Source organism: Brevundimonas sp. FV1ye7S, from assembly GCF_058680995.1.
On the sequence record NZ_CM178726.1, the window covers coordinates 950,930 to 1,175,247 of the forward strand.

General features: G+C 66.7%; 208 protein-coding genes, 2 tRNA genes and 4 pseudogenes (1 of these 214 cut by a window edge). 126 read left to right on the forward strand and 88 right to left on the reverse strand.

Translation table 11 applies throughout. The features are described 5' to 3' along the window. The first annotated feature begins 164 nt into the window (after positions 1-164). Positions 165-3,029: a TonB-dependent receptor gene (locus ACW18C_RS04570; protein WP_492073051.1), complete on the forward strand. Its 2,865-nt coding sequence runs from the start codon at positions 165-167 to the stop codon at positions 3,027-3,029. A gap of 115 nt (positions 3,030-3,144) precedes the next feature. Here ACW18C_RS04570 and ACW18C_RS04575 read toward each other — a convergent pair whose 3' ends face one another. Beyond that, positions 3,145-3,906 carry a DeoR/GlpR family DNA-binding transcription regulator gene (locus tag ACW18C_RS04575; protein WP_492073052.1) on the reverse strand — a complete coding sequence of 254 codons (762 nt, stop codon included), beginning with the start codon at positions 3,904-3,906 and terminating at the stop codon, positions 3,145-3,147. Positions 3,907-4,068: 162 nt separating this feature from the next. On the opposite strand from ACW18C_RS04575, the gene ACW18C_RS04580 reads away from it, so the two are divergent. Further along, on the forward strand, positions 4,069-6,732 hold the full coding sequence (locus ACW18C_RS04580; protein WP_492073053.1) for a TonB-dependent receptor: 2,664 nt from the start codon (positions 4,069-4,071) through the stop codon (positions 6,730-6,732). Between the two features lie 80 nt (positions 6,733-6,812). After that, the gene (locus ACW18C_RS04585; RefSeq protein ID WP_492073055.1) at positions 6,813-8,615 is read left to right on the forward strand and encodes a phosphocholine-specific phospholipase C; all 1,803 of its coding nucleotides are present in this window, start codon (positions 6,813-6,815) and stop codon (positions 8,613-8,615) included. Between the two features lie 63 nt (positions 8,616-8,678). On the opposite strand, the gene ACW18C_RS04590 is transcribed toward ACW18C_RS04585, so the two are convergent. The 6 genes from ACW18C_RS04590 to ACW18C_RS04615 all read right to left on the reverse strand — a co-directional run bounded on the left by ACW18C_RS04590 (position 8,679) and on the right by ACW18C_RS04615 (position 14,565). Next, entirely contained in the window at positions 8,679-9,509 is an 831-nt protein-coding gene (locus ACW18C_RS04590) for a hypothetical protein (RefSeq protein WP_492073057.1), read from the reverse strand. 94 nt (positions 9,510-9,603) lie between these two features. Next, positions 9,604-11,292, reverse strand: a complete 1,689-nt coding sequence (locus ACW18C_RS04595; RefSeq protein ID WP_492073059.1) for a M56 family metallopeptidase — start codon at positions 11,290-11,292, stop codon at positions 9,604-9,606. After that, positions 11,289-11,663: a BlaI/MecI/CopY family transcriptional regulator gene (locus ACW18C_RS04600; protein ID WP_492027651.1), complete on the reverse strand. Its 375-nt coding sequence runs from the start codon at positions 11,661-11,663 to the stop codon at positions 11,289-11,291. Before ACW18C_RS04600 ends, ACW18C_RS04595 begins: the two co-directional genes overlap by 4 nt. 287 nt (positions 11,664-11,950) lie before the next feature. Beyond that, the gene (locus tag ACW18C_RS04605) at positions 11,951-12,988 is read right to left on the reverse strand and encodes an oxidoreductase (protein ID WP_492073061.1); all 1,038 of its coding nucleotides are present in this window, start codon (positions 12,986-12,988) and stop codon (positions 11,951-11,953) included. A gap of 7 nt (positions 12,989-12,995) precedes the next feature. Next, positions 12,996-14,432: a helix-turn-helix domain-containing protein gene (locus tag ACW18C_RS04610; RefSeq protein ID WP_008261034.1), complete on the reverse strand. Its 1,437-nt coding sequence runs from the start codon at positions 14,430-14,432 to the stop codon at positions 12,996-12,998. Continuing rightward, positions 14,425-14,565 carry a hypothetical protein gene (locus tag ACW18C_RS04615; protein WP_154726651.1) on the reverse strand — a complete coding sequence of 47 codons (141 nt, stop codon included), beginning with the start codon at positions 14,563-14,565 and terminating at the stop codon, positions 14,425-14,427. The genes ACW18C_RS04610 and ACW18C_RS04615 overlap by 8 nt, the downstream gene beginning before the upstream one ends. On the opposite strand from ACW18C_RS04615, the gene ACW18C_RS04620 reads away from it, so the two are divergent. Then, positions 14,564-16,099, forward strand: coding sequence for an acyl-CoA carboxylase subunit beta (locus ACW18C_RS04620; protein ID WP_492073063.1), 1,536 nt, complete (start codon positions 14,564-14,566; stop codon positions 16,097-16,099). The genes ACW18C_RS04615 and ACW18C_RS04620 overlap by 2 nt on opposite strands. Positions 16,100-16,102: 3 nt before the next feature. On the opposite strand, the gene ACW18C_RS04625 is transcribed toward ACW18C_RS04620, so the two are convergent. Next, on the reverse strand, positions 16,103-16,612 hold the full coding sequence (locus ACW18C_RS04625) for a hypothetical protein (RefSeq protein WP_155988091.1): 510 nt from the start codon (positions 16,610-16,612) through the stop codon (positions 16,103-16,105). Between the two features lie 114 nt (positions 16,613-16,726). Here ACW18C_RS04625 and ACW18C_RS04630 point away from each other — a divergent pair, with 114 nt between their 5' ends. The 7 genes from ACW18C_RS04630 to tdh all read left to right on the forward strand — a co-directional run bounded on the left by ACW18C_RS04630 (position 16,727) and on the right by tdh (position 26,252). Next, positions 16,727-18,706 carry an acetyl-CoA carboxylase biotin carboxylase subunit gene (locus ACW18C_RS04630; RefSeq protein ID WP_492073064.1) on the forward strand — a complete coding sequence of 660 codons (1,980 nt, stop codon included), beginning with the start codon at positions 16,727-16,729 and terminating at the stop codon, positions 18,704-18,706. 211 nt (positions 18,707-18,917) lie between these two features. Continuing rightward, on the forward strand, positions 18,918-20,297 hold the full coding sequence (locus ACW18C_RS04635; protein ID WP_492073065.1) for a methylmalonyl-CoA mutase family protein: 1,380 nt from the start codon (positions 18,918-18,920) through the stop codon (positions 20,295-20,297). Continuing rightward, complete coding sequence (scpA, locus tag ACW18C_RS04640) at positions 20,294-22,465, forward strand: methylmalonyl-CoA mutase (protein WP_492073066.1); 2,172 nt, start codon at positions 20,294-20,296, stop codon at positions 22,463-22,465. The genes ACW18C_RS04635 and scpA overlap by 4 nt, the downstream gene beginning before the upstream one ends. Then, on the forward strand, positions 22,462-22,884 hold the full coding sequence (mce, locus tag ACW18C_RS04645; RefSeq protein ID WP_492073067.1) for a methylmalonyl-CoA epimerase: 423 nt from the start codon (positions 22,462-22,464) through the stop codon (positions 22,882-22,884). Before scpA ends, mce begins: the two co-directional genes overlap by 4 nt. A 63-nt stretch (positions 22,885-22,947) precedes the next feature. Then, the gene (locus ACW18C_RS04650; RefSeq protein WP_492073069.1) at positions 22,948-23,862 is read left to right on the forward strand and encodes a DUF4232 domain-containing protein; all 915 of its coding nucleotides are present in this window, start codon (positions 22,948-22,950) and stop codon (positions 23,860-23,862) included. Positions 23,863-23,904: 42 nt separating this feature from the next. After that, positions 23,905-25,095, forward strand: coding sequence for a glycine C-acetyltransferase (locus ACW18C_RS04655; protein WP_492073072.1), 1,191 nt, complete (start codon positions 23,905-23,907; stop codon positions 25,093-25,095). 104 nt (positions 25,096-25,199) lie between these two features. Next, the gene (gene tdh / locus ACW18C_RS04660; protein WP_008258650.1) at positions 25,200-26,252 is read left to right on the forward strand and encodes an L-threonine 3-dehydrogenase; all 1,053 of its coding nucleotides are present in this window, start codon (positions 25,200-25,202) and stop codon (positions 26,250-26,252) included. 192 nt (positions 26,253-26,444) lie between these two features. Here the strand turns inward: tdh and ACW18C_RS04665 are convergent, their stop codons facing one another. Further along, on the reverse strand, positions 26,445-27,722 hold the full coding sequence (locus tag ACW18C_RS04665; protein WP_492073073.1) for a lytic murein transglycosylase: 1,278 nt from the start codon (positions 27,720-27,722) through the stop codon (positions 26,445-26,447). Between the two features lie 182 nt (positions 27,723-27,904). On the opposite strand from ACW18C_RS04665, the gene ACW18C_RS04670 reads away from it, so the two are divergent. From ACW18C_RS04670 to ACW18C_RS04685, 4 genes are all read left to right on the forward strand, one after another. Beyond that, positions 27,905-27,981: transfer RNA gene (locus ACW18C_RS04670), tRNA-Ala, on the forward strand. 241 nt (positions 27,982-28,222) lie between these two features. Next, positions 28,223-28,348, forward strand: coding sequence for a type B 50S ribosomal protein L36 (ykgO, locus tag ACW18C_RS04675; protein ID WP_008263184.1), 126 nt, complete (start codon positions 28,223-28,225; stop codon positions 28,346-28,348). A gap of 196 nt (positions 28,349-28,544) precedes the next feature. Then, positions 28,545-28,820, forward strand: a complete 276-nt coding sequence (gapR, locus tag ACW18C_RS04680) for a nucleoid-associated protein GapR (RefSeq protein WP_008263716.1) — start codon at positions 28,545-28,547, stop codon at positions 28,818-28,820. 12 nt (positions 28,821-28,832) lie between these two features. Next, entirely contained in the window at positions 28,833-29,213 is a 381-nt protein-coding gene (locus ACW18C_RS04685) for a hypothetical protein (protein ID WP_492073075.1), read from the forward strand. Positions 29,214-29,375: 162 nt separating this feature from the next. Here ACW18C_RS04685 and ACW18C_RS04690 read toward each other — a convergent pair whose 3' ends face one another. The 3 genes from ACW18C_RS04690 to ACW18C_RS04700 all read right to left on the reverse strand — a co-directional run bounded on the left by ACW18C_RS04690 (position 29,376) and on the right by ACW18C_RS04700 (position 33,281). Then, positions 29,376-30,824 carry a sigma-54-dependent transcriptional regulator gene (locus tag ACW18C_RS04690; RefSeq protein WP_492073077.1) on the reverse strand — a complete coding sequence of 483 codons (1,449 nt, stop codon included), beginning with the start codon at positions 30,822-30,824 and terminating at the stop codon, positions 29,376-29,378. A 113-nt stretch (positions 30,825-30,937) separates the two neighbouring features. Further along, complete coding sequence (locus ACW18C_RS04695) at positions 30,938-32,719, reverse strand: DUF4153 domain-containing protein (protein WP_492073079.1); 1,782 nt, start codon at positions 32,717-32,719, stop codon at positions 30,938-30,940. A gap of 76 nt (positions 32,720-32,795) precedes the next feature. Further along, a complete protein-coding gene (locus tag ACW18C_RS04700; RefSeq protein WP_492073081.1) occupies positions 32,796-33,281 on the reverse strand; it encodes a DUF1203 domain-containing protein in 486 nt (161 codons plus the stop codon). Positions 33,282-33,384: 103 nt separating this feature from the next. Between ACW18C_RS04700 and ACW18C_RS04705 the strand changes: the two genes are divergently transcribed. From ACW18C_RS04705 to ACW18C_RS04735, 7 genes are all read left to right on the forward strand, one after another. Next, positions 33,385-35,193, forward strand: coding sequence for a M3 family oligoendopeptidase (locus ACW18C_RS04705; protein ID WP_492073083.1), 1,809 nt, complete (start codon positions 33,385-33,387; stop codon positions 35,191-35,193). A 63-nt stretch (positions 35,194-35,256) separates the two neighbouring features. Next, positions 35,257-35,529, forward strand: a complete 273-nt coding sequence (locus ACW18C_RS04710) for an aa3-type cytochrome c oxidase subunit IV (protein WP_035307105.1) — start codon at positions 35,257-35,259, stop codon at positions 35,527-35,529. A gap of 94 nt (positions 35,530-35,623) precedes the next feature. Then, positions 35,624-36,757 carry a Re/Si-specific NAD(P)(+) transhydrogenase subunit alpha gene (locus tag ACW18C_RS04715; RefSeq protein WP_492073086.1) on the forward strand — a complete coding sequence of 378 codons (1,134 nt, stop codon included), beginning with the start codon at positions 35,624-35,626 and terminating at the stop codon, positions 36,755-36,757. Then, on the forward strand, positions 36,754-36,984 hold the full coding sequence (locus ACW18C_RS04720) for a hypothetical protein (RefSeq protein ID WP_154726554.1): 231 nt from the start codon (positions 36,754-36,756) through the stop codon (positions 36,982-36,984). Before ACW18C_RS04715 ends, ACW18C_RS04720 begins: the two co-directional genes overlap by 4 nt. Before the next feature lie 3 nt (positions 36,985-36,987). Next, positions 36,988-37,323: an NAD(P) transhydrogenase subunit alpha part 2 gene (locus tag ACW18C_RS04725; protein WP_008261129.1), complete on the forward strand. Its 336-nt coding sequence runs from the start codon at positions 36,988-36,990 to the stop codon at positions 37,321-37,323. After that, on the forward strand, positions 37,320-37,586 hold the full coding sequence (locus tag ACW18C_RS04730; RefSeq protein WP_035307111.1) for a hypothetical protein: 267 nt from the start codon (positions 37,320-37,322) through the stop codon (positions 37,584-37,586). The genes ACW18C_RS04725 and ACW18C_RS04730 overlap by 4 nt, the downstream gene beginning before the upstream one ends. A 13-nt stretch (positions 37,587-37,599) precedes the next feature. After that, positions 37,600-39,021, forward strand: coding sequence for an NAD(P)(+) transhydrogenase (Re/Si-specific) subunit beta (locus ACW18C_RS04735; protein ID WP_492073090.1), 1,422 nt, complete (start codon positions 37,600-37,602; stop codon positions 39,019-39,021). Between the two features lie 397 nt (positions 39,022-39,418). Here the strand turns inward: ACW18C_RS04735 and ACW18C_RS04740 are convergent, their stop codons facing one another. Next, positions 39,419-39,700, reverse strand: a complete 282-nt coding sequence (locus tag ACW18C_RS04740; protein ID WP_492073092.1) for a DUF2442 domain-containing protein — start codon at positions 39,698-39,700, stop codon at positions 39,419-39,421. Between the two features lie 156 nt (positions 39,701-39,856). On the opposite strand from ACW18C_RS04740, the gene ACW18C_RS04745 reads away from it, so the two are divergent. Beyond that, positions 39,857-40,966: an acyltransferase family protein gene (locus ACW18C_RS04745; RefSeq protein WP_492073093.1), complete on the forward strand. Its 1,110-nt coding sequence runs from the start codon at positions 39,857-39,859 to the stop codon at positions 40,964-40,966. A 2-nt stretch (positions 40,967-40,968) separates the two neighbouring features. Here the strand turns inward: ACW18C_RS04745 and ACW18C_RS04750 are convergent, their stop codons facing one another. Beyond that, a complete protein-coding gene (locus ACW18C_RS04750; protein ID WP_492073094.1) occupies positions 40,969-41,193 on the reverse strand; it encodes a hypothetical protein in 225 nt (74 codons plus the stop codon). Between the two features lie 93 nt (positions 41,194-41,286). Here ACW18C_RS04750 and ACW18C_RS04755 point away from each other — a divergent pair, with 93 nt between their 5' ends. From ACW18C_RS04755 to ACW18C_RS04765, 3 genes are all read left to right on the forward strand, one after another. Continuing rightward, positions 41,287-42,276 (forward strand): helix-turn-helix transcriptional regulator, encoded by a 990-nt coding sequence (locus ACW18C_RS04755; RefSeq protein ID WP_008263974.1) that lies wholly within the window; start codon positions 41,287-41,289, stop codon positions 42,274-42,276. Between the two features lie 65 nt (positions 42,277-42,341). After that, positions 42,342-43,790 (forward strand): hypothetical protein, encoded by a 1,449-nt coding sequence (locus tag ACW18C_RS04760; protein ID WP_492073096.1) that lies wholly within the window; start codon positions 42,342-42,344, stop codon positions 43,788-43,790. Positions 43,791-43,861: 71 nt separating this feature from the next. Further along, positions 43,862-44,692 carry a universal stress protein gene (locus tag ACW18C_RS04765; protein WP_008261966.1) on the forward strand — a complete coding sequence of 277 codons (831 nt, stop codon included), beginning with the start codon at positions 43,862-43,864 and terminating at the stop codon, positions 44,690-44,692. 106 nt (positions 44,693-44,798) lie between these two features. Here the strand turns inward: ACW18C_RS04765 and ACW18C_RS04770 are convergent, their stop codons facing one another. The 3 genes from ACW18C_RS04770 to ACW18C_RS04780 are packed head-to-tail and all read right to left on the reverse strand — an operon-like array spanning position 44,799 to position 46,756. Beyond that, positions 44,799-45,020, reverse strand: a complete 222-nt coding sequence (locus tag ACW18C_RS04770) for a type II toxin-antitoxin system RelE/ParE family toxin (RefSeq protein WP_492073100.1) — start codon at positions 45,018-45,020, stop codon at positions 44,799-44,801. Next, positions 44,966-45,289, reverse strand: a complete 324-nt coding sequence (locus ACW18C_RS04775; RefSeq protein WP_492073102.1) for a hypothetical protein — start codon at positions 45,287-45,289, stop codon at positions 44,966-44,968. The genes ACW18C_RS04770 and ACW18C_RS04775 overlap by 55 nt, the downstream gene beginning before the upstream one ends. A gap of 36 nt (positions 45,290-45,325) precedes the next feature. Further along, positions 45,326-46,756, reverse strand: a complete 1,431-nt coding sequence (locus ACW18C_RS04780) for a helix-turn-helix domain-containing protein (RefSeq protein ID WP_492073103.1) — start codon at positions 46,754-46,756, stop codon at positions 45,326-45,328. Positions 46,757-46,912: 156 nt separating this feature from the next. Between ACW18C_RS04780 and aceA the strand changes: the two genes are divergently transcribed. Next, entirely contained in the window at positions 46,913-48,193 is a 1,281-nt protein-coding gene (gene aceA, locus ACW18C_RS04785; RefSeq protein ID WP_492073104.1) for an isocitrate lyase, read from the forward strand. Positions 48,194-48,240: 47 nt separating this feature from the next. Further along, on the forward strand, positions 48,241-48,450 hold the full coding sequence (locus ACW18C_RS04790) for a hypothetical protein (RefSeq protein WP_008262023.1): 210 nt from the start codon (positions 48,241-48,243) through the stop codon (positions 48,448-48,450). Between the two features lie 67 nt (positions 48,451-48,517). On the opposite strand, the gene ACW18C_RS04795 is transcribed toward ACW18C_RS04790, so the two are convergent. Then, positions 48,518-49,618, reverse strand: coding sequence for a hypothetical protein (locus ACW18C_RS04795; RefSeq protein WP_291751480.1), 1,101 nt, complete (start codon positions 49,616-49,618; stop codon positions 48,518-48,520). 84 nt (positions 49,619-49,702) lie between these two features. After that, complete coding sequence (locus tag ACW18C_RS04800; protein WP_008261436.1) at positions 49,703-50,638, reverse strand: ribose-phosphate pyrophosphokinase; 936 nt, start codon at positions 50,636-50,638, stop codon at positions 49,703-49,705. Positions 50,639-50,829: 191 nt separating this feature from the next. Here ACW18C_RS04800 and ACW18C_RS04805 point away from each other — a divergent pair, with 191 nt between their 5' ends. After that, on the forward strand, positions 50,830-51,684 hold the full coding sequence (locus ACW18C_RS04805; protein ID WP_008262322.1) for an outer membrane protein assembly factor BamD: 855 nt from the start codon (positions 50,830-50,832) through the stop codon (positions 51,682-51,684). Between the two features lie 97 nt (positions 51,685-51,781). Beyond that, positions 51,782-53,479 carry a DNA repair protein RecN gene (gene recN, locus ACW18C_RS04810; RefSeq protein ID WP_492073108.1) on the forward strand — a complete coding sequence of 566 codons (1,698 nt, stop codon included), beginning with the start codon at positions 51,782-51,784 and terminating at the stop codon, positions 53,477-53,479. Positions 53,480-53,577: 98 nt separating this feature from the next. On the opposite strand, the gene ACW18C_RS04815 is transcribed toward recN, so the two are convergent. After that, entirely contained in the window at positions 53,578-55,371 is a 1,794-nt protein-coding gene (locus ACW18C_RS04815; protein WP_492073110.1) for an ATP-binding protein, read from the reverse strand. 506 nt (positions 55,372-55,877) lie between these two features. Between ACW18C_RS04815 and ACW18C_RS04820 the strand changes: the two genes are divergently transcribed. Both ACW18C_RS04820 and ACW18C_RS04825 read left to right on the forward strand, forming a co-directional pair. Continuing rightward, positions 55,878-57,083, forward strand: a complete 1,206-nt coding sequence (locus ACW18C_RS04820) for a saccharopine dehydrogenase family protein (RefSeq protein ID WP_492073111.1) — start codon at positions 55,878-55,880, stop codon at positions 57,081-57,083. Positions 57,084-57,093: 10 nt separating this feature from the next. Then, positions 57,094-58,272 (forward strand): carboxynorspermidine decarboxylase, encoded by a 1,179-nt coding sequence (locus ACW18C_RS04825; RefSeq protein WP_492073112.1) that lies wholly within the window; start codon positions 57,094-57,096, stop codon positions 58,270-58,272. 51 nt (positions 58,273-58,323) lie between these two features. Here the strand turns inward: ACW18C_RS04825 and ACW18C_RS04830 are convergent, their stop codons facing one another. The 4 genes from ACW18C_RS04830 to ACW18C_RS04845 all read right to left on the reverse strand — a co-directional run bounded on the left by ACW18C_RS04830 (position 58,324) and on the right by ACW18C_RS04845 (position 61,672). Then, on the reverse strand, positions 58,324-59,229 hold the full coding sequence (locus tag ACW18C_RS04830; RefSeq protein ID WP_492073115.1) for a cobalamin biosynthesis protein CbiG: 906 nt from the start codon (positions 59,227-59,229) through the stop codon (positions 58,324-58,326). 89 nt (positions 59,230-59,318) lie between these two features. Then, positions 59,319-59,834 carry a hypothetical protein gene (locus ACW18C_RS04835; RefSeq protein ID WP_492073117.1) on the reverse strand — a complete coding sequence of 172 codons (516 nt, stop codon included), beginning with the start codon at positions 59,832-59,834 and terminating at the stop codon, positions 59,319-59,321. Between the two features lie 3 nt (positions 59,835-59,837). Further along, positions 59,838-60,635, reverse strand: coding sequence for an exodeoxyribonuclease III (xth, locus tag ACW18C_RS04840; RefSeq protein ID WP_492073118.1), 798 nt, complete (start codon positions 60,633-60,635; stop codon positions 59,838-59,840). A 104-nt stretch (positions 60,636-60,739) separates the two neighbouring features. Next, entirely contained in the window at positions 60,740-61,672 is a 933-nt protein-coding gene (locus ACW18C_RS04845) for a hypothetical protein (RefSeq protein WP_492073120.1), read from the reverse strand. A gap of 123 nt (positions 61,673-61,795) precedes the next feature. Here ACW18C_RS04845 and ACW18C_RS04850 point away from each other — a divergent pair, with 123 nt between their 5' ends. The 6 genes from ACW18C_RS04850 (at position 61,796) to ACW18C_RS04875 (ending at position 66,679) form a co-directional block, all read left to right on the forward strand. Next, positions 61,796-62,878 carry an MBL fold metallo-hydrolase gene (locus ACW18C_RS04850; protein ID WP_008263335.1) on the forward strand — a complete coding sequence of 361 codons (1,083 nt, stop codon included), beginning with the start codon at positions 61,796-61,798 and terminating at the stop codon, positions 62,876-62,878. Continuing rightward, positions 62,875-63,648, forward strand: coding sequence for an enoyl-CoA hydratase (locus ACW18C_RS04855; protein ID WP_492073122.1), 774 nt, complete (start codon positions 62,875-62,877; stop codon positions 63,646-63,648). The genes ACW18C_RS04850 and ACW18C_RS04855 overlap by 4 nt, the downstream gene beginning before the upstream one ends. Positions 63,649-63,724: 76 nt before the next feature. Further along, positions 63,725-64,222, forward strand: a complete 498-nt coding sequence (locus ACW18C_RS04860) for a GNAT family N-acetyltransferase (protein WP_492073123.1) — start codon at positions 63,725-63,727, stop codon at positions 64,220-64,222. Between the two features lie 50 nt (positions 64,223-64,272). Then, positions 64,273-64,818, forward strand: a complete 546-nt coding sequence (locus ACW18C_RS04865) for a DUF1285 domain-containing protein (RefSeq protein WP_492073124.1) — start codon at positions 64,273-64,275, stop codon at positions 64,816-64,818. Then, a complete protein-coding gene (locus tag ACW18C_RS04870; protein ID WP_492073125.1) occupies positions 64,815-65,477 on the forward strand; it encodes a CoA pyrophosphatase in 663 nt (220 codons plus the stop codon). The genes ACW18C_RS04865 and ACW18C_RS04870 overlap by 4 nt, the downstream gene beginning before the upstream one ends. Beyond that, entirely contained in the window at positions 65,474-66,679 is a 1,206-nt protein-coding gene (locus ACW18C_RS04875; protein WP_492073126.1) for a CCA tRNA nucleotidyltransferase, read from the forward strand. Before ACW18C_RS04870 ends, ACW18C_RS04875 begins: the two co-directional genes overlap by 4 nt. On the opposite strand, the gene ACW18C_RS04880 is transcribed toward ACW18C_RS04875, so the two are convergent. After that, entirely contained in the window at positions 66,660-67,613 is a 954-nt protein-coding gene (locus tag ACW18C_RS04880) for an endonuclease/exonuclease/phosphatase family protein (protein WP_492073128.1), read from the reverse strand. The genes ACW18C_RS04875 and ACW18C_RS04880 overlap by 20 nt on opposite strands. A gap of 69 nt (positions 67,614-67,682) precedes the next feature. Here ACW18C_RS04880 and ACW18C_RS04885 point away from each other — a divergent pair, with 69 nt between their 5' ends. The 21 genes and pseudogenes from ACW18C_RS04885 to ACW18C_RS04985 all read left to right on the forward strand — a co-directional run bounded on the left by ACW18C_RS04885 (position 67,683) and on the right by ACW18C_RS04985 (position 84,271). Next, positions 67,683-68,144, forward strand: a complete 462-nt coding sequence (locus ACW18C_RS04885) for a DUF4112 domain-containing protein (RefSeq protein WP_008260778.1) — start codon at positions 67,683-67,685, stop codon at positions 68,142-68,144. A 198-nt stretch (positions 68,145-68,342) separates the two neighbouring features. After that, positions 68,343-68,564 (forward strand): annotated as a pseudogene (locus ACW18C_RS04890) (DUF2793 domain-containing protein); the annotation flags it as partial. A gap of 1,202 nt (positions 68,565-69,766) precedes the next feature. Next, entirely contained in the window at positions 69,767-69,922 is a 156-nt protein-coding gene (locus ACW18C_RS04895) for a hypothetical protein (protein WP_154726910.1), read from the forward strand. Beyond that, on the forward strand, positions 69,919-70,206 hold the full coding sequence (locus ACW18C_RS04900; RefSeq protein WP_492073130.1) for a hypothetical protein: 288 nt from the start codon (positions 69,919-69,921) through the stop codon (positions 70,204-70,206). Before ACW18C_RS04895 ends, ACW18C_RS04900 begins: the two co-directional genes overlap by 4 nt. After that, positions 70,203-70,586, forward strand: coding sequence for a M15 family metallopeptidase (locus ACW18C_RS04905; RefSeq protein ID WP_492073132.1), 384 nt, complete (start codon positions 70,203-70,205; stop codon positions 70,584-70,586). Before ACW18C_RS04900 ends, ACW18C_RS04905 begins: the two co-directional genes overlap by 4 nt. Further along, positions 70,583-71,062, forward strand: a complete 480-nt coding sequence (locus ACW18C_RS04910) for a hypothetical protein (protein WP_492073134.1) — start codon at positions 70,583-70,585, stop codon at positions 71,060-71,062. Before ACW18C_RS04905 ends, ACW18C_RS04910 begins: the two co-directional genes overlap by 4 nt. Then, the gene (locus ACW18C_RS04915; RefSeq protein WP_008259209.1) at positions 71,052-71,216 is read left to right on the forward strand and encodes a hypothetical protein; all 165 of its coding nucleotides are present in this window, start codon (positions 71,052-71,054) and stop codon (positions 71,214-71,216) included. Before ACW18C_RS04910 ends, ACW18C_RS04915 begins: the two co-directional genes overlap by 11 nt. Before the next feature lie 222 nt (positions 71,217-71,438). Next, positions 71,439-72,251 (forward strand): flagellin, encoded by an 813-nt coding sequence (locus ACW18C_RS04920; protein WP_492073135.1) that lies wholly within the window; start codon positions 71,439-71,441, stop codon positions 72,249-72,251. Between the two features lie 277 nt (positions 72,252-72,528). Next, positions 72,529-73,272: a flagellin gene (locus tag ACW18C_RS04925; protein WP_492073137.1), complete on the forward strand. Its 744-nt coding sequence runs from the start codon at positions 72,529-72,531 to the stop codon at positions 73,270-73,272. A gap of 113 nt (positions 73,273-73,385) precedes the next feature. After that, complete coding sequence (locus ACW18C_RS04930) at positions 73,386-74,198, forward strand: flagellin N-terminal helical domain-containing protein (protein ID WP_492073139.1); 813 nt, start codon at positions 73,386-73,388, stop codon at positions 74,196-74,198. Positions 74,199-74,310: 112 nt separating this feature from the next. Continuing rightward, positions 74,311-75,048 carry a flagellin gene (locus ACW18C_RS04935; protein ID WP_492073141.1) on the forward strand — a complete coding sequence of 246 codons (738 nt, stop codon included), beginning with the start codon at positions 74,311-74,313 and terminating at the stop codon, positions 75,046-75,048. A gap of 113 nt (positions 75,049-75,161) precedes the next feature. Further along, on the forward strand, positions 75,162-75,959 hold the full coding sequence (locus ACW18C_RS04940) for a flagellin (RefSeq protein ID WP_035309488.1): 798 nt from the start codon (positions 75,162-75,164) through the stop codon (positions 75,957-75,959). Between the two features lie 87 nt (positions 75,960-76,046). Beyond that, a complete protein-coding gene (locus ACW18C_RS04945; protein WP_492073142.1) occupies positions 76,047-76,343 on the forward strand; it encodes a hypothetical protein in 297 nt (98 codons plus the stop codon). A 134-nt stretch (positions 76,344-76,477) separates the two neighbouring features. Next, positions 76,478-77,395 carry a flagellin gene (locus ACW18C_RS04950; protein WP_492073144.1) on the forward strand — a complete coding sequence of 306 codons (918 nt, stop codon included), beginning with the start codon at positions 76,478-76,480 and terminating at the stop codon, positions 77,393-77,395. 62 nt (positions 77,396-77,457) lie between these two features. Continuing rightward, complete coding sequence (locus tag ACW18C_RS04955; RefSeq protein ID WP_492073146.1) at positions 77,458-80,163, forward strand: transcriptional regulator; 2,706 nt, start codon at positions 77,458-77,460, stop codon at positions 80,161-80,163. Between the two features lie 79 nt (positions 80,164-80,242). Further along, positions 80,243-80,923 (forward strand): hypothetical protein, encoded by a 681-nt coding sequence (locus tag ACW18C_RS04960; protein ID WP_008262702.1) that lies wholly within the window; start codon positions 80,243-80,245, stop codon positions 80,921-80,923. After that, positions 80,923-81,348: a hypothetical protein gene (locus ACW18C_RS04965; protein ID WP_372705513.1), complete on the forward strand. Its 426-nt coding sequence runs from the start codon at positions 80,923-80,925 to the stop codon at positions 81,346-81,348. The genes ACW18C_RS04960 and ACW18C_RS04965 overlap by 1 nt, the downstream gene beginning before the upstream one ends. Positions 81,349-81,531: 183 nt before the next feature. Then, a complete protein-coding gene (gene ssb, locus ACW18C_RS04970; RefSeq protein WP_154726903.1) occupies positions 81,532-82,032 on the forward strand; it encodes a single-stranded DNA-binding protein in 501 nt (166 codons plus the stop codon). Positions 82,033-82,050: 18 nt separating this feature from the next. Beyond that, entirely contained in the window at positions 82,051-82,506 is a 456-nt protein-coding gene (locus tag ACW18C_RS04975; RefSeq protein ID WP_492073149.1) for a thiol-disulfide oxidoreductase DCC family protein, read from the forward strand. After that, entirely contained in the window at positions 82,503-83,804 is a 1,302-nt protein-coding gene (locus ACW18C_RS04980) for an SDR family oxidoreductase (protein ID WP_492073151.1), read from the forward strand. Before ACW18C_RS04975 ends, ACW18C_RS04980 begins: the two co-directional genes overlap by 4 nt. Beyond that, complete coding sequence (locus tag ACW18C_RS04985) at positions 83,801-84,271, forward strand: DUF2269 family protein (protein WP_492073153.1); 471 nt, start codon at positions 83,801-83,803, stop codon at positions 84,269-84,271. The genes ACW18C_RS04980 and ACW18C_RS04985 overlap by 4 nt, the downstream gene beginning before the upstream one ends. Before the next feature lie 3 nt (positions 84,272-84,274). Here ACW18C_RS04985 and ACW18C_RS04990 read toward each other — a convergent pair whose 3' ends face one another. Next, entirely contained in the window at positions 84,275-84,655 is a 381-nt protein-coding gene (locus ACW18C_RS04990) for a type II toxin-antitoxin system VapC family toxin (protein ID WP_492073154.1), read from the reverse strand. After that, positions 84,652-84,930, reverse strand: a complete 279-nt coding sequence (locus tag ACW18C_RS04995; RefSeq protein WP_492073156.1) for a type II toxin-antitoxin system Phd/YefM family antitoxin — start codon at positions 84,928-84,930, stop codon at positions 84,652-84,654. Before ACW18C_RS04995 ends, ACW18C_RS04990 begins: the two co-directional genes overlap by 4 nt. A 96-nt stretch (positions 84,931-85,026) precedes the next feature. Here ACW18C_RS04995 and ACW18C_RS05000 point away from each other — a divergent pair, with 96 nt between their 5' ends. Together ACW18C_RS05000 and ACW18C_RS05005 are read left to right on the forward strand one after the other, a co-directional pair. After that, positions 85,027-85,947, forward strand: coding sequence for a DMT family transporter (locus ACW18C_RS05000; protein WP_492073157.1), 921 nt, complete (start codon positions 85,027-85,029; stop codon positions 85,945-85,947). A gap of 30 nt (positions 85,948-85,977) precedes the next feature. After that, the gene (locus ACW18C_RS05005) at positions 85,978-86,508 is read left to right on the forward strand and encodes a DUF1003 domain-containing protein (protein ID WP_492073159.1); all 531 of its coding nucleotides are present in this window, start codon (positions 85,978-85,980) and stop codon (positions 86,506-86,508) included. 4 nt (positions 86,509-86,512) lie between these two features. Here the strand turns inward: ACW18C_RS05005 and ACW18C_RS05010 are convergent, their stop codons facing one another. Beyond that, complete coding sequence (locus tag ACW18C_RS05010) at positions 86,513-87,088, reverse strand: superoxide dismutase family protein (RefSeq protein WP_035309653.1); 576 nt, start codon at positions 87,086-87,088, stop codon at positions 86,513-86,515. A 122-nt stretch (positions 87,089-87,210) separates the two neighbouring features. Between ACW18C_RS05010 and gyrA the strand changes: the two genes are divergently transcribed. The 5 genes from gyrA to ACW18C_RS05035 all read left to right on the forward strand — a co-directional run bounded on the left by gyrA (position 87,211) and on the right by ACW18C_RS05035 (position 93,526). Then, entirely contained in the window at positions 87,211-89,985 is a 2,775-nt protein-coding gene (gene gyrA / locus ACW18C_RS05015; RefSeq protein WP_492073162.1) for a DNA gyrase subunit A, read from the forward strand. A 177-nt stretch (positions 89,986-90,162) separates the two neighbouring features. Continuing rightward, positions 90,163-90,975, forward strand: coding sequence for an aminotransferase class IV (locus ACW18C_RS05020; protein WP_492073164.1), 813 nt, complete (start codon positions 90,163-90,165; stop codon positions 90,973-90,975). Positions 90,976-91,240: 265 nt separating this feature from the next. Then, positions 91,241-91,729, forward strand: a complete 489-nt coding sequence (gene coaD, locus ACW18C_RS05025; RefSeq protein WP_008263176.1) for a pantetheine-phosphate adenylyltransferase — start codon at positions 91,241-91,243, stop codon at positions 91,727-91,729. 8 nt (positions 91,730-91,737) lie between these two features. Then, on the forward strand, positions 91,738-92,625 hold the full coding sequence (locus ACW18C_RS05030) for a peptidylprolyl isomerase (RefSeq protein ID WP_492073165.1): 888 nt from the start codon (positions 91,738-91,740) through the stop codon (positions 92,623-92,625). A gap of 28 nt (positions 92,626-92,653) precedes the next feature. Further along, positions 92,654-93,526 (forward strand): peptidylprolyl isomerase, encoded by an 873-nt coding sequence (locus ACW18C_RS05035; RefSeq protein WP_492073166.1) that lies wholly within the window; start codon positions 92,654-92,656, stop codon positions 93,524-93,526. 3 nt (positions 93,527-93,529) lie between these two features. On the opposite strand, the gene ACW18C_RS05040 is transcribed toward ACW18C_RS05035, so the two are convergent. After that, a complete protein-coding gene (locus tag ACW18C_RS05040; RefSeq protein ID WP_492073167.1) occupies positions 93,530-94,630 on the reverse strand; it encodes a Ppx/GppA phosphatase family protein in 1,101 nt (366 codons plus the stop codon). A 147-nt stretch (positions 94,631-94,777) separates the two neighbouring features. On the opposite strand from ACW18C_RS05040, the gene hspQ reads away from it, so the two are divergent. Both hspQ and phhA read left to right on the forward strand, forming a co-directional pair. After that, entirely contained in the window at positions 94,778-95,086 is a 309-nt protein-coding gene (gene hspQ, locus ACW18C_RS05045; protein WP_008263584.1) for a heat shock protein HspQ, read from the forward strand. Positions 95,087-95,142: 56 nt separating this feature from the next. Next, the gene (gene phhA / locus ACW18C_RS05050; protein WP_492073169.1) at positions 95,143-96,018 is read left to right on the forward strand and encodes a phenylalanine 4-monooxygenase; all 876 of its coding nucleotides are present in this window, start codon (positions 95,143-95,145) and stop codon (positions 96,016-96,018) included. Here the strand turns inward: phhA and astB are convergent. The 8 genes from astB to ACW18C_RS05090 form a co-directional block, all read right to left on the reverse strand. Next, positions 96,015-97,352, reverse strand: coding sequence for an N-succinylarginine dihydrolase (astB, locus tag ACW18C_RS05055; protein WP_492073171.1), 1,338 nt, complete (start codon positions 97,350-97,352; stop codon positions 96,015-96,017). The two genes, phhA and astB, sit on opposite strands and share 4 nt — an antisense overlap. Continuing rightward, positions 97,349-98,764 carry a succinylglutamate-semialdehyde dehydrogenase gene (gene astD, locus ACW18C_RS05060; protein WP_492073173.1) on the reverse strand — a complete coding sequence of 472 codons (1,416 nt, stop codon included), beginning with the start codon at positions 98,762-98,764 and terminating at the stop codon, positions 97,349-97,351. Before astD ends, astB begins: the two co-directional genes overlap by 4 nt. Beyond that, the gene (locus tag ACW18C_RS05065) at positions 98,761-99,768 is read right to left on the reverse strand and encodes an arginine N-succinyltransferase (RefSeq protein ID WP_492073175.1); all 1,008 of its coding nucleotides are present in this window, start codon (positions 99,766-99,768) and stop codon (positions 98,761-98,763) included. The genes astD and ACW18C_RS05065 overlap by 4 nt, the downstream gene beginning before the upstream one ends. Then, complete coding sequence (locus ACW18C_RS05070; RefSeq protein WP_492073178.1) at positions 99,769-101,022, reverse strand: hydrolase; 1,254 nt, start codon at positions 101,020-101,022, stop codon at positions 99,769-99,771. Positions 101,023-101,090: 68 nt separating this feature from the next. Further along, on the reverse strand, positions 101,091-105,323 hold the full coding sequence (locus tag ACW18C_RS05075; RefSeq protein WP_492073179.1) for a translocation/assembly module TamB domain-containing protein: 4,233 nt from the start codon (positions 105,321-105,323) through the stop codon (positions 101,091-101,093). Next, positions 105,320-107,116 carry an autotransporter assembly complex protein TamA gene (locus ACW18C_RS05080; protein ID WP_292149065.1) on the reverse strand — a complete coding sequence of 599 codons (1,797 nt, stop codon included), beginning with the start codon at positions 107,114-107,116 and terminating at the stop codon, positions 105,320-105,322. The genes ACW18C_RS05075 and ACW18C_RS05080 overlap by 4 nt, the downstream gene beginning before the upstream one ends. Before the next feature lie 85 nt (positions 107,117-107,201). After that, the gene (locus ACW18C_RS05085) at positions 107,202-107,471 is read right to left on the reverse strand and encodes a hypothetical protein (protein WP_492073181.1); all 270 of its coding nucleotides are present in this window, start codon (positions 107,469-107,471) and stop codon (positions 107,202-107,204) included. A 72-nt stretch (positions 107,472-107,543) separates the two neighbouring features. Beyond that, positions 107,544-108,635 (reverse strand): CaiB/BaiF CoA transferase family protein, encoded by a 1,092-nt coding sequence (locus ACW18C_RS05090; protein WP_492073183.1) that lies wholly within the window; start codon positions 108,633-108,635, stop codon positions 107,544-107,546. 89 nt (positions 108,636-108,724) lie between these two features. Here ACW18C_RS05090 and ACW18C_RS05095 point away from each other — a divergent pair. From ACW18C_RS05095 to ACW18C_RS05105, 3 genes are all read left to right on the forward strand, one after another. Further along, positions 108,725-108,801, forward strand: a tRNA-Lys gene (locus ACW18C_RS05095). A 27-nt stretch (positions 108,802-108,828) separates the two neighbouring features. Further along, positions 108,829-109,695: an ROK family protein gene (locus ACW18C_RS05100; protein ID WP_492073185.1), complete on the forward strand. Its 867-nt coding sequence runs from the start codon at positions 108,829-108,831 to the stop codon at positions 109,693-109,695. A 69-nt stretch (positions 109,696-109,764) separates the two neighbouring features. After that, positions 109,765-110,319, forward strand: coding sequence for a hypothetical protein (locus ACW18C_RS05105; protein WP_492073187.1), 555 nt, complete (start codon positions 109,765-109,767; stop codon positions 110,317-110,319). A gap of 17 nt (positions 110,320-110,336) precedes the next feature. Here the strand turns inward: ACW18C_RS05105 and ACW18C_RS05110 are convergent, their stop codons facing one another. The 4 genes from ACW18C_RS05110 to queA form a co-directional block, all read right to left on the reverse strand. Then, on the reverse strand, positions 110,337-110,687 hold the full coding sequence (locus ACW18C_RS05110; RefSeq protein ID WP_492073188.1) for a hypothetical protein: 351 nt from the start codon (positions 110,685-110,687) through the stop codon (positions 110,337-110,339). Between the two features lie 35 nt (positions 110,688-110,722). Further along, positions 110,723-111,835, reverse strand: a complete 1,113-nt coding sequence (gene tgt / locus ACW18C_RS05115) for a tRNA guanosine(34) transglycosylase Tgt (RefSeq protein ID WP_492073969.1) — start codon at positions 111,833-111,835, stop codon at positions 110,723-110,725. Continuing rightward, complete coding sequence (locus tag ACW18C_RS05120; protein ID WP_492073190.1) at positions 111,832-112,317, reverse strand: hypothetical protein; 486 nt, start codon at positions 112,315-112,317, stop codon at positions 111,832-111,834. Before ACW18C_RS05120 ends, tgt begins: the two co-directional genes overlap by 4 nt. Positions 112,318-113,105: 788 nt before the next feature. Then, positions 113,106-114,218 (reverse strand): tRNA preQ1(34) S-adenosylmethionine ribosyltransferase-isomerase QueA, encoded by a 1,113-nt coding sequence (queA, locus tag ACW18C_RS05125; RefSeq protein ID WP_492073970.1) that lies wholly within the window; start codon positions 114,216-114,218, stop codon positions 113,106-113,108. Positions 114,219-114,301: 83 nt separating this feature from the next. On the opposite strand from queA, the gene ACW18C_RS05130 reads away from it, so the two are divergent. From ACW18C_RS05130 to ACW18C_RS05145, 4 genes are all read left to right on the forward strand, one after another. Next, on the forward strand, positions 114,302-114,769 hold the full coding sequence (locus tag ACW18C_RS05130; RefSeq protein WP_008259556.1) for a hypothetical protein: 468 nt from the start codon (positions 114,302-114,304) through the stop codon (positions 114,767-114,769). A gap of 198 nt (positions 114,770-114,967) precedes the next feature. Next, a complete protein-coding gene (locus ACW18C_RS05135; RefSeq protein ID WP_492073193.1) occupies positions 114,968-116,641 on the forward strand; it encodes a lysine--tRNA ligase in 1,674 nt (557 codons plus the stop codon). 60 nt (positions 116,642-116,701) lie between these two features. Further along, complete coding sequence (locus tag ACW18C_RS05140; RefSeq protein ID WP_287928605.1) at positions 116,702-117,079, forward strand: hypothetical protein; 378 nt, start codon at positions 116,702-116,704, stop codon at positions 117,077-117,079. A gap of 89 nt (positions 117,080-117,168) precedes the next feature. Continuing rightward, positions 117,169-117,639 carry an SH3 domain-containing protein gene (locus ACW18C_RS05145; RefSeq protein ID WP_492073194.1) on the forward strand — a complete coding sequence of 157 codons (471 nt, stop codon included), beginning with the start codon at positions 117,169-117,171 and terminating at the stop codon, positions 117,637-117,639. Between the two features lie 131 nt (positions 117,640-117,770). Here ACW18C_RS05145 and ACW18C_RS05150 read toward each other — a convergent pair whose 3' ends face one another. Beyond that, a complete protein-coding gene (locus ACW18C_RS05150) occupies positions 117,771-118,406 on the reverse strand; it encodes a S24 family peptidase (protein ID WP_492073196.1) in 636 nt (211 codons plus the stop codon). Positions 118,407-118,607: 201 nt separating this feature from the next. Between ACW18C_RS05150 and ACW18C_RS05155 the strand changes: the two genes are divergently transcribed. Continuing rightward, complete coding sequence (locus ACW18C_RS05155) at positions 118,608-119,270, forward strand: hypothetical protein (protein WP_492073198.1); 663 nt, start codon at positions 118,608-118,610, stop codon at positions 119,268-119,270. 181 nt (positions 119,271-119,451) lie between these two features. Here the strand turns inward: ACW18C_RS05155 and ACW18C_RS05160 are convergent. From ACW18C_RS05160 to ACW18C_RS05180, 5 genes and pseudogenes are all read right to left on the reverse strand, one after another. Further along, positions 119,452-119,668: pseudogene (locus ACW18C_RS05160) on the reverse strand (transposase); the annotation flags it as partial. An 8-nt stretch (positions 119,669-119,676) separates the two neighbouring features. Continuing rightward, a complete protein-coding gene (locus ACW18C_RS05165) occupies positions 119,677-120,114 on the reverse strand; it encodes a hypothetical protein (protein ID WP_492073200.1) in 438 nt (145 codons plus the stop codon). Between the two features lie 90 nt (positions 120,115-120,204). Further along, positions 120,205-120,555, reverse strand: coding sequence for a hypothetical protein (locus tag ACW18C_RS05170; RefSeq protein WP_492073201.1), 351 nt, complete (start codon positions 120,553-120,555; stop codon positions 120,205-120,207). A 164-nt stretch (positions 120,556-120,719) separates the two neighbouring features. Beyond that, a complete protein-coding gene (locus ACW18C_RS05175) occupies positions 120,720-121,112 on the reverse strand; it encodes a PaaI family thioesterase (protein WP_008260356.1) in 393 nt (130 codons plus the stop codon). Continuing rightward, positions 121,109-121,579, reverse strand: coding sequence for a PaaI family thioesterase (locus ACW18C_RS05180; protein ID WP_492073203.1), 471 nt, complete (start codon positions 121,577-121,579; stop codon positions 121,109-121,111). The genes ACW18C_RS05175 and ACW18C_RS05180 overlap by 4 nt, the downstream gene beginning before the upstream one ends. Before the next feature lie 80 nt (positions 121,580-121,659). Here ACW18C_RS05180 and ACW18C_RS05185 point away from each other — a divergent pair, with 80 nt between their 5' ends. Continuing rightward, complete coding sequence (locus ACW18C_RS05185; RefSeq protein ID WP_492073205.1) at positions 121,660-122,691, forward strand: ligase-associated DNA damage response exonuclease; 1,032 nt, start codon at positions 121,660-121,662, stop codon at positions 122,689-122,691. A gap of 18 nt (positions 122,692-122,709) precedes the next feature. Here ACW18C_RS05185 and ACW18C_RS05190 read toward each other — a convergent pair whose 3' ends face one another. Next, positions 122,710-124,368, reverse strand: coding sequence for a response regulator (locus ACW18C_RS05190; protein ID WP_492073207.1), 1,659 nt, complete (start codon positions 124,366-124,368; stop codon positions 122,710-122,712). A 222-nt stretch (positions 124,369-124,590) separates the two neighbouring features. Between ACW18C_RS05190 and queC the strand changes: the two genes are divergently transcribed. From queC to ACW18C_RS05205, 3 genes are read left to right on the forward strand one after another with little or no spacing between them, the layout of a single operon-like run. Continuing rightward, entirely contained in the window at positions 124,591-125,322 is a 732-nt protein-coding gene (gene queC / locus ACW18C_RS05195; protein ID WP_492073209.1) for a 7-cyano-7-deazaguanine synthase QueC, read from the forward strand. Then, positions 125,319-125,954, forward strand: coding sequence for a 7-carboxy-7-deazaguanine synthase (queE, locus tag ACW18C_RS05200; protein WP_492073210.1), 636 nt, complete (start codon positions 125,319-125,321; stop codon positions 125,952-125,954). The genes queC and queE overlap by 4 nt, the downstream gene beginning before the upstream one ends. After that, on the forward strand, positions 125,954-126,322 hold the full coding sequence (locus ACW18C_RS05205; protein ID WP_492073212.1) for a 6-pyruvoyl trahydropterin synthase family protein: 369 nt from the start codon (positions 125,954-125,956) through the stop codon (positions 126,320-126,322). Before queE ends, ACW18C_RS05205 begins: the two co-directional genes overlap by 1 nt. Positions 126,323-126,354: 32 nt before the next feature. Here the strand turns inward: ACW18C_RS05205 and ACW18C_RS05210 are convergent, their stop codons facing one another. The 5 genes from ACW18C_RS05210 to ACW18C_RS05230 all read right to left on the reverse strand — a co-directional run bounded on the left by ACW18C_RS05210 (position 126,355) and on the right by ACW18C_RS05230 (position 129,418). After that, positions 126,355-126,519 (reverse strand): hypothetical protein, encoded by a 165-nt coding sequence (locus ACW18C_RS05210; protein ID WP_492073213.1) that lies wholly within the window; start codon positions 126,517-126,519, stop codon positions 126,355-126,357. A 63-nt stretch (positions 126,520-126,582) separates the two neighbouring features. Then, complete coding sequence (locus tag ACW18C_RS05215) at positions 126,583-126,756, reverse strand: hypothetical protein (RefSeq protein WP_492073214.1); 174 nt, start codon at positions 126,754-126,756, stop codon at positions 126,583-126,585. Positions 126,757-127,449: 693 nt separating this feature from the next. Further along, positions 127,450-128,154: an alpha/beta fold hydrolase gene (locus tag ACW18C_RS05220; protein WP_492073216.1), complete on the reverse strand. Its 705-nt coding sequence runs from the start codon at positions 128,152-128,154 to the stop codon at positions 127,450-127,452. 63 nt (positions 128,155-128,217) lie between these two features. Continuing rightward, positions 128,218-128,493, reverse strand: a complete 276-nt coding sequence (locus ACW18C_RS05225) for a hypothetical protein (protein WP_492073217.1) — start codon at positions 128,491-128,493, stop codon at positions 128,218-128,220. 67 nt (positions 128,494-128,560) lie between these two features. Continuing rightward, positions 128,561-129,418, reverse strand: coding sequence for an acyl-CoA thioesterase (locus ACW18C_RS05230; RefSeq protein WP_492073219.1), 858 nt, complete (start codon positions 129,416-129,418; stop codon positions 128,561-128,563). Positions 129,419-129,596: 178 nt separating this feature from the next. On the opposite strand from ACW18C_RS05230, the gene ACW18C_RS05235 reads away from it, so the two are divergent. Then, the gene (locus tag ACW18C_RS05235; RefSeq protein WP_035309245.1) at positions 129,597-130,088 is read left to right on the forward strand and encodes a winged helix-turn-helix transcriptional regulator; all 492 of its coding nucleotides are present in this window, start codon (positions 129,597-129,599) and stop codon (positions 130,086-130,088) included. A gap of 9 nt (positions 130,089-130,097) precedes the next feature. Here the strand turns inward: ACW18C_RS05235 and ACW18C_RS05240 are convergent, their stop codons facing one another. Both ACW18C_RS05240 and ACW18C_RS05245 read right to left on the reverse strand, forming a co-directional pair. After that, positions 130,098-130,370, reverse strand: a complete 273-nt coding sequence (locus ACW18C_RS05240) for a helix-turn-helix domain-containing protein (protein ID WP_492041032.1) — start codon at positions 130,368-130,370, stop codon at positions 130,098-130,100. Continuing rightward, positions 130,370-130,921 (reverse strand): DUF2975 domain-containing protein, encoded by a 552-nt coding sequence (locus ACW18C_RS05245; RefSeq protein WP_492073221.1) that lies wholly within the window; start codon positions 130,919-130,921, stop codon positions 130,370-130,372. The genes ACW18C_RS05240 and ACW18C_RS05245 overlap by 1 nt, the downstream gene beginning before the upstream one ends. A 168-nt stretch (positions 130,922-131,089) precedes the next feature. On the opposite strand from ACW18C_RS05245, the gene ACW18C_RS05250 reads away from it, so the two are divergent. The 3 genes from ACW18C_RS05250 to ACW18C_RS05260 all read left to right on the forward strand — a co-directional run bounded on the left by ACW18C_RS05250 (position 131,090) and on the right by ACW18C_RS05260 (position 133,404). Further along, positions 131,090-131,998, forward strand: a complete 909-nt coding sequence (locus ACW18C_RS05250) for an MBL fold metallo-hydrolase (protein WP_492073223.1) — start codon at positions 131,090-131,092, stop codon at positions 131,996-131,998. A 294-nt stretch (positions 131,999-132,292) separates the two neighbouring features. Further along, positions 132,293-132,994 carry a helix-turn-helix transcriptional regulator gene (locus ACW18C_RS05255; RefSeq protein WP_492073225.1) on the forward strand — a complete coding sequence of 234 codons (702 nt, stop codon included), beginning with the start codon at positions 132,293-132,295 and terminating at the stop codon, positions 132,992-132,994. Positions 132,995-133,050: 56 nt separating this feature from the next. Continuing rightward, positions 133,051-133,404: a VOC family protein gene (locus tag ACW18C_RS05260; RefSeq protein WP_492073227.1), complete on the forward strand. Its 354-nt coding sequence runs from the start codon at positions 133,051-133,053 to the stop codon at positions 133,402-133,404. Between the two features lie 7 nt (positions 133,405-133,411). Here ACW18C_RS05260 and ACW18C_RS05265 read toward each other — a convergent pair whose 3' ends face one another. The 5 genes from ACW18C_RS05265 to ACW18C_RS05285 all read right to left on the reverse strand — a co-directional run bounded on the left by ACW18C_RS05265 (position 133,412) and on the right by ACW18C_RS05285 (position 141,445). Beyond that, complete coding sequence (locus ACW18C_RS05265) at positions 133,412-134,479, reverse strand: ATP-binding protein (RefSeq protein ID WP_492073228.1); 1,068 nt, start codon at positions 134,477-134,479, stop codon at positions 133,412-133,414. Then, positions 134,479-135,168 carry a response regulator gene (locus ACW18C_RS05270; RefSeq protein WP_492073229.1) on the reverse strand — a complete coding sequence of 230 codons (690 nt, stop codon included), beginning with the start codon at positions 135,166-135,168 and terminating at the stop codon, positions 134,479-134,481. Before ACW18C_RS05270 ends, ACW18C_RS05265 begins: the two co-directional genes overlap by 1 nt. A 167-nt stretch (positions 135,169-135,335) precedes the next feature. Continuing rightward, on the reverse strand, positions 135,336-137,657 hold the full coding sequence (locus tag ACW18C_RS05275) for a TonB-dependent receptor (RefSeq protein WP_492073230.1): 2,322 nt from the start codon (positions 137,655-137,657) through the stop codon (positions 135,336-135,338). Positions 137,658-137,861: 204 nt separating this feature from the next. Continuing rightward, the gene (locus tag ACW18C_RS05280) at positions 137,862-138,962 is read right to left on the reverse strand and encodes a cytochrome-c peroxidase (protein WP_492073232.1); all 1,101 of its coding nucleotides are present in this window, start codon (positions 138,960-138,962) and stop codon (positions 137,862-137,864) included. 5 nt (positions 138,963-138,967) lie between these two features. Next, positions 138,968-141,445: a TonB-dependent receptor gene (locus tag ACW18C_RS05285; protein ID WP_492073233.1), complete on the reverse strand. Its 2,478-nt coding sequence runs from the start codon at positions 141,443-141,445 to the stop codon at positions 138,968-138,970. 106 nt (positions 141,446-141,551) lie between these two features. On the opposite strand from ACW18C_RS05285, the gene ACW18C_RS05290 reads away from it, so the two are divergent. After that, entirely contained in the window at positions 141,552-142,316 is a 765-nt protein-coding gene (locus tag ACW18C_RS05290; RefSeq protein ID WP_492073234.1) for an energy transducer TonB family protein, read from the forward strand. Between the two features lie 3 nt (positions 142,317-142,319). Here the strand turns inward: ACW18C_RS05290 and mnmA are convergent, their stop codons facing one another. From mnmA to ACW18C_RS05315, 5 genes are all read right to left on the reverse strand, one after another. Next, entirely contained in the window at positions 142,320-143,531 is a 1,212-nt protein-coding gene (mnmA, locus tag ACW18C_RS05295) for a tRNA 2-thiouridine(34) synthase MnmA (RefSeq protein WP_492073236.1), read from the reverse strand. A 92-nt stretch (positions 143,532-143,623) separates the two neighbouring features. Continuing rightward, positions 143,624-143,908, reverse strand: a complete 285-nt coding sequence (sciP, locus tag ACW18C_RS05300) for a CtrA inhibitor SciP (RefSeq protein ID WP_026108337.1) — start codon at positions 143,906-143,908, stop codon at positions 143,624-143,626. Between the two features lie 172 nt (positions 143,909-144,080). Further along, the gene (gene flgE / locus ACW18C_RS05305; protein WP_492073237.1) at positions 144,081-145,865 is read right to left on the reverse strand and encodes a flagellar hook protein FlgE; all 1,785 of its coding nucleotides are present in this window, start codon (positions 145,863-145,865) and stop codon (positions 144,081-144,083) included. A 46-nt stretch (positions 145,866-145,911) separates the two neighbouring features. Beyond that, entirely contained in the window at positions 145,912-146,628 is a 717-nt protein-coding gene (locus ACW18C_RS05310; protein ID WP_492073238.1) for a flagellar hook assembly protein FlgD, read from the reverse strand. A 4-nt stretch (positions 146,629-146,632) separates the two neighbouring features. Further along, positions 146,633-148,630: a flagellar hook-length control protein FliK gene (locus ACW18C_RS05315; RefSeq protein ID WP_492073239.1), complete on the reverse strand. Its 1,998-nt coding sequence runs from the start codon at positions 148,628-148,630 to the stop codon at positions 146,633-146,635. A 406-nt stretch (positions 148,631-149,036) separates the two neighbouring features. On the opposite strand from ACW18C_RS05315, the gene flgK reads away from it, so the two are divergent. The 6 genes from flgK to ACW18C_RS05345 all read left to right on the forward strand — a co-directional run bounded on the left by flgK (position 149,037) and on the right by ACW18C_RS05345 (position 156,181). After that, a complete protein-coding gene (gene flgK, locus ACW18C_RS05320; protein WP_492073241.1) occupies positions 149,037-151,154 on the forward strand; it encodes a flagellar hook-associated protein FlgK in 2,118 nt (705 codons plus the stop codon). Continuing rightward, positions 151,151-152,116, forward strand: coding sequence for a flagellin (locus ACW18C_RS05325; RefSeq protein WP_008261892.1), 966 nt, complete (start codon positions 151,151-151,153; stop codon positions 152,114-152,116). Before flgK ends, ACW18C_RS05325 begins: the two co-directional genes overlap by 4 nt. A gap of 447 nt (positions 152,117-152,563) precedes the next feature. Further along, positions 152,564-153,682 carry an MlaE family ABC transporter permease gene (locus tag ACW18C_RS05330; RefSeq protein ID WP_008258921.1) on the forward strand — a complete coding sequence of 373 codons (1,119 nt, stop codon included), beginning with the start codon at positions 152,564-152,566 and terminating at the stop codon, positions 153,680-153,682. Further along, a complete protein-coding gene (locus ACW18C_RS05335) occupies positions 153,679-154,518 on the forward strand; it encodes an ABC transporter ATP-binding protein (protein ID WP_035305223.1) in 840 nt (279 codons plus the stop codon). Before ACW18C_RS05330 ends, ACW18C_RS05335 begins: the two co-directional genes overlap by 4 nt. 77 nt (positions 154,519-154,595) lie before the next feature. Next, on the forward strand, positions 154,596-155,534 hold the full coding sequence (locus tag ACW18C_RS05340; RefSeq protein ID WP_292147979.1) for an MlaD family protein: 939 nt from the start codon (positions 154,596-154,598) through the stop codon (positions 155,532-155,534). Then, positions 155,531-156,181 (forward strand): ABC-type transport auxiliary lipoprotein family protein, encoded by a 651-nt coding sequence (locus ACW18C_RS05345; protein WP_492073243.1) that lies wholly within the window; start codon positions 155,531-155,533, stop codon positions 156,179-156,181. Before ACW18C_RS05340 ends, ACW18C_RS05345 begins: the two co-directional genes overlap by 4 nt. A gap of 15 nt (positions 156,182-156,196) precedes the next feature. On the opposite strand, the gene ACW18C_RS05350 is transcribed toward ACW18C_RS05345, so the two are convergent. The 3 genes from ACW18C_RS05350 to ACW18C_RS05360 form a co-directional block, all read right to left on the reverse strand. Next, positions 156,197-157,150 carry an SRPBCC family protein gene (locus tag ACW18C_RS05350; RefSeq protein WP_492073245.1) on the reverse strand — a complete coding sequence of 318 codons (954 nt, stop codon included), beginning with the start codon at positions 157,148-157,150 and terminating at the stop codon, positions 156,197-156,199. Between the two features lie 160 nt (positions 157,151-157,310). Next, positions 157,311-157,967, reverse strand: coding sequence for a 3-oxoacid CoA-transferase subunit B (locus ACW18C_RS05355; protein WP_035305214.1), 657 nt, complete (start codon positions 157,965-157,967; stop codon positions 157,311-157,313). Further along, complete coding sequence (locus ACW18C_RS05360) at positions 157,967-158,707, reverse strand: CoA transferase subunit A (protein WP_492073247.1); 741 nt, start codon at positions 158,705-158,707, stop codon at positions 157,967-157,969. Before ACW18C_RS05360 ends, ACW18C_RS05355 begins: the two co-directional genes overlap by 1 nt. Positions 158,708-158,858: 151 nt before the next feature. On the opposite strand from ACW18C_RS05360, the gene ACW18C_RS05365 reads away from it, so the two are divergent. The 6 genes from ACW18C_RS05365 to ACW18C_RS05390 all read left to right on the forward strand — a co-directional run bounded on the left by ACW18C_RS05365 (position 158,859) and on the right by ACW18C_RS05390 (position 164,438). Further along, positions 158,859-159,884 carry an SAM-dependent methyltransferase gene (locus tag ACW18C_RS05365; protein WP_492073249.1) on the forward strand — a complete coding sequence of 342 codons (1,026 nt, stop codon included), beginning with the start codon at positions 158,859-158,861 and terminating at the stop codon, positions 159,882-159,884. A gap of 10 nt (positions 159,885-159,894) precedes the next feature. Then, on the forward strand, positions 159,895-160,308 hold the full coding sequence (locus tag ACW18C_RS05370) for a DUF2177 family protein (RefSeq protein WP_008260687.1): 414 nt from the start codon (positions 159,895-159,897) through the stop codon (positions 160,306-160,308). 91 nt (positions 160,309-160,399) lie between these two features. Further along, a complete protein-coding gene (locus tag ACW18C_RS05375) occupies positions 160,400-161,284 on the forward strand; it encodes an SGNH/GDSL hydrolase family protein (RefSeq protein WP_492073250.1) in 885 nt (294 codons plus the stop codon). A 2-nt stretch (positions 161,285-161,286) separates the two neighbouring features. Further along, positions 161,287-162,543, forward strand: coding sequence for a GDSL-type esterase/lipase family protein (locus tag ACW18C_RS05380; RefSeq protein WP_492073252.1), 1,257 nt, complete (start codon positions 161,287-161,289; stop codon positions 162,541-162,543). Continuing rightward, positions 162,543-163,946 (forward strand): MBOAT family O-acyltransferase, encoded by a 1,404-nt coding sequence (locus ACW18C_RS05385; protein ID WP_492073254.1) that lies wholly within the window; start codon positions 162,543-162,545, stop codon positions 163,944-163,946. The genes ACW18C_RS05380 and ACW18C_RS05385 overlap by 1 nt, the downstream gene beginning before the upstream one ends. Positions 163,947-163,961: 15 nt before the next feature. Continuing rightward, positions 163,962-164,438: a hypothetical protein gene (locus ACW18C_RS05390; RefSeq protein ID WP_035305199.1), complete on the forward strand. Its 477-nt coding sequence runs from the start codon at positions 163,962-163,964 to the stop codon at positions 164,436-164,438. A gap of 57 nt (positions 164,439-164,495) precedes the next feature. On the opposite strand, the gene ACW18C_RS05395 is transcribed toward ACW18C_RS05390, so the two are convergent. Next, positions 164,496-164,957: a peptidylprolyl isomerase gene (locus ACW18C_RS05395; RefSeq protein ID WP_492073256.1), complete on the reverse strand. Its 462-nt coding sequence runs from the start codon at positions 164,955-164,957 to the stop codon at positions 164,496-164,498. A gap of 72 nt (positions 164,958-165,029) precedes the next feature. Between ACW18C_RS05395 and ACW18C_RS05400 the strand changes: the two genes are divergently transcribed. Further along, complete coding sequence (locus tag ACW18C_RS05400; RefSeq protein WP_035305198.1) at positions 165,030-165,740, forward strand: RlmE family RNA methyltransferase; 711 nt, start codon at positions 165,030-165,032, stop codon at positions 165,738-165,740. A 25-nt stretch (positions 165,741-165,765) separates the two neighbouring features. On the opposite strand, the gene ACW18C_RS05405 is transcribed toward ACW18C_RS05400, so the two are convergent. Beyond that, positions 165,766-166,308 carry a DUF2061 domain-containing protein gene (locus tag ACW18C_RS05405; RefSeq protein ID WP_492073257.1) on the reverse strand — a complete coding sequence of 181 codons (543 nt, stop codon included), beginning with the start codon at positions 166,306-166,308 and terminating at the stop codon, positions 165,766-165,768. A 127-nt stretch (positions 166,309-166,435) separates the two neighbouring features. On the opposite strand from ACW18C_RS05405, the gene guaB reads away from it, so the two are divergent. From guaB to guaA, 5 genes are read left to right on the forward strand one after another with little or no spacing between them, the layout of a single operon-like run. Continuing rightward, positions 166,436-167,893 carry an IMP dehydrogenase gene (gene guaB / locus ACW18C_RS05410; protein ID WP_008259075.1) on the forward strand — a complete coding sequence of 486 codons (1,458 nt, stop codon included), beginning with the start codon at positions 166,436-166,438 and terminating at the stop codon, positions 167,891-167,893. A 4-nt stretch (positions 167,894-167,897) separates the two neighbouring features. Beyond that, the gene (locus ACW18C_RS05415) at positions 167,898-168,290 is read left to right on the forward strand and encodes an MAPEG family protein (protein WP_492073260.1); all 393 of its coding nucleotides are present in this window, start codon (positions 167,898-167,900) and stop codon (positions 168,288-168,290) included. A 14-nt stretch (positions 168,291-168,304) separates the two neighbouring features. Further along, the gene (locus ACW18C_RS05420; protein WP_492073261.1) at positions 168,305-169,606 is read left to right on the forward strand and encodes an RsmB/NOP family class I SAM-dependent RNA methyltransferase; all 1,302 of its coding nucleotides are present in this window, start codon (positions 168,305-168,307) and stop codon (positions 169,604-169,606) included. Next, positions 169,606-170,307 (forward strand): 5'-methylthioadenosine/S-adenosylhomocysteine nucleosidase, encoded by a 702-nt coding sequence (locus ACW18C_RS05425; RefSeq protein ID WP_492073262.1) that lies wholly within the window; start codon positions 169,606-169,608, stop codon positions 170,305-170,307. The genes ACW18C_RS05420 and ACW18C_RS05425 overlap by 1 nt, the downstream gene beginning before the upstream one ends. Then, on the forward strand, positions 170,304-171,866 hold the full coding sequence (gene guaA, locus ACW18C_RS05430) for a glutamine-hydrolyzing GMP synthase (protein ID WP_492073264.1): 1,563 nt from the start codon (positions 170,304-170,306) through the stop codon (positions 171,864-171,866). Before ACW18C_RS05425 ends, guaA begins: the two co-directional genes overlap by 4 nt. 320 nt (positions 171,867-172,186) lie before the next feature. On the opposite strand, the gene ACW18C_RS05435 is transcribed toward guaA, so the two are convergent. Both ACW18C_RS05435 and ACW18C_RS05440 read right to left on the reverse strand, forming a co-directional pair. Continuing rightward, positions 172,187-173,497, reverse strand: a complete 1,311-nt coding sequence (locus ACW18C_RS05435) for a HAMP domain-containing sensor histidine kinase (RefSeq protein ID WP_492073266.1) — start codon at positions 173,495-173,497, stop codon at positions 172,187-172,189. Continuing rightward, positions 173,494-174,174, reverse strand: coding sequence for a response regulator (locus ACW18C_RS05440; RefSeq protein WP_492073269.1), 681 nt, complete (start codon positions 174,172-174,174; stop codon positions 173,494-173,496). The genes ACW18C_RS05435 and ACW18C_RS05440 overlap by 4 nt, the downstream gene beginning before the upstream one ends. A 283-nt stretch (positions 174,175-174,457) precedes the next feature. Here ACW18C_RS05440 and ACW18C_RS05445 point away from each other — a divergent pair, with 283 nt between their 5' ends. The 9 genes from ACW18C_RS05445 (at position 174,458) to ACW18C_RS05485 (ending at position 186,261) form a co-directional block, all read left to right on the forward strand. Further along, positions 174,458-175,498, forward strand: coding sequence for an efflux RND transporter periplasmic adaptor subunit (locus ACW18C_RS05445; protein ID WP_492073271.1), 1,041 nt, complete (start codon positions 174,458-174,460; stop codon positions 175,496-175,498). Then, positions 175,498-177,444, forward strand: coding sequence for a MacB family efflux pump subunit (locus tag ACW18C_RS05450; protein ID WP_492073273.1), 1,947 nt, complete (start codon positions 175,498-175,500; stop codon positions 177,442-177,444). Before ACW18C_RS05445 ends, ACW18C_RS05450 begins: the two co-directional genes overlap by 1 nt. Further along, positions 177,444-178,871: an efflux transporter outer membrane subunit gene (locus tag ACW18C_RS05455; RefSeq protein ID WP_492073274.1), complete on the forward strand. Its 1,428-nt coding sequence runs from the start codon at positions 177,444-177,446 to the stop codon at positions 178,869-178,871. Before ACW18C_RS05450 ends, ACW18C_RS05455 begins: the two co-directional genes overlap by 1 nt. Before the next feature lie 44 nt (positions 178,872-178,915). Continuing rightward, a complete protein-coding gene (locus tag ACW18C_RS05460; RefSeq protein ID WP_492073276.1) occupies positions 178,916-179,380 on the forward strand; it encodes an SH3 domain-containing protein in 465 nt (154 codons plus the stop codon). 271 nt (positions 179,381-179,651) lie between these two features. After that, positions 179,652-181,280: an ABC transporter ATP-binding protein gene (locus ACW18C_RS05465; protein WP_492073277.1), complete on the forward strand. Its 1,629-nt coding sequence runs from the start codon at positions 179,652-179,654 to the stop codon at positions 181,278-181,280. A 326-nt stretch (positions 181,281-181,606) separates the two neighbouring features. Further along, positions 181,607-182,983 (forward strand): aspartate aminotransferase family protein, encoded by a 1,377-nt coding sequence (locus ACW18C_RS05470; protein WP_492073278.1) that lies wholly within the window; start codon positions 181,607-181,609, stop codon positions 182,981-182,983. Between the two features lie 11 nt (positions 182,984-182,994). Beyond that, positions 182,995-184,095: a GNAT family N-acetyltransferase gene (locus ACW18C_RS05475; protein ID WP_492073280.1), complete on the forward strand. Its 1,101-nt coding sequence runs from the start codon at positions 182,995-182,997 to the stop codon at positions 184,093-184,095. Beyond that, entirely contained in the window at positions 184,092-184,988 is an 897-nt protein-coding gene (locus tag ACW18C_RS05480) for an arginase family protein (RefSeq protein WP_492073281.1), read from the forward strand. Before ACW18C_RS05475 ends, ACW18C_RS05480 begins: the two co-directional genes overlap by 4 nt. A gap of 22 nt (positions 184,989-185,010) precedes the next feature. After that, the gene (locus ACW18C_RS05485; protein ID WP_492073282.1) at positions 185,011-186,261 is read left to right on the forward strand and encodes a cyclopropane fatty acid synthase; all 1,251 of its coding nucleotides are present in this window, start codon (positions 185,011-185,013) and stop codon (positions 186,259-186,261) included. Here the strand turns inward: ACW18C_RS05485 and ACW18C_RS05490 are convergent. From ACW18C_RS05490 to ACW18C_RS05545, 12 genes are all read right to left on the reverse strand, one after another. Beyond that, positions 186,258-187,490, reverse strand: coding sequence for a DegT/DnrJ/EryC1/StrS family aminotransferase (locus ACW18C_RS05490; protein ID WP_492073284.1), 1,233 nt, complete (start codon positions 187,488-187,490; stop codon positions 186,258-186,260). The genes ACW18C_RS05485 and ACW18C_RS05490 overlap by 4 nt on opposite strands. Beyond that, a complete protein-coding gene (locus tag ACW18C_RS05495) occupies positions 187,483-187,905 on the reverse strand; it encodes a DMT family transporter (RefSeq protein ID WP_492073285.1) in 423 nt (140 codons plus the stop codon). The genes ACW18C_RS05490 and ACW18C_RS05495 overlap by 8 nt, the downstream gene beginning before the upstream one ends. Beyond that, on the reverse strand, positions 187,902-188,261 hold the full coding sequence (locus tag ACW18C_RS05500; RefSeq protein WP_492073287.1) for an EamA family transporter: 360 nt from the start codon (positions 188,259-188,261) through the stop codon (positions 187,902-187,904). Before ACW18C_RS05500 ends, ACW18C_RS05495 begins: the two co-directional genes overlap by 4 nt. Next, a complete protein-coding gene (locus tag ACW18C_RS05505; protein WP_492073289.1) occupies positions 188,258-189,133 on the reverse strand; it encodes an alpha/beta hydrolase in 876 nt (291 codons plus the stop codon). Before ACW18C_RS05505 ends, ACW18C_RS05500 begins: the two co-directional genes overlap by 4 nt. Next, positions 189,130-189,837: an HAD-IB family phosphatase gene (locus ACW18C_RS05510; protein ID WP_492073290.1), complete on the reverse strand. Its 708-nt coding sequence runs from the start codon at positions 189,835-189,837 to the stop codon at positions 189,130-189,132. The genes ACW18C_RS05505 and ACW18C_RS05510 overlap by 4 nt, the downstream gene beginning before the upstream one ends. Continuing rightward, positions 189,830-190,720: an HlyD family secretion protein gene (locus ACW18C_RS05515; protein WP_492073291.1), complete on the reverse strand. Its 891-nt coding sequence runs from the start codon at positions 190,718-190,720 to the stop codon at positions 189,830-189,832. Before ACW18C_RS05515 ends, ACW18C_RS05510 begins: the two co-directional genes overlap by 8 nt. Before the next feature lie 14 nt (positions 190,721-190,734). Then, on the reverse strand, positions 190,735-191,484 hold the full coding sequence (locus tag ACW18C_RS05520; RefSeq protein ID WP_492073293.1) for an ABC transporter ATP-binding protein: 750 nt from the start codon (positions 191,482-191,484) through the stop codon (positions 190,735-190,737). A 4-nt stretch (positions 191,485-191,488) separates the two neighbouring features. Further along, complete coding sequence (locus ACW18C_RS05525) at positions 191,489-192,622, reverse strand: FtsX-like permease family protein (protein WP_492073294.1); 1,134 nt, start codon at positions 192,620-192,622, stop codon at positions 191,489-191,491. Continuing rightward, positions 192,619-193,800, reverse strand: a complete 1,182-nt coding sequence (locus tag ACW18C_RS05530) for a TolC family protein (RefSeq protein ID WP_492073296.1) — start codon at positions 193,798-193,800, stop codon at positions 192,619-192,621. The genes ACW18C_RS05525 and ACW18C_RS05530 overlap by 4 nt, the downstream gene beginning before the upstream one ends. Before the next feature lie 644 nt (positions 193,801-194,444). Further along, the gene (locus tag ACW18C_RS05535) at positions 194,445-194,657 is read right to left on the reverse strand and encodes a hypothetical protein (protein WP_492073298.1); all 213 of its coding nucleotides are present in this window, start codon (positions 194,655-194,657) and stop codon (positions 194,445-194,447) included. Between the two features lie 49 nt (positions 194,658-194,706). Further along, positions 194,707-195,771, reverse strand: a complete 1,065-nt coding sequence (locus tag ACW18C_RS05540) for an ATP-binding protein (protein WP_492073300.1) — start codon at positions 195,769-195,771, stop codon at positions 194,707-194,709. Next, positions 195,768-196,457, reverse strand: a complete 690-nt coding sequence (locus tag ACW18C_RS05545; protein WP_492073301.1) for a response regulator — start codon at positions 196,455-196,457, stop codon at positions 195,768-195,770. The genes ACW18C_RS05540 and ACW18C_RS05545 overlap by 4 nt, the downstream gene beginning before the upstream one ends. A gap of 157 nt (positions 196,458-196,614) precedes the next feature. Here ACW18C_RS05545 and ACW18C_RS05550 point away from each other — a divergent pair, with 157 nt between their 5' ends. The 6 genes and pseudogenes from ACW18C_RS05550 (at position 196,615) to uxaC (ending at position 205,438) form a co-directional block, all read left to right on the forward strand. Further along, positions 196,615-197,742, forward strand: a complete 1,128-nt coding sequence (locus ACW18C_RS05550) for an efflux RND transporter periplasmic adaptor subunit (protein WP_492073303.1) — start codon at positions 196,615-196,617, stop codon at positions 197,740-197,742. Positions 197,743-197,757: 15 nt separating this feature from the next. Next, entirely contained in the window at positions 197,758-200,898 is a 3,141-nt protein-coding gene (locus tag ACW18C_RS05555; RefSeq protein WP_492073305.1) for a multidrug efflux RND transporter permease subunit, read from the forward strand. A gap of 6 nt (positions 200,899-200,904) precedes the next feature. Continuing rightward, positions 200,905-202,344, forward strand: coding sequence for an efflux transporter outer membrane subunit (locus ACW18C_RS05560; protein ID WP_492073306.1), 1,440 nt, complete (start codon positions 200,905-200,907; stop codon positions 202,342-202,344). A gap of 78 nt (positions 202,345-202,422) precedes the next feature. Further along, a complete protein-coding gene (locus tag ACW18C_RS05565) occupies positions 202,423-202,737 on the forward strand; it encodes a DUF3817 domain-containing protein (protein WP_492073308.1) in 315 nt (104 codons plus the stop codon). A gap of 119 nt (positions 202,738-202,856) precedes the next feature. Next, positions 202,857-203,924 (forward strand): annotated as a pseudogene (locus ACW18C_RS05570) (IS1182 family transposase); the annotation flags it as partial. Between the two features lie 98 nt (positions 203,925-204,022). Then, positions 204,023-205,438 (forward strand): glucuronate isomerase, encoded by a 1,416-nt coding sequence (uxaC, locus tag ACW18C_RS05575; RefSeq protein WP_492073310.1) that lies wholly within the window; start codon positions 204,023-204,025, stop codon positions 205,436-205,438. A 36-nt stretch (positions 205,439-205,474) separates the two neighbouring features. Here the strand turns inward: uxaC and ACW18C_RS05580 are convergent, their stop codons facing one another. Beyond that, complete coding sequence (locus tag ACW18C_RS05580) at positions 205,475-206,500, reverse strand: PfkB family carbohydrate kinase (RefSeq protein ID WP_492073311.1); 1,026 nt, start codon at positions 206,498-206,500, stop codon at positions 205,475-205,477. 17 nt (positions 206,501-206,517) lie between these two features. Then, a complete protein-coding gene (gene manD, locus ACW18C_RS05585) occupies positions 206,518-207,726 on the reverse strand; it encodes a D-mannonate dehydratase ManD (RefSeq protein WP_492073313.1) in 1,209 nt (402 codons plus the stop codon). 147 nt (positions 207,727-207,873) lie between these two features. Here manD and ACW18C_RS05590 point away from each other — a divergent pair, with 147 nt between their 5' ends. The 7 genes and pseudogenes from ACW18C_RS05590 to ACW18C_RS05620 all read left to right on the forward strand — a co-directional run bounded on the left by ACW18C_RS05590 (position 207,874) and on the right by ACW18C_RS05620 (position 219,982). Further along, a complete protein-coding gene (locus ACW18C_RS05590; RefSeq protein WP_492073315.1) occupies positions 207,874-208,617 on the forward strand; it encodes a FadR/GntR family transcriptional regulator in 744 nt (247 codons plus the stop codon). A gap of 162 nt (positions 208,618-208,779) precedes the next feature. Continuing rightward, positions 208,780-209,994, forward strand: a complete 1,215-nt coding sequence (locus ACW18C_RS05595; protein ID WP_492073972.1) for an MFS transporter — start codon at positions 208,780-208,782, stop codon at positions 209,992-209,994. 64 nt (positions 209,995-210,058) lie between these two features. Beyond that, the gene (locus ACW18C_RS05600; protein ID WP_492073316.1) at positions 210,059-212,743 is read left to right on the forward strand and encodes a glycoside hydrolase family 2 TIM barrel-domain containing protein; all 2,685 of its coding nucleotides are present in this window, start codon (positions 210,059-210,061) and stop codon (positions 212,741-212,743) included. 88 nt (positions 212,744-212,831) lie between these two features. Beyond that, positions 212,832-215,174 (forward strand): TonB-dependent receptor, encoded by a 2,343-nt coding sequence (locus ACW18C_RS05605; RefSeq protein ID WP_492073318.1) that lies wholly within the window; start codon positions 212,832-212,834, stop codon positions 215,172-215,174. A 110-nt stretch (positions 215,175-215,284) separates the two neighbouring features. After that, positions 215,285-216,703 carry a mannitol dehydrogenase family protein gene (locus ACW18C_RS05610; protein WP_492073320.1) on the forward strand — a complete coding sequence of 473 codons (1,419 nt, stop codon included), beginning with the start codon at positions 215,285-215,287 and terminating at the stop codon, positions 216,701-216,703. A gap of 42 nt (positions 216,704-216,745) precedes the next feature. Beyond that, positions 216,746-219,067: a beta-glucosidase BglX gene (gene bglX, locus ACW18C_RS05615; RefSeq protein ID WP_492073321.1), complete on the forward strand. Its 2,322-nt coding sequence runs from the start codon at positions 216,746-216,748 to the stop codon at positions 219,065-219,067. 190 nt (positions 219,068-219,257) lie between these two features. Further along, positions 219,258-219,982 (forward strand): annotated as a pseudogene (locus ACW18C_RS05620) (IS5 family transposase). Between the two features lie 344 nt (positions 219,983-220,326). On the opposite strand, the gene ACW18C_RS05625 reads toward ACW18C_RS05620, so the two are convergent. Then, entirely contained in the window at positions 220,327-222,327 is a 2,001-nt protein-coding gene (locus ACW18C_RS05625; protein ID WP_492073323.1) for an SGNH/GDSL hydrolase family protein, read from the reverse strand. Positions 222,328-223,049: 722 nt separating this feature from the next. Here ACW18C_RS05625 and ACW18C_RS05630 point away from each other — a divergent pair. Further along, the gene (locus ACW18C_RS05630) at positions 223,050-223,514 is read left to right on the forward strand and encodes a CHASE3 domain-containing protein (RefSeq protein WP_492073325.1); all 465 of its coding nucleotides are present in this window, start codon (positions 223,050-223,052) and stop codon (positions 223,512-223,514) included. A 147-nt stretch (positions 223,515-223,661) separates the two neighbouring features. Here ACW18C_RS05630 and ACW18C_RS05635 read toward each other — a convergent pair whose 3' ends face one another. Further along, positions 223,662-224,318: the end of a carboxylesterase/lipase family protein gene (locus ACW18C_RS05635; RefSeq protein WP_492073327.1), read on the reverse strand. The gene runs 981 nt beyond the window's last position; only the last 657 of its 1,638 coding nucleotides appear in the window; its start codon lies off the right edge, out of view; it ends in the stop codon at positions 223,662-223,664.

Consider the following 224,318-nt stretch of genomic DNA (forward strand, 5'->3'; position numbering starts at 1 on the left):
GTCGCCTGAAGCGGCGTCGCTACAGCCGAACCGATCGGCCGGGGGGGCCAACAGGGTGATCGACACCGACAGGGCGCGCACGCGCGTCGCTGATCGCTGACGGCTGCCTTGCGCCGACCCTGATCGGTCGAACCGAAATCACATCAGGATCAATGGAGACAGTCATGTCGCGTCATGTCATCGCCCGTGCGCGGGCCGTTCATCGTCAAATCTTCGCCGGCGCCGATCTGCGCACGGTCCTTCTGGCGGGTTCCGCCGTTCTGGCGGCCTCGTCCGCCCACGCTCAGACAGTTCAGGCCCCGGCAGCGGCCGAGGTGGACGAGGTCGTCGTCACGGGGCAGCGCCTCAGCACCGCCAACGCCATCGAGGCCCAACGCCGGTCGGGCGTGGTCTCGAGCGTGATCTCGTCTGACGACCTGGGCAAACTGCCCGACGCCAACGTCGCCGACGCCCTGGCGCGCGCGCCCGGCATCAATGTGGTGGTGAACCAGGAAACGGGCGAGGGCGAATATGTCTCGGTCCGGGGGCTGGCTGGCACCTTCAACGCCTATTCGATCAACGGCGTTCGCGTCGCCCTGACCGACCCCGACAGCCGCAAGATGTCGATGACGGTCCTGCCGCCCAACGGTCTGAAGAGCATCACCGTCTCCAAGACCCTGACGCCGGACATGGACGGGGACGCCATCGGCGGCTCGGTCAACTTCCAGACCCCGACGGCCTTCGACTTCACCAAGCCGGTTGCGCGCGCCTTCCTCAGCTACGGCGTCAATGACCGCGCCCAGGAACAGGGCGAGGAAGACGGTTCGGGCCAGGTCCAACTGGACTTCGCCAGCCGCCTGTCCTCGGACAGCCGTTTCGGCGCCTTCGTCTCGTTCAACTATGGCAAGAGCAACAGCCTGAACGAAGAAACCGAAAACGACGGCGAGTGGGAGCCCTACCGCTGGCGCAAGGACAGCGAAGAGGCGATCGACGAACGCTCGATGTATCTGCCGGGGATCGACCTCGACTACCGCCGTATCGAACAGGAGCGTTTCGGCGGAAACTTCTCGCTGGATTATCAAGGTCAGGCGAACGACTTCTATCTGCGCGGCCAGTACAGCCGTCTGGAACGGACGGGCACCAACGACTACACCGACTTCCGCAGCCGCAAGACCAAGCGCCTTCAGCAAGTCGATGTTGAAAACTCAAGCCTGATCCAGCCCGACAACGCCGTCGTCGGTTTCGGCGCCAAGGGCCGTATCTACAGCTACACCGTCGCGCAGATGAAAGACTTCGACGCCGACGGCGTGATCACGGACGCCGACCGCCAGAGCAGCTCGTCCTATTGGTCGCTGTTCGGTCGTTCCGGCGTGTGGAAGCCTGAGACCTTCCAGTTCGCGCGGACCTTCCAGACCCTGGACCAGGTCTCAACCCTGGGCACGATCAACCTGGGCGGCCAGAGCCGTCTGAACCGCCTGACCCTTGATTACGACCTCAGCTACAGCGCGGGTGAGAAGGGCGGACCGGACAGCTTCTCGATCGGCTACAACTGCGACGCCTGTTCGGCGCCGTTCAATCAGACGGGTCTGCTGTGGTCGTCCTACGACCCCCGCTTCCCCATGCCGCAATTGCCGGCCTTCGCCCAGAACGCGCAGAACGATCCCAATCTGCTGCCCTATGACGGGGGCGGGCGCAGCCGCGACAAACAGACCGACGCGCGCACGGCGTTCAAGTTCGACGCTGTCTATGAGATGGAAGGCCTCGTCCGTCACCTGAAGGCGGGCGTGAAGGTTCTGCGGTCCGAGCGCGAATACGACGCCACCCCGATCTGGGGCGGTTCATTCGACAACACGCCGCTGGAGGGCAAGAGCCTGGGTCAGTCGGGTCTGATCGACCGCGAGGTCGGCTCCGTTCTGAACGGCCGCTACTACTATGGCGCCATCCTGAACCGCGATCGGGTGACGGCCGCCATCGAGGCCGCCCAGAAGGCCAATCCGGTCACCTATTCCTACGCTGATCTGAGCTCCAGCGATAAGCGCGGCGAAGAGACCATCTACGCCGGTTACGGCCTGGCCAGCTTCCAGTTCAACGATCTGGACGTGGTCGCCGGGGTGCGGGTCGAGCACACCGAGGTCAGCAACACCAACTGGATCGAGGACGAGGCCCAGACCGGCTTCGGCGACACCAACAGCAACTACACGAACGTCCTGCCCAGCGTGACGGCGGTCTATCGTCCGTCGGACAACTTCGTCTATCGCGGCGCGATCTGGACCAGCTTCTCCCGGCCCGAGTTCAGCAACATCTCGCGGGGCGTCAGCGTCGGGCGGGCAAAGCCGAGGCCGGGCCAGACCCTGGGCGACATCGTCTCGATCAGCCGCGGCAATCCTGATCTGAAACCGGCCGAGGCCCTGAACCTGGACGTCTCGGCCGAATATTATCCGGATCGGTCCAGCCTGGTCTCCATCGGCGTCTTCCACAAGAAGATCGACCACTTCATCTTCACCAACGGCAGCGCGGTCGACGCCGACACCCAGGAGGGCGTGATCACCATCAGCCAACCCAAGAACGGTGAGACGGCCAGGATCACGGGCGTCGAACTGAACCTGATCAAGTCGTTCGAGGGCATGGGCGCGCCGTTCGACGGCTTCGGCGTCGAGGCCAACCTGACCCGTCAGGTCAGCGAGGCGGAGACCGGCCTAGACTATCGCAAGGGACGGTCGATCTCGTTCATCCAGGCGCCGGACCTGATCTACAACGCCTCTCTGACCTATCAGAAATACGGCTTCGAAGCCCGCCTGTCGTATCAGTACCAGGGCGCCTATATCGAAGACCTGCGCGACAACGCCGTCGATAAATGGGTCCAGCCGAACAAGAGCCTGGACTTCCACTCGCGCTACAACTTCCGCCCTGGTCTGACGATGGACTTCGACGTCCAGAACATCCTGGACGGCCATCGCTACTACACCACCAAGGGCGAGAGCCCCTCGTACCAGAAGGACTATATGGAGCCCGGTCGGAACTTCCTGGTCCGCCTGGCCTACTCATACTGATCTGAAGAAGAAGCGCCGGCCCGCCCCCGATCTTGCGATCGGGGGCGGGCTAGGCGTCCGGCGACCGAGCCTTAGTCCGGCGAAGCGCCGAAATCCTGACCCAGCGCGCGTCGGGTCAGTCCGCGACCAGGATGTCGGTGCGGCTTTCCCGCGCGGCGGTTGCGATGTCGGGAGAGGGCGTGCGGTCGGTGACGATCAGATCGACCTGCGACCATTCCGCCGCAATGATCCGGCCGGGGGCTTCGAACTTGGAGGCATCGGCCAGGCAGATCGTCTTGCGGGCGTTCGGCAGGACCGCCCTGGCATATTCGGCCTCTTCCGGCTCGTGGTCCAGAAAACCCCGCGCGGCGTCTATGGCGACAATGGAGAAGACGGCGAGATCGGGCACGAACCGGTTAGCGTAGGCCGCCGCCTCGGCGCCAAAGGCCGCGCGATAGGTCGTATTGACGGCGCCGCCCGCCAGGAACAGTCGTGCATCCGACGTCGCTGACAATTCGCCGGCGGTTTCCAGACTGTTGGTGATCACGGTTAGGTTTGTCACCGACGCGATCTCGCGCGCCATCCAGAAGGCCGTCGTGCTGGAATCCAGCAACAGGGTCATGCCGGGCTCGATCAAGTCCGCCGCGCAGGCGGCGATCCGCTTCTTGGCCTCCGCATTGACATTGAGCCGCTGACGCCAGGGCGCCTCGGCCCGCCGGTCGCGCAGGCGGACGCCGCCATGCACCTTTCGCACCGCCCCGTCCTGCTCCAGGCGCCGAATGTCGCGACGCACGGTTTCTTCCGAGACGGCGAAGGCCGCCGCGAGGTCGGCGATCGTGCACGATCCCTGATCCGACAGGGCTGAAAGAATGGCGTCGAGCCTGGCCGTCTGGTTCAAGGCGTCCCCCTGCAATGCATACTATGTGGCATGTGACGCCCTTCGCCGTCAAAAACCACATAAAAACACAAAATGCCACAATAGTTCACATCCGTGTCACAGGGATGGCGTAGATCATCCACTGAGACGGCTTGGCGCCGTCCAAGATCAGGGGATGTCATCATGGTTCTTTCAAACACGCGCTTCGGCGCGCGCGCCCTGCTGTGCGGCGTCGCGCTCGCCGCGGTTCTGCCCGCCGCCGCCTTGGCCCAGAACGCCCAGGGCCAGACCACGCAGGGCCAGACGTCGGGCGAGCCCGCCAATCTTGCCGAAATCATCGTCACGGGCTCACGCAACGCCACGCGTCGCGCCGAGGCGGAGCAACGTCAGGCCGACATCGTGTCCGAGGTGATCTCCGCCGATGAACTGCTGACCATTCCCTCCACCAGCGTGGCGGCCGCGCTGAAGCGGCTTCCGGGCGTCAGCACCGTCAACGACCGCGGCACGGGCGACGCGCGCTACGTCAGCATTCGCGGTCTGGACAGCGCCCTGAACGTCTACACGCTGAACGGGGTGCGCCTGGCGACCTCGGGCCGCGACAACCGCGCCGTGGCCCTGGATCTGCTGCCGCCGGACGGCCTGGACACCGTGCGCGTGGTCAAGAGCGTGACGCCGGATCTCGACGGCGACGCGGTCGGCGGCACCATCGACTTCCGCCTGCCCAGCCCCTTCGATTTCGACGAAAACCTCGCAAGCCTGTCGGTGCGCGCCAGCCGGGAAAACATCGCCGACAAGACGGCGACCGACCTGACCGGCGCCTTCTCGACCTTCCTGAACGAGGCCAAGACCCTGGGTCTCTATGGCGTCGTCTTCCACACCGAGCGGACCATCACCGGCGAGCGCAACGAGAACATCAGCTACAACACCAGCTGGCGTCCGGACGGCGTCCTGCCGGCCGACAATATCGTCTTGCCGGAGAGCACCGAGCTGCGGCTGGTCTCCCACGGCCTGGACCGGTTCGTGAACGACATTGATCGCACCGGCGGCAACTTCACTCTGGAATACCGCCCCTCGGCCGACGACGCCCTGCATCTGCGCAGCCTCTATTCGCAGTGGAAGAATGATCAGCTGCATGACTATATCGACGTCAAGACCAGCCTGAATGCCGCCGGCGCGATCGACGGCTTCTCGTCCCTGATGGGCGCCGAGGTGAAGCAGGAAGACAACCGGCTGGCCATGGTCGACTTCGGCGGCCGCCACGTCCGCAGCGCCTTCGAGCTGGACTACGATATCGCCTATACCTACGGCCGGACCGAGACGCCGAACCAATGGTATATTGAGTATGTGACGGACAGCAGCCTGCCGATCTTCGACACGCCGATCAGCTTCGACGCCTCGGACAGCAAACACCCGACCTGGGTGTTGAGCGAGGCCCAGTCGACGGCCATGCTGAACCCCGACAATCTGAAGTTCGACTATGCCGAACTGTATCGCCGGATTTCAGAAGATTCCCAGGCCTTCGCCTCGACCAACCTGACCTGGTCGCCCGAGGGCCAGGGTCTGATCAAGACGGTCAAGGGCGGGTTCCGGTTCCGCCGGTCCCAGCGTGACTATGACCAGCAGCAGGATGTCGACAGCGGCACGCGGGACATTCCGGGACTGGCCGGCGGCTCGCCCCTTTCGAGCCATACCGACCTGATCGCGGGCTCGATCGATCATTTCGACGACGACCACTATCGCGACCGGACCCGCTTCGGCACGATCATGGAAATGAACCGGGTTCTGGCCCTGCTTCAGGCTGCGCCCCGTGTGACCGACGCGGAATATCCCTGGAACCTGAACGACTCCACAGGCCACGAGACCAGCTACAGCGGTTACGCCATGGCGGTGCTGGAGCGGGGCGCCTGGTCGGCCACCGCAGGCGCGCGCCTGGAGCGGACGGACGTCCACAATGAGGCGCTGGTCACGACCGAGGACGCCGTCACCGGCGTCGTCACACGCGAGTTCGGCGGCGAGACCGGCACCACCGAGGCCACCTACACCGAGTTTCTGCCCAGCCTGCACGTGGATTGGCGCCCGAACGCCGACTGGACCGTCCGCGCCGCCGTCTGGACCTCGTTCGCCCGTCCGAACTTCACCGACATCTCCAAGGGGATCAACGTCGAATCCAACGGGCCGCGGATCGTCTCGATTTCAAAGGGCAATCCCGATCTGAAGCCGGCCGAGGCGCTGAACTTCGACCTGGGCGTTCAATACTCCGGCGACCAGGGCTTCTTCTCGGCGGGCCTGTTCCGCAAGGAGATCGACAACTTCATCTATCAGTCGGCCGGATCTCAGGTCATCGTCGGCGAAGACGGCGTGCCGATCACGACCTCGGCCAACGGCAAGGACGCCAGCATCTGGGGTCTGGAACTGGCCGGTCGTCGCGACCTGATCGCCGGCTTCTCGGCCTGGGCCAACTATACCTATCAGCCCAGCAAGGCGGATCCGGGCATCGCCTGGCGCGACGGCGTCGAAGTCGGCCTGCCCAATGCGCCGGAGGTGCTGGGCAATATCGGCATCGGTTACAAGCGCGACCGGTTCGACGCCGACCTGGGCTACAGCTACCGGGGCCGCTACATTGCGACCCTGCGCGCCAACGCCCTGGACGAATATATCCAGCCCCAGGCGACGCTCGACTTCGGCGCGCGTCTGCAACTGACCGACCAACTGGTGCTCAGCCTCTATGGTGAGAACCTGACGGGCGAGGCCGGCTACTGGGCTACGCGCGGCAAGTCGGAACGCTACACCATCGGCTATCAGACCGCGCCGCGCATGCTGGGTCTGGGCCTGACCTGGCGTCACTGAGGCGGCTCGCCTCACCGTCGTAAGCCTGTCGCCCGCGCCGGTCATAAGATCGGCGCGGGCCCCTCTTTCGGAAACACACCATGTCTGTCGATCGGCGATCCCTTCTGGCGGGCGGCCTGGGCGCGGCCCTGGCGGCGGGCCTTCCGGCGTCTCTGGCGCGGGCCCTGTCCATTCCGGCCGATGTCCGCAAGGGCACGATCGAGGATGTGGAGCATGTGGTCATCCTGATGCAGGAGAACCGCAGCTTCGATCACTATTTCGGCGCCATGGCGGGGGTGCGGGGCTTCGGCGACGCCCATCCCATTCCTGTCGCGGCCGGCTCCGACGGCGCGCCGCGCGACGTCTGGACCCAGACCGACCGCACGGTCCAGCCACCTGCGGACATCGGCCCCTTCCATCTGTCGACGGCGGCGAATTTCGACCTGATGCGGATGGAGGGCACGCCCCACCATTGGCCCGACGCCCAGGCGGCCTGGGATCAGGGGCGGATGGCGCATTGGCCCGAGGCCAAGACCCAGCGCGCCCTGGGCTATTACAGGCGCGAGGACATTCCGTTCCAATACGCCATGGCCGAGGCCTTCACCCTCTGCGACGCCTATCACTGCTCGGTCCAGACCGGCACCAACACCAACCGGCTGTTCCTGTTCAGCGGGACCAACGACCCCCACGGCCTCGCCGGCGGGCCGGTGGTCGACAATGTCGACGACGACCTGAACAAGCCTGACGACGACCAGCCGCGCTATAACTGGACCACCTACGCCGAGCGGCTGCAGGCGGCGGGGATCGACTGGCGCCACTACCAGAATCTGGCCGACAATTTCGGCGACAACCCCGTCCAGAACTTCATGGCCTACCGGCGGGCCTGGCGCGACGAGCCCGGCTCGGATCCGGCGCTGAAGGACCGCGCCCTGTCGACGCGCGATCTGGACCAGCTGAAGGCTGACGTGTTGGGCGGCCGTCTGCCGCAGGTGTCATGGATCATCGGCACGGCGGAGGGGTCAGAACACCCCGGTCCGTCCAGCCCGGCCCAGGGCGCGGACTATATGGCGCGGGTGATCGACGCCCTGACCGCCGACCCCGCCGTCTGGGCTCGGACCGTGCTGTTCATCAATTTCGACGAGAACGACGGCTTCTTCGATCATGTGCCGCCGCCCGCCCCGCCTTCGCCGGATCCGCAGGCGCCCGGCGGCTTCGCCGGCGCCTCGACCGTCTCGACGGCCGGCGAATACCATCGTCTGCCCGCGCCCGGCGCTGACGGCGATACGGCGGAGTTCCGGGGCCGGCCCTACGGTCTTGGGCCGCGCGTGCCCATGTATGTCCTGTCCCCCTGGTCGCGGGGCGGTTGGGTCCATTCGGAAGTCGCGGACCACACCTCCGTCATCCGCTTTTTGGAGCGCCGGTTCGGCGTGATGGAGCCCAATATCTCGGCCTGGCGACGCGCGGTGTGCAGCGACCTGACCACCGCCTTCGATTTCGCGACGCCCAACGACACCGATTTCACCCGGCTGTTGCCGGACACGACGGACGCCCGGTTGCGGGCCGCGGCCATTCCGCATCAGCCGACGCCCGTCCTGCCCGCCGATCACAGTCGACCGCCTCAGGAGCCCGGCGAAAGGCCGGCCCGTCCGACCCGATATCGGCTCCAGGCGACCTGCGACGTGAATGCGGACAGGAGCGAGGCCACGCTGACCTTCTCGGTTCAGGGCGAGTTGGCCGCTGTCTTCCATGTCTACGACCGGCTGCACCTGGACCGAATTCCTCGTCGCTACACCGTCGGGGCGGGCGAGAGCCTGACGGGCGTATGGGCGCTGACGCCCGATGGAGGACGATACGACCTCTGGGTTCTGGGACCGTCAGGGCGGGTCGGTCATTTCGTCGGCTGACCCAAGGCTGAGGCCTGGACGGCAGGGGACGAAGGCCCGAGCCGTCCAGGCGCCACGCCCTCTTCACCAGATCTGGGTTTGGGCGGGAATGCTGTTGAAATAGCTGCAGAGGTTCACATAGGGGCCGCGATTGCAGGTGGCCGGGCTCTGGATCAGGTTTCCGGAGTTGTCCGTGTTTTTGGCCGGCGTGCTGCCGGGTTTGTGAGACCACAGGCCGTTGCTGTCCCTTCGGTACCAGTGGAAGTCATTTCCGGGCCAGATGACCAGGCAGATGATCTGCCCCGCCGCCGGGGTGACGTTGGGATTGGGGATCAGGATCTGGCCGTCGCGCTGCGAGGCGGCGCCGACGTTGTCGCAGCTGAACGTCGTGTACATCTGACCGGACCCGCGCCCGGGCTGTGCGAAACTGTTGGTGATCTTGTCGTTGGCGTAGTTGTAGCAGTTGTTGTTCGCCATGATGTAGGGGTTGTTGTTCCACTTCCCGGGATCATAGGGCGGCGCGGCGAACACCGTGGGCGCGGCCTCCGCCTTAAAACCCTCGCCGCCGATTTCCCCAGTGACATAGTCGTAGAGATCGTCCGGAAGCGCCGCCCGGCCGGTTTCGAGCAGGAACAGTTCGGTTTCGGGCGATCCGAGGTTGAGCGAAATATTGAGGCCGCCGATCTCGGCCAGGCCCTGGTGGACGAAGATGTGCGAATCCAGCGCCTTCTCGCCCGTACTGGCGATGCTGAAGCCCCGATAGCCCAGCGCGCCGGCGATGCCGGGGGGACGAAGAAGTGACCGCTCCTGAGTGGATCGGAGCCGTTCGGTGAGTTGAAGCACCTGATCTTCCGCCAATTCCCAAACGGGGTCCGGACGACCAGAGAAGATGTGAAGCGTGACGATGACTGACATTGTGTTTGCTCCCTGTGTGCAACCTTAAAGTGTCGCATCTGGGCGGATAAGTCAATCATAGGTCGTGAAAATTCGCGATAGGGTCGTGTCCGGATCAATCCTGACGGCGCGCGTCGAGCGCCAAGCGGGCCGCGTCACGGTCCATCTCGTCCGCCTTGGCGGGTAGGCTGGCGGAGAGGGCGACCAGTTCGGCGTCGGTGACGCGGTTGCCGCGCGCGCGGTTCTCGGCGATCTGGCGGGCGCGGTAGGCGGGATCGCGAAGGCGCACGGCTTCCGCTCGCAGGTCCTGCGCGCCCTTGCGCATCTGTTCGGCGCCCAGGGCCATCTGGCGGCGGGCGTCCACGCGGGCGCTGGCGGCCTGAAGCCGGGCCTGTTCGCCCATGCGCCGCGCCTTTTCGCCTTCGACGCGGGCCTGGGCGGCGTTGGCGCGCGCCTGGGCGCCGGCGAGGCGGGCGATTTCCGCCCGGGAGCGGCTTTCTTCGGCCCGGGTTCGGGCTTGGTCGGCGCCGCGACGGGCGATCTCGGCCTGGGCGCGGTTTTCATCGGCTCGGGCTCGGGCTTGGTCGGCGCCGCGACGGGCTTCGTCAGCGCGGGCGCGGGCCTGATCGGCTTGGGCGCGGGCGTCGGCCGCGGCGCGTTCCGCTTCGGGGGAGGGGGCGCCCCTGTAGGTGTAGGTGTAGCTTGAGCTGAAGATGGGCGGCGCAGGCGGAGCAGGCGGGGGCGAGACGACCATCGACGGGGGCGTGGGCGGTTCCGGCGGGGCAGGCGGGGGCGGGGGCTCAGGCGCTTCAGGCGGCGGGGGCGGACTGGCCCAGTCCTGACGGCTCAGCTCCAGGGCGGCCAGGGGCGTTGCGACGGCGGCGAGGGTGGCGACGGTCAGGGCGACGGTCAGCGGACGACGGCGGGCGTTTTTGTTCGACATGATGCAGGCGATCCTTGTCTTCAGGGTGCGGGCGTCGGCGGCCATGGGGCTGGCGGCGCAGGGAATGGGGCGGGGGACGGGATGCGCGGCCAGGCGGACCAGGGCGCGGGCGTAGACCTGACGGTCCACGGTGGTCAGGGCGTCGGCGTCGGCGGCCTCTTCGGAACGGGCGACCAGGTCGAGGTGCAGGGCCCAGACCAGGGGATTGAACCAGAACAGGGCCAGGCTGAGCCGCGACAGGACCAGGAAGACCCAGTCCTTGCGCCGCAGATGGGCCAGCTCGTGGGCGAGGATGGCGGGGGCGGCCTGGCGTTCGGCCAGGCTGGCCGGATCGACCAGGATGACGCCGGGCGATGCGCCCCAGCTGAGCGGGCCCGACAGCCGGTCGTTGGCGATCAGGCGCGGCGCTCGGCCGGTGGTCTGGGTCTCCAGCGCGGTGCGCCAGGCGGAGCATTTGACCGGGCGGCCTTCCTGGGTCCAGCGGTCCAGGGTGTGCAGGCCCAAGAGCAGCCGTCCGGCGACCGCCGCGACGCCGATCAGCCAGATCAGGCCGACGATCAGGGCGGGGGTGGGCCAGGGCAGGGCGCCGGAGATCTCGACTCCGGCGACGGGGCCGACCTCGCCCTCCCACATGGGAAGGGTTTGCGGCGTCACGAGGGGCTCGGCGGCGGGCAGAAGCGCCAGTTCCAGCGACGGCAGGACCGCCATGATCACCGGCAGGGCCAGCAACAGACAGGTCACGCCGCGCAGGATGCCGACCCGGTCGACCGGCCGTTGGGCCAGAAGCCGCGAACAGGCCAGGCCGGCGCCGGCGATCAGGCTGGACTTGACCAAAAGGGAAAGGAGAAGGGCCCAGGTCACGACTCGCGCTCCACGGATTCGTCGATGATGCGTTCGAGGGCGGCGGCCTCTTGCGGCGTCAGCTTCTGGCCCAGGCCCAGCAGGGCGGTGGCGGCGCTGGCGGCCGAGCCGGCGAAGAAGGTGTCGATCATCCGCTGCAGGGCGCCGGCGGCGACCGCCTCGGTGCGCTGGACCGGGCTGTAGACATAGCCGTCGGGGCCAGGGGCGCGTTCGATCAGACCCTTGGCCTCCAGCCGCGACAGCAGGGTGCGGACGGCGGAGTCGCTGATCGGGTCGGACAGGGCGTTGCGGACGGCGGCGGCGGCGCCTTTCTCGAGCCGACACAGGGTCTCGAAGACCTCGCGTTCGCGGCGGGGCAGGGATTCGATCATGAGGCTGTTCCCGTGGCTGTTGGCGTTACACCTGTAGCGCTACATGCGTAGCGGATTGGGGCGGGAATGAGGCGGGGGGGATGAACTCGCGGTAGGGTGGGGTGCTCTCTCACCTCCCCGTCGGCGAAGGCCGACGGGGAGGACAGGCGGGAGCGTCAGCGAGCGCCAGGAGGGGGCGACTCGGTGTCAGAAGCGGGCGTGGTCATCACCACCGTCGGAGTCGCCCCCGCCTGGTCGCAAGCGCGACCTGTCCTCCCCACGCGCCTTCGCGCGCGTGGAGGTGAAGGCTAGAGCGAAACCTCGCGGCCCTCGGCGGCGCTGCGGAGACCCGCGTCGAGGATGCGCATGACGGTCAGGGCCTGGTCGACGGGGACGGGCGGCGGGCCTTCGCCGCGGATGGCGTCGCGGACGGCGGCGTAGAAGGCGGGGTAGTCGCCGCGTTCGGGCGCAGGGGTGGTGCGGCGAGTTTGGCCGTCGATCTGTTGGGTCAGGACGCCGGGCGACGGGTCGAGGCCCCAGTCGGGGTGGCCGGGGCGCAGGCCCCCCTTGGACTGGCTCTCCTGGGCGTCGAGGCCGTGTTTGATGAAGCTGCCGCCTGTGCCGTGGACGACGTAGCGGAGGCTGGCCTCGGCGGCGAGGTGGCTCATGTTCAGGATGACGCGCAGCCGGTCGTAGCGCAGCAGGACGTGGGCGTAGTCGATGGCGGTCGCGCCGTGTCGCTGGGCCTGGAGGTCGGCGTAGACGGCCAGGGGCGGGCCGAACAGCTGGACCGCCTGGTCGATCAGGTGCGGGCCCAGGTCGGCCCAGACGCCGCCGTCGCGCTGGTCCTTCCAGCGGTCGGTGACGGTGGGGCGGAAGCGGTCGTAGTGGCTTTCGAACACGGCGATCTCGCCCAGTTCGCCCTGGTCGATCAGACGGCGCAGGGTCAGGAAGTCGGCGTCCCAGCGCCGGTTCTGGAAGACGCTGAACACGCCGGGCGCATCGGTCGCGACGGCGGCGACGGCTTGCGCGTCGGCCAGGGTGGCGGCGAAGGGCTTGTCCACCACCACCGACTTGCCGGCCTGAAGCGCGGCGATCGACTGTTCGGCGTGCAGGGCGTCGGGGGTGGCGACGACGATCAGGCCGATGTCGTCGCGGGCGAGCGCGGCGTCCAGGTTGGGCAGGACATCGACGTCCGGCAGGTCGGCGTGGACCGCATCCGGGCGTGACGAGACGACGGCGGTCAGGGTCAGGCCGGGGGTCGCCGCGATCAGGGGGGCGTGGAAGGTCTGGCCCGCCAGGCCGTAGCCGACGACGGCGACGCCGATGGGTGCGTGTGAGGTCATGCCCCGATCAATAGCGGTCCGGGCGCGGGCCATCCAGCACATAGGGCACCACCCCGCGCTCGTTCTCGGGCACGTGCAGGGCGCGGTCCAGGGGCGGGAAGGCGCGCTGGGTGCAGTCGGTGCGCTCGCAGATGCGGCAGCTGACGCCGATCCGGGCGGCGGGGCCGTTCAGGTCCAGACCGGCGGCATAGACCAGGGATCCGGCGTGCTCGACCTCGCAGCCCAGGGACAGGGCGTAGCGGCGGTCGTTGGCCAGGTAGGAGCCGCTGGGCTTGGACACGGAGCGTGCAATGGAGATGTAGCGCGAGCCGTCGGGCATCTCGGCCAGCTGCACCCCGATCCGGTCGGGCGTGGCGAAGGCTTCGTGCACGTTCCACAGGGGGCAGGCGCCGCCGAAGCGGGCGAACTGGAAGCGCGTCGCGCTGTGCCGCTTGGTGATGTTGCCGGCCATGTCGACCCGGGCGAAATAGAAGGGCACGCCGCGCCAGCCGGGCCGTTGCAGGGTCGAGAGCCGGTGGCAGACCTGTTCGAAACTGACCTGGAAGCGGGTGCGAAGGCGGTCGATGTCGTGCTTCTCGGCCCGCGCCGCCTCGAGGAAGGCGCGGTAGGGCAGCAGAAGCGCGCCGGCGGCGTAGTTGGCCAGGCCGACGCGGGCCACGTCGCGCGCGGCCTGGGTGCGGAAGGCGGCCTGGTCCAGCTCGGTCTCGATCAGGTCGCGGAAGGACAACAGGGCCAGCTGGTGGGCCAGCTGGAACGACCGGGTCGCGCCGGGCCGCCAGGCGTCGAGGGTCAGCACCCGGTTGGCCGGATCATAGCGGCGCAGGGCCTCCTGACCCGCGACATAGACGGTGCGGACGCCGTGCCGGTCGGCCAGCAGGGTCTCCAGCGCGCGTTCGATCGGGCCGTCCTGGGGGACCGCCGCCGCCAGGGCCTCGGCCGCCGTGTCGAGGCTGTCGACGTAGTTGTCGCGGTAGTGGAAGAAGTCGCGGACCTCCTCATAGGGCAGCAGGGCGACGCGGGCGCCCAGTTCGTCGCGGCCCAGGGTGTCGTCCAGCGCCTTCACCCGCTCGTCCAGCTGGCGGAAGGCCTGGTGCAGGGCCAGGAACTGATGGGCCAGGCGAGGGGTGTTGGCGACGGCCTGTTTCAGCTCGGCCGCGGTCGGGGGCTCGGCCCCGCCGCTGACCGGGCCGGCGATGTCGGTGGTGGCCTCGCGCAGGTCGGCGATCAGGCGGGCGTCGCCCTCCAGGTCGAACAGGCTGGCGTCGATATGGAAGGCGCGGGTCAGGGCGATCAGGACGCGGGCGGTGGCCGGGCGCTGATTGGTCTCGATCTGCGACAGGTACGACGGCGACAGGCCCAGACGTTCGGCGCAGGCCTCCAGCGTCCAGCCGCGCGCCTCGCGCAGCTTGCGCAGCTTCGCGCCCAGGAAAAGCTTCTCAGCCATTCGCAAGTTTGCAGTTCATCGTCGCCGCCTTTGCAAGTCCGCGCAGTTCCGCACCTTTTGCAAAGTTGCGTTTGCCATTTTGCGATGAAGCCGCCACTCCTTGCCGTTCGAACACAAGGCCGAAACCGATCATGACTCAAGCCATCCTTGAAGAACTGGAGCGCCGTCGCGCCGCCGCCAAACTGGGCGGTGGGGAAAAGCGTATCGCCGCCCAGCACGCCAAGGGCAAGCTGACGGCGCGCGAACGCATCGACGTTCTGCTGGACGAGGGCTCCTTCGAGGAGACCGACATGTTCGTGGAGCACCGCAGCCACGACTTCGGCATGCAGGATCAGCGCATCCCCGGCGACGGAGTGGTGACGGGGCGCGGCACCATCGGCGGGCGGCTGGTCTATGTCTTCTCCAAGGATTTCACGGTGTTCGGCGGCAGCCTGTCGGGGGCCCATGCGGCCAAGATCGTCAAGCTGCAGAAGATGGCCCTGACGACCGGCGCGCCGATCATCGGCCTGTTCGACGCCGGGGGCGCGCGGATTCAGGAGGGGGTCGAGAGCCTGGCCGGATACGCCGACATCTTCCTGCAGAACACCCTGGCCAGCGGCGTCATCCCCCAGATCAGCGTGATCATGGGGCCGTGCGCGGGCGGCGACGTCTATTCGCCGGCCATCACCGACTTCATCTTCATGGTGAAGGACACGAGCTACATGTACGTGACCGGCCCCGATGTGGTGAAGACCGTCACCAACGAGGTCGTCAGCCACGAGGACCTGGGCGGGGCGCGGGTCCATGCGGGCAAGTCGGGCGTGGCGGACGGGGCGTTCGAGAACGACCTGGAGGCCCTGTCGGAGGTGCGCCGCCTGATCGGCTTCCTGCCGCTGTCGAACCGCGAAAAGCCGCCGGTGCGCGAGAGCTATGACGAGCCCGAGCGGGACGAGCCGTCGCTGGACACCCTGATCCCGGCCAATCCGAACCAGCCCTATGACATGAAGGAGCTGATCCTGAAGGTGGTCGACGAGGCCGACTTCTTCGAGATCGGGGCCGACTTCGCCAAGAACATCATCTGCGGCTTCGGCCGGCTGGACGGTCAGACGGTCGGCATCGTCGCCAACCAGCCCCAGGTGCTGGCGGGCGTGCTGGACATCGATTCAAGCCGCAAGGCCGCGCGGTTCGTGCGCTTCTGCGACGCCTTCGACATTCCGATCGTCACCTTCGTGGACGTGCCGGGCTTCATGCCGGGGACCAAGCAGGAGTACGGCGCCCTGATCAAACACGGGGCCAAGCTGCTGTTCGCCTATGCCGAGGCGACGGTGCCGAAACTGACCCTGATCACGCGCAAGGCCTATGGCGGCGCCTATGATGTGATGAGTTCGAAACACCTGCGCGGCGACGTCAACTACGCCTGGCCCACCGCCGAGATCGCGGTCATGGGCGCCAAGGGGGCGGTCGAGATCATCTTCCGCAAGGAGGCCGGCGATCCGGCGGCCCTGGCCGCGCGCGAGGCGGAGTACAAGGACCGGTTCGCCAATCCGTTCGTGGCGGCGGGCCTGGGCTATATCGACGACGTCATCATGCCGCATGGGACGCGGCGGCGGTTGGTGAAGGCGCTGCGGACGCTGAAGAACAAGGTCCAGGAGAACCCCTGGAAGAAGCACGATAATATTCCGCTGTGATGGCTATTCGAGTTCTGCGTACGGATCGTAGCTTGATGAGTACGATGTCGCCCCTCCACCCGCCCATGGTCGTGCCTCAAACTCGAATTCTGAGGAGCAGGTGAAACACTTATGGATGAAAAGCTCACCATGTCGGCTCGCCTGCGTCTTTTGGACGAAGGACTTCTTTCGATCAGAAAAGCAGTTCGGACAAAGGTAATGATCTGGCTCGCCCCGATTCGTTTTGAGGCCGTAAAGCACCACGCCTTTTCCAACCTGCTTCAATGCGTAGTGCGTGGCTTCAGCGTCCCACGAATTGGTGGCTTCGATTTCAGCCTGCAACGCTCGTATGGTTTGCTTCAACTCATCTCGTTCAGCTCTCGCAATCGTGGCGTCCTCCTGCGCTTGAAGGATTATGCGATTGAGTTCGATCACTCGCGTTTGGATGATTGTTTGGTCTCTCACGCCAATGAGTGATTTTGCGATGTCTATTGCGGTCTTAAGGCCGCCCAGGGCCAACGGAATGTCTGTCATGGCAACCTCCGAGTTGTTCACTCTATGTTCCCGCCTAGTTTTCGCCTTTGTCAAGCGCGCGCCGAAGTCCTCTGGGGAAAACCCCATGGATGAGATCACGCAGAAAGACTGACCATGTTCTCCAAAATCCTCATCGCCAACCGGGGCGAGATCGCGGTTCGGATCATCAAGACCTGCCGCCGCATGGGCATCCAGACCGTGCAGGTCTATTCGGAGGCCGACGCCGGGTCGTTGGCGGTCGAGATGGCTGACGAGGCGGTGCTGATCGGGCCGGCGCCGGCGGCGCAGTCCTATTTGCTGGCGGACAAGATCGTCGAGGCGGTGCGCCAGACGGGGGCGCAGGCGGTGCATCCGGGCTTTGGGTTCCTGAGCGAGAACGCCGGGTTCGCGCGGCGGCTGAGGGACGAGGGGATCGCCTTCATCGGGCCGAACCCCGAGGCCATCGAGGCTATGGGCGACAAGATCAGCTCCAAGAAGCTGGCGGCCGAGGCGGGGGTCTCGACCGTGCCGGGGCATATGGGGCTGATCGAGACGCCGGAGGAGGCGGTCAGGATCGCCAACGAGATCGGCTATCCGATCATGATCAAGGCCAGCGCCGGGGGCGGCGGCAAGGGCATCCGCGTGGCCCATTCGGACGCCGACATGGCCGAGGGGTTTGCGGCGGTGAAGGCCGAGGCGCTGAACGCCTTCGGCGACGACCGGGTCTTCCTGGAGAAGTTCATCATCGACCCGCGCCACATCGAGATCCAGGTGCTGGGCGACAAGCACGGCCATGTGGTCCACCTGTTCGAGCGCGAATGTTCGATCCAGCGCCGCAACCAGAAGGTCATCGAGGAGGCGCCCTCGCCCCTGCTGGACGAGGCCACCCGCGCCGCCATGGGGGCGCAGGCCGTCGCCCTGGCCCAGGCGGTCAACTATGACAGCGCCGGCACGGTCGAGTTTGTCGCCGGTCAGGACAAGAGCTTCTACTTCCTGGAGATGAACACCCGGCTGCAGGTCGAGCATCCGGTGACGGAGCTGATCACCGGGGTCGATCTGGTCGAACAGATGATCCGTTCGGCCTGGGGTGAAAAACTGGCCTTCGAGCAGAAGGACCTGAAGATCGACGGCTGGGCCATCGAGAGCCGGATCTATGCCGAGGACCCGTATCGCGGCTTCCTGCCGTCCATCGGGCGGCTGGTCCGATACGAGCAGCCCGAAGAAGGCGATCAGGGGGATTACACGGTCAGGAACGATTCCGGCGTCCGCGAGGGCGACGAGATCAGCATGTTCTACGACCCGATGATCGCCAAACTGTGCGCCTGGGGCGAGACGCGCGAGGACGCGGTGACGGGCATGGCCCGGGCGCTGGAGGACATCCATCTGTCGGGCCTGGGGCATAATGTGCCCTTCCTGGCGGCGGTGATGGACCAGGACCGGTTCAAGTCGGGCAATCTGTCGACCAGCTATATCAAGGACGAGTTCCCGGACGGCTTCCACGGCCTGCGCCCGACGGTGGAGCAGGAGCGGATCCTGATCGCCTCGGCCCTGGCCATGCACGAGGTCATCGCCGAACAGGACGGCGATCCGTCGGACCGCACCGACTGGATCGTGATGATCGACAAGACGCCGCACGGGGTCGGCCTGTCCTACGATGAGGACGAGGAGATGATCCTGACCCTGACGGGCGGGGGCGACATCCGCCTGTCGGACATCGACTGGCGGCCGGGTCTGGCCCAGTTCAAGGCCGAGCTGGACGGCGAGGCCTTCACCGCCGAGGTCAAACGCGTCGCCGACGGCTTTGATATTCGTCACCGGGCGGCGCGGGCTCGGGTTCGGGTGATGCGGCCGCATGTCGCGGAACTGTATGCGCGCCTGCCGGAGAAGGCGGTGGCGGATACGTCGAAGATGGTGCTGTCGCCGATGCCGGGGCTGGTGGTGTCCATCCCCGTCGTGGTGGGCCAGGAGGTCAAGACCGGCGAGACGGTGGCGATCATCGAGGCGATGAAGATGCAGAACATCCTGAAGGCGGAGCGCGACGGGGTGGTGAAGGCGGTGGGGGCCAAGGACGGGGATCCGGTGGCGGCGGATGATGTGCTGGTGGAGTTCGGGTGATGACCGCCCTTCTCTTCTTTCGTCATCCTCCGGCAAGCCGCGCCTTCGCGGCGCAGACCGGGGGACCCAGCGGCGCGCGTGAGCGCGAAACTGTCGCGGATTCGGTCTTCAAACATCGTGCGGCTGAACCATTTCGCCTTCGGCGCCGCTGGGTTCCGGGTCTCCGCTGCGCTACGCCCGGAATGACGAAAGAAGAAGGGGGGGCGGCCGCGTGAGCTTCCCCACACCCACCCCCCTCGAATGGCGCGAGTCCGCCCAGAAGGCGCTGAAGGATCGGCCGATCGAGTCCTTGATGCATCTCGACGCCGACCAACTGGTGACGCGGCCGCTGTATGCGGGCGCGACGGGCGTGCAGCCGATCTTCGCCCCGCGTCCGTCGGACTCCGAAGGCCGGGCCTGGGATTTGCGGACCCTGGTCGAGGGGGATGATCCCGAGGCGGTGAACGCCGCCGTCCTGACCGATCTGGAGAACGGCGCGGCCTCGGTGGTGCTGAAGGGGCGGGTGCTGGCGGATTCCGCGCCCTTGGGCCGGGCGCTGGAAGGCGTGGCGTTGGAGCTGGCGCCGGTGGCGCTGGATGCGGGGATCGACGGGCCGGATGCGGCCAACGCCCTGGCGGTCGTGGCCAAGGGGTCGCCGCGCGCCCAGCTGAGATTCCACATGGACCCGGTCTCGGCCTTCGCCGAGGCGGGCGGGGCGCCGCGTTCGGTCGAAGAGCATCTGAGTCTGGCGGCCAATACGGCGGCGCGGCATGCGGGGGCCTATCCCGACGCGAGCTTCTTCATGGCCAGCGGACGCGTGGCGCATGAGGCGGGCGGATCGGCGGCGCAGGAGCTGGCCTTTGCGGCCTCAAGCGTCGTGGCCCATGCGAAGGCGGCTGTGGACGCCGGGATGTCGGTCGAGGCGGCTTTGCGCGGCACGGTCGTCGGCCTGTCGGTCGATGCGGAATATTTCGACAGCCTGGCCAAGGTGCGGGCCATGCGGCTGATCTGGGCGGGGCTGACGCGAGCCTTCGGGGTCGAGGCGCCGGCCGTGATCGAGGCGCGGTCGTCGCGGCGGATGCTGGCGGCGCGCGATCCCTGGCCCAATCTGCTGCGGCTGACGGCGGCGGGGTTTGCGGGCGCGGTGGGGGGCGCGGATGTGGTGGTGCTGGAGGGCTTCACCCGCGCGACCGGGCGGTCCGACGCCTTTGCTCGGCGGCAGGCGAGGAATACCCAGCTGGTGCTGATGGAGGAGGCCAACCTGGGCCGGGTCGATGATCCGGCGGCGGGGAGCTGGTATCTGGACGCCCGGACGCGGGATCTGGCCGAGGCGGGCTGGGCCGAGTTCCAGATGATCGAGGCCGAGGGCGGTCTGGTCGAGGCCCTGAAGGGGTCGGTGATCCAGCCCCGCATCGCCCGCGCCCGCGCCCTGCGCGAGGCGGCCCTGGCGAACGGCGCGGCCCAGATCATCGGCGTGACCAAATATGTGGACGCGGACGTGCGGCCGGCCCCGGTCGAGGCGGCTGACGCGGCGCCGTCGCCGGTCGAGCGGGTGTGCGAACCCTTGAGCCCGATCCGCTTCGCTGCGGCCTTTGAGGAGGCGGCGCAATGAGTTTCCCTGACTTCAGCAAAATCGCCCTGAGTCTCGACGCGACAGGGCAAGGGCCGACGCGGGACCCGTGGCTGACGCCCGAGGGGCTGACCGTGGCGACTGCCTACGGCGCAGAGGCGCTGGAGGGGCTGGCGCACCAGGACGGCCTGCCGGGGTTCGCGCCCTTCGTGCGCGGGCCCTATCCGACCATGTATGCGGGCAATCCCTGGACCATCCGCCAGTACGCCGGTTTCTCGACCGCCGAGGAGTCGAACGCCTTCTATCGTCGCAATCTGGCGGCGGGTCAGAAGGGGCTGAGCATCGCCTTCGATCTGGCGACGCATCGGGGCTATGACAGCGACCACCCGCGGGTGAAGGGCGACGTCGGCATGGCCGGCGTGGCCATCGACAGCATCTATGACATGCGGACCCTGTTCGACGGGATCCCGCTGGACCAGATGTCGGTGTCGATGACGATGAACGGGGCGGTGCTGCCGATCCTGGCTCTTTACGTCGTCGCGGCCGAGGAGCAAGGCGTGCCGCATGCGGCCCTAACCGGGACCATTCAGAACGACATTCTGAAGGAGTTCATGGTTCGGAACACCTACATATATCCGCCCGAGCCCTCGATGCGGATCATCGCCGACATCTTCGCCTGGACGGCGCAGGAGACGCCGAAGTTCAATTCGATCTCGATCAGCGGCTATCACATGCAGGAGGCGGGGGCCTCGGCGGATATCGAGCTGGCCTATACGCTGGCGGACGGGATCGAATATCTGCGGGCGGGCGTCGCGGCGGGCATGCCGATCGACCGGTTCGCGCCGCGGCTGAGCTTCTTCTGGGCCATCGGCATGAATTATTTCATGGAGGTGGCCAAGATGCGGGCCGGCCGCCTGCTGTGGGCCGAGGCGGTGCGGAAAGAGGGCGGGGTCGATCCCAAGTCGTTGAGCCTGCGCGCCCACTGCCAGACCTCCGGCTGGAGCCTGGCGGCCCAGGACGTGTTCAACAATGTGCCGCGCACCATGGTCGAGGCCATGGCGGCGGCGGGCGGCCAGACGCAGAGCCTGCACACCAACGCCCTGGACGAGGCCCTGGCGCTTCCGACCGACTTCTCGGCCCGGATCGCGCGCAACACCCAGATCCTGCTGCAGTCGGAGACGGGGCTGACGCGGGTCATCGATCCGTGGGGCGGCAGCTTCTATGTCGAGCGGCTGACGCACGAACTGGCCGAACGGGCGCGGGCGCATATGGCCGAGGTCGAGGCCCTGGGCGGCATGGCCAAGGCGATCGAGGCCGGGATTCCCAAGCTGAGGATCGAGGAGTCCGCCGCCAAAACCCAGGCCCGGATCGACACCGGCCAGCAGACGGTGGTGGGGGTGAACAAATATCTGAACCCCGTCGTCGACGATATTCCGATGCTGAAGGTCGATAATGCGGCGGTGCTGGCGGCCCAGATCGACAAGCTGAAACGGCTGCGGGCCGAGCGGGACCCGGCGGCGACCGATGCGGCGCTGGAGGCGCTGACGAACGGGGCGCGGGGAACCGCCAATCTGCTGGAGCTGGCGGTGCAGGCCGCGCGGGCCAAGGCGACGGTGGGGGAGATCTCCGATGCGCTGGAGGCCGCTTTCGGCCGCCATGTGGCGACGGTGCAGACCGTGTCGGGCGTCTACGCCAAGGAGGCCGGCGCCGATCCCCGCTTCGCCCGCGCCCGCGAGATGGTGGCGACCTTCGTCGAGAACGACGGCGGGCCGCCGCGCATCCTGATCGCCAAGCTTGGGCAGGACGGGCACGACCGGGGCCAGAAGGTGGTCGCCACCGGATACGGCGACCTGGGCTTCGACGTCACCGCCGGAGCCCTGTTCCAGACCCCGGCCGAGGCGGCGCGCGATGCGGTGGACAAGGGGGTTCATGCGGTGGGGGCCTCGTCCCTGGCGGCTGGCCACCTGACCCTGGTGCCGGAACTGAAGGCCGAGCTGGCGCGGCTGGGGCGGCCGGACATCATGATCGTGGTCGGGGGGGTGATCCCGCCGTCGGACGTCCAGCCCCTGCTCGATATGGGGGCCGCCGCCGTCTATCTGCCCGGTTCGGCCATCGCCGACACGGCGGTGGACCTGATCGAGAAACTGAACCAGCGCCTGGGTTACGCCCAGCCTGCGCCACCAAATCACAAGAGGGGGGAGACCGCATGATCGGCGCCCTGAATCATGTCGGGGTCGCGACCCCGTCCATCGCGGACTCGATCAAACTGTATCGCGACATTCTGGGCGCGACCAAGATCGGCGAGCCCTTCGACCTGCCGGCGCAGGGGGTGAAGGTCTGTTTCATCGACACCCCGACGGCCCAGATCGAGCTGATCGAACCCTATGACGACACCAGCCCGATCGTCGGCTTCCTGGCCAAGAACCCCAAGGGCGGCCAGCACCACGTCTGTTTCGAGGTGGCCGACATCCACGCCGCCGTCGCCGAGATGCGGGCCAAGGGGGTGACCATCCTGGGCACGGGCGAGCCGCGCATCGGGGCGCACGGGACGCCGGTCGTCTTCCTGCACCCGCGCGGCATGGGCGGGGTGCTGATCGAGCTGATGGAGACGCCGAAAGGCGACCATTGAGGTTCGACTGCGGAGCCTTTCGCCAGCTTAGCCGTTGGATCACCGAACGGGAGAGATTTCACCATGATGCGCCGCCTGACCGCCTTCGTCGCGATCGCCGCCCTGACGGGAGTCTCCGCCTGCCAACAGGCGGAGCCTGAGCAGCCGACTGCTCCGGTCGAGCCCCAGCCGGCGCCCGCGTCGGCCGCTCCGGCTGTCGGCTACGCTTGCGAGAGCGGGGCGATGGTCGAGGCGCGGTATCCCGACACGGCCACGGCGCAGCTGGCCTACAAGGGTCAGACCTATGATCTGCGCTCGGTCGAGGCGGCCAGCGGCGCCCGCTATGTCGGCTCGGGCGTCGAATGGTGGACCGCCCCCCGCGACGGCCAGGAGCGCGCGACCCTGAGCCGCCTCGGCCCCAACGAGGAGGTCGGGGTGGAGGTGCTGGAACAATGCGCGCGGCCGGTGGCGACTGCGGCGCCCGTCTCGCCGGTTCCGCAAGTCCTGCCGGGCCAGACGACCACGCCGGCGCCGGGCGGTGTCCTGCCTGCGTCCACGCCCTGCAAGGGGCCGCAGCTGAAACTGGCGGCCGAAGGCGGCGACGCCGGGGCGGGCAATCGGGTGCGCAACTTCAGCCTCCAGAACCTCGGCGCCCAGGCCTGCAGCCTGACCGGTTATCCGGGCGTGACCCTGCTGGACGCGCAGGGGCGGCCCCTGACCACGATCCGCGCCGACCAGAGCCCCGGCAGCTATTTCCGTCAGGGCCAAGCGCCGGCGCCGGTCGAACTGGCGCCCCGGGCCAAGGCCTATTTCGAGGTGGCGTGGAACGTCGTGCCGGACGAGACGATGCAGAAGACCTGTCCGAGCGCGGCGACCCTACGGGTCACGGCGCCGAACGATACGGCGGCGGTCAGCCTGGCCTTCGCCTTCCAGCCCTGCGGCGGCAAGGTCCGCGTCAGCCCGATCCGGGCCGAGGCGGATCCCGAGATGGCGACCTAAGACGGGTGGAATCCCGGTCGAAATCGGCGTAGGTCGCGGCCCATGACCCAGAGCTTCTACGACCGCGTCGCCGGCGAACTGACCGAGATCGACGCCCAGGGCCTGACCAAGCCCGAACGCATCATCGCCTCGCGCCAGGGACCGGTGATCCAGGTCGCCGGCCGCGACGTGCTGAACTTCTGCGCCAACAACTATCTGGGCCTGGCGGGCGACGAGCGTGTCGTCCAGGCCGGGATCGCCGCGCAGCAGAAGTGGGGCGCGGGCACCGCCTCGGTCCGCTTCATCTGCGGCACGCTGGAGATCCACAAGGAGCTTGAAGCCGCCATCGCCGGCTATCTGGGTTTCGAGGACGCCATTCTGTTCGCCGCCGCCTTCGACGCCAACGGCGGCCTGTTCGAACCCCTGCTGGGCGACAACGACGCCATCGTCTCCGACAGCCTGAACCACGCCTCGATCATCGACGGGGTGCGGCTGTGCAAGGCCAAACGCTATCGCTTCGCCAACTCGGACATGGATGAGCTGGAAAGCCGGCTGAAGGAGGCGCGCGAGGCCGGCGCCCGCGACATCATCATCGCCACCGACGGCGCCTTCTCGATGGACGGCTATATCGCCAAACTGGACGAGATCCGGGCGCTGGCCGACAGGTACGACGCCCTGATCATGGTGGACGACTGTCACGCCACCGGCTTCCTGGGCCCGCAAGGCAAGGGCTCCTTCGCCCACCACGGCGTCGAGGTGGACTTCGTCACCGGCACCTTCGGCAAGGCCCTGGGCGGCGCCATGGGCGGCTTCATCTGTGCGAAGAAGCCGGTGGTCGAACTGCTGAAGCAGCGGGCGCGGCCCTATCTGTTCTCCAACGCCCTGGCGCCGGCGGTGTGCGGATCGAGCCTGGAGGCCATCCGTATCGCTCAAGGGGCGGAGGGCGACGCCCTGCGCACCCGGTTGTCGGCCAACGCCCACCGCTATCGCATGGCCATGACCGATGCGGGCTTCGACCTGCTGAACGGCGAACATCCGATCATCCCTGTCATGCTGGGCGACGCCAAACTGGCCCAAGATTTCGCAGCGCGCGCGTTGGAGCTGGGCGTCTATGTGATCGGCTTTTCCTTCCCCGTCGTGCCGCGCGGCCAGGCCCGCATCCGCACCCAGATGTCGGCGGCGCATAGCTTCGACCAGATCGACCGCACGGTGGCGGCGTTTACGCAGGCGGGACGAGAACTGGGCGTCATTTAGCCCTCTTCGCGCGCCATCGACGAAGAACAAGCGGTGAGGAGGCGTGGGGCCTCAGCCGCGGGCTTCGGAACAAGCCGAGGCCATGATTTCAGGGAGTTGAGACTATGACCGACACGATGAAAGCCCTGGCCAAGACCGCCCCGGGCGTCGGCCTGGAACTGATCGACGCGCCGATCCCTGAGGCGGGACCGGAAGACGTGCTGATCCGGGTGCACCGCACCGCCGTCTGCGGCACCGACATCCATATCTGGAACTGGGACGAATGGTCCCAGAAGAACGTCCCGACCCCGATGATCACCGGCCACGAGTTCGCCGGCGAGATCGTCGCCGTCGGCAAGGACGTGGATCGCCCGCTGAAGATCGGCCAGCGCGTCTCGGCCGAGGGGCATGTCATCGACCTGAACTCCGAAGCGGCCCGCGCCGGTCATTTCCACCTGGACCCCAAGACGCGCGGCATCGGCGTGAACCGCCAGGGCGCCTTCGCCGAGTTCGTCGTGGCGCCGGCCTTCAACGTGATCGAACTGCCCGACGACGTGCCCTATGAGATCGGCTCGATCCTGGACCCGTTCGGCAATGCGGTGCACACGGCGCAGCAGTTCGACCTGCTGGGTGAGGACGTCCTGGTCACCGGCGCCGGCCCCATCGGCATGATGGCCGCTGCCGTGGCCCGTCATGCCGGGGCGCGCACCGTGGTCCTGACCGATATCAACGACTTCCGGCTGGAGCTGGCGCAGAAGGTGGCGCCGGGCGTGCGCACCGTGAACACGACCAAGGAAGACATCCACGACGTGATGAAGGAACTGGGCCTGAAGGTCGGCTTCGACGTGGCGCTGGAGATGTCGGGCTCGCCCATCGCCTTCAGACAGTGCGTCGATACCCTGATCATGGGCGGCGGCATGGCCATGCTGGGCATTCCCGGCAAACCCATGGAGACCGACTGGGGCGCGATCATCCTGAAGGCCCTGACCATCAAGGGCGTCTATGGCCGCGAGATGTTCACCACCTGGCGCAAGATGCTGGGCCTGCTGAAGGCTGGCCTGGACCTGAGCCCGCTGATCACCCACCGGCTGGACTATGCCGACTATCGCGAAGGCTTCGAGGCGATGAAGTCGGGCCAGTCGGGCAAGGTGGTGTTGAACTGGGACAAGGCGGCCTGAGGCTTTGGCTCACTTCCCCATTCGCGTAGGCGAATGGGGAGGACCGGTCGCGCAGCGACCAGGAGGGGGCGACTCCGATAGTGGTGATGACCGATCCAGCTTCAGAAACCGAGTCGCCCCCTCCTGGCGCTCGCTGACGCGATCGCCTGTCCTCCCCGCGCGCCTTCGCGCGCGGGGAGGTGAAGTCGCCCCTCAGTTCGCCTTGCGGATCAGTTCGTCGGCCAGGGCGGCGGTCAGATAGCCGTCGGCGATGCGGCCGTTGGCCTGTTGCCAGCGGCGCAGCGCCGTGCGCGTGTTGGTTCCGATGACCCCGTCGACCCCTTGAGTGTCATAGCCCAGTCGCGTCAGGGCTGACTGGGCGCCGATCCGCTGTTCGCGCGACATGGAGGCGTCGTTGGGCCAGGCCTTGGTGAGGCCGGGCTTGCCCATGATCCCGTCCGCCGTCAGGCCGATGGCCAGGGCGTAGGAGACCGAGTTGTTGTAGCGCCGGATCACATAATGGTTCGGCAGGGCCAGGAAGGCCGGGCCGTTGGCGCCCTGGGGCAGCAGGATGGTCGCCTCTTCCAGCGCCTCGGCGCCGTTCGGCGTGCCGCCCTGGGCCAGGCGCACGCCCCTGGCCGCCCAGTGGGCCCAGTTGTGTTTCGGCCCCTCGGCCTCGGCGTAGTTGAAGCCTGCGGGCAGGACGACTTCGTAGCCCCAGCCCTGGCCGCGCTTCCAGCCGGCCTGGGCCAGCAGATTGGCGGCGGAGGCCAGGGCGTCCGCGTCGTCGCCCCAGATGTCGACCTTGCCGTCGCCGTCCTGGTCGACGCCCAGGCGCAGATAGTTGTCGGGCATGAACTGGGTCTGGCCCATGGCCCCGGCCCAGCTGCCTTTCAGGCCCGCGCGTTCGCGCCGGCCGTCCACGACGATGTCCAGCGCGTCCTTCAGCTGGGCCTCGGCCCAGTCGCGGCGGCGGCCGTCATAGGCCAGGGTCGCCAGCGAGCGGATGACGTCATAGTCGCCCTGAACCTGACCGAAGGCGCTTTCCTGGGCCCAGACCCCGACCAGGATCTCGGACGGCACGCCGAAGCGCTGGACCACCGGCCACGGCACGCGGTCGATCCGCTGCTTGGCCTGGGCGATTCGCACCGGCGTCACCGCATTCTGGATATAGGCGCCGGCGGGCTTGGAGAATTCGGGCTGATTGCGGTCCAGCCGCACGACCGAGGCGTCGGGCGTCAGCCCGGCCAGTTCGCGTTCGTAGTCGGCGCGACGGCCCCCGCCCTTGCGCGCCAGGAATCCCTGTTTCCAGCCTTCGAAACCCTGCTGGTCATAGGCGGCCAGGGGCGGCGTCTGGGGCGCGGGCGTCGGCGCCGCGACGGGCGCGCCCGGGTCAGGCGTCGGCGTCGGCAAATTGACGGGCGGCTCGGGCAGCATCGGCGCGCAGGCGGCGACACAGCAGATGAGGAGTAGGCGATAGGAAAAGCGCATGAGATTCAGACTACAGCCCCCGAGGTAATAGGTGAAATGACATCCGCGCGAATGACTTTCACGCGCCACAAAGCGCCTGTGGCGCGAAAGCGGCGCCGGGAGACTCCCCTATTGACGTCGTTAACCCTCAATTTCATCGACGCGCTAACGAACTGCGGCGTATTGGCGCAGGGTCCTCTGACGGCCTGATGGCGGAGTGGCGACGCGACGGGCGTGCAACCCCGGAAACCCTCCGTTCGACTCGGAGGTCAGGCCTCCATCTTCTTTTTGGTGCTATCGCCCTTCGGGCTGCTTGAGCACATGATTTTGGGTGCTATCGCGCTTTACGCTACTTAAGCACGGGTCGGGGATCGCCGCGCCGGGCAGGCGGGGATTGGGTTTTCCGTGCATTTGCCTTGTAGCGGGTTGACCTTCTCCGGACCGCTCTCTATACGACCGCCTCCGCCGCGATCCGACCGGATCAGCGGCTTTCTTATTGGCTTCTCTCAGGACGTCCGACCATGAAGGTCCGCAGCTCGCTCAAGTCCCTGAAGACCCGTCACCGCGACTGCAAGGTCGTGCGTCGCAAGGGCGTCGTCTTCGTCATCAACAAGACCGACCCGCGCTTCAAGGCGAAGCAGGGCTAAGCTGCGTTCGCGGCGCGCCGCTTGGGCGGCGTGCGCACGCAGGGCCGCGCTTAGGTCGCCCGAAGGGCGACAGCGCGACAAAAGCTCTGACGATCCACAGGCTGCGGGCTTTGTCCGCGGCCTTTTTCGTGTTCGGCGGTTGAGCCGCGCCGCTGGGCGTGGTTAGCGTCCGCGCTTGATTTCTGGAGTATTCCCCATGGCCGATGACGCCGCCTTCGACGCCTCGTCCGATGTTCTGACCGCGACGGCCCAGGGCCGGCTGCGCTCCATCATCGAGCGTCTTGAGCGCCTTGAGGAAGACAAGCAGGCCGTGATGACGGACATGAAGGAAGTCTTCGCCGAGGCCAAGGGCGAGGGCTATGACGTCAAGATCCTGCGCAAGGTCATCCGCATCCGCAAGCAGGACAAGGCCAAGCGCCAGGAAGAGGACGCCATCCTGGACCTCTATCTGTCGGCCCTCGGCGAGATCTGAGACTGACCCGGCTTGAAGCGCACCCCCTTCAAGCCAGGCGGCGGCCTTTCGCGCTCAGGCGGGCCGAAGGGCGATAGCGCGCCCAAGAAGCCGCTGCCTAGCCCGTTCGAAATCCAGCGTGAGGCCGCCAAGCGCGCGGCCTTGAACGCGTTGAAACGCGCCCGCCGCTCGGCAGAGAAGGCGGGCGTTTCTCTGTCGGAATGGGAGGGGGAGTTCCTCGATTCGGTCGGGGAACGGGTGAAGACCCACGGCCGCGCCTTCGCCGACCCTGAAAAGGGCGCGCCCGGTCAGGCCCTGTCGGCCATGCAGGGCCGCAAGCTGAAGGAAATCACCGCCAAGGCCAAGGGCGAGGAGCCTAAGCGGCGGTGGGGTAAAAAATCAAAGGATCTCTAATGGATCGTCATCCTCGGGCTTGACCCGAGGATCGGGTTGTCCGCAACTCAGCGTTGATGAGTGAGCGCCGACCTGGCGCCCGATCCTCGGGTCAAGCCCGAGGATGACGGTGAGGGGAGTGTGAAGGCGTTTCTGAAACGGCTGGAATCAGGAGGCTGACGTTCACCCCGCCTCCTTCAGCTGTCCTTCCAGCCCTTGTTCGCGGACCTTGCGGTACAGGGTGGAGCGGCCGATGCCGAGGCGGCGGGCGATTTCGCTCATGTGGCCGGCGTAGACCTCGATGGCGTGCTGGATCAGGTCGCGTTCGATGTCTTCCAGCGTCCGCAGATGGCCGCGGTCGTCCAGGATGCGGATCGGCTGTTCAGGAAGGGGCGGCAGGTCGGCGTAGGAGGGGGCGGTCTGGGTCGGAGTCGTCGTCGCCTCCGGCATCGGCGCCACCACGCCCGAGATGGACGGGAAATCATAGGGCTGAAGGAAGGGCGAGTCGGCCAGCACAATGGCGCGGAACACCGCATTCTCCAGCTGGCGCACATTGCCGGGCCAGTCGAAGGCCTGGAGCATGGCCTGGGTCTCGGGCGCGCAGGCGACGATCCGCTTGCCTTCCTCGGCGTTGAACCGGGCGATGAAATGATCGACCAGGGCCGGGATGTCCTCGCGGCGGTCGCGCAGGGACGGGGCCTCGATCGGGAAGACGTTGAGGCGGTAGAACAGATCCTCGCGGAAGGCGCCGTCCTTGACCTGTTGGGCCGGGTCGCGATTGGTGGCCGAGACGATGCGGACGTCGATCTTGACCGGGCGTTTTCCGCCGACCGGGTCGATCTCGCTCTCCTGCAGGGCGCGCAGCAGCTTGACCTGGAGGTCCAGCGGCAGTTCGCCGATCTCGTCCAGGAACAGGGTGCCGCCGTCGGCCTCGCGGAACTTGCCCAGGGTCTTGTCGACCGCCCCGGTGAAGGCGCCCTTCTCGTGGCCGAACAGGATGGATTCCGCCAGATTGGCGGGCAGGGCGCCGCAGTTGACGGCGACGAAGGGCTTGCCGGCCCGGTCGCTGGCGCCGTGCAGGGCGCGGGCGATGACTTCCTTGCCGACGCCGCTTTCGCCTGTGATCAGCACCGGAATGGACGACTTGGCGGCCCGCGTTCCAAGAGCCTTGACCATTCGCATGGGGGCGCTGTCGCCGATGATGTCGTCGAAACTGGCGCGCCCTTGCGCCCGTTTGGTCAGCCGGCCGACCTCGGCCGTCAGCTGGGTCATCTTCAGGGCGTTGCGCACCCCGACCAGCAGACGCTCGGGTCCGACCGGCTTGACGAAGAAGTCCTGGGCGCCGGCCTGCATGGCCTTGACCACAGTGTCGATGCCGCCGTTGGCCGTCAGGACGATGACCGGGGTGGTCACGCCCGCGCTGCGCAGCTCGGCCAGGCATTCCAGACCCGACATCTCGGGCATCACCATGTCCAGCAACAGCATGTCTGCGCCGCCGCCCCGGAGCATGCGGTCAATGGCTTCGCCGCCCCCGGCCGCATGGACCACGGCGTAGCCGTCGCGTTCGAGCACGGCCTGCAGCAGGCGGCGCTGGGTCGGATCGTCGTCGACCACCAGAACGGTCTTGGCCATGGGAGCCCCTTGTCATCACCGATAGGCCGCCCGTGGTGCGGACTGGCCCGTTTCGGGACGATTTCTAGGGGGACGAGGTGAAAATCGGGTGAGAGGGCGTGGTGACCGGGACGTTAACCGGGTGACGCCGTCGCGCACCGAATTTGCGGCTGGGCCTTCAGCGTCTGATCGCCCACGACCAGGTCCGGCAGGCTGGCGGGGGCGACGGTCACAGCCTCTGCGAAGGCCTTGGGCAGGTCGTTCGGCGATGCCTTCCCGCACATGACGCTGTAGGATCCGGTTTGCGACCATTGCCCCCCGGCGTCCTGGGCGAAAGCCATGATGGACCCCGGCGCCGCCAGCAGAACCTCGACCCGGCCGTCGCCGTCCAGGTCCAGGGTGCGCAGGCGGCAGGGCGCCTCGCTGTTGCAGGTGTACATCAGGGCGTCCTGGCGACCCAGCTGGGCGGTGAAGCTGGGCGGGGTCGTCTGGCCGTCGACCGGCTGGATCCGGATGCCCGCCAGCCGTTCGTTCCGGTCCTGAACGGAATAGCCCGACCGTTCCTCACGGGCCCTGGCCGCGCGCGCCAGTTCGGCCGTCTTGGCGTCGGGCGACCGCGTCAGCCGGTCCAGGGCCGCCAGCCCCGCCTTGCCGCTCTCGAACCGCAGGAAGTCAAAGTCGAAATCCTTGGCCGCCACGGCCCCGCGCTCCAGCCGCGCGACCTGGTCCTTGGCCGACAGTCGCGCCGGGTCGGCCAAGGGGCTGAACAGGGCCAGGATGACCGCGACCGACAGGACGGCGGCGAGGATGTTGGTCGGTTCCAGCGGCTTCATCCAGGGGCCGGGGCGGACGGCGGCGAACAGATAACCCAGGCCATAGACCGCGCCGATCACAGCGCAGGCCGCCGCGATGATCCGATCCGGCGTCAGTCCGTGCTGACCGATCCGCAGCGCCAGGCCCCAGAAGGCCAGGCCGATCAGGGGCGCGATCAGGGCCGAGGCGACCCGGACGCCGTAGCGCAGCACCACCGGGGGGCGATGGTCGGGACGGCCGTCCTGGTAGGCGGTGTTGATCAGCACGATCAGGGCGGCCGCCGCCGACAACACCAGGGCCGTCGCGCTGCCCGTCTCCCACAGGCCGTCCAGGCCGGTGAAGGGCAGGGCCAGCAGGAAGCCGCCGACCAGCACCGTGATGACCAGCAGTAGCCAGGACAACAGCATCAGGGCCACGGTCCGCACGCCCCGGATCAGACCGTCGCGCACATCGGTCAGATGCACCGCCGTGGCGAAGGCCAGGCCGGTCAGCGGCAGGGAGAACCAGCTTTCTTGCAGCAGGTCGCTGAGAAAGCTCAGCCCGATGATCTTGAACAGGCTGGCCCCGAGCAGAAGCAGCAGCCAGAAGGCGCCGGCGAAGCCGACCGACAGCACCCCCTGCACCCCCGCCATCCAGGCGGCGTCGAAATAGGCCGGGTAGGAGGCCGCCAGCCGGCGCTCGCGGTCTGCCGGCACGACCAGATGATGGGCGATGAACAGGGCCGCCGCCGCGAAGACGAACAGGGGGAAGGTCGCCTCGCGGGCGCCGTCGGCCTGACGGGCGATGTCGTGCCAGGCCAGCAGGGCCAGCACCAAACCTGCGATCAGGCTCCAGACCACATAGACCCACAGCCTCAGCTTGCCGACGCCGGACAGCAGGACGGCGGGCAGGAACAGGGCGGTCAGCAGGGCCGGCGCGAACAGGTCGGGATGGCGCTGCGACCAGCTGGCGCTGTCGCCCTCGGTGGCGCGCAGCAGCAGGTACAGGACGATCCCCTGCAACAGGCCGACGGCCAGCCGCACGATGGCGATCCGGCGGCGGTCGCCGTCCGGCGTGGTCCCGCCCCAGCCCGTGCCGAGAATATTCGCCGCTTCGGTGGTCATGACGCGCCCTTTTGCCCGGCTCGGGGCCCGAGTGGGCGACCGACCTGGGCGCGCCATCTAACCGAAGCGGGGGCGGTCAGGGAAGCGTCGCCTCGATCCGGCAGGCGCGCGCCAGATAACAGCCGCGGGGGGCGAAATGGATGTGGATCTGGTTCAGCGTCGGATGGTCGAACGCCTCGGCCAGCCGCGCGTCCAGATCGGCGCCGTCGATCACCAGCCCCTCCAGCATCATGTTGCGCCGGTCATAGAGGCGCAGCGACAGCGGCCGTTTGGTCAGCATCTCCGGCGCCGGTCCGGTGATCGGCGCCTGTTCCACCGCCGACTCGCGCACGAAGATCGGCCCGGCGGCGCGATAGGGCGAGGTCGGGTCGGTCAGATGGGCGTGATTGACCAGCACAAGGGCTTCGCCGGCGTCGGCGTCGCGCAGACTGACCCGGCAGGGGGCGCGGCCGGGGGCGTCGGCGACCCACCGGCGCGCGCCGACGGCGGCTAAGTCTTTATCGGACATGGCGAAATAGGGCGTGAAGGGCGCCAGGGGCAGGGCTTGGATACGGTAGGTCATGCGGGATCTCCGGGTTGAGGTCCTCTGCTTGCGACGATCCGCGCGCGCCGTCTGGCGGCTTCCGGCCGTTGCATCGGCCTCGCCGCGCCCCCACAAAGGCGGCATGAACGCCCCCTTCAAAGCCCCGCCCCAGTCAGAACCTGCGGAAGCCCCGCTGTGGGACCTGACCGATCTCTATGGCTCGCGCGACGACGTCCGGATCGCCGCCGACCTGGCCAGGGCCCGCGCCTTGGTGGACGAGATGAACGGCCTGCAAGGCCGGCTGGCCGGGCAGGGCGGCGATCCGGCGTCCTTGGGCGCCGCGCTGGATCGGGCGATCAGCCTGTATGAACAGGCGTCGGACGTGCTGGGCGCCCTGGGCGCCTACGCCTTCCTGTCGGCCTCGACGGCGCGGGACGACGCGGGGGCGCAGGGGTTCGAGGCCGATGTGCGCGAGAAGATCACCGCCATCGCCACCCCGACCGTCTGGCTGACGCTGGAGATCAACCAGATCGACGACGCCGCCCTGGAGGCCGCCCTGACTGCCCACGCCGGCGCATCGCGCTGGCGGCCGTGGCTGCGGCGGGTGCGGGCGATGAAGCCGCACGAACTGTCCAGCGAGCTTGAGACCTTCATCGCCGAGCGCGGCCCGATCACGGCCCAGTGGCCGCGCCTGTTCGACGAACAGCTGGCGGCGCTGCGCGCCAAGGCCGGGAATGAAAGCCTGACCCTGGCCGAGGCCCTGAACCGGCTGTCGGACGCCAAGCCCGCGCGGCGCAGGGCCGCCGCCGAGGGCTTGTCGGAGGCTTTGGCCGTCCGCGCCCCGACCCTGGCCCTGGTGCTGAACACGGTCGCCGCCGACAAGGCGATGGAGGATCGCTGGCGCGGCTTCAAACGCCCCGCCGACAGCCGCCACCTGGGCAATGAGGTCGACGGCGAGGCGGTGGACGCCATGGCCGAGGCCGTCGCCGCCGCCTATCCGCAGCTGTCGCACCGCTATTATGCGCTGAAGGCCAAGGCCATGGGCAAGGCGCGGCTGGACCACTGGGACCGCAACGCCCCGATCGAGACCACCGCCCCGCGCGCCTTCACCTGGAGCCAGGGGCGCGAGATCGTGCTGGACAGTTTCTCCGACCTTGGGGCCGAGTTCGCGGAGCGCGCCGCCGGCTTCTTCGACAAGCCGTGGATCGACGGCCGGGCCCGACCGGGCAAACAATCGGGCGCCTACGCCCACCCGGTCACCGCCGACCGCCACCCCTATGTCTTCCTGAACTGGATGGGCGAGCGGCGCGACGTCCTGACCCTGGCCCACGAACTGGGCCACGGGGTGCACCAGACCCTGGCGGCGGACCAGGGCACCCTGTTGGCCGATACGCCGCTGACCCTGGCCGAGACCGCCTCCATCTTCGCCGAGGGGCTGACGTTCGACCGTCTGCTGGCGACGGCGCCCAAGCGCGAGCAGCGCGGCCTGCTGGCCGGACGGATCGAGGACGGGCTGAACACGGTGGTGCGCCAGATCGCCTTCCACCGGTTCGAGACCCGCTTCCACGACGAGCGCCAGAAGGGCGAGGTCTCGCAGCAGCGGATCAACGAGCTGTGGCTGACCGAGATGGGCGCCTCGCTGGGGCCGGCGGTGACGCTAAACCCCGGCTATGAGCACTGGTGGGCCTATGTCAGCCACTTCGTCCACTCGCCCTTCTACGTCTACGCCTACGCCTTCGGCGACCTGCTGGTGGCGGCGCTGATGGAGGCGCGGCGGGCCGATCCGGCCGGGTTCACGCCCCTGTACCGCGATCTGCTGGCCGGGGGCGGGGCCAAGACCTATGTCGAGGCGCTGAAGCCCTTCGGCCTCAATCCGCGCGATCCGGCCTTCTGGAGCGTGGGCTGCAAGCGGCTGGAACGTCTGGTGGATCAGTTCGAAGCGCTGGGGTGAGAGGCTGGCGCCCGGCTGAACCCGCGCTATAGTCGCCTCAACGACAAGACCGAGGGAGTTCTCATGGCCGACGCTCACAATCCCGCCACCGCCGAGGCAGACGCCGACGCGACCGCCTATGTCCGGGGCGGGATGCAGATCAATGAACAGGCGGCGACCTTCAAGCTGTTCATGGATCTGGCCAAATGGGGCTCGTTGGCCGTGGCCTGCCTGCTGCTGTTCCTGACCCTGTGGTTCCATCCGGGCGGCAACCTGATGGCGGCCCTGGCCGGCGCAGTGGTGCTGGGGGGCGTCGGCTTCTTCGCCCTGAAGCCCAAGGCCGACGCGGGCCACTGAGCCCCCGTCCGCAACGATGCAATAACGACGCGCTTTGACGGCGTCTTCGGAACCGGCCTAGTCTCGCGTCCCATACAGGAACAAGGGGATTCGCTTGGCCGTCGCTATCGCCGCCACCCGTGAACGTCGCGAAGGCGAGACGCGCTGCGCCGTCACGCCCGAGACGGTCAAGAAGCTGATCGCCCTGGGCGCGACCGTCACGGTCGAGGCCGGGACCGGCCTGGGCTCCTCCATTCCCGACGCCGACTACGCCGCCGCCGGCGCGGCGGTGAAGCCCGACACCCGCGCGGTGCTGGACGGCGCCGACATCGTGCTGAAGGTGCGCGGCCCGACGGCCCAAGAGACCAGCGCGCTCAAGCCCGGCGCAATCGTCATCGCCATGCTGGACGCCTGGCGCGACAAGGCCACGGTCGAGGCCCTGACCGGCGCCAACGCCACCGCCTTCGCCATGGAGTTCGTGCCCCGCATCACCCGCGCCCAGGTCATGGACGTGCTGTCGTCCCAGGCCAATCTGGCCGGCTACCGGGCGGTGATCGAGGCGGCCTATGCCTATGGCAAGGGTTTCCCGATGATGATGACGGCGGCCGGCACGGTCGCCGCCGCCAAATGTTTCGTCATGGGTGTCGGCGTCGCCGGGCTTCAGGCCATCGCCACGGCGCGGCGGCTGGGTGCCGTCGTCACCGCCACCGACGTCCGCCCCGCCACCAAGGAACAGGTCGAAAGCCTGGGCGCCAAATTCCTGGCCGTCGAGGACGAGGAGTTCAAGAACGCCCAGACCGCCGGCGGCTACGCCAAACCGATGTCGCCCGAATATCAGGCCAAACAGGCCGAACTGACCGCCAGCCATGTGGTCAAGCAGGACATCGTCATCACCACCGCCCTGATCCCCGGCCGCGCCGCGCCGGTGCTGCTGACGGCGGCCCATGTGGCCTCGATGAAGCCGGGCTCGGTCATCGTCGATCTGGCGGTCGAGGCGGGCGGAAACGTCGAGGGCTCGAAGCTGAACGAGGTCGTGACTACGGCGAACGGCGTGACCATCGTCGGCTGGTCCAACCTGCCCGGCCGCATCGCCGCCGACGCCAGCGCCCTGTACGCCCGCAACCTGACGGCCTTCGTGGAGCTGATGATCAAGGACGGGGTTCTGGCGGTCGATCTGGAGGACGAGATCCTGAAGGCGGCCGTTGTGACGCACGGCGGGGCCGTGGTGCATGAAGGGGTGCGGGGATGATTACCGAACTCAAAGTCTATCTTGGTCTTTGCGTCGGGATGACCGTGATCCTGGCCGGTCTAACGATTTGGCGCCCCGACGCAGATGTACAAATGGCGCTGATCGTGGTGCCGTTCGTCATCCTCGCGGCGTTGGCGCGGTCCAACTTACAACTCGCCAAGCGGATTGAGGCGCTGGAGGGCCGGCAGCGTGTTGGCGAGCTTGAGCGAGCCGAGAGCAGGACATAGGTTATGGAACACGTCGATCCCACCGTCTTCCGCCTGGCCATCTTCGTCCTGGCCATCTTTGTCGGCTATTACGTGGTCTGGAGCGTGACCCCAGCCCTGCACACGCCGCTGATGGCCGTGACCAATGCGGTGTCCAGCGTCATCATCGTCGGCGGCCTGATTGCGGCGGCGGCTGTGTCGGGCGACGTCACCGGCCCCAGCGCCTGGATCGCCAAGGGCGCGGGTGTGGCGGCCGTGACCCTGGCCAGCGTCAACATCTTCGGCGGCTTCATGGTCACCCGGCGGATGCTGGCCATGTACAAGAAGAAGGAGCGGCCGGCTCCCAAGGGCGCGGCATGATCGACCCCGCCCAGATCGCCATAACCGGCTCCTGGATCGCCACCGGCGTCGGCTTCGGCCTGTGGCTGTACGGCTGGTTCGGGACGAAACTGCCGCTGAAGCGTCAGCGGCTGCACGACTGCGGCATCGCCCTGGTCTTCTCGGCCATACTGGTCCGGGTCGTGAGCCAGGAGCGGCCGCTGGGTGTTTTCGAATGGGCCCTGTTCTTCATCGGCCCGTTGTTCATCGCCGCCGCCCTGTGGCGGCTGGCGCGCACGTCTTGAGGGGAGGGGCGTGATGAACGCATCGTTGGCCGCACTGGCCTATCTGGTTTCCGGCGTCCTGTTCATCCTGTCGCTGCGCGGCCTGTCCAGCCCCGAGACCAGCCGCCAGGGCAACACCTTCGGCATGATCGGCATGGCCCTGGCCATCGGCGTGACCCTGCTGACCCTGGGAACCACCGGGGCTCTGGACACCGTGACCCTGGCCCTGATCGCGGGCGGGGTCATCGTCGGCGGCGGGACCGGCGCCCTGATCGCGCGGCGCGTCGCCATGACCGACATGCCCCAGTTGGTCGCCGCCTTCCACAGCCTGGTCGGCATGGCCGCCTGCCTGGTCGCCATCGGCGCCGTCTATGCGCCCGAGGCCTTCGGAATCCTGTCCGAGGACGGGACGGGCATCAAAACCCTGTCGATCATCGAGCTGTCGCTCGGCGTCGCCATCGGGGCCATCACCTTCACCGGCTCGGTCATCGCCTTCGCCAAGCTGAACGGCAATATGTCGGGTGCGCCCATCATCCTGCCGGCGCGGCACCTGATCAATGTCGGCCTGGGTCTGGGCCTGGTCTTCCTGATCGGCATTCTGATCGGCACCGGCGGGGCGGCGACCTGGGCCTTCTGGGGCGTCTTCCTGATTGCCCTGGTGCTGGGCGCGACCCTGATCGTCCCCATTGGCGGCGCCGACATGCCGGTGGTGGTGTCGATGCTGAACTCCTATTCCGGCTGGGCGGCGGCGGCCCTGGGCTTCACGCTCGAGAACATCGCCCTGATCATCACCGGCGCCCTGGTCGGCAGTTCCGGCGCGATCCTGAGCTACATCATGTGCAAGGGCATGAACCGCAGCTTCATCAGCGTCATCCTGGGCGGCTTCGGCGGCGCGGACGCCGCGGCCGGTCCCGCTGGCGCCAAGGAGACCCGGCCCGTCAAACAGGGCTCGGCCGAGGACGCCGCCTTCATCATGAAGAATGCGTCCAAGGTCATCATCGTGCCCGGCTACGGCATGGCCGTGGCCCAGGCCCAGCATGCGCTGCGTGAAATGGCCGACAAGCTGAAGGAGGAAGGGGTCGAGGTGAAATACGCCATCCACCCCGTCGCCGGCCGGATGCCCGGCCACATGAACGTTCTGCTGGCCGAGGCCAACGTCCCCTATGACGAGGTGTTCGAGCTGGAGGACATCAACGCCGAGTTCGCCACCGCCGACGTCGCCTTCGTCATCGGCGCCAACGACGTCACCAACCCCGCCGCCAAGACCGACCCCCAGTCGCCGATCTACGGCATGCCGATCCTGGACGTGGAAAAGGCCGGGACCGTGCTGTTCATCAAGCGCGGCATGGGCTCGGGCTATGCGGGCGTCGAGAACGAGCTGTTCTTCCGCGACAACACCATGATGCTGTTCGCCGACGCCAAGAAGATGGTCGAGGGGATCGTGAAGGCGCTGTGATGTCACAAACCCGCGAGAGCGGCGCTGCGGGCCGTGCTTATGGTCTTAGAATTGGGGGACGGATCGCCGAGTTGGTTGGAGCCAAGCGGCTCAAGCTCAATTCCAACGAAGTTGAGTGGGAAGGACGCCGAGCAGTTATCAAAGCGGCGGCACCTAAGAATGACTCAATAGGTGTCACAGCGGCCATGCTACCCCGCCTTGATGACGTCTACGGCGCTTTCGAGGACGAGTCGGGAGGGTTTGAACTCTGGCGAGTTGATCCTGTCATTTTTCGAAGTGTATCTAGAGACAGTCCTAGTGCTCGCAAAAATGGCGGTGACACGCGCCTCGTTCGAAAGCACGCCGTCTGCGAGCAAGGCGTTCTTGTGAGGCGCTTTACGAAGGCAGAGATTGACGGCTAAGCCGCCTCGCTCACCGGCCGCAACGTCCCTGCCTCACGCATCAGACTGTGCGCATTGATCGGATCGATGTCGCAGCCGTTGGGCCAGGTCGGAACGCCCATTTCGACGAAGACGCGGGCGAAGAAGGCGGGGTCCTTCAAGGGTTCGGTCATCGGCCCCAGGGCTGTGAACTCGCTTAGATCGATGACACCGAGGGTGTCGTCGTCGAACACGATCTCCAGTCGGTGGTCGGCCAATGCCCGAACGCGGCGGGCCCGGACCATCTTGATCTCAGTCATCCGACAGACCCTCGATCCTGAACCACCCCACAGCCGTCATCCTAGGCACTAGGCCTAGGATGACGGCAGAGGGAGGCTGTCACTCCTCGCCGCCCATCGTCTCGCCAACCGCTGAAACCTCTATCGCCCGAGCTTGACCGGCGCTATCACGCATCCGTGAACACGCTGTCCAAACCTGCCCCCGTCGCCCATCGCCGTTTTGAGGCGCTCGATTCCCTGCGCGGGGTGTGCGCCATCCTGGTCGTCATGTTCCACATGCCGGTGGCCAGCCATTGGCGGACCTGGGACTTCATTCAGCACGCTTATCTGTTCGTCGATTATTTCTTCGTCCTGTCGGGCTTCGTCATCGCCCATGCCTATGCCGAGCGGCTGAAGACGGGGGCGGACGCCGGCCGGTTCATGGTGCGGCGGTTCGGGCGGATCTGGCCGATGCACGTGCTGATGCTGGCGGCCTATGTCGGCCTGGAGCTGGCGCGGCTGGCCTTCCATTTCGATAGTGCAGCGCCGTTTACCGGGGACCGGTCGGTGTGGGCGATCTTCACCAATCTGGCCCTGATCCAGGCCTGGCACGTCCATCCGCATCTGACCTGGAACGGGCCGTCGTGGACGCTGAGCGCCGAATGGGCCTGTTATCTGATCTTCGCCGGCCTGGTGCTGGTGGCGCCCAAGCGGTTTCGCTGGATCGGCCTGGTGCTCGCGATCATCGGCGGCGTTCTGGTGGTCAGCTACGCCCGGCGCTGGATGAACACCACCTATGACTTCGCCGTGCCGCGGGCGGTCTACGGCTTCTTCCTGGGCTGCCTGTTGCAGGGTCTATGGATGAACATCCCGCGCCTGAAGGGACTGGCCGCCACTGGGCTGGAGATCGCGGCCGTCGTCGCCGTATGCCTCTTTGTGGCCTGGGCCGAGGGGCCGGTGACGGTCGCCGTCACCCTGGTCTTCGTCGTCCTGGTCTGGGTGTTCGCGGGCGAGGAGGGACGGGTGTCGCGGCTGCTGGACCATCCGGCGCTCGTGACGCTGGGGCGCTGGTCCTTCTCTATCTACATGGTCCACATGTTCATCCTGACCGTGATGCTGATCATCGCGCGCAAGCTGGACTGGATGCCGGGTGGACGGCGCGTCGATTTTGGCTCGGTCTGGCTGAACGACCTGTTCGCGCTCGGCCTGTTCGGCTTCATCGTCCTGATCGCGGTCGTGGCGCACAATCGGGTCGAACGCCCGGCCCAGCGCCTGATCGACCGCTGGACCAAGCCCAAGGCCGCCTGAATTCAGGCCGCCATCAGCCAGGGCGTTTCCGCCGGGTCCGACCGCGCCTCGTCCCACAGGGCGTCTTCGTCCGAATAGCGGGCGATGGCGGCGGCGGAGATGACGTCCACCACCTGTTCCTCCTGCCGATCCCAGATGACGGCCAGGTCCGACGATCCGTCGGCCTCGCACGGCACGATCAGATAGCGGTTGGCGTTGACGGCGGTGTTCGGTTGGAAGCGAGCCATTTGATGATCTCCTGAAGCGGTCGGCCTCTTGTCGATGATGGTGTTATGGCGCACTGTTGCGTCAGAAACGGACGTATCATTTCAGGGGCGGCGGTGAGACACGACAAGGCGGCCATGGTGATCGACCTGGCGCGGCGCATGGCCGCCAGCGCCGAAGGCCTGACCATCGACGAGATGGCGCGCGACATGCGCGTCGGCCGCCGCACCGCCGAACGGATGCGTGACGCCGTCCTCATGCTGTTCCCCCAGGTGGAGGAGGTGTCGGATCCGCCGTCGAAACGCTGGCGCATCCGCGGCGGCCTGTCCGCCTTCGAACAGGCGCCGACCGCGACCGAGATGCTGGAACTGGCCAAGGCGGCCTCGGCCCTGCGCGCCGCCGGCGAACCGGCCCGCGCGGCGGCGCTGGAGGCGCTGGAGCGCAAGCTGAAGGCGGCGATGCGCTCCACGACCCTGAACCGAATGGCCCCGGATCTGGAGGCCCTGGTCCGGGCCGAAACCATCGCCGTCCAGGCTGGACCTCGTCCCTCGGCGGACGAGGCCATGCTGACCGCCATTCGCGGGGCGGTGCTGGCGCAGCAGCCGCTGGGCTTCACCTATTCCCGACCGGGCGCCGAGCCGCGCCGGCGGACCGTCGCCCCCTGCGGCGTCATGTTCGGCCGGGCCAACTATCTGGTCGCCGCCGACCGCGAGACGGGCCGCATCCAGACCTTCCGCCTGGACCGGATGAGCCATGTCGCCCCGCAGGACGGGGTGGCGGTTCCGCCCGCCGACTTCGACCTGGGCGTCTTCGCCAGCCAGTCCTTCGGCATCTATCAGGACGAGATCGAGGACGTGGTGCTGCGTATCGCCCCTGAGGGTGCGGCCGAGGCGAAGAGCTGGCGCTGGCACCCGACCCAGTCGTTCGAGGATCAGGCGGACGGCGCCGTCATCGTGCGGTTCCGCGCCTCGGGCATGCGCGAACTGGCCTGGCACCTGTTCACCTGGGGCGAACAGGCCATGATCCTGGCGCCCGAGCGGCTTAAGGCCGTCATGGCCGGGGAACTGGCGGCGGCCGGGCGCGCTCTGGACGCGGCTCGCGGATGACGAAGGCTTAAGGTGACGCTGTCGCCGGCCCTCGCTATCGCAGGCCTGACCTGTTGGAGAACTTCATGCGTCTGAAGACGGCCCTCATATGCGCCGCCCTTGTCGGCTTTTCGACCGTTGCGGCCTGCGCTTCGCCCGCCGTCGTCGCGTCGCAAGACCAGAGCATGGCCGGAGACGGCCGCGTCGACGTGTCGGTCGAACGCAACGGCGATCGCTGGACGGCGGAGTATGTGCTGGATCGTGACGCCCCGGCCTGGGCCTTCTTCCGCTCGGCCCTGCTGCGCGAGAGCCGCCAGCCGTGGCGGCCGGCCTGGTGGCGGGTGGAGACGCCGGGCGTCATGCTGGAGCGGATCGGCGATTACGACGTGCTGCGCTCGACCGACGGCGGCCCTGTGCCGCGCAATGTCCGCATCGCCATGACGCCGCGCCCCGGCGATCTGGAGGCGGAGTATGATCCGGCCCTGGTGTTCTCGGACGGCACGGTGGCGCTGTTCTCCGGTCAGTTCGACGTCATCCCGCTGGAGTCCGCCGCCGCCGCCCGCGCCCTGCCGCGCGACCTGAACGGCGTCGATGTGCCCGGCGGTCCGGCCAGCGTGACCTGGCGTGACCGCGCCGGCCCGGTGCTGTTCAAGGGCGAACGCGCGCCCCAGGTCACGGCCGTTGACGCCCAGACCTATGTCCTGTTCGGCGACGCCACGACCCGCCGGGGCGAAGGGATCACCACCGTCATCGATCCCGGTCTGCCGCGCTGGCTGGGCGATGAACTGGCCGGCTTCACACCCCGCGTCATGGCCTATTACGCCGAGCGCCTGGGTCGGGCTCAGGGCGAGGCGCCGACCCTGATGGTCAGCTGGACCGGCCCGACCAGATCCCTGTCCAGCATGGGCGGCAGCGTTCTGCCGGGTCTGATCTCGATGAATTTCGAAGGGGAGGGGGTGCTGGCCCCCGACGCCCAGGCCCTGGCCCGCGCCCACTGGTTCATCGGTCACGAAGCGGCGCATTTCTGGCTGGGCTCTCAGGGGCTGAAATACCAGTACGCCCGCGAGGCCTGGATCACCGAGGGCGGGGCCGACTTGATGGCGGTGCGGGCCCTGAAGGCCATGGACCCCGCCTATGACGACCGGGCCGAACTGCAGCGCGAGGTGGATGATTGCATCACCCTGGCGGCGGGCAAGCCCGTGGCCTCGGCCGGCGACCGGGGCGACAACCGCGCCTACTACGCCTGCGGCGCCGTCTGGGGCCTGGTCATCGAAGCGGCGGAACGACGCGCGGGCGGCGGCGACTTCTTCGACGTGGTCGCCGATTTTCAGCGCCGCGACAATGACGACGGGGTGCTGAGCCGCGACGAATGGCTGGGCGCCCTGACCCGCCTGTCGCGCGACCCCACCCTGGCCAACGATATCTCGACCATGCTGGACAAGGGCGTCGCCAATCCTTCCGCTGTCATCGCCCGTCTGTTCCAGCGCACCGGCGTCGCCTTCCGCCTCGACAACGGCCGGGTGATCCTGATCTGACGGTTTGACGCGGATCAAGGCGGGACGGGGCCGAAGGGCGCATCCAGACTCCGGCAACAAGGAGCACCGCCATGACCTATGCGAGCCTGATGGTCTATGTGGATGACGAGGCCGACAATGTCGCGCGGATCGGTTTCGCGCGCGATCTCGCCGCCATTCACGACGCGACCCTGATCGGGATCTCCGTCAGCGAGCCCGAGCCGCCGCTGGTCGACGCCTATGTCGCCGGGGGAATGGCCGGTGAAATCCTGGCCCTGCGCCGGGACCAGGCCGACGGCGAACTGTCCGCCGCCAAGGCCCGTTTCCTCGAAGCCATGAAGGACACCGGCATAGATCACGAATGGCGGGCGGAGACGGGCTATCCCGCCTCCTGTGTCGCACGCCATGCGCGGGCCGCCGACCTGATCCTGGTGGGGCGTGACGCCGGGCGTCTGCCCTATCGTGCGCCGGACGCGGGCGACCTGATCATGAACATCGGCCGGCCTGTCCTGGTCGCGCCGCCCCGGGCCTCGGCCGCGCCGGTCGACGGGGTCGTCCTGGTGGCGTGGAAGGAAGGGCGCGAGGCTCAGCGCGCCGTCGCCGCCGCCTTGCCGCTGATGAAACAGGCCCGCGAGGTCAAGGTGGTCGAGATCTGCGCGTCGGCCGACGCGGCCGCCGCCGCGGCGCGGGTCGCCGACGTCGCCGCCTGGCTGCGCCGCCACGGCGTCGTCGCCGAAAGCGAGGCCAAGGTGCGCGACGAACGCCCCGCCGGCGACCGCATCCTGGCCCTCGTTGAACAGACCGGCGCCAATCTGATCGTCGCCGGCGCCTGGGGCCATTCCCGGATGCGGGAATGGGTGTTGGGCGGCGTCACCCAGGCCCTGCTGAACCGCAGCCAGTCCTGGCTGCTGCTGAGCCATTGACGCTTCAGCGGTCTTCTCGCGCATGGAAGATGCGGGCGACCACGACGACGTCCGCATCGACGCGGTATTGGACGACGTAGCCGCTGTCGCCGAAGCGGATGTAAAGCTAGCGGTGATCTTCTTTTTTCCGTCCCATGAACGGCGTGCGGGGTAGAAGGGATACGGATTGGGTGATTGCCCGAAACGCGCGCAGGGCGGCGCGTGGATTGCGCTCGGCCAGAAAGGCGGCGAGGCGTCGCCTGTCACGAACCGCCTGTTCCGAGAAGCGGAGTTTCACCGTCGGGCGTCGAGGCGCGCTTTCAGGTCCGTTTCGAACGCCGTCGACCATTCCTCGAAGGTTTCGTGGACGCCCGTGCGATCATATTCGGCCAGAGCTTCCGCCGCGGTCGGACCCTCTGGAGGCGCGGCGTAAAGCCCGGTCAGCCCCGCTTCGAAAGCAACTTGGTCTTCTCTGACGCCACATAAATTCTCTGTAAGCGCCCTGTCCAGGACAGCGGCAGTATAGGCTTCCGACGTCATGCCCGCCGCATGCGCGGCGGCCTTGAGCCGCTCAAGCGCCTCGTCGGTCAGGGGCAGGGTCAGGACATGATCGGCCATAACCGCATCATCTCACAACTATGAGTAGTTGTGAACTCACATCGCCGCGAACGGGTACGGGCTGACCGATTTGGACCAGTCGTCCACGGCCAGCGGCCGGTCGATGGGCGCCGCAGCGCGTTCGGCGCAGGGATGGCGGTGGCACAGGCGGCAGGCCGGGCCGATGGGCGTGACCTCGGGCCGTTCCAGATCCAGGCCGTGGGCGTAGGCCAGACGGGGGGCGTGGCGCAGTTCGCAGCCCAGGCCGACGGCCAGATCGTGGGCGTCGCCATAGCCGTCCTGGCCCTGGCGTTCGACCGTGCGGGCGAAGGTGAACCAGCGCCCGCCATCCGGCGTCTCGATGATCTGGGTGATGATCCGGCCCGGCGTACGGAAGGCCGAGTGCAGCCGCCAGCGCGGGCAGGCGCCGCCGAAGCGGGAGAAGGGAAAGGCGCCGGCGGCATAGCGTTTGGAGATATTGCCCGCCTGATCGACCCGCATCAGGAAGAAGGGCACGCCCCGCGCCGTCGGCCGCGACAGGGTTGTCAGCCGATGCGCCGCCTGTTCATAGCTGACCCCGAACCGGGCCTGGAGCCGCGCCAGATCATATCCGGTCTCTTCCGCCGTGCGCTGGAAGGCGGCATAGGGCATCAGGATCGCGGCGGCGAGGGTATTGGTCAGGGCCACCTTCAGCAGGGATCGCGTCGGGCCGTCCGGGGCGTTCGCAGCCTGGACCATGGCGTTCAGGGCAGGGCCCTGCTCGGCCAGGGCCAGTTGATAGGCGATGGCGAAGGCGCGCGACGACGGGCCCAGGGCCTCGGACAGCAGCAGGCGGCGGCGGTGCAGGTCGTAGCGGCGGGTCCATTCCACCATGACCTCGGCCGGCAGGGTGCGGACGCCCAGATCGTGTTTCGCCGCCAGCCGCTGGCGCGCGGCAGGTTCGAAACCGTCGGCGTGGGCCGGCGCCTCGGCCGCCAGGGCCTCGGCCAGGGCCTCGCCCATCTGGTCCAGTTCGGGGAAGTGGTTGCCGCGCGACTGGATATATTCGCGCACCCATTCGGCCGGGCTGGTGTCCACCAGGCCTTCGCCGTTCTCGGCGGCGGCGCGGGCCCGGGCGCGGCCGTCGTCAAAGGCCTGGTACAGGCGCAGCATGGCGTCCGCGACGCCGGGCGCCTCTTCCAGCAACTGCACCAGTTCGTGACGGGGCAGGGACAGGCCCGCGAACAGAGGGTCGGTCAGAACCTCGCCCAGCCGCGCCTCGTCCGCCGCCCCGCCCTGGTTCAGGCTGCGCAGATCGACGTCATAGGTCTCAGCCAATCGCAGCAGCAGCTGGGCCGAAACGGGCCGCTGATTGCGTTCTATGTGGTTGAGATAGCTGGGCGAAACGCCCAGGTCGGCCGCCATGGCCGTCTGAGTCAGAGCCAGGTCGCGCCGCAGCCGCTTCAGCCGGGCGCCGAGGAAAAGCTTGCGATCAGCGGCGATTTCCATGGTCGGAGAATGTCACATTATGACTGACTATGCAAAGTCATGATATGACAAACTGACATCAATACGGGCTTAGGCACTGTGTCATTCGTGACTTCTGCGTGTTCTTGTCTCCGAGACGGCGGCTGCGGCCGCGCCATTCAGAGACCGAGTTCGACCATGACCACCTTCGCCGACCTGGTTCCTTCGCCCGCCGGCCGTTTCGACGGCATCGAGCGTCCCTATACCCCTGAGGACGTTCTGCGCCTGCGCGGCTCCGTGCCGATCACCCACACCCTGGCCGAGCGCGGCGCCAACCGTCTGTGGCAGTTGCTGCACGACGAGCCCTTCATCAACGCCTTGGGCGCCGTCACCGGCAACCAGGCCATGCAGATGGTCCGCGCCGGTCTGAAGGCCATCTATCTGTCAGGCTGGCAGGTCGCGGCCGACGCCAACACCGCTTCGGCCATGTATCCGGACCAGTCGCTGTACCCGGCCAACGCCGCGCCGGAACTGTGCCGCCGCATCAACCGCACCCTGCAGCGCGCCGACCAGATCGAGCACGCCGAGGGCGGCGCCAAGCGCGACTGGTTCGCCCCGATCGTCGCCGATGCGGAAGCCGGCTTCGGCGGCCCGCTGAACAGCTTCGAGATCATGAAGGCCTTCATCGAGGCGGGCGCCGCCGGCGTCCACTTCGAGGACCAACTGGCGTCGGAGAAGAAGTGCGGTCACCTGGGCGGCAAGGTGCTGATCCCGACCCAGGCGCATGAGCGCAATCTGGTCGCCGCCCGTCTGGCCGCCGACGTCATGGGCACGCCGACCATCACGGTCGCCCGCACTGACGCCGAAAGCGCCCAGTTGATCACCTCGGACATCGATGAGCGTGATCAGCCCTTCATCGACCGCGACAACCGCACCCCCGAGGGCTTCTTCCGACTGAAGGAAGGCACGGGTCTGGATCATTGCATCGCGCGCGGCCTGTCTTACGCCAACATCGCCGACCTGCTGTGGTGGGAGACCTCGCACCCGGACCTGGACGACGCGAAGAAGTTCGCCGAGGCCGTGCAGAAGAAGCACCCCGGCAAGCTGATGGCCTACAACTGCTCGCCCTCCTTCAACTGGAAGGCCAAGCTGGACGACGCCACCATCGCCAAGTTCCAGCGCGAGCTGGGGGCCATGGGCTACAAGTTCCAGTTCGTGACCCTGGCCGGCTTCCACGCCCTGAACAACTCGATGTTCGAGCTGGCGGACGGCTATCGCGATCGCGGCATGGCGGCCTATTCCGAACTGCAGCAGCGCGAGTTCGCCAACGAGGCCATCGGCTACACCGCCACGCGTCACCAGCGCGAAGTCGGCACCGGCTATTTCGACCAGGTCGCCACGGTCATCTCCAACGGCACGTCCTCGACGACAGCGCTGAAGGACTCGACCGAGACCGCCCAGTTCACCCACGCGGCTTAAGGCCCCCCTCAGCTTAAGGCCCCCTCAGCTTAAGGAAAGGAACCTCCATGGAACCGCTGACCCGAACCGAAGCCATCATCGACTTCTGCCTGGCGCCCCTGGCGCTCGACACAGGCACCGAGGCCGAACGCGAGGTGCGCCGTCGCATGACCCATGTGCTTCGAACCTATCAGGCCAAGGTCGCCAAGCCGATCGCCGTGGACTTCTCGTCCATGCCGTCCCAGGTGATCAACGAGGCCGCGCACGGCTACGAATAAGCCGTCCCGCGCAAGGAAAAGGCCCGCTCCGATCGCTCGGGGCGGGCCTTCGTCCGTCTGAACGGGTTTAGCGCGACGAAGAGGGCGAGGTGTTCAGCGAGGCCGTCGGCGACGGCGCGGGCGTCTGCGTCAGGGTGACCGAAACCGGCGAAACCGCGGCGGGGGGCGTGCTGGTTTCTTCGGGATCGCCGACCGTGATCGAGGTCGTGAGCACCGCCTGGGTGGTGCAGGTGGCCAGGTCGCGTGCGACGTGACGGCCCAGGCAGAACATGTCCTCATAGGCGGGGCGCGAGGCGGCCAGGCACTGGAACAGCATCAGTTTGGACATGTTCAGGCAGAATTCGCTGTTCGTCTCGACCACCAGGGCGTCGGTATTGGCCCGGGCCTCGTCGCCGGCGGCCCCGAGAGCGGCCAGGGCGGCGATGGCCAGCGACCGCGTCAGGGCCGGCGTATAGGGCGGCGCCTTGCGCGACGCCTCGACCGACAGACCCTGGCCGGTGTTGGCGGCCGTGAACAGACGGCTCGATTCATCGCCGGAAGGCAGCATGGTCGCCGCCGACAGGGTCTTGGCGCCCTCCAGCCGAACTTCGCGGTTGGGCACGTGGGTGACGGCCCAGCGACGGCGCGGATCGTTGCGTTCCTGAACCGTATAGGCGTCGGCCTCGACGGCCTCGGCGATGGCGCGCATCGCGACGGCGTCCTTGCCGATGGTGGCGGTGATCAGGCCCGCCGCAGCGTCGGCGCCGGGCAGGGTGGCGGCATAGGCCGGATCGGCGACGATCTGGGCGATCATCTGCTGGCGCTGGACGGGATCGGCGGCGAACTGGCGCACCCCGGCCACGAACTCGGGCGACTGAAGCGCGATGATCGAGCCGTAGGCGATCAGGCCGCGCGACAACTGGGCCGGCTCATACGAGGCGCCCTTGCGGATGGCGGCCTGGATGGATTCGGCGTCCGGGAAGCCGCCGGGCTGGATGGTCTCGGCCTCCCGCAGGAAGGCGACATAGATCGAGGCCGCCTGGGCCACGCCCTCGTTCAGCGAAACCGGCGGCGGAGGCGGCGGGGGAGGCGGAGGCGCCTCTGGCTCCTTGGTGGTGCAACTCGCCAGGAAAACAGCGGCTGCCAGGGCGGCGATCGACAGGCCGCGGGTCATGAAGGCCTTGGGCATAGGGGCGCGTCCACAGAACTATGGCCCCGGACGGGGCGTGTACTTGAAGCCGCTTATAACGTGAGGAAAGTGGTTTGCCGAAGATTAATCGAACAACTTCGACACGGATTCTTCGTTGGCGATCCGCCGGATAGCTTCACCGATAAGCGGAGCCACGGAAACCCTGCGGATTTTCGGGCACTTCAGCACTTCATCGGGTTGTTCGATGGAGTCGGTGATCACCAGTTCCTTCAGCGGCCCGTCGGTGATGCGCTGCACGGCGGGGCCGGACAGAACGCCGTGGCTGATATAGGCCGAGACCTCGGTGGCGCCCTGATCAATCAACGCCTTGGCCGCATTCACCAGGGTGCCGCCCGAATCGACGATGTCGTCGAACAGGATGCAGCTTCGGCCCTCGACGTCGCCGATGATGTTCATGACCTCGCTTTCGCCCGCCTTGGGGCGACGCTTGTCGACGATGGCGAGGTCGGCGTTCAGGCGGCTGGCCAGCGATCGGGCGCGCACCACGCCCCCGACGTCGGGCGAGACGATCATCAGGTCGTCGCCGCGCGCATAATTCTCGCGGATGTCCTGGGCCAGGACCGGCGTGGCGACCAGATTGTCGGTCGGAATGTCGAAGAAGCCCTGGATCTGGCCTGCGTGCAGATCCATGGTCAGCACCCGGTCGGCGCCGGCGCGGGTGATCAGATTGGCGACCAGCTTGGCCGAGATGGGCGTGCGGCCGCCGGTCTTACGGTCCTGACGCGCATAGCCGAAATAGGGCATGACGGCCGTGATCCGCCGGGCGGAGGCGCGCACCAGCGCATCCGTGATGATCAGCAGCTCCATCAGATTGTCGTTGGCCGGATAGCTGGTCGACTGAAGGATGAAGACGTCCTCGCCGCGGACGTTCTCCTCGATCACAGCGAAGACCTCATTGTCGGCGAACCGCTTGACCTGGGCCTTGGTCAAGGGGGCGTCCAGATGGTCGGCGATAGCCTGAGAGAGGCCGCGGTTGGAGTTGCCTGAGAGCAGCTTCATCGGCTGGTCATCCTTTCGCCGTCATCCGACCCCCATGAACGGCGGTCGGTTGGCGCGCTCTTTACCAGCGGTGCCGGGCAGGGCAAGTCGTGTGCGGAGAGTTTTCGTCGGCATGGCGCGGTCCGGTCGTGGGTGCTAGAGAACGCCGCGTTCGTTTCCGAAGCCAGGCCGAGGGTCTGTCTTTGCTCGTCATGGGGTCATCCTTGTCCGTTTCCAAGATCCGTTCCGGCCTGGTGCTGATGGCTGCGGCCGCCGCCGCAATGACAATCGCGGGCTGCGCCGGCAACGCACGACCCAAGCTCGCCTATGAGGAACGGCCGGTCGAGGCCCTGTACAACACCGGCTACCAGCGCCTGGAACAGCGCCGCTGGGCCGACGCCGTCGACTATTTCCAGGAGGTGGAACGCCAGCATCCCTATTCGGACTGGGCGCGCCGCTCGATCCTGATGCAGGTCTACGCCTTCTATCAGAACAATAATTACGCGGACGCCATCGCGGCTTCGGACCGGTTCATCTCCCTGTTCCCGGGCAATCCCTCGGCGGCCTACGCCTTCTACATGAAGGCGGTCTGCAACTTCGAACAGATCACCGACGTGGGTCGCGACCAGGGCTACGCCAACGCCGCCCTGGCCGGTCTGAAGGACGTGGCTCGCCGCTATCCGGGCACGCCCTACGCCAGCGACGCCGCCGTCAAGATCGACATGGTCAACGACCAGCTGGCCGGCAAGGAAATGAACATCGGCCGCTATTACCAGCGCGCCAACCAGCCGCTGGCGGCCCTGAACCGCTACAAGGCCGTCATCGCCAACCCCGAGTTCCAGCGCACCTCCCACACGCCCGAGGCCCTGTACCGCCTGGTCGAGGTCAATCTGCAGCTGGGCCTGAAGGAAGAGGCGACCCGCAACGGCGCCGTCCTGGGCTACAACTTCCCCGGCAGCCCCTGGTACGCCGAGGCCTACGCCCTGCTGACCGAAAACGGCCAGACCCCGGAAAAAGCCCCCGAGGCCAAGCGCGAATCCTGGCTGCAGCGGATCATCCCCGGCTGACCCGCCGAAGACTGTCGCCGGAAAGCCTTGTGCATTTCAGCACATCTCCCGATTCTGTCGGCGTGATCCTGATTCGTTCCACCGGCGACCACCTGCCATGCTGACCGCCCTTTCCATCCGCGACGTCGTCCTGGTCGACGTGCTGGATCTCGACGTCGAGACCGGCCTGACCGTGCTGACGGGCGAGACGGGGGCGGGCAAGTCGATCATTCTGGACGCCCTGGGTCTGGCCCTGGGCGGGCGCGGCGACGCCGGCCTGGTGCGCCACGGGGCCAAACAGGCCGTGGCCACCGCCATCTTCAGCGCCCCCGACGACCCGGACCTGCTGGCCCTGATCGCGGACAAGGGGTTCGAGGTCCAGCCGGGCGAGGACCTGATCCTGCGCCGTGTGCTGAACGCCGACGGCCGTAGCCGGGCCTATGTCAACGACCAGCCCGCCGGGGTCACGGCCCTGCGCGAGATCGGCGCCGCCCTGGTTGAGGTCCACGGCCAGCATGAGACCGTCGGCCTGCTGGACTGGCGCACCCACCGGGGCCTGCTGGACGCCTATGGCGGCCTGCAACCCCAGCTCCAGGCCGTCGCCGCCGCCTCCGCCAAGCTCAAGGCCGCCGAGGCCAAACTGGCCGAGCTGAAGGCCCAGGCCGCCGACGCCGCCGCGCGTCTGGACGAGATCAGCCTGAACCTGTCCGAATTGGACGCCCTGGACCCTCGCGCCGACGAGGAGACGGAACTGGCCGGCGAACGCGCCCTGCTGGGCGCCGCCGAAAAAGCCATCGCAGACCTGGCAGACGCCCGCACCCAGCTGGGCGGCGACAAGCTGAGCCAGAAACTGGGCGCTGCGCTTCGCGCCGTTGAACACGCCCGCCAGCGCGCCGGCCAGGCGGGGGCCGAGGGCGACCATCCGGTCATCGTCAAACTGTCCGCCGCCGTCGAGGCCATCGACCGCACCATGGTCGAGGCGGCCGAGGCGGTCGCCGCCGTGGACGCCGCCGCCGACGCCTTCGACTATGAGCCCGGCCGCCTGGACAAGGCCGAGGAACGGCTGTTCGCCCTTCGCGCCGCCGCCCGCAAGCTGAACACCACGGTCGACGCCCTGCCGTCGCTTCGCATCCGCCTGCGCGAACAGCTGCGCCTGATCGAGGACGGCGAGGAGGCCCTGGCCAATGCGGGCCGCGAAGCCGCCGAGGCCGCCGAATCCTACGACCTGGCCGCCACCTTCCTGACCTCGGCGCGCGAGGCGGCGGCCGACCGCCTGACCGCCGCCGTCATGGGCGAACTGGGCCCGCTGAAGCTGGAGCGCGCGCGGTTCCGCGTGGCGCTGGAGCCGATCGAGGGCCGGCGCGGCCCCGACGGGGTCGAGACCGTCCGCTTCCAGATCGCCACCAACGCCGGAACCGACTTCGGCCCCCTGGACGCCATTGCGTCAGGCGGCGAACTGGCCCGGTTCGCCCTGGCCATGAAGGCCGCCCTGGCCAGCCGCGAGGACATGCGCCAGCCGGTGATGATCTTCGACGAGGTGGACCAGGGCGTCGGCGGCGCCGTGGCCGAGGCCGTCGGCTCGCGCCTGAAACGCCTGTCCACCGGCGCCCAGGTCCTGGTCGTCACCCACAGCCCCCAGGTCGCCGCCCGCGGCCACGCCCACTGGAAGGTGATGAAGGCCGACCACGAGGGGATGACGACCACCACGGTGGTGGCCCTGGACGACGCGCGGCGTCAGGAAGAGATCGCGCGGATGCTGTCGGGGGCGGAGATCACCGACGAGGCACGGGCGGCGGCGCGGGCGTTGATCGGGTAGGGGCGTTGGGGGCGTGATCTGCTCCCTTCCTGATCCCTCGGTTTCAGTGAGAGTCCATCATCCCGGCGTCATCGTCGATCACGAAACAGAGTGATTTCTCACGCGTCTGTCTCGCACGCTCTCGACAAGCAGAAGGTGAACGCGGCTCCACCTAGGTCGCTGCTCGTCACGTCAAGAGATCCCCCGTGGCGTTCGACAATGGTTCGCGTAACGGATAGGCCGAGCCCCATCCCAGAACTCTTCGTTGTCATGAGCGGTCTGAAGATCGTCTCAATCTGATCAGCCGCCACGCCAGGACCGTTGTCCGTGACGCTGAGTTCAAAGATCGTGTCGGAGATCGCTCTCCCCACCACCCGGATTATGCCATCGGAACGTCCAGTCAAGGCTTCGGCGGCGTTCCGCACCAAGTTGATCACCGCCTGCTGGAACTGGATACGTTCAGCGCGGACGTGATCATTGTCCTCATCGATGATGATCTCCAGAGCGACGCCGGCGTCGCTCTGAATTAAGGAGAGGATCCCATTCAGATCGCCCACCATTTCTGAGACACGCTCGACCTGAAGGTCGCGACTGTCATGGGACAGCAATTCCCGCATGCGACGTATGATCGATCCTGCGCGCAAGAGCTGCGCCTTCGCAAGATCGAGGGTTTGGCTCGCGCTTGCGCTGATAGGGTCGGCTCTCTGAAGGACACGTTGGCTGGCGTGGATGTAAGTGGTGGCGGCCCCTAACGGCTGGTTCAGCTCGTGCGAGAGGGTCGCCGCCATCTCTCCGAGGGAGTTCAAACGCCAAACCTGGTTCAGCTGAGATCTAAGCTCCCTAGATCGCGCCTCTGCACGCTCGATATTCCGGGCCTGTGCCCTGCGAGCGGAGATGTCTCTGATGTTGGCATGTATTCGAGGCCCTCCGGATTCATGAGACACAGACATCCAAAGTTCGATATCGAGATCAGAGCCGTCTCGCCGCTTTGCCGGCAGTTCAATTCGACGCCCCAGGCGGGCCGCCCCGCTCTCCTGCCACCGCAGCATTCCCTGCCGATGCGCTTCCTGCTGCTCTGGAGGAACGATGATCGTCACATTAGCGCCGAGGGCCTCCTCTGCGGGGAAACCAAACAGGCGTTCTGCACCCACCGACCAACCCACAACCCGGCCCGCGACGTCGCAATCAATGAGAGCATCTGCAGAAGCGGCCAAGGCCTGACGCATCGCTGCGGTGCGGTGACGTTCGGTGAGTTCGGCTTCGCACGCTTCCGCCAGGAGTTTCAATCTGGAGACCAGACGTGGGTCATAGGTTCTCGGTCGGGGATCAAGCGCGCTGAGCGTGCCCACGGTTTGGCCGTTTACCGTCAGCGGAACCCCGGCGTAGAAGCGGATGTAGGGCTCCCCCGTGACGTAACGACTATTGCGAAACTGTGGGTCCGCCAACGCATCGGACACCCACGACACGCTTGCCGGGTTCAACACCGCGTGGCTGCAAAAGCTATCGGCGGGAGCTATGAAATCACTGTCGAACCCAGCCCCGCCCACGACATAGATGCATGTGCGTTCGACGAGGCTGACTAACCCCACGGCGGATTCGGCGACGTCGGCGGCTAGCGCAGCAAGAACCTGGAGGCTTGGATCACGCTGGCCCGGGACGAGCCCGAGGGACTGAAGCATCGCCAGACGCTGGCTCTCCGCTGTCAAACTTGCCGCCTCCATCAGGTGATCGTCGCACGGAGAAGCCTGTTTGCACAGCCCGTCGGCGGCATAGACCAGCGCCATAAGCGCGTTCCGATTCGACATCTCAATCACGCGTTCTCGGTGACTGACGATTGCCGACCAGTACAAGGCGCTATTGTCTGAACGGATTAATCTTCGCGCGGAATACTCCTGATCCTTCAGCGTAATCACGGCTTCTCAAGCTATTGTGGTCGAATGGCTTGGCTGTGGCTCGGCCACCTGAACGTCTGCTCTGCAGCGAGGACTCAATTTCCGCTGTTGGCCGCAAGTCGGCATTGGCTTGAGCAAGAGCTTCGAAAATGCCGCCCGAGTTCCCGAAAGGATATCGTCGGATTTCAAGCGCGTGAGGACCGGAATACCCAATCAACCTGATACGCTTCAAACCCGCCGTATAATCCCCGCCGGTCTTTGAAAAACGTGAAGCTCGTCTATCGCACCCTTTTGCACATGGCGCCGTTTCGCCTGTGCACGTGCAATCGCCGGAACGGCGCCTCGGCCAAAGTGCGCTATCTACACCCTGTTTTTTCGTCTCCGCCGCCGTGGGCCTCGTCCGGGGGAGACGGCCTCGACATCAATTCCGCGCGGGTTAGCGGTCCTGTCATCATCGTGCTAAGAGCCGCACCCTTTATACGGGCGGCGATGTCGCCAGAGCATTTCAGTCTTCAGGAGAAGCACACATGAGCAGGGTGCTGGTCATTGGCGCCGGCGGCGTCAGTTCCGTCGCGGTCCACAAGATGGCGATGAATGCGGACATCTTCTCGCACATCACTCTGGCGAGCCGCACCAAGTCCAAGTGCGACGCCATCGCCGAATCCGTCAAGTCGCGCTTTGGCGTGACTATCGACACGGCGGCGATCGACGCCGACGACGTGGCGGCGACCACGGCCCTGATCCAGGCGGTCAAGCCCGCCCTGGTCGTCAACCTGGCCCTGCCGTACCAGGACCTGGCCATCATGGACGCCTGCCTGGCGGCCGGGGTCAACTATCTCGACACCGCCAACTACGAGCCGCGCGACGAGGCCAAGTTCGAATACAAATGGCAGTGGGCCTATCAGGACCGCTTCAAGGAAGCCGGGCTGATGGCCCTGCTGGGCTCGGGCTTCGACCCCGGCGTGACCTCGGTCTTCACCACCTATACGAAGAAGCATCTGCTGGATTCGATCGAGACGCTCGACATCCTGGACTGCAACGGCGGCGACACCGGCTTGCCGTTCGCGACCAACTTCAACCCCGAGATCAATCTGCGCGAGGTCACCGCCCCGTCGCGTCACTGGGCCGACGGCCAGTGGGTCGAGGGCCCGGCCCTGAGCCACAAACAGACCTTCGACTTCGAGGGCGTGGGGCCCAAGAACATGTACCTCATGTATCATGAGGAACTGGAGTCGCTTGCCAAATTCTATCCGGAAATCAAGCGTATCCGCTTCTGGATGACCTTCGGTGACTCCTACCTCAAGCATCTGGAAGTGCTGGAGAATATCGGCATGACCTCGATCGAGCCGATGATGTTCCAGGGCCGCGAGATCATCCCGATCGAGTTCCTGAAGGCCCTGCTGCCGGAACCTTCGTCGCTGGGTCCGATCACCAAGGGCAAGACCAATATCGGCACCATCGCCACCGGTCTGAAGGATGGTTCGGCCAAGACGGTCTACGTCAAGAACATCTGCGACCACCAGGAAGCCTATGCCGAGACCGGCAACCAGGCCGTCAGCTACACCACCGGCGTCCCCGCCATGATCGGCGCGGCCCTGATGCTGACCGGCCAGTGGAAGGGCGAGGGGGTGTTCAACATTGAACAACTGAACCCCGATCCCTTTATGGACATGCTGAACAAGCACGGTCTGCCGTGGACGGTCGAGGAACTGCCCGCTCCGCTGGACTTCTGAGGATACGCCCATGGTCATGCAGACCCAGGCCGGCGGACCGGGCGCCTTCGCTCGGTTCGATCTGAACCGCGTCCCGTCGCCCGCCTTCGTGGTCGACGAGGTCGCGGTGCGCCGCAACCTGTCGGTCCTTCAGGACGTCGGGACGCGCGGCAACGCCCGGGTCCTGCTGGCCCTGAAGGCCTTCTCCATGTGGTCGCTGGCCGACGTCGTCGGGGAATACCTCGACGGCGTCTGCGCCTCGGGCCTGTGGGAGGCGCGGCTGGCGCGGGAGTTCTATCACGGCCACCTGACCACCTATTCCCCGGCCTACAAGCCCGCCGACCTGCCCGAGATCCTGCGTCTGTCGGACACGGTCATCTTCAACGCCCCGGACCAGATCGCCCGTTTCGCCGACCTGATCGCCGCCGCCCGCGCCGAGGGCCAGGTGTTCGATATCGGCCTGCGGCTGAACCCCGAGCATTCGGAGGGCGAGGTCGCCAAATACGACCCCTGCCAGCTGGGCTCGCGCCTGGGCTTTCCGGTGTCGCAACTGACGCCCGAGCATTTGCAGGGCGTCGACGGCCTGCACATCCACGCCCTGTGCGAACAGGGGTTCGAGCCGCTGGAGCGGATCTGGGCTGCGGTGGAGCCGAAGCTGGCGCCTCTGCTGGCTGACCTGAAGTGGATCAACCTGGGCGGCGGCCATCACGTCACTCGCGCCGACTACCGCATCGACGCCCTGGTCGGCTTCCTGAAGGAGTTGGGCGAGCGCTACGGGCTTCAGGTCTATATTGAGCCGGGCGAGGCCATTGCGCTGGACGCCGGCATATTGGTGGGCGAGGTGCTGGACACCTTCCACAACGGCCTGCCCATCGCCATCACCGACATCTCGGCGACCTGCCACATGCCCGATGTGATCGAGGCGCCCTATCGCCCAGCCATGCTGAACGAGGCCGAGGCGGGCGTGACCTATCGCTTGGGCGGTCCTTCGTGCCTCGCGGGCGACATCATCGGCGACTATGGCTTCGCCACTGCGCCGACCGCCGGAACCCGCATCGCCTTCCTGGACCAGGCCCACTATTCGATGGTGAAGACCAACACCTTCAACGGGGTGCCGCTGCCGGCCATCGCCCTGTGGAACAGCGACACTGACGCGCTGAAGCTGGTCCGCGAATTCGACTATTCCGAGTTCCGCGACCGCCTGTCCTGATATCGAGAACCTCGACAAATTCTCCAGAATTTGTCGAGGTTTTCTCCAGGTTCAGACCCCCAGAATCCAGCCTTCCTCCTGCTCGACCTGAGCGATCAGTTCGGGCGTGGCGTCCTTGGGCGGACCGAAGGCCTTGGCCAGGTCGCCGGCCTCGTCCATGTGGGCTAGGGCCTCGGCGGTGGAGCGGACCTGGGCCTGATCCTTGAACTCGCCCTCGTTGGGCTTGCCGTCGAACATGGACGGCCAGACCTCGACCACCAGGGCCGACAGGGGCTCGACGTCCTCAGGGCTAAGGGCGCGCCAGCCGGTGCCGAACGGCCAGACGGCGCCCGAAGACCCCAGGCTTTCCAACAGTCTACGCACAGCCGGGATTCCCACCAGGGTCTGACCGCCCACGGCGCCGGCGCCGTGCATCTGCCACACGCTCTTGGGCTGCAGCCTGCCTTTGCGCGCCGCATTCTCGGTCGCCCGGAACTCGGGGATGTCGGCGCCCGCGCCTGCGGGCGGCTTGGTGGTCGTCAGCCAGCGCTGCGCCTGTTTCGCCGGCGCCCCCCACAGCGGCCAGGCCTCGTCCGTCATCAGCCGGTTCATCTTGGCCGCCACCTGGTAGCGGTTGTTCGTATTATCGGCCTTGTCCACGACATTGGACGCGATGAATTTCCACATGGCCTGCCAAGGAGTTCCGTCCAGCTTCAGCCGCGCGGCCGTGCCGACCGGATAGCCGAAGTTGAAGTCCAGCCCGACCAGAACCCGGTCGCCGCGCTTCCTGTGATCCGCCAGGATCGAGGCCAGCAGGGCCTCACCCTCGGCCCGCGTGGCGACATTGTGCGTCTCGGTATAGAGGCGGAACCGCACGTCGCGCTTCGCCACCCCGATCCACAGCGAGGTGTCGCCGAGTTTCTTGGTTTCGGCGGCGGTCCAGTCGGCGACGACATAGGCGTCGAATAGGCGGGCCAAGGCGGCCTCCCGTAAAAAGGCGTGTCGATAGGAATGAGCGGGGTTTCTAGACCTCTCGCCGCTCAATCGGAAGGGGCGATGGGGGCCCGTCAGCCCTTCAGCAGGGCTTCCAGGTGCGACAGCCAGCGTCGGCCCAGCCGTAGCGCCTCACCGGGCGAACCGGTCCCGCCTGCCAGGGCGGCGTCCCACAGGGCCAGCTCGAACTCGGGATGGCGGGCGTCCGCGAACATCAGCCGCAGCACCACCTGTTCGGCGTCGGGCGCCAGCACGTCCAGCGCCTTGCGCGCCTCGCCGCGCCGGATGCGGGCGACCACATGACCGTCGACGATGATTTCGCCGCCCTCGACCTCCTCGAAGGCGTAGGCCAGGCCGTGGGCGCCGTTGGCCCAAAGCACGACAACCTGTTCGATGTCGAAGTTCAGGGCGCAGGCCCGGCCCTCGCGGGGCGAAACGGCCTCGACCTCGGGCGGAGCGCCCAGGGCCTTCAGCAAGGCGCGGCGGATGCGGCGCGGCGGCTCCATCCACCAGGACAGGGCCAGGGCCAGGGTCGTCAGCAGGGCCGCCGCCAAGGCGATCAGCAGGATCACCCGCACGACCTCGGCCATGGCTCAGACCTCCGTCCCGGCCGACAGGTCGATATCGACCACCACCGGCACATGGTCGCTGGGCTTGTCCATGTCGCGCGCGTCGCGATGGGTCTCGATCCCGCGCAGACGGTCCGCCGCCTGGGGCGAGAGGAGGGCGAAGTCGATGCGGATGCCGTGGTTCCTTTGCCAGGCGCCGGCCTGATAGTCCCAGAAGCTGTAGGTCCCGGCCGGTTCGCCGCCGACCTCGTGGGCGTCGGCTAGGCCCAGATTCTTCAACGCGCGGAACGCCTGTCGGCTCTGGGGCTGGAACAGGGCGTCGTCGGTCCAGGCGGCGGGGTTCTTGGCGTCTTCCGGCTCGGGAATGACGTTATAGTCGCCGCACAGGGCCAGCGGCTCCTCGAAGGCCAGCAGGCCGCGGGCGTGGCGGTTCAGCCGCTCGAACCAGGCCAGCTTGTAATCGAACTTCTCGGTCCCGATCGGATTGCCGTTGGGCAGATAGATGGACGCCACCCGGAGCGGCCGGGGCGCCTCGATCACGGCTTCCAGATAGCGGGCCTGTTCATCGGTCTCGTCGCCGGGCAGGCCGCGCCGGATGTCCGACAGCGGGTATTTCGACAGCAGGGCCACGCCGTTGTAGCTCTTCTGGCCGTGGGTCTCGACATTATAGCCCAGGCTCTCGAAGGCCTCGCGCGGGAATTTCTCGTCCACGCATTTGATCTCCTGGAAACAGGCGACGTCGGGGGCGGCCTGCTCCAGCCAGGCCAGCACGGTGGGCAGGCGGGCGTTGACCGAGTTCACGTTCCAGGTGGCGATGCGCATGACGGCGACGGTAGGGCGCGTCTCGGTTTCGGAAAAGAGGCGACGCAAAACAAAAGGGCCGCCGGATCGCTCCGACGGCCCTTTGTAGGTTCTGCGATGGTCGCTTAGGGACGGCCGCCGGCCGGCGCCGGAGCGGCGGCGGGCGCGGTGGTCAGCTTGCAGCCGCCGCCGATCTGCTGGGCGGTGGCGCAAGGATAGACCTGTTGCACGACATTCTCAGTGTTCAGACGGGCGATGAGGCCGTCGCCGGCGGCGCATTTGGCTTCATAGAAGACGCCGTTGGCGTTGCGGCCCATCAGACGGGCTTCGGTCACGTCGCAGGAGGCGGCGTCCGAACCCGCGAAATAGGATTTCACAAGGGCGGCGTTCTCGGCCGAGGTGGTGAAGGCGCAGGTTCCATTTTCGGCCAGCACCTGGATGCAGGGGGTCTTGGTCCAGGTATTGTTCAGTTGCTTGAGCCAGAAGCCCGCGCCGTCGGAGCAGCCGGCTTCGTACATGACGCCGCCGTCGTTGGCCTTGCCCAGCACCTTGACCTCGTCGACCGTGCAGGCGACGCCTGCCTGGACGGCGTATTCGCGCAGGAATCTCTGCGTGTCGGTGTTAGCGGCGATCGTGCACTGGGGACCAGGGTCGGCGGCCGGGTCACGCGCACGCAGGGTTTCGGCCGAATGGGCCAGCAGGATGCAGCTGGCCGCCTCGGGCGGGGTCTTGGCTTCGATGATGAAGCCCGGGCCGGCGGCGCAGGCGACTTCATAAACTGTGGTGTTGGCGGTCGTCTGGCCGAGAAGCTTGGATTCGCTGACCTGGCATCCGGTGTTGGCCAGGGTGGCCTGCTCCTGGGCGGCAGCCTGGATCTGCTCGGCCGTCGGGGCGGCGGGGCGGCGTTCGCGGCGTTGACGAGAGGCCGAGGCGCGCGAGCCGCCTTCAACCGTGGCGGGCTGGTTTTCGGGGCCGCGCTGCTGTTGCGCGAAGGCGGGAGCGACCGATATGGCGCTGAACAGGAGCGCCGCGAGGGCGGCGGCGATGCGGGCTTTCATGGAACACCTTCGGTTGGGAACGGCTGAAGGCTTCGTGGCGGTCTAATCGGGCGGGGTCAAGGCGGCTGTGGACGGCGTGGGCAAGACCTGACTAAGGTTTGATCGTTTTTATTGGAGACGCACTTGGCGGACGATGCAGCGGCCCTGAACCAGGGGATGGAGGCGCGAGGCCTGACCTATCCCATGCCCGATGCGCCCGCGCCCGGCGTGGCGGTCGAGGTCGCGCGCGGGGTGTTCTGGTTGCGGTTCGCCCTGCCGTTTCAACTGAACCATGTGAACGTCTATGTCCTGCGGGACGGCGACGGCTGGACGGTCGTTGATACGGGACTGCGGACGCCGGACGCCGTGGCGGCGTGGGAGGCGGCGCTGGCCGGACCTTTGGAAGCGCGCTCGATCCACCGGCTGATCTGCACCCACATGCACCCCGACCATATCGGCCTGGCGGGTTGGCTGTGCGCGCGCAGCGGCGCGCCCCTGCTGATGTCGCGGCTGGAATATGTCACCGCCCGGATGTTGATGGCCGAGGGCGGCGACGCGCCCGAAGACGGTGAACGCTATTATCGCGCTGCGGGCTGGAGCGAGGCTCAAATCGATCGCTGGCGCGCGGACTACGGCGGTTTCGCCAAGGGGGTGTCGCCGATGCCGCGCAGCTATCTGCGGCTGTCGGATGAGGATGTGATCCAGATCGACGGGGACGACTGGACCGTGGTGGTCGGATCCGGCCACAGTCCCGAACATGTCTGCCTGTGGCGGCGCTCGGATGATGTCTTCATCGCCGGAGACCAGATCCTGCCCCGGATTTCATCCAATATCTCGGTCTGGCCGACCGAGCCTGAAGCCGATCCTTTGGGCGACTGGATGGACTCCCTGGAGAAGCTGCGGGACCTGTTGCCCGAGGGCGCATTCGTTCTGCCGGCGCACGGCGAACCCTTCCACGGCGTTCACGCCAGGCTGGACGCGCTGAAACGCGGGCATGAAGTCGCGCTGAAACGGCTTGAGCGGACGTTGCGTCAACCGTCTAGGGTGATCGACGGCTTCCCGGCCGTGTTCGGTCGGGCGGTCGGAGACGGGGTGCTGGGCATGGCCACGGGCGAGGCCCAGGCGCACCTGAACTATCTGGAAAAGCGCGGCCGCGCCGAGCGGACGCGCGACGAGAACGGCGTCGACTGGTGGACAGCCGTCAAATGGGACGAGGAAACGACGTGAGCGAACATATCCGCACCCAACTGGCCGACGGCGTCCTGACCCTGACGCTGGACCGGGCCGACAAGAAGAACGCCATCACCCAGGCCATGTATTCGGCCCTGTCCGAAGCCGTCGAACAGGCGCGGACCGACGATACGGTGCGGGTGCTGCTGCTGCGCGCCGAGGGCGACAGCTTCTCGGCCGGCAACGACATCGGCGATTTCATCGCCATCGGGTCGCAGACCGAAAAGCCGTTCGACATGTCGGTGTTCCGCTTCCTGAAGGCGCTGGCCGATCTCGACAAGCCGCTGGTGGCGGCGGTGAAGGGGCGGGCGGTCGGCATCGGCCTGACCATGCTGCTGCATTGCGATCTGGTGGTGGTGGCCGAGGACGCCCTGCTGTCCGTGCCCTTCGTCAATCTGGCCCTGGCGCCCGAGGCGGCGTCCAGCCTGTTGCTGCCGGCCGTGATCGGTCATCAGCGGGCGTTCGAGATGTTCGCCCTGGGCGAGCCCTTGGACGGCAAGACGGCCGTGGCCTGGGGCCTGGCGAACCGGGCGGTTCCGGCCGATCAGGTCGAGGCGACGGCGGCGGACCTGGCGGCCCGTGTCGCGGCGCGCGCGCCCAACTCCCTGCGCAAGACCAAACGGCTGATGCGCGACGCCGAGGGTCTGTGGGCCCTGATGCAGCGCGAGGGCGAGGCCTTCGGTTCGCAGATGAAGAGCCCGGAGGCCATGGAGGCCTTCATGGCCTTCACCAAGAAGCGGGCACCGGACTTTTCCAAGCTGGGCTGACGCCAGCGTCACAAGACTGCGCCTTGATTTGGCGCAGCTTTGGTTCTAGGTGCGCGCGCCTCTTTCTGGAGCGCCCATGTCGCACGCCCTTGCCCAGACGGCCGCTGTCGCCGGCCGTATCGACGCCGAGATCCCGGCCGACGCCGACGGCGTGGAGGCCCTGGTTCTGGTCGCCTTCGGGCCGGGTCGTTTCGCCAAGACGGCGGAGCGACTGCGCGAGGGTTCGCGCCCAGCGGCCGGATTCGTCGCGCGCCGGGACGGCTGCATCGTCGGTTCGGTACGGCTGTGGCCGGTCCTGATCGGTCAGACGCCGGGTCTGTTCCTGGGACCCATCGCCGTGGACGCCGCCAGTCGCAGCGACGGCCTGGGCGCCGAACTAGTGCAGGCCTGTTTAGACCAAGCGCGGACCCTGGCGGTCGGCGGGGTGCTGCTGGTCGGCGACCGGGCCTATTTCGAACGTTTCGGCTTCGTCGGCGCGCCCGAAGCCGAGATGCCGGGGCCGGTGGATCGTCGTCGAGTGCTGTGGCTGGCGACGGGCGTCGAGACCGTCTCCGGGCCTGTTCGCATCGGCTGATCTTTCGCGGGGCCTTGGCGGGGCCTAAGTCATGGTCCGATATGACGCACATGGATGACCAGAAGCCGGGACTGAAAGCGATCGTCGAGGCGGCGAAACAGGCGCCCGGGCGGGGCCTGCCGCCGGTCCACCTGTGGAACCCCGAACACTGCGGCGAGATCGACATCGTCATCCGACACGACGGCGTCTGGATGCACGAGGGATCGCCCATCGGCCGCGAGGCGCTGGTGCGGCTGTTCTCGACCGTGCTGCGCAAGGATCCGGACGGCTATCATCTGGTCACGCCGGTCGAGAAGCTGAAGATCACGGTCGAGGATCTGCCGTTCCGGGCCGTGTCGGTCGGGCGCGAGGGCGACGACCTGATCTTCACCACCGACGTCGGCGACGAGGTGCGGGCGGGCGAGACCGACGCGATTGTGGTGGAGACCGATCCGGAGACGGGCGAGCCGGCGCCGCGCGTGCATGTGCGGCGCGACCTGTGGGCGCGGATCACGCGCTCCGTGTTTTACGAACTGGTCGAGATGGCCGAGGAGGTCGACGGTCGGCTAGTGGTGCGGTCCGGCGGGCGAGCGTTTTCCCTGGGGGCTGTGGCGTGACCCTGGCGACCTTGAGGAACCGGCTGGTCCAGCGGCTGGACCCGGTCGAAGCCTGGCGTCCGGAAGGGCTGGCGGCGCGGTCCGACTTCGACCTGAACCCCAAGGCGGCGCGGCCGATGCGGGAGTTGCGGCCGGCGGCGGTGCTGATCCCGGTGGTGGCGCGGCCCGAGGGGGCGACGGTGCTGCTGACGCGGCGGGCGGACACCCTGGTGCGGCATACGGGGCAGATCGCTTTTCCAGGCGGACGGCTGGATCCCGGCGAAAACGCGGTCCAGGCGGCGCTGCGCGAGGCGGACGAGGAGGTGGCCCTGAACCCGGCGAAGGTCGAGGTGCTGGGCCTGTCCGACGCCTATGAGACCGGCACCGGGTTTCTGGTCACGCCCGTGATCGGCTGGCTGCACGAGGCGCCGGTCACGACGCCGGCGCCGGCCGAAGTGGCCGAGGTGTTCGAGACGCCGTGGGACTTCCTGATGGACGCCGCCAACCACCGGCAGGACTTCTACGACATGGACGAGGGGCTGCGGCGCTGGTTTTGGGCCATGCCATGGGGCGAACGCTATATCTGGGGTGTGACAGCCGGCATCCTGAAGGCGCTGCACGTCCGCCTGTACGGAGACGAGCCGGCGCCCGAGCTTGCGGCCGAGGAGGATGCGGCATGACCGTGTCCATGCAGGGCCAGCCTTGGCTGGAGGCCCAGGCCACCCAGGCGGTCATGGCGGCCTTGCAGGCGGCGGGAGGCCCCGACTGCGCCCGGTTTGTCGGCGGCTGCGTCCGCAACAGTCTGCTGGGCCAGCCGGTGGACGACATCGACATCGCCACCCGGCTGAGGCCCGAAGAGACCATGGCGGCCTTGCAGGCCGCGGGGCTGAAGGCCGTGCCCACGGGGTTGGAGCATGGCACGGTCACCGGGGTGTCCGAGCGCAAACCCTATGAGATCACCACCCTGCGCCGGGACGTGGAGACCGACGGACGGCGCGCGGTCGTGGCCTTCACCGAGGACTGGGGCGAGGATGCGGCGCGGCGGGACTTCCGCCTGAACGCCCTGTACGCCGATGCGGCCGGCACGGTGTTCGACCCGACTGGCGGCGGCCTGGCGGACGCGGCCGAGGGGCGGATCGTCTTTGTCGGCGAGGCCGAGACGCGGATCCGCGAGGACTATCTGCGCATCCTGCGGTTCTTCCGGTTCCAGGCCTGGTACGGGCGGGGCCAGCCCGATGCGACCGGGCTCGCGGCCTGCGCGGCGCTGAAGGTCGGGATGGCGCAACTGTCGGCCGAACGGGTGTCCAAGGAATTGCTGAAACTGCTGGCGGCGCGCGATCCGCGATCCACGGTGCGGGCGATGGCCGAGACGGGCGTTCTGGGGCAGATCTTGCCCGAGGCGCAGCCGCTGAACCTGTTCGAGGCGATGTGCGGACTGACGGGCGATCCGGTGCTGCGTCTGTCGGCCCTGTTGCCGGCGGATGCGGTTGCAGTTGCGAAGATCGCGGGGAGCCTGCGGCTGTCGAACGGGATGCGGGACCGGCTGGCGGCGGCGGTCGCGGAGGGTCCAGCCGTGGCTCCCGGCATGACCGATGCCGAGGCGCGGGCGGCGATCTATCGGCTGGGACGCGACGCCTTCGAGGATCGGCTGACACGGGCCGAGGCGGCGGGCGGAGACGGCGCGGCCTTGCGACGGCTGGCGGCCGAGTGGACGCCGCCGAAAATGCCGGTCGGCGGGCGGGACCTGGCGCGGCTGGGCCTGAAGCCGGGCCCGGAGACGGGCCGTGTTCTGAACGCCTTCGAGACGGGCTGGATCGCCGACGATTTTCCCTCGGACGGTCACGAGGCGCGGCTGAAGGCCGCTATGGCGTCGCCCGCGTGAATTCGGTGACGACGGGATAGTGGTCCGACCCGGTCGGTTCGCCGATACGGCGGCTGATCAAGGCCAGGTCCGGCGAACGATAGACCTGATCGATGGTGATGCCGGCGAAGGCGGGCAGGCGGCTCGGCCAGGTGCCGGGGAAGCCGGGCGCGGGCAACAGGTTCATGTCGGACTGGATCTGACGGCCGATCCGGGCGCTGGACACGCTGTTGAAATCGCCGGCGACGATGGTCGGATGAGGCGCCGCCTTTTCCCGTCGTGCGGTCAGGGCCATGACCTGGTTTATCTGGCCCCATTGATACTGGTACGGCCAGGGGCGGGTCAGGTGGACGCCGAAGACGTTGACGGCCCCGACCGGCGTTTCGACGACGGCGCCTATCGCCGCCAGATCGTCGCGAAACGACGGCAGCTTGCCCTGGATCGGATAGCGCGAGGCGACGATCGACAGGGCCCGGCCGCTGGGGTCTTCGATGCGGCCCATGACCGCCCGATTGGGATAGCCGGCCAGAACCTCGTCGAGCCGGTCCGCCGGCGCATCTCCGACCTCGACCAGAACGACGATGTCGGCGTCGGCGTCGACGATGGATCGTCGGATCGCGGCGACGTCGGTGTTGTCCACCCAGAGATTGGCTGAGTACAGGCGGATTATCGGCTGGTCGGGTTGAGGACGGCCAAGGGGCGTCATCCACTGGGGCCAGACAGCGGCCAGCAGGACAAGGCCGGCCAGCACGCCTACGACGAAGGCCGGCCACAGACGCAGGACCAGGCAGGCCAGGGTCAGCACCGTCGCAGCCAGCAGCACGGGGGCGGTGAACTGGGCCAGGATGTCCACCCATCGATGGCCGATCCCGCTGAGACCAGCCACGCCGAAGCCCGACAGCCCGATCAGAACGAGGCTGGCCGCCGCATTGCTCGCCGGCTTCAGCAGGGACATGGCATATTGCCTTTCTTGGTGAACGGTGTCGGCTATGCCGCGTTAGGGCGACGCTTGGAGAGGCGCGACATGGCCAGACGGTCCATCACGGATATCGAGAAGATCTGGTCCAATGTCGAGGGGATCAAGAAGCTGTCGGACCGGGTCATCGGCATAGGACCGTTCGGCATCGGCATGGACGGACTGCTGACCTGGGTCCCGGTGGTGGGTACGGTCTATACGGTCGGAACCGGGGCCTGGCTGGTGATGCAGGCGGTACGCGCCAAGGCGTCGCCGGCGACCCTGGCGCGGATGGCGGCCTATATGGCGGTGGATACGGCGACGGGCACGGTGCCGATCGCCGGCGACGTGGTCGACACCTTCTTCCCCGGTCAGTTGTTGGCGGCCAAGGCGCTGCAGAAGGATATCGAGACCAGCCACTGGGTCGAGGATTCCGAAGCCAACGCCAGGGCCAGCGGCGACCACGAGCGCCACCTGGAGACGGTGCGAAACGACAAGAAGCTGCGCCGCATCGTCTATCTGCACGACTGAATTACGGGCGTCAGCGGCGCCCTGATCACCTAATTTTGGCGATTTTCTTCAACTTATACCGTGGGTTGAATGACAAATTCGCCGTTCAACCCGCCTGATCTGACCGCGCCTGCAGACTGATCTCCGACAACAACGGAGATCCTGATGAGCGACGATTTCACCGCGCGGCTAGCCCTGCCTTATCTCGCAGCCGGTCAGATGCAGAAGCATGTGACCCTGAACGCGGCCCTGACGCGCCTGGACGCCCTGTTGCAGACGGCGGTGGTCAGCCGGACCCTGACGACCCAGCCGGCCGCGCCGTTCGACGGCGATCTCTACATTCTGCCGCCAGGCGCCGCAGGGACGGCGTGGAGCGGCCGGCCCGTCGGCGCCCTGATGCGGTTCGAGAGCGGCGGCTGGAGCGTTGTGGCCGCGCCGGTGGGGATGATCGCTCTGGTGCTGGATACGGCCGTCCTGGTGGTGCGGAGTGAAGAGGGCTGGAGCCCGTTGGGACATCGGCTGGGCGAAGTGCAGGGGCTGTCGCGGTTGGGTCTCGGCACGACCGCCGACGCCGCCAATCCGCTGGCGGTCAAGACCAACACCGCCCTGTTCACTGCACGCGGCGCGGCCGAGGGCGGCGACGGAGACCTGCGTCTGACCCTGAACAAGGAGGCGGCGGGGGATGTCCTGTCGCTGCTGTTCCAGAGCGGCTACGGCGGCCGGGCGGAACTGGGCCTGGCAGGCGACGAGAACCTGAGCCTGAAGGTGAGTCCGGACGGATCGACCTGGCTCCGGGCCTTCGGGGTGGATCGCGCAACAGGGCGGATCGCATTCGACAAGGGCGCGACGCGGCGGGAGACGACAGTCTTCACCACCGACGGCGCCTATGAACCGCCGTCCTGGGCGCGGTGGATCGAGGCGGTCTGCGTCGGCGGGGGCGGCGGCGGCGGATCGGGCATGGCGGGGGCGTCGGGAACCGCGCGCTTCGGCGGCGGCGGCGGCGGCGCGGGCGGACTGAGCGAGGCCTGTTGGGCGGCCGCCGACTTGAACGAAACCCTGGTTGTCGGGGTCGGAGCCGGCGGTGCAGCGGGGACGGCCGGGGCAGGCGCGGGCGCCTTGGGCGGCGCGGGCGGGCAGAGCGCGGTGAGCCTGGGCGGAACCCTGTTGCTGCGGGCCGGAGGCGGGGCGGGCGGCCTCGGCGGAACGGCGTCGGCGAGCGCGGGAGGCGCCGGCGGTCAGGGCCTGCGGACGGGAAACGCCGGTGGCGGCGGTTCGATCACGGCGACGGCCTTCGTCGGCGGCGAGACCGCCTGTCCCGACGGTCCTGGCGGGGGAGGCGGCGGCGGCGGGTTGACCACAGCCAATACAGCGCGGTCTGGCGGCCCGGGCGGCGCAGGCGGCTGGGCGGTCCGTCAGGCGCCGGGCGGCGCGGCTGGTGCGGCGGGGCAGGCGTCGTCGGCGCCAAACCTGGCCTGGGTCGGCGGCGGGGGCGGCGGGGGCGGCGCTTCCGCCGTCGGTGCGGGAACAGCGGGTGGCGCGGGCGGCCTGTTCGGCGCGGGCGGCGGAGGCGGGGGGGCGGGCCTGACCCTGTCGGGCGCCGGCGGTGCAGGCGGGGGAGGCGTGGTTCGACTCACGGCCGTCGGATGAGCCGGCGGCTGAACCGACCTGAGCCTGTGGAGGTGCTGGAGCCCGAAGTCTGGGACGCACCCGACAGACTGAATGACACGGCCTGGCGCGCCCAGACCGGCTTTGACGGCCGGTGCGCGACCGAAATCTTCGACAAGGAGGACGAGGAATGACGAGATCGACGACCCCGGATCCGATCCAGCCCCCGAACGGAACCCTGGCCGAGGGACGCTGGCTGTGGCGCAGGCTGTACGCCTTCGCCGTCAGCGTCGGCCTGTGGCTGCTGTTGATGCGGACGGTGGCGCGGATGCCGGCCGAGATGCTGCCCAAGATGACCGATGGGCTGATGGGGCTGCTGGCCTTGATCCTGGTTCTGTATCTGGTTGCGCCCACGGCTGAGCAACTGGTGGCGCTCATCGCCAATGCGCGGGTGCGGTTGACGGGAGGCCGGCCATGAGCGGCCCGTTGTCCGTTCGCTCAAGGGCGCGATTGAAGGGGGTGCATCCAGCCCTGGTGGCTGTGGTCGAGGCGGCGGTCGCACGCAGCCCCGTTGATTTCATGATCACGGAGGGGCTGCGATCGCCTGAACGGCAGGCGGCTCTGGTCCAGGCCGGAGCCAGCCGGACCTTGAGGTCTCGCCATCTGAGCGGCCACGCCGTCGATGTGGCGGCCCTGGTCGACGGACAGGTCCGTTGGGACTGGCCGCTGTACGGACGCATCGCCTCAGCCTTCAAGGCGGCGGCTGTGGAGCTGAAGACCCCCATCGTCTGGGGCGGCGACTGGAAGAGCCTGCGCGACGGCCCGCATTTCGAACTGGACCGAAGGATCTTCCCATGAGGGTCGTGTCCATCCTGAAGGCGCTGACGCCGCTCGGCTGGCTCGCCGTCGCGGGTGTCGTGGCGGGGTTGGCGGCGGCGCTTCTGGGCGGTCTCGGTTTCCGCTGGGACCCGCTGAACCTGCAGCAGCGCCGGTTGGCGGCGGCCGAGGCGCGGGCCGCGTCCGGCGAACGTGACGCCCGGGCCCAGGCGGCGGCGCGTCGTCTCGAGGCAGAGGGGGCGGGCGAACAGTTGCGTCGTCTCGATGATTTTCAACAGCAGCAGACGGCGGCGGCGCGCGCGACCGCGACCGCCGTCGCACAGGCCAGGAACGCCGATGACGCCGAAATCCCTCTGGAAAGCCGCCGCGCCGACCGTCTGCGCGCTCATGACCGCGAGCTGTGCGGGCTCGCGCCCGACCTCGACGGTTGCCCCGGTGCGGCTCAGCCTGCCCGAGGCGGCGACGCGGCCGTGCGCCCTGGCGGTTTTGCCGGCTGAACCCACAGCCGCGGACCTAGACGCCGCCTATGTGCAGCGCGGCGCCCAGATCCTGGCCTGCGATGGGGCGAGGCGGTTGGCGGTCGAGACCCTGCTGGCGGAGCGGGCCATGCAGGACGCCCGGATCTCGGAGGCGGCGAAAGAGCGACCCTGACCGCAAAGCGGCAAAAACGACTCGGCAACTTCTGCCGCCATGCGACGGAAAATGCCGGGTCAGCGTGCGGCTGACTTTGAAAAATTCAACAAAATCAGCAGTTCATCTCGGTTTTCTCGCCGTGCCAGCCTGGCCCCGCCTTTGCTCTTAGGAGGGCGGAGCAAAATGCTCCCGACGCCAAAACGGCGTCGTACATGCACAGAAGTGAAGAGGGCAGCCAAAATGGCGAGCATCAATACGAATTACGGCGCAGCAATTGCGCTCCAGAACCTGAACAAGACCAACGCTCAGCTGGAAATGACGCAAAATCGCGTCAACACCGGCATGAAGGTCTCCTCCGCCAAGGACAGCGGCGCGATCTACTCCATCGCGACCGGCCAACGCGCCAACATGGGCGCCATGGAATCCGTGCGTGCATCGCTGCAACGCGGCCAATCCATCGTCGACGTGGCCCTGGCCTCGGGCGACACCGTGACCGCCGCCCTGGAAGAGATGAAGGGTTTGGCCGTCAGCCTGGCCGCTTCCACCGGCGCGGCCCAGAACTCCTACCTGACCGAATTCCGCGCGCTGGGCGCTGAAATCACCTCGTCCCTGGCCGGCGCGACCTTCGACGGCGTCAATCTGTGGACCGGCGCGACCGCGACGAACCTGATCAAGGACGTCAGCGGCGGCACCACCGCCATCGGCTTCACGGTCGCCGGCGGCATGGCGGCGGACACCGACATCACCACCATCACCAGCCAGACCATCACCGCAGCAGCCGCGACGACGGCGGTCGTCGATGCGGCCATCACCAAAATTACCGGCGCCCTGTCGACGCTGGGCACCCAGTCCAAGTCGGTCGGCCGTCAGGTCACCTTCGTCAACAAGCTGCAGGACGCTACCGAGAACGGCATCGGCAACCTGGTGGACGCCGACCTGGCCAAGGAAAGCGCCAAGCTGACCGCCCTGCAAACCAAGCAACAGCTGGGCGTGCAGGCGCTGTCGATCGCCAACTCGGCCAGCCAGACGCTGCTGAGCCTCTTCCGGAACTAGGGCGGCCTTCAGGCGCGTCTCTTTCTGGGCGCGGTCGGCCGCCGGCCGCTCCACCTCTTTAGGCTCTGCTCGGCAAGATTTGCCGAAGCGCGGGCTGTAGTGGGCAAATATTGCCGGGCATCCAGGGAGGGTAAATCAATAGTAAACGCGACTTTTCAATAGGTTACGATGATATTTCGCCGTCGCCTCTGGCCCGGCAATTGCTTCTTACCCACCGAGCAAAAAGCTCCCTTCGCCAAAATGGCGTTGGATCTCACGAAGTGAAAGGAACGCCAAAATGGCGAGCATCAATACGAACTACGGCGCGTCTATCGCGCTGCAAAACCTGAACAAGACCAACTCGGAGCTGGAGCGGACGCAAAACCGCATCAACACCGGCATGAAGGTCTCTTCGGCCAAGGACAGCGGCGCGATCTTCTCGATCGCCACGGCTCAACGCGCCACCGCTGCGTCCCAGGATGCGGTCCGCTCGGGTCTGCAACGCTCCCAGTCGATCACCGACGTGGCGCTGGCCGCCGGCGACACGATCACGACCGCGTTGGAAGAGATGAAGGGTCTGGCGGTCAGCATCCAGGCCTCGACAGCCGGTTCCAACGCCGAGACCTCTTATCTGGCGGAATACAACGCTCTGAGCCTGGAAATCACCTCTGCGATCTCCGGCGCCTCGTTCGACGGCGTCAACAGCCTGACGACGCCTCTGGGCGTCGCCGGCGTCACCGCCGTTGCGGGCGGCGGCAAGGCGCGCGCTGCTGCGACGACTGCGGCCGTGGACACGGCCATCACCACCGTGACCGACGCCCTGTCGACCCTGGGCACCCAGTCCAAGTCGCTGGGCCGCCAGATCACCTTCGTCAACAAGTATCAGGACGCGCTTGAAGCCGGCGTGGGCAATCTGGTGGACGCCGACCTGGCCAAGGAAAGCGCCAAGCTGACCGCCCTGCAAACCAAGCAACAGCTGGGCGTGCAGGCGCTGTCGATCGCCAACTCGGCCAGCCAGACGCTGCTGAGCCTCTTCCGCTAAGGCCCGGAGGCCCGGTCGTCTCGACGGCCGGGCCATAGGTCTTGAACCCCGAGCAAAACGCTCCCGTCGCCAAAACGGCGATGGCCATCACGAAGTGAAGAAGGAACGCCAAAATGGCGAGCATCAATACGAACTACGGCGCGTCTATCGCGCTGCAAAACCTGAACAAGACCAACTCGGAGCTGGAGCGGACGCAAAACCGCATCAACACCGGCATGAAGGTCTCTACGGCCAAGGACAGTGGAGCGATCTTCTCGATCGCCACCGGACAGCGGGCCAACGCCTCCGCTCAGGATGCGGTCCGCAGTTCGATGCAGCGCGGTCAATCGATCGTCGATGTGGCCCTGGCCGCCGGCGACACCATCACTTCCGCTCTGGAAGAGATGAAAGGCCTCGCGGTCAGCATCGCCGGATCCACCGGCGCGGCAAAGACGTCTTACGAGGATGAGTTCAAGGCTCTGGGTGTGGAAATCAAGTCCGCTCTGGACGGTGCGAGCTTCGACGGCGTCAACCTGCTGACCACCGCCTCCGGCGCGACCACCACGGTCCGCACCGGCACGGGCGCGACCGACACCAAGGTTCTGGGTACGGCCGCCGCTCTCAGCGCCAATACCGATCTGGCCAAGTTTACGGCGGCGGCGCCGGCTGTCGCCGACTTCACGACCGCCAACGTCGATCTGGTCGTCACGGCTGTCACCAGCGCCCTTTCGACCCTGGGCACCCAGTCCAAGTCGCTGGGTCGCAGCATCAGCTTCACCAACAAGCTTCAGGATTCGATTGAAGCCGGTGTGGGCAATCTGGTGGACGCCGACCTGGCCAAGGAAAGCGCCAAGCTGACCGCCCTGCAAACCAAGCAACAGCTGGGCGTGCAGGCGCTGTCGATCGCCAACTCGGCCAGCCAGACGCTGCTGAGCCTCTTCCGCTAAGGCCCGGAGGCCCGGTCGTCTCGACGGCCGGGCCATAGGTCTGAACCCTGAGCAAAACGCTCCCGTCGCCAAAACGGCGCCGGCCATCACGAAGTGAAGAAGGAACGCCAAAATGGCGAGCATCAATACGAACTACGGCGCGGCCATCGCGCTGCAGAACCTGAACAAGACCAACTCGGAGCTGGAGCGGACGCAAAACCGCATCAACACCGGCATGAAGGTCTCTTCGGCCAAGGACAGCGGGGCGATCTTCTCGATCGCCACGTCGCAACGGGCCACCGCTGCGTCCCAGGACGCGGTCCGCTCGGGTCTGCAACGCACCCAGTCGATCACCGACGTGGCCCTGGCCGCCGGCGACACCATCACTTCCGCTCTGGAAGAGATGAAGGGCCTTGCGGTCAGCATCGCCGGATCCACCGGTAATGCGCAGACCTCGTACCTGGCCGAATACAACGCCCTGGGAACCGAAATCGCTTCGGCGATCACGGGCGCCACCTTCGACGGCGTCAACAGCCTGACCACTCTGGGCGCCAATGCGGCGATCACGGCCGTGAATACGGGCAGCATCACCGCCGCCAACGCCACGACCGCAAACGTCGATGCCGCAATCACGGCGACGACGACGGCTCTGTCGACTCTGGGCACCCAGTCCAAGTCGCTGGGCCGCCAGATCACCTTCGTCAACAAGCTTCAGGACGCTCTTGAAGCCGGCGTGGGCAACCTGGTGGACGCCGACCTGGCCAAGGAAAGCGCCAAGCTGACCGCCCTGCAAACCAAGCAACAGCTGGGCGTGCAGGCGCTGTCGATCGCCAACTCGGCCAGCCAGACGCTGCTGAGCCTCTTCCGCTAAGGCCCGGAGGCCCGGTCGTCTCGACGGCCGGGCCATAGGTCTTGAACCCCGAGCAAAACGCTCCCGTCGCCAAAATGACGACGGCCATCACGAAGTGAAGAAGGAACGCCAAAATGGCGAGCATCAATACGAACTACGGCGCAGCCATCGCGCTGCAGAACCTGAACAAGACCAGCTCGGAGCTGGAGCGGACGCAAAACCGCATCAACACCGGGATGAAGGTCTCTTCGGCCAAGGACAGCGGGGCGATCTTCTCGATCGCCACGTCGCAACGCGCCGCCGCCGCGTCCCAGGACGCGGTCCGCAGCTCGATCCAGCGTGGTCAATCCATCGTCGACGTGGCCCTGGCCGCCGGCGATACGATCACGAGCGCGCTAGAAGAACAGAAGGGCCTGGCGGTCAGCATCGCCGGATCCACCGGCGCCGCCCAGACTTCATATCTGGCGGAATACAACGCCATCGGCACGGAAATCGCCAGCGCGTTGGCGGGCGCCACCTTCGACGGCGTCAATCTGTACAAGGCGAACGCAGCCGCCATCACCGTGCAGACGGGTCCTTCGACCTCCTACACGCTGAAGGCCATCGCGGGGGCGGACACCGCCGTGGCGACCACGACGGCGGCCGTGGCCGGCGACGCGGCCACTATCGTGGCCACGGTCGACTCGGCCATCACCGCCTTCACCAGCGTCCTGTCCGATTTCGGCACCAAGTCGAAGTCGCTGGGACGCAGCATCACCTTCGTCAACAAGCTTCAGGACGCTCTTGAAGCCGGCGTGGGCAATCTGGTGGACGCCGACCTGGCCAAGGAAAGCGCCAAGCTGACCGCCCTGCAAACCAAGCAACAGCTGGGCGTGCAGGCGCTGTCGATCGCCAACTCGGCCAGCCAGACGCTGCTGAGCCTCTTCCGCTAAGAATGATCGGTCGGGACGGCGCTCGCCGTCCCGACCCTTCGCTCTCGTTCAAACCTAGAAGGGCGCGGTCCATCCGCGCGAGGAGCCATGGTAGACAATGTCGCGAGCGTACCGCCGGTAAAGATTTTTGCTTCCGAAAACACCGACCTCGCAGCCTATTCGCCTCCAGCCAAGCCGCAGTCGCCAAAGACCGCAGTCGAGGAAAAGGGCGAGTCCAGCAACTACCGCCTGACCATCGAGACGGCTGAAAACGGCCGTTACATCTATACGATCAGCGACCCGGTTACGGGTCAGGTGGTGCTGAAACTGCCGCGAGAGGTGGTTCAGGATCTGGCCAAGGACCCGGACTACAAGGGCGGAAATCTGCTGAAGACCTCCATCTAGCGAGGTCTTTCAGTCAAGCGGACCCAACGTCGCCGGCTTGCCGGGCGGCGCAAACATGCTTTCTTCGCCGTTAACCATACGCTCACGACTCATGGTTAATCCTGCAGGGAACAGAACGTCCGGGGCTTGAAGCCATGACCACCAGCATCCACACCAATACCTCGGCGATGATCGCCCTGCAGAATCTGAACCGCACCAGCGACCAGCTGGCGTCGACGCAGAGCCGGGTGAATACGGGCCTGAAGGTCCAGGGCGCCAAGGACAACGCCGCCGTCTGGGCTGTCGCCCAGGGACAGCGCGCGGACAAGGGGTCTCTGGAAGCCGTCACGACCAGCCTGAACCGGGCGACCTCGATCGCCGATGTCTCTCTGGCCGCGGGCGAACAGATCTCGGACATTCTGCTGGAAATGAAGCAGAAGGCGACCGCCGCAGCCGATCCTAGCCAGACCGCCGCGACGCGCGCCTCCTATGACCAGGAATTCCAGGCGCTGTTGAAGTCGGTGCAGTCCTTCGCCGACAACGCCATTTTCGACGGGGCCAATATTCTCGACGGCTCCGCCACGACCGACATGACGTTCCTGGCGAGTGCGGACGGCAATGAAACCATTGCGATGAAGCGTCAGAATCTGACGCTTGTCGGCCTGGGCCTGGCGGCCAACTCCTATGACTCGAACAAGGCGACTGCGGCGATCGACGCCTGGACCGACAATGCCGGCACGCCGGAAAACGAGACCCTGCTGAACGCCGCCCCTGATCTGCTCACCCAGGAAAAAGCCAAGTTCGCGCTGCAGCGGATCGACGACGCCATCACCGTGGCCAGTTCACGGCTGTCCGAACTGGGGGCGCAGGCCAAGCAGATCGAACGCCACACCACCTATGTCGGCAAGCTTTCGGACTCGCTGGAAGCCGGCATCGGCAATCTGGTCGACGCCGACCTGGCCAAGGAAAGCGCCCGTCTCCAGGCCCTGCAGGTCCAGCAACAGCTCGGCGTCCAGGCCCTGTCGATCGCCAACCAGGCGCCGCAGATGATCCTGTCGCTGTTTAAGAACTGACGCCGCGGCTTAAGACTTCGTTATCGGGCTCGGCCGCACTGTAATCGCCGGAGCCATGTGAGATGATCAACAACAGCTATCTGCTGGGTCTCTACGGGATCACGACGGACACCGGGTCGCTGATCGGCTCAAACACGCCTGCAGCCAAGCCAAAGAAGACCCAGCCCACGGCGCCCTGGGCTTCGACCGCGTCGGCGACTGCGCCCAAGGCCAGCGAGCTGGTGCGGGCGGCCCTGGCGGGACGAAACATCATCAACGAAGGTTCGGTCGAACTGGACCTGTCGGGCGCGTCCAGCGACTATCGCAAGATGTTCGCCCTTTATCAGGGACTGAACAGCCTCAGCGCCCTGGCGGATCGGGCGAGCGTCAAGGGATTGACGGCTGCGGAAGCCGCACAGGTGTCGAAACGCTTCAGCGAGGGATTGGCCGAGATGTCGGCCTATCTCAAGACCGCCGACTTCGAGGATGTCCGCCTGGTGCAGGGCGTGTCGCAGACCAAGGTCAAGACCAGCTATGCGCTGGAGCGGGCGCCGACGACCTTCACGACCGCACCGCTTCACCAGGGCGTCGCCACAAGCCCGGTCGCCGCGTTCGAAGGCGACGTCAAGTTCTCGATGACGGCCAAGACCGAGACCGGAAGCCAGACCGTCGCCATGGACCTGTCCGAGATGGGCTCCACCGAACGTTCGATGGTCAATGTCGTCAACTATATGAACGGCAAGCTGGAGGCGGCCGGCGTCGCGACGCGGGTCGGGACGCAATACATCCCCGCGGAGCCCAAGACGATCAAGTCCGGCGACAAGACCATCACCCTGCCGGCCGGGCCGGACCAATGGGCTCTGAAGGTCACGAGCAGCGCGGGCGAGAAGGTCAGTTTCGCGGCGGTCGATACGTCCGACGCCGTCTATGTGACCCAGGGCGTCGGCAAGGCCGGCGCGGGACAGATATTGAAGTTCCAGGCCGACGGCGGCGCTGCGCCCGCCGCGCAGCAGGGCGTAAACGATCCCTTCTGGGTCGAGGGCCGGGTCGGGCATACCGAGATGCCCGAGGGCGTCGAGGCGGTGCGAGCCAGTGCGGTGGCTCCGGACGGTTCGGTCTGGGTCGTGGCCGATCTGAAGGCCGGCGACGCAGCCCAGCCGATCAAGGGCACGCGCGACGTCGCCCTGATGAAGTATGATTCCGCCGGCAATCTGATGCAGACCAAGCTGTTGGGGGCGGCGTCCAGCGCGAACGGCTTCTCCATCGCCATCGACGACGATGGACGCGTGGCCCTGGCCGGTTCGGTCACAGGGGCGCTGGTGCCGGGCAAGAGCGGCGACAGCCCCACGACCGCCGACAGTTTCGTCACGCTTTTCGATGACTCCGGCAAGGAACTGTGGACCCAGCGCCGAGGCGCCAAGGCCGCCGACGAGGCGACGGAGGTCAGTTTCGGCGCGGACGGCGTGGTGTATGTGGCGGGGCGGTCCAAATCGGCCATGTCGGGGACTGTGGCCCTGGGCGGATGGGATTCCTATCTGCAGACTTTCCAGGAAAAGCCCCTGACCGTGACCGGGCCGATCACCGGGGTGAACGCCTCCACCTTGCAGTTCGGCAGCGCCGGCGACGATTCCGTCCAGGCGATGACCGTGTCCGGTTCAGACCTCTATACGGCCGGGGTTGAGAACGGGAAGGCCATCGTGCGGCGCTTCACCCTCGATGCAGGGGGTGTGCCGACCTTGGCCTCGACCCGCGACCTGGGCTACGCCAGCGGTGAAATCGCGGGCGTATCGGTGGAAAACGGCAAGGTCGTCGTGACCGGCCATACCAATAACGCCGCGCTGGACATCGGCACGGTGACCAACGCCCACGCCGGCGGCAAGGACGTGTTCGTCGCCACCCTGTCGGCCGATCTTCAGGCTTCGGGCGGCGACCGGCTGACCTATTTCGGCGGGGCGGGCGACGACACCGCCGCCGATGTCGAAATCAAGAACGGCAAGGTCTGGATCACCGGCACGAACCGGGCCGAGGGCGCGACCAAGGACAGTCCGACCCAGGGCTATCTGGCGCGTATCGACCTGGCGACAGGCGCGGTGGAGCAGAACAAGACCTGGCGCGCCGCTGACGACCAGGCCAAGCCGACCAGTCTGAGCTTCGCCGCAGGCGGTTCCAGCGTGCTGGACCGGCTGGGGCTGCCGCAGGGCGAGATCATGCAGGCGGACTCCAAGCTGCTGACCGTCGGCACCGCCGCGCGGGTCGGGGATCAGTTCAGCATTTCGCCGGCAGGCGGCGGGCGGGCCGTCACCGTGACGATCGAGGCCAAGGACACGCTGGAGACCCTGGCCAAGAAGATCGTGAACGCCTCGGGCCGCCAGCTGGACGCCAAGGTGGTGACGGACCTGAAGGCCGTACCCGTCACCCAGCGGCTGCAGATATCCACGGCGGCGAACCGGGAAGGCGCTATCATTTCGTCGGGCGCCGTCGGCAAGGACGCCCTGGCGGCCCTGGGTCTGACCCCCGGCTTCGTCAGCCCCGTCAAGCCGGACAAGGATGCGCCAAAGACCTTCGGTCTGAATCTGTCGACCCTGTTGAACCTGAACGATCCGGCCTCGATCAAGGCGGCGAACGAGGGCATCGCCCAGGCGATGACGGCCGTCCGGTCCGCCTACAAGTCGCTGGCGCCCTCGACCGGGACGATCACCAACACCCAGACCGGAAAAGGTTCATCGACCGCCTACTACCAGACCCAACTCGCCAACTTCCAGGCCGCGCTGAGCCGCCTGTCGGTCTGATCGGCGTCATGCGCGCCTAGGCGGTTGACGCCCGGCGTGCGTTCCGGGTTATTGGGCGCTTCAGTTGCGAAAGCCCCTCATGGCCCTTCCGAACGACAATCGCGTCATCATCGCCATCGGCGCCGGTCTGGTGATCATCGCCGCCGTGGTGCTGGCGCTCATCTTCACCGGCGGCGGCGACAAGACGCCGGAAGCTCCGCCGGCCGCGAGGGGCGGTCTGACCGTCGACCTGGCCGACGCCCCGACGCTGGAGCCGACGCGCGAGTTGCGCTGCTTCGTGGACGGCCAGTTCGTGGGCATGGCGACACTGGCCGTCTGCGCCCAACGCAACGGCCTGGCGACCGACGCCCTGGATGTCGGCATCGACGAGACGGGCGCCCTGGCGGCCGCCCCCACCGCCGCCTTCGCCCCGCCGCCGGAACTGCCGCCGGTCGAGATGGCCCAGGCCGATCCCCTGCCGAGTCCGGCTCCGGGCGCCGCCGCGCCCAGCAATCCGGCGCCCGCGCCGTCCGCCGGCGCCCAGTGCCTGCGTCATTCCGGTTCGGACTGGCGCGTCCTGTCCAGCGGCATGAGCCTGAACGCCTGCGTCCAGGCCCTGTACGCCGGCACCTGCGTGCGTCCGGGCGACGCCCAGTACGGCCGCTGGGGCGACACGACCCTTCGCCTCGTCCCGCGCCGGGTGGAACAGTCGGGCGACAACAGCCGTTTCCGCACTCTGGCGGAGCAGGACCGCAACTGCCAATTCCCGGGTCTGAACTGATGCGCGTGCTCGCCCTTTCCGTCATCGCCGCCGCCGCCGTCCTGGCGGCGTGCAGCAACCAGCCGAAGTTCGAGTTCGAGCCGGGCGTCTGCTATTTCGTCGCCACCCCGGATGGCCAGGAGCCGCGCCTGCAGAAGATGGGCGAGAACGTCGCCCAGATCGAACTGTGCGCCGGCCAGCTGGAGGAGATGCGTCTGCGCTTCCTGCGCATGGGCGGCTCGAACCAGGAGGTCGCGGGGGCCTATCAGGGCCGCTTCATCTTCGTGGACCGCGAGGGCGTGAAGTTCGGCAAGACCCTGACGGGCAGCCGTTTCTTCGCCATGGCCCGCACCGGCGACGGCCGTCTGGCCATTCCCGGCGCCATCCAGCGTGACGAGACGGGGCGCCCGATCGCGATCGCCGCGCCGCCGCCCGAGACCAAGTAGGGCCCGGGCTGTCGTAGAAGAGACTTGCGTGACGTGAACAAAGGTGGAACATTTCGTTAATCCACCGGTTTGGCGGGTCTGATGTCGAATGCGGCTGGCGGTGACTGGCGGCGGCTCTAAGACATCCGGCTGAATTACGGAGCAGGCGAGGGACTCGCCGCTCCCTACGAGAAGGAAGTTTCCATGGCGGGCAGCGTCAACAAGGTCATTCTGGTCGGCAATCTGGGCCGCGATCCCGAAATCCGGTCGATGCCGAACGGCGACCGCATCGCCAACCTGTCGATCGCCACCTCGGAAACCTGGCGCGACAAGTCCTCGGGCGAGCGCAAGGAAAAGACCGAGTGGCACCGGGTCGTCATCTTCAACGACAACATCGTCAAGGTGGTCGAGAACTATGTGAAGAAGGGCTCGACCGTCTATATCGAGGGCGCGCTCCAGACTCGCAAATGGACCGATCAGCAGGGCGTCGAGAAATATTCGACCGAGATCGTGGTCAGCCGCTTCAAGGGTGAACTGACCATGCTGGGCGGCCGTTCGGAAGGCGGCTCGCAAGGCGGCGGTTACGGCGGCGGCGGCGGTGGTCGCGGCGACGACGACTACTCCTCGGGCTTCTCCACCGGCGGCGCCAACAAGCCGAGCGGCCCGAAGGAAAGCTACGACCTGAACGACGACATTCCGTTCTAAGGTCGATCCGAACCAACCATGGGGCGGGGGTCTTACAGCTATCGTGAGGATCCCGCCGTCCCGGCCTTCCCGGACGACCGACCCCTGGTCCTGTTCGACGGCGACTGCGCCCTGTGCTCCGGCTCGGCGCGCAAGATCCTGAAGGCAGACCGGGTCGGGCTGTTCCGGCTGGCCCCGACGCAGTCGCCCCTGGGGCAGGCGCTTTTGATGCATTACGGCGTTGATCCTCAGGATCCGGCGACCATGCTGCTGATCCAGGATGGCGTGGCGCGCGAACGCTCCGACGCCGTCCTGGCCATCGCCGCCCAGCTGCCTGCACCCTATCGGTGGGCGATCATAGGTCGGATCGCGCCACGGTTCATTCGCGACCGCCTGTATGACTTCGTGGCGCGTCGCCGTCGCCGGTTTCCCGGTTCGACCTGGTGCGCCCTTCCTCCGGCGGGCGTCGATCTGATGGATAGAGTGCTGGGATGAGCGGTCGCGTGCTGGTGCTGGGCGCCAACGGCTTCATTGGCTCGCACGTAGCGGCGGCCCTGTCCGCAGAGGGCTGGAGCGTGAGAGCGGGCGCGCGGCGTATCGCCGAACCGTCCCGACGCGCCCCGAGCTTCGACTGGATCGTCGCCGACTTTTCAAAACTGACGACGGCCCAGGCCTGGGCGCCCCTTCTGGACGGGGTGTCGGCTGTGGTGAACTGCGTCGGCGTCCTGCAGGACGGCGGCGGCGACAGCACCCGCGCGGCCCATGTCGACGGCCCGCGCGCCCTGATCGCGGCGTGCGAGGCGGCGGGCGTCCGGCGTCTGGTGCATGTCTCCGCCGTCGGCGCGGACGAAGAAGCCGGCACCGACTACGCCCGCACCAAGGCGCAGACCGAACGGCTGGTCGCCGCCAGCGCCCTGGACTGGCTGATCCTGCGGCCGTCGCTTGTGGTGGACCGGGCGGCCTTCGGCGGCACGGGTCTGATCCGCGCACTGGCGGCCTTTCCTCTGTTCAGCCCCGTCGTGGGGGGCGATCAGACCTTCCGCCCGATCCCGCTGGGTGATCTGTGCGCCGCCGTCGTCGCGGCCCTGAAAGCGGGCGCCCCGTCGCGTCAGGCGCTGGACATGCCGGGGCCGGAGGCGGTGACCATGGTCGAGACGGTGCGCCTCTATCGCGGCTGGCTCGGTTTGAAGCCTGCGCCGGTCCTGCCTGTGCCCCGCGCCTTGGCTGCGCCTGCCCTGGCCGTCGGCGACGTGCTGGGTCGGCTGGGTTGGTTCTCGCCGATCCGCACGACCGCGATCAAACAGATGGACTACGACGTCTCCGGCCACGACAGCGGCTGGGCCGAGCGTTTGGGCGTGTCTTCGCGCGGCTTTACACGTTTCCTGGCCGAGACCCCGGCTTCGGTCCAGGACGTCTGGCACGCGCGGCTGTGGTTCGTCCGCCCGATCTCCATCCTGACCCTGGGCCTGTTCTGGCTGATCACGGGCCTGATCAGCTTCGGGCCGGGCTGGAACGGCGCCGTCGCCATTCTGCACGAGGGCGGCTACGGCCGCTGGGCCGGGCCGGTGGCCTGGTGGGGCGCCCTGCTGGACGTGGTTCTCAGGCTGGCGCTGTTCGTGCGGCCCTGGACGGCGCGGGTGGCGATCTTCATGTGTCTGGCCACCATCGGTTATCTGATCGCGGGCACGCTCAGCCTGCCCCATTACTGGATCGATCCGCTGGGGCCGTGGCTGAAAGTCCTGCCTATGATGGCGCTGTGCCTGTTCGTGGCCGCAACGGACGCCCGCCGATGAGCCTCTATTTCGCGTTGAAAATCATCCACATCCTGTCCGGCGCCGTCCTGTTCGGCACAGGGGCGGGCATCGCCTTCTTCATGCTGCGCGCCCACGCCACGCGCGACGCCCGCACGGTCGCTGAGGTCGGGCGCATCGTCGTCCTAGCCGATTTCGTCTTCACCACCAGCGCCGTGGTGGTCCAGCCGATCAGCGGCCTGGGTCTGATCCATCTGCAGGGCTGGTCCCTGACCAGTCCGTGGCTGCTGGCGGCCTATGGGCTGTATGTGTTCGTCGGCGTCTGCTGGCTGCCGGTCGTCTGGATCCAGTACCGGATGACGAAGCTGGCCGAGCAGGCGGCGGGGCAGGGGGCGGCGCTGCCGACCGCCTATCATCGTCTGTTTCGCTGGTGGTTCGGCCTGGGCTGGCCCGCCTTCGCCGGCGTCCTGGCCATCTACTGGCTGATGGTCGCCAAGCCGACGTTCTGAGGCCTACCAGACCGCCTTGTCGAAATGACGCAGGATCATCTGGTCGGCGGTGATCAGCTTCGCCCCGTCGGCCATGGCGTTGGCGACGATCAGCCGGTCGAACGGATCGCGCGTCCAGGCGAAGCGGCAGGCCGCCTCAGCGACGGCGGCGGTCGAAGCGTCCGATAGCGACAGGTCCAGCCGGTCCTCAAGATCCCGCAGCAGAAGATCGGCCGTCTTCAGCTTGACCCGACCGATCTCGATCAGGATTTCGATCTCCACCAGCACCAGGGGGGACAGACGCAAATCGCGAGCCCGCGCCAGCTGCGCCTGCGCCGGGCGGCTGATATGCCGATCCAGCCGATAGTAGAGCCAGAGGGCGACCTGGGTGTCGAGATGGGTCACTTGTCGCGGAAATCGAACTTGATGTCCGGATCCCAGGTCCAGTGGCTCTTGTTGGTGTCGATGTCGTCGGGGCAGTCCTCCCAACCTTCCCGCACCCCTTGGGCCATATAAGCGTCCCAGCGTTCCTCGGGCGTCGTCGGTTTTGCGGGGGTCTCGGCGATCAATGTCAGCCGCCGACCGCCGCGCCGGATGACCAGCGGCTCGCCGGTCTCCAGCACGCTGTCGACCAGCCGGAACAGGTCCTTGCGCAGGGCGGTCAGGGTGACTTCGGTCATATGTACATGCTGCGCCTGAGACATGTACATGTCAATGCAATGAGCCGACACGCCATTTGACGGGCGAAGCGGCTTACGCCGTGCGATAGCCGGATCATGACCGCCGCCACCCCCGCCCCGCCGTCGCACAAGCCCCACGCCCTGACCGGTTTGGAGATCGCCGCCATCGTGGCGATCATTGTCGTCTGGGGCGTGAACAATGCGGGGGCCAAGCTGGCGACCGAGACCCTGCCGCCGTTGCTGGTCGGGGCGATCCGCTTCGGTCTCGCAACGGCCTGTCTGATCGTCTTCGTCCGTCCGCCGTTCCCGGACTGGAGGAGCTTGCTGCTGATCGTCATCGTCGGCGGGCCGATCCAGTATGGTCTGGCCTACACCGCCTACTGGATGGCGACCGACGTCAGCCCCGTGACGGTGGCCAACCAGCTGTGGATCCCCTTCACCGCCCTGTTCGCCTTCCTGATCCTGGGCGAGCGACTGAGCAGGGCCGCCCTGGTCGGCATGGGGGTGGCCTTTGTCGGCGTGGCCTGGATGACGCTGGACGCCCATGCGCTTCAGGACTGGAAGGCCATCCTGGTGGCCATCGCCGCCGGGGCGGCCTGGGGCGTGACGACGGTGGTCGCGCGGCGCACGACCTCGATCCCGCCGCTGAAGATGCAAGGGCTGCTGGCGCTCGGCGCCTTTCCGGTCATGGCCTTCGGTTCGGCGGTGTTCGAGCACGGGCAGTGGGCGGCGGTGAAGTCCGCCACGCCCATGGTCTGGGCTTCGCTGCTGTGGGCGGGGATCGTCTCCTCGGTCCTGGCCACCACCCTGTTGTTCTGGCTGGTGCAGCGGCGCGAGGCCGGGCGGGTGACGCCCTATCTGCTGGTGACGCCGGTGGTGTCCATGCTGATCGGCTGGGGCTTGATGGGCGACGTGCTGACGCCCCAGATCCTGACCGGCTCGGCCATCGCCATGGGCGGGGTGGCTCTGGTCGCCCTGGCCGAACGGGGCTTGCGCGCGGGGGCCGCCAAGGCTTGATCTGTTTCCTGAGCGATTCAGGAATCCGTCATGTCACACGCCCCTCTCGACGCCGATCATGTTTCCCGCCGCTGGCTGGGCAAGGAGACGCATGAACTGGCCGCGAACGAGGCCAGCGTCGTTCGCAGCGCCGCCGAACGCCGCCCGATCTCGGAGGATGTGAACGAAGCCTTCGACGACCGCCAGAGTTTCGGCGACCGTTTGGCCGACCGGGTGGCGGAGTTCGGCGGATCCTGGACCTTCCTGATCGCCTTCGGCCTGTTCCTCGTGGCCTGGACGCTGATCAATCTGGTTCTGAGACGGGATGCGTTCGACCCCTATCCCTTCATCTTCCTGAACCTGATGCTGTCGATGATCGCGGCGGCCCAGGCGCCGATCATCATGATGAGCCAGAACCGTCAGGCCTCGAAGGACCGGCTGGACGCCGGCAACGACTACCAGGTCAATCTGAAGGCCGAGATCGAGATCATGGCCCTGCTGGACAAGGTCGAACACCTGACGGCGCGCCAGCAGGAGCAGACCGAAATGATCGAGCGGTTGCTGGTTGAGAAGGGGCGTTAGGGCGTCAGCTCGCGCTCAACGCCGCGCAGGCGACCCGATCGCCGGCCCCGCCGATGGGCTGGCTCGAGTGGTCGTCGGGATTGGCGTGGATGATGATCGCCGACCCGTCGGCGTCCCACAGCCATTGGCCGGGCCCTTCCGAGGAAATCCGCGCGCGGGTGGTGAAGAGTTCGGCGTTCACCTTGCCGTCGGCGCCGGCGTAGACGTTCGGCAGATCGCCGTCGTCCGGCCCCGCCGCGTTCAGCAGGCCGTGCGGCGCCTTGGGCTCGCCGTGGTTGATATGGGCGCCGGACGAGGTGAAGGGTGCGGCGCATTCGCCAGTCGCATGGATATGGATGCCGTGCCAGCCGGGCGTCAGGCCCGAGGCCTCGACCTTGATCACCAGGCCGGTCGGTCCCTGGCGCAGATCGACGCGTCCGATATTGGCCCCCTGGGCGTTGATCAGAACGGCCTGTCCGGTCGCGCCCACGGGCGCGCGTTCGGCCTGCATCTGGGCCGCATCGGCGGTCGAAGCGCAGGCTCCGGCGAGGGCCAGCGGGGCGGCGAGAGCGAGGGCGGCGGCGAGGGGCGTGAAGCGCATGTGGAACGTCCTTTCAGAGACGGGCTTTCACGGCGACGTCGCTTTGCCACCGAGGCCCTGGAATGCTAGAAATCGTCACAGCGGATCACGTTCCGATTCCGGCCGCATAAAGCCACGCTTCCTTGACCGACGACAGCTACGAAAACGCCGCAACTCCGATCGTTCCGGGAGGCGGCGGCTCCGACATTTCCACGATCACGATCGAGGACGAACTGAAGCGTTCGTACCTCGACTACGCCATGAGCGTGATCGTCTCGCGCGCGCTTCCCGACGCCCGTGACGGCCTCAAGCCGGTTCACCGTCGCATCCTGTATTCGATGCACGACCTGAACATGACGCCCGAGCGCAGCTATTCGAAATGCGCCCGCGTGGTCGGCGACGTGCTGGGCCGGTTCCACCCCCACGGCGACGCCTCGGTCTATATGGCCTTGGTGCGGATGGCCCAGCCCTTCTCGATGGGTCTGATGCTGGTCGACGGCCAAGGGAACTTCGGCTCGGTCGACGGCGATATGCCCGCCTCGATGCGTTACACCGAGGCCAAGATGGCCCCGGCCGCCGTCGCCCTGATGGCCGACATCGACAAGGACACCGTCGATTTCCAGCCCAACTACGACGAGAAGGAGCTGGAGCCGGTCGTCCTGCCGAGCCGGATCCCGAACCTGCTGGTCAATGGCGCCGGCGGCATCGCCGTCGGCATGGCGACCAATATCCCGCCGCATAATCTGGGCGAGGTCGTGGATGCGGCCCTGGCCCTGCTGGACGACCCCAACGTCACCGACGACGCCCTGCTGGACATCGTGCCCGGTCCCGACTTCCCGACCGGCGGCGAGATCATGGGCCGCACCGCGCCGCGCAATGCGCTGCGCGACGGTCGCGGTTCGGTCGTCGTGCGCGGTCGCGCCTCGGTGGAAGAGATCCGCAAGGATCGCGAGGCCATCGTCGTCACCGAATTGCCCTATCAGGTCAACAAACAGACCCTGATCGAGCGGATCGCCGAAATGGTGCGCGAGAAGCGTCTGGAGGGCATTTCCGACGTCCGCGACGAATCCGACCGTCAGGGCATGCGGATCGTCATCGAGCTGAAGCGCGACGCCTCCGGCGACGTGATCCTGAACCAGCTGTGGCGCTATACCGCCATGCAGAGCTCGTTCGGCGTCAACATGCTGGCGCTGAACCACGGCCGGCCCGAGCAGATGGGCCTGCGCGACCTGCTGCAGATCTTCCTCGACTTCCGCGAGGAAGTGGTGGTCCGCCGCGTCAAGTTCGAGCTGAACAAGGCCCGAGACCGCGGCCACGTCCTGGTCGGTCTGGCCGTCGCCGTCGCCAATATCGACGAGGTCATCCACATCATCCGCTCCTCGGCCGATCCGACCGAGGCGCGCGAACGGCTGCAGGCCAAGCCCTGGCCAGTCGGCGACATGATGGCCCTGGTCGAGCTGATCGCCGACCCCCGCAGCGTCGTCATCAACGGCGACAGCCTGCAACTGACCGACGAACAGGCCCGCGCCATCCTGGCCCTGACCCTGTCGCGCCTGACCGGCCTGGGCCGTGACGACATCTTCGGCGAGGCGAACGGCCTGGCCGACACCATCCAGGGCCACCTGACCATCCTGTCGGACCGCAAGAACGTCCTGGCCATCATTCGCGACGACCTGATCGACGTGAAGGCCAAGTTCGCCGTCCCGCGTCGCACCCTGATCGGGGAAGGCGACGGCGAGATGGAGGACGAAGACCTGATCCCGCGCGAGGACATGGTCGTCACCGTCACCCACGGCGGCTACGTCAAGCGCGTCGCCCTGAACGCCTATCGGACCCAGCACCGCGGCGGCAAGGGCCGTTCGGGCATGTCGATGAAGGACGAGGACGCCATCACCGGCGTGTTCAGCGCCTCGACCCACACCCCGGTCCTGTTCTTCGCCACCAACGGCAAGGCCTACAAGCTGAAGACCTGGCGTCTGCCGCTGGGCAATCCGCAGTCGCGCGGCAAGGCCTTCGTCAACCTGCTGCCCATCGAGCCGGGCGACAGCATCATGAACGTCCTGCCCCTGCCCGAGGACGAGACCACCTGGGGCGACTACGACATCATGTTCGCCACCAGCTCGGGCGACGTGCGCCGCAACAAGCTGTCGGACTTCGCCACGGTCAACCGCGCCGGCAAGATCGCCATGAAGCTGGAAGGCGACGACCGCATGGTCGGCGTCGGCCTGTGCACCGCCGATGACGACGTGCTGCTGACCACGGCCCTGGGGCGCGCGATCCGGTTTAAGGCCGACGATGTACGCGTGTTCAAGGGCCGGGATTCGACCGGCGTCCGGGGCGTGCGCCTGCAGGACGGCGACGAGGTCATCTCCATGGCCATCCTGGGCCGCGTCGACGCGACGCCCGAGGAACGCTCGGCCTACGTCAAACACGCCAACGCCATGCGCAAGGCCCTGGCCGGCGCGGAGGCGGAAGAGGATGTCGCGGCTCCGGCCGAGGCTGAAGACGAGGTCGCCGACGCCGCTCTGACCGTCGAGCGGATCGCCGAACTGGGCGCCGCCGAACAGTTCATCCTGACGGTCACCGAGACCGGCTTCGGCAAGCGATCCTCGGCCTATGAGTACCGCCGCACCGGTCGCGGCGGTCAGGGCCTGACGGCTCACGGCCTGGGCGGCCGCGCCGGCACGCGCCTTGCCGCAGCCTTCCCGGTCGAGGAAACGGACGACCTGCTGCTGGTCACCTCGGGCGGGCAGATGATCCGCACGCGGATGGATCAGGTCCGCATCGTCGGCCGCTCCAGCCAGGGCGTCACAATCTTCCGCACCGGCAAGGACGAAAAGGTCGTCTCGGTCGAACGCCTGCCGGAAAGCGGCGGTTCGGATGAGGCGAGTGAAGAGGGCGGCGAGGCCGAAGCCTAAAACCAAGACCCTCTCCCGCCGGGAGAGGGCTTGAGCGCACGAGAGCGAAGCGATCGTTCTGGCGCGAAAGGGTGAGGGGAACGATGGTGCGAACTGGCCCACCGGCGGACCCCTCATCCGGCCCTTCGGGCCACCTTCTCCCGCAAGGGGAGAAGGAAGGAGGAGAGGGGAGCGGCCATGACGTCTGACATCCTGATCGACGGCCTTCCCGCCACCCCTGACGACCTGGCCCACCAGGCCCTCGTCAACTACGGCGCCTACACCTCCTTCCGCGTCGAGCATGGCGCGGTCCGCGGCCTGGACCTGCATCTCGCCCGCCTCGACCAGGCCGCCATCGAACTGTTCGGCGAAAGCCCCGGCGAGGCCGAGTTCCGACGTCTGTTGGCGCGCGCTGTTGAGGGACGTGACAAGGCCTGGATGCGCGTCAGCCTGTTCTCGCCCGAGATCGGTCATCGCAATCCGTCCTTCGTCGGCCGACCCAAGGTGATGACCGTCGTCTCGCCGCCCCCGCCGCCGCTGGCGACCCAGATGCGGGTGACGGCTGTGCCCCATGGCCGCGAAACCCCCCACCTGAAACACGTCGCCACCTTCGGTCAGACGCGCGTGCGCCGGGCCGTGCGGGCGGCGGGCTTCGACGACGCCCTGTTCGTCGATGACCGGGGCCATGTGTCCGAGGGCGTGACCTGGAACATCGGCTTCATCCAGGGGGATCGCATCGTCTGGCCCCAGGCGCCGATGCTGGCGGGCGTGACCCAGGTCCTGATCGCGCGGGGGCTGACCGGGCTGGGCCTATCGTCGCAGACCCGCCCGGTGCATGTGTCCGAACTGGCGGGCTTCGATGGCGCATTCCTGTGCAACAGCGCCACGCCCGCCTGTCCCATCACGGCAGTTGACGATAAGGTTTTCGCCGTCGATCCGACCCTGCTGACGGCGATCGAAACCGCCTGGGCCGCCAATGACCCGCTGCCCTTGACGGTCCAGCTCTCCTAATTCTGCAAGAAAAATCTAACGAATTCAGTATCGTCGTCAGCGAAATCAGCAATCAGCGCGCCTGGGTTTGCGGCGGGTGTAAAGTCGCTCAATGACCGACGTGACGCCAAAACCCCGCCCCGCCGTCCACCGCCTGCTTTGGCGCTTTTGGCGCCTTGTCACCCTGTTTTTACGACACGCCTCCACGCCAACGGCCTGCTAGGCCGAACCTTTCGCACCTGCTAAGTCACGCCGAACAGCAGGCGACAGGCTGGGGAGACACGCCATGCGCATCGGACTCTATCCGGGCACCTTCGATCCAGTGACCAACGGTCACACCGACATCATCAAGCGGGCGCTGAAGCTGGTCGACCGGGTGGTCATCGGCGTGGCCCAGAACGACGACAAGGGGCCGTTGTTCACCACGGCCGAGCGGGTCGAGATGCTCCAGGCCGAGGTGGCGAACCTGGGCGGCGACATCGTGGTCCAGCCCTTCTCGACCCTGCTGATGCATTTCGCGGAAGAGCTGAACGCCAATGTCATCATTCGCGGTTTGCGCGCGGTCGCCGATTTCGAATACGAGTTCCAGATGACGGCCATGAACCAGCGCCTCAATCAGGACATCGAGACGGTATTCCTGATGGCAGATCCGCGGCATCAGGCCATCGCCTCGCGGCTGGTCAAGGAAATCGCCCGTCTGGACGGCGCGATCGACAGTTTCGTCAGCCCCGCCATCGCCGCGCGCGTGCGGGACAAGGTCAAGAACAGAGGATGAGTTCGTCAATGCGTCTTGGTGTGATCGCGGCGGCCGCCGCCGCTCTTGTGGCGTCGGTTTCGACCCAGGCTCCGGCCGTGGCCCAAGCTCAGGCCTCGGCCCAAGCCCCGGTTCAGGCTCCCGCTGCGGACTGGCGCACCGTCGCGCCCGAGAACCTGCTGGTCATCGACACGCCCAAGGGCCGGATCCTGGTCGAGCTGACGCCGGTCGCCGCCCCGGCGCATGCCGAACGCATCCGCACCCTGGCCAACCAGGGCTTCTATGACGGGCTCAAGTTCCACCGCGTCATCCCCGACTTCATGGCCCAGACCGGCGACCCGCAGGGCACGGGCGAGGGCGGCAGCGAACTGCCGGACCTGAAGGCCGAGTTCAGCTTCCGCCGCGGCCGCGACGCCGGTTTCGTCGCCGTGCCGAACGCGGGCCAGGGCGTGCGCGGTCTGGTCGGCGTCCTGCCGGTCGAGACCCAGCCCGACGCCCAGATGATGATCACCGCCGACTTCAAGGTCGGCGCCCACGGCCTGTTCTGCCCCGGCGTCCTGGGCATGGCCCGCGCCGGCGCGCCCGACAGCGCCAACAGCCAGTTCTTCCTGATGATGGGCGACCGGGACCAGTTGAACGGCGTCTACACTGCCTTCGGCCGCGTGGTTTCGGGTCTGGACGTGGTGAACAAGCTGAACAAGGGCTCCGACGCCGAAGACGGCAAGGTCGCCAACCCCGACGTCATGACGCGGGTCCGCATGGCCTCGGCCCTGCCGGAAGGCGAACGGCCCACCGTCCGTGTGCTGAATCCGGCCAGCGCCGCCTTCGCCGAACGGATCGCGGCGGCCCGCACGGCGCGCGGCGGCAGCTTCAATATCTGCGACGTTCAACCGGTGGCCGAGGTCGTCGGCGGCTGATCGCCAAAATACAGGGGAGGGCCGGGGGATGACCATTCGAAACACGCTGATGGCGGCGGGCCTTGCGGCGCTGCTGGCCAGTCCGGCTCTGGCGCAGCAGGCGGCTGTGCCGCCGCCCCCGCCCGCGCCGACCGAATGGCGCGCCGTCGCGCCGGATAATCTGCTGGTCATCGACACGACCAAGGGCCGGATTCTGGTCGAACTGGCGCCCGAGATCGCCCCGGCCCATGTCGAGCGGATCAAGCTGCTGGCGTCGCGCGGCTTCTACGACAATCTGGCCTGGCACCGGGTCATCGACTGGTTCATGGCCCAGACCGGCGACCCCCTGGGCACCGGGGACGGCCAGAGCTGGTATCCCGACCTGAAGGCCGAGTTCACCTTCCGACGCGGCCCGGACATGGCCTTCACCCCCGCAGCCGCGCCGGCCGGGGCCCTGATCGGCTTCTACCATTCCCTCCCGGTCCAGACCCAGCCCGACGCCCTGATGGCGGGTACGGCCGACCGCAAGGTGCATGGCTGGGGTCTCTATTGCCCGGGCGTCGCCGGCATGGCCCGCGACGAGGGCAATGACACCGCCAACAGCCAGTTCTTCCTGATGCGCCAGGCCTATCCCGCCCTGGACAAGCGCTACACCGTCTGGGGCCGCGTCGTCGTCGGGCTTGAGGTCGTGCGCGCCCTTAAAGCCAGCCCCAATCCGGACGGCGTCGTCACCGATCCCGACCGGATGACCCGCGTCCGCCTGGCGTCTGACCTGCCGTCGGCCGAGCGCCCGGCGGTGCAGATGCTGAACACCACCTCGCCGACCTTCCGCGCCCTGGTCGATCAGGCGCGTCAGGCCAAGGGGGCGGACTTTTCGGTCTGCGACATCGACGTGCCGGTGCGGCTGGCGGCGGCGAGCTGACGCTCAGGTCGCCGCAGGTCCCCGGCCTCGGCCCCGCCGACGCCTGCGCCGCTTGGGCGGCTTCTTGTCCTCGCGCATCTGCTGCAGCAGCAGGCCTTCGCGCAGACCGCGGTCGGCGACCCGCACCCGTTCCGACGGCCAGGCGCGCTGTATGGCCTCCAGAATGGCGGCGCCGGCCAGCACCAGATCCGCGCGGTCCGGCCCGATACAGGCCTCCCTGGCCCGGCCGTCCGGCCCCAGGGCCTTCAGCCGCTCCGCCGCCGCCTCGCACTCGCTCCGCGTCATCCATAGTCCATCGACCCGGTCGCGATTGTAGCGCGGCAGGTTCAGGTGAATGCCCGCCAGGCTGGTGATGGCGCCCGAGGTGCCGACCAGATGGGCGCGGTCCGCCAGGAACAGCTCCATCATGGCCGCATCCTCGATCCCGCCCGCCGCAATGGCTGCGCCCATGTCGTTCACCATGGCTTCGTACCAGTCCTCGCCGGCGCCTTGCGGCTCCGGGTGACGCTCAGCCAGGGTGACGACGCCCAGGGGCGCGGACATCCAGGCGGTGGTCTTCCAGTCGGCGTCTTCCCGCTTCAGCCAGGACAGTTCGGTCGAACCGCCGCCGACATCGATGATCAGCACGGCCTCGGCCTTGGGATCGATCAGGTTCAGACAGCCCTCGACCGCCAGCCGCGCCTCTTCGGCCGGATCGATGATCCGCAGCCGCAAGCCGGTGCCCTTGCGCACGCGATCAATGAACTCGGCGCCGTTCTCGGCGGCGCGGCAGGCCTGGGTGGCGACCGCGCTCAGCCGAACCGACTCCACGCCCTTCCTGACGATCCGGTCGGCGCACAGGGCCAGGGCGTCATAGGCCCGGTCCATCGCCCGCGGGTCCAGCCGTCCCGTGCGGGACAGGCCTTCGCCCAGCCGCACGATCCGGCTGAAGCTGTCGACCACCCGAAAGCCGTCGCGCGACGGCCGCGCGATCAGCAGCCGGCAATTATTGGTCCCCAGATCGAGCGCGCCATACAGGGGCGCGTCCCGACCCGACGCATCCCGCTCGCGGGAAGGCTGGGACCGCTCGTCGCGCCGTCGGGGCGCGCCGTGGGTCTCCGGCATGGGCCGTCATTCCGATGTGGGCGGTCCAAAGCGGCGCCCGTCCTGATCAGCCTAGCCCGCGAAGATCGTCCGCGCCAAGCCATTCTGTCAGGAAGATGAACGGACCTGTGGGCGTCCCGGTCATCCGCACCAGCGTAACAAGACCTCATGACCCAGGTTCACACCGCCCGTTTCGCCATCGGCCAGATCGTTCGTCACCGCGACAACGCCTTTCGCGGCGTGGTGATGGACGTCGACCACGGCTACGCCGGCCCCGCCGTCGAAACCGGCGCCGTGGCGGCGGACCAGCCCTTCTACCGCGTCTTCGCCCTGGGCGAGGACGGCGGCTTCGTCGCCTATGCGGCGGAGGGGGTGCTGGAAGACGGCCAGTCCGTCCTGCTGCCCGATGACGCCCAGCGCTGGTTCACCACCGACGCCGAAGGCCATCACGCCCCCCTGCATGAAGGCATTCACTGAGGAAGACTTGGAAGGGGCGCCCGCCGGGCGTTAGGATGGGGCAAAGAGGAGCGTCCATGTCCGACTTCGAACACGTCTTCGAACAACCGCCCGAGGGCGCGGCCGCCGACTGGACCATTCCCCAGAACTGGGCCGCCTATACCGAGGTCGAACACCAGACCTGGGATACGCTGTACGCCCGCCAGATGAAGATCCTGCCCGGCCGGGCCTGTGACGCCTTCCTGAACGGGTTGAGGGCGCTGGACCTGAATGCAGGCGGCATTCCCGATTTCGAGATCATCAATCCCAAGCTCCAGGCCCTGACCGGCTGGACCGTGGTCTGCGTGCCCGGTCTGGTGCCCGACGAGGTCTTCTTCGATCACCTGGCCAATCGCCGCTTCGTCTCGGGCCAGTTCATCCGCAAACCGGACCAGTTGGATTACCTCCAGGAACCCGACATCTTTCATGATGTCTTCGGCCATGTGCCCATGCTGACCGACCCCGATTTCGCCGCCTATATGGAGGCCTACGGCAAGGGCGGACAGCGCGCCGCCGGTCTGGGCATGTTGCCAAATCTGGCGCGGCTGTACTGGTACACGGTCGAGTTCGGCCTGATGCAGGAGGCCGGAGCCTTGCGCATCTACGGCGCCGGCATCGTCTCGTCGGCGACCGAAAGCGTCTTTGCGCTGGAAGATCCGTCGCCGAACCGGCTGGGTTTCGATCTGGAGCGGGTGATGCGGACCCTGTACCGGATCGACGACTTCCAGCAGGTCTATTTCGTCATCGACAGCCTGGAGGCTTTGAAGGACCAGACGCTGAAGGACTTCGGGCCGGTCTATGACGCCTTGAAGGGGCAGGCCGACCTGCCGATCGAGACGGTCCTGCCGACCGATCAGGTCTTCACGCGCGGCACTCAAGCCTATGCGTCCAAGGGCGGGCGGTTCGCGGCCTAGGGCCGCTGGAACGGATAGAAGCCGCCGCCCAGGTTCAGGATGCCGGTCAGGGCGTCTAGCGCGCTTCGGCTCTCCTCCAGCAAAGCCGGATCGGCAAGATCAGCGGGGCGGAGTTCATCGCGATACCAGCGATTGGCCCAGGCCGAGAGTTCGGCGTGGAGAGCATCGGTCAAGCGCATTGCCGGGTTGGTCGCGGCCAGCTCGGCCTCGGTCAGCACGACCCGCAGGCGCAGGCAGGCCGGCCCCCCGCCGTTGCGCATCGACTGGCGCACATCGACGTACCGGACCTGGCCTATGGGGCCGTTTGAGGCGGCCAGGGATTGCGCCACCGCATGGCTGCGCGGATTGTCGCGGGTCTCGGTCGGACAGATCAGGGTCAGGCGGTCCTCGCCCGGAATCTGGATCAGCATCGAGTTGAACAGGTAGCTGCTGATGGCGTCGGCCAGGGGCAGGTCGGCGGACGACACCTCGACGAAGATCGGGTCGAACAGGCCTTCGGCCGCGCGACGGATGGCGGCCTGGGTTCCGGCCGTGTCCTCGAAGGCGAGGTCGTGGAAGAACAGGGTGTCCCGCGCCCCGACGCAGACCACGTCATTGTGGAAGGTGCCGCCGGCGATGGCGGCCTTCGACTGCTGGGCCAGGACGACGCCGCTGGCGCCGTGGCGACGACCGACGGCCTGCGACGCCTCGCGCGTCTGGCGGGCGGGGTAGGGGCCGTCCCAGGGCGTGAAGGCCTCGCGCCCCCAGACCAGCAGATTGACACCCGGCGCCCCATGCTCTGCGCACAGGCGCACATGGTTGGCGGCGCCTTCATCGGCCAGATGGGCCACAGAGGGCAGGGCGTTATGGACGGCGAAACGATCCGCGGCGGGGAACAGGGCGTCCAGCGCCCGCTTCGTCTGCTGATGCTCCAGCGACCGGTGCAGATTGGTGACGAGATTGGCGGGTGTGAAATGCACCCGACCGTCGGCGGCGTCGGCGCTGGGCGTCACGGTCGCGGCGTTGGCGGCCCACATGGGCGAGGCCGAGCAGGCGGCGGCGGCGAAGGCGGGGGCGTCCTTCCAGGCCTGCTCCAGCACCTGGGCGTCCGAGCCGGTGAAGCCCAGGGTCCGCAGGAAGGGAATGTTCGGCCGGTCATGCGGCGGCAGGACGAACTGGGGCAGGCCCAGGTCCGCCAGGGTCTTCATCTTGTCGAGCCCCTGCAGCACCGCCGCGCGCGGGTTCGACGCCTCGCCCTTGTTCAGGCTGGAGGCCAGATTGCCGGGCGACAGACCGGCGTAGGAGTGGGTCGGTCCGATCAGGCCGTCGGCGTTGGCTTCGATGGCGGGGGTCATCGCAGCCCCTTTATCTCGCCTTCGATGTTCGCGACCGCATCCGCCTCGAAGCTGGCGACCGGATAGGCGCAGTAGTCGGCGGCGTAATAGGCGCTGGGGCGGTGGTTGCCGCTGGCGCCCAGGCCGCCGAAGGGCATGTCGCCGGCGGCGCCGGTGGTGGGGCGGTTGAAGTTGACCACGCCCGCGCGGATGCGACGGATGAAATGGTCCCAGTTGGACGGGTCGTCGCTGACTAGGCCGGCGGACAGGCCGTACCGGGTGGCGTTGGCCGCCTGGATCGCGGCGTCGAAGGTCGGGACGCGGATCACCGACAGGAAGGGGGCGAACATCTCCTCGTCGGGAACGTCGATCCCGGTCACGTCGATGATGGCCGGTTTGACGAAGGCGCCGGGCAGGTTGGCGACAGGACCCGAGGCGCGGATGACCTTGGCTCCGGCGTCGATCCGTTCCTGCAGCGATTTCAATGCCGCTTCGGCGGCCCGGGCTGAGATCAGCGGTCCGGCGTAGGGTTCGGGATTACTGTCCCAAGGCCCGAACACTAGCCGATCGGACAGGGCGGCGATGGCTTCGATGATGGCGTCGCCCTGCGCGCCCTCCGGCACGATCAGGCGTCGGGCGCAGGAACAGCGTTGGCCGGTGGTGATGAAGGCGGACTGCACCGCTATGCCCGCTACGGCTTCCGCGTCCGCCGTATCCCAGACGACCAGCGGATTGTTGCCGCCCAGCTCCAGCGCCAGGATGACGTGGGGATCGTCGGCGAACTTGCGCCGGAAATGGGCGCCGGCCGCGCCCGAGCCGGTGAACATCAGGGCGTCTATCCCGGCGTCGAGCAGGGCCGCACCGGTCTCGCGTCCGCCCTGGACGACATTGACCACGCCGGTCGGCAGGTCCGCGGCGGCGAAGGCCTCGGCCATGACCTGACCGACCAGGGGCGTCTCCTCCGACGGCTTGAACACGACGGTGTCGCCCGCCAGCAGGGCCGGGACGATATGGCCGTTGGGCAGGTGGCCGGGGAAGTTGAACGGGCCCAGCACCGCCGCCACGCCGTGCGGTCGGTGACGCAGGGTCGCGCGGCCGAAGGCGGTGTCGCTGGTGCGTTCGCCGGTGCGTTCGTCATAGGCGCGGATGGAGATGTCGACCTTGCCGATCATGGCGGCGGCCTCGGTCTTGGTCTCCCACAGCGGCTTGCCGGTCTCGCGGGCGATGGCCTCGGCGATCTGGGGCGCGCGGTCCTTCAAAACGGCCTGATAGCGTTTGACGGCGTCGATGCGGTCGGCGCGAGGCGCGTCGGCCCAGGCGGGGAAGGCGGCGCGGGCGGCGTCGACGGCGGCCTGGACCTGAACCGGACTGGCGGCCTCGCCTTCCCAGTTCACGGCTTCGGTGGCGGGGTCGATGGACTGGAACAGGGTCATGATTTCACGCGGACAGTGGCGCCGGCTTTGATTTTCAGCGCGGCGGCGGTTTCGGCGGTCAGGCGGGCGATGTCGCCGTCGATGTCCGCCTTGGCGCGGACGGCGCGGAAGGCGGCGATGCTGTCGGTCGAGATCAGGGCCGGCAGTTCGGCCTCGACCCGGTCGGTGATCTCGACCGTCAGGCGGCGCGCGTCGCGGACGGTGCGGATATTGTCGCGCCCGCACGACACGGTCGGACCGGCGTCGAAGATGTCCACCAGACCGTTGGGCCGGAAGCCTTCGCTTTCCAGCAGGGCCATGGCCGGTACGCCCTGGGGGTGGACCTTGCCGATCACGGCGCGCGCCGGCTCGGGCAGCAGCTCGGTATAGATCGGGTGGCGCGGGGCCAGGTCCAGGATGAATTGTTTGTCGGTCGATCCGCTCATCCGGTCGGCGTGATCAAACTCCATCGGGAAGAACTTGTGCGCCACATGGTCCCAGAACGGGCAGGCCCCGTCGGGCGAGAAGACGCCGCGCAACTCGGCCAGCACGTTCTCGGCGAACAGTTCGGGCTGGGCGCCGATCAGCATGTAGCGCGACTGGCTCAGCAGGCGACCCGCCCCGCCCTTTCTCCGATCGGCCTTGAGGAACAGCGACCCGACCTCGGTCCAGCCGGTGCATTCATTGACCAGCACCAGGGTCTGGTGATCCAGCTTGACCCCCAGGGACGGCGACGAGGCCGTGTTGTTGACGATGCGGAACGAGAAGAAGGGCCGTTTCAGCCCCACGGTAGCCTTGACCGATCCGACCCCGTCGATGTCGCCGGTGTCGCCGTCTTCCAGCATCAGGGTGTACCAGGCCTCCTGGTGCGTCACCTCGCCCCGGAAACTGGCCTGGCTCAGCTCCAGCCGTTCCGCCAGGGCGTCGGGATCTTCCGGCAGGCTGGTGAAGCCGGGGCCGGACAGGATGGCCAGCTCCAGCAGATAATCGAGATCGGCGGGGCCGGCGGGACGGACGACGAGCATTCAGAGGGTTTCCATCCGCAGGGATTTCAGTTTGGCCGCGTCGATCTCGCCCGAGGCGATCTTGCACAGGATCAGCGCGCTCAGCTGGGCGCGTTCGACGAAGCTGTCGGGCCAGGCGAACTCCTGGTCCGAATGGATGTCGCCGCCCCGGACGCCCAGGGTGTCGATGTTGGGCAATCCGGCGGCGTGGAGGTTGTTGCCTTCGCAGACGCCGCCCGAAGGCTTCCAGGCGATGGGCTGGCCCAGCAGGGCGCCGGCTTCCTTCACCGCCTCGAACAGGGCGGTCTGGGCCGCGTCCATCGGTTTGGGCGGACGGGTGAAGCCGCCGTGCAGGTCCAGGGTCAGACCCTCGAACGGCGGCGTGGCGGCGATGGCGCGGACCGAGGCGTCGATCCAGTCGGCGGCGGCCTTGTCCGGCACACGCACGTTGAACCGCACCACGGCGTTGTCGGCGACGACGTTCAGGGCCCCGCCGCCCGAAATCTTGGCGACATTGACGGTGACGCCATCGTGCTGGCCGTTCAGTCCGTGAAGGGCGGCGGCGATCATGGCCGCTCCCGCTATGGCGTTGCGGCCCTCTTCGAAGGCGCGGCCGGCGTGGGCGGCCTTGCCCGTCACGATCATATGATAGTTGCCGCTGCCCTTGCGTGCCCCGGCCAGGGTGCCGTCCGCCAGGGCCGGTTCATAGGTCAGGCCCACATGCCCGCGCGCGCCCAGTTCGGTCAGCAGCGGGGCCGAGGCGGGCGAGCCGATCTCCTCGTCGGGGCTCAACAGCACGGTCCAGCCGACGCCGTGCTTTTCGGGGTGGGTCTCGAAGGCGTCCAGCGCGGCCAGCAGCACGCTGATCCCGCCCTTCATGTCGGCGACGCCGGGGCCGTTCAGGGCCCCGTCCGCGCGGGTCGTGACGGTCTGGAAGCGGCCGTCGGCAGGGAAGACGGTGTCGTAGTGGCCGGTCAGGACGACCTGGATCGGCGCCTCGGGACGGGCGGTGATCTTCAGCGCGTCGGCGTGAGCCTCGGTCCGCACCGAGCCGTCGTCGGCGACGGTGGTGGAGCCCTGGGTGGCGATCCGTTCGACGACGGCGCCGGGCAGGGCCCCGGCTACGGCCTCTAGCGCGTCCAGCACGGCGTTCAAACCGGCGGCGTTGCGGCTGCCGGAGTTGATGTTCGCCCAGTCGATGGTGCGGCCGATAATCGCCTCGCGTCGCGCGGCGACGTGGTCGAGGACGGCCTGGTCCGTGGTCAGAATCCGCATCGGCCGGACCCTAGCCGTCGCGGGGCCAAAGGTGAAGGTCGCGTGGGGCACGTCGGGCGGCTGAGGCTTTAGTTCCGGTTCGGGCGGCGGTCAGTGCGCTGGCCGGCTTCGCGGCTTTCGCGGCGCCAGCGGATCGACAGGCTGGTGTCGCCCTGACCGCCGAACTGCGAACTGATGGCCAGGTTGCGGCGCGGCTGCCATTCGACCTTGACCGCCGCCCCGCCTTCGCCGCCGCCGATGACCTCCAGATAGACGTTGTCGGTGATGTAGCGACCGCCGGCGACCGTCACGGCCGAGGCCTGGCCGCCGAAGGACAGACGGTCAAGCCCGGCGAGCTCGCGCAGGTTCCCGATCACGTCGAAGCCGCCGCCGCCCGCCAGGGCCGCGACCCCGGCGGCCAGTTGCGCCGCCTCGAACGGCGACAGTTGCGAGGCCGAACGGCCGAACAGCACCTGCGAGAGGATTTCGTCCTGGGGCAGGGCGGGGGTGGACGTCAGGGCGATCTTCGGCTGGTCGGCCGTGCCGGTCACGGCGATGGAGGCGGTCAGGGCCGTATCCTCGCGCGTCGCCGACAGGTTCAGGCGGATCTGCTTCGGATCGGTCGACAGGGTCACGCGGCCGGTGTCGTTGAAGATGAACCGCTTGCCCGCGAACTCGTAATCGCCGCGCACCACATTGGCCGTGCCGGTCAGTTGCGGCTGGGCGATGGTGCCGCGCACCCGGGCGTTGACGTCGAGCACGACGTTCAGGCCGCGGCCGCTGACCCGCACCTTGCCGCCGGTCGAGCGCAGGGCGATGTCCATGCCGATCTGCGGCCCGCGTTGACGGGCCACGGTCTCGACCGGATCGCCGCCGGGACGATTGATCTCGACCACGTCCATCGAGACGATGCCGGTGGCGCCGGGCACTTCCGGCTCGATCCGGGCTTCGTCGATATTCATCTGGCCCGACAGCTGGATGTTGCCGTCCTGACCGCGAACAATGGTGATCGGACCTGAAGCGCGGGCCTCGCCGATATCGTTGTCGATGACCCGGAACCGCGTGAGGTTCAACTGCGCCGTCGAGCCCGAGCCTTCGCGCAGCCCGATCCGGCCCTGGCCGGCGACTGTGCCGCCGGCGGTGTCATTGGCGGTGAAGGTCTCGATCAGGGCCGTGGTGTCGTCGAAGCTTGTCCTCAGAGTCAGGTCGCCCAGGACCAGGCCGACCGCCTTCTCGCGATAGGAGCCCTGGGTCAGGTCGAACCTTCCGTTCAGGCGCGGCGCGGCCAGGGTGCCGCCGAGGGTCGCCTGGCCCGCCACCTGGCCCGCCAGACTACGGTCGCCGCCCAGGAACAGGTCCCAGATCGGCTGGATCTGGCCGTTGATCGAAACATTGCCGGACATGGGCCGCTGGCGGGCGATGGCCAGACGCAGCGGGGCGGCCGAGGCCTCGACCGGCAGAACGACATCGGCCGCCGCCTTGACCGCGCCCTCGTCGGACGCCGTCGCCTTGATCGTCAGGCTGTTGTTGATCAGGGTCGCGTCCAGCCGGCCGTCGACCGAAAGCCCGCTGGGGGCGTCGATGCTGCGGACATCCGCCAGGGTGACGTTGGCCGACCCGGACAGGTCGTCGCCCGCGCCGCGCAGGGCGACCCGCCCGGTGGCGCGGCCGCGGAGATTGGGCGACAGGGTCTGCAGGTCCACGCTGGTCAGGTCTGCCTGGATGATCGCCGTGCGCGCGTCCTGACGCAGATCGGCCAGCAGCACGCCGCTGCCGACGCCCAGGTCCAGGTGGGCTGTCCGGCTCTCGCCGTTCAAGGTGATCGTCGCGGCGCTGCGGGTGGTGAAGGCCACCTCGCGCACCCGGCCGCCGCCGCGCAGGGTCAGGGTCTGGGCGGCCCCGCGCCGTGAATAGACGCCTGTGCCGTTGAACTGGGCGGGGACGCCGCCGCCGACGTCCAGCGCCAGGGTGAAGGGCAGGTTGTCCAGCGTGCCGCGGCCGTCCAGGTCGATGGTGCGGATATTCCAGCTCTGGCCGGCCAGGCGGATGTTGCGGCCGTTGACGTCCAGGATGGCGCTTTCGGATCCGCCGCCTTCGGTCAGACGGATGCGGCCGTTGGCCTCGCCCGACGCCAGGAAGGCGCCGGTGCGGGCGGTGAAGGTCAGGTCCGCGCTGGAGGGAACGTTGTTGGACAGGGCGATCGCCCCCTGGGCGGTCACCCCGCCGGCGTTGACGTCCAGATCGCTCAGCCGGATCCGCCGCCCGCCCAGGAAGAAGTTCCCGGACGCCCGGGCCGGGCCGTAGTTCGAACCGCTGGTCACGGTGATCCGGCCGTCCGACGCATCCGCCCCCTTGCGGAAGCTCAGGATCAGGTCGGCCTGGGTCAGGGTCAGGGCGCCGGCCGTGACCGTGTCGAATCCGGCGGTCAGATCGACGCGCGGCTGGGACAATGTACCGGTCAGGGCGCCGCGCCCGTTCATGTCGCCGCCGATCTCGACCGGTCCGACGGCGAAGGGGCCGCGCGCGTTCCAGTCCAGCGCCAGCCGCAGGCGGCCGTCGGTCTCGATCAGGCCCTTGGCCCCGGCGCGGCCGGCCGCCCCGGTCAGTTCGCCGCGATCCACCTCGATCCGGTTCCCATTCAGCTTGCCGGTCAGTTGCAGGCGGGGCGTGCGGCCCAGCAGCCGGTTCAGTTCGTCCATTCCGACCGTCAGATTGCGGCCCCGGCCGTCGAAGGTCAGCACCCAGGGCGCGCCGGTCTTGGCCGACGAGGCGCGGACCGGACCGCCAAAGGCGCCCTTGGCGTCGGGCAGGACTCGCGAGGCGTCGGTCAGTTGCGCATCGCCGCGGAAGCCCATGCCGCCCAGCAGATTGCGCGAGCCCGAGCCCTTCAGCGTCAGCCCCTGGCCTTGAAGATCAAGTTTTTCCAGCAACAGGGCGCCGTCCTTCATCCGGGCGGCCTCCATCTGCACGCGCGGCGTCGCGCCCAGCAGGCCGCCGATCAGCCCCTCGGATGAACCTCCGACGGCGCGGATGTCCCCGTCCAGATCGATCCGGCCGTCCTTGACCTGGACGTTCAGCGGACCGGCCATGCGGGTGGCGCGATAGCTGGCCAGATTGGCGTTCAGCAGGCTGGCCTGACCTTCCAGGGTCCAGGTCTCGGCGTCGCCCTTGAACAGGCCCGAATAGGCGGCCGGCCCGCCGACGTCGGACCCGACCAGACGGCTCAGCGAGACGGTCTGGATATCCAGCCTGATTCCATCGGGCGAACTGCGGTCCGACATGCGGATCAGACCGCGCGCCTCGGACGCGACATTGTCCGACATCAGTTTCCAGCCCACGCCCTGGAACGCCTTGTCCTTGGCCGGAACCATGGCGAAGCCGAACCGGGCGGTGCGGCCCACGCGCTGAACAAAGGGTTCGAACAGGTCCGATCCGCTGAAGTCGAAGAAGCCCGAGACGCGCGAGCCGTCTTCGCCGAACCGGCCATCGACGGTCAGGGGCGTGAACTGTCCGGTCTGGACCTTGGCGTGGACCATGTCGGCGTTCACCAAGGCCACGGCCGAGAAGGGCAGGTCGGGCGAATAGCCCAGTGATCCGGCCAGCGGCCCGCCCTGGGCCTCATTGGCGCGCAGATTGACGCGGGTCTCTTCCAGCTTGCCGCCGAAGGTCGCCGCCAGCCGCAGATAGTCGCCGGGACGGTTCAGGCTGTCGGCGTTGACGGTCGCGGTCTTGGCCCCGCGTCGCGGCAGGGCGACGTCGCCCGTCAGGTTCCAGCGGCCGTATTCCTTGGAGAAGCCTTCCAGCAGTTCGACCCTGGCGGAGAAGCGGTCGATATCGACGTCGATGGGTTGGGGGCCGCCGGGTTCGCCGCTGGGAGCGTCCAGAACCGGCCGACGAACCAGCTGGATCACCTCGGCGCTGATGTCGGTGGCGTGGAACCGACGGGTGATCAACGGCCAGTAGGACCAGTCGACCCGGACATTGCGGGCGTCCAGCCAGACGCCGTCCCGGTCCGTCACCGTGACCCGGTCCAGGGTGAAGTCGTCGAACAGGTCGCCCTTCAGCCCATAGACGTTGATCCGGCCATAGCGGCTGATCTTCTGGCCCTGGACGAAGCCGGTCACCAGGTCGCGCCCGCCGTCCGAGACGATGTACATCCGCCCGCCGATCAGGGCGATGACCAGCAGCACCAGCAGGCCGCCGACCACGCCGCCGACGACCAGGGCCAACAGCTGCGGCAGGCTGCGCTTCTTGCGAACCTCGGCGGCCGATTCTTCCGGCGTTGCGGCGTCCGGCGTGTTTTCGGGCGGGGCTTCGGTCAAAACGCCTGCCCGATGCTGATGTAGATCTGGAAGGCGGAATCGCCCTCGCGCTTGTCCAGCGGCACGGCGATGTCGGCGCGGATGGGACCGAACGGCAGCTTGTAGCGGACGCCCAGGCCCGCGCCGTACCGCATGTTGGTCAGGTTCGGCGTTTCCTGGAAGCCGACGGCGCCGGCATCGACGAAGGCCACGGCCTGGAAGCTCTGGCCGATGTCACGGCGCACCTCCAGCGAGGTCTCGAACAGCGACAGGCCGCCGCGCGGGGTCAGGTCGGGCAGTTTGGGATTGACGCTCTGATAGGAGTAGCCGCGCACCGACCCGCCGCCGCCCGAGTAGAACAGACGGTCCGACGGCACGCTCAGCTCGCCGCCGCCGATGATCGAACCGATGCGGAGACGGCCGGCCAGAACCGTGCGCGCCCCGTCCTGGAGCGGCAGATAGGCCGTGGCCTGGGTTTCGCCGCGCAGGAACAGGATCGTGTCCTGGCCGGTCACGGCGGTCGGCTGGACCGAGGCGGTCACGCGCCAGCCCTGGGTCGGATTCAGCGGGTCGTTCGAGTTGTCGATATAGGCGCTGGTCCGCCCGGTGATGATGGCCAGATCGCGATCGAAGCTGACCGCACGGGGCGGGATGGAGGTGTAGTCGTACCGGATCTCGTTGTACCGGCCGGCGTCCAGCCCGACGCCATAGTTGAAGTAGGAGGTCTTGCCGATCCGCTGCTGCAGTTCGGCGGCCAGCACCAGGGCGGTGCGATCGTAGGCGTCGGTGTCTTCCTTGACCACGCCGGCGCTCAGCTTCAGCGTCCGACCCGGCTTGCGCCAGTGGGGCAGGGACAGGTCGGCGCCGATCCGGCTGTCGATATCGGCCAGCCGTGTTTCCAGCCTCAGGGTGTCGGCGCGGCCGAAACGGTTGTAGCGGGTCCAGATCAGATCGACCCCCGCGCCCTCGGCCGTGGACCAGGTGGCGCCGGCCTCCAGCACGCGGCGCGGCCGGTCCTGCAGATTGACGATGATGGGGCGATGCCCGTCGGCGTTGGTCTGGTCGACGGGCGCCAGGGCGACGCCGACCCCGTCATAGACCCCGGTGTCCAGCAGCCGGCGTTCCAGTTCGGCCACCTGGTCGGGATCATAGCGATCGCCCTCGGTCCAGGGGGCCAGGCCCGCGACCCAGGCCGGGTTGGTGCGACCGGTCCGGGGCATGACCACGCCGTCCAGCAGGACGAGTCGGCCTGAGTCGATGCGGTATTCCGGGGCGACCGTGAAGGCGGCGTGATCAACCACGACGCGGCGCGGATCGGCCTTGGCGTCGGCGTAGCCGTCGCGAACCAGGGTGGCGACCGCCCGGCCTTCGCCGGAGATGACGTCCACCGCCCGTCCGGGGGCTCCCGCCTTCAGGCCTATGGCCTCCAGGGCGTCGGCGGCGCTTTCGGCGTCGGGCGCGGGATCGGTCCAGGTGATTGTGGGCTGGGTCAGCAGGAACCGGCGGCCAGGCTGGACGTCCACGATGGCCGACGGCCGATCCTCGCCCTCGACCACGTCTTCCAGCACGGGCTGGTAATAGGCCTCGGAACGCAGCAGGGCCTCGGCCGCCGACAGGGCGCCCTGGGCGCGGCGGCGGGCTTCGAAACGGCTTTCCGGGGCCCCGTCCACCTCGCCGACCGCGCGTTCCAGCATGCGGCGCAGTTCGGCGTCCATGTCGCCGCGGATCTGGGCGCGAGGATCGGCTGAGGCGGCCTGGGCGGAAAGGCTGCAGGTCGCCAGCGCAGCGAGAAACAGGGTGGGCCGGAACGTCAAACTCTAGCTTTCGTCAAGGGCGCGGACTCCAAGTCGGCGTCTCGGTACGCCCTTGCATCCTGATGTGGCGGCGAAGCGGCGCGCCTCAGTAGAACAGGGTTTCGCTTTCCGGCTGAACCGACTGTTCGGACGTCCGCTCTTCCGGCGGAAGGGGGGCTTGCGCGGGCGCCGGCGCCGGGTCGGTCACTTCAGGGGCGACGACCGGCTCGGCCGAATCCTCGGCGGCGGGAGCCTGTTCTTCGACCGGAGGGGTGTCGGCATAGTCGTCCTGCGACCTCGATTGGTAGTCGTCGCAGCCCGCAAGCACCAGCGCGCCCAGCGCCGTCGCGGTCAGAACGAAGATCGAGCGTCTCATCAGAAATAGTTCCCCGGATATCGTCCGTTGCAACGCCCTCGGCGCCGCCTCGTTCCCATAGCGCGGAAAACTTCAGGGGTCATCCCGCCTCTTGCTCCAGGCCGCCTCGCCCAGGGCGGTCAGGGGCGGGACGGTCGGCGTTGGGGGTTCGGCGCCGTCGAAGCGGGGCGCAGGGCCGGGCAGGCCGTTCCGGAAGGTCGCTCGGTCGCGATTGTGCGGATGATCCGGCGCCTCCGCCAGGCTGAGGACCGGGGTGACGCAGGCCTCGGTTTCAGCGAAATGCGCCGCCCAGTCGTCGCGGCCCCGCGTCGCAAACAGGGCGGCGAAACGGTCGTGCAGGGCGGGCCAACCGGTCCTGTCATGCTGAGGCGCTTCGGACGGATTGATCCCAAGGCCCGCCAGCAGCGCGGCGTAGAAGCGCGGCTCCAGCGCCGCGACCGCAATGAAGCCGCCGTCCCGACAGGCGTAGCAGCGATAGAAGGGCGCGCCTCCGTCCAGCAGATTGGCTCCGCGGCGCTCGCTCCACAGCCCCTGGCCGCGCAGGGCCTGGAACAGGCCGCCCAACAGGGCCGCGCCGTCGGTCATGGCGGCGTCCACGATCCGGCCCCGTCCGGTGGTCCTGGCCTCCAGCAGGGCCGCCAGCACCCCTGTCGTCAGCATCATCGCTCCGCCGCCGTAATCGCCGACCAGGTTCAGCGGCGGGGGCGGCGGGCGGTCCGCCTCGCCCATGGCGTGCAGCACCCCCGACAGGCCGATATAGTTCAGGTCGTGCCCCACGGCGTCGGCCAGCGGCCCAGTCTGGCCCCAGCCTGTCACCCGACCGAAGACCAGGGCCGGGTTGCGGGCGTGCAGAACCTCGGGACCATAGCCCAGCCGTTCCATGACCCCCGGACGGAAGCCTTCGATCACGGCGTCCGCGCCATCGACCAGGCGCAGGATCCGCTCGCGGTCGCTCTCGGACTTCAGGTCCACGGGTACGGCGGTCCGTCTGCGATGCAGCAGGGCCCCGCCCACCTCGGCGAAAACGGCGGCGCCCGCCGAGGCCGCGCGGGTCAGACGCAGCACCTCGGCACCCATGTCGGCCAGCATCAGGCCGGCGAAAGTCACCGGCCCCAGGCCGTCGAACTCCAGGATGCGCAGTCCGTTCAGCGGTTTCATACGCATTGAGTAGCAGACCCGGTCTTGACCGGAAGAGCGGATTGCAACAGAAGGCGCCCTTCGACGGTTCGGGCCAGTCCTGAACGTCGCACGGTGCGTCCTTAGCTCAGTTGGTTAGAGCATCTGACTTTTAATCAGAGGGTCCTCGGTTCGAGCCCGAGAGGACGTACCATTTCTCCCTTTTGCGGAGCCCCCCCCGATGAGCCAGCCCGTCTTCTTCGCGGTCGAGACCGGCGGGACCAAGATCGTATGGCGCATCGTCGATGCGGCGGGCGTCGTGCTGGACGAGGGTCGGTTTGCGACCGGGCGGCCTGAGGCGGCGGTCGAGGCGCTTGTCGCCGCGGCGGCCGAGCGGCCGGTCGCCGGGCTGGGCGTCGCCAGCTTCGGGCCTCTGGTGGTCGATCCGGCTTCGCCCCAGCGCGGGCTGATGCTGGCCACGCCCAAGCCGGGCTGGACCGGGTTCAATCTGTCCAGGACCCTGGCCGACCGTCTGGGCGCCCCTTTCGCCGTGGATACCGACGTCAACGCCGCCGCTGTGGCCGAGGCCCGACTGGGCGCGGGCCGGGGGGCGCGGGCTGTGGCCTATGTCACCGTGGGCACGGGGATCGGCGGCGGCCTGTGCGTGGACGGACGGACGCTGAAGGGGGCGCTGCATCCGGAGATCGGTCATCTGTTCGTGCGTCGGGCCGAGGGCGACGTCCAGGCCAGCGCCTGCCCCTTTCATGCCGATTGCGTCGAGGGGCTGGCGGCCGGGCCGGCGGTTCAGGCGCGGCTGGCGGGGCGACGCCTGGAAGACGCGGATGCGGTGCGGGCGGTGGTCGCCGACTATCTGGGGCAACTGGTCGCCGGCCTGGTGTTCGCCTGGGCGCCGGATCGGATCGTGTTCGGCGGCGGCGTCATGTCCACGCCGGGCCTGATCGCCGAGGTCGAGGCGGCGGCGCGACGCCGGGTCAACGGCTATGGATCGGCGGTGGTGATGGGCGAGGGCGGCTATCTGGTGGCGGCCGAGCGTGAGCACGCCGGGCTGGATGGGGCGATGCTGATGGCGCGGGATCTGGCCGCCTGATCGCGGATAGACGCCGCCGAAGGGCGTGGGGGTTTTGATCGCGACGGCCGGGCGTGATCTAAGAGCCGGATGAAGCCGATCCTCCCTCTGGCCCTCGCGGCCGTCCTGCTCGCCGGCTGCAACGCCGGGCGTTCGGCCATGAGCGGCGCGGAACAGGTCGGGGCGGGGGTGGGCGACGCCGTCACCGCCCCGCTGGACGATTTCAACCTGCGGCGTCAGCTGATTCCGACCGTGCTGTTGCAGGCCGAGGCCAATCCCTATGACCTGCGCAATCTGAACCAGTGCACCACCATCGGCGCCGAGGTGGCGCGGCTGGACGAGGCATTGGGGCCGGATACGGACGAACCGCCGCGCCAGGACGGCTCGTACCGCAGCGAACAGGCGGCCGATGCGGCGGCCAAGGCGGCCCTGGACGCCATTCGCGGGACGACGACCGATTTCATTCCCGGACGAAGCTGGATCCGCCGCCTGAGCGGCGCCGATCAGCATAGCCGCCATGTCCAGTCGGCCATCCAGTCGGGGCGGATGCGGCGCGCCTTCCTGAAAGGCATCGGCATGCAGAGGAACTGCGCCCCGCCGGCGGCGCCGAGCTGGTTCCGGCCGACGGGACGGTCGCAGCGTTAGCCAGCGTCGATGCTGCGCTAATCCTTCCATTCACGCCTGCGCCCAGGCGGTCTCGTTTCGGCAGTGCGACGGACTTTATCGCCGCGATCGCCTCTAATCTGGACTGTCCCGTCTTTGGCGAAGGCTTCGAAAGACGGCTTAACGATATTTCTAAACTCGCCAGTTTTGTCCCAGTCCCAGTCAAAGGATATCAACTCGCCTTTGTAAGCAAACTTGCCTGCCCAAGGTGCGAAGAAGGAATACTTGTCGCCACCGATGATGATGACGTGACGATGAAGCGCTTTCGTATTTCCGCCTCTGCTGGGCGGCCGTGAAGGCTCTGCCAAATAGGTATTGTAGGCGTGGAACCCTGATTTCTCGATTCTCATGGAGAGCGCTCCTGATTAATCGGTCTTTGAGATGGTCAGTTCGACACATGCCGCGCATGGAAGTCGCGGCGGAACTGTTCGAATCGGCCTTCCGAAATCGCGGCGCGCATGGCGGCGGTCAGGGCCTGGTAGAAGGCGATATTGTGCCAGCTGAGCAGGACCTTGCCGAGGATTTCGTCGGCGCGGATCAGGTGGTGCAGATAGGCCTTCGAATATTGCGACGACGGCCCGTCGATGGCGGGATCGAGCGGATCCTGGTCCTCGGCGAAGCGGGCGTTCTTCAGGTTCAGCGGACCGTCCCAGGTCCAGGCCTGGCCGTGGCGGCCGGCGCGGGTCGGCAGGACGCAATCGAACATGTCCACGCCGCGATACACCGCCTCGACCAGGTCGATCGGCTTGCCGACCCCCATCAGATAGCGGGGCCGGTCGGCGGGCAGCATTTCGGGGGCGTAGTCCAGCACCTCGCACATGGCCTGATGACCCTCGCCGACGGCGAGACCGCCGATGGCGTAACCGTCGAAGCCGATCTCCTGAAGCTGGTCCGACGACTGGCGACGAAGGTCCTCGAAGGTCGAGCCCTGCTGGATGCCGAACAGGGCCTGGTTTTCCCGCTCGCCGAACCGGGCCTTGGAGCGCGCGCCCCAGCGGATCGACAGTTCCATGGCCTTGCGGGCGGCGTCCTTTTCGGCCGGATAGGCGACGCACTGGTCCAGTTGCATCGAGATGTCGGCGCCGATCCGGTCGGCCTGGATCTCGATCGAGCGTTCGGGCGTCAGGACGTGTTTGGAGCCGTCGATGTGGGAGGAGAAGGTCACGGCCTCTTCCTTCACCTTCGAAATCCCGGCCAGGGACATGACCTGGAAGCCGCCGCTGTCGGTCAGGATCGGCTTGTCCCAGCCCATGAATTTGTGGAGCCCGCCCAGACGCTCCATCCGCTCGGGGCCGGGGCGCAGCATCAGGTGATAGGTGTTGCCCAGGATGATGTCGGCCCCGGTCGCCTTGACCTGATCCACCGTCATGGCCTTGACCGTCGCCGCCGTGCCCACGGGCATGAAGGCGGGGGTGCGGATGTCGCCGCGCGCGGTCTTCAGCACGCCGGTGCGGGCGCGGCCCTCTTTGGCGGAAATCTCGAAGGGGAAGGGCATCAGGCGATCAGTCGTTCAAGCTGTTCGACCCGCGCCAGATCCTTGGGGCGGCCGAACAGGCGGTAGAGGGCGATATGGTCCCGGATGTCGGGCACGAACAGCGGGACGTCGTCGATGAAGACCGGACGGCGCGACGTAAAGGCCACCGGCCGCCATTCGGCGCCGTCGCGGGTCTCCAGATCGGCCATGACCTCGACCAGGATCGGCTGATCCGGGGCGCGGCCGAAGACGGCCGAGCGGAACAGGCCCTCGCCCGGATCGGCCACGACCTGGCCGTCCAGCGCCGCCAGCAGGGCGCGGGCGTCGCGCGGGGCGCACAGGACGTCGATGTCGGGCACATGCAGGTCGATCAGGCCGTACAGGGCCATGGCCGCCCCGCCGAAGATCCACCAGGGCTCGCGCAGATCGCGCGCGGCCTCGCCAACGGCGATCAGGCCGTCCTGGAGATCCTGCGGAAGGTCGCTTTGGAAGTCGTCGAGGGACAAGGGGGGGCTCGTTTTCGTCAGCAGGCGGCATTTAAGGGGTTGGGCGGCGGAAGGCTACAGACATGCGGCGTCATCTTCGCGCTTTCGCTGCGAAGTTCATGGAGGGCTGGGCGGGGCGCCGGGCCTTCGCCCGGAGTTTTGTGTTTTGGTTACCGTTTCGACGAAGGTTTGACGCCCCGCGCGAATGTTTGGCCTGCAAGCTCGGGGCGCCGAGCGGTGGCGGTCTTATCGCCTAACCCCATAGGCCTGCGACGGGTCGGCAGGGTCTGCGAAGAACCGTCCCGAGTGCGATCGAGTATCCCCCTCGACCCTCCGACGGCGTTTTGAGACGCCGTCGGCGCGGAGGGATTTCACCCCCGCTCCCGTTCCATCCGCTCCCGCCGCCGCAAGGTCGCAGGCCTTACGAGCCCTCCAAGCGACGAGACCGGGCGTGATTATAGGGGACGGGGAGACCCTGGCGGGAAAGTGGGGGCGAGAATCTGACAAGCGGTTGGAATCGTTACGGCAGGACCAGCGTCATTGTGACGGTTGGACCCGTTCGGGCCCCCTCCGTCTCGCCGGCTTCGCCGGCGATCCACCTCCCCCAGAGGGGGAGGATTTCGGTGCTCGCATTCCTCCCCCCTTGGGGGAGGTGGCGCGGCGCGGAGCGCCGTGACGGAGGGGGCGACTCCGGCAGTGATGATGACCCTTGCTGGCTTCTGACACCGAGTCGCCCCCGCCTGGCGCTCGCTGACGCGATCGCCTGTCCTCCCCGTTCGCCTGCGCGAACGGGGCGGTGAGCTTGGCGGTCAGGCGTGGTTTTCGGCCCCCCGGAACAGTAAGGAGCCGTCGCCGTAGGAGTAGAACCGGTACCCGTCGGCGATGGCGTGGGCGTAGGCGGTCTTCATCGCAGCCCGGCCGGCGAAGGCGCTGACCAGCATGAAGAGGGTGGATTTGGGCAGGTGGAAATTGGTCATCAGCACGTCCACGGCGCGGAAGCGGTAGCCGGGGGTGATGAAGATGGCGGTGTCGCCGTGGAAGGGGCGGATCTCGCCGGCCTCGGTCGTGGCGGATTCCAGCAGGCGCAGCGAGGTGGTGCCGACGCAGACGATGCGGCCGCCATTGGCGTGGACGGCGTTCAGGGCGGTGGAGGTGTCCGGTGAGACCTCGCCCCATTCGCTGTGCATCTTGTGGTCGGCCAGGTCGTCGGCCTTGACCGGCAGGAAGGTGCCGGCGCCGACGTGCAGGGTGACGGCGTGGGTGGAGACGCCCCTGGCGCGGATCGCCTCGAGCAGGGCGGGGGTGAAATGCAGGCCCGCCGTGGGGGCGGCGACCGAGCCGTCGTGTTCGGCGAAGACCGTCTGATAGTCCGAGCGGTCGCGGTCGTCCTCGGGCCGTTTGGCGGCGATATAGGGGGGCAGGGGCATGACCCCGACGTCGCGGATCGCGTCGTCCAGGGCCGGGCCTGAGACGTCGAACTTCAGGGTGATCAGGCCGTCGTCGCCCTTGGCCGCGACCGTGGCGTCGAGACGGCCCAGGTCGCAGGCGGCGTCGGCTTCCTGTCCGAAGCGGATGCGGTCGCCCGGCTTGATGCGTTTGCCGGGCTTCATGAAGGCGGACCAGACGTCGGGGGCGTCGCGGTGGTGAAGCGTGGCCTCGACCTCGACGGTCAGGGTTTCCGTCTCGGCGCCGGGAACAGGGTTGGGACGGGTGCGGACGCCCGACAGGCGGGCGGGGATGACGCGGGTGTCGTTGAAAACCAGGGCGTCGCCGGGGCGCAGGAAGTCGGGCAGGTCGCGGATGATGCGGTCGTCCAGGGCGCCGTCCTTGACCACCAGCAGCCGGGCGGAATCGCGCGGATCGACGGGACGCAGGGCGATGCGGTCCTCGGGCAGGTCGAAGTCGAAATCGGCGGTCTTCATCGGCGGGGCAAAGGCCATGCCGGGCGCGGGGGGTCAAGTGCGGCGGCCGGTGAACCTCCGCGCGCCTGCGGGGTTGAGGTAGCATGAAAACCCTCGCCCTCCTTCCCTCCGTCCTCATCGGCGCCGTCGCCAGCGCCCGGTCCATGACCCCCATGGCGGCCCTTGCAGGGGCGCGGCTGGCGCATCGGGAGACGCCGGGGCGGCTGGTGCTGCTGGATCATCCGCTGTTCAAGTTCGGCGGTCTGGCCATGGGGGTAGGCGAGCTGTTCGGCGACAAGATGAAGTCGGCGCCGGACCGGACGGTGTTCCTGGGCCTGCTGGCGCGGGTGATGAGCGCGGGGATCGCGGGCTCGGCCCTGGCGCCGCGCGGGCGCGAGAAGCTGGGGGCGGCCCTGGCGGTGGGGACGGCCGTGCCCCTGGCCTATCTGACGCTGCGGGGACGCAAGACGGCGATGAAGCGGATCGGGCAGACGAAGAGCGGGCTGATCGAGGATGCGATCATCGTGGCGGCCGGGGCGGCGGTGGTGAGTTGGGCGGTGGGACGGCGATGACCCTGAACCCGTCACCCTCGGGCTTGTCCCGAGGGCCCACGGCGGACACGGGCTGGAACGCGACCGCACTAACGACCTGCCAACCGTCATCGTTCGAATTTCGCGGACAGGTGGGCCCTCGGGACAAGCCCTAGGGTGACGGAGTGGGTGGAAGGATAGGCGGTTGACCCGGCGGGTTGCAGACTGCAAACCGCCGCCATGCTTCAGAACCTCGAAATCCTCGCCCGTGAGGCCAAGTCCTGGCCGTTCGAACAAGCCCGTAATCTGCTGGCCCATGTTCTGAAAAAGCGGCTGGGCGAGAGCGAGCGGGCCGAGGCGCGGGCGCTGATCGACGCCGGCAAGGCCGACGAGGCCCTGGCGAAGTTCGAGGCCCTGCGTCGGCCGGTGGTGCTGGAGACCGGTTATGGCCCCTCGGGCCTGCCGCACATGGGCACCTTCGGCGAGGTGGCGCGGACCACCATGGTGCGCAACGCCTTCCGGGCGCTGACCGGCGACCACTGGCGCACGCGACTGATCGCCTTCAGCGACGACATGGACGGGTTGAGGAAGGTGCCGGAAGGCGTGCCGAACCCGGAGATGCTGCGCGAGGATCTGAACCTGTCGCTGACGCGGGTGCGCGATCCGTTCGGCACGCACGACAGTTTCGGGGCGCACAATAATGCGCGGCTGCGGGCGTTCCTGGACGGGTTCGGCTTCGACTACGAGTTCATGAGCTCGACCGAGACCTACAGGTCCGGCGTGTTCGACGCGACCCTGCTGACCCTGCTGGAGCGGTTCGACGCGGTCATGGCCATCATGCTGCCGACCCTGGGCGAAGAGCGGCGGGCGACCTATTCGCCCTTCCTGCCGGTCAGCCCGATCACGGGCCATGTGCTGCAGGTGCCGACCCTGGAGCGTAACGTCGAGAAGGGGACCATCGTCTTCGACGACCCGGCGGGCGGGCGCACCGAGCTGCCGGTCACTGGCGGCCATGTGAAGCTGCAATGGAAGCCGGACTGGGCCATGCGCTGGGTCGCGCTGGACGTCGATTACGAGATGTCGGGCAAGGACCTGATCGAGAGCGTGCGCGAGAGCGGCAAGATCTGTCGCGCCCTGGGCGGCACGCCGCCGGAAGGGTTCAACTATGAACTGTTCCTGGATATCGAAGGCAAGAAGATCTCCAAGTCCAAGGGCAACGGCCTGACGATGGACGAGTGGCTGCGCTACGGCACGCCGGAGAGCCTGAGCTGGTACATGTTCCAGTCGCCGAAGTCGGCCAAGAGCCTGCACTTCAACGTCATTCCGCGCGCCATCGACGACTATCTGGCCTTCATCGAAAGCTACAAGACCCAGGAGCCGGCCAAGCGGATCGACAACGCCGTCTGGTCGATCCATGCGGGGAACCCGCCGACCCATACCTCGCCGGTGTCCTTCGCCCTGCTGCTGAACCTGGTGGGGGTGGCCAACGCCTCGACCAAGGACCAGCTGTGGGCCTATTTCGCCAAATATCTGCCGGAGGCGACGCCGGAGAACGAGCCGCTGCTGGATCAGCTGATGGACCGGGCGCTGAACTATTACGAGGACTTCGTGAAGCCCTCGAAGGCGTATCGCCTGCCGGACGACAAGGAGAAGGCGGCGCTGCTGGACCTGGCGGAACGGCTGAAGGCCCTGCCGGCGGATACGACCGATGGCGAGCTGATCCAGAACGAGGTCTATGCGGTCGGCAAGGCGCACGCGTTCGAGCCGCTGAGGGCCTGGTTCGGGGCGCTGTACGAGGTGCTGCTGGGCGCAAGCCAGGGGCCGCGCTTCGGTTCGTTCGCGGCCATCTACGGCCTGCCGCAGACCATCGCCCTGATCGAGGCGGGCACGCGCGGCGAACTGGCGCAAGCTTGATGTAAGGTAATATTTCTTAACTGTAACGCGATGGTATGTGGGCGTGGCCGGGGAGGCGACGTGCGGTACGAGATCGACGAACAGGCGCGGATTCTGTGGTTGGACCTGGTCTCGGCCGGATCCGCAGACAAGGTGCTGACGGCGACGGTGGCGCTGATTACGGCGCGGCCGGAGCTGTGCAGCTGGGACTGGATCGTCGAGTGCCAGCCCATGCCCGACGATGCGACGGTGGACCATCTGTCGAAACTGGCCGAAGCTTGGGGTCCGCCGCCTGAGGTGGAGGCGATCACGGTCTTCGTCACTCAGGACCGGCTGCTGCACCTGTGGGCCCGGGTGCTGGACTTCCAGTTCGCGCGCCGCAAACACCTGATTGAGCGCGACACCGAGGCGGCGCGCCGATTGATCGAACGCCGACGCGGCCTGCGACCCTTAAGATGAACGGAAAATAACGGCGAAGCTCCGGGAGCCTTCAGGTTCGGCCGGGCATTGTCTCCTCATCGGCAAGCCCGATGACAGGAGATAGAGTTATGTCGAGCAAGTTTCTGAAGACGGGTCTGGCCACGGCTGCGGCGCTGGCCGCCCTGGTGACCGCCGCCCCCATGGCCGCCCAGGCCCAGGCCAATGGCGTGACCAACTGCGACGCCCCCGGCGGACGTCAACGCGTGGGCGCCCTGATCGGCGCGGTCGTCGGCGGCGTGGTCGGCTCGAACCTGGCGCGCAATGAGCGCACGGCCGGGACCGTGGTCGGCGCCGGCGCCGGCGCGGCGGCCGGTTCCTATATCGGCTGCAACCAGCAGCGCACCCGCGCCGCGGCCCAGGCCAACGCCAACACCTATCGCGCCGGCACGAACCTGCGCATCCGCAGCGGCCCCGGCGCCGGCTTCCGCCAGGCGGGCAGCCTGTCGGCCGGCCAACAGTTCACGGCCGTCGCCTCGCAAGGCGACTGGATCCAGATCGCCGGCGGCGGTTGGGTCAATGCGAATTACGTGACCCGCTAAGGGTCGCTTGCGGAAAGACTGTTTTCGGCGGCGGGCTGCTTACGCCCCGTCCGGTTCCGCCGCCGGGACAGTCGAAGGCTCACGGTTCGCCGTTCGAGCCTGGCCCCGTCCGGTTCGCCGGGCGGGGCTTTCTATTGGCTGACCCACAGGATGCGGGCCATCCATTCGATCTCGCGCCGGGGCACGATCCGGGGCGGATAGTCGGGGTTGATCGAGGACAGGGTGGCGGCGCGGGCGGTCAGGCCGGTCAGCTCCTTGGCCACCACCTCGCCCGAGATCAGGCGCGCCACCACCCGGTCGCCGCGCCGCACGGCGGGGTCCCCGCGGTCGACGATGACGCGGTCGCCTTCGCGATACAGGGGCGCCATCGAATCCCCGCTGATCCGCAGGCTGAAGGTGGTGGCGTTGACCCGGGGCAGTTCGGTCTGATCCCAGCCGTCGCCGACCGGCAGGCCGGCGTCGTCGAAGAAACCGTCCAGGCCGGCGCGGGCCAGGCCCAGCAGGGGCACGGTCGTGGACGTCGGCGGCGCATCGTCGGCCAGGGCCGCGAACTCGGCCAGGGAGACGCCGGTCGCCTGAAGCATCAGGGTCATGCTCTCGGTCGAGGGCCAGCGCGGCCGCGGCGGATCGCCGGCGCCGAACCGTTTGGACGGATTGAAACTGGTCGCATCCAGCCCCGCCCGCCGGGCCAGCCCCGACGGCGACAACCCCTCGCGCCGCGCCAGGGCGTCCACGGCCTTCCAGAGTTTCGCGTGCGACAGGGGCATGGGGTTCCCGCGACTGAGTCGGGGAAGTTTAGGGGATGGGATTAGGAATTTCTACCTAACCATGCACTTTGCATACCGAGGAATTTACGACAGAGGATGCAGCCGACAGGCCGGCACTTGATCTCTCAGCACTTGAAGCCTTCACCCCTGAGGGGCCTACTGAGTTTGGAATGACGCGAATCTGTGAGATCAGTGGTCTCTATGAACGCACTGAAGGATACTCTGCTGAACTCTGGCACGACGATCATACAGGGCGGCTATACGTTCGGGCCTTCAATGAAGCTAGGAACAATGCAGCCGATCTCGACCTGGCCGAACTTTTCGACAGACTTTTCGGTTGAGCGAACATCCCCGCTGGAGCAGATTTTCTCGGAGATTGAAGCGGCCCTCGGCGCTGGCCTCTATCACGCTGCGTTAGCAGTGACGCTAACCCTGCCTGACGTTTGCTCGGCCCTTAACCACCCGAAGGGTCTGAGCCCCAAGGGCGGCTACGCTGCGTGGTTCAATGAAAATCTTCCGCAGTATACCGATGCGCTCCCGGGCGAAGAGGCTCACAAAATGAGGTGTGGGTTCCTGCACCAAGCGCGCTCAACACGATCCGATATGATTTGGCATCAGGTCGCGTTTGGCATTGGCGGTCCCGGACAAACGATGATGCAGGGAAACACCGTCAACGGGGTGAGAATGCCTGACACATACATTATCGACGTGTTCACATTCTGCCGGGCGGTCGTGACGAGTGCTCGCGCGTGGCTCGCCGCAAATGAGGGCAATGCGAACGTTCAGGCAAACCTTCCTTACGTTGTCCGGCGCAGGACCGAGGGGCTTCCGCCTCTTATGTCCGGAATGACTGTGATAGCGTAGGCCCATGACAAGAAGCCACGCAAACGACCTCATCGCTGAACGTCACGACGAGGTAATCAAGCGGATGCTCGCCACCCCGCCGCAGCCGAAAAAGAGCCCTAGGAAGGAGAAGTCTTCCGCACCTCCGACGAAGCCGCGCCAGCCGCAAAGCCTGAAACCTAAACGTAGCTTTGTGAGGCTGTCGATACGTCAGGCGCTTGCCAATGATCGCAAGGTCCGTCCGTTCCTCGTCATTGATGCTTATGGGCAACGCGGCTGGTATAGCGGAAGCCGAACTCGGTGACGTAGCGGTTCAGGTGCTTCTCGGAGCAATGCTGATAGACGCCCTTCATGCCCTTCTAGAAGGTGCCGAAGAAGCCTTCCGCTGAGTTGGTGTTCACGTCGCTACGGGTAAATTCGCCAATCTCTACCTAGACGCAAACTCGGCCTCAGCCTTGCGTTCCTGCCAAGTCCAGAAGGTGCCGACGCCGATGCAGAGGATGATGAGGTAGCCGATCAAGTTCATCACTGTGTAGAGCGATGCTATGGGGATCGTCTTCGTCGTCAGGATCATGATGTGAGCCATGACGGTGACCAGCTGTAGGCCGGCCACCCATACGGGCCAGGATTGAGGCGCACGCCAGGCTAGCGCGGCGAAGACCAGGAGCGATATCGCATCAATGAGAAACATACCGATCGGCAAGCCGCGAAAGCCGTCATTCTGCTGAACCAGCAGTGAGGCGAACCACGCGAACATAAGGTAGCCCGCGCCGATTTTTTCTCGCGTTCCGCCCTTGATGAAGGCGAAGATGGCCATCCCGACCATGAAGACCGCACCTGCGATCGCATAACCTACATTTAGCATGCAAAATCGCCCCCGCGCTGAGTGCACGGGGGCGATAGTGAACCATTTCTGGTTAAACGATAATGTCAGTCCGCTAAGCTTACCAAGAATTCACGCAACCGAGCGGAGGTGAGCCGTCGAGCGGGATTCTTTCGGATCAAGCCAGTCGTCGGGCTTGGCGACCGGACCGATGGCGTAGGTGCCGTAACCCATACGACGGTGATCCTTCTGGAGTTCCGCGTGGCAGGCGACGATGGACTCGCGGGCGGCGGCGAGGGCGGCGATGGTTTCCATGGCCTTGGCCTGCGACGCCGTGGCGGCGACGGGCGAAAGGGACAGGGCGGCGCGGGCGCCGATGAAGGATTGAACCAGCGTCGTCGCCTGGGTGATGGCGGCGTCGATCGCGTGTTCGGTCGCGTGGAGATCGCCGGCGACGCTGGCGATGACTTCGGTCCGTTCCATAGAAAGCCCCTAAAACAAGGTTTACAAGAGATGTAAGCTTAACATGGATTAACCTTGCTTGGTAGAGTCTTGTTAACCGTGATGGTCGTGTGCGTGTTCATCGCCGATTGTTCGGCGAACGGGGTGTCATTTCTGTTTTTGTCCGCCCGAAGCCGCTGAAAGGCTTAGGGATTGTCCAGCAGGAAATGGGCGGTCAGGGAGGCGATGGGCTGGCTGCGGGCTTCCTGCCAGGCCTCGGCCTGGACATGGGCGACGCGGCGGCCGGCGCGGCTGATGCTGGCGCGGGCGAAGACGTCGACCGGGCGGCCGGTGCGCAGATAGGCGACGGTGACATTGATCGGGCGGGGCAGGCGCGGGCTGGGGAAGGCCAGGGCGACCTGGGCCATGGCCGTCATTTCCAGCAGGGCCGCGGTCGAACCGCCGTGCAGGGCCGGCAGCATGGGATTGCCGATCAGCCGGTCGGCGAAGGGCAGGATGACAGTGATCTCGTCGCCGCTGACCAGGGTCTGAAGGTTCAGGAAGCGGGCGTAGGGGATGCGTTCGAGAAGGTCGCTCATGCCGTGGCCTCACGGCTGGCGGCCGTCTTCTCCCGGTGCGGGCGGGCGCGGTTCAGCACATAGGCGGACTGGGCCGCCGCGACCGGGTCGGATGGGTCTTCTTCGAAGGCCCAGGCCCGGACGAAGGCGATGGTCGGCGTCAGCCTGTAGCATTTCCCCTGGGCCAGCAGGTCCACGCGTGGATGGGCGGCGCGCATATAGTCCACCCGCAGATCCAGGGTGGCGATGGGCTGAAACTCGGCCATGGCCGTCCAGACCGCCAGGCCGCCGATGTGGTCCAGCAGGGTGGTGACGAGGCCGCCGGCCAGGACGCCAGTGTCGGGATCGCCGACCAGATCGGGCCGCCAGGGCACGCGAATACGGGGATCGCCCTCGTGCAGGCCGTCGAAGACGAAGCCCAGCGCGCTGGTGTGGGCGGACCCCGTCGCCAGCTGGGGCAGGATGGTGTCGACGAAACTGTCTTGCATGCGAAAGGAACGCCCGTGAAGCCGATGATCGTCTCCTGTATGGAGGGGGGACCCGACGGCGTCGAGAGCGTTACGGTCCCATGATCCGCCCTGAAGACCTGCTGCACCCCACGCCCGCCGGCCTGTATTGCCCGCCGGGCGACTTCTACGTCGATCCGGTGCGGCCGGTGGATCGGGCGGTGATCACCCACGGCCATTCGGATCATGCGCGGGCCGGGCACGGCGTGGTGCTGGCGACACGCCAGACCCTGGCCATCATGGCCGAACGCTATGGCGCCGAGTTCGCGGGGCAGATGCGGGCTGTGGAGTATGGCGAGGCCGCCGCGGTCAACGGCGTGGACCTGCGGCTGGTCCCGGCCGGCCATGTGCTGGGCTCGGCCCAGGTCGAGGCGAGGTGGAAGGGCCTGACCATGGTGGTGTCGGGCGACTACAAGCGCCGGCGCGACCCGACCTGCCCGGCCTTCGAACCCGTTCCCTGTCATGTCTTCATCTCGGAGGCGACCTTCGGCCTGCCGGTGTTCCGCCATCCGCCGACCGAGGAGGAGATCGGACGGCTGATCCGGTCGCTGGGTCAGTTTCCGGAACGCGCCCATCTGGTCGGCGCCTACGCCCTGGGCAAGGCGCAGCGGATCATCATGAGCCTGCGCGAGGCGGGGTGGGAGCGGCCGATCTATGTCCACGGGGCGATGGAGCGGCTGAACGCCCTGTATGAACGCGAGGGGATCGACCTGGGGCCGGTCCTGCCGGCGCGGGGTCTGGGCAAGGGCGCCTTGGGCGGCGAGGTGGTGATCGCGCCGCCGTCGGCGATCCAGGATCGGTGGGCCCGCAGTTTCGCCGATCCGGTGACGGCCTTTGCGTCCGGCTGGATGGGGGTGCGGGCGCGGGCGCGCCAGAGGGGCGTGGAACTGCCGCTGGTGGTGTCGGATCACGCCGACTGGGGCGAACTGGTCGCCACCTTCGAAGAGCTGAAGCCCGACGAGATCTGGATCACCCACGGCCGCGAGGAGGGGCTGCTGCGATGGGCCGAGCTGAACGGCCAGAAGGCGCGGGCGTTGCGCCTCGTGGGCTACGACGAGGAGGATGAGGAGGCGCTGGAGGTCCGGCCAGACTGAGCCAGGGCCTGAAGCGCGTCAGGCGCGACGGGCGGCGCGGCGCTTTGGAGCCCGGGCGTCCTCACCATCGCCCTCGCCACTGTCATCGGCGGCGGCGGCCTGGGTCGTCGAGAGGGCGGCGTTCATCGCCATGCGCAAGCGTTCGGGCTTGATCGGCTTCTCGACCACGGCGGCCATGCCGATGGACAGATAGTGTTTGGCGTCTTCCGGATCGGCGTTGGCGGTGAGGGCGACGATGGGAATGCGGCTGACCGGACCGTTCAGGGCGCGAATGGCCTGGGTGGCCTGGACGCCGTCCATGCGCGGCATCTTGATATCCATCAGGATCAGGTCGTAGCGGTTTTCCTGAACAGCCTGGAGCGCCTCGATCCCGTCTTCGGCCAGTTCCGAGCTGCAGCCGAACATTTCGCACAGGGCCTGGGCCACCACGCGGTTGGTCGCATTGTCGTCGACGATCAGGATGTGCGGGGCGGACTGGAGGTTCAGCTCGGACAGGTCCGACACGTTCGACGGGGTCTCGACCTCGACCACGGCGCGGCGCGCGGTCAGGTCGAAGGCGAAGGTGGCGCCGCGGCCCTGGTTGTTCTCGGCCCAGATGCGCCCGCCCATGCGGTCGACCACCTGACGGCAGATCGACAGGCCCAGGCCAGCGCCGTCAGGCCCCGAGCCGTGCACAAAGGGTTCGAAGACGGAATCGACGCGGTCTGCGTCCAGGCCGGGGCCATCGTCGCGGACGCGGGCCTGCATGCGGATCTGGTCGCCCTCGACCCAGGCCTTGAGCCGGGCCTCGACCATGCCGTTGCGCGCGAATTTCAGGGCGTTGCCGATCAGGTTGTTGAACACCTGTTTCAGCCGCACGCCGTCGATGACGGCCGCCAGTTCGGTGTCGCCCTCGTAACCGACCATCAGGGTCACGCCGTCCTGGGACGCGCGCGGCTCCCACAGGGACTGGACGTCGTCCATGACGGCGCGGAGCGGGGTGGGGACGGGGTTCAGCTCAAGCTCGCCCGCCTCGGCCTTGGACAGGTCGACCGCGTCCTGAAGGATACGCAGCAGGCTTTCGGAGGAATCGACGATGGTCTGGACGTGGGCCTGGGCCGCCTCGTTCAGAGGTTGGCGGCGCAGCAGTTCGGCCACGGCCAGCACGCCGTTCATCGGGGTGCGCAGCTCATGGCTCATGATGGCCAGGAACTGGCTCTTGGCGCGGGCGGCGGCGATGGCCTGGGCGCGGGTGTCGTTGAGGATGGCGGTCTGATCGGCCATCCGGGCGTCGTATTCACGCTGGCGATCGGTGGCGGCCTTGAGCAGGGTCGCCGCCGTACCGACCCCGTGGTACCGGCCGTTCCTGGTGACGATGAAGCCGCGCAGCAGGGCGGCGGGACCGCCGCGCAACATGATGTCGGAGAAGGCGTCGATCCGGGTGTCGCCTTCGACGACCGCAGGCTCGGCGTCCATGGCGAAACTGATGGGGCGGTTGTCGTAAAGGGCGTGACCGAAGCGGCCGGCGATTTTCTGAAGGAAGGCGGTGCGTTCGACCAGACCCACGGGACGGCCATTCTCGACAACCGGGATGACCAGGGTGTCGGGTTCGCGCTCGAAACGCGCAAGCACCGCGCAGCCGAGCGTGGACGGGGCGATGGGCTCGGGCCGCTCTGAAAGGGTCTCAATGATCGGCATACTGCCTGGAACTCCTTACTCCCTGCCAACCTTGACCGGAAGCGCTTGCGGATTAGTTAAGCCGGATCAAAAAGTTTCGTGGATGAAATGCGGCGTCAGGTGCGGACCGGCCACCCGGATTTTGCGCCGGCCGCCCCTCTAGTGTAGAAGGCCGCCCCGACCCATATGGGTCCCCATCCCTTTGTGCATGCGCGCGGCCGACCGGCCGACCGCAGATTCGTCATGAGCGTCATCCTGGAAAAGTCTCTGACATCGGCCTTGGTCCTGTTCTCCGGCGGGCAGGACAGCGCGACCTGTCTGGCCTGGGCGCTGGAGCGGTTCGAGCGGGTGGAGACGGTCGGCTTCGACTATGGCCAGCGCCATCGGGTCGAGATGGAGGCGCGCCAGGCGGTGCGCGCCGGGATGAAGACGGCCCTGCCGCAATGGGCCGACCGGCTGGGCGACGACCATGTGGTGGACCTGACCGGCTATGGCCGGATCGCCGAGAGCGCCCTGACCGCCGACCGCAAGATCGAGATGGATGCGCGCGGCCTGCCGACCACCTTCGTGCCGGGGCGCAATCTGATCTTCCTGGTGGCGGCGGCGGCCCTGGCGGATCGGCGCGGGCTGGAGGTGCTGGTCGGCGGCATGTGCGAGACCGACTATTCCGGCTATCCGGACTGTCGCCACGAGACGATGGAGGCCATGGCGCGCGCCCTGTCGCTGGGGCTGGACAAGCCGGTGGTTATCGACACCCCGCTGATGTGGCTGACCAAGGGGCAGACCTGGGAACTGGCCGACCGGATCGGGGGCGAGGCTCTGGTCGAGCTGATCATCGAGGACAGCCACACCTGTTATCTGGGCGACCGGACGCACCGTCACGCCTGGGGCTATGGCTGCGGCGAATGCCCGGCCTGTGAACTGCGCGCGGCGGGCTATGAAGACTGGGTCGCATCCCAAGGCGCCAAGGCGTGACCTATTCGGCCAAGGAAGTCTTTCTGACGGTGCAGGGCGAGGGCGGGCAGGCGGGACGGCCGGCCGTCTTCCTGCGCTTCGCCGGCTGCAATCTGTGGAGCGGGCGCGAGCAGGATCGGGCGAGCGCCGTCTGCAGCTTCTGCGACACGGACTTCGTCGGCGTGGATGGGGACGGCGGCGGCAAGTTCGCGACGGCGGATCGGCTGGCCGATCATGTTGCGGCGATGTGGCGGGGGCGGGCGGGGGATCCGAAACTGGTGGTCTGCACCGGCGGCGAGCCCCTGTTGCAGTTGGACCCGCCGCTGGTCGCGGCCCTGCACGCGCGCGGTTTCGAGATCGCCATCGAGAGCAACGGCACCCTGGCGGCGCCGGACGGGATCGACTGGATCTGCGTCAGTCCCAAGGCGGACGCTGGCCTGATCCAGATCAAGGGCCAGGAGCTGAAGCTGGTCTATCCGCAGCCCAAGGCCCTGCCTGAGCGGTTCGAACACCTGGCGTTCGAACGGTTCTGGCTCCAGCCCATGGACGGCCCCGACCAGGCGGAAAACACCGCCGCCGCCATCGAATACTGCCTGACCCATCCCCAGTGGCGCCTGAGCGTCCAGACCCACAAGTATATCGGCGTCCGCTAATGCCCGTCTTCGAAATCACCAAACAGGCGACGTTCGACGCCGCCCACCACTTCCCCAACGAACCCGAGGGCAGCATCTATCGCCGCGTCCACGGCCATTCCTTCACGGTCGAGGCGACGATCCGCTCCGAGACCCTGGACGCCGAGCACAACTGGGTCGCGGACCTGGGCGCGCTGGACCGGGCGCTGAGGGCGGCCGCGGAGCAGCTGGACCACGGCATGCTGAACGAGCACGAGGGGCTGGAACTGCCCAGCCTGGAGAACCTGTGCCTGTGGTTCGTGAAGGCGCTGAAGCCGGCCTGGCCGGGCCTGTGCCGTGTGCAGGTGGCGCGGCCGACGATCAATGAACGGTGCGTGCTGAGCGTCTAGGTGGACGCGTCCCACTTCTTGAAGATGTCGTTTTAGCCCAGGCTGGAGACCCCAATCATCAACCCTGCCGCGAGATCGGTCAGCGCAGAATAAGCGTGATCGACCAGCACAATCATGATGGCAAGGCGGATAAATTCATTGCCAAAAAATGCATCCAGGCTCGATTTTATCTTATCCACCATAGTGAAATCTCCCATTTATATTTCCCTCATCAATTATTGTGGTCGCCGCCGAGCAGCGACCACAATATCAACTGACTTTCAGTGTGCTTTTTCGGCTTTCATGCCTTGGACGAAGCCGTCCCAGAACTCACCAGCCGCATCAGATATCGCAATCGCCGCGGCGGCAGCAGCCATCATCGCGCCCCACGGCACGCCACCAGAAACCATTTCGCACTCTAGATCCGTCAAATCTCGCATTTCACCACTGAGCATGAAAACCTCCCACCTGCTCTAAATGAAAACTAAGCGCCGTAGGCCATTGCACTAAGCATCGGGCTATCAGCGATGGCCTCTCTCATTTCAGCGTCTCGGGCTGCGAGCCGTCCGACAAATTGTCCGACAGCCTCCCAGAAACCTTTGCCCCCACCAACGTGGTCAATTTCGCAGTCTTGCAACTCGCGCACGTCTATAATCGAGTCCGTCATAACTGTTCCTCTAGATTGGTATATGAAAGTGCACGATCCGGATCACAATTACTGTGTGGTCCTCGTGTTGATTGCTGTCAGTAGCAACCTGGAGTTACCGCATTTCCGCTGTGAATGTTGGTCCGGCTGGCGGGCGAAAGTCGTTGTAGCCCAGGCCGAACAAATACGTCGCTCCCGTCTTGATCGCCACGGTTCGAGCGGCGGCTATGTCGGTCACCTGCACGGGCACCACGTCCAGTTACGGAGGGCTGGTGGCGTCCAAATCTAGATGAATGGGCTTTAGCCCCGCGCACTTCGCTTAAGAAATAGGCCCAGTCAGCGGCCATTCCCCACACCACCTGCCTCCGCGTCATCCCCGCAAACCTCATGCACAGACGCGAAATCCACCAACTCCTTAAACCCCGAAACCCAAACACGACGCCCCCCGACAACTTTGTGTGGAAGGAGTCTGAGCGGGAACCGGACAGCAGTGGCACAAGGCCTAGGATGACGGGGAGTGGGAGAGGCATTCCACCAAGGCCGCGCTGACCGCTTCTGGCTGTTCCAGAGTCGAAGCGTGGCCGCAGTTGGGGATGATGGCGAGGCTCGCGTCAGGGATGGCGCTGGCGATTTCTTGGGCGCGATCCGGCGGCGTCAGCGGGTCGCGGTCGCCGACCAGGACGAGGGTCGGAACCCCGATCTGGGCGAGGTGTGGCCGCGAGTCGATCCGCTTTGTGATCGCGGCTTCCTGGCGGATGAAACCGTCTGATCCGACATCGCGGCCCATGCGGATCTGGATGTCGATCAGATCCTGACGGTCGCGATGGGCGGGGTGAAGCAGGTTGGGCGTGACCTGGGCGAGGACCGCTTCCAGTTCGCCGTTCCGGACCCGTTCGATAAGCAGGCGTCGGGCCTCGATCTGTTCAGGGGTGTCTGCACGGGCCGAGGTGTTGAGCAGGGCCAGTTTCATGACCCGTTCCGGTGCCTGGCGCAGGATCTCCATGGCGATATAGCCGCCCATGGAGATGCCGCCGAGCGCGAAGCGCGGCGGGGCGTCGCGCAGGATGGCGGCGGCCATGGCGGCGATGCTGTCGCCCTCAAGCGTCGAGGCGACGGTGACGGGGCCGTGGGGCCATAGGGCGACGGTCTGGGCAGTGAACATTTCGGCCGTGCAGGCGAGGCCGGGGATCAGGACGGTCGGGGTCATCTCGGAACAGTAGCACGAAACCGCTTCCGCCTCCGCAAGGGGCAGACTGTAGGGATCAGTCGATCAGCAGCCCTTGCCCTGGCGCTGGCGTTGTTCGCAGCGACGTTGGTCGCGCTCGTACTCGTGCTGTTCGCGTTCGCGGCGGGCGCGGGTTTCCTCGTCGGAGGTGGTGACGGCGTCGAAGCCGGCGCCGACGACCGCGCCGGTGGCCTTGGCCGTGCCGCCCACGACGGCGGCGGTTCCGCCGACCACGGCGCCGACGACGCAGCCCTGGAGTAGCAGGGCTGCCCCCAGCAGGACGGGGAGTGCGGCGGCGCGCAGGGGGCGGCGGTCGGTCATCGGAGGAGTCTCTCGTGAGATGTCGAGACTACAGCCGAATGGTGAACAGGGCCTGACCGTCGCCGGGTCAGGCCGTGCGTTGGGGGAGCAGTTTGCGCCGCTGTCGCGCGATGGCCAGCGGGGTTCCGTCCGCGCCCCAGGCGGTCGCCTCGTCCACCGTCCAGCCCAGGCCCAGGTCCAGCATCCGAAACTCGAAGAAGGCCCAGCCCTCGGGCGCTGTTTCGGGCGTCGGGTCGGTCAGGATGTCGATGCGCAGATCGACGGTGGTCATGGGCGCAGGCGTGGACGAGGCGGTCCAGGCCGGGGGATAGAGGGCGTCCAGCAGATAGCAGAGCCCGACCTCGTCCAGCGGGCGGCGATCGGCCATCCGCATCCAGGTGCGCTCGATCACCGGCTTGCCCCTATTGCCGCCCAGGATGTTGGGGCCGCCGTCGAACCGATACTCGACGTGCTGGGCGAAGTGGGGCGACATCGGGCCCTGGATGGTGGCGGCGGGGTTGAGGCTGTCCAGCGGGGGCGGGGGCAGATGAAGCGGGGTCAGGGGCGGGCTGTCGCCGTCCAGTCCATAGGTCCCGGTGGCGTGATGGGTCATGCGGCCGTCCTGTTCCGCTTCGACCGCCGCATAGACGACGTTGCGGCCGCCGCGCAGCAGGCGCGGACGAAAGGCGACCTGATCACCGAACCGGGCCGCCGACAGATACTGGACCGACAGGGTGCGCAGCGGCGCGGTCAGGGACAGGCCTCGACGCATCGACTGGGCGCACAGGGCCGCCAACAGACCGCCGAAGGGGAAGCCCTTCTCCGGCGCCATGCCGGAAGGGCCGTTGGAGAAATGACCGGGCACGGGCGCCGACAGGCCGCCGTCGTCCAGGGTGTGGAAGGCCAGGGCGGCGTCGAGGGAAATGGGAGTCGTCATATGGGCCATGGGCGCGATCCTGCGTCAGGCGAAGAAGAGGCGGAAGGCTAAAACGGCCTTCCGCCAGTCGAGGAACAAGGTCGGCGAACCGGGAGGCCCGTCAGTCCGTTGCCAAACAAGACTGACTTAGCGGGTTCGGTTTGGCAACCCTCTTGCCAAGCGGCTGACGCGGGGTCACTTTTGTCGCATGGGACGCACCGCAGACTACAGCCGCCAAAGCTGCTCCATCGCCGCCACGCTGGAGGTGATCGGTGATCCGTGGACCCTGCTGGTCATCCGCGACGCCTTCAACGGGGTGCGCCGGTTCGAACAGTGGCAGGACAATCTGGGCGTGGCGCGCAACGTCCTGGCCGCGCGGCTGAAAAGCCTGGTCCAGCACGGGGTGCTGGAGCCGCGCCCCTATTCCGAGCGGCCGCCGCGCAATGAATATGTGCTGACCGCCAAGGGCAAGGACCTGTACGGGGTGCTGGTGACCCTGCACGGCTGGGGCGCCAAACACGTCTATGGCGAGACCGACTGCGGAATCGAAATGGTCCATTCGACCTGCGGCCAGACCCTGACGCCGCGCATCGCCTGCGGCTGCTGCGGCGAGATCGTCAAGCCGAGGGAGATCCTGCTGACGCGCGCGGAGAACCGTCCGACGGTGGGGGATGTGATGCCGAAGGACGAGGCGGCTTAGGGAACAAGCCTAGCCAGGTCTGGATGCCCGACGGGCCGTGGAAGTCGGGACGAGCGTCTGATCCTCATTCTCGTCTTCATCAGGCGCATATTCGAGGATATCGCCCGGCGCGCAGTCCAGATAGCGGCAGAGGGCGTCGAGGGTGTCGAACCTCAGCCCCCGCACCTTGCCGGATTTCAGCAGGGACAGATTGGTCTCCGAAATGCCGATGGCGCGCGCCAGGACGTTGGAGCGCACCTTGCGTCGGGCCATGACCACGTCGAGGCGCAGGATGATAGGCATCAGACAAACCTCGAGGCGTCGTCGTGGACCTCGGCGCCCAACTGCATCACGCGGGCGATGACCAGCAGCACCAGGCCCAGGCAGAGGGCCTTCGCGCTGTCGAGCCTGAGCCAGCCGTCGTCGTCGAAGCCGCTGGCGCTGACCAGAATATGCCCCAGTGTCGGCGCCACGGCATAGGCCAGGAGCCAGAGGGCGATCCGGCCGATGCAGCGGGCGTTCTCCGCCCCAAGCACGATTCCCGCGTGGTAGAGGCCGAACAGCCGCCGCAACTCCCACAGAACGGCCAGGGCTGGACCGATCATCAAGGTGGCCGAACACGCCAGGGCCAGCTTGCGGGTGAAGGGCAGAACCCCGACCGTGGTCCAGCCGGGGGGCAGGGGCGGCACGTCGCGGCCCAGCATGATCTGCATCCCGCCCGGCCGGACCTGAAGTCTCGGCCCGTCATAGGCCAGGACGCCGACGACGGCGGTGGCCAGGATCACGGCGCCGATGACGAAGAGGGCGGCGAACAGCCATTCCAGCGGGCGGCTGAGACCTCTGATCCTCGTCAAGGAGGCGGCCTCGGCCGGAACCGGGGGTGGGAGTTCAACGATAGTGGCCATAACCACGGTCTCTTTGATTGACAGATATATTTTTATGTATTTCGATATGTATCGCCACGCAAGCAGGGGAGACGCCGCATGGGATCGCCGAGGATTTCACGATGGATCGGGCTTGTCATGCCTGTCCTCCTGCTGGTGCCCGGCGGATGCGCCACTGTGGCGGCCGTCCATCCCGTCGTTGCATCCGACCTGGGCGCGCCCTCGCGCGCTTCCGCCCTGGAAGCCAGCCTGTCCCAGCCCGGCGTTGTGACCTTCGAGCGGATTGTCTTCGCGCGATGGACGGCGGGACGCGGGGCGTTCATCGATCGCGACGACTCCCGCACCGCCGGCGTGCCCAAGGGGATGGAGGAGGCGGTGATCTATGCCTATGCCATCGACCATCCCCGGTTCGGTCGATATCTGATCGACAGCGGCGTCTCGCAGGATCTGGAGCCGCGCCTCAATCCTTTGATGCGGCGCGCCTTGCATGATCTGAACATCCGGATCGAGCGGACGACGGCCGAATGGCTGCAAGGCGGGCCGCCGCCGCGCGCCGTCTTCCTGACCCATCTGCATTTCGATCATGTCGGCGGGCTGCTGGACATGCCGGACGATACCCCAGTCTATGTCGGTCGCGGGGACGCCGAGGAGCGGATCTGGGCTTATGGCTTGATCGGCCGGCCGGCGGATATTGCGCTGGAGGGGAAGGGGCCGTTGCACGAATGGGCGTTCACGCCCGATCCCGACGGGGCCTTCGCCGGAATCATCGACGTCTTCGGCGACGGATCGGTCTGGGCCTTGAGCCTGCCGGGGCATTCGCCAGGCTCGACCGGCTATCTGATCAATGCGGTGGACGGCCCCAAACTGGTGGTCGGCGATGCGGTGTCGACGCGACTGGGCTGGGAACAGGCCATGCCCCAGCCGCTGCCGGTCTCGGCCCGCGCCGAGGCGGAAGCATCGGCGGATCGTCTGCGCCGCTTCGCCGCCGCCCATCCCCAGGTCGAAGTCTTCCTGGGGCATCAATCCCGGACGAACCAGACCGACTAGGACTTTTGAGAAGCCCTCACCCCTGCGGCGTGATGAACACCGGGTTGGCGTAGAACCACAGGTCGCTCCAGGGGGCTTCGCCGGCGGGCTCAAGCTCGGTACCGTTGGTGCCGCGCGGGGCGTGGGCGAGGCGGGGAGGGTGTGACGGATGGCGACGATCTCGCCGTCGCGGGTCCAGTCGGCGGCGGTGAAGCGGCGCTCGACCTGGTTGGAGGGGTTGTGGTCGGCGCCCCGACGGGGTTGAGGGATGGGGATGCTGCCGATTTCTGGCAGCAGGTCTGTTAGGATCGCGTCGTGTCCCGGTCCGAACGCCTGCTCGATCTTCTGAACGCTCTGCGGCGGCGTCGCCGGCCGGTCAGCGGTCGTGCGCTGGCGGAGGAGACGGGGGTCAGTCTGCGCACCCTGTATCGCGACATCGCCAGCCTGCAGGCCCAGGGGGCGACGATCGAGGGGGAGCCGGGGGTCGGCTATGTGCTGAAGCCGGGCTTCCTGCTGCCGCCGTTGATGTTCACGCCGGAGGAGGTGGAGGCCCTGGTGCTGGGCTCGCGCTGGGTCGCCGACCGAGCCGACGCGCGGATGCGCGAGGCGGCTCTGGGCGCGCTGGCGCGGATCGCGGCGGTGGTGCCGCCGGACCTGCGCGACGAGATGGAGACCTCGGCCCTGCTGGTCGTGCCCGGCGCGCCGTTCCCGGTCGATCTGGTCGATCCCGCCCTGTTGAGGAAGGCGATTCGCACCGAGCGGCGGCTGAGACTGTGTTACCGCGACGAGGCGGGGGCGGCGTCGGAACGGGTGGTTTGGCCCTTCGCCCTGGTCTTCTTCGACCGGGTGCGGCTGCTGCTGGCCTGGTGCGAGTTGCGGCAGGATTTTCGCAGTTTTCGCACCGACCGGATCGTCGAGGCCGAGGTGACGGAGGCGCGCTATCCCACCTCGCGCCAAGCCCTGCTGAAGACCTGGCGCGAGGCGCAGGAAAAACGGGGTGAGGCGGGATCATGCTGACAGGAACTGGCAGTAGTCCGGTCTAGGTTTGTTCTCGTAGAAGGCGGAGGGCGAACATGACTGACATCGACGATATCCTGCTGGCGGTCGCCGATCCCGAGGCCAGCGCCCGCTTCTATTCGGGCCTTCTGGGGCGCCGTCCCTTGATGGCCGGGCCGGACCGCGCCCTGTTCATGATGCGCTCGGGTCGAGCGCTGGGCCTGATGCGGCGGGCCCCTGCCGATGCGGGCGAGGGGCGCGAGCTGGAGTTCCCGCTCGACGACCCGGCCGCCGTCGAACAGGCCCATATCGACTGCTGGGACCGGGGCGCGCGCATCCTGATCCCGCCGATGGAGATGGATGCCGGGCGCGGCTTCGTGGCGCGCGACCCGGACGGGCATCGGCTGAGGGTCTACGCCGTCGCGGCCTGACGTTCGGTCAGCCCGGCTCGGTCGCGCGGGGGATTTCCACGGTGAACAGCGAGCCCCCGCCGACGGTGGCGCGATGGAAGGCCCGGCCGTGGTGCGCGTCTGCGACCGCCCGAACCACGGCCAGGCCGAGTCCGGATCCTGCGGCGTAGGTGGTGTGGCGGTTGAAGGGCTCGAACACCTGGGCGGCCCGGTCCGCGTCTATGCCGGGGCCGCCGTCCTCGACCGACATCCGCACGACGTCGCCGAACGGGGCGGTGCGGATGCACAGGGGGCCGGGGGTGGCGTGGCAGCGCGCGTTTTCGATCAAGGCCAGAGCCGCCTGCCGCAGGCGTGTGGGATCACAGTCGACGACGGCAGGCTCCAGACGCCAGATCGTCTCGAACCCGGCGGACGTCAGGCCTGGTTGGACGACGTTACGCAGGTCGCCGATGACCTCGGCCAGATCGACGGTCTCGAGCTGCAGGTCCAGATGGTCGCTGTCGGCCAGGCTGACGACCCGAAGATCCTCGACCACGCGCGCAAGGCTGTCGACCTGACGCAGCAAACTGGTCACGGTGCGGTCGTCGATCTCGAACACCCCGTCCGCCACGCCTTCCAGCCGCCCCTTCAGGATGGTGACGGGGGTCCGCAGTTCGTGGGCGATCTTGGCGTTCCAGGTGATCATGCCGGCGGCCAGGGCTTCCAGCCGTTCCGCCATCCGGTTGAAGTCTGTGACCAACTGAGCGGTCTCGCCCAGGGCGCGACGGCCGACCACGGCGCGGGCGGTCAGATCGCCGTCCGTGATCCGACGGGCGGCGGCGGTCAACGAGGCCAGGGGCAGGACGATACGGCGCGCCAACTGCGCCCCGGCCAGAACGGAGACGCCGACCGCAAGGAGGACGGCGACGGCGATCACGCCATAATCAATGGCCTGCGGCGCCCAGTGGTGCGGCGCGGCGACGGCGTCAGGATGGTTCTCGAACACCCAGGCGTAGACGAAAAAGGCGCACAGGGCGCTGAGCAGGAAACCGGTCAGGGTGACCAGAGTCACGCGAACGGCGATCTTGCGCCCCACGCCCACGCCGACGACCCGCATCAGGCGTCAGGCTCCAGCCGATAGCCGACGCCGCGCACATTGGTCAGCAAACCGGCGGCGCCGGCGCTCTCCAGCTTGCGGCGCAGATGGCTGACGTGGCTGTCGATCGTGCGTTCCAGAACGTCCTGGTTCGGGAAACAGGCCTCCATGATCTCGAGCCGGGTGAAGACTCGCAGGGGGATGCGCGCCATATGGGCCAGGATGCGGAACTCGGTCAGGGTCAGGTCCAGCCCGCGCTTGCCGTCCGGCGTGAAGATCGCCGCCAGATAGTTCTCCAAGTGGATTTCCAGCGGACCGACTCGCAGCACCTTGGCGTCCGCCGCGCCGACGCTGCGGCGCAGAATGGCGTGGACGCGGGCGACGACCTCGATCGGCTTGAACGGCTTGACGATATAGTCGTCGGCGCCGATCCGCAGGGCCTGAAGCTTGTCAAGATCCTGGTCCAGGGCGGTGACCATGATGACCGGCGTCTCGCCCCGGCGGCGTAATTCGCCCAGTACGTCCCAGCCGTCCCGCACCGGCATGCGCACGTCCAGCAGGACCATATCCGGCTTCAGCGACGCATGCAGGTCGATCGCCTGCTGCCCATCCGAGGCTGCGACCGTGCGGAAACCTTCGCGCCGCATATAGGCGTCAAGTATCTCGACGATTTCGCCTTCGTCGTCGGCGATCAAAATCAGGCTGCTCATGACACCTCCATCCGCCGCCATCGCGCCGGACGGCCGCGAGGTCCAGAGGAACCGGACGTCTTCGGATAAATTTCATCCCGTCTTCACAAAGACTGGACGGTCGCAAAAAGACAAACCCCCTCCCGCCGGGCGGCGGAAGGGGGCTCTGGTTCGTCCCTAAGAGACGATCAGTAAGAGGCGCGCAGCTCGATGCCGAAGGTGCGCGGCGTGTTGAAGTTGCCGTAGTCGCCGATCACGCCCCGGTTGGACGGGTCGCGACGATAGACGTACTGCTCATTCAGCAGGTTGCGCGACCACAGGGCCACTTCCAGCAGCGGGCCGCCGTCACGGGTCGTGATGTCGGCCAGAGACAGGCGGCCGTTGACGATGAAGGACTTGTCGTTCTTCAGCTCGAACTGATCGAAGGCCTGGGTGGCGTCGGCGTAGTTGCCGTCGACGTGCGCCTTGAAGGTGGCGCCCATCAGCGGCGCCTTGTAGTCGGCGGCGACGCTGAAGGCGTTCTTCGGCGTATAGGCGATGAACACCTGCTGGACCACGTCGTTGAACGGGTTGCGGGTGGGGGGCACTTCGGCGTCCGTATAGGCGTAGGAGGCCGACAGGGTCAGGGCGTCGGTGATGCGCGCCATGCCTTCCAGTTCGACGCCCTTGATCTTGGTCGTGCCGGGGGCGTTGATGGTTTCCAGCGTGTTGCGGGTCGAGGCGCCGATCACAGTGACCAGGCTGAAGTCGATCTGGCTGTCCTCGCGCTCCGAGTAGAAGGCGGCGGCGTTGACGCGCAGACGGTGGTTCAGCCAGTCGCTCTTCAGGCCCAGTTCGTAGGACTTGATGTCTTCCGGACCGAACGAGCGGTAGGTCAGCGAGCGCGAGCTGGCGCCGCCGGCGCGGTAGCCCGTGGCGTATTTGGCGTAGACGTTGACGTCGTTGCTGACGTCATAGGCCACGGTGACCATCGGGTTGAAACGCTCGTTCTTCTCGTTGAACGTGTAGTTGGTCGGCGCATTATTGACCACGGACAGGACGCCCGACTTGTCGTCCCAGGTGAAGCGGCCGCCGGCGGTGATGTGCAGGGCGTCGTTCAGAACAGCCGGGGTCCAGGTCGCCTGACCGTAGACGGCCTTCGATTCGGATTCGGCGCGGCTGGCGCGGTCGATCGAGCGGGAGCCGCGGATCGTCGGGGTGGGGTCGTTGATGGTGTAGCCGGTGCCGTCCGCATTCCACTTGTTGGTCGAAGGCGTCGAGGCGTCGTCCGAGGCGGTTTCCTTGAAGTAGTAGAGGCCGCCGACGTAGTCGATGCGATCGCCCAGCGAACCGACAGCCTGCAACTCCTGGCTGAACTGGTGCTGCCAGAGGCCCGCCAGCGAGTAGCGGCTGAAGTTGCCGTTGGGTCCGGTGACGGGCGGGCGGTGGGCGCCGGCGATGTTGTCGTACTGTTCGACATCGACTTCGCGATAGGCGGTGATTGAGCGCAGTTCGAGACTGTCGGTCGGGTGATAGGACAGGTGCAGATCGACGCCCTTGGTGTCGTCGACGCTCCATTGCTGCGGCACGCCGATGTCGGCCGACTTCATGACGCTGTCGCCGTTGACCTGGACGAGCGGCGACAGGGCGCGGATGCTGCCCGAGGGAACGCTGGTCGAGGTGAAGGGGACGACGGTCAGGCCGTTGGGGTTGAAGTTCAGCAGTTGGCTGTAGAATGGAGTGTTCTTGTCCTTGCTGATATCGGCCGCCAGATCGGCGGTGAAGTTGTCGGTGGGGGTCCAGCGCACCTGGCCGCGCAGACCGCGACGGTCATAGGCGCCGAAGCCTTCCTCGCCCGGCAGGATGTTCTTGGTGACAGGCCCCTGGGCCGAGATCACGCCGTCCATCTTGACGGCGAAGTCGGCGATCGCCGGGAAGTCGACATGAAGTTCGGAGTTGTAGGAGTTGTAGTTGCCGACGCCGGCGACGGCGCGCATGCCGAACTCGCCGGTGGGCTTGCGCGTCACCAGCGACAGGGCGCCGCCTTCGGTGTTGCGACCGAACAGAGTGCCTTGCGGGCCCTTCAGGACTTCGATGCGTTCCACGTCCAGCAGAGCGGCGCCGAGGCCGTGCTGGCGACCCAGATAGACGCCGTCGACGTAGATGCCGACGCCCTGTTCACGCGCGGGCTGGTTGGCGTCGTTCGGCACGATGCCGCGGATGCCGATGGTCAGGGCGGACTGGCGCGCTTCGAAGGTGGCGACGCGCAGGCCGGGAACGGCGCCGTCGGCCAGATCCATCAGGCTCTGGACGTGGCGGTCTTCCAGGGCCTCGGAGTTCAGGACCGAGATCGAGATCGGCGTGTCCTGCAGATTGGTTTCACGCTTGGTCGCGGTGACGACGATGTCGTCCAGACCGGCCGGCGTGGCGTCGGCGGGAGCCGGCGCCGTTTGGGCGAGGGCGGAGAAAGGCGCAGCGAGTAGAGCGGTTCCCAGCAAAAGCTGGAGGCGGAGTTTGTTTTGACGGTGCATTTATATCCCCTGCTTGGTCAATGCGGGGATTACGGCGCCAATGCGATATGCAGTTTACATATCTGCAACACTGACATGCATTATTGATGTAATGAGATTCGAACAATATTCGCTGTAAATGCAGACGATCTCCATCGTATCTCCACAGATGGATACGTGCCCTGGTCTTTCCAGAATCCATGGGGGTTTGGAAGGCCGTGCTCGCTAAAGCGCCTCCAGAAAAGCAACGAGGTCTGCGCGTTCCTCTGCACTGAGGTCGCGGTTGATGAGCAGGGCGTCTGTGGTTGGAAACAGCGGATCGTCGGCCTGCTCGGGTTGCCGTCGCGGCCTCGCCCCGCCGGCATCGTAGAAGGCGACCACGCCCTCCAGCGTCGGGAAAAGGCCGTTGTGCATCCACGGGCCGGTGCGGCTGATGTTCAGCAGGGAGGGCGTGCGGAAGGCGCCGACGTCGGCGGGGGCGCCGGTGACTTCGTAGCGACCCAGGTCCTGGCGGGCGCGGCCGTAGAAGCTGAGGCCCAGATTGTGGAATTTCTGGTCGCTGAGCAGGGGGCCGGAGTGGCAGTTGGCGCAGCCGGCCTTGGTGCGGAACAGGTGCAGGCCGCGCAGCTGTTGATCGTTCAGGGCGTCGCTCCGGCCGGCCAGGAAGCGGGCGTAGGGGCTGGGGCGGGGCTTCAGGGTGCGCTGGAAGGCGGCCAGGGCCTTGGCGATCCGGTCGGTCGTGACCTCGGGCGAGCCGAAGGCCTGGGCGAAGGGGGCGGCGTAGGTCGGGTCGGCGGCGATGCGGGCCGTGACCGCCGGCAGGTCGGCGGCCATCTCCCTGGCGTCGACGATGGGGTGCAGGCTCTGCTCCTCCAGTGTCGTGACCCGGCCGTCCCAGAACAGGCTGGTCGCCCAGGCGGCGGTGGCGACCGAGGGAGCGTTGCGCCGTCCCCTCTGGCGGTCATGACCGAAGGAGGTGCGCACGCCGTCGGCGAAACCCAGCTCCCGCGCATGGCAGGAGGTGCAGGCGATCTGGCCCGAGGCGGACAGTTTCGGATCGTCGAACAGGCGCTGGCCCAGGGCGGCCTTTTCCGGCGTGGTCGGATTGTCGGCCGGCTCGGGCGCCGGGGGCAGGGGCGCGAACTCGGCGAAGGTCGCGCCCTCCTGCAAGAGCGGGCGGGGCCAGGTCTCGGGGCCGCCGGCGTAGGCCAGACGAAGCTCGGCGTCGCTGGACGGCGTCTGGACGCGCGAGACCGCCGCCCCCACGCCCAGATGGAGCGCGAGGACGGCGGTGACGAGGGCGGTGATGTCGCGGGCGGGTTTCAAGGTCTTCAGTACTTGTATTTCAGCGAGACCCAGAGGTTGCGGCCCAGCTGGTAGGGCTGGCTGGTCGAGGTCGAGTTGTTGTTCCGGATCGTGTCGAAGAGGTTGTTGACCCGCAGGTCCAGGGTCGTCGTGCCGAACTGGGTGCGGGCGATCTCGGCCTGGAGCGACAGATTGGCGTCGATGGAGGCGTCGTACTGAACTTCGCCGTAGACGTCGTAGGCCGACCCATCGACGGTGATGTTCTCGCCCGTGTCCTCGACCTGGGTGAATTCGTCCTTGAAGCGGGCGTTGAGGTTGGTGCGGATCCGGCCGTTCAGCCAGGTCGATCCCAAGTCGGCGTTGATGATGATGGGGGAGGCGTAGTCCGGGCGTTGATTGTCGGCCAGGGCCTTCCACATGGAGACGACCTCGCCCTTGTAATAGACCAGCTCGGCCTCTGTATCCTCGAGCTCGTCATAGTACTCCATCGCCGACGTCTTGGTGTGGGAGACGTTGCTGTTGAACGAGATCGTGTGGCGGCCGAATTTTCGCATCCATTCGACCGACAGGCCGCGATAGCTGGATGAGCCGTCGTTATCGACCGTCGAGACGGTGCGGGAGCGCGTGCCGAGGGTTTCGCTGATATAGGTCTCGGTCGTTTTGGTTAGAGAGAACTGATCCTTGCCTTCGCGCAGTATGCCTTTGACCCGATACTCGCCACCCAGCAGACCGCCGGCCACCGCCGCCGTCAGTTCGTCGGAATAGGGCGTCTTCAGGTCGGAGTCTGAATACCGGGCCGTGGACGTATGGGAGTATAAGGTCCAGTCGCCGTAGACGCCTCTGGCGGGCGTGCGGCGATAAATGTAGTTGTCCGGTGCGTCTTCCCGCAGGGCGTAACCTAGGAAACCGCGGCTGTAATAGCGGTTCAGACCGACCGTTGCGGTCATGCCGAACCAAGGCAGGTCATGGGCGATCGACAGGCGCGGCGAGACATCATGATTGCCGAGGAAGGTCTCATGGCCGTAGCGGAGACCGGCCCGAACCTCGAAACCCCGCCAGTCGAAGTCGTAACTGCCCCAGAGGCTGTAGGTCTGCAGGTCCAGCTGGGTTTGGTAGGCCCTGTAGATAGAATACTGGGTCAGAGCATAGGAGCCGGGCACGCAGGTGAGAGCCGCCGCCTCTTCGGGGTAAAGGCATCTGACTGCTGAACTGACTGTGCTGCGCGAGTAGGCGTAGTTGTCTTGAGGCCGGTTCTTTTCCGCCGTCGTATGGGTGAAGTCGAAGCCTGCGATCAGCTTGCCGCCGGCCAAGGGCTGTGACCACGTGGTCTTGAGGCCATAGTCCTGCTGTGACTGTTCCAGATCGCCGAAACTGCCCATGGTGCAGTTGCTGCTGTCGCACCAGTTGGCGACGGACGACGGAAGGCTGAGATTCACAGCGGGCGCGTCGCGGTCGTTGTCGGAGTCGGCGTAGGTCAGTTGGACGTTCCAGTCGGCGGCTCCATGCTTACCGCGCAGGCGCAGGTTGGAGGCCAGGCCGCCGCCGTGCTGGTACATCTGGTTGTCGATGCCGTTGCCCGAGGCGTTCATGCTCTCATAGGGGCTCCAGGTGATCTGGCCTTCCAGCGTCAGGTCCGTCGCCAGATCATACTCGCCCTTCAGCAGGAAGTTCTCGCTCTTGCTGGTTTGGCCGAAAGGGCCGCCGCCATAGGCGGAGCCGCGGTAGTAGGTGACCGTGGCGTCGGAATAGCTGTAGCCGCCCATCAGACGCAGGCGATCATTTAACGGCAGATCGATGGTGAAGCCGTAGCGCGACTTTTCGTAGTCCGGCTTATCAGGATAGACGCCTTCCAACTCGGCGCGCACGGCGTTGGTCATTCGATAGCTGGCCATGTCCGTCTGGGTGAAGCCATAATAGGCCGTCGCCTCATAGGCATAGGCCGGGGCGCGGGTCTTGATATCGACCACCCCGCCCAGGAAACCGCCGTATTCCGCCGGGATGTTCGAATCGATCAGCTTGATCTCGCCGATCAGGCTGGAGTCGACCCAAATGGACTGCGCGGAGGCCGCGCCGGCGACTTCGCCATAGTGCTGGGCTTTGGTGTTGAAGGTGTCGAGACGCGAGTTCACGCCTACGCCGTCCAAGACGAAGAGGTTGTCCAGATAGCTGGATCCGGCGATCGAAATGCGCGAGGGGCGGAGGTCCTGAAGGCTCTCGTCGTCGGCCATGCCCTCGTTGGCGCTGAACTGGACAGTCGGCGCCAGCTTGAGCAACTGATTGGCGTCGCCCGAGCCGGGCGCGCGGTCCTGGACCGACTCGCCGCTGAAGACCGTCGTGCCGGAATCGACGGCCGAACCGAAACTATAGGCGGTGGAGGCTTTTGATTCGTCTGTGACGACGACGGTGGGGATGGCGTCATCCCCCGCTTGGGCGGTCTGAGCCTGTGCAGCGCCTGCAAGCAGCAAAGCCGCTGCGCCGGCGGATGAAACGAGTGCGATACGCATGGTGATGATCCCCAACCCACTGAGCGGAGGCGGGGTACGCCTGGCTAAATTGAATTGCAACTCATTATCAGTTGCGTTTTCAGCAATCCGGTTTTATGCGCCCCTCATGCCGCCTGAGTATGTATCTCCGCTCGCCAAGGCAGCGACCGGGGTGGTCGTTGCGGTCGTCCAATTGGGTCTGTTGTCGATGCTGGCGGTCGGGTCTGTTCACCCGCCGACGCCCGATCAGGGCGGCGCGCCGGTGATCGAACTGACGCTGTCGCCGCGCGCGGCCTTCGACAGTGTCGATGGATCGACAGAGGCGGCGGCTTCCAAGGGGGGCGACCATCCCAAGGCGGCGCATGAACCCGAGGTCCAGACCGCGCCCGTCCGACCGGCGCCCAGGCCGTCGCAGCCCCGGTTTCCAACACTTCAGACGACGTCCATAGCCCTGACGTCCGCCGTTTCGGAGCCGCTGGTTTCGTTTCAGGCGGAGGGCGGATCGGAAGCTGAACCGGGACCCGATGGGGCGCAGGACCTGCGGCGGGGCCTGACCGGGGGCGGCGGGGCGGCGACGTCCGGCGCCAACGGAGGCGCCCAGATCGCCGACTATTACGCCCAGGTTCTGCGCTGGGTGGAGACGCACAAGCGGCACCCCGGGGGCGTCACGGGCCTGGTGACGGTGGCCTTCACCCTGGATCGCCGGGGGCGTGTCAGCGACGCGCGCATCTTGTCGAGCAGCGGTCGAGCGGCGCTGGACGCCGCGACCCTGAGCCAGATCAGGGCCGCAGAGCCGTTTCCCCGGCCCCCTGCCGGCACGACCTGGCGGACGCGCGAGTTCCGCGTGCGGCTGGACTATCGCCCGCGCGAGGGCGGGCGAGACGCCCGTTGAGGCTCAGACCGCGACCGCCGTCGTGTCGCGGATGAAGCCGCCGCCCAGAACGCGGTCGGGGTCGGCCGGGTCGTACAGGGCGCAGGCTTGGCCGGGGGCGACGCCTTCCTCGCCCTCGTCGAAGACGATGCGGACGTCGCCGTCGACCAGGGCCAGGCGGGCGGGCGAGGGCTGGCGCGTGGAGCGGACGCGGGCCAGGACGGGGAGGCCGGCTTCTGCGGCCTCATGGATCGTGGCTTCGTCGCCCAGCCAGTTCGTCTCTTCCAGCGTCAGGCTGGCGGTCAGCAGGGCTTCGCGCGGGCCGACGATCACGCGGCGGGTTTCGGGCTCCAGCCTGACCACGAACAGGGGCTCGCCCACGGCGACGTTCAGGCCCCGGCGCTGGCCGATGGTGTAGTCGGTGATGCCGGCGTGGGCGCCCAGCACCCGGCCGTCCATATGCACGATCTCGCCGGCCTCGCGGCCCTGCGGCCGCAGGCGGTCGATCAGGGTGCGATAGTCGCCCGAGGGGACGAAACAGATGTCCTGGCTGTCTGGCTTGGCGGCGATCTTCAGGCCCAGTTCGGCGGCGACGCCGCGCACCTGGGGCTTTTCGAGATCAGCGAGGGGGAAGCGCAGATAGTCGAGCTGGTCCGGGGTGGTGGCGAACAGGAAATAGGACTGGTCGCGCGAATGGTCGATCGCCTTGCGCATCTGCGAGCGATTGCCGACCGCGGCGCGGCGGACGTAGTGCCCGGTCGCCATGGCCTCTGCGCCCAGGTCGCGGGCGACGTCCAGCAGGTCGCGGAACTTGACCGTCTGATTGCAGCGGATGCAGGGGACCGGGGTCTGGCCCTTCAGATAGGAGTCGGCGAACTGGTCGATCACCGCGTCCTTGAACCGGCTTTCGTAGTCCAGGACATAGTGGGGGATGCCGATCATCTCGGCGGCCAGACGGGCGTCGTGGATGTCCTGGCCCGCGCAGCAGGCGCCCTTCTTCTTCAAGGCTGCGCCGTGGTCGTAGAGCTGCAGCGTGACGCCGACGACGTCATAGCCCGCCTTGTGCAGCAGGGCGGCGACGACGGTGGAGTCCACCCCGCCCGACATGGCCGCGACGACGCGCGCCCCGACCGGCAGGCCGACCGCCGCCCGCGCGCTCTCGACTGCCGCATCCATGTCGGTGCGGCGAATGTCGGGAACGGGGCAGATGTCTTCGACCAGGGTCATGGCCGCCATTTAGTGCGGAACCCGCGCGATTTCGAGGCCGGCCAACGAAAAGGGCCGCATCCGTCGCCGGATGCGGCCCTCGTCGTCTTCGGGGGGAACCCTTAGGAGCGGTAGCTCTGGATCCGCGTCGTGCGCAGACCCTGCATGCCCCATTTGTCGATGGCCTTCTGCCAGGCGAGGAATTCTTCCGCCGTCAGGCGGTACTTCGCCAGGGCGTCGTCAAGACTCAGCAGACCGCCGCGAACGGCGGCGACGACCTCGGCCTTGCGGCGGATCACCCACCGATCCGTATTGGACGGCGGCAGATCGTTCAGGGTCAGGGGCGTGCCAGTCGGTCCGACCACGTATTGTTCGCCTTTGCTATTCAGGCGTCGCTCTTGCAACATGGGCTTATGCCTCTTTCACCAACACCGTAGTGTCATGAATGTAGGCCACCCCCGCTAAGGTCGGTTTAAGGGTCGTGGTGAAGGAACTGATAAAACCCGTCCCTCCCCAAACCATTTTGTAAACCTTGCTTGAACGACGATTCATTGAGACTAACGCTTACTTACTCGCCGATCAGCGTTTGATGTTGATCAGTTCGGCGAGCATTTCGTCCGCCGTGGTGATGATCTTTGACGAGGCGGAATAGGCCCGCTGGGTGGTGATCAGGCCGGTGAATTCGGCCGACAGATCGACGGTGGAGGATTCCAGCTGCTGGGCTGCGATCGTGCCGGCGCCGCCGGTTCCGGCCGCCTTCAGGTTGAAGGTGCCGCTCTCCAGGCTGACGGCGTAGGCGTTGCCGGAAACCTCTTTCAGGCTGTCGGGGCTCGGGAAGGTGGCTATGGCGACCTGGGCGATGCGGCGCATGACGCCGTTGTCGAAGATCGCGGTGACGAAGCCGCTTTCATCAATGGTGATCTCGCTCAGATTGCCGAAGGCCGTGCCGTTGGTGACGGTCGACTGCACCACGGACGCGGTGTTCAGTTGGCTGAGCCCGCCGGCGGAGGTGTTGAGGTCCAGCATCACCGTCTGGGCGGCGATGCCCAGGCCGTCGGCCCATTTGACCTTGCCGTTGTCCAGCGGGTCGGCGGGATCGATCGTGTTGTTAGGGTCTGACTCCAGGAAGGAGAGGGTCGCCTGGGTCGGGTCGTCGAACAGTCCCTTGCCGGCCGGCCAGCTCTGCATGGTTTCGACATCAAGGCGGCCCGAGGGTGTGAAGGCGATCAGGCCGGTCTTGATCTGGCCGTTCGTGTAGGGGGCGCCGGTCACGACGTCATCGGCCGGCGCCGAGACGATTTCAGCATACCACTGGTTCGGTTCGGCGCTTTTCAGGAAACGAATCTCAAGATTGCGCTGGCCGCCCTTGGAGTCAGACACCGGGATGTTCATCTTGAAGTCCGGCTTGACGCCCGCCGGCGTGTCGTCGTCTGCGTTGTACATCGCCATGGAGTTGACGGAGGGATCGTATTTCGTCTGGGCGACGCCGTTCGTCGCCATGCCGATTTCCGCGAAGTCGATCGCATAGGGCGTGCCGTTGACGGGCGGCGTGCCGCTGGTCGGGGTGATGGTCAGGGTGGTGGCGTTCGCCGTCGCCGATCCATTGGCGCTGGAAGCGGCGCTGGGAACGAAGCCGGTCAGGGCGCCGGTCGCGTCGTAGGTGGCCGTGCCGACGATCTTGGTGATGCCTGACTTCAAAGTGACTTCAAACGTATTGGCCCCGGTTCGCTTATAGCCGACGGTGATGTCGTGCTTGACTGGCGGAACAGCGGCGTCTTCGACGCCGTTGTAGCTGGTGGGAGCAGCGGGGCTGGATACGGCCTGGGTCGAGCGCAGATTGGCGTTGATCTGGACGCGGGTGGTCGGCTCGGCCGTGCCGCCGACCGAGCCGATATTCACCGAGCGCAGGCGCGACAGGTCGGACGGGTCGGTCGCGATCTCCCCGTTGGAATCCACCGGCCAGCCCTGCAGGTAAAGGCCGGCGCTGTTCTTCAGATAGCCCAGGTTGTCGACGCGGAAGGCGCCTGCGCGGGTGAACAGGCGGGTGTCCGTGGCACCGACGTTTTCGGCCTGGGTCGTGGTGACGAAAAAGCCCTGTCCACTGACGGCGAGATCCGTGCTGGCGGTCGTGCGCTGGAGCTGGCCTTCCTGGCTGACGAAGGCCCGGGTGTTGGCCATCACGCCGCCCGCCGAATAGGAACCGCCGGCGCGGGTCTGGCTGTTGACCAGGGTCTGGAACTCGCCCTGCGAGCGTTTGTAGCCGACGGTGTTGACGTTGGCGATGTTCTGCGAGATCGCCGCCAGGGCGGCGGAGTTGGCGGCCAGGCCGGACACGCCGGCCAGCATTGCGCTGTTCAAGCTCATGAAGACGCTCCTTGAATGGAATTCATCGGGAAGGCGGCGGAGCGCATCATGCGGCCGCCTCCTCGGTCGGGACGTCCGGATTCTCCGTATCGTCGTTGCTCGGTTTGTCGGCGATCTCGTTCAGCGAGATCACGGTCGAGAGGGGGAGTATGGTCTCGCCGACCACCAGGTACGGTTCGCCATTATACATTTCGACGCCCTTGACCCGGCCCTGGGTCAGCGCCTGGCTGGCGACGTTGGCGTTCTTGGAGTCCATCGCCGAGACCTTCAGCGTATAGACGCCTTCCGTCAGGACTTCGCCGCCGCTCGTCTTGCCGTCCCAGGTGAAGGAGTGAAGTCCTTGGGACTTGTCGGGCGCCGGACCTTCCCAGACGATCTTGCCCTTGCTGTCCAGGACCTTCAGCGTGACGGCGGCGGCGTCGGACGCCAGTTCGTAGTTCCAGTCCGCCTTGCCGTCCTTCAGTGTCGTGGCCGACCAGGCTGCGGTCACTTCCTTGCCGATATAGGCGGCGGCGTTGTTCAGATTGCCCGACTGAGCCGCGACCAGGCTGGTCAGCAGGTCGTTGGTCAGCAGTTGCTGCTCCACACCGGCCATCTGGGTCAATTGGGCGGTGAACTCGTTGGAATCGAGCGGCGACAACGGATCCTGGTTCTTCATCTGCGTGGTCAGCAGGGTCAGGAAGGTCTCGAAGTTCGAGGCCAGCATCGTCGTGCCGCTGTTCAGGCGGCCGGAGGCGTCGACGGAGGAAACGGCGGTGGCCATGGGGTCAGACCCTCACATCGACGCGGTCGCGCGTCTGGGAATGGTTGGTCCAGGCGCCCTGGGGCGGCGCAATGGAAAGATCGGCCTGGGCGGTCAGGCGCGCGCCGCGTGCGAACAGGCTCTGGTGCTGCTGCTGCTGGCGGTCGAAACCGCCGCCGGACGAGGTGTCGCGTTGGGTGAAATCGAGCGAGTCGCTGGCGAGCTGGAAACCGGCGTCCTGAAGCTGGCGACGCAGTTCGTCGGCGCGGCCGCGCAATTCGGCGGCGGCGGCCGGATTGTCGAAGGCCAGGCGTGCGGCGAGCCGGCCGTCGGCGCCGATCTCCAGGCTTACGTCCACCCGACCCAGATCCTCTGGCGTCAGCACCATGTCGAAACGGGTGGAGCGTCCCTCAAGCTTGCGGGCGATCTGGGCGGCGAGATGGGCCGTCGTTTCGATGGTGGCGCGCGACAGGGACGAGGCGCTGGTCGTTTGGGTCGTGGTCGTCGCCGCATCGAGCGCGCGGGCTTCCGTGGCGCCATCGACAGGCGTGGCCGGATCGAGCGACGTCATGGCCGCATCGAGGACCGGAACGGTTCCGGTCGGCGCGGCTTCGGTCGAGGCGGCGTTCTGGGCCGGGGGCGGCGTTGCGTCCGCCATGGCGATGTGGTCGCTGAGCGCGGGTTGCGCCACGTTCTGACCTTGGCTCGCCTCGGCGGGTGCGGGTGCGGGTGCGGGTGCGGGCTTGGTCGAGGCCGGGTTGGGGTGGGCGGCGTTCGTCACGGGCGTCGTCGCCGCCTTGGGAGGCGCGCTTTCAGCCGGTTGCGATGTCGCGATGACCGGCGCGGGCTCTGCGTCAGACGGTTCAGTCGGGACTTCGACTTTGGCGTCTATGGCCTGAACCGCTTCGGCGACCGCCAGGCTCGAGACTACCGCGACCGTCTGGACGGGCTGCGCTGCGAGGTTGGTCGACTGGGTCGAGACCTTCACGTCCATCTTCGGCGCGGCGGCCTCGATTTTGGGAGAAACGGCGCTGGCGCCGGCGGATTGAACGGGTTCCGAGACCGGCTTTGTCGCCGCCTTTTCGGCCGGCTTCACGATAGAGGCGTCGGCCGCCACGGCTGATTTGTCGGGGGCCGAGGGTGGGGCGTTCTTCACGCCAGCCGAAGCCTGTCCCGTCATCCCCGATTCCGGCAAAGGCGCCTTTGTCGTTACGTCGTCTTTGGCGACGGGCGGAGATGACTCGGCGGCGTGGACTTGCTGCACGGCCAGAGCGGCGAGTGTCTGGTCGACATCAGGGGCGACGGGCGCCGCCGCAGCCGTTTCGTGATTCTGGGCCAGGCTCTGTTCGTGCGGGGAGGTCTCTGCCGAGCCGTTGATCGGAGTCTGCGTGGGGGCGTCCGGGATCGGCGATGGGGCAGGCCTTGCCTCGACCAACGCGGTTTCGGTCGCGGCCGTCGCGTTCTGCTGAGCGGAGGGCTCAACGGTCACGCCTGCCGCAGCGCCCTGTTCAAGGGCCGCTGTCGTCTGGCCAACGCTTGCGTCCTCGGCAGCCGCTGTTTCAAGCGACGGTTCGGACGCTGTGGTCGGCGCAACAATGGGGGCGGCCACAGGAGCCGACTGCGGGAGAGGAGGTTGAGGCGCAGCCGCGAGGTCGGAAGGTGCGACGGGCGTATCCGTCTGTTCGGTGTCGGGCGCGGCGTCGGCGGCGGCGTCTGAGGTCGGCGCTTCAACGGCGATCAAGGCGTCAGGTGCGACGTCCACCGCTTCCGCCAGGGCGGGAGAGGCGTCGGACGTCTCGGCCGCTTCCATCTCCGGGCTGGAGATCACCGGGAGCGAGAGGCGGCCCGGCGTCCGATGTGCAGCTTCGGCCTTTGCGGCGTCTGCTTTTACGCCCTGGATGGCGTCGGCCAGGTTCGAGGAGAACAGGCTGGCGGTCTCGCTGTCCGTGGCGCCCGGCGCAGCAGCGGCCGATCCGGCGGAGGCCGGAGGCGCGGAGGCGAACATGGCGAATGCGGACGGCATGAGAGGCAGGCGACCTTCAGGGCTGGGCGGCGCCTGCTGCGCCTGGTTCTTCCAACAGCCCGTCGCAAGGGGCGGGCCAGTTGCATATTCATTGATTTAAAAGGGAAAAACAGGAACCCGTCAAAAGCCGGCCATCGGGCGTGGGCCTTTCTTGCCGTGCGTTCGCCCCTTTTTTGCCCGGCTTGGAATGCGTCGCGTCTGGATCGAAATCGAAGTCCTCAGGCCTCCGTCATGTCGCGACGGATATGTTGGCCCGACGCTTGCGCACCTTGCGGACCATGAAGACTGCGCGATCCGCGATGTCGTTTAAAAACAACGCTCTGGTTGAGCGGCGGCGGCGCGTGGCCGGGCAAGATCTGCGCATGGCAGGGCAGGGCTTGCCGGGTGGGGCGAGGGGAGCCGGTCCATGTCGCTGACGTCGATCATGAATATCGCGACCTCGGGCCTCCAGACGGCCCAGGCCCAGTTGCGCGTGACGTCGGACAATATCGCCAACGTCCATACGCCGGGCTATGTGCGCAAGACCGTCGATCAGACGGCGGCCGTAACCCAGGGCTATGGCGCCGGCGTCGATATCGCGCGGGTTCGGCTGGCGACCGATCGGTTCCTGCAGGCTGCGGGGATGAGCGCCAATGCGGACGCGGCGCGCGAGACCGTGCGGTATGAACTGTACGATCAGATCCAGACCCGGTTCGGCGATCCCAGCGGCGACGGCGGTTTCTTCGCGGATATAGACAAGCTGTTCGCCAGCTATGCGACCCTGGGCGAAAGCCCCACATCTTCAGCCGCGCGCCAGGACACGATCTACAAGACCCAGGCCTTGTTCAATGAGGCCGCAGGCATCGCCACCCAGATCCAGGCGGCGCGCCAGGAAGCCGACGGGCGGCTTCAGAACGCGGTCGAGACGATCAATCCGCTGCTGGAACAGATCGCCAAGCTCAACAAGACGATCGCCGCCGGAACGGTCATCAACCAGGACGTAACGGGCGCACAGAACGCCCAACAGACGCTGATCGACCAACTGTCCAAATATATGGACGTCAAGGTGGAGGCCCGGGCCAATGGGGGCGTCACCTTGCGGACCGGGACGGGCACGACCCTGGTTGGCGAAGGGAATGCGACCCTGTCCTACAAGGCGGCGGGGACGGTGGACGCGACGACGGCCTTCTCCGACATCATGATCACCGAACCGAACGGCACGCGCTGGCCGCTGCTGGACGGGGTGTCGTCGGGCGAGATCCGCGGGCTGGTCGAACTGCGCGACATCGACGCCCCGGCCGCCGCCGCCCGTCTGGGCGAACTGACGGCCAAGATGGCCGACGAACTGAACCGGGCCCACAACGCCAACAGCGCCGTGCCCGCGCCGACCAGTCTGACCGGACGAAACACCGGCCAGTCGCTGACGAACGCCCTGACCGGCTTTACCGGCAAGACCACGATCACGACGGTGAACAGCGCAGGCGTGATCCAGGGTTCGGCCGAGATCGTCTTCTCCGGCGCGACCATGACGGTCAACGGGGTGGCCGCCGATCCGACGACCTTCCTGGCGACGGTCAACGCCCAACTGGGGGGGACGGCGACGGTCGGCTTCTCCAATGGACAATTGCGGATCGAGGGCCAGGCCGGAAACGGAATCGCCATCGCCGACGATGCGACGACGCCGAGCAGCAAGGGCGGTCGAGGCTTCTCGCACTGGTTCGGGCTGAACGACCTGGTCAGCACCAAGACGCCGACCTTCTATGAAACCGGTCTGAGCCTGACGTCGCAGCACGGCTTCGATGCGGGCGAGAGTCTGACCTTCCGCATCGGCAGCGAGTCCGGCGCGAGACTGCGGGACGTCACGGTGGCGGTTCCCGCCGGGACCGGGACCATGGGCGAACTGCTGTCCGCGCTGAACGATCCGGTCGCGGGCGTGGGGCGGTTCGGCGCCTTCAGCCTGAACGCCTCGGGCGCATTGAGTTTCAAGGCCTATGACGCCAGCGCCACCACCATGAGCGTGGTCAAGGACGGCACGACCCAGGATCCGTCCGGCGTTTCCATGTCGCAGTTGTTCGGTCTGGGCGGTACGGGCGCGACGCGGGCGGGGGCCTACAGCGTCCGCAGCGACATCCAGCAGGACCCGGCCAAGCTGGCGCTGGCCCAGTTGAACCTGTCGGCCGCCGCCGGAACGCCGGCCTTGAGCAAGAACGACGGTCGCGGCGGACTTCTGCTGGCGGACGCGGGCAAGAAGAACGTCAATTTCGCCTCCGCCGGCGGCAACAGCGGCGGGAGCAAGACCCTGTCGTCCTATGCGGCGGACTTCGCCGGCGACATCGGCGGCAAGGCCTCGGCGGCCAAGACGCGCAGCGAGACGGCGACGGCCCTGTCACAGGAGGCCGACAGTCGTCGCGCCTCGGCCGAAGGCGTCAACATGGACGAGGAACTGGTCAATATGACCACCTTCCAGCAAGCCTATAACGCCTCTGCCCGCCTGATCCAGGCGAGCAAGGACATGTACGACACCCTGATCGGGATGCTGAAATGACGCGTGTCGCCACCGCCGGAAACTATCAGTCCGCCCTCCTGAATCTGATGACGGCCCAGAGCCGCGCCGAATTGGCGCAGGAGCGGATGGGCAGCGAAAAGATCGCGACCGACATGGCCGGCTATGGCCGGGGCGCGGAACAGCTGACCAGTCTGACCTCGACCCAGGCCCGGCTGGAAGGGTTCATCGGCGCCGGCGAGAGCGCGGCGGCGCGACTGAGCGCCCAGGACTTGGCCATGGGCCGGATCTACGAAGCCGGCACGGGCGCTCGCGAGGCTATCGCCAATGGGCTGGCCGCCGGCAGCATCACCAATCTGATGACCGAACTGGGTCTGCACTACCAGAACGTCCAGGGCGGGTTGAACGCCGAGCATCAGGGCTCCTATCTGTTCTCCGGCGGGCGTGGCGACGTCGCGCCGGCGACGGCCAAGACCATGGCCGATCTGGCCGCCGCCCCCTCGACCGCCTCGACCTTTGCGAACGACAGCCTGAAGCAGAAGTCGCGCATCGACGAGAACACCATGGTCGAGACCGGCTTCCTCGCGGACGAAATCGGCGGCCCCCTGACCGAGGTGTTCCGCAACATGCAGGCCTATCAGAACGGCACGCCGGTGATCATCGACGGGGTGACCTATACGCCCACGGGCGTCGGCACCCTGACGGGCCAGCCGGGGGCGGGCGTCACGGCCTTCCTGAACGCCCAGATGACCCAACTCGACAAGGCCAATCAGGGCGTGACCAACCAGAACGCCAAGAATGGTCTGGTGCAGAACCACGTCGAATCCGCTCTCGAAGCGCACGAATCCCAGAAGATCGCGCTCGACAAGATGATGCTGAAAAAGACGGGCTATGACCCGGCTCAGGCCGTGACCGACCTGCAGATGGCGCAGGTGGCGATCCAGGCCTCGGCGCAGGTGATCAATTCGCTGCGCAGCACGTCGCTGCTGGATCTGCTGCGATAGTCCGAGCTCCAGCCTCCCTGATTCCCGAGGCGTCCCATTCTGCATGAGCCGGCGGTGACCAGGGAAAGGGGGCAGGCCCTGGCCTGGACGAAGGATCAGTCGGAATGCTGACGGTCCACCCGGCCTATCTGCTGCGACTGCCGGACAGGGCCGCCCAGGCCGGGGCGCGGCGGACCTTGGTCGAGGATCTGACCGCCGCGCGACGCCTTGTCGGTTGAAGAACGAACGAATCCGGTCTGGCGGCGTTGCCGTTGTAGCGCCAGCATGGCGGTGGGGAATATCCTATGGGGGACGCAGGTCCGACACAGTGCGTAAGGAAAGCGCCGTGCAAATGTCATCGCGCGTTGACTTCCCTCTTGGGCTTGACCATGAGGCGTGTCGGGTTTTCGGCGGTCCCTTTCATAGGTTGGGAAGCCGCTTGATGCCCGTTCTGACTTCCGGGGCGCGATGAGCCAGACCGATTACGAAATCACGGACGCCGGCGACGGGACGGCGAAGCTGCGCCTGGTCGGCGACTGGACGACGACGGCCCTGGGCCGTTTGCCGCAACGGCTCGGCAAGGATCTTGACGGCCGCAAGATCGAAAGCGTGGACACCCGCGACCTGGGCCGTTTCGACACGGCCGGCGCCCTGGCCCTGGTGCAGGCGTCGCATTGCGGCGTGCCCAAGTCGGCGTGGACGGAGCGGCCTGAGGCGGGCCGCATCTACACGATGATCGAGGCCCTGGAGCGCAAGAGCTCGCCTCCGCCGAAGCAGCCAGGCGCGTTTACCAGCGCCTTCGCCAAGATCGGGCGGGGCGTCTATGATTTCGGGGCCGAGGCCATGCTGTCCCTGGCCTTCCTGGGACGTCTGATGGAGGCCGTGGTCGAGGCCGCCAAAAATCCGGGCGGCATCCGCTGGCCCGCCTGGGTCAGCCAGGCCGAGCGGGCGGGGCTGGACGCCATCCCCATCGTGATGGTGACGAACTTCTTTATCGGCGCGGTCGTGGCCTTCATCGGCGTGGACCTGCTGACCGACTTCGGCGCCCAGGTCTTCGCGGTCCAGCTGATCGGCGTGGCTATGTTCCGCGAGTTCGCGGTGGTGATCGCTTCGGTCCTGCTGGCGGGGCGGTCGGCCTCGGCCTTTGCGGCAGAGATCGGGTCCATGCGGATGAACCAGGAGGTCGACGCCATGCAGGTGATGGGCGTCAATCCGTTCCAGGCCCTGGTGGTGCCGCGGTTGGCGGCCCTGGTGCTGATGTTGCCGTTGTTGACCTTCATGGGCATGATCGGCGGCCTGCTGGGCGGTCTGATCGTGTGCTGGAGCTCCCTGAACCTGGGGCCGGCCTTCTTCTTCCAGCGGTTGGTCGAGGACGGGAGCATGGCCCAGCACATGATGGTCGGCCTAGTGAAGGCGCCGGTCTTCGCCCTGGTGATCGCCGCCATCGGCTGTCGTCAGGGGATGTCGGTGGCCGGGGATGTCGAGAGCCTGGGCCGGCGGGTGACGGCGGCGGTGGTGCAGGCGATCTTCGCCATCATCCTGCTGGACGCGGTCTTCGCCCTGATGTTCCTGGAGCTGGACATATGACCGATGCGACGATGTCGGCCGCCGCCCCGGAGGACAAGACCGAGAACCTGATCGAGGTGCGCGGCCTGCTGAGCCAGTTCGGCGACCGGACCATTCACGAGAACCTGGACCTGGACCTGAAACGGGGCGAGGTCCTGGGGGTGGTCGGGGGATCGGGCGCGGGCAAGACCGTGCTGCTGAACACCATCATCGGCCTGAAGGAGCCCGAGGGCGGGTCGGTCAAGGTGCTGGGCTACGACCGCGCCACCCTGACGGACGATCAGGCGGCGGATATCGAGAAGCGCACCGGCATCCTGTTCCAGCAGGGGGCGCTGTTCTCATCCCTGACCGTTCTCGAGAACGTGGCGGCGCCCCTGGTCGAACATACCAAACTGCCCAAGTCGGTGATGTACGAACTGGCCGAGCTGAAGATCGCCATGGTCGGTCTAAAACCGGAGCATCATCATCTGAAGCCGGCGGAGCTGTCGGGCGGGATGAAGAAGCGGGCCGGTCTGGCGCGGGCCCTGGCGCTGGATCCCGAACTGGTCTTCCTGGACGAACCGACGGCGGGCCTGGACCCCATCGGGGCGGCGGCCTTCGACGAATTGATCCGGCAGTTGGCCGACGATCTGGGCCTGTCCGTCTTCATGATTACACACGACCTCGATAGCCTGTACGCCATCTGCGACGAGGTGGCGGTGCTGGCGGACAAACGGGTCGTCGAAAAGGCCACGGTGCAGGAGCTGGAACGCTCCGACCATCCGTGGATCAAGGAATACTTCCTGGGGCCGCGCGGTCGCGCCGCCCACGGTTCCGACCGCGCCTCGGCGCGGTCGGAACCGGAAATGTCAAAATGAGCGCGCAGCGGGCGGCGAAACCGGCGACCACTTTCGCCTGCTGCGCGCTCGAGACCGCGGCCTGAGGAGAGCCGAGTATGGAACGAGACGCACACTACGCCGCCGTCGGGATCGCCACCGTCTGCCTTATGGCGGCGCTGGCGGTGTTCACCATCTGGCTGGCCCGACTGCAGTTCAACAGCGACTACGACATTTACGACATCGTCTTCTATGGGCCGGTCAATGGCCTGTCGGAAGGCGGCGAGGTGCATTTCAATGGCATCCGCGTCGGCGAGGTGACCGACCTGAACATCGACACCAAGCGCGGCGACCAGGTCATCGCCCGGGTTCGCGTGGACGGTACGACGCCGGTGCGCGTGACCTCCCGCGCCCAGCTGGAGCCGCAGGGCATCACAGGCCTGAACTATATCCAGATCACCGCCGGCTCGCCCAACAGCGCCCTGCTGAAGGACCAGTATCCGGACAATGTGGTGCCGGTGCTGCAAAGCCAGCCTTCGCCGATCGCCGAGCTTCTGAGCGGCTCGGGCACGGTGCTGGCCCAGACGGTGGATGCGCTGAACCGCATCAACCGCGTCATGTCCGACGACAATATCCGCAGTTTCTCGACCAGTGTGAAGAACGTCGAGGCCCTGACGACCGAGCTGGAGGCCCGCAAGGCCATCTTCGCCGAGCTGGAGGCGGCGGTGAAGAACGCCAACGCCACCATCCTTGAGTATCAGGGGCTGGCGGCCGACATGCGCGCCGTCGTCAATACCGACGGCCGCGAAGCCATCGCCAACATCAATCAGGCGACGGCGGAGGCCCGCACGGCCATCGCCTCGGCCAACCGCTCGATCACCGGGCTGGAACGACCGCTGGGCGACTTCGCGACGTCCAGCCTGCCGCAACTGAGTGGAACCATCGAGGAACTGCAGGAGGCGACCCGGTCGCTGCAGGCCCTGATCGACGACGTCCGCGCCAGCCCGCGCGACTTCATCGGGAAACCGCAATCGAAAGAGCTGGAGGTGCAGCCGTGATCCGTTCCCTGGTTCAACTGGGCGCCGTCGCCGGCGTCGTCGTGTCGCTGAGCGGCTGTTCGCTGCTGTCCACGCCGGATCCGGTGCAGAATTACCGGTTCGGCCTGCCGCTGGACGCGCCCTCGGCCGAGGGCGACACGCCCGCGCCGCTGTCGGTGTCGATCCGCCGGATCGAGTTTCCGGCCGCGAGCGGCGACGACCGGATCCTGGGCGTCACGGGGACCGAAACCGCCTATATCGGCGGGGCCCGCTGGGTGTCGCCCGCCGCGACCCTGTTCGACGACAGCCTGAAGGCGGCCTTCGCCAATCGGGCCGACCAGATCCGCGTTCTGGGCCGACGCGAACCCGGCACGCCGCCGCTGGTGCTGCAGGTCACGGTGACGACGTTCGAGGCGCGTTACGCCGCGCCGGGGGCGACGCCGGACGTGGTGATCACCGCTCGCGCCCAGCTGCGTTCGACGCCCGAGCGTCGCACCGGCGGGGATGCGGCGATCCGTCCTGAACAGGGGCGGTCGGTGGAGCGGGTCTTCACTGTGACCCAGCCGGCGGGCGAGAACCGGGTCTCGGCCATCGTCGCCGCCTTCGACACGGCGACGCGCGACATCAACACCCAGATCGCCGACTGGACGATTCAGTCGGCGAAGTGAGGGCTGGGGCCCGGCTCAGGTGACCCACTGGAGGGACTCGGCTTCGACCGGGTTCCTGTAGGGGGCGTCGTCGCGCTGGGCGCGGAGCAGGGCGGCCTTGGAGGCGAAGTAGAAGGCGGACGGGCGATCCGGGTCGCCGGCGAAGACCAGCGGCAGATGCGGGCTGCGGCCTTCCAGCCGCTCCAGTATGGCCACGTCCTGACGCAGGAAGGTTCGGCCCCAGGCCGACAGCAGCGGGCTGCCGAACCGCAAGGCGGCGACCGAGCAGAGGATCAGGTTGCGGATCACGACGTCGCCTTCCGCCTGGGGGGTGACGGTGGTCAGGTTGATCAGTTCGAACCCGCGGGCCGTGACGCGCTCCAGCCGGATGGACGGCAGGCGGAACTCGATACTGACCCTGCGGTCTTCGGACACCAGATCATAGGCGGGCGTGGAGGCGAAGGCGTCCGCCGCGACGGCCGTGAAGCCGAAGGGCGAGGGGCTGTAGCTCTTGGTCTTGGTGCGTCGCGCCTGACTGCGCCACCACCAGGCGTTATGGATCATCGGCACATGGGCCGGGTCCAGCAGACCCAGGACCGCCTGGTCATAATCCGCATGCGCAGGGGCCTTGGAATAGGCGATCAGGGCCAGGGGCGCCTCGGGCGTCGGAGGCAGGTCCGGCGGGGCGACCGAGCCGGCGGGGCAGGCCCAAATCAGTCCAAGCCGATTGATCAGTCGCCATCCGCCGCAAGCGGTCGTCTGGACGGCGTCCGGCGCGACGGCGGCGGGCAGGTCGATCCATTCGCCGTGAAGCTGAGCCCGCGTGGCGGTGCGGGTCCGAGCGGCGCGCACCGGATACCAGGCGTGGATCGGGGCGCCGAAGCGGCGGTCGCCCGCCTGGCGCGCCATCAGACGGGCGCCGAGATCGGCCGCTTCCGGCAAGGCGGGGCCGTCGGAGGCTGCGGGCCGCGCCTGGAGCGAAGTCGCCATGTGACGGAGGTCGCCTGTTCTCGCCTTGAGAGGCGTTGGATGCCGGGGAGCGGGCGCCCTGGGGTCGCATCCGAAGGTCACGCAGGACCTCCGGGTCATCGACACTAGCGGGCGCGTCATCACCCAACAAGGTTCGATTAGGCGACCCCGAACGGGCGCTTCAGGTCGCCTTCAACCCGGCCGCCACTGTGTAGGCGGCCTCGGTCTTGGCGGCGACCTCGTCCAGGGTGACGCCGTCGGCGAGTTCGATCAGTTCAAGGCCAGCGCCGTCAGGCTTGACGTCGAAGGTTGCCAGGTCGGTGATGATGCGGCTGACCACGCCCGTGCCGGTCAGGGGAAGGGTGCAAGCCTTCAGCACCTTGGACTGGCCGTGCTTGTTGGCGTGCTCCATCACCACGACCACGCGCTTGACGCCGGCGACCAGGTCCATGGCCCCGCCCATGCCCTTCACCAGCTTGCCGGGGATCATCCAGTTGGCGATATCGCCGTTCTGGGCCACCTCCATGGCGCCCAGGATGGACAGGTTGATGTGGCCGCCGCGGATCATGGCGAAGCTGTCTGCGCTGCTGAAGTAGGACGACTCGGGGATCTCGGTGATCGTCTGTTTCCCGGCGTTGATCAGGTCGGGATCCTCGTCGCCCTCATAGGGGAAGGGGCCCATGCCCAGCATGCCGTTCTCGGATTGCAGGGTCACGGTCATGCCGGCGGGGATGTAGTTGGCCACCAGGGTCGGGATGCCGATGCCCAGGTTGACGTAGAAGCCGTCCTGAAGCTCCTGGGCGGCGCGTTCGGCCAGTTGTTCGCGGGTACGGGGCATCAGACATGCCCTCCTTGGGCTACCGCTTCGCTACTTGAGCCCGGCTCCCTATGACGCACCGTCCGCTGTTCGATGCGCTTCTCGGACATGGTCTGGATCAGGCGGTCGACATAGACGCCGGGCGTGTGGATGTGGTCGGGATCGAGCGAGCCCACGGGGACGATCTCCTCGACCTCGACGACCGTGACCTTGCCGGCGGTGGCCATCATCGGGTTGAAGTTGCGGGCGGTCTTGCGGAACACCAGGTTGCCGCGCTCGTCGGCCTTCCACGCCTTGACGATGGACAGGTCGGCGATCAGGCCGGTCTCCATGACGTAGTCGCGGCCGTTGAAGTTGCGGACCTCCTTGCCCTCGGCGACGAGGGTGCCGACGCCGGTGGCGGTGAAGAAGGCGGGGATGCCGGCGCCGCCGGCACGGATGCGTTCGGCCAGGGTCCCTTGCGGGTTGAACTCCAGCTCCAGTTCGCCGGCCAGATACTGGCGCTCGAACTCCTTGTTCTCGCCGACGTAGGACGAGATCATCTTGGCGATCTGGCGGGTGCCGAGCAGCTGGCCCAGGCCGAAGTCGTCGACCCCGGCGTTGTTGGAGATGACCGTCAGCCCCTTGACGCCGCTGTCGCGCAGGGCGGCGATCAGGTTCTCGGGGATGCCGCACAGGCCGAAGCCGCCGGACATGACCGTCATGCCGTCGAAGGTCAGGCCCTCCAGCGCGGACGTGACGTCAGCATAGATCTTTCCCATCGCTCTCCCTTTTCACCGTCTGATGAATATCGCGGCGTCTTCCGCTCATAGTCCGGAAGCGATCTTGCGGGCAAGCGGTCGCGGCGGCAATCGCGCCGCATCCGAATGTCGCCCCAAAGCGTATCCCTCGTGATCTGACGGGAGCGCCTGAATGAACCTGACCAATGTCGCCATTCGCCAGCTGCAGGACGCGCCCTTTCCGGACTTCGTCACCCGCCCGGCGATCGACAGTCTGGTCACGGAGGCGCGTCGGCGCCTGGATCGCGACGGGCCGCATGACGAGGCGGCGTTCGCGCGCGAAATGGCCGAGCGGGTCATCGCCGAACATGCGGATGCAGCGAACCGGCAGCATTACGAACTGCCGCCCGAGTTCTTCCGCCTGTGCCTGGGCGAGCGGCTGAAATATTCGTGCTGCCTGTACCCGACGGGGACGGAGACGCTGGACCAGGCCGAGGTCGCGGCCCTGCTGGAGACCTGCGCCCACGCCGATTTGCAGGACGGCCAGACCATTCTGGAGATGGGCTGCGGCTGGGGTTCGCTGTCGCTGTGGATGGCCGAGACCTATCCCCGGGCGCGGATCACGGCGGTGTCGAACAGCCACGGCCAGAGGGGCCATATCGAGGCCCAGGCCCGGGCGCGGGGGCTGAGCAATCTGACGGTCGTGACCCAGGATATGAACCTGTTCGACACCGACCAGAGGTTCGACCGGATCGTCTCGGTCGAGATGTTCGAGCATATGGCCAACTGGCGGGCCCTGCTGACCAAGGCCCGGTCCTGGCTGAAGCCGGAGGGGCGGATGTTCATCCATGTCTTCACCCACCGCGACGCCCCCTATCGGTTCGACCACACCGACAGCGGCGACTTCATCGCCCAGCATTTCTTCACCGGCGGGATCATGCCCAGCCACGGGCTGATCCGGCAGTTCCCCGACCTGTTCGCGGTCGAGCAGGAGTGGACCTGGAACGGCGGACATTACGCCCGCACCGCCAACGACTGGCTGGCCAATATGGACCGCAACGCCGCGCGGATCGCCGTGCTGATGCGCGAGACCTATGGCGACGACGCCAAGCTGTGGACCCGGCGCTGGCGGCGTTTCTACCTGGCGACCGCCGGTCTGTTCGGCAACGACGGGGGCCGCACCTGGGCGGTCAGCCACTATCGCCTGAAACCCGCCTGAGGAGTTTGTCGTGATCAAATATGTCTTCGCCTATCTGGGCGCCGGGATCACCTTTGCGGTGATCGACGCCGTCTGGCTGACCACCATGACCGACCGGTTCTACAAGCCGGTGCTGGGGCCGATCCTGGCCGATAAGCCGGACATGAGGGCGGCGGTGCTGTTCTATCTGATCTCCATCGCCGGGACGGTCTTCCTGGCCATCGCCCCGGCCCTGAAGGACGGAAGCTGGACGCGGGCGGCGATCAACGGGGCGGCGCTGGGCTTCGTCGCCTACGCCACCTATGACCTGACCAATCAGGCGACGCTGGAGATCTGGCAGACCAAGCTGACGGTGATCGACCTGATCTGGGGGACGGTTCTGACCACGATCTCGGCGACCGGCGGCTATTTCGCCGCGCGCTGGGCCGAGGGGCGGTTCGGCTGAGGTCGCTGTCAGTTTCGCCTGACACGGGACCGGCATGGCGCAGGGCGGGGTCGTTAAGCTATAGCTAACCCTGTTTTCGACGGGGGCGGTCTTGCGCGCAGGCATCAACGGATTGACGGCGGCCCTGGTCGTCGGGGTCGTGATCGGCCTGATGCTGACGCCGGACGGGCGCGGTTGGCTGCGCCATCCGACCCTGATGCTGGGCGGAACCGCCAACGCCTCGGCCAGTCCGCCGGCGGTCGCCAGTCCGGTCGAGAGCCCGGCGCCGGCGCCAGTCGCGAAGGCCGCAGTGACGCCGTTGAAGGCGCGGCTCGCGCAGGGCGAACTGAGGATCGGCGTGTTCGGCGATTCGATGGCGGACGGCCTCTGGGCCGCCCTGTACCGTGATCTGCATGGCGAGAAGGGGGTCACTGTGACCCAGTTCAGCGCGGTCTCCACCGGCCTGTCGCGCTACGACTATGTGGACATCCAGGCCAAGACGGCGCGGCAGTTGAGCGAGACGCCGGTCGATGCGGCGGTGGTGATGTTCGGGACCAATGACGCCCAGGGCATCAGCCTGGACGGGGTGATCCATGATTTCGGCACCCCGGGCTGGAAGGCGGCCTATGGGAAGCGGATCGACGATCTGGTCGGCCTGCTGCGGTCCAGGGACGTGGCCGTCTACTGGGTCGGTCTGCCGAAGATGAAGCGGGCCGGGTTCGACGCCAAGATGGCGCTGATCAACGCCGTGGTGCGTGAACGGATGACGGCCCTGGGCGTGCCCCTGATCGAGACGACCGGCGTCACCGCCGATGCGGCGGGCGAATACGCGGCCTATCTGCCCGGCGCGAGCGGGCGGCCGCAGCTGATGCGGGCCAATGACGGGATCCACATGACCATGGCCGGCTATCGCCGCCTGGGCGCGCCGGTGGCGGAGCGGCTGAAGCGCGACGCGGGCCTGGATGCGGCGGCGGCCCGGCCGCAGACGACCGGCTGACCATGAGCTTGGGGGCCGTGGGGGCGGCGGTGCTGATGCTGGGGATGCAGAGCGGGACCGAGGTCCCCTATGCACCCATGCCCGCGCCGGGGCCGGGGGTGTCGGTCTGTGCCGATGGGATTTGCGGGGTCGAGGCGCTGGAGGGGGTGTTCGAGGCCTTGCGGACGGCGGAGATCGGCCAGGGCGAGCGGCCGGTCCATATTCTCCAGATCGGCGACAGTCACACGGCCGGGGATCGGATCACGGGCGCTCTGCGCGCACGGTTGCAAGCCCGGTTCGGGGCGGGTGGGCGCGGGGTGTTGCCGCCAGGGGTTCCCTATGCCGGCTATGGGCCGATGCAGGTCGAGGTGACGGCGCGCGACTGGCCCATATCGGTCGCGCCCCTGATCGGGCCGGACGGGGCGGCGACCCTGAGGGCGGGGTTGAGCGGGGCGCGGTCGGAGACGGGCGAGGGGGCGGTGCTGAGCCTGACCGCCGAGCCGGGCGCGGCCTTCGACATCGTGGGGCTGTGCGGCGACAGCGGGCCGCAGGCGGGACGGATCACGGCGACGAGGCCGGAAGAGACGGTCGAGGCGGACTTCCGCGCGACCGAGGCGGCGCCCCTGTGTCGGAGCCTGCGGCTGGGCGCTGCGACCACTTCCGTCAGGCTGAGCCCGACGGGGGCCGTGACCGTGCACGATGTCTGGATCGAGCGGAACGGGCCGGGTGTGGTCGTGTCCAGCCTGGGCGTGGTCGGGGCGACGTTGCGGGATCTGGCGGCGCGGGATCAGGCCGTGGTCGCGGCGGAGCTGGAGGCGTGGCGGCCGTCGCTGATCATTCTGGCCTTTGGCGTCAATGATGGATTTGAAGGGGTGGAGTCCGAGGCCTACGCTGGCCTGCTGCGGGGCCAGATCGAGCGGCTGCGGCGGCTGGCGCCGGGAGCGTCGCTGCTGATCCTGGGCGCGCCGGAGGGGCTCAAGTCAGGCATGGCGGGCGGATGCGGGGCGGACGGATCACGCGCGGCCCCGGCGTCGCTGGCGGTGGTCCGGGATGTGCAGCGTCGGGTCGCGGGCGAGACGGGCGTCGCCTTCTGGGACTGGTATGGACGTATGGGGGGCGAGTGTTCGGCGGAGCGGCTGGCGACCCTGCCCGAACCCTATATGCGGCCCGACCGGGTGCATTTCACCTCCCTCGGGGCGGAGTGGATCGGCGGGGTGCTGAGCGAAGACTTGATGCGGGCCTATGACCGCTGGACGGCGGCGAAGGGGGGGGCGGACTGATGCTGTTTCCGACCCTGGCCTTCGCGGTCTTCTTCCTGTTCGTCTATCTGGTCAGTTGGAGCCTGGATCGGGAGAACGGGCGGCGCAAACTGTTCCTGCTGCTGGCCAGCTGGTTCTTCTACGCCCAGTGGGACTGGCGGTTCGTCGGCCTGCTGATCGCCTCGGCCGTGCTGAACTGGGGCGTGGCGGCGCTGATCGTGCGCAGCGACCGGGCGGGGCGGCGCAAACTGTGGGTCGGCCTGGGCGTGGCGGCCAATCTGACCATCCTGGGCTTCTTCAAGTATTACGGCTTTTTCGTCGAGCAGGCCATTGATCTGCTGGCGCAATTCGGTTGGGAGCGGGACCTGCCGCTGTTGCAGGTAGTGCTGCCGGTCGGGATCAGCTTCTTCACCTTCCAGGGCATCAGCTATGTCGTCGACGTCTATCGCGGCAAGACGGCGCCGGCCGAGAGCCTGCTGGACGTCATGCTGCTGATGAGCTTCTTCCCGCACCTGGTGGCGGGGCCCATCGTGCGGGCGTCGGACCTGTTGCCGCAGTTTGCGCGTGTGCCCAGGCTGACGCGCGAGATGGCGACCCATGGGTTGCTGCTGATCGTCTGGGGTCTGTTCAAGAAGACGGTGATCGCGTCCGAGCTGGCGACGCGGCTGGTGGACCCGGTCTTCTTCGATCCGTCGGCCTATGGGGCGGTCGACATTGCGGCGGCGGTCTATGCCTATGCGGTTCAGATCTATTGCGACTTCTCGGCCTATTCGGACATGGCCATCGGGATCGCGGCCCTGTTGGGCTATTCCTTCCCGCGCAACTTCGACCAGCCGTATCGGGCGGCCTCGATGCAGGCCTTCTGGCGGCGGTGGCATATCAGCCTGTCCAGCTGGCTGCGCGACTATCTGTATGTGCCGCTGGGCGGGGGCCGCAAAGGACTGTGGTCGTCGTGCCTCAATGTGATGATCACCATGCTGCTGGGCGGGCTGTGGCACGGGGCGGCCTGGACCTTCGTGGCCTGGGGCGCCCTGCACGGCGGGGCGCAGGTGGTCGAGCGCCTCGGTCGTGCGGTGGTCAAGGACCGCAAGGTCATTCCGACCTGGCTGGGGGTCCTGATCACCTTCCACGTCGTCTGTCTGGGATGGATCCTGTTCCGGGCCGAGACCTTTGACCTGGCGATGCAGATGCTGGCCGGCCTGGGGCGGTTCGAGGGTTTCAGCCTGGTGACGCCCTTCGTGCTGGTTCTGATCGTCGGCGGGTTGGCGATGCACTGGCTGCCGCCGCGCGCGGTCGAGGGGCTGGCGGAACGGCTGAAGACGGCGCCGTCGCCTACGCTCGGGGTGCTGATCGGGGCGGCCATCCTGCTGGTCGAGGCGATGCGACCCGAGGGCGTGGCGCCCTTCATCTATTTCCAATTCTGAGGCGTTGATCCGACGATGAGCGATCCCACGGACCCGATCGATCCCTTCCCGACACAGGCGCATCCGCCGGTGTCGCCGTTTCCGCCGCTTGACGAACCGGTGGCGGCTGATCCGTCCAGCGACTGGATCGGCGCCGCCGACGCTCATGACCTGCCGACGCGCGAGAACGCCCTGATCGCCCTGGGCCGGTTCGCCTTTCCCCCGGCGCCGGCTCTGGACGAAGAAGGCGAGGCGTCGCGGGCGCGGCGATGGACCAGCCAGACCCTGTTCGTGGCCTGCGCCTTCCTGATGATCTTCAATGCGGAGTCTTTGCAGAACTGGGCGCGTCAGCAGCCGCCGGGCTGGGGCCAGTCCACAGTCGACAAACTGGCGACGGTGTGGGTCGATCAGCTGGCCCTGCTGGGCGCGAACCTGCCGGTGGACGGCTTGCGTGACGCTTGGCGCGACGCCCAGGCGGTTCAGTTCGACGGCGCGGCCGAGGACCGCTCCTAGACCGCAGGCCTCGAAACCGCATCGGCCGAGCCGATACGGTTTCGAGGGAGGAGAGTCTTAGTTGACCGTCGCCTTGACGATCTTGCCCGGCGCGCGGGGCGGCTCGCCCTTGGGCAGGGCGTCGACGTTTTCCATGCCGGATTCGACTTCACCCCAGACCGTGTACTGGCGGTCCAGGAAGGTGGCGTCGTCCAGGCAGATGAAGAATTGCGAGTTGGCGCTGTTGGGATCGGCGGTGCGCGCCATCGAGCAGACGCCGCGCACGTGCGGCTCGGCCGAGAACTCGGCCTTCAGGTTCGGCTTCTTGGAGCCGGAGGTGCCGGTGCCGGTGGGGTCGCCGCCCTGGGCCATGAAGCCGGCGATCACGCGGTGGAAGACCACGCCGTCGTAGAAGCCCTCCGAGGCCAGTTCGGTGATGCGTTCGACGTGGCCGGGGGCCAGATCGGGGCGCAGCTTGATGACCACGTCGCGGGCTTCGCCGTTGCCGGTGTCCAGGGTGAAGGTCAGGGTGTCGGCCATTTCGGTCGTCCTCTTGGGGTTGATTTGAGGCGGGACATAGCCCGCAACGCCGGTCGGGGCTATGTGGGAACGATGAGTGAAGACGAAAAGCCCCAAGAACGCCGCCGGATGGTCAAACCGCCCACGGGCGGCACCGCCGCCGGGCGCGGCATGGGCACCAAAATGAAGACGGCCGACACCAAGTCGATGTCGAGCCAGCAATGGATCAAACGCCAACTGGCCGACAAATGGTCCGAGAAGGCGAGGGCCGAGGGCTGGCGTTCGCGCGCGGCCTTCAAGCTGATCGAGATCGACGACAAATTCCACCTGATCAAGCGTGGCTCGAAGGTCATCGACCTGGGCGCGGCGCCGGGCGGCTGGATCCAGGTGGCGGTCAATCGCGGAGCCGGCGCGGTGGCGGGCGTGGACCTGCTGATGATCGAGCCGATCCCGGGTTCGACCCTGTTGCAGGCCGATTTCACCCATCCGGGCGTGGACCAGCAACTGATCGACGCCATCGGCGGGGCGCCGGACCTGGTGCTGTCGGATATGGCGCACAATACGGTCGGCCACCGCCAGACCGACCACCTGAAGATCATCGCCCTGATCGAGATCGCCGCCGACTTCGCCATCCGCACCCTTCGGCCGGGCGGGAATTTCGTGTCCAAGAACTTCCAGGGCGGCGACGCCGGAGGGGTTCTGGCGCGGCTGCGCGAGGAGTTCGAGACGGTCAAATACGTCAAGCCGGCCTCCAGCCGGAAGGACAGCGCCGAGGTGTTTCTGGTGGCGCTGAACAAGCGGTAGGCGGCAGAATCGGCGCCGCCGAGGCTCAGGCCGTCGCCGGCTGCCGGCCGGCGCGGCGCTGTTCGATGCGCGACCAGATGCGGTCGTGAACGGTGAAGAAGACCGTCTGGACCAAGGGTTCGATGGTGCCGATGGCCAGGGCTGTGCGGATGTCCTGGGTCAGGGCGTAGGCCACGGCCACGGCGACAGCGAAATGCATGACGCCATAGGTCACGGTCTTGACCGCCACCTGTTTCAGCGAGCGGGGCAGGGCGTGGCTGTGGCCATGGTGGTCGTGGACGCGGGTCTGTTCGTCCGGCGACATGATGTCGAGCCGGGCGGTGAAGGCCTCGGCCGCCTCTTCGATGTTGGAGGCCATGCGGCGGCGTTCGACCCGGTGCCAGACCCGGTCGTGGATCGAATAGGCGATGGTCTGGAAGAAGGGTTCGACCATGCCGACGGCCAGGGCGATACGCCAGTCGCGCGTGATGGCGAAGGCCACCAGAACGGCCACCACAAGGTGCATGACGCCGTAGCTGGCGATCTTCAGAGCCAGTTTGCGCGCGGTGCTGAGGAGGACGCCGACCATGTTGCAAGAATGGTCATTGGCCCCCTCGGTTGCAAACCAATAAAATCTATCGGGCCCATAAGCCGCAAGACCCTTGCCGTGGCCCCCTCCGCACCGTTATACGCGGCCCGCAAAACGGAGACTCCCTATGGAGATACGCGAAGGACTGACCTTCGACGATGTTTTGCTCGAACCCGGCCCGTCCGAGTTCATGCCGGCGATGGTCGATGTCTCGACCCAGCTGACACGCGACATCAAACTGAACATCCCGCTGCTGTCGTCTGCCATGGACACGGTGACGGAAAGCCGCCTGGCCATCGCCATGGCCCAGTCCGGCGGCCTGGGCGTGCTGCATCGGAACATGACCATCGAGGAGCAGGCCGATCAGGTCCGCGCCGTGAAGCGTTATGAAAGCGGCATGGTGGTCAATCCGGTCACCGTCGGCCCGCAGACGACCCTGGGCGAAGTGCGTGAGATCGTGGCCCGCAAGAAGATCACCGGCTTCCCGGTGGTCGATCCGGCCACGGGCAAGCTGGTCGGCATGCTGACCCACCGCGACATGCGGTTCGAGAACGACCTGAACCTGACGGCCGCCTCGCTGATGACGACCGGCGACCTGATCACGGTGCGCGAGGGCGCGAGCCGTGAAGAGGCGCGCGACCTGCTGAAGACCCGCAAGATCGAACGGGTCATCGTGGTGGACGAAGACTATCGGGCCGTCGGCCTGATCACCATGAAGGACATCGAGAAGGCCCAGGCCTTCCCCCATGCGGCCAAGGACGACCAGGGTCGTCTGCTGGTCGGGGCGGCCTCGACCGTCGGCGACGCCGGATACGAGCGGGCCATGGCCCTGGCCGATGCGGGCGTGGACGTGGTGGTGATCGACACCGCCCACGGCCACTCGGCCTCGGTCGCCCAGGTGGTCGAGCGGATCAAGCGCGAGTCGAACCGTCTGCAGGTCATCGCCGGAAACGTCGCCACCTATGATGCGACGCGGGCCCTGATCGACGCCGGCGCGGATGCGGTCAAGGTCGGCATCGGTCCCGGCTCCATCTGCACCACCCGGATCGTGGCGGGCGTGGGCGTGCCGCAACTGACCGCCGTGATGGACTCAGCGCGGGCCGCCAGGGGCACGGGCGCCTCGGTCATCGCCGACGGCGGGATTAAATATTCGGGCGACCTGGCCAAGGCGATCGCAGCCGGCGCGAACGTGGCCATGATGGGCTCGATGTTCGCCGGCACCGACGAGAGCCCCGGCGAGGTCTTCCTGTACCAGGGCCGGTCCTACAAGTCGTACCGCGGCATGGGTTCGGTGGGCGCCATGGCGCGCGGCTCGGCCGACCGCTACTTCCAGAAGGAAGTCTCGTCCGAGAAGCTGGTGCCCGAGGGCATCGAGGGCCAGACGCCGTACAAGGGGCCGATCACCCCGGTTCTGCACCAACTGGTCGGGGGGCTGCGCGCCTCGATGGGCTATGTGGGCGCCGGCACCATCGCCGACTTCCAGGAACGCGCCCGCTTCGTGCGCATCACCGGCGCGGGCCTGCGGGAGAGCCACGTCCACGACGTGATGATCACGCGCGAGGCGCCGAACTACAGACAGGGATAAGGCCATGACGACCGAACTGACCTATCTGGCCCTGACGCTGATCCTGGCCCTGGTGCAGGTCTTCCTGCCGGCCGGGGCGCGGACGGTCGAGTTCGGTTCGAAGTGGAATGCGGGTCCGCGCGACGAGACGCCGGCGGCGAAGAAGCCGCTGACCGGCCGTCTCGAGCGCGCCCAGGCCAACCTGTATGAAACCCTGCCGTTGTTCATCGGCGCGGTCCTGATCGCCCATGTGATCGGGGCGTCCAGCGCCCTGACCGTATGGGGCTCGGCCCTCTATTTCTGGGCCCGCGTCGTCTATGTGCCGCTCTACGCCCTCGGTATTCCCTATATCCGGTCGCTGGTCTGGCTGGTCTCGCTCGCGGGACTGGGCATGGTCCTGACCTCCCTGTTCCTTTGATCTGAAAGTCCGCATTGACCCCAGCCGCCCGTCTCGCCGCCGCCGCCTCCGTCCTGGACTCCATCGCCCAGGGCAACCAACCGGCGGAAACCGTCCTGAAAGCCTGGGGGACCGCCAACCGCTACGCCGGGTCCAAGGACCGGCGCGCCATCGCCGACCGCGTCTACAAGGTCCTGCGCGCGCGCGGTCGTCTGTCGTGGATCATGGGCGGGCGCGAAGACGGTCGGGCCCTGGTGATCGGATCGCTGCACGCCATTGACGGCCTGTCGGTGGACGAGATCGAGGCTCTGCACTCGGGCGACGGCTATGGCCCCCGGCCCCTGTCGAAGCAGGAACGCAGCCGCATCACGGCCGCGCCGGGTGAACTGCCCGGCTGGGTTGCGGCGGGCCTGCCCGAGTTCGTGGTCGAGGATTTCAAAGCGACCTTTGGCGACCGCTGGGCCGAGGAAGCCCACGCCCTGATGGCGCCGCGCGCGCCTATCGACCTGCGGGTCAATGGCGCGGCGGCGACGGTGGACGAGGTCGAGGCCGAACTGCGGGCCGCCGGTCTGGAGGTCTCGCGCACCCCCTGGTCGATCTGGGGCCTGCGCGTGCCGTCCGAGCCGCCGCCCAATATCCAGGCGCTGGACGGCTTCAAGGCCGGCAAGTTCGAGATCCAGGACGAGGGCAGCCAGGTCGTCTGCTGGCTGGCGGGCGCGCAACCCGGCGCGACGGTGGTGGACTATTGCGCCGGCGGCGGCGGCAAGACACTGGGTCTGACCCAGGCGATGGGCGGGCAGGGCAAGTTGATCGCCTCCGACGTCGTCAACAAGCGGCTCGAGAACATCCGCCCCCGTCTGCAACGCGCGGGCGTCGAGGCCGAGCTGGTGCTGATCGGCCAGAACGGCGGCGGGCTGGAAGCCGTCAACGGCCAGGCCGATCTGGTCTTCGTCGACGCCCCCTGTTCGGGATCCGGCACCTGGCGGCGTCGGCCCGAGGACGCCTGGCGTCTGACGACGGAGGAGGTCGAAAAGCTGCACGCCCTTCAGGTCCGTATCCTGAGCCAGGCGACCAAGCTGGTGAAGCCGGGCGGCCGTCTGGTCTATGTCACCTGTTCGATGCTGGCGCGCGAGAACGAGGCCAGCGCTGACGCCTTCGAGGCCGCCAACCCCGACTTCCGCCCGGTCGCCGTCGCCGATGTTCTGTCGGCCCCGCAACTGACAGAGGCCGCGCGGGTGAAGTTCGCCGAACTGGCGTCCGGCGCGCGTCTACGCCTGTCGCCGGCGACCGCAGACACCGACGGCTTCTTCGCCGCCGTCTATCAGCGCGCCGCCTGATGGGGGGTGGGCTGGTTCGGCACGGCGAGGTTTCGGTCCTGTACGTCATGGCTGCGCCTGCCGAGTATGGCGACCATCTGCGCGCCCGCATCCAGCCCCTGATGACCGGCGTCGGTCCGGTGGAGGCCGCCGTCGCCCTGACCGCCGCTCTGGCCCGGCTGGAGGCGGCGGGCGACCTGCCGGACATGATCGTGTCGCTGGGGTCGTGCGGCTCGCGGGTGCTGGACCACGCCGCCGTCTATCAGGCCGCGTCGGTCGCCTATCGCGACATGGACGCCAGCGCCCTGGGTTTCGCCAAGGGCGTGACGCCGTTGCTGGACCAGCCTGCGATCCTGGCCCTGCCGTGCCCCATCCCCGGCGTGCCGACCGCCACCCTGTCGACCGGAGCCAATGTCGTCTCCGGCGCCGCCTATGACGCCATCGAGGCCGAGATGGTCGACATGGAGACCTGGGCCCTGGTCCGGTCGGCCCAGACCTTCGGTGTGCCCCTGATCGCCCTGCGCGGCGTGTCGGACGGCCGCGCCGAGCTGAAGGCGCTGGAGGACTGGACCTCGACCCTGCATCACGTGGACGAGAACCTGGCCGCCGCCTTGGACCGTCTGATCGCCGTGCTGGAGGCCGACGGCCTCGCCGTCCTTGAAATCCCGGCCGCACAAGGCCAAGACCCCGCGCAACTCTCCCCGGATTCGATCACGCCATGACCACGCCGCACGACCACCAGAAGGTCCTCATCGTCGACTTCGGCAGCCAGGTGACGCAGCTGATCGCGCGCCGCCTGCGCGAGGCCAGCGTCTATTGCGAGATCCATCCGTTCCAGAAGGCCGAGGCCGCCCTGGCCGCCATGAACCCAGCGGCCATCATCCTGTCGGGCGGACCCGAGAGCGTCCACGAGGAGGGCAGCCCCCGCGCGCCCCAGGCCGTGTTCGAGGCCGGGGTGCCGGTGCTGGGCATCTGCTACGGCGAGATGACCCTGTGCGAACAGCTGGGCGGCAAGGTCGAGGGCGGCCACACCCGCGAGTTCGGCCGCGCCGAGATCACCGTCGAGAAAGCCTCGCCCCTGCTGGCCGACCTGGCCCCGGTCGGGGAGGAGGAGACGGTCTGGATGAGCCACGGCGACAAGATCGTCGCCATCCCCGCGGGCTTCGACGTCGTCGCCTCTTCGGCCGGTTCGCCCTATGCGGTGATCGCCGACGAGACCCGCCGCTTCTACGGCGTGCAGTTCCACCCCGAGGTGATGCACACCCCGCGCGGCCACCAGATGTTGAAGAACTTCACCCACGGCATCGCCGGGCTGAAGGGCGACTGGACCATGGCCGCCTATCGCGACGAGAAGATCGCCCAGATCCGCGAACAGGTCGGCGACGCCAAGGTGATCTGCGGCCTGTCCGGCGGCGTCGACAGTTCCGTCGCGGCCGTGCTGATCCACGAGGCCATCGGCGATCAGCTGACCTGCGTCTTCGTGGACACCGGCCTGCTCCGGAAGGACGAGGCGAAACAGGTCACCACCCTGTTCCGTGAGCACTACAATATCCCGCTGATCCACGTGGACGCCTCGCAGGACTTCCTGGGCGAGTTGGCCGGAATCTCGGATCCGGAGACCAAGCGCAAGACCATCGGCCGCCTGTTCATCGAGGTGTTCGATCGCGAGTCCGCCAAGATCGAGGGGGCCGAATTCCTGGCCCAGGGCACCCTCTATCCCGACGTGATCGAGAGCGTCTCCTCGTCCAGCGGCAAGGCCCATGTGATCAAGAGCCACCACAATGTCGGCGGCCTGCCCGACTATATGAAGCTGAAACTGGTCGAGCCCCTGCGCGAACTGTTCAAGGACGAGGTCCGCGCCCTGGGCCGCGAACTGGGTCTGACCGACGCCTTCGTGGGCCGCCACCCCTTCCCCGGACCGGGCCTGGCCATCCGCATTCCCGGCGAGATCACGCCCGAAGCCGTCGAGACCCTGCAACAGGCCGACGCCATCTATCTGGACGAAATCCGCAAGGCCGGCCTGTACGACAGCATCTGGCAGGCCTTCGCCGTCCTGCTGCCGGTCAAGACCGTCGGCGTCATGGGCGACGCCCGCACCTATGAAAAAGTCCTGGCCCTGCGCGCCGTCTCCTCCACCGACGGCATGACCGCCGACTTCTACCAGTTCCCCTGGGACGTCCTGGCCAAGACCGCGACACGGATCATCAACGAGGTGCGGGGCGTGAACCGCGTGGTCTACGACGTGACGTCGAAGCCGCCGGGGACGATCGAGTGGGAATGAGGGCGGGCATGCAGGGGGCGGCCTCTGGCGAGTGGGTTTCGTTGATAACAGGCGTACTTTAGCTGTCAGTCAGAGGTCGCGCACCGCGTACCCTTGCGGTCGTAAATGTACGAGGCTCTGTCGGAATGAAGTGATGCTTTGATATCGGCTTTAACTGAAAGCGGTCTTTGGCAACGTCCGCTTTCGAGCAAGGCTTCTAACCAGATGTCAGATGCTTACGTGCGACTGGTCATAGACGCCATGAACTTACCTTCAGGCGCCTGACGCGCCCACTACGCTACAAGGTCTTAGGCCCACTACGCTACAAAATCTTAGACGGCTCAGCAGATAAGTGCGTTTCGGTGGTCGGCGGAATAGGCGAGGGGGAAGGAAACGGTGACCCTTAGCCCTCTGTCACCGCGGTTGGTGAGGGTAATTGATCCGGAGCTGGCGGCGATGGCGCGACGGGCGATTCCCAGTCCCAAGCCGAATCCCTTACCAGGTTGACGCGCGCCCTGCACGAACGGTTCGAGTAAACGCGAGGCTTCGCCGTCGGCGATGCCGGGGCCCTCGTCTTCGATGACGATCTTGCAGCCGTCCGCACCCTCTCGGAGAAGCGCGAGGGTGATCGTTTGGCTGGGTGACGAAAACCGCAGCGCATTGCGTAAGATATTCTCGAAGGCGCGATTGACCAGTTGACCGTTTCCAAGGATCAACCAATCCGTTTCGGTCCCGTCCGGGGGGAGATCGGTGGTGATCGTCACGTCCATCGCATCGGCTTCGAAGCGTGTATCCTCTATCGTCATGCGCAGCACGTCGAGCAGATCGAAATAATCCTCGCCGATGCTGGCGTTGCTTTCCAGTCGAGCTAGCGTCAGAAGTTCGCCGACCAGAGCGTCCAGATGGCCGGCTTCCCGGTCAATCCGGTCGAGGGAGGCATCGAGGCGTGCGGGGTCTCGACGCAGAAGGTCGGCCGCCAGCCGCATCCGCGCAAGGGGCGAGCGCAACTCGTGCGAGACGTCATGGAGCAGGCGGTCGCGCGCGCCGACGAGCTCCTGAAGGCGTTCGGCCATGGAATCGAAATCCCGGGCGAGGTCGGCGATCTCGTCGTGACGACGCCCCATCGCGTGGCCGAGGCGGGTGTCGAGGTCGCCTTTGGCCAGTTGCGCGAATCCGGCCTGCAGACGATGGATCGGCCGGGAAAGATAGACGGCCAGACCGGCGCTGAACGCGAGGCCGGCCAGAGCGATGGCGATCAAGTATTCGGGAGGCCCTGCCGTGCTGAACCAGTCTTCATCCATGTTCGGAAGGGGCGGTGTGGCGTAGCGCAGGCAGTATCCCTCCACGTTTCGCGCAATGGCGCGAGGGTCTGCTGACGGCGCGCACCTGTCTTGGGCCAATGGTGCGACGGTGAAGCGGGCACGTTCGCGCGCGGGCCAGTTCGCCATTTGCGGCTTCAGCGCGTCGGGCCCGCCAGCACGAAGGGCGGCCTCGGCCGTGTCGACAAGAACCTCGCCAACCACACGGGGCGGGTCCAGATCCGGTTGAACCAGGGTCGGATGAAGCGCCCAATAGAACCAGAGCCCTATCGTGAGGAGCAGATAGGCGCCCCAGAATCCCAGCAGGATTTTCCAGAATAGCCGCCGCCTCACGGAACAACAGCCAGCCGGTAGCCGACGCCGCGAACAGTTTCGATCTCGGCCATTCCACCGCTCGCCACACTGAGTTTCTGACGCAGGTTGCTGACATGAACATCAATGCTGCGGTCGTAGCGCTGGCGCTGACGCCCGAGCACCGCAAGAGAGAGGTCGTCCTTCGTGGCGACCCGTTCTCCCGATCTCAACAGGGCTTCCAGCAGGCTGAACTCGGCAGCGGTCAACTCCAGTCGTTGGTCAGCCCAGCGCGCATCGCGACGGCCAGGGTCGAGTGTCAGCGATCCGTGGGTCAAGGGGCCTGAAGGCTGTGATCCCGTCGTTCGGCGCAGGACGGCGCGCAAGCGCGCCACCAGTTCGCGCGGATAATAGGGTTTGGCTATGTAGTCGTCGGCGCCGAACTCCAGCCCGATCACCCGATCAACATCGTCACCCCGTGCCGTGAGCATCAGCACCGGCACCCGACTGGACTGACGGATGCGGCCCAGCGCCTCGATCCCGTTCAAGCGCGGGAGCATGATGTCGAGTATGACGACGTCAAACCGTCCCGTCAAAGCGAGTTGGACCCCATCCTCGCCATTCCCCGCCACGCTGACGACGAAGCCTTCCTGTGCGAGATATTCGCGTAGCATCGCACTCAGTTCGGCGTCGTCGTCGATGAGGAGCAGGTTGGTCACGTCTGGCTCATACCTCTTGGAGAACGCGGGCTGGAAGGTTCGACAGGCGAAACCGGCCCGTCTTTACGCAATCTTTTCGATCCGCTTTCGATCACCTTACCCATGAGCGCCCCTAACTTTTGGCATAAGTCTGCTCATGCAGATACGCCGTCTTCTCCTGTTCATCGGTCTTCCGTTTGCTCTGGCGCTCATTGCGGGAGGCTGGTGGCGGGCCACACGGCCATCGCCCAATGAGGGCCTGACGTTCGCCGAAGTCACGGTCGGCGATCTGGAGCAGACGGTCTTGGCCACCGGCAAGCTTCGCCCCAAGGAGTTGGTAAGCGTCGGCGCGCAGGTATCCGGTCAGGTCAAGCTGCTCTATGTGGAGTTGGGCCAGCAGGTCCGGGCCGGCGACCCGATCGCCGACATCGACGCGGCGCCGCAGCGACTGGCCCTGCGGAATGCAGAGGCCGCCGCCGCAGCCCTGGTCGCCCAGAAGGCGTCCCGACAGGGCGCTCTGGTCCAGGCCGAACTCGCCTTCCAGCGCCAGAAGACGATGCTGGCCGCGGACGCCGCCCCACGCGCGGATTATGAGGCCGCGCAGTCGGCGCTGACGTCCGTCCAAGGCGAAGTCCGGTCGCTGGAGGCCCAGATCGTCCAGGCCCGGACGCAGGTTGAAACGGCGCGCCTGAATCTCGGCTTCACCCGTATCGTGGCGCCGATGGATGGAACGATCGTCGCGGTCGTGACCAAACAGGGGCAGACGGTGAATGCATTCCAGTCCGCGCCCACCATTGTGATGCTCGCCCGCCTGGATCTGATGACGGTTAGGACCGAGATTTCCGAAGCCGATGTCCAGAAAGTGCATGCGGGACAGGCGGTGTCGTTCACGACCCTGGGCGTTCCTGATCGGCGTTACAACGCCAGGATCGACCGGATCGAACCTGCGCCGGAATCCATAGCCTCAGACACCGCGAATGCGACCGGCGCGGGTGGAGCTTCGGCCGGAACGACCGCGATCTACTATAATGCGCTTTTCGACGTGCCGAATACAGACGGGCTGCTGCGTCCGTCCATGACCGCACAGGTTTCGGTACTGCTGGGACGCGCGCACCGTTCTCTGCTTGTGCCAATGGCGGCCCTGGGCCAACGCGAAGCAGACGGACGTTATCAGGTGCGCGTAGTCGATAAGAAGGGCCGGATCGAAAACCGGCTGGTTCGTATCGGCATGTCGAACGACACCAACGCCGTAGCGCTGGACGGTCTGAAGTCCGGCGAAAAAGTCGTCATCGCCCAGGCGACGACGCAGCCCGCGGCAGAAGTCGATATGGGAATGGGTTTCTGATGTCGGCCCCGCCAATCATCGAGACGACGGCGCTCGGCCGCGCGTTCGCCTCGGGCGAAGGCTCCGTCGCCGTTCTGAAAGATGTCGCTCTGACGATCCGTGCGGGCGAGATGGTCGCGATCGTCGGTCCATCCGGATCGGGCAAGTCCACGCTGATGAATATTCTCGGCTGTCTGGATCGACCGACCTCGGGATCATATCGTGTGATGGGGCGCGATACGGGTACGCTGGAGCCGGATGAACTGGCAGCTTTGCGTCGCGAGCATTTCGGCTTTATCTTCCAGCGCTATCACCTGCTATCGGACCTGACGGCTGTTGGCAATGTCGAGGCGCCGGCCATCTACGCCGGTCGCGATCATCGCGCGAGACGCGCTCGCGCGATGGAACTGCTTGCACGGCTGGGTCTAGGCGAGCGAACCCTTCATCGCCCGGGCCAGCTTTCGGGCGGCCAGCAGCAGCGGGTGTCGATTGCGCGCGCGCTGATGAATGGCGGCGCGATCATTCTGGCCGACGAGCCCACGGGCGCCCTGGACCGGGCCAGCGGCGAAGAGGTCATGCGCGTCCTCCAGGAGCTGAACGCCGAGGGTCATACGATCATCCTTGTGACGCATGATATGACGGTCGCCGGACACGCCAACCGCATCATCGAGATCGACGACGGCCTGATCGTCGCTGACCGGCCCACGCGCGACGTCACGCCGTCAAACGTCGTGAAAGCATCCATGCAGTCCAGCGCGGCGCCCTGGCGCGCCATGGCCGACCGGTTCGCAGAGGCGTTCCAGATGGCGCTGCGGGCCATGGCGGCGCATCCGATGCGCACCTTCCTGACCATGTTGGGCATCATCATCGGCATCGCGTCGGTGGCGTCCGTGGTGGCCTTGGGCAAGGGCGCGCAATCCAAGGTGATGGCCCAGATCAGCGACCTTGGCACCAATACGATCGACATCTTTCCCGGCCGGGATTTCGGCGACCTGCGGGCCGCCTCGATCCAGACGCTGAGCGAGGCCGATGCGCAGGCGCTCGCTCGACAGCCCTATATCGACAGCGTATCGCCCAATGTCTCGACAAGCGTTACGGCGCGAAGGGGCAATGTCGCCGCCTCGGCGCAGGTCAGCGGCGTCGGCGCCGGCTATTTCCGGGTGCGCGGGTACAAGACCGAGCGCGGCGCCGTATTCGACAAGGCTTCGGTCGCGCGTTCCGCGCAGGTCGCAGTGCTCGATTCCAAGGCCCAAAATGCGCTGTTTCCGCATGGCGGCGATCCGATAGGCCAGACGGTTCTGCTCGGCCGAATGCCTGTTCATGTGATCGGCGTTCTGCGTCCTTCGCAAGGCATGGGCGGGTCTGGGACCACCATCTACGTGCCCTACAGCACGGCCGCAACACGAATGACCGGGCGAAACAATCTGGAGAGCATAACCGTCCGCGTAGCCGACAATGTGAAGAGCGATGCGGCCCAGACCGCTGTGACCGCCTTTCTGACGCGCCGACACGGGGCCAAGGACTTCTTCATCTTCAACTCGGACCAGATTCGACAGGCGGTCACCCGCACCAGCCAGACCATGACCCTGCTGATCTCGTCGATCGCCGTGATCGCTCTCGTGGTCGGCGGGATCGGCGTCATGAACATCATGCTCGTGTCGGTCACGGAACGGACCCGCGAAATCGGCGTGCGGATGGCCATCGGGGCCCGGCAGAGCGACATCCTTCAGCAGTTTCTGATCGAGTCCGTGCTGGTCTGTCTGATCGGCGGCGCCATCGGGGTGTCTCTTGCGCTGATGCTGGGGCTGGCGGTTCGTCTGATGGGGGGCGGATTCGAGATGGTGTTCTCGGCGCCGTCTATCCTGCTCGCCTTCGCCTGTTCAACCATTATCGGCGTTCTGTTCGGCTTCCTGCCGGCGCGCAACGCCGCCCGTCTCGATCCGGTTGCAGCCTTGGCGCGAGATTGATGATGAAATTCGCTCATTATTCGATCATGGCCGCCGCGCTTCTGGCGGCCTGCGCGACCCGCACGGACTATGTTCGTCCCGTCGCGCCGTTGCCGACGTCGTTCGCCAACGCGAAGGGGGGAGTCGGCTCGCCGGTTCGGGCCGACGCCTGGTGGCGGGGTTTCGCAGACCCAAATCTGGATTCGCTGATCGATCTGGCCGTCGCGCGCAATCCTGACCTCGCCGCAGCGGCGGTGCGAGTGCGCCGGGCCGACTTGCAGGCGCGGCTGGCGGGCAATGCTCTGCGCCCGGTCCCGAATGGGTCGCTCGGCAGCGGGGTGTCCCGCCCATTGTCCGGCGGGGATCGCCGGACGACCGAAAATGCATCGGGCGCCGCCAGCGTCGCCTGGGAAGTTGATCTGTTCGGCCGCTTGGACGCGCTTCGCGACGCCGCCCGGTTCGAGGCGCAGGCGACCGCTGAAGATCATGACGGTGTGTTCCTGTTGCTTGTCGGGACGACGGCGTCGCTCTACTGGCAGATCGCCTTGGCAAACGAGCGGATCGCGCTGGGCGAGCAAAGCCTCGCCTATGCCCGGAGAACCCAGTCGCTGATTGAGGCGCAGTACAAAGCCGGCGCGGTCTCGGCGGTGGAGCTTCGCGAAACCGAGCAGGCGGTCACCGCGCAGGAGGCGACCCTGTCCGAGGTGCGGCAGGCGCGGGTGCAGGCGCGTGAGGGTCTGATGGTGCTGTTGAACGGGGCTGTGCCGCCGGCTAGCGAACCACAGGCGTTGAACGTCGGCCCATTGCCCGCCGTCGCGGCAGGCTTGCCGTCTGATCTGCTGGGGCGACGCCCCGATCTGCGCGCTGCTGAGTTGCGACTACGCGGCGCCCTGGCCAGCGCCGATGCGACCCGAGCCGGCTTCTATCCTTCGCTGACCCTGACCAGCGCCTTGGGCACGTCCAGCAGCGGCCTGCTCAGTCTGCTTTCGAACCCCGTCGCAACTCTTGGCGCCGGGGTGACGCTGCCCTTTCTCAATATCAACGCCATGCGGTTTGAAACCGATATCGCGCGCACTCGCTATGAAGAGGCGGCGATTCAGTTCCGGCGGTCTCTTTACGACGCGCTTTCGGAGGTGGAGAAGGCGCTTTCGGCGCGGACTGAACTGGCTTCACAGGCCGCGTCTCTTCGGCAGGCGCGAGACGCGGCCATGGAGATCGAACGCCTCTATGAAGTCCGGTATCGCGCGGGGGCCGTGTCTCTGCGGACCTGGCTCGACGCGCAGGAGCGTCGGCGGACCGCTGATCTTGCGCTGTCGTCGATCCGGTTGGCGCAGCTCCAGAACCAAGTCACGCTCCGTCAGGCTTTGGGAGGCGGCTTTGGCAGTCAGGTGTCGGAGCGCTTCATGGAGCGTCCACAAAGTCTCGGCCAGCGCTCAACAGCGTGGTGAGACATCTCGCAGTGAAGATGTCAGCGTCTCATGCTGGCGGGAGCATGTCCATGCGTTTCGGGCCTATCGCCCTGGTGGCGGGTTTGTGTGTGCTGATGGGGGGCGTTCAACCCGCCCGCGCCGTCTCGGTCGACGGCTATTCCCTCGCCAATCTCAATATCCGTTCTGGGCCGAGTGTCCGATTCCCGCCCGTCGGCGTGCTGGGCGCCGGAACGGTCGTGACCGTTCACGGCTGCGTATCGCACTACAGGTGGTGCGATGTCAGCGCATCGGGCGTTCGCGGGTGGGCGTCGGGTGGGCAGATTCAGATCATCGACGACGAAAGCAGCGTCTATTTGCCGTCACGCGCCGGGGCGATGCGGGTTTCGCCGATCACCTTCCAGATCAACAGCTATTGGCGCGACCATTATCGCGATTATGATTTCTACGGCCACTACGACGATTGGGAAGAATATCACTGGGAGGATGATGGACCCCCGCCGGGGTGGGATGACGCGTGGGGTGACTAGGCGCCCGACCCGATCCAGGCGCAACCTGCGTACTCCGCCTCAATATGACATGGCGGTCGGACGAGGGTTGCGTTTCTAGTCCCATTTCCGCCGATGAACTTGAAATTGCGACATCCTAACCATGCACGACCTCGACGACGACTTTGCGGACTATGAGGCTTCGGCGCTGAAGCACACCCCTTGGCGTCGTGTGCTGGCTCTGTTCGGGCCGCATCACAAGGCCTTGCTGATCGTTCTCGGCCTGATCATCGTCGCCGGCGCGGCGGGGGCGATGACGCCGTTCATGATGCGGGGCATCATCGACGACGCCCTGCCGGCCAGGGACAGCGGATTGCTGATCTGGCTGTGCGTTGGGCTCGCGGGCGTCGCCATATTGTCCGCCATCGCCGGCGTCTTGCAGGCCTATGTCTCGACCCATATCGGCCAGCGCATCATGCATGACCTGCGGGTGACGCTTTACGAGCATCTGCATTCGCTTTCGCTGTCGTTCTTCGCCACGGCTCGCACCGGCGAAGTCCAGTCGCGCATGTCGAGCGACATCGCCGGTCTGCAGTCCCTCTTCACCAACACCGCGACCGACGTGGCCCGCAATGTCACCGTGGTCCTGACGACGGTGGTGGCCATGTTCCTGCTGAACTGGCGTCTGGCGCTGGCGTCGCTGGCCTTCATGCCGATCCTGCTGTGGCTGAACAACCGGGTCGCGGATTTGCGCGAACGCATCACCTTCCAGCAGCAGGAGCGGATCGCCGACATGTCGGCCACCGTCACCGAATCCCTGTCAGCTGGCGGTTTCATCCTGGCCCGCACCATGGGCCGTGCGCGCTATCTGCTGCAGATATTCCGTCAGACCTCGTCCGACGTCGCGCGGCTCGAACTGAAGTCCCACACCGCCGGTCAGTGGGAGATCGCCATCATCATGTTCGCGCTCGATATCCTTCCGGCGCTGACCTTCCTGGTCGGGGGGCTAATGCTCGCTCATGGTCTGGGCGTGTCAATCGGCACCCTGGTGGCGCTCATCGCGCTTCAGGAACAACTGCTATGGCCCACGCTCCAACTATTCGAATCCCGTGTGGAGTTGCGCAAGGCGCGCGCCCTGCTGACCCGTGTGTTCGGCTATCTGGACACCAAGCCGACATTGGTCGAACCCGCCCAGCCCGTTAGCATCGACCTGGACGCCGTGCGCGGAGAGATTGTCTTCGAAGACGTCAGCTTCGCCTATCCCGCGACGGATCGCCTGACCCTGGATCACATCGATCTGCGCATAGAGTCCGGCACGCATACCGCCATCGTCGGCAGCACCGGATCGGGCAAGAGCACCTTGGGCTATCTTGTCGCGCGCCTCTACGACCCGGACAGCGGTCGTGTGACGCTGGATGGCGTTGATCTCAAGGACTTCAGTTTCGAAGCCCTCTCCCATATCCTCGGCGTGGTGACGCAGGACCCGTTCCTTCTCAACGCCAGCATCGAAGAGAACCTGCGCTTCGCCAAGCCCGAGGCGTCGCTGGCGGAGATCGAACAGGCGCTGGCCCTGGCGCAACTGTCCGAAAAGGTGGCTGGCCTGCCCAAGGGGCTGCAAACCGAAGTGGGTGAGCGCGGATACCAGTTCTCTGGCGGAGAACGGCAACGGCTGTCGCTGGCGCGCACAATCCTGCGCAATCCGCGCGTGCTTCTGCTGGACGAAGCCACCAGCGGGCTCGATCCACAGACCGAAAGCGCGCTGTCCGCAGCCTTGGCCGCCAATCACAATCGCACCGTGATCTCGATCGCCCATCGCCTGTCGACGGTGCGCCACGCCGACCAGATCGTTGTGCTCGAAGGCGGGCGGATCATCGAGATGGGCGACCACGACACGCTCATGGCCGCGAATGGTCGCTACCATCGGCTCGCGACGATCGGCTGACGAGCGGTCGACCAAGTTCGCAGTTTCGCGGCCGGATTGGCCCAACGAAAATCCGGCATCAATCCCTGGACCGTCGTCTCGGCCGTAGGGCGCGGGTCGGATCGATCTGCGCGATCAGCCTTTGCAGAAGCTGATTTCAGCATTGTCGACGATCGCGTCGGAAAGAGCGCCAGATCGACATCGATTCGAGCGCCAGAAGGCCGCGCGGCGCCGTCGCGGCTTTGGTCCCAATAGGGCCTTGCTGCATCCACAAATCCTACACCTGACCTCGACGGAGGTTGCACCGATCTGTCGGAAAGAAGCTTCCACTTCAATGGAGATGTGCCTTGAGTATCAATGTGCAAAAACTTCTGGAGCAGGAAGCGCGCTACTGCTCCTTCGGCGACACGGTTCACTATGTCGATCCGCCCAAGATATTCACCGGCTGCGACGGCAGCTATATGTTCGACAATGATGGCACAGCCTTTCTAGATCTCCAGATGTGGTATTCGGCCGTCAACTTCGGCTACAAGAACAAGCGTCTCGACGACACCCTCATCCGTCAGATTCATGAGCTTCCCCAGGTCGCCAGCCAGTATCTGCACCCGACCAAGATCGAACTGGCCAAGTTCATCGCCGAGGACGCGCAGAAGAAATGGGGCCTGCCGGGCCGGGTCCATTTCAATGTCGGCGGAGCCCAGGCTGTCGACGATTCACTGAAGGTCGTGCGGAACGCCAGCAACGGCAAGACGCTGATGTTCGCCTTCGAAGGCGGCTATCACGGCCGCACGCTTGGGGCGTCCAGCATCACCTCCAGCTATCGCTATCGCCGCCGCTTCGGCCACTTCAGCGACCGTGCCCAGTTCATTCCCTTCCCCTATCCGTTCCGTCGCCCCCGCGGCATGACGGCTGAGGAATACGCCGACGTCATCGTCCGCGACTTCGCCCGCAAGTTCGAGAACGAGTACCACGCCGTCTGGGATCCCAAGACGAACCAGTGCGAATATGCGGCCTTCTACGTCGAGCCGATCCAGGGCACGGGCGGTTATGTCGTGCCGCCGGCCAACTTCTTCACCGGGCTGAAGTCCGTGCTGGACCAGCACGGCATCCTGATGGTGGTCGATGAGATCCAGATGGGCTTCTGGCGCACGGGCAAGCTTTGGTCGGTCGAGAACTTCGGCGTGACCCCGGACATCCTGGTTTTCGGCAAGGCGCTGACGAACGGTCTGAACCCCCTGTCCGGCATCTGGGCGCGAGAGGAGCTGATCAATCCGACGACCTTCCCGCCGGGTTCGACCCACTCGACCTTCGCCGCCAACCCCTTGGGCACCGCCGTCGGTCTGGAAGTGTTGAAGATGACTCACGAGGTCGATTTCGGGCGTCAGGTGCGCGAGTCGGGCGCCTACTTCCTGGAGGGCCTGCGCGATCTGCAGTCGCGTCACAAGGAGATCGGCGACGTCGACGGCCTGGGTCTGGCGCTGCGGGCGGAAATCTGCACGGACGACGGCTTCACCCCGAACCGCGAACTGCTGGACAAGATGGTGGACATCGGTCTGGCCGGCGGTCTGGAGTATCAGGGCGAGAAGCGCGGCCTGGTTCTGGACGTTGGCGGCTACTACAAGAACGTCATCACCTTTGCGCCGTCGCTGATGATCTCGCGCTCCGAGATCGATGAGGCCATGGTGCTGCTGGAGCAACTGCTGAACCGCGCCAAGGCGACGTGAGGGACGCGCCGATGCGCTGGCGCAACATGCTGGAGCCGCAAACCCTTATCGACCGGTGGACAGCCTGTCCGCCGGAAGGGTTTTCGGTCGTCAGCGATGCGCCGGCGCCGGCGTTCGTGGCGCCGTTCGATCTATTGACGACGGCGGACGCCGAACTCGTCGCGCGGCTGTCGACCTTGCCGGGGTTCCGCATATGGCGGAGGTTCCTTCGCGTGCGCGCCACCTTCATCGGCACGACGGTGACAGAATATGCTCCGATGCCAGATACAATACCGGCGGTTGCGAAGAAGGCGGCGGCGACGGTGGCCGCATCCCTGAGCGAGCGTCAAGGGCGTCGGGAGCCCCTGACCATTGTGAAAGACCTGCCTCAGGATTCGCCCCTGTTGCCCCCGCACGACAACGTCTTCGCCGATGAACTGGCCCTTGCCTGCGAAGCGAGGGACTTCATCCCGTTGGCCGGGCAGGCGCTGGCCTATGTGGCGATCGATTTCAGCGATGTCGGTGACTATATCTCCCGCCTGAACCGCAAGGACGCCAAATACATCCGCAAGAAACTGCGGGCCCGCGCTGGCTTGACGGTGCAGGTGGTGCGCACCGGCGACGTCTGTTTTGACGACGCCACCGTGCGCCGATACTATGCGATGTACGAACAGGTTTACGCCCAGAGTGAGATTCATTTCGACAAGCTCACATACAGGTTCTTGTTCAAGATTCTGACCGATGCCGCCCAGAACGGCGTGGTTTTCGAATACCGCAAACAGGACGGCACCTTTATCGGCTGGAATCTGTGCTTCGAGCATCGGGGGATGCTGATCGATAAATACATCGGCTTCACCTATCCGCAGGCGCGTGAGGCGAACCTGTATTTCGTCAGCTGGTTCGTGAATCTGGAATACGCGATGGAGCGCGGCCTGACGCACTATGTCGCCGGGTGGACCGACCCCGAGGTCAAGGCCCTGCTGGGTGCCAGCTTCACCTTTACGCGGCACCTGGTCTTCATCCGCAATCCGCTGTTGAGAGCGCTGGGCCGCCGCGTGGCTGGGTCGTTTGAGAGCGACAGGGCGTGGAGTGAGAAGGTGGGGAACGAGAAGACGGGGAGTGAGAAGCCATGAGGCGGCGGCCTCTGGTTCTGGATCTGGACGGGTCGGTACTGACCCTGCCGGACGAGATCCGCCCGACTCTGCCGCAGGAATGGCGCGAGACGCTGCGGTTCGGCTGTGGGAGGAACACATTCTGGCGGGCGGGCGCCGCCCTGTTGTCGCTGGCTGCGCCGTATGGGGCGCATGGGCCGGTGCTGATGGGCAGCGGCGACTTCCACCATTTGAGCTGGCCGCTGATCCACCGCTGTCTGGAGTGGGCCGAGGCGCCGGTGCGGGTGGTGGTTCTGGATAATCACCCGGACAGCATGGGCTTTCCGTGGGGCGTTCACTGTGGGTCTTGGATCGGCCGCATGGCGATGGACCCGCGCGTGGCCGAGGTTCACGTCGTCGGCGTGACGTCAGAAGACCTGGGCGCCGCCCACGCGTGGGAGCATGATTTGCGCGCAGTGAGGGCTGGCAAGGCGACCTATTGGAGCGTCGGCGTCGATGTGGACTGGGCGCGCCGTCGCGGCTTTGGCGAGCGGTTCCTGTCTTTCAGCGATACGGGCGCGCTGACGGAGGCGCTGTGCGGGTATCTGAAGGGTGATCCGGTCCCGACCTATCTGAGCATCGACAAGGACGTCTTCGCCCCGGACGTGGTCCGCACCAACTGGGATCAGGGCCGGATGACGGCGGCGCAGGGGCTGGACATCGTGTCAGCGCTGAATGGCTGGCTGGTCGGCGCCGACATCACCGGTGAGGTGTCGCTGCACCGCTATCGCACATGGTGGAAACGCTGGCTGAGCCGGATGGACGGGCAGACGGTCGAGCCGTCGGCCGAGGTCGTGGCCCGGTGGCAGCAGGATAACCACCCTTTCAACCAGCAACTGATCGTGGCCCTGCAGGCGGCCTGGCGCAACGCATGATAATTTTCGGGGAGGCATACGGATGCTGGATGGACTGATGCTGAAGCTGGTGAAGCGCGTCTTTACCCCCCTGATCCAGCGCGGCGATCTGGAGATCGTCATGCCGGACGGCGCCATGCTGCGCCTGGGTGACGGCGGGACGCCAAGCGTGCGCGTGCGCTTCACCGACGGTGGGGCGATCCTGAACCTGTTGCGCGATCCCGACCTGAACATGGGCGAGATGTTCATGCAGCAGCGGCTGACGGTCGAGCGCGGCACGGTCTATGATTTTCTGGAGCTGGTGCTGCGCGACGATCGCGATGTGCCGGTCGGCGCCACGGTGCGTGCTCTGGACTCTGTGCGGTCGGCTCTGCGGCCTCTTCTACAGAGCAACAAGCGGAAGAAATCGCGCCGCAACGTGGCCCACCACTATGATTTGGATGACCGGCTCTATCGGCTGTTTCTGGACGAGGACCGCCAGTATTCGTGCGCCTATTTCGAGACGGGTGACGAAACCCTGGAAGAGGCCCAACTGGCCAAGAAGCGCCATATCGCCGCCAAGCTGCTGATCGAACCGGGTCAACGCGTTCTGGACATCGGCTGCGGCTGGGGCGGGATGGCGCTCTATCTGGCCGAGGTGGCGGACGCTGGTCAGGCGGTCGGCGTGACCCTGTCGACGGAACAACAGGCGGCGGCGACGGCCCGCGCGGAAATATCGCCTCGTCGCGGGGATGTGGAGTTCCGCTTGCAGGACTATCGCGACGTGCCGGGGCCGTTCGACCGCATCGTCTCGGTGGGGATGTTCGAGCACGTCGGCATCGTCAACTTCGACGCCTTCTTCAAACAATGCCGCGACCTGCTGACCGAAGACGGCGTCATGCTGCTGCACTTTATCGGCAACAGCGATGTGCCGGACTTCAACAACCCGTGGCTAGAGCGGTACATCTTCCCCGGCGGCAGCCTGCCCTCTCTGTCCGAGTTCACGCCGGCGATCGAACGGTCGGGCCTGATCGTCACCGACATCGAGGTCGTTCGCCTGCACTACGCGCAGACGCTGCGGATATGGCGCGAGCGGTTCATGGCGCGGCGCGACGAGGCCAAGGCGCTGTACGACGAGTGCTTCTGCCTGATGTGGGAATTCTACCTGGCCATGTCGGAGACGGCCTTCCGCTATCAGGAGATCGCCGTGTTTCAGGTCCAGCTGGCGCGCCGGCAGGAGGCGGTTCCTCTGACGCGCAACTATATCATCGAGCGCGAGGCCGAACTGAAACGCAAGGAGCAGGCGCGGCTTTAACGTCGCCCCTCGATCGCGCGGCGGATGATATCGCAGGCCCGCGCGAAGTCCGCATCGCCCAGCCACGGACTGTTGCTAATGGCCAGCAGTCGACCGGCCCAGTTGCGGGCGTTGGGCAGGGCGTCGGGCGCGTAACGAGGGATGATCGAGGCATAGCGCCGATAGTCGGGCAGGGCGCGCAGAAAGGGCGTGCTGAGGCCCAGCCCCTTTTCCCAGCCATGGGCCAAGACGGCGTCGCGGGTCGCCTGATCGGGCAGGCGCAGCATCAGGATCGGCCAGACGCCGCTCGCGCCCGGCGTGCTGTCCTCGACGACTTCGACGGCCCCGATCTGTTTCAGCGCCTCCACCCGCGTTCGGGCCTGCCTCTCGTTGGCGGCCAGAAAGGCGGACAGACGTTTCAGGGCTTCGGCGCCGACCTGTTTGCGCCAGCGGCCGGGGCGGTGAAGGGGGATGCGTTCGGGAAAATCGTCGCCGGCGGCTGCGCTCCAGTCACCGTGCGCAAGAGCCCGACGCAGGGGCGCGCCATAGCTCCATCGCATGGCGCCGGGCCGATAGAGCAGGGTGTAGCCGATCAGTTCGGCGATGCGCCGGACTTCCATCGCCGGACTGTCGGGGATCAGGCGACGACCTGTTTCCATCAAGGCCTGACGCAGGCCTTCGTCGCGGGCGGTCAAGGCGCCCCCCTCATAGATGCTGAGGCCCTTGCCGACCGCCAAGCTGTAGAAGCCGATGTCGCCCTGAAGCCCGATCGGCGCTCCATCGAGGCGTGCGCCCAACGCCTGAGCCGCGTCCTCGATCACCCAGGCGCCGACGCGGCGTGCGGCCTGTTTCGCCGGGCGGATGTCGCTGACCCGCCCGCCCAGATGAGTGGGAACGACGCAGAGCGTCCGGCGACCGCACAGGGCGTCCAGCGCCGCGGGCGCCATGTCCAGACTGTCGGGGCTGAGGTCGACCAACCTCGACTGCAGATCACAGGCCGCCACGGCCTGGGCGATCAGCGGACAGGTATAGGCGGGGATCAGCACCTCGTTCCGTTCAGGGGCGAAGGCGGCCAGAGTCCGCAAGGCGATGATGAAGGCGGCCGTGCCCGAGCATTCGATCTGGATCGGCGGCGTCCCCAGAAAGGCCGCTAGATCGGTCTCTAAACAGGACGCGCGGCCGGGAAGCAGGTTGCGGATTTGCAGCGGCAGGCTTGCGGTCGGCGGGGCAAATGACGATGGCCTAGCCACGAGGCTCAGGCTCTAGCGCGCCGTCCTCATGGCTGAGACGGCCTTCGCCCAGGGCCAGACAGCCGATGCCCGCGAGGATCAGCAGCGTCCCCACAAGCTGGGGCCAGCCGATGACTTCGTGGAACAGCACCGCCGACAGCGCCAGTACCGACACGATCTCGAGGTGGGAGGCGGCGAAAGCCGGGCCGACCGGCGCACGCTGCAACAGCGTCATCCAGGTGCAGAAGGCGCCGACATAGCCCGCCATGGCGCCGTAGATCCACGGCTGGCTGAACACTCGCGCCAGCCATGACGGCGAGAATTCGACGGGCAATGCGCTGTTGCCCGCCTGTTTGAAACAGATCTGGGCCAGGGTGTCGAACGCCATTAACGCCAGGAAGCCGATGATATAGAAGATTTTCTGGGAGGGTTTCATCCTTTCAGCCCCACGATGGCGACGCCTAGAGAAATCAGCGTCACGCCAATGATCCGCAACGGGGTCAGCGTCTCATGGAACAGCACCCGCCCCAGCAACAGGATAGCGACGATGTTGATCGACCCCAGCAGCACCCCGTCGGACAGGGGCACCAGCGACAGGAAGGCCAGCCAGACCAGGAATTCGGCCACATAGCTGCCGACGCCGATCCAGATCCACGGCCTTCTGGCCATGTAGAGCCAGCGCGCCAGCCCGTCACCCGCACGTGGGTCAGAGGCGGCGGCCTTGAACGCCAGCTGCCCTGTGCAGTCGACAATGATGTTGGCGGTCCACAGGCCGACGACCAACAGGTTCACGCGGCGGCCTCCGTCGTCGTCTCATTCCGGCCGGCGATCCGGCAGGCGAAATCTCTGACGCAGGCGATGACCCGGCGGCGCTCCCGATCGATGGTGACCATGTGAAAGCTGTCGTCCAGCACGACCAGTTCGACCGGCGCCTTGCGGACGCGATTCTTGATGTCCCGGGCGTTGGACAAGGCGGCGACATCGTCATGGCGGGCGTGGATCGCCAGACAGGGAACCTCGATCAGCGGCAGGCGACGGCGGACGTGGCGCGCCAGGGCCTGAAGCTCGCCGATTGACCACCACGGATTGCCCGGCAGACCCGCCTGCGAGCTGTCGCCTGACTGCATCTGGGCGACGATGCGGGCGCGGATCGCCTCGTCCTTGATGCCGTAGGGCGGCATTTCAAAGAAGACCCGTGTGGCCCCGATCCCCAGCGCCCGGCACAGTGGCAGCAGGAAAGAGAAGCGGGTGTAGAATGGCATGCTCCAGCCGTCGTGGCGGAAGGTGGTGGAAAGGGCGACGACGCCCGCCAGCTTGGGCGTCTTTTCCTCGGCCAGCCCCAGCGCCAACAGGGCGCCCATCGACAGACCGACGGCTATGATCCGGTCGGTGCGGGCGGCCAGATTACGCGCGCCCTCGCGGGTGCTGCTCATCCAGTCGCGCCAGTCGGTCGCGAGCAGATCGTCCACGTCGCCGCAGTGGCCGGCCAGTTGCGGGACGTAGACAGTGAAGCCTTCTTTCTGCAGGCCGCGCGCGATCAGGCGCATCTCATTGGGCGTACCGGTGAGGCCGTGGATCAGCAGGACGCCGACGCGCCCGTTTTCGCCCTGACCCGCTAGCAGATAGGCCTGGTCCTTGATCCGCGAGGCGATTGGCGAAGTCATACGGCATCCTGAAACGGACGACGGCTCAGGATTTCCGGCAGCAGCGCCAGGGCGTCGGTGAAGTCGTCGATGGGGGCGTAGGGAATGGCGTTGGCGCGGCAGTGGTCGATCAGGCGGCTCTTCGCCAGAACGAAGTCCGCCTTGCCGGAGACACAGAAGTCAGAGGTGCTGTCGCCGATATAGAGGATGCGGCCCGCCGTCCGCCTCGCGTCGGCCAGACGGGCGCATTTGCAATTGGCGCTGTCCTTGATGCAGGCTCCGGAACTCCACGGCGTGTTCAGCCGCCAGCGGTCGGACGTGACCTGTTCCAGCTGATTGGCCATGATGGGCAGGGTCTGCATCCCCAATGGCGTCAGGATGCGCTGGATGGCCAGATCAAGCCCGTCGCTGACGATGCTGACTGGCGCGCCGAAACCGTGCGCCGCTCGGACGAAGGCGGGGAAGGCCTGGTCGACCTGAATGGCGGACAGGGCGGCGTCGAACTCGGATTCCGTCATGTCCAGCAGGGCGATCTGGCCGGTCATGCACGCCCTGGAGCCGATCTGGCCCTGCTCCCACGCACTTTCGAGATCGGTCCAGCCGGGGCTGCCGAAGGCCTGCAACAGGCTGTCGGTCACATCCCGATTGCTGATGGTGCCGTCAAAATCACAGTGGATGGCCCACTCGGTGCGTGACGGGGCGACGGCATAGGGGCGATCAGTCATCGAAGCGGACTCGAACGGTTTGGCCGACGCGCACATCGGGGCGGGCGTCGAACTCCAGCAGGCCCTCGACTACGCGGCTGGGGCCGCGCTCGACGTCGTCATCCTGACGGGCGTGGGTGTAGACGGGGCTGAGATAGGTCAACCGCGCGGCGGGCAGGGGCTTGGCGTCAGACGTCGCCGGGTCGATGGTCACCGTCGCCTTCATGCCGGGGCGCACCCGGCCGATGAAACTCTCGTTGATCTCGGCGCGGACGATCAGGGGGCGATCGGGCAGCAGGGTCAGGACGGCGTTTCCGGCCGACAGCCGCTGTCCGGTCCAGGCGGCCATGCGTAGGGCGACGCCGTCAGCGGGCGCGATCAGCCGGGTTTTCCGCAGGCGGTTGCGGGCCTGGACCAGACGTTGATCGGCCACGGCGATCTCGGCGGCGGCGGCGTCAACCTCGGCCTGGGCGTCGGACAGCGACTGCCGCACCTCGGCCAGGGCCTGGGCCGAGGCGGCGCCCGCCTGGGCGGCCTGTTCATAGCGGCCGACGGTTTCGGTCAGGGCGCGGGTCTTGCGCTGGGCCGACAGATGGCGCTGGCGCGACTGGTTGGCTTGAGCCTTGATCAGGTGCGCTTCGTCCGCCAGAGAAGCGTCGTCGAAACGGGCCAGCACATCGCCCTTGCGCACCTTTTGACCTTCGGCGACGTCCAGCGCGAGCAGTTCGCCGTCGATCGGCGCGGTCACTGCGATCAGACCGCCCTGCGCCTCGATCCGCCCGCGCGCGATAGCGTGCAGGGGAGGGGGCTCGGCAGGCGGCTCCGTCTGCTGGCAGGAGGATAGCGTGGGAAGGATCAGAAGCGCCACGCCGGCGAAGGCGGAAAGGCGGGATATTGGCGGCATGGTTCTGGCTCCTATCACCCGACTTCCGAAGGGCTTAGGTGGGCGGCGGAGAGGGCGGGGCGTTCGTCGCTCTGGATGACGCCGTCCTCCATCTTCACCAGGCGGTCGGCGAAACGGATCAGTCGCGGGTCGTGGCTGACGCACACCACGGTCGAGCCGTGGCGATGAGCGATCTGGCGCAGCATCTCGCTGACGCGCTGGCCGTTCTCTGCGTCGAGAGCGCTGGTGGGTTCGTCGGCGAATAGCAGGGAAGGTGATTTGGCGATCGCGCGGGCGATGGCGACTCTCTGCTTTTCGCCGCCGGATAGCTGGGCCGGGCGCATATGCAGGCGGTGATTCAGGCCGACTTCCTCCAGCGCCTTCAGGGCCAGCGTCTCGCTCTGGCGGCGGTCCATGCCCAGATAGCCTAGCGGCAGTTGCACCTGCTCCACGGCCGTCAGGGCGGGGAACAGGTTGAAGCCCTGAAAGACGAAGCCGGTGTGTTGCAGGCGGAAGGCCTCCAGCCGTCCCCGGTTGAGACCATCCAGCCGCTGGTCCAGGGCAGTGACGGCGCCTTCGTCGGGCTTCTGCAGGCCGGATAGCAGGGACAGAAGCGTGCTCTTCCCGCAACCCGACGGGCCGGAGATCAGGGTCATCTCGCCGGGGTAGAGGTTGAGATCCAGATGCGTCAGCACGGGCGTCGGCACCGTGCCCGTGACGAAGGTCTTCACCAATCCCTCGGCGACGACGGCCGGGGCGTTCGTAACGATGGGCGAATTGGCCATGGCGTTATCTCAGCAACATGGCGGGGTCGGTTCCCAGCATTGTGCGCACTGCCGCCAGACTGGCCAGCATGGCCATGGCGAAGATCAGCAGTCCGCATCCGGTCGCGACCGGCAGGTTCATGGCGACCGGCACGTCATGGCTCGCGGCCAGCGCCAGCAGGGGCGCGCTGAGCAGGGCGGCCAGCATCAGGCCGACGCCGCCGATCCAGGCGCTCTGTTCCAGAACCACGCGGGTCAGGGGCCAGCGGCCGACGCCAAGGGCGCTGAGGGCGGCGTATTCGCGTCGTGAGGCGGCGATGGTCCCGGCCAGCGACTGGCTGGTCACCACGGCGCCGACCAGGCTGACTATAATGGCCATGAACAGGACGGCGATCCCGGCCCCGGTGTCCAGCAGCCAGTAGTTCTGAGACCGGGCGGCGAACTCACGCCCGGTCCAGGCCTCATAGGAAGAGAAGGCGGCGCGGTCCTGCATCAACCGCTGACGCGCTGCGGCGGCCGCGGCGCCGTCTTTCAGTCGGGCCAGATAATAGGTGTCGGCCTGCGTCTCTGCGGCGCCGATCTCACGCGCGGTCTCCAGCGACGATAGAACATTGACCCCGCCCAGGCCGCGCATCCCCTTGATGACGCCGACGACGCGCACCGGCTGTTTGTTGATCCAGGCGCCGCCGCCATCGGCGACGTGAAGTGTGGAAAGGTCGGCGGCGTCGACTATGACCGCGCCTGGTTCGCGCAATCTTCGTCGCTGGGCCTCGGACAGCCGCTCCGAAAAAGCCATCGCGCCGTCATCCACGGAAATGCCCGACAGATAGATGGAGATGGCCCCGCCTCCGCCCGAGGCCGAGCGCCAGTTGGCGTCGACCCAGCGATAGGGCTCGACCGCCGTGACGGCGTCGTCGGCCAGTAGCCGCATTTCTATGTCCGGGCCCAGCGGGCGGCCGTAGTTGACGCTCTGCGAGCCGGGATAGCCGATCCACAGATCGGCTGAAGACGCTTTGATATAGATGGCGGCGCTGCTGAAGATGCCCAGCACCAGCGCCGCCTGCACGATCAGCAACAGACCGGCGAAAGCGACGGCCAGCACCACGGGCACGAAGCGCCCCCACTCATGGATCAGGGTCTTGCGGGCCAGGGAGATCATGGCGCTTTCCCGGCAGTCGGGGGCGGGCCGCCTGCAGCCTTGTAGACCGCCAACAGGGCCAGAATGCTGTCCATTTGGGCGTCGACCAGGGCCGAGCGGGCCTCCAGCAGGTCGGCCTCGGGCTGGATCAGGTCGATTTCGCTGGCCAGACCCAGGTTCTTGCGGATGGTCCAGGCGTCCAGCGTCTGTTGAAGGGCGTCGACAGTTTCACGACGGATCGCGACGATGGCCTGCTGTTGCTCAAGGGCGCCCAGAGCGGTGTGGGCCTCGCTGGCGGCGTCCATGACGGCCTGGCGGTAAAGGGCCAGGGCGCCGGACAGGGCGTGGTCTTCGCTGTTCACCAGGGCGCGGCGGCGGCCCCAGTCCCACAGCGGAATATCGATCGACACCCCGATGGTTGGCGCCACACCGCCAGGCGAGGGGGCGGACGACAGGCTGTACGTGTAGCCGACGCCCCCCCCCAGGGTCAGGCGGGGGTAAAGCGCAGATCTGGCGATTCTGACCCGGGCGGCGGCCGCCAGGACGTCGGCCTCGGCGATCATCAGATCGGGACGCCGTCGCAGGTCATCGGCGCGCAGTTCGGATGGAAAGCGCACCGCCGCAAAGTGGTCGCCGGCGTGGGCGTCCTGCGGCGCGGCGGCCGATTGGCTCAACAGGGCCGCAAGGGTCCATGAGCCGCGTTCGATCTGATGTTTCAGGCGGGCCTGTTCGATCCGATGACGGTGCTCTTCCTGCGAGGCTGCGCGCAGTTCGCGGGCTTCGGCCAGCCCCGCGTCGTACCGCGCCCGCAGCAGTTGCAGGGCGCGTAGGGACAGTTCATGCGACTGCCGGGACAGGACCAGCCCGGCCAGCGCCTGATGACGTTCGTAATAGGCCTGAATGAGCGAGGTCGCGATCATCAGGCGGGCCGCACGCAGTTGCGCAGCGTTTACGGCCGTGCGGGCCTGGGCTTCCTGATTTCGACCAGCGCCGGCGCCGAAGAAGTCCATCTCCCACCGCGTTCCGACGCCCAACTGGTAATAACCATCGCCTGAAGGCACATCCTGCAACGGGACTCCGAACAGTTGCCCGTCGGGGCGGTCGACCGTGCGCGCGCCTTGCTGCATGAGCATGGCCTGTTGCAGCCGATGCCGGGCGCTCTCGATCGTCAGATTGTGCTCAAGCGCCTCGGTTAGCATTGCCGTCAGATCGGGCTCGTCGAAAACCTCGTTCCAGTTTTCGACATGGGTCCCTTCGAGACGGCCCTCAAGAGCGGCGGCTGTTACAACGGGTGCTGCAAGCGGGGCATGTTCTGGATGTGCAAGAGCGCCGCCTGCGGCGACAAGGACAATCGCGCTCGGCACGCCCAGCAATATTCTTTGGACGGGGTGCTGCAATGCCGATCCTGCAAAACCATGAAATAACTAACGTGCCAGACGCATACCCACGGAGTGTTGCGACTCCGCGGATGAAATGTGGACGTAGCGTCGCTTGCGGGCTCGAGGTCCATCGATCTGATGTGTAAATTTTAGTTCCGAATCGTGAAAATCTGAGCATGACTTATAAATATTGACTCTCTTATGAGATTATTTGTGAGTATGATATGTCTTTTGTGGATTTATCTAAGAAGTGTTGTTGATATGTCGTTGGGTTTTAGCAATAATATTGTATATATAGACGATAACAAAGTTGCCAGTTATTCCACAACAGATATTTAATTACTTAAAGTAATTGATGGGTGTGAGGTCGTGAGCGGCTCGTTTATTTAAGATGATTGAGGGGTTGTTCGGTGATCAAACTGAACGTCGAGATGTCATGACTGACGTGACCTATCTCAAGGCGATCAATGCAGCCTCAAATATTCGGTCAAGAGGGGCGTCGGGCGACTGATCAGACCGAGCCCGAGGACGAGGAGTATCAGCGGAATGGATTGCTTGCCGCCAAACCCGGCCTTAATCGACGAGACGAATGAGATGATGCCCGCGATCAGAATCGCCTGAAGTTCAATGTGAGGTCCAGTACCGCGAGGACTCAGAACAGTTATGCCGACGATCATCAGCATTACCTAGAAAAATGTTATCCGTTGTGGATCAGCACGCCATATTCTAGAGATGATCAGGTTTGACGGCGGGGAACAGCAACTCGAACGTAGAGCCCCGTTCAGCGTTTGGACGGCATCGGAGTTCGCCCCCATGGGCTTCGGCCACCGCCCTGACCACGGATAGACCAAGGCCTGAACCGTCCCCTTCGGCGCCTCCCCGTGCGAAAGGTTCGAACAGATTCTGAGCCGAGGAGGGCGAAAGCCCAGGGCCGACGTCGGACACGGTGATTGACGCCAAGCCGTCACGCTGCTCGACTGAAATACGCAGCAGGCCGGGAGTCGCATGCTTTCGGGCATTGTCGATCAGGGCGAGCACGGCCTGCCGAACCCTGAAAGGATCGCATTCCACCGGTAGCCAGTCGAGCGTCCAGATCGTGCGAAAGCCGGCCTCGGTCAGGGCGGGGTCCACGGCGCCGCGCAGGTCGCCCACCACCTCCGCCATGTCCACGACCTCGAAGCGCAGGTGAAGATGTCCGCTATTCGCCAGGCTGACGACCCTCAGGTCCTCGATCAGCCGCGCAAGCCCCTTGGTCTCCTTGATGAGGCTGGCCAGAAGAGCGTCGTCCAACTCGAACAGTCCGTCCGCCACACCCTGTAGCCGACCGAGCAGGATCGTGACCGGCGTGCGAAGCTCGTGCGCGATGGAGGCGTTCCAGGTCGTCAGGTCCTCGGCGACGTTCTCCAGCCGCGCCGCCATGGCGTTGAAATTCTCGACCATCTCCGTGGCTTCGCCCAGAGATCGGTCTTCTGCGGAGGCGCGGGCCCCAAGGTCCCCGTTCTTGATTTGCCGCGCTGCGAGCGCCAGCGACGACAAGGGGCGTGCGATGCGCTTGGACAACTGCAGAGCCGCAGCGACGGATAGACCAATCGAAAGCAGGATGAAGCCGCACGTGACCATTATGTCGAGCGGACCGAGAGCCCAGACAGAAGAGTCGAAATACTCAGGGTTCTTGGTGAACAGCCACCCGTAGATGAAATAGCTGCCGACGGTCGAGATGCACAGTCCCAGCGTCGTCACCAGAGACATGTATATGGCGATGTTCCGGCCCAGGCCTGACGGCGCCTTCATTTCGGCAACTCCAGCCGGTAACCGACACCACGCACACCCGTCAGAAGCTTTGCAGCGCCAGCCTCTTCGAGCTTCTTGCGAAGCTTGCTGAGATGGCTGTCCACGGTTCGCTCCAGAACATCCTCACCGGGAAGGCAGGCGTCGACCAACTCGCCTCTGGTGAAAACGCGCATGGGGTGTCGGGCCATGAAGGCCAGGACACGGAACTCGGTGAGGGTCAGATTCAGCCGTCGATCTGCATCAGGCTCCCCTATCGTCGCCAGGTGGCTCTCGAGATCGATTTGCAGCGGACCGACACGTAGCACTCTGTTGTCTCCGCCGCCCTGGCGGCGTCGCAGGATGACGTGGGCGCGGGCCGCGACCTCGGCCGCGTTGAAGGGCTTCACGACATAGTCGTCTGCGCCGACGCGCAGCGCCTGGAGCTTGTCGATATCCTGGTCCAGGGCCGTGATCATCATCACAGGCGTATCGTCACGCCGGCGAATCTCGCTGAGCACCTCCCACCCCGTGCGCTTGGGCATGCGGACGTCGAGAAGCACCAAGTCTGGCTTCAAGGCCTTGTGAAGGTCCAGAGCGACCTGGCCGTCGGCCGCGCGGACAGTACGGAAGCCCTCTCGCGTGAGATAGGCGTCGAGCACGGCAGCGATGTCGGGCTCGTCTTCAGCGATCAATATCAAGGCGCTCATGCTGTCTCCCTGAGAGGTAGATGGCGCGATGATGACGAGCGCGTCCAGCCCTGGCGTGTGGGCTCCATACGCCTTCCATCAATCTGCAACGAAAATCCCATGCTGCAGTGCAAGTAGCGGCGTCTCAGCCATTCGGCGGATTCTCGGAGATGACGACATGATGCGCCCATCGCGCCAAAAGTTCCTCATCGGCGCAGCGGCCATTGTCATCCTCTCTGGGTGCGGAGCACAGCCGCAACAGAGCGCGCCGTCGCCTTCGGCTGTCGCCGTGACGACAGTCACCGAGGGCCCGGTGCAGTTCTCAGACAGCCTGCAGGGGCGGGTCGTCGCCTTCCGCACCGCTGAGATACGCGCGCAGGTCGGCGGCATCGTTCAGCGCAAGCTCTTCATGGAAGGGGCGAACGTCCGGGCCGGGCAGCCGCTTTTTCAGATCAATGCGGCGCCGTTCCGGGCAGAAGCCGACAGCGCGTCAGCAGCCCTTCAACGGGCTATTGCCGTCCGAGACCGCGCTCGTCTTCAGGTCGATCGTCTGGCGCCTCTGTTGGATGCGGACGCCGTGAGCCGTCAGACCTATGATAACGCCGCCGCCGAACTGGCTCAGGCGGAGGCCGACGTCGCAGCGGCTCGCGCCAGCCTGGCGCGCCGCCGCCTGGATGTCGGGTTCGCCACGGTGACGGCGCCGATCGCCGGCCGCATCGGCGCCTCGGCCATTACCGAGGGCGCTCTGGTCGGAACGGCCGACGCGAAGGCGCTCGCCACCATTCATCAGATCAATCAGGTCTACGTGGACGTGCGCCAGCCGGCGTCGCGTCTGGAGACGCTGCGCGGGGCGGGCCAGGGGTCCAGTCGGGTCGAAATACTGGACAGCGACAGCAAGCCGACCGGACTGACGGGCCGGTTGATGTTCTCTGACCTCAGCGTCGATCCAGCGACCGGCGACGTGACGGTTCGCATTCTTGTCGACAATCCGTCGCAGCGCCTGTTGCCTGGCATGTTCGTGCGCGCCCGAGTGCCGCGCGGCGCGGAGCAGGTGCTGCCGAAGGTCCCGCAACAGGCGGTGATGCGCAACGGCCCCCAGGCGACTGTCCTGGTTGTGGCGGCGGACGGCAAGGCGGTGTCGCGCCCTGTTGAGCTGGGAGATGTGTTCGACGGGAAGTACGTCGTGCTTTCCGGCCTGAAGGCCGGCGAGCGCGTAGTGGTCGAAGGTCAGGACCGTATTCAACCCGGCCAGCCGATGTCCGCGAGACCCTGGACCGCGCCGACCGCTGCAGCCCCTGCGACCTGATCCGGGAAAGACGCGATGCCTCAGTTCTTTATCGAGCGTCCCATCTTCGCGTGGGTCCTCGCCATCTTCATCATCCTGAGCGGCCTTCTGGCGCTGCCTAATCTTCCGATCGCGCGCTTCCCCGATGTGGCGCCGCCCAGCATCAGCATCTACGCCTCCTATCCGGGGGCGACCCCGCAGACTATGACCGACAGCGTCATCGCGCCGATCGAGCGCGAGATGTCGAGCGTCAAGAACCTCCTCTACTTCGAGAGCTCCGGCGACACGTCAGGGACGGCCACCATCACGGCGACCTTCCGTCCCGGCACGAACCCGGAACTGGCGCAGGTCGACGTCCAGAACCGCCTGAAAAGCGTCGAACCTCGCCTGCCGCAAGCGGTGCGCCAGAGCGGCCTCACGGTCGAGGCCGCCGATTCCGGCTTCCTGATGATGGTCGCCCTGATCTCCGACGGCGACGCCTTCGATGCGGAGCAACTGGGCGACTACATGAGCCGAAACGTGGTCGAGGAGCTCAAACGGGTGCCGGGGGTCGGCCGCGTTCAGAACTTCGGTTCCGAATATGCGATGCGCGTGTGGATCGACCCTCAGAAGCTGGCCGCCTATAGTGTCGGCATCAGCGATGTGACCAACGCCATCGCCGCGCAGAACCTGCCCATCGCGCCAGGACGGACCGGCGCCGATCCGACGACGGAAGGGCAGGCGGTCACCATTCCCCTGACCGCTTCCGGCCAGTTGACGACGCCCGAAGAGTTCCGCGCGATCACGCTTCGCGCCGGAACCGACGGTTCGCGGCTGACGCTGGGCGACGTCGCGCGTGTCGAGCTGGGTCCGCAGACCTACGCCTTCTCGACTTATCAGGACGGCAAGCCGGCCAGCGGCATCGCCATTCAGATGTCACCCGGCGCCAATGCGGTCAAAACGGCCGAAGGCGTTCGCGCCCGGATGGCCGAGCTGGCCCAAGCCATGCCTACGGGCATGAGTTACGTCGTGCCCTATGACACCGCCCCCTTCGTGAAGGTGTCGATCGAGAAGGTCGTTCATACCCTGATCGAGGCGATGGCGCTGGTCTTCCTGGTGATGTTCCTCTTCCTTCAGAACGTCCGATACACGCTGATCCCCGCCATCGTCGCGCCGATCGCTCTGCTCGGCACGCTGGCCGTCATGCTGGCGACGGGCTTTTCCATCAATGTGCTGACCATGTTCGGCATGGTTCTGGCCATCGGCATCATCGTCGACGACGCCATTGTCGTGGTCGAGAACGTCGAGCGGATCATGGCGACCGAAGGGCTTTCGCCCAAGGAAGCCACCAAGAAGGCGATGAAGGAGATCACCAGTCCGGTGATCGGCATCACCCTGGTGCTCTGCGCGGTCTTCCTGCCGATGGCCATGGCGTCGGGATCGGTGGGGGCCATCTATCGCCAGTTCACCGTGTCGATGGCCGTGTCGATCCTGTTCTCGGCCTTCCTGGCCCTTTCGCTGACGCCGGCCCTTTGCGCCACGATTCTTAAGCCGATCGCGCCCGGCCATCATGACAAGAAGGGGGTCTTCGGCTGGTTCAATCGCCAGTTCGACAGGTTCACCCGGGGCTATTCTGCGTCGGTCGCCCGCCTCCTGAAGCGCACGGGGCGCGCCATGGCGGTGTTTCTGGTGCTTGTGGGCGTGATGGCCTTCGGCTTCACGAAAATCCCCTCAGCCTTCCTGCCCGACGAGGATCAGGGCAGCATCATCACCTCGATCACCTTGCCGGCCGATGCGACGGGCGCCCGCACGCGCGATGTTATCAAGCAGTTCGAGGCGCATCTGCGAGAGCGTCCGGGCGTCAGCGACAGCTTCTCAATCCTGGGCTTCGGCTTCGGCGGGTCTGGGTCCAACGCAGCCATGGTGTTCACGAACCTGGTCGACTGGAAGGAGCGCGACGGCGCGACTGCTCAGGGCGAGGTCGCTGCAGCGACCGAAGCGATGAGCAACGTCACCGATGGTCAGGTGATGACGGTCAATCCCCCGGCCATCGATTCTCTGGGCAACTCGTCAGGGTTCGCCATGCGGCTTCAGGCCCGCGCGGGTCAGAGCGTCGAACAGTTGCTGGACGCGCAGAACCAGCTTCTGGCGCTCGCCGCTGCAAACCCGCGACTGACCGGGGTTTATCCCGAAGGTCTGCCGCCCGGCGCCAGCGTGGACCTCAAGATCGACCGCGCCAAGGCCGAAGCCCTTGGCGTGTCGTTCGAGGCCGTCAGCAGCACCATTACCGCTGCGCTCGGCTCGTCCTATGTCAACGACTTCCCCAACAATGGACGTCTGCAGCAGGTCATCGTTCAGGCCGATGCGCCTGCGCGGATGCAGGTCTCAGATATTCTGGGTCTTTATGTGCGCAACGCCGCCGGCGGCATGGTGTCGCTGTCGGAAGTGGTGACGCCGGCGTGGACCACCACGCCGCTGCAGGTGGTGCGCTACAACGGCTATCCCGCTGTGCGTATCAGCGGTGATGCGGCGACGGGGGTTTCCAGCGGTCAGGCGATGATCGAGATGGAGAAGTTGGTCGAACAATTGCCGCCTGGCTACGCCGTGGCCTGGACCGGACAATCTCTGCAGGAAAAGGAAAGCGGCAGCCAGGCGCCCATGCTGCTGGCGCTTTCGATGCTGGTCGTCTTCCTCGTGTTGGCCGCCCTCTACGAAAGCTGGTCCATCCCGCTGTCGGTCATGATGGTGGTGCCGCTGGGCCTGATCGGGGCGGTGCTCGCCGTCCTGCTGCGCGATCTGCCCAACGACGTCTTCTTCAAGGTCGGCCTGATCACCCTGATCGGTCTGTCCGCCAAGAACGCCATCCTGATTGTGGAGTTCGCTCGTGCGCTTCAGGCTCAAGGGCAAGCCCTGATCCCGGCCACCATTGAGGCCGCGCGTCTGCGGCTGCGCCCGATCATCATGACCTCGCTGGCCTTCACGCTGGGCGTCGTGCCATTGATGATCGCCAGCGGGGCCAGCGCCGCCACCCAGCACGCCATCGGCACCGGCGTGTTCGGCGGAATGATCACAGCCACGGTTCTGGCGATCTTCTTTGTGCCCGTCTTCTTCGTCTTCACCCTGACGGCGATGAGCCAGATCAGCCAGCGCATGGGGCGGCTCAGGCCGCCGTCACTCAAGAAAGCCAGGGAGGGCTGAGGGGATATGAAAACGCCTGCAATGCTCGCCGTGCTTGCGGCGGCCCTCTCCGCCGCCGCCTGCCAGACGGCTCCAAAAACGCCGACGACCGACGTGATTGCGGCCAGCTATCCACTGACTTCGCCCATCGATTCCAGCAATACGGCCGGGACGGCCTGGGAAGACGTTCTGCGCGACGCCCGCCTGCAGCGTCTCGTCTCACTGGCTCTAACCGACAGCCGCGACCTGCGGCTCGCCATGCTGGACGCAGAGGAAGCGCGCGCTCAACTGCGTGTCCGTCGCGCCGATCAGTTCCCGCAGGTTGACGCGAACGCCGGGATGACCCGGGGACGTTCGGGCGGGAACACATCCCGGGACGTTAATGCGGGATCGCAATCCCAGTATTCTGCGGGGCTGGCGCTGACCGCTTTCGAGCTTGATCTGTTCGGTCGGTTGCGCGCCCAGTCGCGCAGCGCCTTCGAGGCCTGGCTGGCTGCGGAAGAAGGGCGAGATGCGGCCCGCATTGTCGTGATCTCGACTGTAGCCGAAGCCTATCTGGCCGAACGCGCGGCCGACGAACGGCTGCGTCTCGTCGAGGCCACGCTTGAGGACTGGTCGGCGTCTTTGAGACTTGCGAAGCAACTGCGTGCAGCGGGTCAGAGCAGCGGTCTCGAGGTGGCCCAGGCCGAAGGTCAGGTCCGGAGCGCTGAAGCCGACCGGGAGGGGGCGATTAGGGCGCGGCAGGTCGCTGTGAACGCTCTCGTTCTCGCCGTCGGGACGCCTATGCCGGCCGATCTGCCTGCGCCGATGAGGCTGGCGGATCGCCCCGTGCAGACCGAACTGCCTGCTGGGGTTCCGGCTGACCTGCTCGAAAGGCGTCCCGACGTTCGCAAGGCAGAGTACCAGTTGGCGGCGGCCAACGCCGACGTGGCGGCGGCGCGCGCCGCCTTCTTCCCTCGCATCTCGCTCACCGGCGCGCTGGGCTTCGCGAGCGGCGATCTGACCAGTCTGTTCAACGGCGACAGCGACACCTGGTCCTTCGTGCCTCAGATCACCGTTCCGATTTTCCAGGTGGGTCGGCTCAAGGGCGGACTGGATGTGGCGGAGGTTCGTAGCGACAGGGCCGTGGTGGTCTATGAAAGGACGCTTCAGACGGCTTTCCGCGAAGTCGCCGATGGGCTGGCGGCGCGGGCTACTTTTGAAAGCCAGATCGACGCCCAGAGCGGCGCCGTCGTCGCCGCCGAGCGACGGGTGGATCTGTCGGAGCTGCGTTTCCGCGCCGGTGTCGAAAGCCGTCTGGAGCTGCTGGACGCGCAGCGCCAGCTGTACGCAGCCCGCCTGGCGCTGGTGGAGTTGCGCCAGGCGCAAGCGACCGCCAGCGTGCAGCTCTACGGCGCTCTTGGCGGAGGCGTTATGGGATGGAGCCCGGAGCAGAACGGCGCGTATCGCTGGCGCACCTCAAGGTGATGTGGACGGCAGCGCGTTGAAGCAGACGCTCAGCTCCGGCCGCCCGTTCCTGACTGATTTCTCAGAAGGACATTCGACATGCTTGGCGTCTTTCGCCTAGTGGCGCTCATTGAAGGGGTGACGATGATCGCGCTGTTCTTTGTGGCCATGCCGCTGAAGTATCTGGCAGGGAACCCCATTCTCGTTCCTATAACGGGGATGGCTCACGGCGTCGCCTTCATCGCCTACCTCTTGGTGATGATACCGGTCTTGGCCATCAGCCGAGCAGAAGTCAGCGGGTGGCTGCGCACCACTCTCGCGGCCTTCATCCCACTTGGGACCTTCGCCAACGACAGCTATCTTAAGAGGCTGCAGCAAAGAAGACGCCTCGGGCTCCCAGCCAACCGGTGCTGAGAGTCGAAATCAGTCATCAGCTCGGCCTCGCCCTTATGTCTGGTCTCAGGCGATGAGCTGGTCGCTTCCTGCGGGTCGAGCAGATTAGGTTAGCCTCTTGTGGTCAGCAGGAGGTGGGTATGAGCCGCTTCGTTCAGGGTGCCGATCGCCGGCAGCCGACGCTGCTTCCCGAGTGTCTCGACGACTATGTGGCCGAGGATAATCAGGTCCGGGTGGTTGATGTTTTCGTCGATGAGGTGGACCTCAAGGGTCTGGGCTTCGAGGGCATGACGCCTGCGGCGACGGGGCGACCAGCCTATCATCCGGCGATGCTGCTAAAGCTCTACGTCTACGGCTACTTGAACAAGATGCAGTCGAGCCGGAGACTGGAGCGCGAGGCGCAGCGCAACGTGAGCTGATGTGGCTGACGGGGCGGCTGGCACCGGATCACAAGACCAGTGCCGACTTCCGCCGAGAGAAGGGCCTGGCGATCCAGGCGGCGTGCGCGCAGTTCCTGGTTCTGTGCCGCCAGCTTGGCCTGTTCAGCGCGGCCCTGGTCGCCATAGACGGGTCGAAGTTCAAGGCGGTGAACACCCGCGACCGCAACTTCACCGCCTACAAGGTCAAGCGGCGGATCGAACAGGTGGCCGAGCACATCGCCGGCTATCTGCAGGACCTGGACACGGCGGGTCGTCACGAGGGAGAGGCCGCCGAAGCGCGGTCCGGACGATTGGTCGAGAAGATTGATCGCCTTCGCGCTCAGATGGCGATGCTCAAGGCCATGGAGGCCAGGTCGAAGCGTCGCCCGACGGCCAGGTGTCCCTGACCGATCCCAATGCTCGCGCCATGGCGACATCAGGCCGGGGAAGCGGCATCGTCGGCTACAACGTCCAATCCGCCGTCGAAGGCGAGCATCACCTGATCGTCGCCCACGAGTGGTGATGACCGGCAGTGATCGCGAGCAGTTGGCCTCCATGGCGGCGAAGGCCAAGGACGCGATGGGCGTCGAGGCGCTCGATGTACTGGCGGACTGCGGCTACTTCTCCTGCGAGGAGATCCTCGCCTGCGAGACCCTGGGCGTGACGCCCTACGTCCCCAAGCCGCTGACGTCAGGCGCCAAGGCCGTGGGCCGCTTCGGCAAGCAGGACTTCGTTTATCTGCCCGATCAGGACGTCTATCGCTGCCCGGCCGGCGCGCTGTTGTCGCGCCACACATTCTCCTTTCCCAGATTTAAGCAAATTTCAGTTGAGGTCAGACCTGACTCGACCTACACACTTTAAATGGTAAGACCAATTTTAGACGTGTCATGACTCATCCGCTCAAGCTCCATCCCGATCGCCTGTTTCCGGCCGACGCCGACACGCGCACGGTCGCGCGCCGTTTGCATGCCGAGATCAAGGCCTTGCCGATCATCAGCCCGCACGGCCACACGGATCCCAGCTGGTTCGCCCTGAACGAGGCCTTCGCCAATCCGGCGGAGCTGCTGATCACGCCCGACCACTATGTCTTCCGCATGCTGCATTCGCAGGGGATGCCGATGGAGGACCTGGGGGTTCCGCGCGCCGACGGCGGCCCGGTCGAGACCGATCCCCGCAAGATCTGGCGCAGGTTCGCCGAGAACTATCACCTGTTCCGGGGCACGCCGTCCCGCCTGTGGCACGACTGGGTCTATGCCGAGGCCTTCGGCATAGACGTGCGCCTGTCGGCGGAGACGGCGGATCACTACTACGACATCATCGACGCTGCGCTGAAGACCGACGCCTTCAGGCCCCGCGCCCTGTTCGACCGCTACAATATCGAGGTTCTGACCACGACCGAGAGCCCGCTCGACACGCTGGAGCACCACAAGGCCATCAAGGCCTCGGGCTGGAAGGGAAGGGTGCTGACCGCCTATCGCCCCGACCCTGTGCTGGACCCGGACTATGAGGGCTTCCGCGAGAATCTGAAGATCCTGGCCGAACAGACCGGCCGAGACACCCTGTCGTGGAACGGCTATCTGCAGGCGTTGCGCGATCGTCGGCGCTTCTTCATCGAGATGGGCGCCACCTCGACCGACCACGGCCATCCGACCGCCTTCACCGCCGACTTGTCAAAGGCGGAGGCCGAGGCCCTGTTCGCTCGGGTTTCGACCGCCCCGGCCTCGGCCTCCGACGCCGAACTGTTTCGCGGCCAGATGCTGACCGAGATGGCCGCCATGTCGGTCGAGGACGGGCTGGTCATGCAGCTGCACCCCGGCAGCTTCCGCAACCACTCGGCCACGGTCTTCAACCGCTTCGGTCGGGACAAGGGCTGCGATATCCCGACCCGCACCGACTATGTCCGGGCGTTGAAGCCGCTGCTGGACCGGTTCGGATCGGACACGCGCCTGACCCTGATCCTCTTCACCCTGGACGAGACCAGTTACAGCCGCGAACTGGCGCCTCTGGCCGGCCATTATCCGGCGCTGAAGCTGGGGCCCAGCTGGTGGTTCCACGACAGCCCCGAGGGCATGCGTCGCTTCCGCGAACAGGTCACCGAGACGGCCGGATTCTACAACACTGTCGGTTTCAATGACGACACGCGCGCCTTCCTGTCGATCCCGGCCCGTCACGATGTGGCCCGGCGCATGGACTGCGGCTTCCTGGCCAAACTGGTGACTGAGCACCGGATGGAGGAGGGCGAGGCGCACGAACTGGCCCACGCCCTGACCTATGGTCTGGTCAAGGCGGCCTACAAGCTGTGAACCGGGGGGCTCGACACCTGATATCGGCCAGTGATTTCAGCGGCGGATATCGAACCCGCCATTGTTCATGGCCGTGCGCACCTCGTCGGCCGAGAACAGATTGAAATCGCCGGGGACGGAGTGTTTGAGGCCGGCGGCGGCCAGACCGAAATCGAGCGCCTCCTGGTCGGGCCAACCGCTCCATAGGCCGAACAGGACGCCGGAAGCGAAGGCGTCGCCGCCGCCGACACGGTCCACGACGCCGGTCATGTGGATGGCCTGGGCGTTCGTCTCGATCACATTGTCCCCGTCGCGGGTCAGCATCACCGCCGACAGAGCCTGGTCGGCGACGCTCTCCTGAACCCGCAGGGTGCAGGCGATGCGTTGTAGGCGGGGGAAGGCGGCGAAGGCGGCCTTGGCGGCCTGGCGACGCCGTACGACCGGATCGGCGCTGTCGAACCGGGTCTTCAGCACCAGGGCGAAGTCGCGGTCGTCGGCGAAGGCGACCGTGGCGCCGGCCAGCATCTTGCCGAGCGTCGCGGGCGGATCGCCGTCCCACTGTTCCCACAGCTTGCTGCGGAAGTTGCCGTCATAGCTGACCTTGACGCCCTTGCGGACGGCGGCCTCAATGACGGCCACGGCGGCGGCCGAGCCGTTCGGTCCCGTCGCGGGCGTCACCCCCGAGGCGTGCAACCATTCGACCCCGTCCAGCAACTGATCCCAGTCGAATGCAGTGTTCACATGCTGGACGAAGGCCGAGTCGGCGCGGTCGTACAGCACCTCCGACGGCCGACGCACGGCCCCGGGCGTCAGGAAATACAGGCCCATCCGGCCCGACTTGAACACGACCTGCGAGGTGTCGACGCCATGCTTGCGTATCTCGTCGCGCACGCCCCGGCCCAAGGCGTTGTCGGCCAGGACCGTCGCCATGCCCACGGCTGCGCCGAAGCGGGCCAGCGACACGGCGACGTTCGCCTCGGCCCCCGCTGGGCGGATCGTCAGGGCGGGGGACTGCATCAGAAGTTCGTTCTGATTGGGCGAAAACCGCAGCAGCATCTCGCCGAAACAGAGGATGCGGCGCATTGGAGAGGGGGGCGCCGTCACCAGTTCCACATCGTCCCGTCTTCGAGGCGTGCGACCGGCAGATAGGCAGGCTTGTAAGGATATTTCGCGGCTTCGGCCTCGTCGATATCGACGCCGTGACCGGGCGTGTCGCCCACATGCAGGAAGCCGTTCTCGAAACTGTAGTCGTGCGGGAAGACGGCGTCCGTCTCGGGCGTGTGGCGCATATATTCCTGGATGCCGAAGTTGGGGACCCAGGTGTCGAAGTGCAGCGCCGTGCCCATGGTCACGGGCGACAGGTCGGTGGCGCCATGGCAGCCGGTGCGGATCTGGTACAGGCTGGCCAGATCAGCGATCCGCCGCAGATGAGTGACGCCGCCCGCGCCGACGATCGTGGCGCGGATATAGTCGATCAACTGGTTTTGGATCAGATCCTTGGCGTCCCAGATCGTGTTGAAGATCTCGCCCACGGCCAGCGGCGTGGTCGTGTGCTGACGGATCAGCCTGAAGGCTTCCTGGTTCTCGGCCTGGGTCACGTCTTCGAGCCAGAACAGGCTGTAGGGCTCCAGGGCCTTGCCGAGTTGGGCGGCTTCAATGGGCGTGTAGCGATGGTGACCGTCGTGCAGCAGGTGGTGGTCGAAGCCGTAGGTTTTGCGCAGCGTATCGAACAGTTTGGGGACGTAGTTCAGGGCCTTGCGGGTGTCCCAACCGGTCAGGGAGGGCAGGGCGGCGTCGGCCGGTTCGTAGAACAACTTGCCCCGTCCAACACCGTAGGCGTCCTTGACGCCGGGAACGCCCGTCTGGGCGCGAATGGCCTTGTAGCCCAGGTCGATATAGTGGCCGACCGCATCGACGGTCTCGGCGATGTCGGAGCCGTTGGCGTGGCCATAGACCATGACGCCGTCGCGGCTGCGTCCGCCCAGCAGATCGTAAAGGGGCATGCTGGCCATCTTGGCCTTGATGTCCCACAGGGCCACATCCACTGCAGCCACGGCGCGCATCGTGACCGGCCCGCGGCGCCAATAGGCTCCCCGATAGAGATACTGCCAGATGTCTTCGATCCGGCGCGGATCCATGCCGATCAAGCAGGGGACGACATGGTCCTCGAGATAGGAGACCACGGCCAGCTCGCGGCCATTCAACGTCGCGTCGCCGACGCCGTATACCCCTTGATCCGTCTGGATCTTCAAGGTCACGAAGTTACGCCCGGGGCAGGTGACGATGACTTTGGCGGATACGATCTTCATGGCGGCGCAGGCTTCTCACTGTTATGACCATGGGAATAGCACGGCCATTTCCAATCCGAAAGATATTGGTAAGGCCATTTTTGCAACCTCGGGAGTGCAGCCATGGGAAAATTGAATAGCGAGCCCTTGGCGTCTCAGGCTGCGCCCGTGTCGCACGATCGCCTCTACCAGAAGCTCGCCAAGATGCTTTTCGACGACCTGGTGCAGGGCAAGTTCAAGGTCGGCGACCGCTTGCCGGCGGAGCGCGAGTTGGCGAGCGATTACGGCGTCAGCCGCCCGGCGGTTCGCGAAGCGATGATCGCCCTGGAGGTCCAAGGCTTCGTCGAGGTTCGGATCGGCTCGGGGGCCTATGTGGTGCGCGTGCCAGGCGTGGAGGACCAGCCGGGCTTCGGCGTGACGGCGTTCGAATTGACTGAAGGGCGGCTTCTCGTTGAGGGCGAGGCGGCCGCGCTGGCGGCGACCACAATCTCCGATGACGAGATAGACCTTTTACAACAGCTGGTTAACGAAATTGCGGATGAGAACCGCATGCCGGGGGTGAGTGAACGTGCGGATCGCGAATTCCATCGCGTGATCGCTGCGGCGACGCGCAACTCCGCGATCGTCCATATGGTCGAGGAACTGTGGCGCATGCGTTCCGCCTCGCCAGCCTGCGCCCTTCTTCATGAAAAGGCTCGCACCGCCAATGTGCGGCCGGTGGTGGAGGAGCATCAGGAAATCGTCGAGGCCTTGAAGACGCGAGATCCGCAGAGAGCCCGGGCTGCGATGCGCGCCCATCTGGGTCAGGTGATCGAGCACCTGCTGTTCGCGACGGAAGAGAAGGCCATGGAAAACGCGCGGCGCTCGGTCGCCTCGACTCGCGAGCGTTTCGGTCGCGCATTGTCGCTTTAATGTTAAAGTCGTTGCAATTGGCCTGACCATTAATTTATCTTTGGTCATCTCGCGTGAGCTGGCAGCAAGACCGGGCGCATCAGGGGGAGGCCAAAAGTGAACGTCAAGACGAGTCCGATTCGGATCAAGGCGCCGTCGCCGGGCAAGTACCGCTGGGTGATCATGTGGCTGCTGTTTGCGGCCATGGTCATCAACTACGTCGACCGTCAGATGATCGGCTTCCTCAAGCCGACTCTGTCGGCCGAGTTCGGCTGGTCCGAGACCGACTATGCCGACATCGTCTTCTGGTTCCAGGCGTCCTACGCCGTGGCCTACCTGTTGTGGGGTCGGATCATGGACAAGGTGGGGGCTCGCTGGGGACTGGGCGTCGCCTTCGGCATCTGGCAGGTCGGCCATATCCTGCACGGCGCCGCGCGTGACCTGTCGCACTTCATGATGGCGCGGATGGTGCTGGGCGTCGGCGAGGCCGGCGGGTTCCCCGGCGGCCTCAAGGCGGTCGCCGAGTGGTTCCCCAAGAAGGAACGCGCGCTGGCCACAGGCCTGTTCAACGCCGGCACCAACATCGGCGCCATCGTCACCCCCCTGATCGTTCCGGGCCTGGTCCTGGCCTTCGGCTGGAAGATGGCCTTCGTCATCACCGGGGCCTTGGGTCTGGTCTGGTTGCCGATCTGGTTGTTGGTCTACCGCCGCCCGCGCGAGCAGAAGAGCCTGTCCGCCACCGAACTGGCCTATATCGAGCAGGATCCGGCCGACGTCGTCGAGAAGGTCAAGTGGACCAAGCTGCTGACGGTCAAGGAAACCTGGGCCTATGCGCTGGGCAAGTTCCTGATCGATCCGATCTGGTGGATGTTCCTGTTCTGGCTGCCGGACTTCCTGGGCAAGACCTACGGACTGGACCTGAAGACCTTCGGCCCGCCGCTGGTCGCTATCTATCTGCTGTCGGACGTCGGTTCGGTGGGCGGCGGCTGGCTGTCTTCGCGCCTCATGCATCGCGGCATGAGCGTCAACAGGGCCCGCAAGATCACCATGCTGATCTGCGCGCTGTGCGCGGTCCCGGTGGCCTTCGCCGCCATGGCGTCGAATCTCTGGGTCGCTGTGGGCGTCATCGGTCTGGCGACGGCGGCGCACCAGGGCTTTTCGGCCAATCTCTATGCTCTGCCGGGCGACGTCTTCCCGCGCTCTGCGGTGGGGTCGGTCGTGGGCATCGGCGGCATGCTGGGCGCCATCGGCGGCATGGCCATGGCCAAATACGCCGGCTACGTTCTGGAAAAGATCGGCAGCTATACGCCCATCTTCGTCGTGGCCGCTTCGGCCTATCTGATCGCCCTGCTGGTCGTGCACCTGATCACGCCGAAGTACGAACCGGCCAAGGTCTGACGAACGACGCGTGCTCACGCGGCATGAGCAACGGCTTCCAATCAAAAGCAGAGGGAACACGTCCATGAAACGGTACAGTGCGATCGCCGCAGGACTGCTCGTCCTGCCCCTGGCTTCACCGGTCCTGGCCCAGGCGTCGGCGGCCGCACGGGCCGAACAGCGCGACGTGGTTTCTCTCGCCAAAGGATGGCGTTTCCAGTACGGAGAGGCGCCGGAAAACGTCGTCGGAGACGCTTTCGACGACAGCGGTTGGCAGGCCGTCGAAGTCCCCCACACCTGGAACCGTGTCGGCTATTATCTGAACAATCCAGAGGCCCATATTCACACCCCGGAGACGGTGAATCGGGAACAGGGCGTCGGCTGGTATCGGCTGCATTTCACTGCGCCGGACTCGTTCGAAGGCGCCAAGGCCTGGCTGCAGTTCGATGCGGCGAGCCGGACCGCCGAGGTCTGGCTGAACGGGCACCGTCTGGGGGCGCATGACGGCGCCTTCTCACGGTTCCGGCTGGACGCCACGTCGGCGCTGAAGCCCGGTCAGGACAACATTCTGGTGGTCAAGACGGACAATACCAAGCCCCAGCCCGGCGCCGCGACGGCGGACAGCCTTCCGCTCGCCGGGGACTTCTTCGTTCACGGCGGCCTGTATCGTCCGGTCAGCCTGATCGCCACCCATCCCGTCCATATCGACATGATGGATTCCGGCGGCAGCGGCGCCTACGCCACGACGCGTTCGATCGCGGCGGATCAGGCGCAGATCGACGTCGAGGTCCGGCTGCGCAACGACAGCGCCCGCGATCAGGCGACGACCGTGCGGGTCGCCCTGGTGGATGCCGAGGGGCGGGTTCAAGGCGAGGTGGATCGCCGGCAGTTGCTGACGGCGAATGCGTCGGGCGTGTTCAAGGGCACGATCACGGTCGCCCGGCCTCGTCTGTGGCAGGGCGTGGCGGATCCCTATCTCTATACGCTGCGGACGGAGGTGATGGACCCCACTGGTGCGGTGATCGACCGCGTGGATCAGCCTTACGGCGTGCGGCAAATCTTGGTCGATCCCGAGCAGGGCTTTCTGCTGAACGGGCGGAAGGTGCGGCTGGTCGGCGCCGGCTATCACCAGGATCGAGAGGGCAAGGGCTGGGCCGTAACGCCGGCCGACATCGAAGAAGATGTCGCCATGCTGCGCGACATGGGCGTGAACTCGCTACGGCTGACGCACTACCAGCACGGGCAGACGGTGCACGATCTGGCGGATCGTTACGGGCTGATCGTCTGGGACGAAATTCCCCTCGTCAGCGTATGGACGCTCGGGGGCGCCAAGGAGCCCAGCGAAGGTCTGAGGGCCAATGCGCGTCAGCAGCTCACGGAACTGATCCAGCAGAACCGCAACCACGCCTCCGTCTCGGTGTGGGGCATCGCCAACGAGGTCGATTTCGGAAACTCCTTGCCGATCTTCCTGACCGGCGACGCCTCGTCGCTTCCCGATCCCATGCCGCTGCTCCACGAGCTGGACGACCTGGCCAAGGCGCTGGATCCAAGCCGGCACACGGCCCTGGCCACCTGCTGCGAGGCGCGCCATTTCGCGGAGGAGGTGACCGTTCCCAGGACCGCCGTCGCGGCGGATCTGGGTGGGATGAACCTGTACTACGGCTGGTACTATGATCAGCCTTCCGAGCTTTCGGGCGCGCTGGATCTAATCCGTCTTCGCCGTCCCGAACAACCGACCGCGATCACGGAGTACGGCGCCGGCGGGGCGACGACGATGCACACGGACAATCCTCTGGGCGGTCCCATCGACTCTCGCGGTCGCACGCAGCCCGAGGAGTACGAAAGCTACATTCACGAACAGGCCTGGTCGATCCTGGCGTCGCGCGACTATCTGTGGGGAACCTGGCTGTGGAATGGCTTTGATTTCGCGACGACCATCCGGCGAGAGGGTGACGCGGACGACATCAATACCAAGGGGCTGATCACCTACGACCGCAAGATCAAGAAGGACGCCTTCTTCTTCTATCGGGCGAACTGGTCGTCCAATCCGACGGTGCACGTCACGGGTTCGCGTTACACCGACAGGGCCTATCAGCACGCAGATGTCAGGGTCTATTCTAACGCCGCGTCGACTGCGCTGGTGCTGAACGGCCAGACGCTGACGGCTCAGGCCGATTGCCCAATGCGCATCTGCGTCTGGTCGGTCAAACTGTCGCCGGGCGTGAATACGGTGGAGGCCGTAGGGCGGTTCGCAGACAGGGAGGTCCGCGACGATGTCCGCTGGACGTTGGGCGAGGACGTCGCTCGCGCGGTGCGCATCGACAGCGGCGCCATCCTGGCCGCGCCGAGCGTGTCGGGCCGGTTCGGGTCGGACAACTTCTTCAGCGGTGGTCGCGCCGACTCGGCGGATCCGGCGCCGGTCGGTTTCAGGCCCGCCACACCCGTTGCTGTCGAGGGCGATGACCCGGCGCTCATCAAATCCTATCGGACCGGAACCTTCGACTACGTCGTGCCGGTCGACGCCGGGACGTACGAGGTCACATTGACCTTCCTGGAGCCCGCGGCGGGGCCGGGCGAGCGGCTGTTCGACGTCCGCGCCAATGGCGACACCGTCCTGGCCGGATTCGACGTCAACACCGCAGCGGGCGGGGTTCTGAAAGTCGTCAAACGCAAGTTCGACGTGACCGCCCGAGATGATCAGATCGTCCTGTCGTTCGCCCCCACGCGCGGCGACGCCTTGGTTTCAGCGATCGAGGTCGTGAAAAAATGATTGCTGTCCAATATGGACAGGCCGCACCAAACGAGCTTAACTGGTCATACCAATAAGTGCACAAATGCACACGGGAGGGTTTACCAATATGCGCTACACATCCATGCTCCTTGCGTCAGCGGCCCTATCGGGCCTTGCGGCTCCGGTCTGGGCTCAGGACGCCGCCGCCGCTCAAACACAGACGAACGATTCCGCAGTCTATGCGCTGGATGAAGTAGTCGTCACCGCTCAGAAGCGTCAGCAGCGACTTCAGGACGTTCCGGTCGCCGTGACGGCCCTGACGGCCGAGACCCTGGAAAACCGCAACGTGGCGGAAGTGGCGGATGTGGCGCGGTTGGCGCCCAGCCTGACGGTGACAGAATCCGGTCAGGCCACCAACAACAGCATCAATATTCGCGGCATCGGCACGTCCGCCTTCAGCATCGGCATCGAGTCCGCCGTGGCCGCCGTCGTCGACGACGTGTCGCTGGTCCAACAGGCGCAGGCCTTCTCCCCCTTGGCGGACATCGCCCGTATCGAGGTGCTGCGAGGTCCTCAAGGCACTCTGTTCGGCAAGAACGCCTCGGCCGGCGCGATCAACATTGTGACCCAGGGGCCGACGGCCAATCTCAGCGGCTCGCTGACGGCGGCCGCCACCACCGACAAGGAGACGCGGCTCGAGGGATCGATCGCCGGGCCGCTGGGCGAGCGCGCCGGTTTCCGGCTGAACGCCTATACGTCAGAGCGTGACGGCTATCTCAAAAACCTGACCACCGGCAATATGCTGAATGGCGAGGATGCGTGGGGGATTCGCGCCCGTGTGGACCTTCAGCCCACCGACCAACTCTTTCTTTCGCTGACCGCCAGCCATTCGGAATCGGACGTCAACGGCAATGTGCGCTCCTTCCGCGAGGCGACGCCGGGCGCTCGCATTATCGGCTCTCCGCTGTCCGGCAATCTGGCCGACATCCAGATCGGACCGGACAACTACAAGGTCCGTATCAACTTTGAACCCCTGAACCACAGCGAGTCCGAGATCTTCGCCGTGAAGGGATCGTATGACTTCGGCGCCGCGACCCTGACGTCGATCACCAGCTATCAGGACTGGAAGTACGACTTCAGCGAGGATTTCGACAATATCGCTACGCCGACCCTGACCGACGCCAACAATCCCAACAGCGCCCCGGTGCCGGACGGCATCATCCAACGGTCCAGCTTCCACACCACCAGCCTGTCCCAGGAGCTGCGCCTTGCCTCTACGGGGGGTGATCGCTTCCACTATCTGCTCGGCCTGTTCTATTCGGATTCCGAGACGGACAGAACGCTGGTCCGCGGCCCCACCTATCCGACCAACTTCGCGGCGGGCGTCACCAACACCACCTATGCGGCCTTTGGTCAGTTCACCTATGACTTCTCGCCGCAAACCCATGTCGATGTGGGCCTGCGCTGGAACTCGGAAGACATCGGCGTCGACTTCACAAACCAGCTCGCCACGGCGACCACCTGCCGGTTCACCTGCAGCGGCGACGCGAGCGAAGAGCGCACCACCTATAAGGTCGCGCTGAGGCATGATCTGACCAGCGACATCATGGCCTACGCCTCCATCGCCACGGGCTACAAGGGACAGGGCTTTGACGTCAGCAGCGGCTTCACCCCCGCCCAGGCCGCGCGGCCGGTCAATGCTGAAACCTCGGACGCCTATGAGGTCGGGATGAAGGGGCGCTTCCTGGACGGCCGTGTCCAGGCGAACATCGCCGGCTTCTGGACCGACTATTCCGACTTCCAGACCCAGAGCATCGAGGAAGACCCCGCCGCGCCGGGCACATTCGTCGCGCGCCTGCGCAACGTCGGCAGCGTCAGAAGCCGGGGTGTTGAGGTGGACGGCGCCGCGCGGGTGACGGAGAAACTGCGGTTCGACGTGTCCGCGGCCTATATCGACGCCGAGGTCACCGACTTCCCCAATGCGCCCTGCTACAACGGCCAGACGGCGGCCGAGGGCTGCCGCGACCTCAATCCGAGCCCGACGGCTCTTACCGGGGTTCAGAATCTGGCCGGCAAACGCCTGACCAACTCGCCCAAGTTCAAATATTCGATCGCGGGCACCTATGACCTGGATCTGCCCAGCCTGCCGTTCAACGCCGCGATTTCTGGCGAATGGGCATACCGGACGGCGGTGAACTTCGCCCTTGGCGACAATCCGCGTCAGGAACAGGAAGGCTACGGCGTCTTCAACGGCAATGTCAGCTTCGAGAGCGCGCCGGACTCGCGCTACCGCGTGACGGTGTTCGTCAACAATCTGTTCGACCAGCACTACTCGACGTCGATCATTCCGGCCACGGGCGCCTCGACCACGGCGCTGGGCGGCGGGTACAGCGTAGCCGACGCCGTGTCGCAAATCCTGCCGCGCGCATCGCAACGCTACTTCGGCATCCGCGCCCGCGCGCGCTTCTAGGACGACTTCTCCTGAAACTGCCCGGCCCTCTAGGGTCGGGCTGCTTTTTCGATGTTCGGATCAGTCGCTGCGTTGCGCCCGACATCCTTGGACGCCCGAAGGATTGTGACGTGACGCGCCTCAGCAATGCTTACGCCGAAATACTGGACGCCCGCATATTGCGGTCCGTCTATGATCGGCCACGGACGCCGGGCGTGGTTCACCTCGGGACCGGCGCCTTCAATCGCGCACACCAGGCCGTCTATGCGGACGCGGCGCTTGAACATGGGGATTCCGCGGCCGCCATCCTGGGTGTGTCCTTGCGATCCTCGACGGCGCGAGACCAACTGGCCCCTCAGGACGGCCTGTTCACCGTGACGGAACGGTCCGGCGAGGCGGCGGTCACGCGGCTGGTCCGATCCGTCAACGATGTCCTGTTCGCACCCCAGTCGCCGCGCGACGTGATCGGGGCCCTGGCGGCTGAGACCACGGGTTTGGTGACGCTGACGGTGACGGAAGCGGGCTACCTCGCCGGACCATCGGGAGACCTCGACCTGGCTTCGCCGACGGTGGCGGCGGACTTGAACGGGCAGGGGCCGCCGCTGAGCATCTATGGCTTCCTGCGATGCGCGCTTCGTGAGCGAAAGACCGAAGGACGGCGGGGGCTAACCGTTCTGTCCTGCGATAATCTGGCCGCCAACGGCAAGCGGCTGGCGGCGTGGCTTGATCAGTTCTTGCTCGCCGCTGATCCCGAACTTGCGGCGTGGGCGCGGGCTGAATGCCGTTTCCCCTTGAGCATGGTCGATCGCATCGTCCCTGCGACCACGGCGGCTGACCGTGACGAGCTGAAGGCGCGGCTGGGCGTCGAAGACCACGCCGCCGTCTTCACCGAACCCTTTTCGCAGTGGGTGGTCGAGGACGCGTTCGTCGGCGACCGGCCACGGTGGGACGCCGGTGGCGCGCAGTTCGTCGGCGATGTGGCTCCATACGAGACCGCCAAGCTGAGAATGCTGAACGGCGCCCACTCGGCCCTGGCCTATATCGGGCTGGGCGAGGGCTGGACGTTTGTCCATGAGGCCATCCGAGATCCCCGCATCGCCGAACGTGTCGAACGCCTGATGCGGACGGAGGCGGCGACGAGCCTGTCTCCGACACCGGGCCAGGACCTGAAAACCTATGCGGATCGGCTCATCGAACGGTTCGCCAATCCCGCGCTCAATCACCGGCTCGATCAGATCGCCAGGGATGGGTCCGAGAAGATCGTGCAGCGGTGGCTGCCGGTGCTCGCGCATCATCAGGCTGCCGATCGATCCTGCCCGGCCACGCTCGAAGCGCTGGCGGCCTGGGTGGTCTTCGTCCGCGGAGACCGGGGTCCGGTTGTCGATCCTCTGGCGGATCGGCTCGCCGGCCTGTGGGGGCAGGCCGGCGACAAGGACATCGCTGCGGCCTTGTTCGGGCGCGGCGGCCTGCTGTCGGCCCACTGGACGGCGTCGCCCGTCAATCTCGCGCGCCTGACAGAGTTCATCCACGACGAAGGCCGAACCGGCTGATCTCTCTACACACCACGCTCTGCAACCCAGGTTAGGAAACCGATGCGTTACTCCAAGAAGTCCAGAATGGTCGTCCTGGCCGCCTGCGTCCTGACGCTTTCGGCCGCCGCAGCCGGTGCGACGGCGGCGTCCGTGGCGGCCCCGAACGCCGCTGCGGAGCCGGTCAGCGAGGCCGACGCCACGACGCGGGCGAACGCGCTTCTCGCCCGCATGACGCTGGATGAAAAGGCGGCCCAGGTCAGCCAGTTCTTCATGTTCGGCGACCCGGCGAACTTTGAACCCAAGGTTCGCGCCGGGGCGGGCTCGCTGCTCTTCGTCACAGATGTCAATGTGATCAACAGGTTGCAGCGTGTCGCGGTGGAAGAGAGCCGACTGGGCATCCCGCTGTTGTTCGGGTTCGATGTAATCCACGGCCTGCGGACCATCTTCCCCGTACCGATCGGCATGGCGGCGTCATGGGACCCACCGGCGGCCGAACGTGCACAGGCCGTCGCCGCCAACGAGGCGCGCGCCAGCGGCATCCATTGGACCTTTGCGCCTATGCTGGATGTCACGCGCGATCCCCGCTGGGGCCGGATCGTCGAGGGACCGGGTGAAGATCCCTATCTCGCCTCCGCCTTGGCGCGGGCTCAGGTGCGCGGCTTCCAGGGCGAAACGATCGGCGCGCCAGGCCACATCATTTCCGGGCCCAAGCATTTCGCCACCTATGGCGCGTCCGAAGGCGGGCGTGACTATGACGCCGTCCACGTGTCGGACAGCCAGTTCTACAACGTCTATCTGCCGCCCTTCGCGGCCGCGATCGACGCCGGCGCCGGCAATGTCATGAGCGCCTATATGGAGATCAACGACGTTCCCGCCGCCGCCAACAAGTGGCTGCTGACCGACGTCCTGCGCGACCAGCTTGGATTCAAGGGTTTCGTGGTCAGCGATGCGAACGGCGTGAAAAGCCTGACGGCCCAGGGCTTCGCCGTCGACGAGGCGGACGCCGCCGTTCGCGCCATGAACGCCGGCAACGACATGGAGATGGCGCTGGGCGACGCCGCCTACGCCAACCTCGTCCAGGCGGTCCATGACGGCAAGGTTCCTGTCGCGGTCCTGGATGAGTCCGTGCGTCGCATCCTGATCGCCAAGTTCAGGATGGGTCTGTTCGAAAATCCTTACGTCGATGCTTCCCTGACGGCCGGCGTTCTGGCCGACCCGACACACCGAGCGGAGGCGCGATCGGCCGCCGCCCGTTCGCTGGTGCTGATGAAGAACGACGACCGTGCCCTGCCGTTGAACCCGGCTGCGGGCCAACGGATCGCGGTGATCGGCCCCATGGCGGACTCTAAGGACGACACTCTCGGCTCCTGGGTCTTCGCACACGATCCCAATGAGACGATTTCCATCTACGAGGGCATCCGCGATCGGGTCGGGACGAACGGCGTGGTTCAGACCGCGCCAGGCGTCGAGCTCAAACGGACCTTCCCGTCGCTGTTCGAAATCATGCCGGATCTGGCCAGGCTTCGTCCGCGACCGGCCGCCTGGACCGACGACCAGAAGCCGCAGGAGTTCGAGCGCGCCGTGGAGCTTGCGCGCAACTCTGATGTGGTCGTGATGGTGCTGGGCGAAACCCAGCTGATGAGCGGCGAGCAGGCGTCACGGACGGATCTCACCCTGCCGGGCGAGCAGCAGCGCCTGCTGGACGCTGTGACAGCCCTGGGCAAACGCGTGGTCGTCGTTCTGATGAACGGGCGCCCGCTCGATATCGCCGACGCTGCTGAGAAAGTCCCGGCGATCCTGGAGGTCTGGTACCCGGGCACCGAGGGCGGGGCGGCGGTGGCCGATGCTCTGTTTGGCGACGTCAATCCGGGCGGCAAACTGCCCATGACCTGGCCCCGCAGCGTGGGGCAGATCCCGGTCTACTATTCCCAGGCCACGACCAAGGCGCCGGATGACGCGGGGAAACGCTATTGGGACGTCCCGTCGACGCCGCTGTACGTTTTTGGCCACGGGCTCAGCTACACCACCTTCGCCTTCTCCGACCTGAAGGTCGCCCGGCCCTCCGTCGGTCTCGGACAGCCCATCGAGATCACGGCGACGGTGACCAACACCGGGGACCGCGCCGGCGATGAGGTGGCGCAACTGTACATCCACCAGAAGTCTGGCCGGGCGACCCGGCCCATCCGAGAGCTGAAGGGCTTCCAACGCCTGACCCTTGCGCCGGGTGAAAGCCGCACCGTGACCTTCACCCTGGGCGAAGCGGAACTGCGATACTGGAGCGCGGCCGACAGGAAATGGGTGGTCGACGCCGCCAAGTTCGATGTGTGGGTGGGCGGAGATTCCAACGCTGAGCTGCACACAGCCTTTGAAGTCGTTCCCTGATCGACACTGGCCCATCCAGGGACCGCTCGGCTTTCCCTGGATGTCGTCCTTGGCGAGGGGACTTGAAGCGTGTCTGTTCTCTCAGGCGTTTGGTTAGGCTCAGGGCCCATTGATGTGAAGCGTACGATCTGATTCAGGCTCCTGACGATTCTGGACCATGAGTGACCTGTATTGGCTGACGGACGAGTAGATGGCTCGGCTGGAGCCCTTCTCCCCAAGAGCCACGCCAAGCCGTGCGTTGACGACCGCCGGGTGTTGAGCGGGATCATCTTCGTCAACCGCAACGGCCTGCGCTGGCGTGATGCGCCAGCGGCCTATGGGCCACACAAGACGCTCTACAATCGCTGGAAGCGATGGAGCGAGGCTGGCGTCTTCATGCGGATGATGGAGGGCCTGTCCGGGGCTCAGACTGAACGCCGTACCGTCATGATCTATGCGAACTATCTGAAGGCACACCGCACGGCTTCGAGCCTGCGGGTAAAAAAGGGGGCCTCGGGCGGCTGATCGGATGCATCAAGGGCGGCATGAACACCAAGCTTCATGCCGTGACCGATGCAAACGGCCGCCCGATCAGCCTGTTCATGACGGCGGGCCAGGTCAGCGATTACACCGGCGGCGCCGCCCTGCTGGACAGCCTGCCCCGGGCAGCAATGGCTGCTGGGCGACAGGGGCTATGACGCCGGCTGGTTCCGGGACGCCTTGCAGGCAAAGGGCATCACTCCCTGCATTCCCGGACGTAAGTCACGCAACGAGCCCATCCGCTACGACAAGCGCCGCTACAAACGGCGCAACCGGATAGAAATCATGTTTGGGCGCCTGAAAGACTGGCGACGGGTCGCAACCTGCTACGATCGCTGCCCAACCGTCTTCCTGTCCGCCATAGCCGTCGCCGCAACCGCGCTCTTCTGGCTATGAGTCCTGAGCCTAGGGCGTCATGAGAGAGCAGGGAGCTCCCACCTTTCGCAGGGACGCGATCTGCCAGGTCGGGCTCCATATCACTAAGGCCTCCTCGCAGGTGCCTCTTTCGGCGGAGTGTCGCATTTGCGGCAAGGCTCCCATGACCGCTTCTGGCGCGTTCCGGACCCAAGAGAAAGAGATGATGCCGCTCTGCGCTTAAGCGGCATTTCCAAGAAGTCGATGGCTGCCTTTTACAGCTGAGGCTCAGCTGGCCCGCTTTTGACGTTGTGGGTCAGGACCACACAGATCGAAGCGGTGCATCGGCTGTCGGTGGAACCAGGTGATCTGGAACCGGCGATGAATTACGGCCTGGGCGGATGAGGTCCCCCAGTCGATACGGGTGCGGCCTGCGCAACGTCCGTATCAGCGGGAGGCGACAGGGCGACGTCAAGCGTCTGCGCCATCGCCCAGCCCATGATCGCATGGCCTTCGAACGTGGGATGGAAGGATCCCGACATGGCCGAGAGAAGGCTTTCCTGCTGCTGGTCGATCCGGCTGTTTCCGAAGGGGGCAAACCATGCTAGCAGCCGCCTGGTCGTAACGGGCTGCTGCGTCATTGCAGCGTCGTTAGGCGTACGGAACAGCCTGGCCCTTTGATGATAAGGCGACCAATTTTGAGGCCTCCACGCATTCCAGCTTGCGTCTCCGGGGCTCCAGTTCGGCATGCCGAGAGGGGTGTCAGCCGCCGCCATTGCACACCATCCTCGACGAGCAAAGGCCGGCTCGAAACCATCGACCAGCCGCCAGCCGTCGTTCTGGCCCGCGATGACGTGGGCGCGGATGGCAGCGTTCAGCGGCCGTACCACGAGGTCTTCAGCCGTGCGCGCCTCGTCGACCGAAATGTGCATCTGCCACCGATCATCTCGAGACAGATGTCGATCCGGCCAGAAACCGCCGATGGCTCTCAGGGCGATCGCGTCCTCGGAGCCGCCGCAGAGTTCGCCGTCGTCGCCGCGGAGAGGGGAGGGATAGACGGTCTGCAGGATCGGTGTTCCTTCCGGCAGCACCGCCCTCAGGCGTCCGCGCAATTGCGCGTAGTGATCGGGGAGATGGGTCTCGATACGCGCCTTCGCCTCGGTCGGGGGCAGGGCACCGCCGCTCCGCAGCCGCCTCAGGACGAGACGGCCAAGGCCGTCGACATCCGTCAACTGCGGCAACAGGGCGTCCTGGATCACGGGCCCGAAGCCGATGTCGTTGCCGCCACCCGACACCAGAAGGGCGTCGATACGCCGAGGCTGACCGCCTGCCAGACATTGCAGGGTATGGTCGGAAAGTGGGCGGCCAAGGTTCTTGTAGGACGCCACCGGGCCGGTCTGCGTGGCGTTACCCGGGCGGATCGGGCACAGGTTGGCGATGAGAATTTCCACCTGGGGATAATGCAAACGCCGTAAGGCCACGCTCTCCTTGAAGCCCGGCGGGGTGCTCTGACGTGTCAGCAGCCCCTGGAAGGTCTCCGCGCCGGAACACGCATAGGTGATGAAGGTCGTTGCCTCCTGCGGATGAGTGGCGGCGTAGCGCAGCGCCGCCACCATGTGCTGGGAGTAAAATGAGCGGTGGCAACGCGGATCCCACCACTGGGCGCCGCCGCCCGCGCTCATGACCGGCCGGCGTCCCACCCAGCGGTCCTGCCAATCGGCGTCCCAGCAGACAAACCTATTGCGGGCCCAGTTGCGGGCCTGCGGGTTCGCGGGGTTGCAGTCCCCAGAGGTCGAGAACTCACGGGGAAGTCTCAGCAGATCCATGGGTTGATCGGGATTGCCTTCGCCGGAAGCGAAGGAATCCCCGATCGAGGCGATCACCCGGTCCGTGACCGCGATCTCCGTCTGGAAGGTCACTGACCCGTTGGTGACCTGAACCCTGGCCGATATCGCCCCACCGCCGTCCGGACGCGCGGGCAGGACGATGGTGATGGATTTTCCGCAAGGCGCCGCGGTCTCGCCGAGGGTGCCGGTCGATGACGACCACGTGCACTCGCCGTCCATCTTGAGCGTTCCCAGTCGCACCTCATACCGGGTCGGCCAGATATATTCCCAGTCGTAGGTTTCGAAATCGGGTCGCCAGTAGGATTTGTGGATCAGGTCGGGTTGCGTCACCAGAAACCGTCTTATTGCTCGTTCGACGCCGGTCGCGTCGGGTGCCGTTCGAACCTGTTGGAGAAGGGTGTCTAGGCTCACCACCCCTTCATCAACCCGAGCGCGATCCCACAGCCGGAATCGGTTTTCGACCTGCCACTCGATGACCTGCGCCTGGGCCGAAGTGGCGAAGAAGGCGACGACAATGGTCGCGACCACAATGAAGCGCATGTCCGGCTCCTCAATACGGAACGTCGTTATCTCATCAGGTTGTGCTTATGGCAATCTCTAATGATCGCGTGGCGACATTCGAGGCGGCGCTTGGCTCAACTGTTTGACTGATAGCAACTTGAGGACAGTGGTCGAGGCGGGGCGTAATTCGAATGTCTGCTCTACGGCCAAACGCCAATGACCGCTCTTGATGCACTGCGGCAACACGCCACTCTGGTACCCTCGGGAGCGGAGCTGGATCGCCCGCTTGAGGCGGGCCGCGGCTACAGCTGGCGGGCCTCGCGTGATCCTGGGCGTGGACTCTAGCTACGCAAACCGGGCGGCCATTCGCTCTCGGCTTGGCCACATGATCATGCTCTTCTGGGTCCTGCCGCGCCTGACGGCGACCCTTCTGAGACTCTGGGCGCTACCGCCGCTCCTGACTGAGGCCGTGTAGAAACTCGAAGCAATCAGATTCTTCAGCAATTATATTGCTTTTACTTGCAAATAGAGGATCAAAATCAGAATATTCTGCCGAATATTATTGTGTATCCGCAGAATTTTGCGGCCATTTCTCGCGGAGAAGAGTTTTTACACAGCCTCGACTCAAAGGGGCGGTTAGTGACGTCCGTTTTCGGTCAGGGAAATTATGAAAACATCGGTGGCGTCCTCAGCACTGTTTGCCAAGCTGTGGCTTGCAGCTATGGACGGGCGGAATGAACTTTTCGGGTTGGAGAGCGAGCTTGGCTCAGACGCAGCATGGCGTTGGACGCATTCGATCGAAGGTCGAAATTTGGGTCGGAGTGGGCGTCGTGCTCGTTCTCGCCTTCTTCCTGATTAGCGGCGTCGTCGCCTACCTCAACGTTCAGGGCCTGCGCGCCAATAGTCAAAAGGTGGTTGGAAGCCATACTGCGCTGGTGGCCATAGACCAGGTCCTGTCGACCGTGCAGGACGCCGAAACGGGACAGCGCGGTTACCTTCTCACGGGCCAAGACCGTTATCTTGAGCCCTACGAAGACGCCGTGGCCGCAATGGACCGTGACCTTGCAATCCTCACCGAAGTGACCTCGCGCGACCCAGCGCAGCAGGCCAACCTCAAAGAGGTCAAGCGCCATGACTGGGCGAGGCTTCAGCAGAAGAAGCACCGAAGGCTAGCGCTAGGAGAAGCGCGCCGGCGGCTGCAAGAAGGGTCGAGTGTACGCTGTTGAACGCCACTTGGCCGGCCTCAATGAGAGGCTACGCCTTACCGGTCGGAAGCTGCTGCGCGATGATCATCGTATCTCCGATGGTCCCAACCAACCGGTTCTGAGGACCGAAACCTGTCATCCGCTCCGTATGGCCCTTATGATTGGCTATTAGAGGGATGGAGGGAGGCTAGGGGAAGCCAGGCCGGTGTTCCAGTTCCACGGCTGGTCGCCAGCGTTACGGCGGCGTTCCACGGCGGCTTCGTGAAGTTCGAACATGTCGGGGAACAGGTTTGTTTCCGCCGTCGGCACGTCGTCTAACCGCAGGAAGGCCGCGTCGTACCCGTAGGGCGGCCAGGCGGGCGCTCCGTCGGCATGCGGCGCTTCGCCGCGTACGAAGCTGGTCCAGTAGGCGACCATTGCGTCGCTGAGACGCGCCTCTTCCGGATTGTCCGGTATTTCGGGCCAGCGCGGCGGCGTGCGCTTCAGGGCGCCGAACATGTACGGCAGTTCGCTGGCGTGAAACGCCCGCAGGTCCGCCGCGTCCGCAGCGGGATAGCCGTGGTCGAACAGGTAGAGGAAGGACGGTTGGCCGGCCGCCGTCTGTGAACGGACGAGCCGCTCGGATGTCCAGCCGTAGAGGGCGTCGCGACTGGCGGCGAGGATGCTCTCCTCCATGTCGGACGAGGGATAGAGACGCAGGAACTCTTCCGCTAGATCGCCGTACCGGTCGCGGATCGTGCGCTCATAGTCGGTGGCGCCGCCTGGAACGGCGGGAGCCAGCATGCGCAGGGATCGGATCTCGCCGCTGTTGAAGCCCGCCAGGAC

What these genes read in the sequence shown, in the direction of transcription:
- ACW18C_RS04570 (WP_492073051.1), top strand. Translation starts at nt 165, where the DNA reads ATGTCGCGTCATGTCATCGCCCGTGCGCGGGCCGTTCATCGTCAAATC.
- ACW18C_RS04580 (WP_492073053.1), top strand. Translation starts at nt 4,069, where the DNA reads ATGGTTCTTTCAAACACGCGCTTCGGCGCGCGCGCCCTGCTGTGCGGC.
- ACW18C_RS04585 (WP_492073055.1), top strand. Translation starts at nt 6,813, where the DNA reads ATGTCTGTCGATCGGCGATCCCTTCTGGCGGGCGGCCTGGGCGCGGCC.
- ACW18C_RS04590 (WP_492073057.1), bottom strand. Translation starts at nt 9,509, where the DNA reads ATGTCAGTCATCGTCACGCTTCACATCTTCTCTGGTCGTCCGGACCCC.
- ACW18C_RS04600 (WP_492027651.1), bottom strand. Translation starts at nt 11,663, where the DNA reads ATGATCGAATCCCTGCCCCGCCGCGAACGCGAGGTCTTCGAGACCCTG.
- ACW18C_RS04605 (WP_492073061.1), bottom strand. Translation starts at nt 12,988, where the DNA reads ATGACCTCACACGCACCCATCGGCGTCGCCGTCGTCGGCTACGGCCTG.
- ACW18C_RS04610 (WP_008261034.1), bottom strand. Translation starts at nt 14,432, where the DNA reads ATGGCTGAGAAGCTTTTCCTGGGCGCGAAGCTGCGCAAGCTGCGCGAG.
- ACW18C_RS04620 (WP_492073063.1), top strand. Translation starts at nt 14,564, where the DNA reads ATGACTCAAGCCATCCTTGAAGAACTGGAGCGCCGTCGCGCCGCCGCC.
- ACW18C_RS04615 (WP_154726651.1), bottom strand. Translation starts at nt 14,565, where the DNA reads ATGATCGGTTTCGGCCTTGTGTTCGAACGGCAAGGAGTGGCGGCTTCA.
- ACW18C_RS04625 (WP_155988091.1), bottom strand. Translation starts at nt 16,612, where the DNA reads ATGACAGACATTCCGTTGGCCCTGGGCGGCCTTAAGACCGCAATAGAC.
- ACW18C_RS04630 (WP_492073064.1), top strand. Translation starts at nt 16,727, where the DNA reads ATGTTCTCCAAAATCCTCATCGCCAACCGGGGCGAGATCGCGGTTCGG.
- scpA (WP_492073066.1), top strand. Translation starts at nt 20,294, where the DNA reads ATGAGTTTCCCTGACTTCAGCAAAATCGCCCTGAGTCTCGACGCGACA.
- mce (WP_492073067.1), top strand. Translation starts at nt 22,462, where the DNA reads ATGATCGGCGCCCTGAATCATGTCGGGGTCGCGACCCCGTCCATCGCG.
- ACW18C_RS04650 (WP_492073069.1), top strand. Translation starts at nt 22,948, where the DNA reads ATGATGCGCCGCCTGACCGCCTTCGTCGCGATCGCCGCCCTGACGGGA.
- ACW18C_RS04655 (WP_492073072.1), top strand. Translation starts at nt 23,905, where the DNA reads ATGACCCAGAGCTTCTACGACCGCGTCGCCGGCGAACTGACCGAGATC.
- tdh (WP_008258650.1), top strand. Translation starts at nt 25,200, where the DNA reads ATGACCGACACGATGAAAGCCCTGGCCAAGACCGCCCCGGGCGTCGGC.
- ACW18C_RS04665 (WP_492073073.1), bottom strand. Translation starts at nt 27,722, where the DNA reads ATGCGCTTTTCCTATCGCCTACTCCTCATCTGCTGTGTCGCCGCCTGC.
- ykgO (WP_008263184.1), top strand. Translation starts at nt 28,223, where the DNA reads ATGAAGGTCCGCAGCTCGCTCAAGTCCCTGAAGACCCGTCACCGCGAC.
- gapR (WP_008263716.1), top strand. Translation starts at nt 28,545, where the DNA reads ATGGCCGATGACGCCGCCTTCGACGCCTCGTCCGATGTTCTGACCGCG.
- ACW18C_RS04690 (WP_492073077.1), bottom strand. Translation starts at nt 30,824, where the DNA reads ATGGCCAAGACCGTTCTGGTGGTCGACGACGATCCGACCCAGCGCCGC.
- ACW18C_RS04695 (WP_492073079.1), bottom strand. Translation starts at nt 32,719, where the DNA reads ATGACCACCGAAGCGGCGAATATTCTCGGCACGGGCTGGGGCGGGACC.
- ACW18C_RS04700 (WP_492073081.1), bottom strand. Translation starts at nt 33,281, where the DNA reads ATGACCTACCGTATCCAAGCCCTGCCCCTGGCGCCCTTCACGCCCTAT.
- ACW18C_RS04705 (WP_492073083.1), top strand. Translation starts at nt 33,385, where the DNA reads ATGAACGCCCCCTTCAAAGCCCCGCCCCAGTCAGAACCTGCGGAAGCC.
- ACW18C_RS04710 (WP_035307105.1), top strand. Translation starts at nt 35,257, where the DNA reads ATGGCCGACGCTCACAATCCCGCCACCGCCGAGGCAGACGCCGACGCG.
- ACW18C_RS04720 (WP_154726554.1), top strand. Translation starts at nt 36,754, where the DNA reads ATGATTACCGAACTCAAAGTCTATCTTGGTCTTTGCGTCGGGATGACC.
- ACW18C_RS04725 (WP_008261129.1), top strand. Translation starts at nt 36,988, where the DNA reads ATGGAACACGTCGATCCCACCGTCTTCCGCCTGGCCATCTTCGTCCTG.
- ACW18C_RS04730 (WP_035307111.1), top strand. Translation starts at nt 37,320, where the DNA reads ATGATCGACCCCGCCCAGATCGCCATAACCGGCTCCTGGATCGCCACC.
- ACW18C_RS04735 (WP_492073090.1), top strand. Translation starts at nt 37,600, where the DNA reads ATGAACGCATCGTTGGCCGCACTGGCCTATCTGGTTTCCGGCGTCCTG.
- ACW18C_RS04740 (WP_492073092.1), bottom strand. Translation starts at nt 39,700, where the DNA reads ATGACTGAGATCAAGATGGTCCGGGCCCGCCGCGTTCGGGCATTGGCC.
- ACW18C_RS04750 (WP_492073094.1), bottom strand. Translation starts at nt 41,193, where the DNA reads ATGGCTCGCTTCCAACCGAACACCGCCGTCAACGCCAACCGCTATCTG.
- ACW18C_RS04760 (WP_492073096.1), top strand. Translation starts at nt 42,342, where the DNA reads ATGCGTCTGAAGACGGCCCTCATATGCGCCGCCCTTGTCGGCTTTTCG.
- ACW18C_RS04765 (WP_008261966.1), top strand. Translation starts at nt 43,862, where the DNA reads ATGACCTATGCGAGCCTGATGGTCTATGTGGATGACGAGGCCGACAAT.
- ACW18C_RS04770 (WP_492073100.1), bottom strand. Translation starts at nt 45,020, where the DNA reads ATGGTCGACGGCGTTCGAAACGGACCTGAAAGCGCGCCTCGACGCCCG.
- ACW18C_RS04775 (WP_492073102.1), bottom strand. Translation starts at nt 45,289, where the DNA reads ATGGCCGATCATGTCCTGACCCTGCCCCTGACCGACGAGGCGCTTGAG.
- ACW18C_RS04780 (WP_492073103.1), bottom strand. Translation starts at nt 46,756, where the DNA reads ATGGAAATCGCCGCTGATCGCAAGCTTTTCCTCGGCGCCCGGCTGAAG.
- aceA (WP_492073104.1), top strand. Translation starts at nt 46,913, where the DNA reads ATGACCACCTTCGCCGACCTGGTTCCTTCGCCCGCCGGCCGTTTCGAC.
- ACW18C_RS04790 (WP_008262023.1), top strand. Translation starts at nt 48,241, where the DNA reads ATGGAACCGCTGACCCGAACCGAAGCCATCATCGACTTCTGCCTGGCG.
- ACW18C_RS04795 (WP_291751480.1), bottom strand. Translation starts at nt 49,618, where the DNA reads ATGCCCAAGGCCTTCATGACCCGCGGCCTGTCGATCGCCGCCCTGGCA.
- ACW18C_RS04800 (WP_008261436.1), bottom strand. Translation starts at nt 50,638, where the DNA reads ATGAAGCTGCTCTCAGGCAACTCCAACCGCGGCCTCTCTCAGGCTATC.
- ACW18C_RS04805 (WP_008262322.1), top strand. Translation starts at nt 50,830, where the DNA reads ATGGGGTCATCCTTGTCCGTTTCCAAGATCCGTTCCGGCCTGGTGCTG.
- recN (WP_492073108.1), top strand. Translation starts at nt 51,782, where the DNA reads ATGCTGACCGCCCTTTCCATCCGCGACGTCGTCCTGGTCGACGTGCTG.
- ACW18C_RS04820 (WP_492073111.1), top strand. Translation starts at nt 55,878, where the DNA reads ATGAGCAGGGTGCTGGTCATTGGCGCCGGCGGCGTCAGTTCCGTCGCG.
- ACW18C_RS04825 (WP_492073112.1), top strand. Translation starts at nt 57,094, where the DNA reads ATGGTCATGCAGACCCAGGCCGGCGGACCGGGCGCCTTCGCTCGGTTC.
- ACW18C_RS04835 (WP_492073117.1), bottom strand. Translation starts at nt 59,834, where the DNA reads ATGGCCGAGGTCGTGCGGGTGATCCTGCTGATCGCCTTGGCGGCGGCC.
- xth (WP_492073118.1), bottom strand. Translation starts at nt 60,635, where the DNA reads ATGCGCATCGCCACCTGGAACGTGAACTCGGTCAACGCCCGCCTGCCC.
- ACW18C_RS04845 (WP_492073120.1), bottom strand. Translation starts at nt 61,672, where the DNA reads ATGAAAGCCCGCATCGCCGCCGCCCTCGCGGCGCTCCTGTTCAGCGCC.
- ACW18C_RS04860 (WP_492073123.1), top strand. Translation starts at nt 63,725, where the DNA reads ATGTCGCACGCCCTTGCCCAGACGGCCGCTGTCGCCGGCCGTATCGAC.
- ACW18C_RS04865 (WP_492073124.1), top strand. Translation starts at nt 64,273, where the DNA reads ATGGATGACCAGAAGCCGGGACTGAAAGCGATCGTCGAGGCGGCGAAA.
- ACW18C_RS04875 (WP_492073126.1), top strand. Translation starts at nt 65,474, where the DNA reads ATGACCGTGTCCATGCAGGGCCAGCCTTGGCTGGAGGCCCAGGCCACC.
- ACW18C_RS04880 (WP_492073128.1), bottom strand. Translation starts at nt 67,613, where the DNA reads ATGTCCCTGCTGAAGCCGGCGAGCAATGCGGCGGCCAGCCTCGTTCTG.
- ACW18C_RS04885 (WP_008260778.1), top strand. Translation starts at nt 67,683, where the DNA reads ATGGCCAGACGGTCCATCACGGATATCGAGAAGATCTGGTCCAATGTC.
- ACW18C_RS04895 (WP_154726910.1), top strand. Translation starts at nt 69,767, where the DNA reads ATGAGCCGGCGGCTGAACCGACCTGAGCCTGTGGAGGTGCTGGAGCCC.
- ACW18C_RS04900 (WP_492073130.1), top strand. Translation starts at nt 69,919, where the DNA reads ATGACGAGATCGACGACCCCGGATCCGATCCAGCCCCCGAACGGAACC.
- ACW18C_RS04905 (WP_492073132.1), top strand. Translation starts at nt 70,203, where the DNA reads ATGAGCGGCCCGTTGTCCGTTCGCTCAAGGGCGCGATTGAAGGGGGTG.
- ACW18C_RS04910 (WP_492073134.1), top strand. Translation starts at nt 70,583, where the DNA reads ATGAGGGTCGTGTCCATCCTGAAGGCGCTGACGCCGCTCGGCTGGCTC.
- ACW18C_RS04920 (WP_492073135.1), top strand. Translation starts at nt 71,439, where the DNA reads ATGGCGAGCATCAATACGAATTACGGCGCAGCAATTGCGCTCCAGAAC.
- ACW18C_RS04925 (WP_492073137.1), top strand. Translation starts at nt 72,529, where the DNA reads ATGGCGAGCATCAATACGAACTACGGCGCGTCTATCGCGCTGCAAAAC.
- ACW18C_RS04930 (WP_492073139.1), top strand. Translation starts at nt 73,386, where the DNA reads ATGGCGAGCATCAATACGAACTACGGCGCGTCTATCGCGCTGCAAAAC.
- ACW18C_RS04935 (WP_492073141.1), top strand. Translation starts at nt 74,311, where the DNA reads ATGGCGAGCATCAATACGAACTACGGCGCGGCCATCGCGCTGCAGAAC.
- ACW18C_RS04940 (WP_035309488.1), top strand. Translation starts at nt 75,162, where the DNA reads ATGGCGAGCATCAATACGAACTACGGCGCAGCCATCGCGCTGCAGAAC.
- ACW18C_RS04945 (WP_492073142.1), top strand. Translation starts at nt 76,047, where the DNA reads ATGGTAGACAATGTCGCGAGCGTACCGCCGGTAAAGATTTTTGCTTCC.
- ACW18C_RS04950 (WP_492073144.1), top strand. Translation starts at nt 76,478, where the DNA reads ATGACCACCAGCATCCACACCAATACCTCGGCGATGATCGCCCTGCAG.
- ACW18C_RS04955 (WP_492073146.1), top strand. Translation starts at nt 77,458, where the DNA reads ATGATCAACAACAGCTATCTGCTGGGTCTCTACGGGATCACGACGGAC.
- ACW18C_RS04960 (WP_008262702.1), top strand. Translation starts at nt 80,243, where the DNA reads ATGGCCCTTCCGAACGACAATCGCGTCATCATCGCCATCGGCGCCGGT.
- ACW18C_RS04965 (WP_372705513.1), top strand. Translation starts at nt 80,923, where the DNA reads ATGCGCGTGCTCGCCCTTTCCGTCATCGCCGCCGCCGCCGTCCTGGCG.
- ssb (WP_154726903.1), top strand. Translation starts at nt 81,532, where the DNA reads ATGGCGGGCAGCGTCAACAAGGTCATTCTGGTCGGCAATCTGGGCCGC.
- ACW18C_RS04975 (WP_492073149.1), top strand. Translation starts at nt 82,051, where the DNA reads ATGGGGCGGGGGTCTTACAGCTATCGTGAGGATCCCGCCGTCCCGGCC.
- ACW18C_RS04980 (WP_492073151.1), top strand. Translation starts at nt 82,503, where the DNA reads ATGAGCGGTCGCGTGCTGGTGCTGGGCGCCAACGGCTTCATTGGCTCG.
- ACW18C_RS04985 (WP_492073153.1), top strand. Translation starts at nt 83,801, where the DNA reads ATGAGCCTCTATTTCGCGTTGAAAATCATCCACATCCTGTCCGGCGCC.
- ACW18C_RS04995 (WP_492073156.1), bottom strand. Translation starts at nt 84,930, where the DNA reads ATGACCGAAGTCACCCTGACCGCCCTGCGCAAGGACCTGTTCCGGCTG.
- ACW18C_RS05000 (WP_492073157.1), top strand. Translation starts at nt 85,027, where the DNA reads ATGACCGCCGCCACCCCCGCCCCGCCGTCGCACAAGCCCCACGCCCTG.
- ACW18C_RS05005 (WP_492073159.1), top strand. Translation starts at nt 85,978, where the DNA reads ATGTCACACGCCCCTCTCGACGCCGATCATGTTTCCCGCCGCTGGCTG.
- ACW18C_RS05010 (WP_035309653.1), bottom strand. Translation starts at nt 87,088, where the DNA reads ATGCGCTTCACGCCCCTCGCCGCCGCCCTCGCTCTCGCCGCCCCGCTG.
- ACW18C_RS05020 (WP_492073164.1), top strand. Translation starts at nt 90,163, where the DNA reads ATGACGTCTGACATCCTGATCGACGGCCTTCCCGCCACCCCTGACGAC.
- coaD (WP_008263176.1), top strand. Translation starts at nt 91,241, where the DNA reads ATGCGCATCGGACTCTATCCGGGCACCTTCGATCCAGTGACCAACGGT.
- ACW18C_RS05030 (WP_492073165.1), top strand. Translation starts at nt 91,738, where the DNA reads ATGCGTCTTGGTGTGATCGCGGCGGCCGCCGCCGCTCTTGTGGCGTCG.
- ACW18C_RS05035 (WP_492073166.1), top strand. Translation starts at nt 92,654, where the DNA reads ATGACCATTCGAAACACGCTGATGGCGGCGGGCCTTGCGGCGCTGCTG.
- ACW18C_RS05040 (WP_492073167.1), bottom strand. Translation starts at nt 94,630, where the DNA reads ATGCCGGAGACCCACGGCGCGCCCCGACGGCGCGACGAGCGGTCCCAG.
- hspQ (WP_008263584.1), top strand. Translation starts at nt 94,778, where the DNA reads ATGACCCAGGTTCACACCGCCCGTTTCGCCATCGGCCAGATCGTTCGT.
- phhA (WP_492073169.1), top strand. Translation starts at nt 95,143, where the DNA reads ATGTCCGACTTCGAACACGTCTTCGAACAACCGCCCGAGGGCGCGGCC.
- astB (WP_492073171.1), bottom strand. Translation starts at nt 97,352, where the DNA reads ATGACCCCCGCCATCGAAGCCAACGCCGACGGCCTGATCGGACCGACC.
- astD (WP_492073173.1), bottom strand. Translation starts at nt 98,764, where the DNA reads ATGACCCTGTTCCAGTCCATCGACCCCGCCACCGAAGCCGTGAACTGG.
- ACW18C_RS05065 (WP_492073175.1), bottom strand. Translation starts at nt 99,768, where the DNA reads ATGCTCGTCGTCCGTCCCGCCGGCCCCGCCGATCTCGATTATCTGCTG.
- ACW18C_RS05070 (WP_492073178.1), bottom strand. Translation starts at nt 101,022, where the DNA reads ATGCGGATTCTGACCACGGACCAGGCCGTCCTCGACCACGTCGCCGCG.
- ACW18C_RS05085 (WP_492073181.1), bottom strand. Translation starts at nt 107,471, where the DNA reads ATGAGACGCTCGATCTTCGTTCTGACCGCGACGGCGCTGGGCGCGCTG.
- ACW18C_RS05090 (WP_492073183.1), bottom strand. Translation starts at nt 108,635, where the DNA reads ATGCGTATGAAACCGCTGAACGGACTGCGCATCCTGGAGTTCGACGGC.
- ACW18C_RS05100 (WP_492073185.1), top strand. Translation starts at nt 108,829, where the DNA reads ATGAGCCAGCCCGTCTTCTTCGCGGTCGAGACCGGCGGGACCAAGATC.
- ACW18C_RS05105 (WP_492073187.1), top strand. Translation starts at nt 109,765, where the DNA reads ATGAAGCCGATCCTCCCTCTGGCCCTCGCGGCCGTCCTGCTCGCCGGC.
- ACW18C_RS05110 (WP_492073188.1), bottom strand. Translation starts at nt 110,687, where the DNA reads ATGAGAATCGAGAAATCAGGGTTCCACGCCTACAATACCTATTTGGCA.
- queA (WP_492073970.1), bottom strand. Translation starts at nt 114,218, where the DNA reads ATGAAGACCGCCGATTTCGACTTCGACCTGCCCGAGGACCGCATCGCC.
- ACW18C_RS05130 (WP_008259556.1), top strand. Translation starts at nt 114,302, where the DNA reads ATGAAAACCCTCGCCCTCCTTCCCTCCGTCCTCATCGGCGCCGTCGCC.
- ACW18C_RS05135 (WP_492073193.1), top strand. Translation starts at nt 114,968, where the DNA reads ATGCTTCAGAACCTCGAAATCCTCGCCCGTGAGGCCAAGTCCTGGCCG.
- ACW18C_RS05145 (WP_492073194.1), top strand. Translation starts at nt 117,169, where the DNA reads ATGTCGAGCAAGTTTCTGAAGACGGGTCTGGCCACGGCTGCGGCGCTG.
- ACW18C_RS05150 (WP_492073196.1), bottom strand. Translation starts at nt 118,406, where the DNA reads ATGCCCCTGTCGCACGCGAAACTCTGGAAGGCCGTGGACGCCCTGGCG.
- ACW18C_RS05155 (WP_492073198.1), top strand. Translation starts at nt 118,608, where the DNA reads ATGAACGCACTGAAGGATACTCTGCTGAACTCTGGCACGACGATCATA.
- ACW18C_RS05165 (WP_492073200.1), bottom strand. Translation starts at nt 120,114, where the DNA reads ATGCTAAATGTAGGTTATGCGATCGCAGGTGCGGTCTTCATGGTCGGG.
- ACW18C_RS05170 (WP_492073201.1), bottom strand. Translation starts at nt 120,555, where the DNA reads ATGGAACGGACCGAAGTCATCGCCAGCGTCGCCGGCGATCTCCACGCG.
- ACW18C_RS05175 (WP_008260356.1), bottom strand. Translation starts at nt 121,112, where the DNA reads ATGAGCGACCTTCTCGAACGCATCCCCTACGCCCGCTTCCTGAACCTT.
- ACW18C_RS05180 (WP_492073203.1), bottom strand. Translation starts at nt 121,579, where the DNA reads ATGCAAGACAGTTTCGTCGACACCATCCTGCCCCAGCTGGCGACGGGG.
- ACW18C_RS05185 (WP_492073205.1), top strand. Translation starts at nt 121,660, where the DNA reads ATGATCCGCCCTGAAGACCTGCTGCACCCCACGCCCGCCGGCCTGTAT.
- ACW18C_RS05190 (WP_492073207.1), bottom strand. Translation starts at nt 124,368, where the DNA reads ATGCCGATCATTGAGACCCTTTCAGAGCGGCCCGAGCCCATCGCCCCG.
- queC (WP_492073209.1), top strand. Translation starts at nt 124,591, where the DNA reads ATGAGCGTCATCCTGGAAAAGTCTCTGACATCGGCCTTGGTCCTGTTC.
- ACW18C_RS05205 (WP_492073212.1), top strand. Translation starts at nt 125,954, where the DNA reads ATGCCCGTCTTCGAAATCACCAAACAGGCGACGTTCGACGCCGCCCAC.
- ACW18C_RS05210 (WP_492073213.1), bottom strand. Translation starts at nt 126,519, where the DNA reads ATGGGAGATTTCACTATGGTGGATAAGATAAAATCGAGCCTGGATGCA.
- ACW18C_RS05215 (WP_492073214.1), bottom strand. Translation starts at nt 126,756, where the DNA reads ATGCTCAGTGGTGAAATGCGAGATTTGACGGATCTAGAGTGCGAAATG.
- ACW18C_RS05220 (WP_492073216.1), bottom strand. Translation starts at nt 128,154, where the DNA reads ATGACCCCGACCGTCCTGATCCCCGGCCTCGCCTGCACGGCCGAAATG.
- ACW18C_RS05225 (WP_492073217.1), bottom strand. Translation starts at nt 128,493, where the DNA reads ATGACCGACCGCCGCCCCCTGCGCGCCGCCGCACTCCCCGTCCTGCTG.
- ACW18C_RS05230 (WP_492073219.1), bottom strand. Translation starts at nt 129,418, where the DNA reads ATGGCCCATATGACGACTCCCATTTCCCTCGACGCCGCCCTGGCCTTC.
- ACW18C_RS05235 (WP_035309245.1), top strand. Translation starts at nt 129,597, where the DNA reads ATGGGACGCACCGCAGACTACAGCCGCCAAAGCTGCTCCATCGCCGCC.
- ACW18C_RS05240 (WP_492041032.1), bottom strand. Translation starts at nt 130,370, where the DNA reads ATGCCTATCATCCTGCGCCTCGACGTGGTCATGGCCCGACGCAAGGTG.
- ACW18C_RS05250 (WP_492073223.1), top strand. Translation starts at nt 131,090, where the DNA reads ATGCCTGTCCTCCTGCTGGTGCCCGGCGGATGCGCCACTGTGGCGGCC.
- ACW18C_RS05260 (WP_492073227.1), top strand. Translation starts at nt 133,051, where the DNA reads ATGACTGACATCGACGATATCCTGCTGGCGGTCGCCGATCCCGAGGCC.
- ACW18C_RS05265 (WP_492073228.1), bottom strand. Translation starts at nt 134,479, where the DNA reads ATGCGGGTCGTCGGCGTGGGCGTGGGGCGCAAGATCGCCGTTCGCGTG.
- ACW18C_RS05270 (WP_492073229.1), bottom strand. Translation starts at nt 135,168, where the DNA reads ATGAGCAGCCTGATTTTGATCGCCGACGACGAAGGCGAAATCGTCGAG.
- ACW18C_RS05275 (WP_492073230.1), bottom strand. Translation starts at nt 137,657, where the DNA reads ATGCACCGTCAAAACAAACTCCGCCTCCAGCTTTTGCTGGGAACCGCT.
- ACW18C_RS05285 (WP_492073233.1), bottom strand. Translation starts at nt 141,445, where the DNA reads ATGCGTATCGCACTCGTTTCATCCGCCGGCGCAGCGGCTTTGCTGCTT.
- ACW18C_RS05290 (WP_492073234.1), top strand. Translation starts at nt 141,552, where the DNA reads ATGCCGCCTGAGTATGTATCTCCGCTCGCCAAGGCAGCGACCGGGGTG.
- mnmA (WP_492073236.1), bottom strand. Translation starts at nt 143,531, where the DNA reads ATGGCGGCCATGACCCTGGTCGAAGACATCTGCCCCGTTCCCGACATT.
- sciP (WP_026108337.1), bottom strand. Translation starts at nt 143,908, where the DNA reads ATGTTGCAAGAGCGACGCCTGAATAGCAAAGGCGAACAATACGTGGTC.
- flgE (WP_492073237.1), bottom strand. Translation starts at nt 145,865, where the DNA reads ATGAGCTTGAACAGCGCAATGCTGGCCGGCGTGTCCGGCCTGGCCGCC.
- ACW18C_RS05310 (WP_492073238.1), bottom strand. Translation starts at nt 146,628, where the DNA reads ATGGCCACCGCCGTTTCCTCCGTCGACGCCTCCGGCCGCCTGAACAGC.
- ACW18C_RS05315 (WP_492073239.1), bottom strand. Translation starts at nt 148,630, where the DNA reads ATGCCGTCCGCATTCGCCATGTTCGCCTCCGCGCCTCCGGCCTCCGCC.
- flgK (WP_492073241.1), top strand. Translation starts at nt 149,037, where the DNA reads ATGTCGCTGACGTCGATCATGAATATCGCGACCTCGGGCCTCCAGACG.
- ACW18C_RS05325 (WP_008261892.1), top strand. Translation starts at nt 151,151, where the DNA reads ATGACGCGTGTCGCCACCGCCGGAAACTATCAGTCCGCCCTCCTGAAT.
- ACW18C_RS05330 (WP_008258921.1), top strand. Translation starts at nt 152,564, where the DNA reads ATGAGCCAGACCGATTACGAAATCACGGACGCCGGCGACGGGACGGCG.
- ACW18C_RS05335 (WP_035305223.1), top strand. Translation starts at nt 153,679, where the DNA reads ATGACCGATGCGACGATGTCGGCCGCCGCCCCGGAGGACAAGACCGAG.
- ACW18C_RS05340 (WP_292147979.1), top strand. Translation starts at nt 154,596, where the DNA reads ATGGAACGAGACGCACACTACGCCGCCGTCGGGATCGCCACCGTCTGC.
- ACW18C_RS05350 (WP_492073245.1), bottom strand. Translation starts at nt 157,150, where the DNA reads ATGGCGACTTCGCTCCAGGCGCGGCCCGCAGCCTCCGACGGCCCCGCC.
- ACW18C_RS05355 (WP_035305214.1), bottom strand. Translation starts at nt 157,967, where the DNA reads ATGCCCCGTACCCGCGAACAACTGGCCGAACGCGCCGCCCAGGAGCTT.
- ACW18C_RS05360 (WP_492073247.1), bottom strand. Translation starts at nt 158,707, where the DNA reads ATGGGAAAGATCTATGCTGACGTCACGTCCGCGCTGGAGGGCCTGACC.
- ACW18C_RS05365 (WP_492073249.1), top strand. Translation starts at nt 158,859, where the DNA reads ATGAACCTGACCAATGTCGCCATTCGCCAGCTGCAGGACGCGCCCTTT.
- ACW18C_RS05380 (WP_492073252.1), top strand. Translation starts at nt 161,287, where the DNA reads ATGAGCTTGGGGGCCGTGGGGGCGGCGGTGCTGATGCTGGGGATGCAG.
- ACW18C_RS05385 (WP_492073254.1), top strand. Translation starts at nt 162,543, where the DNA reads ATGCTGTTTCCGACCCTGGCCTTCGCGGTCTTCTTCCTGTTCGTCTAT.
- ACW18C_RS05390 (WP_035305199.1), top strand. Translation starts at nt 163,962, where the DNA reads ATGAGCGATCCCACGGACCCGATCGATCCCTTCCCGACACAGGCGCAT.
- ACW18C_RS05395 (WP_492073256.1), bottom strand. Translation starts at nt 164,957, where the DNA reads ATGGCCGACACCCTGACCTTCACCCTGGACACCGGCAACGGCGAAGCC.
- ACW18C_RS05400 (WP_035305198.1), top strand. Translation starts at nt 165,030, where the DNA reads ATGAGTGAAGACGAAAAGCCCCAAGAACGCCGCCGGATGGTCAAACCG.
- ACW18C_RS05405 (WP_492073257.1), bottom strand. Translation starts at nt 166,308, where the DNA reads ATGGTCGGCGTCCTCCTCAGCACCGCGCGCAAACTGGCTCTGAAGATC.
- guaB (WP_008259075.1), top strand. Translation starts at nt 166,436, where the DNA reads ATGGAGATACGCGAAGGACTGACCTTCGACGATGTTTTGCTCGAACCC.
- ACW18C_RS05415 (WP_492073260.1), top strand. Translation starts at nt 167,898, where the DNA reads ATGACGACCGAACTGACCTATCTGGCCCTGACGCTGATCCTGGCCCTG.
- ACW18C_RS05425 (WP_492073262.1), top strand. Translation starts at nt 169,606, where the DNA reads ATGGGGGGTGGGCTGGTTCGGCACGGCGAGGTTTCGGTCCTGTACGTC.
- guaA (WP_492073264.1), top strand. Translation starts at nt 170,304, where the DNA reads ATGACCACGCCGCACGACCACCAGAAGGTCCTCATCGTCGACTTCGGC.
- ACW18C_RS05450 (WP_492073273.1), top strand. Translation starts at nt 175,498, where the DNA reads ATGTCGGCCCCGCCAATCATCGAGACGACGGCGCTCGGCCGCGCGTTC.
- ACW18C_RS05455 (WP_492073274.1), top strand. Translation starts at nt 177,444, where the DNA reads ATGATGAAATTCGCTCATTATTCGATCATGGCCGCCGCGCTTCTGGCG.
- ACW18C_RS05460 (WP_492073276.1), top strand. Translation starts at nt 178,916, where the DNA reads ATGTCCATGCGTTTCGGGCCTATCGCCCTGGTGGCGGGTTTGTGTGTG.
- ACW18C_RS05465 (WP_492073277.1), top strand. Translation starts at nt 179,652, where the DNA reads ATGACGCCGTTCATGATGCGGGGCATCATCGACGACGCCCTGCCGGCC.
- ACW18C_RS05475 (WP_492073280.1), top strand. Translation starts at nt 182,995, where the DNA reads ATGCGCTGGCGCAACATGCTGGAGCCGCAAACCCTTATCGACCGGTGG.
- ACW18C_RS05480 (WP_492073281.1), top strand. Translation starts at nt 184,092, where the DNA reads ATGAGGCGGCGGCCTCTGGTTCTGGATCTGGACGGGTCGGTACTGACC.
- ACW18C_RS05485 (WP_492073282.1), top strand. Translation starts at nt 185,011, where the DNA reads ATGCTGGATGGACTGATGCTGAAGCTGGTGAAGCGCGTCTTTACCCCC.
- ACW18C_RS05495 (WP_492073285.1), bottom strand. Translation starts at nt 187,905, where the DNA reads ATGAAACCCTCCCAGAAAATCTTCTATATCATCGGCTTCCTGGCGTTA.
- ACW18C_RS05505 (WP_492073289.1), bottom strand. Translation starts at nt 189,133, where the DNA reads ATGACTTCGCCAATCGCCTCGCGGATCAAGGACCAGGCCTATCTGCTA.
- ACW18C_RS05510 (WP_492073290.1), bottom strand. Translation starts at nt 189,837, where the DNA reads ATGACTGATCGCCCCTATGCCGTCGCCCCGTCACGCACCGAGTGGGCC.
- ACW18C_RS05515 (WP_492073291.1), bottom strand. Translation starts at nt 190,720, where the DNA reads ATGCCGCCAATATCCCGCCTTTCCGCCTTCGCCGGCGTGGCGCTTCTG.
- ACW18C_RS05520 (WP_492073293.1), bottom strand. Translation starts at nt 191,484, where the DNA reads ATGGCCAATTCGCCCATCGTTACGAACGCCCCGGCCGTCGTCGCCGAG.
- ACW18C_RS05525 (WP_492073294.1), bottom strand. Translation starts at nt 192,622, where the DNA reads ATGATCTCCCTGGCCCGCAAGACCCTGATCCATGAGTGGGGGCGCTTC.
- ACW18C_RS05530 (WP_492073296.1), bottom strand. Translation starts at nt 193,800, where the DNA reads ATGCTAACCGAGGCGCTTGAGCACAATCTGACGATCGAGAGCGCCCGG.
- ACW18C_RS05535 (WP_492073298.1), bottom strand. Translation starts at nt 194,657, where the DNA reads ATGATCGTCGGCATAACTGTTCTGAGTCCTCGCGGTACTGGACCTCAC.
- ACW18C_RS05540 (WP_492073300.1), bottom strand. Translation starts at nt 195,771, where the DNA reads ATGAAGGCGCCGTCAGGCCTGGGCCGGAACATCGCCATATACATGTCT.
- ACW18C_RS05545 (WP_492073301.1), bottom strand. Translation starts at nt 196,457, where the DNA reads ATGAGCGCCTTGATATTGATCGCTGAAGACGAGCCCGACATCGCTGCC.
- ACW18C_RS05550 (WP_492073303.1), top strand. Translation starts at nt 196,615, where the DNA reads ATGATGCGCCCATCGCGCCAAAAGTTCCTCATCGGCGCAGCGGCCATT.
- ACW18C_RS05555 (WP_492073305.1), top strand. Translation starts at nt 197,758, where the DNA reads ATGCCTCAGTTCTTTATCGAGCGTCCCATCTTCGCGTGGGTCCTCGCC.
- ACW18C_RS05560 (WP_492073306.1), top strand. Translation starts at nt 200,905, where the DNA reads ATGAAAACGCCTGCAATGCTCGCCGTGCTTGCGGCGGCCCTCTCCGCC.
- ACW18C_RS05565 (WP_492073308.1), top strand. Translation starts at nt 202,423, where the DNA reads ATGCTTGGCGTCTTTCGCCTAGTGGCGCTCATTGAAGGGGTGACGATG.
- uxaC (WP_492073310.1), top strand. Translation starts at nt 204,023, where the DNA reads ATGACTCATCCGCTCAAGCTCCATCCCGATCGCCTGTTTCCGGCCGAC.
- ACW18C_RS05580 (WP_492073311.1), bottom strand. Translation starts at nt 206,500, where the DNA reads ATGCGCCGCATCCTCTGTTTCGGCGAGATGCTGCTGCGGTTTTCGCCC.
- manD (WP_492073313.1), bottom strand. Translation starts at nt 207,726, where the DNA reads ATGAAGATCGTATCCGCCAAAGTCATCGTCACCTGCCCCGGGCGTAAC.
- ACW18C_RS05595 (WP_492073972.1), top strand. Translation starts at nt 208,780, where the DNA reads ATGTGGCTGCTGTTTGCGGCCATGGTCATCAACTACGTCGACCGTCAG.
- ACW18C_RS05600 (WP_492073316.1), top strand. Translation starts at nt 210,059, where the DNA reads ATGAAACGGTACAGTGCGATCGCCGCAGGACTGCTCGTCCTGCCCCTG.
- ACW18C_RS05605 (WP_492073318.1), top strand. Translation starts at nt 212,832, where the DNA reads ATGCGCTACACATCCATGCTCCTTGCGTCAGCGGCCCTATCGGGCCTT.
- bglX (WP_492073321.1), top strand. Translation starts at nt 216,746, where the DNA reads ATGCGTTACTCCAAGAAGTCCAGAATGGTCGTCCTGGCCGCCTGCGTC.
- ACW18C_RS05625 (WP_492073323.1), bottom strand. Translation starts at nt 222,327, where the DNA reads ATGCGCTTCATTGTGGTCGCGACCATTGTCGTCGCCTTCTTCGCCACT.